Annotated in this window: 193 protein-coding genes and 2 tRNA genes (1 of these 195 cut by a window edge); 82 read left to right on the forward strand and 113 right to left on the reverse strand. The window is 37.7% G+C overall.

Going from position 1 to position 218928, the window contains the following annotated elements; translation table 11 throughout:
* The 11 genes from C3K47_RS11030 to C3K47_RS11080 all read left to right on the forward strand — a co-directional run.
* Positions 1 to 1702 carry the 3' portion of a SusC/RagA family TonB-linked outer membrane protein gene (locus C3K47_RS11030; RefSeq protein WP_165784678.1) on the forward strand. The gene continues 1538 nt to the left of window position 1, outside the view, so 1702 of the gene's 3240 nt are visible here — the last part of the coding sequence; the start codon falls outside the window, past its left edge; it ends in the stop codon at positions 1700 to 1702.
* A gap of 12 nt (positions 1703 to 1714) precedes the next feature.
* Positions 1715 to 3172 (forward strand): RagB/SusD family nutrient uptake outer membrane protein, encoded by a 1458-nt coding sequence (locus C3K47_RS11035; RefSeq protein WP_103789200.1) that lies wholly within the window; start codon positions 1715 to 1717, stop codon positions 3170 to 3172.
* A 12-nt stretch (positions 3173 to 3184) separates the two neighbouring features.
* Positions 3185 to 3940, forward strand: coding sequence for a DUF4843 domain-containing protein (locus tag C3K47_RS11040; protein WP_103789201.1), 756 nt, complete (start codon positions 3185 to 3187; stop codon positions 3938 to 3940).
* A gap of 29 nt (positions 3941 to 3969) precedes the next feature.
* A complete protein-coding gene (locus tag C3K47_RS11045; protein WP_103789202.1) occupies positions 3970 to 5493 on the forward strand; it encodes a PKD-like family lipoprotein in 1524 nt (507 codons plus the stop codon).
* A gap of 64 nt (positions 5494 to 5557) precedes the next feature.
* Complete coding sequence (locus tag C3K47_RS11050) at positions 5558 to 6919, forward strand: TlpA family protein disulfide reductase (RefSeq protein WP_103789203.1); 1362 nt, start codon at positions 5558 to 5560, stop codon at positions 6917 to 6919.
* On the forward strand, positions 6919 to 8265 hold the full coding sequence (locus C3K47_RS11055; protein WP_103789204.1) for a redoxin family protein: 1347 nt from the start codon (positions 6919 to 6921) through the stop codon (positions 8263 to 8265). The genes C3K47_RS11050 and C3K47_RS11055 overlap by 1 nt, the downstream gene beginning before the upstream one ends.
* A 134-nt stretch (positions 8266 to 8399) precedes the next feature.
* On the forward strand, positions 8400 to 9779 hold the full coding sequence (locus tag C3K47_RS11060) for a TlpA family protein disulfide reductase (RefSeq protein ID WP_103789205.1): 1380 nt from the start codon (positions 8400 to 8402) through the stop codon (positions 9777 to 9779).
* A 34-nt stretch (positions 9780 to 9813) separates the two neighbouring features.
* Positions 9814 to 11517, forward strand: coding sequence for a S1 family peptidase (locus C3K47_RS11065; RefSeq protein WP_103789206.1), 1704 nt, complete (start codon positions 9814 to 9816; stop codon positions 11515 to 11517).
* A 28-nt stretch (positions 11518 to 11545) separates the two neighbouring features.
* Positions 11546 to 12934 carry a thioredoxin family protein gene (locus tag C3K47_RS11070; protein ID WP_103789207.1) on the forward strand — a complete coding sequence of 463 codons (1389 nt, stop codon included), beginning with the start codon at positions 11546 to 11548 and terminating at the stop codon, positions 12932 to 12934.
* A 31-nt stretch (positions 12935 to 12965) separates the two neighbouring features.
* Positions 12966 to 14339 (forward strand): thioredoxin family protein, encoded by a 1374-nt coding sequence (locus tag C3K47_RS11075; protein WP_165784679.1) that lies wholly within the window; start codon positions 12966 to 12968, stop codon positions 14337 to 14339.
* Between the two features lie 81 nt (positions 14340 to 14420).
* The gene (locus tag C3K47_RS11080; RefSeq protein ID WP_165784680.1) at positions 14421 to 15665 is read left to right on the forward strand and encodes a retropepsin-like aspartic protease; all 1245 of its coding nucleotides are present in this window, start codon (positions 14421 to 14423) and stop codon (positions 15663 to 15665) included.
* A 279-nt stretch (positions 15666 to 15944) separates the two neighbouring features.
* Here the strand turns inward: C3K47_RS11080 and C3K47_RS11085 are convergent, their stop codons facing one another.
* Together C3K47_RS11085 and C3K47_RS11090 are read right to left on the reverse strand one after the other, a co-directional pair.
* Positions 15945 to 16346: a hypothetical protein gene (locus C3K47_RS11085; protein ID WP_103789210.1), complete on the reverse strand. Its 402-nt coding sequence runs from the start codon at positions 16344 to 16346 to the stop codon at positions 15945 to 15947.
* Positions 16347 to 16410: 64 nt separating this feature from the next.
* Complete coding sequence (locus C3K47_RS11090) at positions 16411 to 17370, reverse strand: CorA family divalent cation transporter (RefSeq protein WP_103789211.1); 960 nt, start codon at positions 17368 to 17370, stop codon at positions 16411 to 16413.
* Between the two features lie 211 nt (positions 17371 to 17581).
* Here C3K47_RS11090 and C3K47_RS19415 point away from each other — a divergent pair, with 211 nt between their 5' ends.
* From C3K47_RS19415 to C3K47_RS11100, 3 genes are all read left to right on the forward strand, one after another.
* A complete protein-coding gene (locus C3K47_RS19415) occupies positions 17582 to 17791 on the forward strand; it encodes a hypothetical protein (protein WP_133159368.1) in 210 nt (69 codons plus the stop codon).
* 386 nt (positions 17792 to 18177) lie between these two features.
* A complete protein-coding gene (locus C3K47_RS11095; RefSeq protein ID WP_103789212.1) occupies positions 18178 to 19845 on the forward strand; it encodes a formate--tetrahydrofolate ligase in 1668 nt (555 codons plus the stop codon).
* 302 nt (positions 19846 to 20147) lie between these two features.
* Positions 20148 to 22577 (forward strand): hypothetical protein, encoded by a 2430-nt coding sequence (locus C3K47_RS11100; protein WP_103789213.1) that lies wholly within the window; start codon positions 20148 to 20150, stop codon positions 22575 to 22577.
* A 183-nt stretch (positions 22578 to 22760) separates the two neighbouring features.
* Here the strand turns inward: C3K47_RS11100 and C3K47_RS11105 are convergent, their stop codons facing one another.
* The 15 genes from C3K47_RS11105 to C3K47_RS11175 all read right to left on the reverse strand — a co-directional run bounded on the left by C3K47_RS11105 (position 22761) and on the right by C3K47_RS11175 (position 37926).
* Positions 22761 to 24359, reverse strand: coding sequence for a TlpA family protein disulfide reductase (locus C3K47_RS11105; RefSeq protein WP_103789214.1), 1599 nt, complete (start codon positions 24357 to 24359; stop codon positions 22761 to 22763).
* A 355-nt stretch (positions 24360 to 24714) separates the two neighbouring features.
* Entirely contained in the window at positions 24715 to 26115 is a 1401-nt protein-coding gene (pntB, locus tag C3K47_RS11110; RefSeq protein WP_207765282.1) for a Re/Si-specific NAD(P)(+) transhydrogenase subunit beta, read from the reverse strand.
* Between the two features lie 3 nt (positions 26116 to 26118).
* Positions 26119 to 27660: a Re/Si-specific NAD(P)(+) transhydrogenase subunit alpha gene (locus C3K47_RS11115; RefSeq protein WP_103789215.1), complete on the reverse strand. Its 1542-nt coding sequence runs from the start codon at positions 27658 to 27660 to the stop codon at positions 26119 to 26121.
* Between the two features lie 292 nt (positions 27661 to 27952).
* Positions 27953 to 28444, reverse strand: a complete 492-nt coding sequence (locus C3K47_RS11120; protein ID WP_103789216.1) for a hypothetical protein — start codon at positions 28442 to 28444, stop codon at positions 27953 to 27955.
* Between the two features lie 195 nt (positions 28445 to 28639).
* Complete coding sequence (locus tag C3K47_RS11125; RefSeq protein ID WP_103789217.1) at positions 28640 to 30121, reverse strand: rhomboid family intramembrane serine protease; 1482 nt, start codon at positions 30119 to 30121, stop codon at positions 28640 to 28642.
* A 175-nt stretch (positions 30122 to 30296) separates the two neighbouring features.
* On the reverse strand, positions 30297 to 30707 hold the full coding sequence (locus C3K47_RS11130) for a hypothetical protein (protein WP_103789218.1): 411 nt from the start codon (positions 30705 to 30707) through the stop codon (positions 30297 to 30299).
* A 196-nt stretch (positions 30708 to 30903) separates the two neighbouring features.
* The gene (locus C3K47_RS11135; protein WP_207765283.1) at positions 30904 to 31254 is read right to left on the reverse strand and encodes a type II toxin-antitoxin system PemK/MazF family toxin; all 351 of its coding nucleotides are present in this window, start codon (positions 31252 to 31254) and stop codon (positions 30904 to 30906) included.
* Positions 31235 to 31471, reverse strand: a complete 237-nt coding sequence (locus C3K47_RS11140) for a hypothetical protein (RefSeq protein WP_103789219.1) — start codon at positions 31469 to 31471, stop codon at positions 31235 to 31237. The genes C3K47_RS11135 and C3K47_RS11140 overlap by 20 nt, the downstream gene beginning before the upstream one ends.
* Positions 31472 to 31774: 303 nt before the next feature.
* Positions 31775 to 31859 (reverse strand) — tRNA-Ser (locus C3K47_RS11145).
* A gap of 59 nt (positions 31860 to 31918) precedes the next feature.
* The gene (locus C3K47_RS11150; RefSeq protein ID WP_103789220.1) at positions 31919 to 32920 is read right to left on the reverse strand and encodes a YihY/virulence factor BrkB family protein; all 1002 of its coding nucleotides are present in this window, start codon (positions 32918 to 32920) and stop codon (positions 31919 to 31921) included.
* A 36-nt stretch (positions 32921 to 32956) separates the two neighbouring features.
* The gene (locus C3K47_RS11155; RefSeq protein WP_103789221.1) at positions 32957 to 33364 is read right to left on the reverse strand and encodes an acyl-CoA thioesterase; all 408 of its coding nucleotides are present in this window, start codon (positions 33362 to 33364) and stop codon (positions 32957 to 32959) included.
* A gap of 83 nt (positions 33365 to 33447) precedes the next feature.
* Positions 33448 to 35709 carry a S9 family peptidase gene (locus C3K47_RS11160; protein ID WP_103789222.1) on the reverse strand — a complete coding sequence of 754 codons (2262 nt, stop codon included), beginning with the start codon at positions 35707 to 35709 and terminating at the stop codon, positions 33448 to 33450.
* Between the two features lie 81 nt (positions 35710 to 35790).
* Positions 35791 to 36819 (reverse strand): endolytic transglycosylase MltG, encoded by a 1029-nt coding sequence (mltG, locus tag C3K47_RS11165; protein ID WP_243392537.1) that lies wholly within the window; start codon positions 36817 to 36819, stop codon positions 35791 to 35793.
* Positions 36820 to 36847: 28 nt separating this feature from the next.
* Positions 36848 to 37147: a rhodanese-like domain-containing protein gene (locus C3K47_RS11170; RefSeq protein WP_103789223.1), complete on the reverse strand. Its 300-nt coding sequence runs from the start codon at positions 37145 to 37147 to the stop codon at positions 36848 to 36850.
* Positions 37148 to 37155: 8 nt separating this feature from the next.
* On the reverse strand, positions 37156 to 37926 hold the full coding sequence (locus tag C3K47_RS11175) for a PASTA domain-containing protein (protein WP_103789224.1): 771 nt from the start codon (positions 37924 to 37926) through the stop codon (positions 37156 to 37158).
* 284 nt (positions 37927 to 38210) lie between these two features.
* Between C3K47_RS11175 and C3K47_RS11180 the strand changes: the two genes are divergently transcribed.
* The gene (locus C3K47_RS11180; RefSeq protein WP_103789225.1) at positions 38211 to 39194 is read left to right on the forward strand and encodes a D-alanine--D-alanine ligase; all 984 of its coding nucleotides are present in this window, start codon (positions 38211 to 38213) and stop codon (positions 39192 to 39194) included.
* A gap of 65 nt (positions 39195 to 39259) precedes the next feature.
* On the opposite strand, the gene C3K47_RS11185 is transcribed toward C3K47_RS11180, so the two are convergent.
* Genes C3K47_RS11185 through C3K47_RS11195 form a run of 3 tightly spaced genes read right to left on the reverse strand, consistent with a single transcriptional unit; the run spans position 39260 to position 42421 of the window.
* Positions 39260 to 40003, reverse strand: coding sequence for a LytR/AlgR family response regulator transcription factor (locus C3K47_RS11185; RefSeq protein WP_207765284.1), 744 nt, complete (start codon positions 40001 to 40003; stop codon positions 39260 to 39262).
* Positions 40004 to 40015: 12 nt separating this feature from the next.
* Positions 40016 to 41230, reverse strand: coding sequence for a sensor histidine kinase (locus C3K47_RS11190; RefSeq protein WP_103789226.1), 1215 nt, complete (start codon positions 41228 to 41230; stop codon positions 40016 to 40018).
* Positions 41231 to 41260: 30 nt separating this feature from the next.
* Entirely contained in the window at positions 41261 to 42421 is a 1161-nt protein-coding gene (locus tag C3K47_RS11195) for a sensor histidine kinase (RefSeq protein ID WP_103789227.1), read from the reverse strand.
* Between the two features lie 250 nt (positions 42422 to 42671).
* On the opposite strand from C3K47_RS11195, the gene C3K47_RS11200 reads away from it, so the two are divergent.
* Positions 42672 to 43187, forward strand: a complete 516-nt coding sequence (locus C3K47_RS11200; protein WP_133159370.1) for a hypothetical protein — start codon at positions 42672 to 42674, stop codon at positions 43185 to 43187.
* 76 nt (positions 43188 to 43263) lie between these two features.
* Here the strand turns inward: C3K47_RS11200 and C3K47_RS11205 are convergent, their stop codons facing one another.
* Together C3K47_RS11205 and C3K47_RS11210 are read right to left on the reverse strand one after the other, a co-directional pair.
* Positions 43264 to 43683: an acyl-CoA thioesterase gene (locus C3K47_RS11205; protein ID WP_103789229.1), complete on the reverse strand. Its 420-nt coding sequence runs from the start codon at positions 43681 to 43683 to the stop codon at positions 43264 to 43266.
* A 278-nt stretch (positions 43684 to 43961) separates the two neighbouring features.
* Positions 43962 to 44906, reverse strand: a complete 945-nt coding sequence (locus tag C3K47_RS11210) for an FkbM family methyltransferase (RefSeq protein WP_103789230.1) — start codon at positions 44904 to 44906, stop codon at positions 43962 to 43964.
* Between the two features lie 596 nt (positions 44907 to 45502).
* Between C3K47_RS11210 and C3K47_RS11215 the strand changes: the two genes are divergently transcribed.
* The 5 genes from C3K47_RS11215 (at position 45503) to C3K47_RS11240 (ending at position 50566) form a co-directional block, all read left to right on the forward strand.
* Positions 45503 to 47167 (forward strand): putative transporter, encoded by a 1665-nt coding sequence (locus tag C3K47_RS11215; RefSeq protein WP_103789231.1) that lies wholly within the window; start codon positions 45503 to 45505, stop codon positions 47165 to 47167.
* Positions 47168 to 47391: 224 nt separating this feature from the next.
* Positions 47392 to 48711, forward strand: coding sequence for an alginate export family protein (locus C3K47_RS11220; protein WP_165784681.1), 1320 nt, complete (start codon positions 47392 to 47394; stop codon positions 48709 to 48711).
* 442 nt (positions 48712 to 49153) lie between these two features.
* A complete protein-coding gene (locus C3K47_RS11230; RefSeq protein WP_103789234.1) occupies positions 49154 to 49906 on the forward strand; it encodes a sulfite exporter TauE/SafE family protein in 753 nt (250 codons plus the stop codon).
* A complete protein-coding gene (gene moaD / locus C3K47_RS11235) occupies positions 49893 to 50156 on the forward strand; it encodes a molybdopterin converting factor subunit 1 (protein WP_243392538.1) in 264 nt (87 codons plus the stop codon). The genes C3K47_RS11230 and moaD overlap by 14 nt, the downstream gene beginning before the upstream one ends.
* 2 nt (positions 50157 to 50158) lie before the next feature.
* Positions 50159 to 50566: a molybdenum cofactor biosynthesis protein MoaE gene (locus C3K47_RS11240; RefSeq protein WP_103789235.1), complete on the forward strand. Its 408-nt coding sequence runs from the start codon at positions 50159 to 50161 to the stop codon at positions 50564 to 50566.
* Here C3K47_RS11240 and C3K47_RS11245 read toward each other — a convergent pair.
* A complete protein-coding gene (locus C3K47_RS11245; protein ID WP_103789236.1) occupies positions 50563 to 51162 on the reverse strand; it encodes an NTP transferase domain-containing protein in 600 nt (199 codons plus the stop codon). The two genes, C3K47_RS11240 and C3K47_RS11245, sit on opposite strands and share 4 nt — an antisense overlap.
* Entirely contained in the window at positions 51143 to 51628 is a 486-nt protein-coding gene (gene moaC / locus C3K47_RS11250) for a cyclic pyranopterin monophosphate synthase MoaC (RefSeq protein WP_103789237.1), read from the reverse strand. Before moaC ends, C3K47_RS11245 begins: the two co-directional genes overlap by 20 nt.
* A 49-nt stretch (positions 51629 to 51677) precedes the next feature.
* On the opposite strand from moaC, the gene C3K47_RS11255 reads away from it, so the two are divergent.
* From C3K47_RS11255 to C3K47_RS11280, 5 genes are all read left to right on the forward strand, one after another.
* Positions 51678 to 52865: a molybdopterin molybdotransferase MoeA gene (locus tag C3K47_RS11255; RefSeq protein WP_103789238.1), complete on the forward strand. Its 1188-nt coding sequence runs from the start codon at positions 51678 to 51680 to the stop codon at positions 52863 to 52865.
* Between the two features lie 475 nt (positions 52866 to 53340).
* On the forward strand, positions 53341 to 55182 hold the full coding sequence (locus C3K47_RS11265) for a phosphoenolpyruvate carboxykinase (GTP) (protein WP_103789240.1): 1842 nt from the start codon (positions 53341 to 53343) through the stop codon (positions 55180 to 55182).
* A 242-nt stretch (positions 55183 to 55424) separates the two neighbouring features.
* The gene (locus tag C3K47_RS11270; protein ID WP_103789241.1) at positions 55425 to 56219 is read left to right on the forward strand and encodes a HipA family kinase; all 795 of its coding nucleotides are present in this window, start codon (positions 55425 to 55427) and stop codon (positions 56217 to 56219) included.
* The gene (locus tag C3K47_RS11275; RefSeq protein ID WP_103789383.1) at positions 56197 to 56589 is read left to right on the forward strand and encodes a DUF3037 domain-containing protein; all 393 of its coding nucleotides are present in this window, start codon (positions 56197 to 56199) and stop codon (positions 56587 to 56589) included. Before C3K47_RS11270 ends, C3K47_RS11275 begins: the two co-directional genes overlap by 23 nt.
* A 344-nt stretch (positions 56590 to 56933) precedes the next feature.
* On the forward strand, positions 56934 to 57230 hold the full coding sequence (locus C3K47_RS11280; RefSeq protein WP_103789242.1) for a Dabb family protein: 297 nt from the start codon (positions 56934 to 56936) through the stop codon (positions 57228 to 57230).
* Between the two features lie 41 nt (positions 57231 to 57271).
* On the opposite strand, the gene C3K47_RS11285 is transcribed toward C3K47_RS11280, so the two are convergent.
* Together C3K47_RS11285 and C3K47_RS11290 are read right to left on the reverse strand one after the other, a co-directional pair.
* Positions 57272 to 57646 (reverse strand): hypothetical protein, encoded by a 375-nt coding sequence (locus C3K47_RS11285; RefSeq protein WP_103789243.1) that lies wholly within the window; start codon positions 57644 to 57646, stop codon positions 57272 to 57274.
* Between the two features lie 16 nt (positions 57647 to 57662).
* Positions 57663 to 59591 (reverse strand): AAA domain-containing protein, encoded by a 1929-nt coding sequence (locus C3K47_RS11290; RefSeq protein ID WP_103789244.1) that lies wholly within the window; start codon positions 59589 to 59591, stop codon positions 57663 to 57665.
* A gap of 244 nt (positions 59592 to 59835) precedes the next feature.
* Between C3K47_RS11290 and C3K47_RS11295 the strand changes: the two genes are divergently transcribed.
* The gene (locus C3K47_RS11295) at positions 59836 to 60126 is read left to right on the forward strand and encodes a helix-hairpin-helix domain-containing protein (protein ID WP_103789245.1); all 291 of its coding nucleotides are present in this window, start codon (positions 59836 to 59838) and stop codon (positions 60124 to 60126) included.
* A gap of 204 nt (positions 60127 to 60330) precedes the next feature.
* On the opposite strand, the gene bioB is transcribed toward C3K47_RS11295, so the two are convergent.
* Together bioB and C3K47_RS11305 are read right to left on the reverse strand one after the other, a co-directional pair.
* On the reverse strand, positions 60331 to 61320 hold the full coding sequence (gene bioB, locus C3K47_RS11300; RefSeq protein ID WP_103789246.1) for a biotin synthase BioB: 990 nt from the start codon (positions 61318 to 61320) through the stop codon (positions 60331 to 60333).
* Between the two features lie 102 nt (positions 61321 to 61422).
* Positions 61423 to 62061, reverse strand: coding sequence for a WbqC family protein (locus C3K47_RS11305; RefSeq protein ID WP_103789384.1), 639 nt, complete (start codon positions 62059 to 62061; stop codon positions 61423 to 61425).
* Between the two features lie 117 nt (positions 62062 to 62178).
* Here C3K47_RS11305 and C3K47_RS11310 point away from each other — a divergent pair, with 117 nt between their 5' ends.
* From C3K47_RS11310 to C3K47_RS11320, 3 genes are all read left to right on the forward strand, one after another.
* Complete coding sequence (locus C3K47_RS11310) at positions 62179 to 63093, forward strand: lysophospholipid acyltransferase family protein (RefSeq protein WP_165784682.1); 915 nt, start codon at positions 62179 to 62181, stop codon at positions 63091 to 63093.
* Positions 63094 to 63212: 119 nt separating this feature from the next.
* Positions 63213 to 64070, forward strand: a complete 858-nt coding sequence (locus C3K47_RS11315) for a lysophospholipid acyltransferase family protein (protein WP_165784683.1) — start codon at positions 63213 to 63215, stop codon at positions 64068 to 64070.
* A 92-nt stretch (positions 64071 to 64162) separates the two neighbouring features.
* Positions 64163 to 65173 carry a glycosyltransferase family 2 protein gene (locus C3K47_RS11320; protein ID WP_103789249.1) on the forward strand — a complete coding sequence of 337 codons (1011 nt, stop codon included), beginning with the start codon at positions 64163 to 64165 and terminating at the stop codon, positions 65171 to 65173.
* On the opposite strand, the gene C3K47_RS11325 is transcribed toward C3K47_RS11320, so the two are convergent.
* Entirely contained in the window at positions 65174 to 65569 is a 396-nt protein-coding gene (locus C3K47_RS11325) for a CBS domain-containing protein (protein ID WP_243392539.1), read from the reverse strand.
* Between the two features lie 259 nt (positions 65570 to 65828).
* On the opposite strand from C3K47_RS11325, the gene C3K47_RS11330 reads away from it, so the two are divergent.
* Together C3K47_RS11330 and C3K47_RS11335 are read left to right on the forward strand one after the other, a co-directional pair.
* Positions 65829 to 66383: a peroxiredoxin gene (locus C3K47_RS11330; RefSeq protein ID WP_103789250.1), complete on the forward strand. Its 555-nt coding sequence runs from the start codon at positions 65829 to 65831 to the stop codon at positions 66381 to 66383.
* 105 nt (positions 66384 to 66488) lie between these two features.
* On the forward strand, positions 66489 to 67073 hold the full coding sequence (locus C3K47_RS11335) for a carboxymuconolactone decarboxylase family protein (RefSeq protein ID WP_103789251.1): 585 nt from the start codon (positions 66489 to 66491) through the stop codon (positions 67071 to 67073).
* Between the two features lie 64 nt (positions 67074 to 67137).
* On the opposite strand, the gene C3K47_RS11340 is transcribed toward C3K47_RS11335, so the two are convergent.
* The 3 genes from C3K47_RS11340 to aroQ form a co-directional block, all read right to left on the reverse strand.
* Positions 67138 to 68340 carry a DUF2235 domain-containing protein gene (locus C3K47_RS11340; protein ID WP_103789252.1) on the reverse strand — a complete coding sequence of 401 codons (1203 nt, stop codon included), beginning with the start codon at positions 68338 to 68340 and terminating at the stop codon, positions 67138 to 67140.
* Between the two features lie 101 nt (positions 68341 to 68441).
* Complete coding sequence (locus C3K47_RS11345; protein WP_103789253.1) at positions 68442 to 69644, reverse strand: DUF2235 domain-containing protein; 1203 nt, start codon at positions 69642 to 69644, stop codon at positions 68442 to 68444.
* Between the two features lie 104 nt (positions 69645 to 69748).
* Positions 69749 to 70165 (reverse strand): type II 3-dehydroquinate dehydratase, encoded by a 417-nt coding sequence (gene aroQ / locus C3K47_RS11350; protein ID WP_103789254.1) that lies wholly within the window; start codon positions 70163 to 70165, stop codon positions 69749 to 69751.
* Positions 70166 to 70275: 110 nt separating this feature from the next.
* On the opposite strand from aroQ, the gene xerD reads away from it, so the two are divergent.
* Positions 70276 to 71175, forward strand: a complete 900-nt coding sequence (gene xerD / locus C3K47_RS11355) for a site-specific tyrosine recombinase XerD (RefSeq protein ID WP_103789255.1) — start codon at positions 70276 to 70278, stop codon at positions 71173 to 71175.
* Positions 71176 to 71240: 65 nt separating this feature from the next.
* Here the strand turns inward: xerD and C3K47_RS11360 are convergent, their stop codons facing one another.
* From C3K47_RS11360 to prmC, 3 genes are all read right to left on the reverse strand, one after another.
* Positions 71241 to 71936 (reverse strand): TlpA family protein disulfide reductase, encoded by a 696-nt coding sequence (locus C3K47_RS11360; RefSeq protein WP_103789256.1) that lies wholly within the window; start codon positions 71934 to 71936, stop codon positions 71241 to 71243.
* A gap of 12 nt (positions 71937 to 71948) precedes the next feature.
* Positions 71949 to 72539: an acyl-CoA thioesterase gene (locus tag C3K47_RS11365; RefSeq protein WP_103789257.1), complete on the reverse strand. Its 591-nt coding sequence runs from the start codon at positions 72537 to 72539 to the stop codon at positions 71949 to 71951.
* A gap of 85 nt (positions 72540 to 72624) precedes the next feature.
* On the reverse strand, positions 72625 to 73488 hold the full coding sequence (gene prmC / locus C3K47_RS11370; protein WP_103789258.1) for a peptide chain release factor N(5)-glutamine methyltransferase: 864 nt from the start codon (positions 73486 to 73488) through the stop codon (positions 72625 to 72627).
* A gap of 74 nt (positions 73489 to 73562) precedes the next feature.
* Between prmC and ribD the strand changes: the two genes are divergently transcribed.
* The 4 genes from ribD to C3K47_RS11390 all read left to right on the forward strand — a co-directional run bounded on the left by ribD (position 73563) and on the right by C3K47_RS11390 (position 77314).
* Positions 73563 to 74621, forward strand: coding sequence for a bifunctional diaminohydroxyphosphoribosylaminopyrimidine deaminase/5-amino-6-(5-phosphoribosylamino)uracil reductase RibD (gene ribD / locus C3K47_RS11375; protein WP_103789259.1), 1059 nt, complete (start codon positions 73563 to 73565; stop codon positions 74619 to 74621).
* Between the two features lie 129 nt (positions 74622 to 74750).
* On the forward strand, positions 74751 to 75365 hold the full coding sequence (locus C3K47_RS11380) for a YigZ family protein (RefSeq protein WP_103789260.1): 615 nt from the start codon (positions 74751 to 74753) through the stop codon (positions 75363 to 75365).
* A gap of 45 nt (positions 75366 to 75410) precedes the next feature.
* Positions 75411 to 76274, forward strand: coding sequence for a nucleoside phosphorylase (locus tag C3K47_RS11385; RefSeq protein WP_103789261.1), 864 nt, complete (start codon positions 75411 to 75413; stop codon positions 76272 to 76274).
* A 38-nt stretch (positions 76275 to 76312) separates the two neighbouring features.
* A complete protein-coding gene (locus C3K47_RS11390; protein WP_103789262.1) occupies positions 76313 to 77314 on the forward strand; it encodes a zinc-binding dehydrogenase in 1002 nt (333 codons plus the stop codon).
* Positions 77315 to 77454: 140 nt separating this feature from the next.
* On the opposite strand, the gene C3K47_RS11395 is transcribed toward C3K47_RS11390, so the two are convergent.
* Both C3K47_RS11395 and C3K47_RS11400 read right to left on the reverse strand, forming a co-directional pair.
* Positions 77455 to 78249 (reverse strand): hypothetical protein, encoded by a 795-nt coding sequence (locus C3K47_RS11395; protein ID WP_133159371.1) that lies wholly within the window; start codon positions 78247 to 78249, stop codon positions 77455 to 77457.
* A 57-nt stretch (positions 78250 to 78306) separates the two neighbouring features.
* Positions 78307 to 78942 (reverse strand): 2'-5' RNA ligase family protein, encoded by a 636-nt coding sequence (locus tag C3K47_RS11400; protein WP_165784684.1) that lies wholly within the window; start codon positions 78940 to 78942, stop codon positions 78307 to 78309.
* A gap of 579 nt (positions 78943 to 79521) precedes the next feature.
* Here C3K47_RS11400 and C3K47_RS11405 point away from each other — a divergent pair.
* The 4 genes from C3K47_RS11405 to C3K47_RS11420 all read left to right on the forward strand — a co-directional run bounded on the left by C3K47_RS11405 (position 79522) and on the right by C3K47_RS11420 (position 88346).
* Entirely contained in the window at positions 79522 to 82770 is a 3249-nt protein-coding gene (locus tag C3K47_RS11405; RefSeq protein ID WP_103789265.1) for a toxin-antitoxin system YwqK family antitoxin, read from the forward strand.
* On the forward strand, positions 82767 to 84686 hold the full coding sequence (locus tag C3K47_RS11410; protein ID WP_103789266.1) for a DUF3857 domain-containing transglutaminase family protein: 1920 nt from the start codon (positions 82767 to 82769) through the stop codon (positions 84684 to 84686). The genes C3K47_RS11405 and C3K47_RS11410 overlap by 4 nt, the downstream gene beginning before the upstream one ends.
* A 5-nt stretch (positions 84687 to 84691) precedes the next feature.
* Positions 84692 to 86650 carry a transglutaminase domain-containing protein gene (locus C3K47_RS11415; protein ID WP_103789267.1) on the forward strand — a complete coding sequence of 653 codons (1959 nt, stop codon included), beginning with the start codon at positions 84692 to 84694 and terminating at the stop codon, positions 86648 to 86650.
* A 73-nt stretch (positions 86651 to 86723) separates the two neighbouring features.
* A complete protein-coding gene (locus C3K47_RS11420; protein ID WP_165784685.1) occupies positions 86724 to 88346 on the forward strand; it encodes a L,D-transpeptidase family protein in 1623 nt (540 codons plus the stop codon).
* A 12-nt stretch (positions 88347 to 88358) separates the two neighbouring features.
* Here C3K47_RS11420 and C3K47_RS11425 read toward each other — a convergent pair whose 3' ends face one another.
* From C3K47_RS11425 to C3K47_RS11435, 3 genes are all read right to left on the reverse strand, one after another.
* A complete protein-coding gene (locus tag C3K47_RS11425; RefSeq protein ID WP_103789268.1) occupies positions 88359 to 88739 on the reverse strand; it encodes a DUF1398 family protein in 381 nt (126 codons plus the stop codon).
* A gap of 71 nt (positions 88740 to 88810) precedes the next feature.
* Positions 88811 to 89968, reverse strand: coding sequence for a BamA/TamA family outer membrane protein (locus C3K47_RS11430; protein ID WP_103789269.1), 1158 nt, complete (start codon positions 89966 to 89968; stop codon positions 88811 to 88813).
* A gap of 144 nt (positions 89969 to 90112) precedes the next feature.
* A complete protein-coding gene (locus C3K47_RS11435; protein ID WP_103789270.1) occupies positions 90113 to 90505 on the reverse strand; it encodes a hypothetical protein in 393 nt (130 codons plus the stop codon).
* Positions 90506 to 90688: 183 nt separating this feature from the next.
* On the opposite strand from C3K47_RS11435, the gene C3K47_RS11440 reads away from it, so the two are divergent.
* Positions 90689 to 90994, forward strand: a complete 306-nt coding sequence (locus C3K47_RS11440) for a hypothetical protein (RefSeq protein ID WP_103789271.1) — start codon at positions 90689 to 90691, stop codon at positions 90992 to 90994.
* Between the two features lie 31 nt (positions 90995 to 91025).
* Here C3K47_RS11440 and C3K47_RS11445 read toward each other — a convergent pair whose 3' ends face one another.
* The 3 genes from C3K47_RS11445 to C3K47_RS11455 form a co-directional block, all read right to left on the reverse strand.
* Positions 91026 to 91943: a Ppx/GppA phosphatase family protein gene (locus tag C3K47_RS11445; RefSeq protein WP_103789272.1), complete on the reverse strand. Its 918-nt coding sequence runs from the start codon at positions 91941 to 91943 to the stop codon at positions 91026 to 91028.
* Positions 91944 to 91955: 12 nt separating this feature from the next.
* On the reverse strand, positions 91956 to 94043 hold the full coding sequence (gene ppk1, locus C3K47_RS11450) for a polyphosphate kinase 1 (protein ID WP_103789273.1): 2088 nt from the start codon (positions 94041 to 94043) through the stop codon (positions 91956 to 91958).
* Between the two features lie 156 nt (positions 94044 to 94199).
* Positions 94200 to 94709: a hypothetical protein gene (locus C3K47_RS11455; RefSeq protein WP_103789274.1), complete on the reverse strand. Its 510-nt coding sequence runs from the start codon at positions 94707 to 94709 to the stop codon at positions 94200 to 94202.
* Between the two features lie 103 nt (positions 94710 to 94812).
* Here C3K47_RS11455 and C3K47_RS11460 point away from each other — a divergent pair, with 103 nt between their 5' ends.
* Positions 94813 to 95304, forward strand: coding sequence for a YajQ family cyclic di-GMP-binding protein (locus tag C3K47_RS11460; RefSeq protein WP_103789275.1), 492 nt, complete (start codon positions 94813 to 94815; stop codon positions 95302 to 95304).
* Positions 95305 to 95505: 201 nt separating this feature from the next.
* On the opposite strand, the gene C3K47_RS11465 is transcribed toward C3K47_RS11460, so the two are convergent.
* From C3K47_RS11465 to thrS, 9 genes are all read right to left on the reverse strand, one after another.
* Complete coding sequence (locus tag C3K47_RS11465; RefSeq protein ID WP_103789276.1) at positions 95506 to 95958, reverse strand: Hsp20/alpha crystallin family protein; 453 nt, start codon at positions 95956 to 95958, stop codon at positions 95506 to 95508.
* A 145-nt stretch (positions 95959 to 96103) separates the two neighbouring features.
* Positions 96104 to 96790, reverse strand: coding sequence for a class I SAM-dependent methyltransferase (locus C3K47_RS11470; RefSeq protein ID WP_103789277.1), 687 nt, complete (start codon positions 96788 to 96790; stop codon positions 96104 to 96106).
* A 297-nt stretch (positions 96791 to 97087) separates the two neighbouring features.
* A complete protein-coding gene (locus C3K47_RS11475; protein ID WP_103789278.1) occupies positions 97088 to 97621 on the reverse strand; it encodes a YceI family protein in 534 nt (177 codons plus the stop codon).
* A gap of 173 nt (positions 97622 to 97794) precedes the next feature.
* Positions 97795 to 98526 (reverse strand): DUF6048 family protein, encoded by a 732-nt coding sequence (locus C3K47_RS11480; protein WP_103789279.1) that lies wholly within the window; start codon positions 98524 to 98526, stop codon positions 97795 to 97797.
* The gene (locus C3K47_RS11485; RefSeq protein WP_103789280.1) at positions 98489 to 99007 is read right to left on the reverse strand and encodes a DUF6452 family protein; all 519 of its coding nucleotides are present in this window, start codon (positions 99005 to 99007) and stop codon (positions 98489 to 98491) included. The genes C3K47_RS11480 and C3K47_RS11485 overlap by 38 nt, the downstream gene beginning before the upstream one ends.
* A 111-nt stretch (positions 99008 to 99118) precedes the next feature.
* Positions 99119 to 99463, reverse strand: a complete 345-nt coding sequence (rplT, locus tag C3K47_RS11490) for a 50S ribosomal protein L20 (RefSeq protein ID WP_103789281.1) — start codon at positions 99461 to 99463, stop codon at positions 99119 to 99121.
* A gap of 121 nt (positions 99464 to 99584) precedes the next feature.
* Positions 99585 to 99785, reverse strand: a complete 201-nt coding sequence (rpmI, locus tag C3K47_RS11495) for a 50S ribosomal protein L35 (RefSeq protein ID WP_103789282.1) — start codon at positions 99783 to 99785, stop codon at positions 99585 to 99587.
* Positions 99786 to 99812: 27 nt separating this feature from the next.
* Positions 99813 to 100340: a translation initiation factor IF-3 gene (gene infC, locus C3K47_RS11500; RefSeq protein WP_103789283.1), complete on the reverse strand. Its 528-nt coding sequence runs from the start codon at positions 100338 to 100340 to the stop codon at positions 99813 to 99815.
* Positions 100341 to 100398: 58 nt separating this feature from the next.
* Entirely contained in the window at positions 100399 to 102324 is a 1926-nt protein-coding gene (gene thrS, locus C3K47_RS11505) for a threonine--tRNA ligase (RefSeq protein ID WP_103789284.1), read from the reverse strand.
* 207 nt (positions 102325 to 102531) lie between these two features.
* Here thrS and C3K47_RS11510 point away from each other — a divergent pair, with 207 nt between their 5' ends.
* Positions 102532 to 104493, forward strand: a complete 1962-nt coding sequence (locus tag C3K47_RS11510) for a PAS domain-containing hybrid sensor histidine kinase/response regulator (protein WP_103789285.1) — start codon at positions 102532 to 102534, stop codon at positions 104491 to 104493.
* An 80-nt stretch (positions 104494 to 104573) separates the two neighbouring features.
* On the opposite strand, the gene C3K47_RS11515 is transcribed toward C3K47_RS11510, so the two are convergent.
* The 5 genes from C3K47_RS11515 to C3K47_RS11535 all read right to left on the reverse strand — a co-directional run bounded on the left by C3K47_RS11515 (position 104574) and on the right by C3K47_RS11535 (position 109153).
* On the reverse strand, positions 104574 to 105197 hold the full coding sequence (locus C3K47_RS11515; protein WP_103789286.1) for a phosphatase PAP2 family protein: 624 nt from the start codon (positions 105195 to 105197) through the stop codon (positions 104574 to 104576).
* Positions 105198 to 105270: 73 nt separating this feature from the next.
* Complete coding sequence (locus C3K47_RS11520) at positions 105271 to 105675, reverse strand: DoxX family protein (RefSeq protein ID WP_103789287.1); 405 nt, start codon at positions 105673 to 105675, stop codon at positions 105271 to 105273.
* A 37-nt stretch (positions 105676 to 105712) separates the two neighbouring features.
* On the reverse strand, positions 105713 to 106432 hold the full coding sequence (locus C3K47_RS11525; RefSeq protein WP_103789288.1) for a (Fe-S)-binding protein: 720 nt from the start codon (positions 106430 to 106432) through the stop codon (positions 105713 to 105715).
* A gap of 41 nt (positions 106433 to 106473) precedes the next feature.
* Entirely contained in the window at positions 106474 to 107784 is a 1311-nt protein-coding gene (locus C3K47_RS11530; RefSeq protein WP_103789289.1) for an MFS transporter, read from the reverse strand.
* Between the two features lie 58 nt (positions 107785 to 107842).
* Positions 107843 to 109153, reverse strand: coding sequence for an MFS transporter (locus C3K47_RS11535; protein ID WP_103789290.1), 1311 nt, complete (start codon positions 109151 to 109153; stop codon positions 107843 to 107845).
* Between the two features lie 239 nt (positions 109154 to 109392).
* On the opposite strand from C3K47_RS11535, the gene C3K47_RS11540 reads away from it, so the two are divergent.
* Positions 109393 to 109830 (forward strand): GNAT family N-acetyltransferase, encoded by a 438-nt coding sequence (locus C3K47_RS11540; protein WP_103789291.1) that lies wholly within the window; start codon positions 109393 to 109395, stop codon positions 109828 to 109830.
* Between the two features lie 131 nt (positions 109831 to 109961).
* On the opposite strand, the gene C3K47_RS11545 is transcribed toward C3K47_RS11540, so the two are convergent.
* From C3K47_RS11545 to C3K47_RS11560, 4 genes are read right to left on the reverse strand one after another with little or no spacing between them, the layout of a single operon-like run.
* Positions 109962 to 113366, reverse strand: coding sequence for an efflux RND transporter permease subunit (locus tag C3K47_RS11545; RefSeq protein WP_103789292.1), 3405 nt, complete (start codon positions 113364 to 113366; stop codon positions 109962 to 109964).
* A 42-nt stretch (positions 113367 to 113408) separates the two neighbouring features.
* On the reverse strand, positions 113409 to 114530 hold the full coding sequence (locus C3K47_RS11550) for an efflux RND transporter periplasmic adaptor subunit (protein ID WP_103789293.1): 1122 nt from the start codon (positions 114528 to 114530) through the stop codon (positions 113409 to 113411).
* A gap of 22 nt (positions 114531 to 114552) precedes the next feature.
* Complete coding sequence (locus C3K47_RS11555; RefSeq protein WP_103789294.1) at positions 114553 to 115959, reverse strand: TolC family protein; 1407 nt, start codon at positions 115957 to 115959, stop codon at positions 114553 to 114555.
* A gap of 7 nt (positions 115960 to 115966) precedes the next feature.
* Positions 115967 to 116593 carry a TetR/AcrR family transcriptional regulator gene (locus tag C3K47_RS11560; RefSeq protein ID WP_103789295.1) on the reverse strand — a complete coding sequence of 209 codons (627 nt, stop codon included), beginning with the start codon at positions 116591 to 116593 and terminating at the stop codon, positions 115967 to 115969.
* A 208-nt stretch (positions 116594 to 116801) separates the two neighbouring features.
* Here C3K47_RS11560 and purB point away from each other — a divergent pair, with 208 nt between their 5' ends.
* Positions 116802 to 118145: an adenylosuccinate lyase gene (gene purB, locus C3K47_RS11565; RefSeq protein WP_103789296.1), complete on the forward strand. Its 1344-nt coding sequence runs from the start codon at positions 116802 to 116804 to the stop codon at positions 118143 to 118145.
* A 126-nt stretch (positions 118146 to 118271) separates the two neighbouring features.
* On the opposite strand, the gene C3K47_RS11570 is transcribed toward purB, so the two are convergent.
* The 3 genes from C3K47_RS11570 to rpe all read right to left on the reverse strand — a co-directional run bounded on the left by C3K47_RS11570 (position 118272) and on the right by rpe (position 121383).
* A complete protein-coding gene (locus tag C3K47_RS11570; RefSeq protein ID WP_103789297.1) occupies positions 118272 to 119222 on the reverse strand; it encodes a D-2-hydroxyacid dehydrogenase in 951 nt (316 codons plus the stop codon).
* Positions 119223 to 119228: 6 nt separating this feature from the next.
* Positions 119229 to 120323 carry a 3-phosphoserine/phosphohydroxythreonine transaminase gene (serC, locus tag C3K47_RS11575; RefSeq protein ID WP_103789298.1) on the reverse strand — a complete coding sequence of 365 codons (1095 nt, stop codon included), beginning with the start codon at positions 120321 to 120323 and terminating at the stop codon, positions 119229 to 119231.
* Between the two features lie 388 nt (positions 120324 to 120711).
* On the reverse strand, positions 120712 to 121383 hold the full coding sequence (gene rpe / locus C3K47_RS11580; RefSeq protein ID WP_103789299.1) for a ribulose-phosphate 3-epimerase: 672 nt from the start codon (positions 121381 to 121383) through the stop codon (positions 120712 to 120714).
* 166 nt (positions 121384 to 121549) lie between these two features.
* Here rpe and C3K47_RS11585 point away from each other — a divergent pair, with 166 nt between their 5' ends.
* Complete coding sequence (locus C3K47_RS11585) at positions 121550 to 122104, forward strand: YceI family protein (RefSeq protein WP_103789300.1); 555 nt, start codon at positions 121550 to 121552, stop codon at positions 122102 to 122104.
* A 321-nt stretch (positions 122105 to 122425) separates the two neighbouring features.
* Here C3K47_RS11585 and pnp read toward each other — a convergent pair whose 3' ends face one another.
* The 5 genes from pnp to proS form a co-directional block, all read right to left on the reverse strand.
* Positions 122426 to 124612 carry a polyribonucleotide nucleotidyltransferase gene (gene pnp, locus C3K47_RS11595; RefSeq protein WP_103789302.1) on the reverse strand — a complete coding sequence of 729 codons (2187 nt, stop codon included), beginning with the start codon at positions 124610 to 124612 and terminating at the stop codon, positions 122426 to 122428.
* Between the two features lie 215 nt (positions 124613 to 124827).
* Positions 124828 to 125097 carry a 30S ribosomal protein S15 gene (rpsO, locus tag C3K47_RS11600; RefSeq protein WP_014680096.1) on the reverse strand — a complete coding sequence of 90 codons (270 nt, stop codon included), beginning with the start codon at positions 125095 to 125097 and terminating at the stop codon, positions 124828 to 124830.
* 99 nt (positions 125098 to 125196) lie between these two features.
* Entirely contained in the window at positions 125197 to 125667 is a 471-nt protein-coding gene (locus C3K47_RS11605; RefSeq protein ID WP_103789303.1) for a hypothetical protein, read from the reverse strand.
* A gap of 336 nt (positions 125668 to 126003) precedes the next feature.
* Complete coding sequence (locus C3K47_RS11610) at positions 126004 to 128109, reverse strand: carboxy terminal-processing peptidase (protein WP_103789304.1); 2106 nt, start codon at positions 128107 to 128109, stop codon at positions 126004 to 126006.
* Positions 128110 to 128304: 195 nt separating this feature from the next.
* A complete protein-coding gene (proS, locus tag C3K47_RS11615) occupies positions 128305 to 129780 on the reverse strand; it encodes a proline--tRNA ligase (RefSeq protein ID WP_103789305.1) in 1476 nt (491 codons plus the stop codon).
* Positions 129781 to 129986: 206 nt separating this feature from the next.
* On the opposite strand from proS, the gene C3K47_RS11620 reads away from it, so the two are divergent.
* From C3K47_RS11620 to C3K47_RS11635, 4 genes are all read left to right on the forward strand, one after another.
* A complete protein-coding gene (locus C3K47_RS11620; protein ID WP_103789306.1) occupies positions 129987 to 130841 on the forward strand; it encodes a hypothetical protein in 855 nt (284 codons plus the stop codon).
* Between the two features lie 123 nt (positions 130842 to 130964).
* Positions 130965 to 132464, forward strand: coding sequence for an OmpP1/FadL family transporter (locus C3K47_RS11625; protein WP_103789307.1), 1500 nt, complete (start codon positions 130965 to 130967; stop codon positions 132462 to 132464).
* A 111-nt stretch (positions 132465 to 132575) separates the two neighbouring features.
* Positions 132576 to 134489 carry a menaquinone biosynthesis decarboxylase gene (locus C3K47_RS11630; protein ID WP_103789308.1) on the forward strand — a complete coding sequence of 638 codons (1914 nt, stop codon included), beginning with the start codon at positions 132576 to 132578 and terminating at the stop codon, positions 134487 to 134489.
* A gap of 59 nt (positions 134490 to 134548) precedes the next feature.
* Complete coding sequence (locus tag C3K47_RS11635) at positions 134549 to 135073, forward strand: SRPBCC family protein (RefSeq protein ID WP_165784686.1); 525 nt, start codon at positions 134549 to 134551, stop codon at positions 135071 to 135073.
* Positions 135074 to 135133: 60 nt separating this feature from the next.
* Here C3K47_RS11635 and C3K47_RS11640 read toward each other — a convergent pair whose 3' ends face one another.
* Together C3K47_RS11640 and C3K47_RS11645 are read right to left on the reverse strand one after the other, a co-directional pair.
* Complete coding sequence (locus tag C3K47_RS11640; RefSeq protein ID WP_103789310.1) at positions 135134 to 136237, reverse strand: fatty acid desaturase family protein; 1104 nt, start codon at positions 136235 to 136237, stop codon at positions 135134 to 135136.
* 79 nt (positions 136238 to 136316) lie between these two features.
* Entirely contained in the window at positions 136317 to 137657 is a 1341-nt protein-coding gene (locus C3K47_RS11645; protein WP_103789387.1) for an NfeD family protein, read from the reverse strand.
* Between the two features lie 47 nt (positions 137658 to 137704).
* Here C3K47_RS11645 and C3K47_RS11650 point away from each other — a divergent pair, with 47 nt between their 5' ends.
* The 3 genes from C3K47_RS11650 to C3K47_RS11660 are packed head-to-tail and all read left to right on the forward strand — an operon-like array spanning position 137705 to position 140055.
* The gene (locus tag C3K47_RS11650; protein WP_103789311.1) at positions 137705 to 138478 is read left to right on the forward strand and encodes a DUF4905 domain-containing protein; all 774 of its coding nucleotides are present in this window, start codon (positions 137705 to 137707) and stop codon (positions 138476 to 138478) included.
* Between the two features lie 25 nt (positions 138479 to 138503).
* Positions 138504 to 139415 (forward strand): LysM peptidoglycan-binding domain-containing protein, encoded by a 912-nt coding sequence (locus C3K47_RS11655; RefSeq protein ID WP_103789312.1) that lies wholly within the window; start codon positions 138504 to 138506, stop codon positions 139413 to 139415.
* A gap of 7 nt (positions 139416 to 139422) precedes the next feature.
* Entirely contained in the window at positions 139423 to 140055 is a 633-nt protein-coding gene (locus tag C3K47_RS11660; protein WP_103789313.1) for a uridine kinase family protein, read from the forward strand.
* A gap of 77 nt (positions 140056 to 140132) precedes the next feature.
* Here C3K47_RS11660 and C3K47_RS11665 read toward each other — a convergent pair whose 3' ends face one another.
* From C3K47_RS11665 to C3K47_RS11680, 3 genes are all read right to left on the reverse strand, one after another.
* Positions 140133 to 140789, reverse strand: coding sequence for a CoA transferase subunit B (locus tag C3K47_RS11665; RefSeq protein WP_103789314.1), 657 nt, complete (start codon positions 140787 to 140789; stop codon positions 140133 to 140135).
* A gap of 33 nt (positions 140790 to 140822) precedes the next feature.
* Positions 140823 to 141521 carry a CoA transferase subunit A gene (locus C3K47_RS11670; protein ID WP_103789315.1) on the reverse strand — a complete coding sequence of 233 codons (699 nt, stop codon included), beginning with the start codon at positions 141519 to 141521 and terminating at the stop codon, positions 140823 to 140825.
* Positions 141522 to 142611: 1090 nt separating this feature from the next.
* Entirely contained in the window at positions 142612 to 143406 is a 795-nt protein-coding gene (locus C3K47_RS11680; RefSeq protein ID WP_103789317.1) for a cyclase family protein, read from the reverse strand.
* A 280-nt stretch (positions 143407 to 143686) separates the two neighbouring features.
* On the opposite strand from C3K47_RS11680, the gene C3K47_RS11685 reads away from it, so the two are divergent.
* Positions 143687 to 144151, forward strand: coding sequence for a hypothetical protein (locus C3K47_RS11685; RefSeq protein ID WP_103789318.1), 465 nt, complete (start codon positions 143687 to 143689; stop codon positions 144149 to 144151).
* Between the two features lie 245 nt (positions 144152 to 144396).
* Here the strand turns inward: C3K47_RS11685 and C3K47_RS11690 are convergent, their stop codons facing one another.
* Positions 144397 to 146763 carry an endonuclease MutS2 gene (locus C3K47_RS11690; RefSeq protein ID WP_103789319.1) on the reverse strand — a complete coding sequence of 789 codons (2367 nt, stop codon included), beginning with the start codon at positions 146761 to 146763 and terminating at the stop codon, positions 144397 to 144399.
* A 6-nt stretch (positions 146764 to 146769) separates the two neighbouring features.
* A complete protein-coding gene (locus C3K47_RS11695) occupies positions 146770 to 147231 on the reverse strand; it encodes a DUF4296 domain-containing protein (RefSeq protein WP_165784687.1) in 462 nt (153 codons plus the stop codon).
* A gap of 182 nt (positions 147232 to 147413) precedes the next feature.
* Between C3K47_RS11695 and C3K47_RS11700 the strand changes: the two genes are divergently transcribed.
* The 3 genes from C3K47_RS11700 (at position 147414) to C3K47_RS11710 (ending at position 150055) form a co-directional block, all read left to right on the forward strand.
* Positions 147414 to 148091: a YggS family pyridoxal phosphate-dependent enzyme gene (locus C3K47_RS11700; protein ID WP_103789321.1), complete on the forward strand. Its 678-nt coding sequence runs from the start codon at positions 147414 to 147416 to the stop codon at positions 148089 to 148091.
* Positions 148092 to 148219: 128 nt separating this feature from the next.
* Positions 148220 to 148672, forward strand: a complete 453-nt coding sequence (locus tag C3K47_RS11705; RefSeq protein ID WP_103789322.1) for a GNAT family N-acetyltransferase — start codon at positions 148220 to 148222, stop codon at positions 148670 to 148672.
* A gap of 114 nt (positions 148673 to 148786) precedes the next feature.
* On the forward strand, positions 148787 to 150055 hold the full coding sequence (locus C3K47_RS11710; RefSeq protein WP_103789323.1) for an aspartate kinase: 1269 nt from the start codon (positions 148787 to 148789) through the stop codon (positions 150053 to 150055).
* 50 nt (positions 150056 to 150105) lie between these two features.
* Here C3K47_RS11710 and C3K47_RS11715 read toward each other — a convergent pair whose 3' ends face one another.
* The 4 genes from C3K47_RS11715 to C3K47_RS11730 all read right to left on the reverse strand — a co-directional run bounded on the left by C3K47_RS11715 (position 150106) and on the right by C3K47_RS11730 (position 153046).
* Positions 150106 to 150969, reverse strand: coding sequence for a pirin family protein (locus C3K47_RS11715; protein ID WP_103789324.1), 864 nt, complete (start codon positions 150967 to 150969; stop codon positions 150106 to 150108).
* Positions 150970 to 151034: 65 nt separating this feature from the next.
* Complete coding sequence (locus C3K47_RS11720; protein ID WP_103789325.1) at positions 151035 to 151907, reverse strand: pirin family protein; 873 nt, start codon at positions 151905 to 151907, stop codon at positions 151035 to 151037.
* 74 nt (positions 151908 to 151981) lie between these two features.
* On the reverse strand, positions 151982 to 152521 hold the full coding sequence (locus C3K47_RS11725; RefSeq protein ID WP_103789326.1) for a YceI family protein: 540 nt from the start codon (positions 152519 to 152521) through the stop codon (positions 151982 to 151984).
* A gap of 72 nt (positions 152522 to 152593) precedes the next feature.
* Positions 152594 to 153046 carry a MarR family winged helix-turn-helix transcriptional regulator gene (locus C3K47_RS11730; RefSeq protein ID WP_103789327.1) on the reverse strand — a complete coding sequence of 151 codons (453 nt, stop codon included), beginning with the start codon at positions 153044 to 153046 and terminating at the stop codon, positions 152594 to 152596.
* A gap of 152 nt (positions 153047 to 153198) precedes the next feature.
* Here C3K47_RS11730 and C3K47_RS11735 point away from each other — a divergent pair, with 152 nt between their 5' ends.
* Positions 153199 to 156534 carry a glycosyltransferase gene (locus C3K47_RS11735; protein WP_103789328.1) on the forward strand — a complete coding sequence of 1112 codons (3336 nt, stop codon included), beginning with the start codon at positions 153199 to 153201 and terminating at the stop codon, positions 156532 to 156534.
* Positions 156535 to 156623: 89 nt separating this feature from the next.
* Here C3K47_RS11735 and C3K47_RS11740 read toward each other — a convergent pair whose 3' ends face one another.
* Positions 156624 to 157052, reverse strand: coding sequence for a hypothetical protein (locus tag C3K47_RS11740; protein WP_103789329.1), 429 nt, complete (start codon positions 157050 to 157052; stop codon positions 156624 to 156626).
* Positions 157053 to 157391: 339 nt separating this feature from the next.
* Here C3K47_RS11740 and C3K47_RS11745 point away from each other — a divergent pair, with 339 nt between their 5' ends.
* The 11 genes from C3K47_RS11745 to C3K47_RS11795 all read left to right on the forward strand — a co-directional run bounded on the left by C3K47_RS11745 (position 157392) and on the right by C3K47_RS11795 (position 166689).
* Positions 157392 to 157778 (forward strand): DUF4359 domain-containing protein, encoded by a 387-nt coding sequence (locus C3K47_RS11745; protein WP_103789330.1) that lies wholly within the window; start codon positions 157392 to 157394, stop codon positions 157776 to 157778.
* Between the two features lie 18 nt (positions 157779 to 157796).
* Complete coding sequence (locus C3K47_RS11750; protein ID WP_103789331.1) at positions 157797 to 158387, forward strand: hypothetical protein; 591 nt, start codon at positions 157797 to 157799, stop codon at positions 158385 to 158387.
* Positions 158388 to 158529: 142 nt separating this feature from the next.
* On the forward strand, positions 158530 to 159984 hold the full coding sequence (locus C3K47_RS11755) for an NERD domain-containing protein (protein WP_165784688.1): 1455 nt from the start codon (positions 158530 to 158532) through the stop codon (positions 159982 to 159984).
* A 175-nt stretch (positions 159985 to 160159) separates the two neighbouring features.
* Positions 160160 to 161119 (forward strand): aldo/keto reductase, encoded by a 960-nt coding sequence (locus tag C3K47_RS11760; protein WP_103789333.1) that lies wholly within the window; start codon positions 160160 to 160162, stop codon positions 161117 to 161119.
* 133 nt (positions 161120 to 161252) lie between these two features.
* Positions 161253 to 161337: transfer RNA gene (locus C3K47_RS11765), tRNA-Ser, on the forward strand.
* A gap of 249 nt (positions 161338 to 161586) precedes the next feature.
* Positions 161587 to 162831 (forward strand): site-specific integrase, encoded by a 1245-nt coding sequence (locus C3K47_RS11770; RefSeq protein WP_103789388.1) that lies wholly within the window; start codon positions 161587 to 161589, stop codon positions 162829 to 162831.
* Positions 162832 to 162971: 140 nt separating this feature from the next.
* Complete coding sequence (locus C3K47_RS11775; RefSeq protein ID WP_133159373.1) at positions 162972 to 164162, forward strand: hypothetical protein; 1191 nt, start codon at positions 162972 to 162974, stop codon at positions 164160 to 164162.
* Between the two features lie 116 nt (positions 164163 to 164278).
* Positions 164279 to 164554, forward strand: coding sequence for a helix-turn-helix domain-containing protein (locus C3K47_RS11780; protein ID WP_103789335.1), 276 nt, complete (start codon positions 164279 to 164281; stop codon positions 164552 to 164554).
* Positions 164555 to 164563: 9 nt separating this feature from the next.
* Positions 164564 to 165436, forward strand: a complete 873-nt coding sequence (locus C3K47_RS11785; RefSeq protein ID WP_103789336.1) for a transcriptional regulator — start codon at positions 164564 to 164566, stop codon at positions 165434 to 165436.
* Positions 165420 to 166046, forward strand: coding sequence for a P-loop NTPase family protein (locus C3K47_RS11790; protein ID WP_243392540.1), 627 nt, complete (start codon positions 165420 to 165422; stop codon positions 166044 to 166046). Before C3K47_RS11785 ends, C3K47_RS11790 begins: the two co-directional genes overlap by 17 nt.
* A 226-nt stretch (positions 166047 to 166272) precedes the next feature.
* Entirely contained in the window at positions 166273 to 166689 is a 417-nt protein-coding gene (locus tag C3K47_RS11795) for a hypothetical protein (protein ID WP_103789338.1), read from the forward strand.
* A 360-nt stretch (positions 166690 to 167049) separates the two neighbouring features.
* On the opposite strand, the gene C3K47_RS11800 is transcribed toward C3K47_RS11795, so the two are convergent.
* The 7 genes from C3K47_RS11800 to C3K47_RS11825 all read right to left on the reverse strand — a co-directional run bounded on the left by C3K47_RS11800 (position 167050) and on the right by C3K47_RS11825 (position 178295).
* Positions 167050 to 169074: a heavy metal translocating P-type ATPase gene (locus C3K47_RS11800; RefSeq protein WP_103789389.1), complete on the reverse strand. Its 2025-nt coding sequence runs from the start codon at positions 169072 to 169074 to the stop codon at positions 167050 to 167052.
* A 103-nt stretch (positions 169075 to 169177) separates the two neighbouring features.
* Positions 169178 to 170494: an efflux RND transporter periplasmic adaptor subunit gene (locus tag C3K47_RS11805; protein ID WP_103789339.1), complete on the reverse strand. Its 1317-nt coding sequence runs from the start codon at positions 170492 to 170494 to the stop codon at positions 169178 to 169180.
* Positions 170495 to 170505: 11 nt separating this feature from the next.
* Positions 170506 to 174834, reverse strand: a complete 4329-nt coding sequence (locus C3K47_RS11810) for a CusA/CzcA family heavy metal efflux RND transporter (protein WP_103789340.1) — start codon at positions 174832 to 174834, stop codon at positions 170506 to 170508.
* Positions 174835 to 175030: 196 nt separating this feature from the next.
* Positions 175031 to 175342: a DUF6660 family protein gene (locus C3K47_RS19875; protein WP_394341683.1), complete on the reverse strand. Its 312-nt coding sequence runs from the start codon at positions 175340 to 175342 to the stop codon at positions 175031 to 175033.
* A gap of 61 nt (positions 175343 to 175403) precedes the next feature.
* Positions 175404 to 176636 carry a hypothetical protein gene (locus C3K47_RS11815; protein WP_103789341.1) on the reverse strand — a complete coding sequence of 411 codons (1233 nt, stop codon included), beginning with the start codon at positions 176634 to 176636 and terminating at the stop codon, positions 175404 to 175406.
* 1 nt (position 176637) lies between these two features.
* The gene (locus C3K47_RS11820) at positions 176638 to 177084 is read right to left on the reverse strand and encodes a QcrA and Rieske domain-containing protein (RefSeq protein WP_103789342.1); all 447 of its coding nucleotides are present in this window, start codon (positions 177082 to 177084) and stop codon (positions 176638 to 176640) included.
* A gap of 11 nt (positions 177085 to 177095) precedes the next feature.
* Positions 177096 to 178295: a di-heme oxidoredictase family protein gene (locus C3K47_RS11825; protein WP_103789343.1), complete on the reverse strand. Its 1200-nt coding sequence runs from the start codon at positions 178293 to 178295 to the stop codon at positions 177096 to 177098.
* A 115-nt stretch (positions 178296 to 178410) separates the two neighbouring features.
* Between C3K47_RS11825 and C3K47_RS11830 the strand changes: the two genes are divergently transcribed.
* A complete protein-coding gene (locus C3K47_RS11830) occupies positions 178411 to 179067 on the forward strand; it encodes a metal-dependent transcriptional regulator (RefSeq protein WP_103789344.1) in 657 nt (218 codons plus the stop codon).
* 123 nt (positions 179068 to 179190) lie between these two features.
* Here C3K47_RS11830 and C3K47_RS11835 read toward each other — a convergent pair whose 3' ends face one another.
* From C3K47_RS11835 to C3K47_RS11895, 13 genes are all read right to left on the reverse strand, one after another.
* Positions 179191 to 179799, reverse strand: coding sequence for a heavy-metal-associated domain-containing protein (locus C3K47_RS11835; protein ID WP_103789345.1), 609 nt, complete (start codon positions 179797 to 179799; stop codon positions 179191 to 179193).
* Between the two features lie 34 nt (positions 179800 to 179833).
* Entirely contained in the window at positions 179834 to 182056 is a 2223-nt protein-coding gene (locus C3K47_RS11840) for a TonB-dependent receptor (protein WP_103789346.1), read from the reverse strand.
* 77 nt (positions 182057 to 182133) lie between these two features.
* Positions 182134 to 182613, reverse strand: a complete 480-nt coding sequence (locus tag C3K47_RS11845; protein WP_103789347.1) for an HYC_CC_PP family protein — start codon at positions 182611 to 182613, stop codon at positions 182134 to 182136.
* 170 nt (positions 182614 to 182783) lie between these two features.
* Entirely contained in the window at positions 182784 to 184886 is a 2103-nt protein-coding gene (locus C3K47_RS11850; protein ID WP_103789348.1) for a heavy metal translocating P-type ATPase, read from the reverse strand.
* A gap of 25 nt (positions 184887 to 184911) precedes the next feature.
* A complete protein-coding gene (locus tag C3K47_RS11855; RefSeq protein WP_103789349.1) occupies positions 184912 to 185376 on the reverse strand; it encodes a heme-binding domain-containing protein in 465 nt (154 codons plus the stop codon).
* A 12-nt stretch (positions 185377 to 185388) separates the two neighbouring features.
* Positions 185389 to 186003 (reverse strand): DUF3347 domain-containing protein, encoded by a 615-nt coding sequence (locus C3K47_RS11860; RefSeq protein ID WP_103789390.1) that lies wholly within the window; start codon positions 186001 to 186003, stop codon positions 185389 to 185391.
* An 85-nt stretch (positions 186004 to 186088) separates the two neighbouring features.
* On the reverse strand, positions 186089 to 186619 hold the full coding sequence (locus C3K47_RS11865) for a DUF3347 domain-containing protein (protein WP_103789350.1): 531 nt from the start codon (positions 186617 to 186619) through the stop codon (positions 186089 to 186091).
* A gap of 49 nt (positions 186620 to 186668) precedes the next feature.
* Positions 186669 to 187769 carry an efflux RND transporter periplasmic adaptor subunit gene (locus C3K47_RS11870; protein WP_243392541.1) on the reverse strand — a complete coding sequence of 367 codons (1101 nt, stop codon included), beginning with the start codon at positions 187767 to 187769 and terminating at the stop codon, positions 186669 to 186671.
* Positions 187770 to 187903: 134 nt separating this feature from the next.
* Positions 187904 to 189250 carry an HlyD family efflux transporter periplasmic adaptor subunit gene (locus C3K47_RS11875; RefSeq protein WP_103789352.1) on the reverse strand — a complete coding sequence of 449 codons (1347 nt, stop codon included), beginning with the start codon at positions 189248 to 189250 and terminating at the stop codon, positions 187904 to 187906.
* Positions 189228 to 190517 (reverse strand): TolC family protein, encoded by a 1290-nt coding sequence (locus C3K47_RS11880; protein WP_243392542.1) that lies wholly within the window; start codon positions 190515 to 190517, stop codon positions 189228 to 189230. The genes C3K47_RS11875 and C3K47_RS11880 overlap by 23 nt, the downstream gene beginning before the upstream one ends.
* On the reverse strand, positions 190468 to 192339 hold the full coding sequence (locus C3K47_RS11885) for an efflux RND transporter permease subunit (RefSeq protein WP_394341684.1): 1872 nt from the start codon (positions 192337 to 192339) through the stop codon (positions 190468 to 190470). The genes C3K47_RS11880 and C3K47_RS11885 overlap by 50 nt, the downstream gene beginning before the upstream one ends.
* A 70-nt stretch (positions 192340 to 192409) precedes the next feature.
* Positions 192410 to 193726, reverse strand: a complete 1317-nt coding sequence (locus tag C3K47_RS11890; RefSeq protein ID WP_103789354.1) for an efflux RND transporter permease subunit — start codon at positions 193724 to 193726, stop codon at positions 192410 to 192412.
* A 91-nt stretch (positions 193727 to 193817) separates the two neighbouring features.
* The gene (locus tag C3K47_RS11895; RefSeq protein ID WP_103789355.1) at positions 193818 to 194255 is read right to left on the reverse strand and encodes an HYC_CC_PP family protein; all 438 of its coding nucleotides are present in this window, start codon (positions 194253 to 194255) and stop codon (positions 193818 to 193820) included.
* 148 nt (positions 194256 to 194403) lie between these two features.
* Here C3K47_RS11895 and C3K47_RS11900 point away from each other — a divergent pair, with 148 nt between their 5' ends.
* The 6 genes from C3K47_RS11900 to ku all read left to right on the forward strand — a co-directional run bounded on the left by C3K47_RS11900 (position 194404) and on the right by ku (position 202270).
* Positions 194404 to 198165, forward strand: a complete 3762-nt coding sequence (locus tag C3K47_RS11900) for a class I SAM-dependent DNA methyltransferase (protein WP_103789356.1) — start codon at positions 194404 to 194406, stop codon at positions 198163 to 198165.
* On the forward strand, positions 198165 to 199724 hold the full coding sequence (locus tag C3K47_RS11905; RefSeq protein WP_103789357.1) for a P-loop NTPase fold protein: 1560 nt from the start codon (positions 198165 to 198167) through the stop codon (positions 199722 to 199724). Before C3K47_RS11900 ends, C3K47_RS11905 begins: the two co-directional genes overlap by 1 nt.
* A 40-nt stretch (positions 199725 to 199764) precedes the next feature.
* Positions 199765 to 199995 (forward strand): DUF1653 domain-containing protein, encoded by a 231-nt coding sequence (locus C3K47_RS11910; RefSeq protein WP_103789358.1) that lies wholly within the window; start codon positions 199765 to 199767, stop codon positions 199993 to 199995.
* On the forward strand, positions 199995 to 200693 hold the full coding sequence (locus C3K47_RS11915) for a DUF4062 domain-containing protein (RefSeq protein WP_103789359.1): 699 nt from the start codon (positions 199995 to 199997) through the stop codon (positions 200691 to 200693). The genes C3K47_RS11910 and C3K47_RS11915 overlap by 1 nt, the downstream gene beginning before the upstream one ends.
* Complete coding sequence (locus tag C3K47_RS11920; protein ID WP_103789360.1) at positions 200681 to 201325, forward strand: uracil phosphoribosyltransferase; 645 nt, start codon at positions 200681 to 200683, stop codon at positions 201323 to 201325. The genes C3K47_RS11915 and C3K47_RS11920 overlap by 13 nt, the downstream gene beginning before the upstream one ends.
* 156 nt (positions 201326 to 201481) lie before the next feature.
* A complete protein-coding gene (ku, locus tag C3K47_RS11925) occupies positions 201482 to 202270 on the forward strand; it encodes a non-homologous end joining protein Ku (protein ID WP_103789361.1) in 789 nt (262 codons plus the stop codon).
* A 56-nt stretch (positions 202271 to 202326) separates the two neighbouring features.
* Here the strand turns inward: ku and C3K47_RS11930 are convergent, their stop codons facing one another.
* The 8 genes from C3K47_RS11930 to C3K47_RS11955 all read right to left on the reverse strand — a co-directional run bounded on the left by C3K47_RS11930 (position 202327) and on the right by C3K47_RS11955 (position 206256).
* The gene (locus C3K47_RS11930) at positions 202327 to 203364 is read right to left on the reverse strand and encodes a hypothetical protein (protein WP_133159375.1); all 1038 of its coding nucleotides are present in this window, start codon (positions 203362 to 203364) and stop codon (positions 202327 to 202329) included.
* 40 nt (positions 203365 to 203404) lie between these two features.
* Positions 203405 to 203572, reverse strand: coding sequence for a hypothetical protein (locus C3K47_RS19540; protein ID WP_165784689.1), 168 nt, complete (start codon positions 203570 to 203572; stop codon positions 203405 to 203407).
* Positions 203573 to 203584: 12 nt separating this feature from the next.
* Positions 203585 to 203911 carry a hypothetical protein gene (locus tag C3K47_RS11935; RefSeq protein ID WP_133159376.1) on the reverse strand — a complete coding sequence of 109 codons (327 nt, stop codon included), beginning with the start codon at positions 203909 to 203911 and terminating at the stop codon, positions 203585 to 203587.
* Entirely contained in the window at positions 203862 to 204122 is a 261-nt protein-coding gene (locus C3K47_RS19545; protein ID WP_103789364.1) for a hypothetical protein, read from the reverse strand. The genes C3K47_RS11935 and C3K47_RS19545 overlap by 50 nt, the downstream gene beginning before the upstream one ends.
* Before the next feature lie 195 nt (positions 204123 to 204317).
* Positions 204318 to 205355, reverse strand: coding sequence for a competence protein CoiA family protein (locus C3K47_RS11945; protein ID WP_103789365.1), 1038 nt, complete (start codon positions 205353 to 205355; stop codon positions 204318 to 204320).
* An 83-nt stretch (positions 205356 to 205438) separates the two neighbouring features.
* A complete protein-coding gene (locus C3K47_RS11950; protein ID WP_103789366.1) occupies positions 205439 to 205717 on the reverse strand; it encodes a hypothetical protein in 279 nt (92 codons plus the stop codon).
* 25 nt (positions 205718 to 205742) lie between these two features.
* Entirely contained in the window at positions 205743 to 205916 is a 174-nt protein-coding gene (locus C3K47_RS19880; protein WP_114324635.1) for a PLDc N-terminal domain-containing protein, read from the reverse strand.
* A gap of 4 nt (positions 205917 to 205920) precedes the next feature.
* A complete protein-coding gene (locus tag C3K47_RS11955) occupies positions 205921 to 206256 on the reverse strand; it encodes a hypothetical protein (RefSeq protein WP_103789367.1) in 336 nt (111 codons plus the stop codon).
* A 507-nt stretch (positions 206257 to 206763) separates the two neighbouring features.
* Here C3K47_RS11955 and nhaA point away from each other — a divergent pair.
* From nhaA to C3K47_RS11970, 3 genes are all read left to right on the forward strand, one after another.
* Positions 206764 to 207960, forward strand: coding sequence for a Na+/H+ antiporter NhaA (gene nhaA / locus C3K47_RS11960; protein ID WP_103789368.1), 1197 nt, complete (start codon positions 206764 to 206766; stop codon positions 207958 to 207960).
* 1069 nt (positions 207961 to 209029) lie between these two features.
* Positions 209030 to 209593, forward strand: coding sequence for a TIR domain-containing protein (locus C3K47_RS11965; RefSeq protein ID WP_103789369.1), 564 nt, complete (start codon positions 209030 to 209032; stop codon positions 209591 to 209593).
* Positions 209594 to 209597: 4 nt separating this feature from the next.
* The gene (locus tag C3K47_RS11970; RefSeq protein ID WP_103789370.1) at positions 209598 to 210434 is read left to right on the forward strand and encodes a macro domain-containing protein; all 837 of its coding nucleotides are present in this window, start codon (positions 209598 to 209600) and stop codon (positions 210432 to 210434) included.
* Between the two features lie 474 nt (positions 210435 to 210908).
* Here C3K47_RS11970 and C3K47_RS11975 read toward each other — a convergent pair whose 3' ends face one another.
* From C3K47_RS11975 to C3K47_RS11990, 4 genes are read right to left on the reverse strand one after another with little or no spacing between them, the layout of a single operon-like run.
* Entirely contained in the window at positions 210909 to 211130 is a 222-nt protein-coding gene (locus C3K47_RS11975) for a hypothetical protein (protein WP_207765285.1), read from the reverse strand.
* The gene (locus C3K47_RS11980) at positions 211120 to 211368 is read right to left on the reverse strand and encodes a hypothetical protein (protein ID WP_103789371.1); all 249 of its coding nucleotides are present in this window, start codon (positions 211366 to 211368) and stop codon (positions 211120 to 211122) included. Before C3K47_RS11980 ends, C3K47_RS11975 begins: the two co-directional genes overlap by 11 nt.
* A 3-nt stretch (positions 211369 to 211371) precedes the next feature.
* The gene (locus C3K47_RS11985; RefSeq protein ID WP_243392543.1) at positions 211372 to 211803 is read right to left on the reverse strand and encodes a DUF5675 family protein; all 432 of its coding nucleotides are present in this window, start codon (positions 211801 to 211803) and stop codon (positions 211372 to 211374) included.
* A gap of 30 nt (positions 211804 to 211833) precedes the next feature.
* Positions 211834 to 212589 (reverse strand): hypothetical protein, encoded by a 756-nt coding sequence (locus C3K47_RS11990; protein ID WP_103789373.1) that lies wholly within the window; start codon positions 212587 to 212589, stop codon positions 211834 to 211836.
* Positions 212590 to 212799: 210 nt separating this feature from the next.
* Between C3K47_RS11990 and C3K47_RS11995 the strand changes: the two genes are divergently transcribed.
* Together C3K47_RS11995 and C3K47_RS12005 are read left to right on the forward strand one after the other, a co-directional pair.
* Positions 212800 to 213003 (forward strand): hypothetical protein, encoded by a 204-nt coding sequence (locus C3K47_RS11995; RefSeq protein WP_103789374.1) that lies wholly within the window; start codon positions 212800 to 212802, stop codon positions 213001 to 213003.
* Between the two features lie 447 nt (positions 213004 to 213450).
* On the forward strand, positions 213451 to 218928 hold a 5478-nt coding region (locus C3K47_RS12005), incomplete at its 3' end, for a carbohydrate binding domain-containing protein (RefSeq protein ID WP_133159377.1).

Here is a 218928-nt window from a genome sequence, read left to right on the forward strand (position 1 = left end):
AGGCACAGGTTTAGATCTTACAAACAGTACGAATGTTAAGATTGAATTATTGCCGGAATTACGCTTAGACGGAGGTTTTCAAATTGCTAAAAGCGAGGGTTCTACTACTGTATTTACCTCTCCTGACAATACAATATATGAAAATACTGATTTTACTCTCAAAGGAAAGTATACAGATGGTAAATCAGAAGGCCTTTCATATACAGGGAATGCATTATTAAGTTTTGGAAAAGTTTTAGGTAAGCATTCTATTACTGCCAATGCCCGTTCTGAATTTTCTCACCGTTTTAACAGCTCTTTGGGTAACACTTATGTTGGTTTCCCAGTTGGATCTAACGGAAACCCTCGATTTGCTTTTAGCTATGATGGTGTAGCTTCAGGTATAGGTAAACCATCAGCCTCACAAACGGTATATCGAACAGCTAACGCATTGGTATCTGCTAACTATTCTTATGATAGACGATATCTTTTTGATGCATCCTATCGTTTAGATGGTTCAACCTCCTATGGTACCAACAATAGGATGGCGCCTTATTATTCAACTGGTATTGGATGGAATCTTTCCGGTGAAAAGTTCATGCAAGGTATTTCCTGGATAGATAATTTAAAATTCAGTTCAAATATTGGAGTTACGGGTAATCAAAACTTTGGAAGTGTAGCTTCATCCTCTGTTTATACATATACCTCAAGCTATAACAAATTTGGACAGGCATTATTTTTAACTTCGGTTGCAAACCCTGACATTAAAGCACAAAAGACCCTTCAGCTGAGTAACAGTATTAATTTCAGTTTGTTCAATAAAAAGTTGAGTGGCTATTTTCAGTTTTATAATAAGTTCACAAACAATATTGTTGTTAGTATTGACAATGCTTCTTCAACAGGTTTTACTAGTCACCAGGAAAATTTAGGAAATCTTACAACGAAAGGTTTTGAGATGAGGCTTGCCTATAATGTTATCCAGAACATTAAGAGCGGAATTAATTGGACGATCAGTGCAACTGCAAGCCATACCACAAGCGCATACGGTGGGTTTGGAAACTCATTGTCTAGATTAAATGCTACTCAAGAGGCAAATAAAACTTATATGCGCTTCCAGGATGGAAACAGTCCATCGGCTATCTGGGCTGCAAGGTCTTTGGGTATTGATCCTGCAACAGGCCGTGAAATGTTCCTAATGCCAAACGGGGATTATACTTTCGAATATAATTATGCAGCTACCCAGGTTATTGGCAATACAGATCCACTTATTCAAGGTATCATTACTAACTCTATCAGAATCAAAGGCTTCAATGTTAACATGTCTATGAGATATAGTCAAGGGGCAGATATCATCAATACAGCCTTATTTAATAAAGTTGAAAACATTTCGTATGCTCAACTTTCTTTAAACCAGGATAAAAGAGCCCTTTATGAACGTTGGCAAAAACCGGGTGATATAGCACAGTTTAAAGGAATTTCATTAACAGATGCAACTCAAATGTCGTCGCGATTTGTACAGCGGGAAAATGTTTTTTCGTTCGAATCGATCAGTGTGGGTTATACCTTCGAAAAGGCAAAGTGGGTTAAGAGCATGGGTATGAATGGTTTGAATTTTTCTGCTTATACCAATGATATCTTGAGAATTTCTACCGTTAAACGTGAAAGAGGTATAGATTATCCGTTTGCCCGTTCAGTTTCATTCAGTTTAAGGGCCTCATTCTAAAATCTAGGAATAATGAAAAGAAATTATATAAACTTAATACTATCGGTTGCAACATTATTGGGCTTGGCTTCTTGTACAGATTTTTTGGATGTGAAGCCTGAAGACAAGATGTTGGAAGAAACTGTTTTTGCTAATAAACAAGGGGTAAACCTGGCTTTAAATGGCTTGTATGTCAAAATGGCCGGCGCTAACTTATATGGGGAGAACCTGACATTAAGTACTGTGGAGGTGTTGGGGCAGCGATATAACCTCAGCAGCCTAAATGGAACTTTTTATTCAGCCTCACAATATAATTGGGCTGAAAGTCCAGTGTCGGGTAGAATGAGTAATGTGTGGGGCGACGCCTACTCTACTATTATGAACATCAATCGCTTTTTACAAAACCTGGAGGCTAATCCCGGCATTATAGATGCGAAAACGGATTCGATTTATAGAGGAGAGGCTATAGCCATGCGTGCTATGCTGCATTTTGACGTGCTGCGCTTATTTGGCCCGAGGTATAGTACCGCTGATTCGACACAAATTTCTATCCCCTATTATGATAAACTAGAAAATGTCGCGAGACCTTTACTGCCAGCTAATGAGGTAATGAAAAATATTGTAGCAGATCTGAATCATGCTGAAAAATTATTAGTGAATGACCCGGTAATAACCCTAGGTGTAAGGTCGACTACTACTAGTACTGATGCTATGATGAATAGAAATTACCGCTTCAATTATTTTGCGGTTAAAGCCTTACAAGCCAGGGTGAATTTATACAGAGGAGATAAAGCCATTGCTTTGGCAGCGGCTAAGGCTGTTATTGATAACGCTTCAAAATTTCCCTGGACAACACTGGCAAACAGCAATGAAAAAGTAAATCCCGACCGAATTTTCAGTACAGAGATGATTTTGGGTGCATATACTACTGCACTCTATACCGAACATAACATCTTGTTTCTAGAATCATTGGAGGATAACGTAATCCTTTCGCCGACTGATAAACTTTTGAAAAGTGTGTTTGAGGTAGATCCTACTACAGGTGCAGGGGTAGGGGGAAATGATTATAGATTTAAGTTGAATTGGGATGTGCCTTCTGCTACCTCTACTAAAACCTATCGTACATTTAATAAATATGCTGATATAACGAGAAAGACCTTTGGTTTTAGAAACACTATTCCATTGTTAAAGATCTCTGAAATGTACTATATCGCAGCTGAGTGTGAACCGGATCAAAATCAGGCGCTGAATTACTTAATGACAGTACGAACCAATAGAGGATTAGATCCCCTTACCTCAGTTCCTAATTTACAGAATGAAATATTTAAAGAATATCAAAAGGAATTTTTTGGAGAGGGTCAGTTGTTCTTCTATTATAAAAGAACAAATGCTGCTACTATCCCATCTGGTGTTGATGGTGCTCCGGCAATTAAAATGGATGCAAGCAAATATGTAGTTCCACTTCCACAATCTGAATCTCAATTTCATTAATCGTATTAAATCATGAAGAAATTATTATATCAACTTAGTGCTTTATTGTTCGTTGGCTCATTGATCTCTTGTGAAAAGGGTTTAATGACCTATGAAGGAGAGAATAATATTTATTTTGCTGAAGCAGGTGGTGCAATAGACACCAGGCTTGCGAAGGATTCCACTGCAGTATCTTTTGCCCCGGTAATAAATACCGATTCTGTTGTAAAGGTGGTAGTATCAACGGTAGGTGCTCCGGTTAGTTACGATCGGGAGTATAAACTGGAAATCGACCCAAGTTCAACGGCTCTTTTAGGAACCCATTTTGAATTTCCAGCAGATAAAAAATTTGTCATAAAGAAGAATGTCATTAACGACACGATTCCCGTAAGATTGATTCGCACTCCTGATATGTTAAATAAGGAGTTAAACATCATCTTTAATTTAGTGCCTAACGAGAACTTTAATACCTTATTTAAACAGCGCTTGAATTCATCAAAAAAGGTAGTAAGCTGTATTACTAAAAAGTTCATGGTTACCGATGCTCTGCTGAAGCCAAAGGCTTGGAATGTCAATTTCTTAGGTAATTTCACCAGAACGAAATTGTTTTTGGTCTGTCAAATTTGCGGTACAACTCCACTATACATGGATACAATGTCACCAGGAGAAGGCTTGTTTTATGGCAGATTTACACAACGCTACCTGAATGAGCAAAAAGCCAAGGTGCCGAGTAATATTATTTTAGATGAAGATGGTACGGCAATGAAAATGGGAAACAACGCTCAGTAATGGGAGTTTAGTTTTAAATAAAAGAAAACATGAAAAAAATATATTCTTATTTATTAGCCGCTTCAATAGTTATTGCAAGCTCTTGCAAAAAGGATCTTGGTAACTATGAATATCATGATATTAATAAGGTTACAGTTTCGAACATTAGCGAAACGGGTACAATTACTGCCGTTTTTGGAAAGCCATTGACCATTAAACCGGAGGTGTCTTATACAATGGATACCAAGGGTGATCCTTCGCGATATAGTTATGAATGGACCTATTTTGATAGAACCGATGCAGGAAAAATTAAGGTATTAGCTACTACCAAAGATCTGGAGTTTGAAGGATTTCCATTAAAGGTGACTCAAGATCCTTATCAGTTTTATTATCGAATTACAGATAAAGAAACAGGAGTTCGGTTTGATCACCCTTTTAAATTAAATGTTAGAAATGAAATTAATGAAGGTTGGTTATTAATGACTGATGTTAATGGGAATGCGCAGTTAGATTTGATTTCTCTTAATCTGGATAATACTACGTTTACTCCCATTAATGACTTATTGGCTAAAACAGGTTCCGATTTAAAATTAAAAGGTAAACCCTTAATGGTATATTCCTATGATACGGGTACTCCTTTTGTGGCCCCTGGCATTAACCTGCCTTATGGTATTTATGTTGGAACCGATCATGAAACGAATCGAATTCAACCGGACAATTTCAGCTACTCAAGCAATTACAATATTGAAAATGAGGTGTTTGGTTATGCTTCTCCTGAAAATTTTCATTATGATGTATTAAGAAAAAGCGGGCTAAATGGGCGTGCATACATGATTGCCAACGGGGATCTTTTTCTTTATGACAAAACGTATGGGGTTAGATTCAGTACACCTCTTAATTATTTAAATGGAAAGTTATTTAAAATAGCTCCATTTATACCCATAAATGAAAATGACGGCAATGGAACTTGTGTTGTATTTGATGTGGAAAATAAACGTTTTGTAAAGCATTCAATCTCTACAAATGCTACTGTTTCAACATTTACGGATCCGGTTGTAGCTTCTAGAAAATTCAGTTATAGTATTGGAATGGATCTTATCTACATGGACTATTATCTAAGTGCAAAGGAAGTAGTGGCTATTTTGAAAAATGCGTCTAATCAGTACTGGCTGGCTGCATTTCTTCCCGCTGGAACTCAAAATTATTACGATCAGATGACCGCTACAGATTTTGATAAGGCAGAACAAATTGCCATCAGCCCTGATTTGGGATACATATTTTATAACGTTGATGGAAAGGTGTATGAATATGATAGGGCGACAAAAAACACTAAACTGATGTTAGATAAGGGTGCGGAAAAAATATCTGTTTTGAAGTTTCAGACATTTCATAAAACTACAAAATATAAAGACTATAATAAGTTAATCGTATGTAGTTATGATCCGGCATTACCGGCCGACAAAAATGCTAAAATGGAAATGTTCACCGTTCCTACTGTTCATGGGGATTTAGTGTTGGATAAAACCTTTACCGGTTTTGGTAAGGTTGTAAGCTTGCACTACAGGGAGCGCTAAAAAATCTAATGCCGGAAGTTTCTCGACTTCCGGCTTCTTTATACCAATTGATAAAAAAACATTAATGAAGAAGTTTTTGGTTTATGCCGCATTATTTTGCGGATTGGGTAGCTCTATCCCTGTTTTAGCAGATCCAGGCGCTAAAACAATAATTAAGGGAGATGCTTTACAGGGGAGCGGGGTTAACGTATGGATTAAGAGTTCCTTCCCTACACTTCTGGCAAAGGCTACCGTTTCAAATGGTCATTTTGCATTGGAGGTTGATTTAGCAAAGCCTGTTTTTTGTAACATGATGATCTCTGATCCGCGTTTCAAAGGAGGAATTGAAGTATTCTTAAATCCGGGCGATGAGCTTAGCCTTGCTGTAAAAGAGAATAAACTTGTTTTTAGTGGCAAGGGAGGTCAGTTAAACCAGTTTTTTGTTGACCTGACACACAAATACAACTATCAAAATTCACAATATACGTTAAAACAGGTTTATACTAACCGGGTAAATGAGATCAATGCTTCAACTAACCCAGAGGTGGTAAGTAACCGGGAAATTTTATTAGGTTATACACAAGGTGAATATTTGGATAAGGTATTCGGTCCTTATATGGAATCTAAAGTGGTAGGTGAAACAGGGCTGATCAATAAAGTTAAATTCGATGATTTGGACCTTCAATTAGAACCGGGAATCGTTAACTATTACAGCTGGTCTAAAACCATTTCCGAGCTCATGTTTGCCAAAATGGAAGCCGGTAAATTAAATGTTAAAAGATTAAATACCTGGGTTGCCGACTTCGCCAAAGAAGTTAAAAACCAAAAATTAAGAGAAGATTATATCGTTGATCTATTAGATTATGCTGCATTGGAAAGCGATGTTTTCACTATCAATGAAGTAGCTAAAGAAGCGATGCCTTTAGTAAAAGACCCCACATCTATTTCTAAGATAAATGCCGCCCTTGCAAAAGCTGAAAAAGGAAAAAAGAATTTTATCAACGCATTGCCCGGTACTGATATGAGCGAATTTACCTTCGCGCGTCCTGATGGGAGTACCGTTGCTATTAGTGATTATAAGGGTAAATATATTTTCATGGATCTTTGGTCTACCTTCTGTCACCCATGTGTGGCTGAAATTCCTTTCGTTAAAAAACTGGAGCACGAAATGCAAGGTGAAGCCATTGTATTCGTTTCTCTATCCGGCGATAATGATGCTGAATTGTGGAAGCAGTTTTTGACGAAACGTGATCTCAAGGGTGAGCAATTACTCATGAAGGAGGGAATGAGAAAAAATCCGTTTTTCAATAAAGTAGGCTTAACGGGTATTCCTCGTTTTTTGATCATCGATAAAGAAGGAAAAATGGTAAATGCTAAATGCTGCCAGCGCCCTTCAAATCCCCTGCTAAAGATCTATTTAAAAGAATTATTAAGTAAGAAATCATAATGAAAAAAGTTTTAATACTTGCCGCGCTATTGCTGTCAAAAGTTTCATTTGCTCAGATGAGTGAAATTCGCGGGGTGGCAAAAAATACAAATGATAATGCAATCAACCTCTATAGCATTGAAGATGGTGACTTGAAATTGGTAGCTAGTACAAAGTTATCTAAAGATGGGGCTTTTGGTTTTTTGTTTGATCCAGAGGCTGAAGGTTTCTTTGTTGTAGGTATTAATAAAGCAATGGAAGGCCAGTTTCCGATGTACTTTAAAAAGGGTGATAAAACCGAAATTGCTATTGATGGCAAATGGATGAAGTTTATCGGTAAACAGACTCCTGAAAATACCGTTCTTTCATCCTGGACCGATCTGACGCAGAATATAAGGGTAAAATCACTTTATTCTTTTGCATCGAGTACTTACGTAGACTTTTTCCCTGAATTTACGAAAGTTGCAGCTCAGGCGGATTCGTTCAGAAAAACGATTAAAACCAAGAATGCCAATTTTAATCGTTTAATGACTGCCATGACTACTTTCGATTTGGATTATTATGCACTTAACTTTAAACAAACGCCTCGTAAAGTCCATCCCAAAGAGGAAGATCTGATTCCTTATTACAAAACCATTAAAAAGGAAAACTACCCTAATGATGATATTTTGTCGATCATGTATGGTGAAAAGTTCATTAACCAATATTTGAATTATTCTGCTAAAGGGGATATGGATGCTAAAATGAATTTACTTGCTACTGACCATCAAAAAGGCATTTATATTTTTAATAGAAACCTGGCATTTACAAAGAATTGGAATTACCGTAACTACGAGAATTTTGTAAAGAAATACGACCGCTATCTTCAAACATCTCCAGGTCTTCAGCAACAAGTAAAGGATTTGGGGCTGAAACTATATTTGAAGTCATCGGGTGGCCCGGGTAAAAATTTCAGCTTCCCTGATAAAGATGGCAAAATGGTTTCATTCAATGATTTTAAAGGCAAAGTGGTGTTGGTGGATGTTTGGGCAACCTGGTGTGCACCTTGTAAGCAAGAGCTTCCTTATTTGAAACAACTGGAAGAGGAGCTGCACGATAAAGATATTGCCTTTGTAAGTGTGACCATGGATAAGGAACAAGATAAGGACAAATGGTTGGCCATGATCAATGATATGAAAATGGGAGGCATTCAATTATTCGGTGGCCCTCAAAATGAATTACTGGATTTCTATCAAATCAAAACCATTCCGCGTTTTATGGTATTTGACCGTGAGGGAAAAATTGTGAATACAAATTCTGCGCGACCATCACAACCGGAATTAAAGGAACTATTGCTTAAAGAACTTTCAAAAGAACGATCATTATAGTGGACTAAGAGTTCATTCATAATGTCTGTTTGATCAGAATATTTTATTCATTATTTCAACTGCGGTCTTTGGGCCGCTGTTGTTTTTGCCAATCAATATAAACCGAACCTGACCGCAGGTTAATAAAATAAAATATGAAAAAATTAGTGATGCTAGCCTTGGCTATGTTGCTGGGCAGCACCTTGTTTGCCCAAATGAATGAGATCCGGGGGACAGTAGGGTCAGATGCTTATCATGATCAGGACATTACCTTGTTCGCTATTGAGGATGGAGAGCCGGTTGAAGTGGCCAAAACCAAACTGGCAGCAGATGGTTCATTTGGCTTTTTGTTTACTCCCGCATATGAGGGTTTTTATGTAATTGGATGGCCGGACTTTTCAAGAGGTAAATTTGCGATCTATTTTAAAAAAGGAGATAAAGCAGAGGTCTCGATTTATAATAAATCCATGAAATTTGTAGGCAAGCAAACTCCAGAAAACACCATTCTGTCATCATGGATTCAACAGACGGAAAGCCTGAAGAATAAATCCCTTCACTTTGCCAACAATAGCACTTATCGTGATTTCTTTCCGGAGTTTACTAACGTTGCGGCCAAAGCCGAAGAGTTCAGAAAAACCATCAATACCAAAAATGCCGGCTTCAATGAGTTAATGAAAAAGGTGACGGGTTATGATCTGGACCTTTACGCATTGAACTTTATGCGATCACCGCGTTTTGAATATCCTAAGAAAGAAGAGCTTATCCCTTATTACAATACCATTGTTTCTAAGGATAAATTTAACAATGACGAGGTATTGCGAATGCTTTATGGTAAGCGTTTCATGGACTTGTATGCTGATTATGCGGTGCAAGGCAGGTCAACCTTAGACAATAGATTGACCTTCTTTAATTCAGACAAGGTAAAAGGTGCATATGTTCTGAGCACTGGCTTAGCGATGAAGCAAGTGAAAAACTATGCTCAGTTTCAAGCGATAGTGGAGACATACGGTAAGTACTTTCAATCTGAATATCAAAAAAAGGCAGTTGAAAAACTGAATACGAAATACTATACCGCTGAAACCGGAGCCAAGCCGGCGGCCAATTTCACTTATGCTGATCAGAACGATAAAATGGTTTCATTGAGCGATTTTAAAGGAAAAGTGGTATTAGTAGATGTGTGGGCCACTTGGTGCGGTCCCTGCAAACAGGAGATCCCTCCATTAAAAGAGCTGGAAAAAGAATTCCATGGAAAAGATATTGTCTTTATTTCAGTATCGCTTGACGAAGAAAAAGACAAACAGAAATGGAAGAATATGGTGAAGGACATGAACTTGGAAGGCGTTCAACTTTTTGCAAGTGGATGGAGCAAAATCACCCAGGATTATGACATTAAGGCAATTCCAAGATTCATGGTATTCGACAAAAAAGGAAACGTGGTAACAGTTGATGCTCCTCGTCCTTCGAATCCTAAACTGAAAGAGTTATTGCTTTCTGAATTAAGCAAGAACCCGGAAGCCGTTTTAGGAACCAAATAGATTTATCAGTAACCTTTTGCAATTGACGAACCACATGAAAAAGCTATTTGCATTTTTAATTTGCCTGCAAATTTTGAAGCCAGCATTTGCTCAAAATAACAGTTTGAATGTTGAGCAATTGCAGGCCGAAGTTAAGCAAGGCATTAAACAGGCCTATAATGCATCAGTGCGCATCATCGCGTATAATTCCGAATTACAAACCGGAGTTGGCGGCAATTTCAGTGGTGTGGTGGTGGATAAAAAGGGACATATTCTTACTGCAGGACATGCTGTAACACCAAATGCCATTTACCTGGTAAATTTCCCTGATGGTCGGCAAGTTAAAGCCAAAGGTTTAGGTGTGATCGTTAGTGCTGATGCCGGCATGCTGGTAATTACCGATAAAGGCAAATGGCCGACTGCGAAAATGGGCTGGTCTTCACTACTTGAAAACAATGTACCCTGCCTCAGTATAGCTTGTCCCGGTAATTTGGGACTCAATAATCCTACGGTGCGATTTGGATATATTTCTAACAAGCTGCATGAAAATGGGTATATACAAAACACTTGTTTAATGGAGCCAGGAGATTCCGGCGGGCCACTTTTTGATCTACAAGGAAGGGTGATTGGCATACATAGCCGCATCAGAGATGGCCAAGAGGAGAATTTCGAAACCCCTATAGATGTTTTCAGAAAATACTGGACAGCATTGCAGTCTCCGCAAAATCATACCGCCTTTATTCCTGAAGATAAGTTTTCACCGGATAAGAAAGCGGAGATGCTAAAACCTGTTCCTGAAATAGCAGCATTAAGTTCAAGCTTTAAGGCACAGGCTGCAGAATTTCAGCAAACAGTATTTGCGGTAAAAGATTCGGTTCAAAAGGTGTCGATATTGAGTACCCTGGTCAATTTGAAGGGCTTATTTCCCGAATCAGACTTAAAGGGCAAAAGTTTCTTCATTACCAAAAGTTCTGAATTAAGCGAGCATCCGATTATTGAAGTGGTTTCAGGGAAGTTTGTTAGTGCCAAAGTGCTTAATCGTGATGAAAAGAACGACTTGGCCCTTTTGGAAGTTTCCATGGAAATAAATGGCGGCGTTACTCTTCAGTCAATCAATACCGATTCGGTTTCTTTTGAAGAAGTTGGCAACTTTTTAATTTCACCTAGACCGAAAAATGAAGGTATAATGAGTGTTCTGGGCAACTGTTTTTTAGCAATACCCAAGTCGCCCGCCGCTTTTTTAGGTATTGGAGTCAATTTCAATACGGATACGCGCAAGATTTCAGTTACCGCGCTTTATCCTGAAAGGACAAACGCTAAGACTGAAAATGCGAAGGGAGGTGAAAATGATATAGCGATCGGCGATGTGTTAACCAGGATAAATAACGAGTCGATCCTAACTGTGGATGGCTTGTCGAAGGAATTATCTAAGTATGATATTGATCAATCGGTCAGCCTTCAATACACTAAAAAGTCAGGCAGCACTTATACCAGGGATGTTGTTCTTAAACATTATTACGTAGCGCCTAACGTTTCTTTTGATCACTTTAGAGAAGGAAAAAGCCAAAGACGCGATAATTTTAAAGAGGCTTTGGTTCATGATGGAAAATTAAATCCTGCCGATTGTGGAGGGCCTTTATATGGTGCCAATGGAGTTTTCTACGGAATAAACATTGCCAGGTTTTGCCGTACTACAACCTTAGCTATACCGGCTAAAGTAATTGTACAATTTGTTAAAGAGTCTAAAATAATTTTATAGGAAGCCAACCAATTTTAAATTAAGAAAAATGAAAAAACATATTTTAAGTTTTCTGCTAGTAATTAGTGCGATGGGCGCTTGGGCTCAAGGCATTGAGTTTGAACATACATCATGGAAGGAAATTGTTCAAAAGGCAAAAGAACAAAATAAGCCCATTTTTGTGGATGTTTATACCAGTTGGTGCGGTCCCTGTAAAGCAATGGCTTCAACAGTGTTTACTAAACCCGAAATTGGAGAGAAATTCAACAAAGGATTTATAAACGTAAAAATTGATGCCGAAAAGGGTGAAGGGATTGATATTGCCAAGAAATATAAGGTTGGCTCTTATCCTACCTATTTATTCATTAACCCTAAAGATGAGTCCCTTATTGGGCAATCGGGTAGTTCTATGCCAGTTTCAATTTTTGCAGAGTTAGGCGACAAAATGCTAAATAAGTTTGCAGGCAAAGTCGAAATCAGCACAAAGGAATTAACGGCCAAATTTGATTCGGGCAATTATGATGAAGCTTTCCTACAGACCTATATAAAACGTTTAAAGGTTGAGAAGTCTGTAAGTAAGCTTTTAGAGTTGTACCTGGATAAATACATGTCAGCGCATCCAAGCAATGAGCAATTGTGTTTTTTAGCGGAAAACTTTAGCGGAAATGATAATATGTTTAATTATCTGGTTAATGCCAAGGTATATGATTATCTGATTAAAAACTATAAAACGATTGATGCTTTGCTGTGCAAAAAGGATGGCTTTGCAGCCGCAAATCTCGACCGTGAATTAATGAAGGAGACCAGTAATCTAATCGAGGTGGCAACAGGACCTAAGCTCCCGAAAGCTGAAAAGGAAGCGCTGTTTAACAAGTGTTTAGGTAACATAGCTATTGTTGTTTCAAAGGATTGGAAAAGAGATAAAAATATTTTGGATGCTAAACTAAAATTCTCTTATGCAAATAGGGATAGTATTCAACTTTTACAGGCAAAAAGGGAATATATAACCAGGTTCATTTTACCGTCTGATCAGACTACGTACATAGGTCGTAGTTTTATTATCATTGATAAAAATGCTCCTGAACCTGTTGGTCCAATCGATTCGACTTTTGTAGCAAATACCTGTTTATCTCATGCTTCCGGCCTTTTAAAGCTGTCTACTCAAAAGCAGGATAAAGAATTAGCAATAAAGGTGTATAAAAAAGCTCAAACCCTAAGCCCGGCTACTTTCTATTATACTAGCGCTATGAATATGGCATTGTATAACCTTGGAGATAAAAAGGCAGCGATAAAACAGCAAACTGCCGTTATCAAAGAGATGAAGAAGAATAATGACGAATACCTGGCCGATGCCGAAACTTTACTTCAGAAAATGAAGAATGATGAAGCCAAGGTTACATTCGTGTCTTATAAAATGAAAAAGAGAGTTGGCCATTAATTATATGCAAATCACTTTTGAAATTAAAAAAATGAAAAAACAGATTTTAAGCTTTCTACTATTAATTAGTGCGATGGGCGCTTGGGCTCAAGGCATTGAGTTTGAACATACATCATGGAAGGAAATTGTTCAAAAGGCAAAAGAACAAAATAAGCCCATTTTTGTGGATGTTTATACCAGTTGGTGCGGTCCATGTAAAGCTATGGCTTCAACAGTGTTTACTAAACCTGAAATTGGAGAGAAATTCAACAAAGGATTTGTAAACGTAAAAATTGATGCCGAAAAGGGTGAAGGGATTGCTATTACCAAGAAATATATGGTTGGTTCTTACCCTACTTATTTATTCATTAATCCGGCGGATGAATCCCTTGTTGGGGAATCGAAAAGTTCCATGCCAGCTTCAATGTTTGCAGATTTAGGCGACAAAATGCTAAATAAATTTTCCGGCAAAACCGAACTCAGCCTAAAGGAAATGACGGCCAGATTTGACTCGGGAAATTATGATGAGGCCTTCCTACAGACCTATATTAAACGTTTAGTGGCTGAAAGGAATAATAATATGGTAAGCCGGCCTTTAGAGCAGTACCTCAATAAATATATCTCACAACAGCCTACCAATGATCAATTGTGTTTTTTAGCTGAAAACTTTAAGGGAGGTGCTAAAGTATATGATTACCTGGTTAAAAACTATAAAACAATTGATGGGCTGCTGTGCAAAAAGGATGGTCTTGCTGCTGCAGATTTCGACCGTGAATTAATGAAGGAGTTCGATAAGTCATTCGATTATATAGGCGGTGGCAAATTGTCGAAAGCTGAAAAGGAAGATCTGTTAAACAAGAGAATTGCTGAACTGGGCGCTATTGTGTTGAACGAATCGAAAAGAGATAAAAAGATTTTGGAAATCAAAATGAAAGTCTATTCTGCAACAAACGATAGTAGTCAACTTTTACAGGCAAGTCGTGAATTTATTACCAGGTTCGTTTTGCCCGCAGATCAGACTTCATCCATAAATAAGAGTCTTATTATCATCGATAAAAATGCCCCTGAACACGTTCCTTCACTCGATTCTGTCCATGCCGCAAATGCATGTGCAAGTTATGCTGCTGTACTTTTAAAGCAGTCTACTCAAAAGCAGGATAAAGACTTGGCGATGAAGTTGTATAAAAAGGCTCAAACACTCAGTCCGGCTACTTTCTATTATACTAACGCCATGAATACGGCATTGTATAACCTTGGCGATAAAAAGGCAGCCATAAAACAGCAAACTACCGTTCTCAAAGAGATGAAGAAAAACAATGACGAATACCTGGCCGATGCCGAAACTTTACTTCAGAAAATGAAGAATGATGAAGCCAAGGTTACTTTCGTGGCTCTTAAAACGAAAAAGAGAGCTGCAGCTCATTAAGAAGATTTTTCAATACTATTTTAGCTTTAATTACCCAGACTACAGGTCTGGGTTTTTACTTTTTATTTTTTCAACATGCTAGTGAACAGAATAATTAAACGAGTTTTAGCACTTATTTTATTTGTTGCTTTTGCCTTTAATGGTATTGCCGGGGAAAATCCTAAATCAATAATTAAGGGAATAAAGCAAGCATTTAAAGAAAAGAATACCGATTTGTTCAAAACAAGACTGTCAAAATCCTTCGCTATCGGGATTTTTTCATCACCACAATTTACTGACAACATGCTAGCCGGCATATTCAACAACCATTTGGTTGATCAGTTGGAGTTGGTTAAGGTGAAACGGGATAAAAATGGAAGTAAGCTGATCGTTAAATGTAGCTATCCTAATGAGCAGCTTTTTGAATCTACTATTTACCTGGATGCGGAGGGCAAAATCGAAAGAGTTGGCTTCTTTGATAAATTATATGGCGTTGATCTGAGCCAGGAATCAAAATTGGTTGCCGAACTTCCTTTTGTTTTAGACAGGAATCGGATCGTCATAAAGGTAAAAGTAAATAATAGCGATCGCGAATTGCGCATTATGTTTGACACCGGAGCCGACGGGATGGGGATGAAAAAGGCAGTTGCCGATGAAATAGGGTTGAAGGTCGCTCGACAGCAGCAAACCAATGTTGTTGGGGGCGGGTATGAGATCAACATATCATCCGGAAATGAGCTGAAATTTGGTTCAACCTCAATTCCCAACCAAAACATAGGTCTATTCCCTTCTTTTATGGACGATCTGGATGGCTTATTGGGAGGTAATTTACTTCGAAAATTTATCACCGAAATTGATTTTGACCGCTCAGTGATCAAATTGTCAAGTTTTGGATCCTACCAATATCCCGAAAATGGAGCCATCATCCCATTAGATTATTCTCTTGGTATTCCTTCTATAACAGCTGATTTAGAACTCAATAACGGAAAGAAGTTTGAAAGCAAACTGCATTTTGATACCGGTGCCGGTTATCCGGTGATTTTATACGGACCTTCTGTAAAGCAGCTGGAATTGTTGAAAGACTTTAAAGTGCTTTATAAAGGAATAAACAACAGTATGGGACACAGAACTCCGTCTGTCCAAGGTGTATTTAACCATCTTAAGCTAGGTGATAAACAAATTAACAATTTCCAGGGTACCATTCAGGAATTCAGGGATGGAGATGAAAAATGGTCGAGAGAAGGGGATGGGAGTTTAGGAATTGAGATCATCAAGCAATTTAACTGCATTATTAATGTGGCTGCAGGTCAATATTATCTAACTCCAAATAAGAATTTCAAAAATTAAGAGTTTTATTGGTTGATGTTATTGTCAGCAACTCATTTAAAGAATGCTTTATTGAGTGGTTTAAATACGGATAGAATTAAAATCTTTCTTCATCAACTACAATTTTAGAACTTGTGCTAAAAGGCTCCTTATTAGGAGCCTTTTTTATACTAAATCCAGATAGTTATCACGACATCTAATAACCGTTCAAGAAGAATTATGCTGAAAATCGTGTGCTTTTTTCTTGATTTTTAACCCAGCTCATGTTGTGCGTTGTAATTAATAGTCGCCCTGCGTTACTTATCCATTAAAGCCATGAACCGTCCATCCTTTTTGGGTTTTGTTAAACCAGATCGTAATCTCAACTAATTTATTTTTGAAACTTAAGTTGTAGCTACGTCTTAAAACATCTAAGTCCAGTTTTTCACCAACATATTTATAGGAAATCACCCTTCCATTTTCCTTAGTGATATTTTGTAAATAGGCAACAAATGATTGTTTGCTTCTTTGTTTTTCAGTTCCGTGCTCAATCCAATAATTCATAAGATAATTTGTGGCGTTTTGCACGTCATTCGCTTTTAAATGGGTAAGAAATGTTTGACAAAATGAGTCAATTTCTTTTTTCGATTGGAGCTGTTTCGTTTGTCCAAAAACTGTAATTGAAAAAACTGTAAATAAGAGTCCTAGTAAAACTTTTTTCATGATATTGATTGTTTCGGTAAATTATTATAGTGCATAACGTTTTGGCAATTGTTAGCCGCTGCTATTAGAACCATTTTTTTCGTTTGAACCAGATTAAAGGGACGGAAAAACTCAAAACCATTAAGATGATCACATAGAAGTAACCCCATTTCCACTCTAATTCAGGAATGAATTTAAAGTTCATTCCATAAATTCCTGCCACTAACATGGGCAGTGAAATACATACGGTTATGATAGTAAGTGTCTTGAATATCTTGTTTTGTTCCAGGTCAATTTTACTTGATATGTTTTCTTTTATGTCATCCAATCTTTCAAAATTGTTTTGGATGTATTCATTTATTACCGACAAATCATTAAGCTCAAAATATAACCCTTCCTTAATTTCGTTACTTAATTTATTGCTCTTTCTGAATAAATGCAGAATCCTTCTAAACTCGTTTATAGATTCTTTAATTATTAAGTTGTTGAAACTATAGGTTGTTATCTTGTCTAATTCTTGTTCAGAAAAATTTTTCTTCTGTAGAATATCCGAATAATTTGTTTTTATTTTTTTTGACACGATTTCAGTCAAATCTGCAAAGTAGTCTGATATAAAGCCTATCAATAATAATAGGTAGGAATCACCTGGAATTTTAAATCCGCTAAATTTTTCAAAATAAGATTTTCTTTGTTTCTCGGGTATAAATTCATCGAAGTCAACAGCTATAAATGTGAATAATGTTTTGTCTTTAAGTATTAAACAAATCATCTCTTCATTGATGTGGTTTTCTAAATTAAAATATGGAATAGAAAAATTAACTGCGATTTGTTTTTCATTTTCTAAATAATGAGAACTAATTTCAATGTCATTTCCCCTATTGAGTATAGTGGCATCTATTTCAAAAAGTTTCTCTATTAATCTAATATCTTCTTCAGAGTAGTTTATGAATTGAATATTCACAATTTCAGCAATGTTGTAAGTAATCTCAGTGAGACTATTTATTCTTACAACTGTTTTGTCTTTGTATATTAGTTCAATATTCATTCCTTGTCGCTTGTATTATTGTAACTCAATGCGCTTTTATGGTTGTTGGTAACATTTATCACGGCTGCGGTTTTCTAAACGCGTCTTTGTCCCACGTGGCAGAACGAAATTAGGAAAACTAAACTTCAAACCTACCCATCACCCGCAGCTGACATAAACTTTTTGTTGGATTAGTAACTATCTTAGAATAATCTAACTAATCAATATTATTATGAGATACAAAATATCAATCTCCGTTCCAGCGATACTAACTATCACATTATTTGTCTTCGGTTTGATTTCTGTATTTTATTATTATTTGAATGTTATTAATGGCAAGTTTAAAATCAGCGTAGCTGTTCCAACAATTGGAGCGTACCTGGTCGGTTTGTTTATTTTAGCAGCTTTCGCATTCATCTTTTTCAAGCGAAGGAACAGATAAATTCCTTAACAAACGAATCCCCTGACTAATTACACTTAATGACTGGCCAGTACTTAAAGTCCAAGTTGTCCCGAGGCCGTTCCCTTGTCTACATGGGAAAACCTTTGTTAGTAGAGTAATTCTCCATGAATAAACCGAAGGCATAACCTAACTAAATAGCTAGTAACGAGCAATTTATTGATTTAAATCAGTTCATAACAGCCTCTACTCCAATAGCTTTGTCTTGTAAAGTTCTCAAACCCAATGCTGTTTTCGCACACCTCATACGTGTGCTTAGGAATATCAGGTGAAAGGTGACATTTGTCAACTTTTTTTCGGGATTGATTAACTAAAGTTGCTATTACCAATTTTTAACCAATTTATTTTTTGATAAACCTTATTTTTTGATGAAAGCCGATATCCAAATTTCTCGTGAAGCTGACTTAAAACATATTAATGTCATTGCTGAACAAGTTGACATTGATTCTGATAATCTAATCCAATTTGGAAAATACAAAGCCAAAATCTCATTGGATGAGTTAAACGAAGGTCAAGCTAAAAATGCTAATCTAATCTTAGTTACTGCAATTACACCAAATAAAGCCGGCGTGGGTAAAACCGTTACTTCCGTTGGGCTTTCACTAGGTTTGAATAAAATAGGTAAGAAATCAATTGTTGCTCTACGCGAACCATCGCTAGGACCTTGTTTTGGAATGAAAGGTGGTGCTGCTGGCGGCGGTTTTGCGCAGGTATTGCCAATGGAGGATATCAACCTTCATTTTACCGGAGATTTTCACGCTATTACTTCTGCAAATAATATGATTGCGGCCTTATTGGATAACTACCAATATCAAAACCGCAATACAGATAAAGCATTGTCGCAAATTGTATGGAGACGCGTTTTAGATGTGAATGACCGTTCGCTCCGTCAAATTGTTACAGGTCTTGGTGGTTCTACCAATGGCCTTCCACAGGAAGCGGGCTTTGACATTACGCCTGCATCAGAAATTATGGCCTTATTATGCTTATCCACAAGTGTTGAAGATCTGGAAGAACGCATTAACAATATATTATTAGGTTATCGAATGGATAAATCGCCTTTTTATGTGCATGATCTGGGTATTGGAGGAGCGATTGCCGTATTATTGAAAGATGCCATTCTGCCTAATTTGGTACAAACAACTGAGAATACTGCTGCTATTATTCACGGTGGGCCATTTGCGAATATCGCCCACGGCTGTAACTCCGTTATTGCAACTAAAATGGCACTATCTCATGCCGATTATGTAGTGACTGAAGCTGGTTTTGGAGCTGATCTCGGCGCTGAGAAATTCCTCGATATCAAATGCCGATTAGCCGGTTTACAACCCAAAGCAACGGTAATTGTTGTGACTACACTGTCATTGAAATTGCATGGTGGCGTTGCTGAAAAGGATATCAAATTACCAAATATGGAAGCTTTGAAGGCAGGCTTACCAAATCTTCAGCGCCATATAGAGAATATGAAAAATTTTGGCCAAAGTGTTATAGTTGGCTTGAATCGTCATACATCTGATGTAGATGAAGAAATTGAATTTATTGAGGATTGGTGTGAAAAGCAAAATGTAGCCTTTGCGGTAAATAACTGTTTTGCATATGGTGGTGATGGTGCGTTGGAACTAGCTGCGGCAGTGGTGAATACCGTTGAAGATACACCTTCAAAGCCTATTAATTTCACCTATGATCTTGAAGATGATACCAGGCTGAAAGTTGAAAAGATTGTAAAAAACATTTATCGGGCAAACTACGTAGAGTTTAGCACTAAGGCACAAAGTAAATTATTGGCTATCCGCAAAAACGGTTGGAATACATTGCCGGTATGTATTGCTAAAACGCAGTACTCCTTTGCTGATGATCCTAAAATGGGTGCTGCACCTAGTGGATTTACCATTACCATTCAGGATTTAGTGGTTAACTCAGGAGCAGGCTTTATTGTGGCTATCGCAGGTGATATTATGCGGATGCCCGGTTTACCAAAAGATCCTGCAGCAATGCAAATAAAAATTGAAAATGGATTCATTGAAGGATTGAGTTAAGCAGCTGAATCAAAGAAATTAATTCAAAAAAAGGTGTTTATGAAAACACCCTATAAATGAAGATCTCAACCTAATGGCGGTTGTTCAGAAATGGACGGCCGCTTTTTTTATGCAATTACAGTAGTCGAGTTCTCAATACTGTGTTTAAAAGAACCATTTGAGAAGATGTTAGTTGAGATAATCCCCATGGAATGCTGCTTGATAGTAAAGACAAAAAGGGTTCAAACTACAACTTTAAACAGGATGGAAAATAAATCAAAGTCTTCGACCGAATGAAAGCAAAAAGTCTATAAGCAGCAAAAATGATTTTTATTACTTTGCATGAAATTTATTTAACTTCTGTGAAAATTAAATACCTGATTATAACTATTGTCCTTTTTGCCTCTGTTACCGCTTTAGCAGATGATCCAATTGTTGACCTCTTTAAGTTGAAAGTAGTTAAACCATATACTCAGTATTTTGAGCAAACACGCGAACGGGTATATGTACATACAAATCGCTCGGAATATTTTGCCGGAGACAATATCTGGTTTAAAGCTTATGTATATGATGCATTATATGCCCATCCAGTGAATGAAACCAGTAAATTGTATGTCGAGCTATTTAATCCTCTGGGAAAACTTATTGAACGAAAAATCTTGTTTGTTCGAAACGGAGTAAGCAACAATTCCTTTCATATTGAAGAAGACTTAGAAGCCGGAGAATACACACTGAGAGCGTATACTAACTGGATGAGAAATTTTAAAGATCAATCGTTCTATAGGCAAACGATTAAAGTCCTCAATTCCGATCTGCAAAAAAAACCTATATTAAAAAATCAAAAAGAACTTCCAGACGTACAGGTTTTTCCTGAGGGAGGTTCGTTTGTAGAGGGGGTTAAAACCCGCTTCGGAATTAAAGTTACTCTTCCTGATGGACACGGAACCCAGGCAACCGGCTTTATAGTTAACTCAAAAAATGATACGCTTCAAACTTTTTTAACTAATGTTTTTGGTTTAGGAGATTTTACCATTACCTCCGAAGGAAATGATTCTTGCCGTATTATAACACAATTTGGGAAAGGGGAACAAAAAGAAATTGGTATGCCAATGCCTCAGAAAAAAGGAATTGGACTTGCAGTGAATAATCTGAATGAGAGTAAGTTAATAGTTGAATTAAGTTGCAATGAAGCCACCCTGTCTGAAGTAAAGGATAAGCCTCTCTGTTTACTGGTTCATAATAATGGGAATGTGTACCAATGTATCTATTTTAATTTCAATTCAACACTGAATTCCTGTTTCTTAAATCCTAAGTTAATGGGGCCTGGCATTAATTACATTACTGTGTTTAATGCCGATGCCCAGCCTATTGCCGAACGTTTGGTATTTAATAAGGCTATTAACATAAAAGGGAGTATAGATTTTAAGTATCAGCTTGCAAATGACTCTTTACTTTTTGAAGTAAGCACTGCTGATAGTTCCCAAAAACCTGCAATCGCAAATTTGAGTTTTTCTGTTTTGCCTGCTAAAACTACCGGAAATAAATTCAAGACTTCTTTATATGCTGATGTCTTATTGCTCTATTCGCTGAAAGGCACCGTTGAGTCACCGGAATATTATTTAGAAAGTAATGATTATGAGCGTAGGTATCAGCTTGATAATTTGTTATTAACCCAAGGATGGAGACGCTACAATTGGCAGGAAATTACAGCGGGTAGCACCCCAAAACTGAGATATGCTTTTGAGAGTGGTTTCGAAATAAATGTTAAGGCAATTAATGCATTTAAAAATAAAGCAGAAGCTAAATCAACCTTTACACTTTTTTCACCCGAAAACAACCTCATACTTGCTGTTGAAGCTGATTCAAGCGGTAAGGCTTCTTTTAAAAAACTGTATTTAAAAGATAGCAGTAACGTCACCATAAACGCTTCAAACCTGGAAGGAAAGGTTAAAAACAGGGTGATAGAAACACAGATTGTTACCCAGCATTTAGATAGTACTATTATCGTTAATTCTTCAAGGTCGTTTCAAACAGATAGTGTAATCCTTCAGAATCCATTTGGGGGTAAAACCATCAAGTTAAAAGAAGTTGTAGTCAAAGCACAAAAAAAGAAAGACCCATTTGAAGGAAATATATTCAGTACTATGGATGATCGAACAATAACGATCACCAAAGAGAATTATTTTCTCTATAATTCATTGGAAAATTTATTACTTATAGAGTTCAATGCATTTACCGCTCGCGATGGTGATGGAAATTTAACAATTAATCTTGGAGCAAGCACTTCTGGTAGTCCGGCACTTATTGTGGATGGTTTTACCGAGAATCTAACATCTTACTTTGATCGTGCCCGGATAGAAGATATTGAAGCAATTGCGATAAATAGGTTTAATCCCAAGCTTGGCATGAATGGCTCAAATGGTTCAATAAATATTATTACTCGAAAAGAACCTGTTGACTGGTGGGATAGTAATAATTATTCTCATTTAAGCACTTTACTAGTTAAAGGTTATGCCGCTCCTGTTCAATTTTTTCAGCCTAAATATGTCTTAAAACCCGAAACGACAGATTATCAAAAGTATGCTAGTGTCTATTGGAATCCCAATGTGCAAACTGATTCCAAAGGGAAGGCAACGTTTAAGTTTATGGTTCCTAAAGAAATAAAAGAATTGATCATTAGGTCAGAAGGAATTTCTCAAAATGGAACTGTTTATTTTGTGGATCGAAAAATAAATTTAGATACAGATTTGTAAAAATTAATAATTAGAGAAAAGGGCTGTTCGTAGGAACAGCCCTTTTTATTTAAATATCAGTTGAAGAATAAACCTATGTTATTCGAAGTGTTCAACGTATCAATGTCCTTCAACATCCTGACCCAACACAGCAAGGATTGCGATGACCACACCGATGATGCCATAAAGTACACCTTTTACTTGTTATAAATTTTCATTTAAGAGTGCAATAATATCATCCTTTAGTGCTGCTTCGCTGGGTCCTTTGGCATCTTCATCGCGCACTCGTCCTTGTTTATCCAATAAAACATAATGTGGTATGCCGGAAATTTGAAATCTGGCAGCTAAAGCATTGTAATCATTATTGTTTAGCAGGAAATGTTCTCCTTCAATTTTGAGTTCGGCGATGTTAGTTTTCCAGACATTTTCCTCCGATTGAACACCAAGATAAAGGAACACTACACCTTTTCCTTTAAGCTCATCGTGCAGTTTCTTTGAATTGGGCATTTCAGCTTTACAAGGGCCACACCAGGTAGCCCAAAAATCGACATAAATGACTTTGCCTTTATATTTCTCTATAATCTTTTGAAAGGTGCTGTCTGCAGAATTTGCTGATTTATTATTATTGTTAGCTTGTGCGGGAAGTTTTAATCTATTGATCCTATCTAACTCATGCTGGTATTCAGCCATGATTTTTTGTTTGATGTTTTCATCCGATACCAGTTTTTGAAATACGGCTATTTGAGTAGATATTGCGCTGTGTTTACTTTTTATGTTTTTGTAAACATAGTTTGCTAACAAAATATTGCGTAGGTAGCCCTCGCTTTTGGAAGCTATATAATCAAAATCGTTTAAGGTTTTAAGCAGGTCGGTATTTCTTTCCAAAACTTTTTTTAGAATTAGGGTGTCGCCATCAAAAACGGCTGAACTGTCGGTGTGTTTGAAATCATGCAGTACATTTTTTTCTTCATCAGTAATGTCCTTATCGTAAGAAAGTGCTGCTTCAACTAGGTCAAGGGTGAACGTATGATAAGTTCTTCTGGATATTATGTAATTAATATATTCATGGGTGTAGCGGCCATACATGTGACATATGGTAGCATCTGGATTATTTAAGGTAAAACGGCCAAAAAAGTCAAAATAATCAGCCTTTAAGCTAAACGCAGGTTGTTGTATCCAATCATAACGCATCAAATCATCAGCACACCTGTATTCTATAAAATATTTTGCCCATCTGTTAAATAAATCAGTGGTTTTGTTTTTTTTAATAAAGCTGTTGTAAAAGTTCATTTCATCTTTTAATAAGCTGTAGCGGAATTTTTTAAAAGCAACGGCTGAGCTGTCACTTTGATAGCTTCTTAAAATATCATTTGTGGACTTATTGTTAACTTTTGAGTCAAGGTACTGATTCAAAAAAATATTTAGAACGCTATTCGTTTTGGCCTCAAAACCTGAAAATACTAAAGAGTGACTTATATCGTCAGCATCCATTGAAATTACCAGTTTTTGTCCAGAGGATACTATTAACCCAATTGGCCGATTCATGAAAACAAAGACAATGTCTTGCAGTACGTCAATTGGTAACTTAATGGTAAAGGATCCATCGGGTTGAATGAGGGCGTTGTACACCAACTGTTCATCAAAAACAATATCACGCTTAATGAACATAATACTGTTATTCTCTTTTAAATACTTTTCAACGTTTTTTATTTTTCCCGAAACGGTAACACTGTCTTGCGCAAATGCGGCAATGGGTAATAATAACTCTAGGCACAGGGCAATTAAAAGGAATTGTTTTTTCATTTTGAATTGTAACTAACGTGGCAATACTTATGTCGCAAATATATCCCTTTCCATCTTACTCAAAAGTTAAATTTCATAAACAAATAGTTCTTTCTATTGCTTGTTTAATTCTATGCAATTAATTATAGTTACATTACTTTTAAGAAAAGAACCTCTATTCTCGCAAATCAAATGGTTCGTAAGTAATTAAAATCGTTCTCTTGATCTGACTAATACAAAAAACAAAAAGTGTTCAAAATATAATTCTGAACACTTTTTGTCTTTTAAATCAGTCCCTCTTTAAAACTATATACATCATCAGAGAGACTGTTTTATAATAAAATTTGAAAGCAAGGACAAAACCTTGAATTTCAACTTAATCCTTTAACGAAGCAAGGATCTTCTCCATGCTTTCTGTGGCATCGCCGTACAACATATCGGTATTGGATTTATAGAAGAGCGGGTTCTCAACGCCAGCGTATCCAACCGACATTGAGCGTTTCATTACAATAACTTCATCTGCTTTCCAGGCTTCAATAACTGGCATGCCATAGATCGGACTGGCAGGATCGTCTTGCGCGCCTGGATTCACTACGTCGTTTGCACCGATCACCATCACCAAATCGGTATCCGGAAGATCTTCATTGATCTCATCCATCTCCAGAACAATATCATATGGTACATTAGCCTCGGCCAAAAGCACATTCATGTGGCCAGGCAAACGTCCGGCAACCGGATGAATGGCGAACCTCACTTTTTTGCCTGACTTACGTAAGCGCTCAACAAGGTCATGAATAGGATACTGTGCCTTGGCCACCGCCATACCATAACCCGGAACGATCACTACTGATTTTGCCTCTCTCAAAAGATTGGCAACTTCTTCGTGAGTCATAGCAGTTACTTCTCCTTCCATGGCTTGTGCAGAACCTGTGGCTGCAACCTCCCCAAATCCACCGAAGATCACTGAAAGGAAGGAGCGATTCATAGCTTCACACATGATGATGGAAAGAATAGCTCCTGAACTTCCTACCAGCGCACCGGTAACAATCAGCAGATCGTTTCCCAACATAAACCCCGCTGCCGAAGCCGCCCATCCAGAGTAGGAATTAAGCATAGACACCACAACAGGCATATCCGCGCCGCCAATGGCCATTACCAGCATCACACCAATAAAAGCCGAAATAGCTGTCATGATGTAGAGATACATCATGCCGTCAGTTCCTTCAGCCTTTACAAATAAAACCCCAAGAACAACGCAAATAAGTAGCAACACAATGTTCACTGCATGTCGGCCCGTATATAAAAGTGGTTTACTACGGATCTTTCCTTCCAGCTTACCCCAGGCAACAATGGAACCGGTGAATGTAATTGCACCAATAAAAATTCCAACGAATACTTCAACTAAGTGAATAATATGTTCGGTAGGAGGAAGCGTATGCGAAGCAGGATCCATATAAGAACCAAAGCCCACCAGGACGGCAGCAAGTCCCACAAAGGAGTGAAGGATAGCTACTAACTGGGGCATCGAGGTCATTTCTACTTTTGCAGCCAGAAATACGCCAATCACCGAAGCAATAGCGATAGCGGCAATGATATAAGTATGACCTTCAACACCCTGACCCAGTACCGTGGCAAGGATAGCGATGGCCATACCGATGATGCCGTAAAGTACACCTCGTTTTGCAGATTCCTGTGAGGAAAGTCCGCCCAGACTGAGGATAAATAAAATACTGGTGAACAGATAAGCTGCTGTTTGTATTTCTTTTGCGATCATCATCTTTTATTTTTTGAACATTTTCAACATACGGTGAGTAACGAGGAATCCGCCTACAATATTAATGCTGGCCACAAGAATTGCGACAAATGCCAGAATGGTAAGCGGACTAGAAAGATCATTAGTTGTTTGCAGAAGCCCACCGACAATGATAATACCGCTTATGGCGTTGGTTACAGCCATAAGTGGAGTGTGCAAGGAGTGAGATACATTCCAGATCACTTGCCAGCCAACGAATACGGCGAGCACAAACACGGTGAAATGCTGCATGAATTCAGCAGGAGCAAACTGGCCAATGAGTAGTAAAAACAACCCAATCACCGTCAAACGAATGAACATTGAGGTTGCTTGTTTTTTGGCAAGCTGTTGTTCATTTACTTTCTTTTCTTCTGCTTTCTCAGCGGCAGATTCAGTTTTCGGTTTAGCAGGACTAACTGGCAGCGGCTGTGGTGGCCAGTTGATCGAGCCATTATAAGTTACCATCGCACGCGATACTACCGCATCTTCCATATCAATCTTAAAATGCTCTGCCTTGCCCATATCATCAAGCAAATGGCAAAGGTTATTGCCATAAAGCTGTGATGCCTGGTTAGGGAGCTGATTGAGCTTACCAAGAATAGTTACTCCGTTTGTAGTAGTATAAACTTCACCGGGTTTGGTAAGTACACAATTACCGCCTGTAGAGGCAGCAAGGTCAACGATCACCGACCCGGGTTTCATAGCTGCAACGTGATAATCGAGGATCAGTTTTGGAGCTTCCTTTCCCGGAATCTGTGCGGTTGTAATGATGATATCCGCATCTTTGGCTTGTTCAAGAAAAAGCTGCATTTCTGCATCAATGAATTCCTTGCTCATTTCTTTGGAATAACCCGAAGCTGTAGCGCCATCTTCATTGATGTTAACAGTTAGGAAAGAGGCACCCATTGATTCGATCTGCTCGGCCACTTCTTTTCGGGTATCAAAAGCCCTTACAATAGCACCGAGTGAATTGGCAGCGCCGATAGCGGCAAGACCGGCCACTCCAGCGCCGATCACCAGTACTTTGGCGGGTTCAACTTTTCCCGCTGCTGTGATCTGTCCGTTTAAAAAACGTCCGAAGTGATAGGAACCCTCAATGACAGCGCGATAACCTGCAATGTTAGCCATGGAAGAGAGCACATCCATTTTCTGCGCCCTTGAGATACGCGGGATGGCATCCATAGCCACCGCATTTACTTTTTTCAAGGCCAGTTTTTTAAGGAGCTCTGGATGCTGTGCTGGCCATAAATAGCTGAGAAGAACGAGGCCTCCCCACATCATGTCCACTTCATCAACGCTTGGCTCTTTAACTTTTAATACAATGTCTGATTGGCCGTAGATCTCCGTGGCCGTTTGAACTATTTGGGCGCCGGCTTCTTCAAATTCTTTGTCGGTAAAATTTGCCTTAGCTCCGGCATTTTGTTGTATGCATACATGGAAGCCTTGTTTTATCAGGCGCTTCACTGTTTTAGGAGTTGCCGCTACCCTGAGTTCGGTAGGGGATACTTCCGTTGGAATTCCAACTATCATAATAATTTGATTGGTATATCAAATAACCGAAAATGATTGAGTAATTAAAAATGACATTACTCATGTTCCGGTTTTTATCCTGGGTACCTGCCACATGATTTTAAATGGAAAAATTAAAAAGGAAGTGGCTGAACGTGATTAATTTAGGGGGTGTTTTCATTGCAACTGCTTTCAGCAATTTTTGTCTCAAGCAGCGGGTTGATCTATAACAAAAGGAGATCACTGTTAAGCAAGATCTCCTTTTGCTATAAGTGGTTTATCAATAAACTTTCGGTATGGGGCTGGAGGAGTTTTATTGCTTTTTAGAAGCTCGCACCAATTCTCCATACGTTGGAATTTGCTGCATAATAGAAGCCCTTAGCTGAGTAAGCAAATAGGTTTCGGCCTGATAAAACTCAAAGGCAACAACGGCATTGGTGGCAGCCTTAATTTTCTTGTAATAAGTCTCGAGACTTTTCTCCTGTTCTACACGATTGGCAAAATATTTTAATGATAAAGAATCAGCAATGGCTGGTGTCATGTTGGAGTAAGCTTGGGCAGTCCGTTCGTATAACTGGATCCGCGATTTTATAGTGCTTTTATTTGATTGTTGGTACTCATCATAAATTTTCCAGAAAGCAATAGAATCTTTCCCTGAAACCGGCACCAATTTACTTACCGCTTCTCTCTTCTGAACTCCTAATAAGTTAACCATTGCTTCGGCCTCTGCATCAGAGGTTTGTGCCTGTACGGAGATTGAGCAGAGCGTACCAAATACAGCAATTAAAGTAATTTTTAATTTCATATTATTAATTATTAGATACTAATCAATATACTGAAAATAAATAGGTTATGCTTTAAGCCAATAAATAATTATTGATAACTATTTGATGTAATTTTTAGATCGATATCGGGTTAATCTGATAAACCTTTTCAAAGAGAATTTATTACCCTTTAGTCAAAAGTATGAGGTTCTCAGTTATTCCTTTTATCAGTATTTTTAATTACTCTTTGGTTCAACGCCAAGTTCTTTAATTTTTGCTTCAATTCGTTTGTTGTAATCTTCTATCTGTGTTCTGTATTGATCTGTATCTTCTGAAATTGCTTTGTAAAGTAATTCATAGCTTTTTATCCGGAGCTCACAATATTCTTTTAAAAGGGTATTCCTGGTTTTGATTTCAAGAGGCAATTCTAAGTCTTTGAAACTGTCAATAAGTTTTATGTTTTCGTTCCAATAGTAAATCCCTCTGTCTTTAATTTCGTAAAGTAATTTGTCGTTAGGGGTGTCTTGTGGCAAGTTATAAACTTCTAATGCCATGGCTTCCATTGACACAAACGACTTAATTTTAGTATCGTATATTCCAAAGTCATTTGGGATTTTTTTGTACACTCCAAACGATGAAACAAGAATTACAATTGACAATAAACCAATTGTTCCGAATTTCAATTTGACCTCCTCTGGTTTTTTAAGGCTAGGGATCAAAGCATAACCAATAACCAATCCGCCAACTAAGCCTCCAATGTGGGCAGCATTATCAATACCGGCTCTGAGGCCGTTTATTAAATTATAGGCAACGAAAACTCCAATACTTGTCAATAAAGCCTTTCTTGCTGTCTTTTCAATTAGATTAGTTGTTAGCATAGCGAGAAAGACACCATACATACCAAATACTGCACCTGATGCACCTGCGCTAATTGTTAGATCGTGCCACCATAAACTTGCAATACTTGCAGTAATTCCTGTAAGCAAGTAGGCAGAAATAAATCTTGTTTTACCCAAAAGAGGTTCTAATAAAACACCAATATTAAGCAGAGCATACATATTCATTAAAAGGTGGAAAACTCCTATATGTAAAAAGCAATTGGTTATTAATCGCCACCATTGGCCTTGTAAAGTCATTGGACGGAAGTTTGCACCCCAATTCAGTAAACTTTCATTGTCCGGCAACATAATATTCACCCCACAAACAGCCATTAAAATAAAGATCAGAATATTTAAGTCGATAAGAATTGGCGTAATGAAAAAACCTTTAACCGGCTTGAAGATAGAAAAGAAGCTTGTGATTTGTTCGGTGGTTGTTGCGGGTGGCAACGTTAAAATATCGTCTTTAGCTGAAACAAGTTGATCTTTTAGTTCCTGATATTTTTCCTCAAGTTGTTCTATTGTTAAGGTCGATTTTAGTTCTTCGAAATTGGCAATGACATTGGTAACATTTTTCTTGTTTCTGCCCAAATCCATCATCTCATTTCCTATCGATGCGCTTTGAATGTTAGCAATTCCGTTTTCTATTTTGATTTTAATTTCTGCATTCCAAGAAAAGGTACCGTTATCTGTATAAGCAATAAGGCCGTTGTCACTAAGGTAACTAACATTCCAATTTAATTGCTTTATCGTTTCAGTTGCAAGCACAAGAAACTGTTGTTGTGTCAAATCGTTAAGCGAAAAATCTTCACTGTGCTTAGGGCTAAATCCTACGGCCATATTTTTATTATTGTTTTTGTTGTGTTGTTTACAATTTCAGACTAACGGTTTTCATCTTCAGAACTTCAGTTTTTGTTCCTTAGCAAAACCAAAGCGTAAGTATATAATTCCTTTAAATCAGGAGGGTTGCCTACTAACATTTCAGTAAACTCTATTACGTGTAGATTCATTTTTGCTAATCCTGATTCTCTAAATACTTAAAGCTGATTCTATACTTCCTCTTTTCTTTATTCATTATTGCATAGGTTATAGCGTAATAATCTAATTCCGTACAGGTTACATCAGAATTAACCCAATAAAACAGATCTAATGAATCTTCCTTGATTTTAATGCTCCCTTTATACGAAGCACACCCAGCTCCTGGAAATTCTATATATACCAATAGAGTGTCTCCCTTTTGAGAAATAACAGGGCTGACTTTAAAGTTATTATTAAGGTAGCCTTCTGATTCTTTCTCTGTTTGTTCTCTGAGAAATTTGTAATCATATGAGATCAGCTCTTTATTAAAAACCAATGGAGCCTGCCCGAATACGTTCGCGCTCATAATTAAAAATAAAGCAGTTAAAGCTGTTTTTTGAAAAGTCATTTTGAAATGATACTAATGCAATTTTAGTTGGTTAATTGATTTTATTCTGGTTTATCCAAGTAAAAATGCTTAACTATTAATTTTCTAAAATAAATATTCCGTTTATTTCTCCAAATTTAAAACGTAACTGAATCAGACCTGAAACAGGAGGGAGGGAATGGATATTTTCCGGCTTTTAATACTATAGGTTTTAGCTTTATAAAAGATCTAAAATAGCCTTAAGGCTATTAACTAGTTGATACCTTTGATTATCATTTATCGCGCCTAACTTCTTAATAAATCGCTTATTATCGATTGCCCTAATTTGGTCAACCATTATATCACTTTCGGTATCTAAATTACCTTTTGGCAAATGTACGCGCAGCACATCAGCACCTTTTTGTACATTGGTAGTTATAGGACAAATAATCGTACTAGGATGCTCAAATTCATTTAATAAATCAGTTTGAACTATAACCACCGGTCTTGTTTTGCCAGCTTCCGTTCCTTGTTTAGGGTTTAAATCAGCAAGCCAAATTTCAAATCTTTTAATGGTCAAATTCATCATTTAATGCTTCAAATTCAGATAATACCTTTATTGATTCGCTACGTACTAAGGCAGATTCTTTTTTAAATTTTTCCTTTAATAAATTACGCTTCTGTACTTGGTTATACGCATCTAAAGCTTCATTTATATATCTATTTCTAGGAATATGTAAAGCTTCCGTTATTTTTTCCACATCAGAAAAAATACCCGTTTCCAGTTTTAAAGATAAAGTTTTCATAATCGTTCAGATCGTTTGCCTTTCGCAAAAGTATACACAAAAAGTATATACTGCAAGTATTTAATTTGGTGCTTAATTCAGCTATTGGCTGGAATGCTTCTATTGGTTATTTATACTAATCTTAACGTTTACTAAATGGGCACTACTTTGGTTTTGTGTGTAGTATGTGAATAATCGTTTAACATGGTGTAACGGTCTTTTATCTTATTGCACTTTTAACCGTTCAAGTTGTGGATAGAGGACGAATCATAGAAATGCTATAAAACAAAAAAGCACCCTTTTGAGGTGCTTTTGTTTTTTCCGCGGAAAGTGAGGGATTCGAACCCCCGGACCTGTTACAGTCAACGGTTTTCAAGACCGCCGCATTCGACCACTCTGCCAACTTTCCGGAGGCAAAAGTACAAATTCGGAGGTTACTGCCAAATAAAATTTTCAAAAAAACGCTAATCAGCTGGTTTTAAGCCTGTTTTTTTCTCCTGATGGATTTTTGCGGCGCTTCCAGTCGGGTATTTCGCTCTCTTCAGCAATAATTAAGCTCCGTTTTGATAGCTCAATACTTGCGTTTAATTCATAACCGATGAGAATGATCATCGAATTAATATACAACCAGATCATGATAACAATTAAGGTACCTATAGAGCCGTAGAGCTTATTATAATTACCAAATCGGTTAATATAAAAAGCGAAACATATAGAAACAATTATGGCCAGGAACATGGCCAAAACCGAACCCGGCGTTATAAAGCGCTTAGATCGTGTTGTAGACGGTCCATAGTAATATAATATGGAGGTGGCAAACAAAAACAGGAGAGAAATAACCAGCCAGCGAAACGACTGTAATAAGAAAACTAAAAACCAGCCTTTAATTAATCCTTCTGATTCGAGAAAATTAATGATGAACTCACCGGCAATTAAAAAGGTGATACCTACCACCAACGAAATTGCAATGTAAAGGGTAAGCAACAGGGCAATGGTTCTTTTGCGGATAAATGTTCGTCGCTCAGCCACTAACGAAGCCTTATTGAACGCTCTCATCAGAGAGTTAACACCATTTGTTGAAAAGAACAAAGCCGTTATAAAACCGAATGAAAGCAAGCTGACGTTCTGGTTTTTAATAATGTCGAATAAGGTGTCTTCAGCTGCTTTGTAGGCATTATAGGGGAGGATCTGCATCAGCAGTGACATCAAATGATCCTGAAATCCCTCAATAGGTATATAGGGGATAAGCGTAAACAAAAAAATGATAGCCGGAAATATAGCCAATAAGAAGCTGTATGCCAGCGATGACGATTTGGTAACCAGTGACTCCTTACCCAGTTCGTGGAAAAAGAAAACAGCCACCGTATAAATTGGCAATTGTTGAAATCCGGGTAAAGCAGTGCGCTTGGTCCACAAAATGAACCCACGGTATAACCTGAACTTATTTAATAAATGTTCTACTTTTCCCATTTAAATTCTTCCGAAGTATAAAACTACCATTTAAAACTATTCAAAGTAGGTTTTTAGTTTGTCCATAAACTCTTGTGGTGCATGGCAGGGTTTATTGGTTTTCATATCCACAAACACCAGTTTAGTATGTGCAATGGTAATAAGCTCTCCTGCTTCATTAAATAACTCGTAATCGAAATGAATGCGAATAGCCGGTTTATGTTTTACCGAAGTTTTTATAGTGATCTCATCATCATACCGGGCCGGTTTAATGTATTTAACGTTGAGTTCTAAAACAGGCATCATAATACCCGATTCTTCAAAACTTTTATAGCTAAGCCCCATACTTCGAAGCATCTCTACACGGGCAACTTCCAGAAATTCGGCATAATTTCCGTAATACATATAACCCATTTGATCTGTTTCGCCGTATCGAACGCGTAGTTTGGTTTCGTGTGTAAACATGTTTTTAATTGTAATGCAGTGTTATGAATAAAACCCAAGAGTCTGGATTTCATTCATAACGATTTTATTTAGTGGTTTGATTTTTATTTAGCTCCCGGAGGGCAATGTTCTAACAAGTAATTGGTTAGTAGATTGAACAAATGCTCATCGGTTCCTTTGCCTTCATTAATTGAATGAGAGCGGTTAGGATATACCATCATCGTAAATGGCTTTCCGGCTTCAATTAAGGCATTTACCAGCATTTCGTGGTTTTGGTAATGAACATTATCGTCACCACTTCCATGAACAAGCAATAAATTGCCTTTTAATCCCTTTACAAAATTGATAGAAGAACCTTGTTTATACGCTTCTGTTGATTGTGGAATTAAGCCCATGTAACGTTCTTCATAAATATTGTCGTAGGTCAACAGGTTAGAAACTCCCGCTACGGCCATTCCGGTTTTAAAGATATCAGGATATTTAAACATCAGGTTTTGGGTGGATGAACCGCCGCCACTCCAACCCCAAACAGCAATTCGCTCACTGTCAACCCAAGGCCATTTTAAAATCTCTTTGGCAGCCATAGCCTGATCCTTAATATTCAGGTTGCCAATGTTTTGAAAAATAGCTTTCCTCCAGGCGCGTCCCTTGGCCACGGGCGTTCCACGGTTATCCAAAGAAATAATTACATAACCTTTACTTGCCCAAGCCTGGTGCCAGCTATTTGGCGAGAAACTATCTTTTACCGTAGCTGCTGCCGGTTCGCCATACAAATCAAATAAAACAGGGTATTTCTTGCTTTCGTCGAAATTAGCCGGTTTTATCACCCAACCGTCAATGGTAACACCATCGCTAGTGCTAACCTGGAAAAAGCTTTTAGGGTTGGGCAAATATTGCTTTAGCTGTTCCGCGGTCAGGTTATAGCTATGACCTTCTCTTAATCGTTTTTTAGTAGTTAAACTAATGAACTCTTCTGTTGGAGCAGTTTGATAATTTGAAAAGCCATGAACCGCATATTGGGCATCAGGCGAAATGTTATACTTGTGTGTGCCTTTTTGTGCTTCAGAAGAAACAGAAATTAGTGTACCTGTTCCATCCAGTTTAGTAGCGTATAAATATTGCTGCGTTGCATTTTGAGTCGATCCATAGAAGTATAACAGGCCTTTCTTCTGATCAATACCTACCACATCCATTACATCGTAATTTCCTTTAGAAATAAGGCGTTCGTTTGATCCATCACGGTTAAGGCGATAAACATGGCGCCATCCGTCTTTTTCGGTCGTCCATAAAAACTCTTTACCACTATTGATAAAATCCCAACCTACACGATCATATTGCCAGAAATAATTCAGATCGATCCAGGCAACATCACTTTCTTCATAAATATTTTTAGCCAAGCCTGTTTGGGAATTAACCAGGTATAGTCGACAGGTATCCTGTTTTCGGTTTAATTGCTGGACCATTAGCTCATTGCTGTTTCCGGCCCAATCCATGCGTGGAAGGTAGTTTTTTACCGGATCGCCCGGGATATCCAACCATTTGATTTGAGCCGATTGAACGTTGACCACTCCAATTTTCGCCCTTGATGGATCATAGCCCACTTTAGGATATTCAACCGGAACATTAAAGGAGTAAATAGAATCCGTAGTATTCAGCATCAGGTAATTGCCAATTTTAGAGGCATCAATTTGCCAAAATGCGATCGATTGCCCATCAGGGCTCCATCTAAAGCCATCGCGACAAAATAACTCCTCTTCATAGACCCAATCAAAAGTGCCGTTTATAATCCGGTTAGTGCCATCAGTTGTTAGTTGTTTGATGGTTCCACTTTTTAAGTCTTCTACGTAAATATTATGTTTACTTACATAAGCGGCTTTAGATCCATCGGCCGAAAGTTTGGCAAATTGAAGCGATGATTCGGGAAGGGAGTTACCCAACTTTTTCAACGATTTACTATTCAGATCAAAGAGCCAAAAATCGCCACGAGTATTTTCGCGCCAAACCCTTTTGGAATTGGAGAAGAGGACTATTTTTTGAGTCCCAGGGTACCAGGTATAGGCTTCAACCGGAAGTGTAGCATTATTAACAATTAAGCTTGATGAAGCCACCAGCACTTTTCGCGAAAAATTGTTGGCGGGATCATATTCTGCTATTTCATAACCACCCGAAACTTCTTCCATATTGGTAAACAGATGACCCGTTTTATTCCATTGGATATCTCCAAAGCTCATGTTTTGATCTTGAGCTGGCAAAGTAAGATCAAATTTTAGTGCAAGCTGTTTGGGAAGCGGCTGACCGTTGGCGATAAGAGAAGAGCTTCCCAATAAAAACAGGGCAAGAAAAATCTTATTGATGCTACATTTCATAAGGTTAATTTTTCAATGGATAAACAAAAAATGCAGCGTAATTTACAACGCTGCATACAAGTTTTTATATCAAAAGGTAATTTACTTAATTCCTCTTGCATCTAACGCCTGTTGGAACTTTTTAGCATTTATCCGATGCTGTTCCATCGTTTCGGCAAAGGCATGGCGCCCCGAAAAATCATCTTTAGCACAAAAATAAATGTAGTTGTGTTTCTGATAATTCAAAACCGCATCAATAGCTGTTACCGAAGGCATTGAAATAGGGCCCGGAGGCAAGCCTGTATGCATATAAGTATTGTAAGGCGATGGATTGCTCATCATCCTTCCGCGAACGCGGTTAATGGTAAAATCGCCTTCAGCAAATATTACGGTTGGGTCAGCTTCCAGTTTCATGCCTTTTTTCAAGCGGTTTAGATAAACACCGGCAACCACTGGCATTTCATCGCTTTTCTTGGTTTCCCAATAAACAATTGATGCTAAAACGCTTACTTTTTCAGGACTTAGACCTAACTCTTCCGCTTTTTTCTTGCGTTCCGCAGTCCAAAATTTTTGGTATTCATCGTACATCCGGCTAAAGAATTTTTGCTGATTGGTATTCCAGAACAATTCGTAGGTATTGGGAATGAATACGGTGAAAACGGTTTCAGGAGTAAATCCAAACTTACCCACAAACTGCTCATCGTTAAGCATCGTTAAAAACTTAACAGAGTCTATTTCCAACTTTCGGGCAACATAACCGGCAAATTGCGATTTGATGCGAATATTATTAAACGTTAAACGAACAGGCTCCTGGTTGCCAGCTTTCAGCATATTAACAAGCACGCGGTTGCTTATGCCTTTTGAAATACGGTATCGACCCGCCCTTATGTTGCTGTCGTTGTATTTCATAAAATTGGCACTCCATTTAAAGCTTTCAATATTCTTCAGCAGTTTATTCTTTTCCAGGCTGTCGATCACATTTTTAAATGTTCCGCCAGTAGGAATATAGAGGTAAGCCTTCTGCTCAAAATCGCCAGTATTAGGCTTTAATAGTTTAAGGTAGAAATAGCCACCTACTGATAAGATGCCAATTAAAACAATGGCAACAATTGTTAAAATAATCTTTTTCAATTTGCTGTGGATTGGTTTAGCTGATTGATTAACTATTTAGTTTTCTGATGGATAAAATTCCACCTTTAAGGTTTCGTACGTTGGTAAAACCTGATTGCTCGAGCACCTGAACAGCTGTTTTGCTGCGTATGCCATGGGCGCAAATGAGAATTAACTCATCTTCTTCATCAAATTCCAAATCGTCAATACCGGTAGTAAGTTTACCCAAGGGGATATTCACTCCACCAATATTAAACGTATGATATTCGAGTTGATCCCTCACATCAATTATGTGCAAAGCTTCCCCTTTATCAAGCCGCTCTTTTAATTCGTTTGCACTGATATCCATTTCAATTATTATTCCTGGTGTAAAAAGATATTGATCATTGATCCCTGCTGAATTGTGGTGGTATCTCCAACTACATAAACGGGGTCTTGTCTGTACACTTTAGCTTGCGTTGAATCGGTTATTTCACCTTCGTAAGTAACTTTGCCCAATAACAACGAGTTTCCTCTGATAGTGAAAATAGCCTCTTGTAGGGTTAAACCAGTTAAATCAGGGATATTGATTGACGCCGCTCCAAAACCGTTTCCTAAAACAAGGCCCACAGTGGCTCCTTTAGGCAAACCTGTACCGGCATTAATGGTCATGCCGCGATAAGTTATACCTAAAACCACATCTTTGGCTATATCTGATTTATAGATCATTTCACCCATTTTCAGGCCATAACCTTCTAACACAGCACGAGCTTCAGTTAAGGTTTTACCTTCTAAATCGGGTAGTTTTATTTCAGGGGGAGTAAAGGACTGGATCAATAAATATACCGTACGGCCTTCTTTAACTTCTGTTTTAGGGTCAGGATCTTGCTGAACGATAGTGCCAGGAGTTTTTCCCTCAATAAATACGGTATCAACCTTAAATTCAATATTTCCGGCGGTCATCATATCTTCAGCTTGTTTAACCGTTAATCCGGATAGGTCTGGAAGCGTTAAACTTTCACCATGTTTGGTAAACACTCGTAACGAAAATATAGTGATGAATACTAGCAGAAATAGTAATAATGCTGCAAATAATAGGTTTTTACGAAATTCTGGAGTAAGTAAAAAGGCAAATAGTTTCTTCAACATGTAGTACTGGTCTAAAGTCTTCAAACTTAAACAAAGTTTTATAAAAACCTAAACGAACAAAACTAACAAAATGTGTACAAGCACAGGGTTAAAAGGTTCTTTTTAAAATGGGAACGATAGGGTAGATAGGGTTAATTTCAAGATAAAGATGATAAGAAGGCTGCGGATAAAGGGTTATTTTACTGCCCATAAAATTAACAGCAGTTTTTGCTGATAAAGCTGGTTAAATGGGTAATTGGTTTATATTTGCTCAAGCCAAAAACAATCATAGAATTTAATCATCCATGAAAAAAACGATTGCTTTACTTGCCGGAGGTTATTCGGGAGAACACGTGGTTTCCTTAAAATCGGCAGCGCAAATTGAAAAAAGCATACCAGCAGACAAATACAATGTCTATAAAATTATTATAACACGCATGGGCTGGACCTATACCGATGCTTCGGGACAGTCGATTGAGGTGGATAAAAACGATTTTTCATTAACAGTTAACGATCAGAAAATAACTTTTGATTGTGCATTTATTGCGATCCATGGAACACCAGGAGAAGATGGAATGTTGCAGGGCTATTTTGAAATGCTACAGATACCCTACACTACCTGCGATAGTTTTACCTCGGCCTTAACCTTCAATAAAAGTTATACCAATTGCGTTGTAGGTTCAGCGGGGGTTAATGTGGCCAAATCATTACAGTTGTTCAGCGAACAAAAACATGATGTGGCCGATATTCTCTCGAAGCTTAAACTTCCTGTATTTGTTAAACCAAACAATGGCGGATCGAGTTTAGGAACATCAAAAGTGAAAATTGAAGCCGAACTGGAAGAAGCTATTGAACGTGCCTTTAAAGAAGATAACCAGGTGTTGGTTGAAGAGTTTATTAAAGGTCGTGAGTTTACCTGCGGAGTGGTTAAACGAAACAATGAGATCACGGTATTGCCGGTTACTGAAATTAAAAGTTCTAAGGAGTTTTTTGATTTTGAAGCCAAGTATACTCCGGGAATGACCGAAGAGATTACACCGGCTGATATTGACCCGGAGACCTTAAAGGTTGTTCAGCAAAACCTTAAACGTTCGTATGCCCGTTTAAACTGCAGGGGCGTGGTTCGAATCGATTTCTTCTTGCAGGAAGATACTAACGAGTTTTATTTCCTTGAGGTAAATACCGTTCCTGGACAAACGGAAACCAGCTTAATTCCACAACAAGTGGCAGCTATGGGTTGGGACATCAGCGAATTTTACGCTTCGTTAATTGAAGAAGCAATCAAGTAATTTTAAAATTTTGATTGTAGATTTTAGAACCGTCATTTCTAAAATCTACAATCTAAAATCTAAAATCATTTCACCTGCTTCGCTTTTAAAAGCTTGTTGATTTCATGCTGATACATCCGACCAATCGGTAATTCTTTCTTTTCAATTTCAATATCATCAGCAGTAAACGAATCAATTTTGTCAATTGCAACTAAATACGAGCGATGAATTCTGATGAACTGATCTTCGGGGAGCATCGATTCGAGTGCAGAGATGGAAAGTTTAGTGATAATTTGTTTTGAACGTGTGATTACCCTGATGTAGTCCTTCAAACTTTCAACAAAAAGAATATCTTTCAGCAACACCTTAATCATCTTACGATCGGCCCGGAAATAAATAAATGCTTCGTTTTTATTGTTTGAACCATTATTGTTGATTTCGGAGTTACCACCATTTGATGGCAATTGGGTTTGCATCACCTTATTCACCGCTTTAATAAAGCGATCAAATGAAATAGGTTTCAGTAAATAATCTACAGCATCTAACTCAAACCCTTCAACGGCATATTTTCTGAAAGCAGTGGTGAAAATAATTTTTGGCGGATTTTTTAATGTTCGCACAAAATCGGTCCCTAAGAGCTGCGGCATTTTTATATCCAAAAATAGAAGATCCACTTTTTCACCCTGTAAATAGCGAAGTGCCTCCACACAATTTATACAACTGCCTGTAAGTTGAAGGTTGGGAACAGCCTCAATGTATTTTTGTAAAACATCAAGTGCAGGAGGCTCGTCATCCACTATTAAACAGTTTATTTTAATTTCTGATAACATGTCTGGTCAACATTAGGTAAACGCCTGATGTGTAGCAATTAATTCATCCTCTTCAGTATAGTTGATAGTTTCTAAATCAATTTTAAGAGAGGATACGTAGACGTTACCTTCAGATACTGAATTGAATTTGTGTTTTTCTGGGTATACCGTCTCCAGGCGTCTTCTCAAGTCAATTAAGCTTGCAGTTTCCTCCATTGCGGGCGATTTTACGGAATGACTTCCTGTAAGCTTAAAATGAAGCTCAGATTCAGAAATGTTGAGGTTTATATTTATCCATGGCTGCTCAATAGAAGGATCATCACAGTTGTTTATGCAATTCTCCATCAGCGGCAACAATAGCAAGGGGGCTATTGATTTATTTTCCGCATTGCCGGTTACTTGTAAAAAGATATCTATACGACCATCATACCTCAATTTTTCAAGGCCAACGTAATCTTTTAATAGATGTAATTCTTTTTCTAATGGAACTTGAGATTGATCGCAATCATAAAGCATATAACTCAGCACTTCAGAAAGTTTTAATACCATATTTGCAGCTTTATTGGTTGCAGTTAGCGAATAGGTATAAATTGTGCTTAGTGTATTGAATAGAAACCGGGGATGCAACTGCGTTTTTAATAAAGCTAATTCTGTTTTAACTTTTTCTCTTTCAATAAGCTCATTTTCTTGTTGTTTTTGCAACCATCTTTTAAAAAGTGTAATTACACTGGCACCACCTATGACTTTTAATAATGAAAATAAGCCAAACTGAAGACTGTACATTAATTGACTGCCTTCTTTTTCTAAGCCAGGAGGGGTAAAAAGACCGTATCGCCATACAGATAGTAATGTATAACCTTTAGCGGGTACATCCTTATCCAAATTGAATATAGAATATTGCTGTCCAACCGGAATTAGCCAGAGTATGTAATTAACAAAGGCAAAAAAACAAGTAAACAAAAGGATTCCTATTACAGAACGTATACGTCTTTTTTTAAGAATATATTCAGGTAATAAAAAGTAGATAAATAAATAGCAACCAGGAATATGTATTGTTAAAATGTTTAACAAAATATTACAATAAAAAAACTGAATAGGGTGATTTACCAATGTGTTACTGCTCATTTCTTGCATGAGTGAAGATCCCATTGTGAGAGAAAAAAACGCAGTCCATATCAACCAGAAAAACAGATGACGTAGTAAACGAATTGATGATTTCTCTGAAAATATGAATTCATGAAGTGTCATAAAAGACCAATTTTGTTGTTTATAGATTCATTATGCTGTTTGAATCAATGGAAAATAAGATTCCATTAATGCATCAGTTTCAGGGCTAAATTCTTTCTCTAAAGCTACTTCTAAATAAATACTGAAAATTTCCGGATCGGAGTTAATGCGTAAAGTGTGCTCATTAGGATAAAGCAACTGCAAGCGTTTTTGAACATTTACTAAACCAATTCCGCTGTTTTTAGTAATGAGTTGGTCTGAATCTAAAGGCTTACTATTGATCAGCTGCATTGTTAAATGCTGGTCAGAAATCAATAATTCAAGCTTTATCCAAGGATTTTCTAACAGGTTACTTGCCCCATGCTTGAAACTATTTTCGATAAAAGGTAATAATAGCAGTGGTGGAATTGATCTATGTTCCAGATTGCCAACAATTGAAATATCAAGGTTTAATCTTTTTCCATACCGAATTTTTTCTAATTCTAAATAACTCTCAATCATCTCTATTTCATGGGCTAACAGAACTTTAGGATGGTTGCATTCGGTAATAATGTAATGCATAAGGTTTGACAATTTCAATGTCAAATCGGGAGCAATGGGGTTGGATGTGAGAATAAAAGAATAAATATTGTTTAATGTATTGAATAAGAAATGAGGGTGGATTTGTGCTTTGAGTAATTGTAATTCAGCGTTTAATTTTTCTCGTAGCAATAACTCATTCTCTTTCTGCTTTATAGCTAAATGCTTGCCCAATTTAATCGTAGCAGCTATTACAAAAAGGGCGAATACGTTATAAGTCAGATCTCGTAAAATTTCAACCCTGATTACCCGCCATGAATTGAAATCTTGAAAATAATTGACCAACCCAAAGTACATCCTGGTTACTGGGGCTAAACTTCCTAGTAGGAGATTGGCTATCATGGCTATAAAAAAGCCACTAATGGCAAAGGTGATTTTTCTTCTTAAACTACCATTGGCAATTAAGAAATTATAAAAGATATAAAAAACAACAGCATGACGTAGCGTAATTAAGAAAGCAGTGATCAACAATTGCTTATACTGTTCATCAGTGTATATCTGTTTGAATTGGCTGTACCAAGGTGTGAAAATATAAACAATGAGAATATAGAAGTACCACACTCCCCAAAATGCAGTATGACGAAGTAGTTGATTTGAAAACCTTTCGGAAAATATGAAATCATAGGCTTTCATTTTTCTATGATTTTAGAGCTATAAATTTAAAGATTGGTTTTATAAAAACAGCTCTTTCAGTAAGTTATTCGACCAATGACGGTTTTTGGATGACGAATTATCTTTTTTATCGACCAACGGTAATAATTGTTCAAAATAAGGATAGTATATGCCGGAGGCTTGTATTAGGCTAGTTAATAAATGACGCGATTTAGTGAACAATATCTTTATAATGATTAAAAAGTATTGTATAACTCTAAAACGTATTGCTATGAAAAAATTAGTGATTTCATTAACCGGAGGGCTCTTTTTCTATCTCAGTTTGATAAACAGCTCTAATGCCCAGGTTATTTTACCAGAAGTAACTGTTACAGGCTCAAACAGCTATATTACTTTAAATGAAAAATTGTATAAGACGTTTAATCACATATTTAAAGAAGCTTCGGATATTAAATGGTATGGGGTTGATAAGAATTTCGTTGCCAAGTTTATGATGAACGAGCAAAAAAATCAGGTAGCTTTCACTAAAAACGGTACGATGATATACCATCTGACTTATGGATTTGAAAAAAATTTGCCCAAGGATGTCAGAGCACAGGTAAAAAGAAGATATTTCGATTATACTATTATGTCTGTTGTAAATTTAAAACAGGACAATAGGAATATCTGGTTGATAAATTTGCACGATGCAGTAAATATAATCGGTCTAAGAGTTGAAGATGGTAGTATGGATGAAATGGAAAAGTACTTTAAACAAACTAATGAAGCTGTTGCAGCCTATAAATGAAAGAATTTTAGATTTACGATTGTAGGTTTGGGAGAATTGTACTCTTAAATTCTACAATCGTAATTCAATAATTCCCCTAAATAGCGTACTTCTCAATGATCCAATCAGGAATAACTTCTGACCTTCCGCTTTTTGTGTTTACCATAGTATAGTCGAACCATCCGCTTGAGCACAATTTGCCGGTTTTATTACGATGAATTTCAAACCCAACTTTCAAATCCTTTTTTGCAATACTGATGATCCAGGTTTTAACGGTAAAAACATCCCCAAGTAATAAAGGACGTTTGTACTCAACATAAGCAGTATTTATTACCCAACCGTAGTTCAAAGCCAGAAACTCTTCCATGGGCATTTTATAAAATCGTTCCATCTGATCATAACGGGCAGCCAATACATAATCGAAATATTTGCTGTTATGAACGTGATTGTTCATATCGATATCATCAGGACGGACCTTCAGTTCACTTTCAAAGGCTGAATATTGTTTTTCACTCATGGTTCAATTTTTCTGAATTGCAAAATTAAGGGAAAAGCAGGAGAGAATTTTTGACTTTGGAATTTTATTAATGAGAATGTTTTTTTAGAACAATTACTAGTTACAATAAAGGTTAATATTATTTGGTTGAGAGCTTAAATAAGTAGTTATCCCAAAAAGAAGTCCGATCTTAAAAGGTCGGACTTTTGTAGTTATTATTGGGTATAAGCCTGTTTCGCTTTGGTAGCTCATCGTATTGAGCTGATGGATTAGGATTTAGACGACATCAGTCAATGCGATTAAATTGGTTGTAACATGGCTTCCATGGTGTTACTATGCTTTTTATTAGTTGGTTTTACGGAGTAATGATCTATTGATTTGGGTATGAATAAGTAATTGCATGATTCTAATGAGAGTGATAATTCTTCAACCTGTTGTATTGTCCGTTTATTAGCGATATTGTATACTGAATAATCTAGATCGGATAAAATTTCAAATATTTTTTGTGCAGAAAGTATCCGGAAATTTTTAACATCCTCAGCTTTGGAAGCTAAGGGAAGTATTTCGCATATAATATAGGGCTGATAGATACGGATGCTATCAACTAATCCGGCCAACACTTTGTATTCACCACCTTCAACATCTATTTTTATTAAACTTATTTCTTTGAGGTTTTCTTTAGCTATTAAATGATCGCCTGTTGTTGTTGGTACAACCACTTTCGAAGAATATTTGGTGTATTTCCTAAAAGAAGGTGTGGTGGTTGCAAGCAAATCATCCTGATATCTCATGAGTAACTCTGTTTCTCCTACTACGTCTGATAGTGCATAATTTATAATTTTTACACGTTTAAAATTATTCACCTTACATAGTGATTCTAAATAGTCAACACAAGATTTGTTTGGCTCAATTGCATAATACTTAACTTCAGGGTAGTAAGGTAAAGTTTTTAGTAATGTTTGGCCCACATTGGCTCCAATATCAATAAAAACACTATTGGGAGAAGATAATACCTTGGGGATAATTTCGTCAAACCATTTTTCATAATCATCGATGAAATTCATAGTCCCAATGCCATTTTTTAATAACACTGTAAAGCTGACGCCATTTTTTGTGATAGTTTTGGAATAATTTATTTTCTTAAACAGGCCATATAAAAATTTAAATGGTAAGAAACTTTCTGTTAGGAGGTTCCTCCCTAAAAAATGTGAAAATCTAAATTTGTGAAAAAAACTATATATCATATGAAATTTTTAGTTGAAAGTCATCCTTAAATTTTAATCTCGTTAGCGACTTTCAACATTGCCTTTGTTTTTCTTTTATATCAGTAATTAATCTTTTTTGCAAGGCTGCGAATGTACGTAAATTTGGATTGTTCTGTTATTTATTTGGCGACTACTCCTATCCATGAAAGGTTTGCAGTGCTAATGCTTTTGAGAACTCTAGTTTAAAGTGGTTTTTTTAGCAGAGATTTCCATTAAAGCTCTTGGATAGACTCTAGTTTTACTTACAATCCGTTTTTAAAATTTTCATGCCCTCAAATAATGATAATTATCATAAATACATGTATTTGATGGTTTTATTTTTACACTATTAAACTTAACCATTATAAACATGCTTATTCCCACAACAATAACCTGAAAAAAATGGCGGTTTTGAGCTCCATAAAAAACGAAAACAAGAACGATTAATTTCTAAGGATTAAACTAATATTTCGCTAACTTAATTTCTCACCCAATGCTTAGATCTCCATCCTCCAGACACGAGCACGAACAGTTATAATAAACAAAATCAAATTTTCATTGCATTACATCTTAAAACAGCCTAAAAATTCAATACTATGGAATGGTTTGAAACATTATTATTTAAAGATTCAGTTGCCCACAATGCCTTAGTTTTCAGTTTAACAATAGCTGTAGGAGTATTGTTGGGTCGCATAAAAATATTTGGAATTTCACTTGGGGTGACCTGGGTATTGTTTTCTGGTATATTTTTCTCGCATTGCGGTTTACTGGTTAATAAAGAGGTTGAACATTTTGTGAAAGAATTTGGCCTCATTTTATTTGTTTATACAGTTGGTCTTCAAGTGGGCCCGGGTTTTTTCTCTTCATTAAAAAAAGAGGGCCTAACGTTTAATTTACTTGCACTTAGCATAGTATTACTCGGAGGCCTGGTTACACTTGGTTTACACTTTCTAACAGGTCAACCATTACACGTGTTAACCGGTATCATGTCTGGGGCAGTAACCAATACACCCGGTTTAGGTGCCGCACAACAGGCCATAAGGGATGTACACGAAGCTGCAGCGCCAGAAATGATCAATAAACTTAACCTTGGCTATGCAGTGGCTTATCCGTTTGGGGTAATTGGATTAATTTTAGTCTTGATATTTATTCAAAAGGTCACAAGAGTCAACTTAAAAAAGGAATACGAAGATTATAACCAAAAAGTGGCCGACCATGCCGAGGCGTTAACCACTTTACATGTTAAACTAGAGAACCCTAATTTCTTTAATAAACCGCTTAGCACCTTGTTTAAACTTTTAAACCTGCAATTTGTAGTTTCAAGGCTCAAACAAGGGGACGAGGTCATTACGCCAAACATTACCACCATATTGCACGAAGGGGATGTGTTAATGATCGTTGCTTCAAAAGTTGATTTACCCCGCCTATCGCTTATTGGTACCCAGGTGAATGAAGATCTTAAACAGGTTAAAAGCAATATGGTTGCCGAGCGTATTGTTGTTACCCAAAAGGAAGCCACTCATAAACCTATTAAAGAACTGGTTTTAAAAGAAAAAGGCTATTACAATATTACCCGTATCAACAGGGCCGGAATAGAATTTATTGCAACCGGCAGCTCAACCCTGCAAATGGGTGATGTTTTAACGGTAGTAGGAGATGCCGCCTCCATTAGTAAGTTCGGTAAGCTGCTTGGTAATTCTTTAAAACGACTCGATCATCCAATGCTTGCACCGATATTCTTTGGTATTTTATTGGGTATAATAGTTGGAAGCATCCCATTTGCCATTTCGGGTATGCCTGCTCCTATAAAAATAGGTCTTGCCGGCGGACCACTTATCATTGCGCTGATACTTAGCCGATTTGGTGCACGTTTTCACATTGCCACCTACGTTACTCATAGTGCCAATCTGATGTTACGCGAAATTGGAATTGTGCTCTTTCTTGCCAGTGTAGGATTATCTTCGGGTGAACATTTTGTTGAAATACTTTCGGAAGGGGATGGTTTAGCTTGGATGGGCTATGGCGTCATTATTACCGCTGTTCCTTTGCTTATTGTGGGTTTAATTTCAAGATTTATATTCAAGAAAAGCTTTTTTGAAATTTCGGGATTGCTGTCAGGTGCATCAACTGATCCTCCTGCATTAGCGTTTGCATCTCATACCGCACGATGCGATGCTCCGGCTGTAACATATGCTACTGTTTACCCGCTTACAATGATTCTCCGCATTTTAGTTGCACAGCTTTTAATTGTATTATTCTAAAGAAAACCCAAACTACTATAACATAGAGTGGCCCGACCAGTTGTATTACAATTGGCCGGGCTGTTTTATAATGTCTTCAATAATTTAACTTGTATCACCTTTTTTACGCCTATAACCATTTCAATTCCAATCAAATAATTCAATTATGATTTTTGTCATAGGTCGAAAATATATGTAGCGCTATTTTTAGCCTATCTAATTATTGATTACTAAACTCATTAATATTGAAGAAGGTTTTTACACTTATCTTTCTTATTGGCGGAGCATTAACGGTACAAGCTCAAAATATTCAACTTTCGGCAGAATATCGCCCACGTTTTGAATACAGAGACGGTGCATGGAAAATGCGTCCGGCAAATGATGTTGCAGATAACCCGGCAGCTTTAATTTCGCAACGGGCTCGTTTAAATTTCAACTTTACTGATAAAAGTTCGAAACTGAAACTAGGAGCTTCTCTGCAGGATGTGCGAACCTGGGGAAGTGCAGCCCAATTAAATGTGAATAATCCGAATAGCTTTGATATTCATCAGTTTTGGGGGGAGATCCTATTTACAGAACGTTTCTCTTTAAAAGTAGGCCGACAAGAATTAGCGTATGACAATCAGCGGATCATTGGAGCCGTAGATTGGACACAGCAAGGACGAGCTTTTGATGCAGCTGTTTTAAAATATGAAGACAATACGAAGAACTTTAAAGTGCATGCGGGGCTTGGTTTAAATACAAAAGCCGACACATCCGCTATAAAACAATCGTATACAGGTATCAATAATTATAAAACGATGCAATATCTGTGGGCGGGTAAAAAATTCTCTGATAAACTAAACGCCAGCTTTCTCTTTTTAAACAATGGGATGGAATATACCCGTTCCGGAGGTTCTGAATTAGTAGCCGATGACCGTAGGGTGGCTTACAGTCAAACTACAGGTTCGAGGATTGAGTTTCGGCCAGCCAAATTTGGCGTTAATTTAGAAGGATACTATCAAAGCGGTAAAAACAGTAAAAACATTAGTCTTTCGGCATGGCAGTTAAATCCCGAAGCGTTTATAAAACTTAACAATGATTGGTCGATGGTAGGCGGAGCAGAATGGCTATCCGGTACCGACCAGGATAATACCGATGGAAAGGATCATTCATTTAGCCCATTGTACGGAACTAATCATAAGTTCAACGGGTACATGGATTATTTTTATGTGGGTAATCGCTTATTAACAGGTAAAACAGCTGTTGGTTTGGCTGATTACTATTTGGGAGCAAGATATGCTAAAAATAAATTCAATACGGAGTTAACCTTCCATCAGTTTAATGCGATGGCCACTGTTTTAGATCCCTCATTACAAAAAATGGAAAGTAATTTAGGTATTGAGGGAGATTTAGCTTTAGGTTATAAATTAACTGAGGCTATAGCATTCCAAGGTGGATTATCGTTCTATTCGGGAACTTCAACCTTGCAACAATTACAGGCAGGAAGCGATCATACTAAACTCAACTCCTGGGGATGGTTGCAAATTAATATCAAACCAACATTGTTTAACTACAGCAAATAAAAACAGCCAGATATATAACAGAAAAGAGGTTCCTAAGGGAACCTTTTTTATTTATTTCTTATCGGAATAATTAGCATCCAATCAGCGACATACTTTCATATTTTGATAATTCCTTTTTTTGAACAGCTTCGAAACCGTTGTCAGGTTTGTTTAAAACGCCATGTTGTATGGTATTGATAAGATGTTTTTCACTGTATTTAAGCCATAAATACCTCCCATTCAAAAAAATAGGCTCAACAAATCCGATATTAATTAAAAAAAACACCAATGAAATATCAAAATGAAATTACGCCCGTAAAGGATATGAAAAAATCATGATAAAACCTGGTAGTTTTAACAGACTTTCATGTTTTACCAAAGGAAGTCTGTTTTTTTTAAGAAATATCGATTTATAATTATAAATTTCAATTCACAAACTGCATCAGAATACTAGATTTGTGATATGAATTATCAATTATGCTTACTTTTTTTCATTGTTGCCTTGGTTTATTCAACAGCAGGCTTTGGCGGCGGTTCCAGTTATATTGCCATCCTAACATTGTTCGGCATTAATATGTACCTGATGAAATCAACAGCCTTGCTATGCAATATTGTTGTAGTAACCGGAGGGGTCATTACCTTTTATAAACAAGGATTTTTACCCTTAAAAAAGGCATTCTGGCTGGCAATAGTAAGTGTTCCGCTGGCCTTTTTAGGTAGCTGTATTCCTTTAAAAGAACACGTTTTCTTCTTGATTTTAGGAACGGCCCTGATAATTTCAGCCACTTTAATGTTCTATCGTTTATTTCCTATAGCTCAAAGGAATGAAGCGCCAAGTGACGACCATTCTATCGCAAAATTTAGTATTGCAGGTGGTTTTATAGGAGGTTTAAGCGGGATGACCGGAATAGGAGGAGGGATCTTCCTCTCTCCATTATTAAAACTTGCCAATTTCGACACGGCAAAAAACATAGCCGGATTGAGCAGCTTCTTTATCCTGGTAAATTCAGCAGCAGGATTATTGGGCCAGTTTTCAAAGAATCAGTTAAATTTTAATGCTTCTTTTACCGTACCATTGCTTTTTAGCGTTATTGCAGGTGGACAAATTGGAACACAGCTAAGCGCAAAAAAATTCAGCGAAAAATGGGTAAGTGTGGTAACGGCTTTATTGGTTGCTTATGCAGGAATTAGGTTGCTGATGAATGCAAAAGCGTAAACTTGAAATTATGGATCAGCATATTTTACTATTCGGTGCCACCAAAGACATTATTGGCTCATCAATCTATTCTATAAATGATTCTTTTAAAACTGTCGGAGAATTAAGAGAGCATTTGTACAAGCAATTCCCATCATTGGAAAAACTCAATTCACTAATGATCGCAGTAAACATGAATTATGCAGAAGATCTGCTTGAACTTAAAGCAGGAGATGAAATTGCATTGATCCCACCAGTTAGCGGAGGTTAAGTATGATCAAAATTGAAGAAAACATCAACGTTGAACAAGTAATCCAATCAGTGAGTAAATCTCAGTATGGAGGCACAACCGTTTTTATTGGAACTGTACGGGTTCATACCAAAGGCCAAAGAGTATTAAAACTTCATTTTGAATGTTATGAGCCAATGGCTTTACGGGAAATGGAGAAAATTGAAAGACAGGCTAAAGAAAAATTCGACATTCAGGAAATGAGCATTCACCATGTTGTAGGTGAAAAATTACCGGGCGAAAAAGTAGTGGTTATCGCGGTTGCCGCTTTTCACCGTAAGGCTGCATTTGAAGCTTGCGAATATGCAATTGATACCCTGAAAGAAACCGTTCCGATCTGGAAAAAAGAGTTCTTTGAAAACGGAAGCGTTTGGGTGGCAGCCCATCCCTAATTCAACATTTTGATCACTTGCTGCATTTCTTCAGGTGTATTGGCGTTTAATTGTTCATCCGGCATTTGATTAACCAATAATTCAATTTCGGTCGACAGAAGCGTTTTCCGCGGACAGTTCAATCCATCAGCCACGTTTTCAGTAAGCAGGTTTAATCCCGAAGGCTCCCAAATGGCAATTAAGGGTTCAGGTAAATTGTTTACCGGGCTGATGAAGGAAGTAGCACTTTTTTGTTGATCTCTCTTTTCAATCAAATAACGTAGCGATTGATCGGTTAAAAGTGGCAGATCACAAGCAATTACCATCCAAGCCGCATCAGGCAACAGTTGATGAGCACTGATAAGGCCAATACTGGGTCCGCTGCCTTCAATAGCATCTTCGATCAATTTATAATCACCTAAAAAAACCTGTTTTTGATCAGTCCGGCATGAAATGTAAACATCATTAACCAAAGGTTTTACCAAATCATATAAATACAGCCATTGAGGGATATTTTGATGGTAAGAAATCACGAACTTATCCATTTGCATTCTACGGCTATACCCCCCACAAAGGATAAGCGCGTTTAAAGGAGTTTTATTTTCGTTCAAAATCATTTTTTCCACCGGTTTTACCCATAAGTTTTGTTTCTTTTATGATCATATCATGCGAAAATGCCTTGCACATATCATAAATGGTTAATGCCGCCACGCTCGCGCCTGTTAATGCTTCCATTTCAACACCCGTTTTTCCGGTTGTTTTCACAGTGCAGTTAACAATTGCTTCATTTTCTTCGACATGGATAGTTATTTTACAGTTTTCGAGCAACAAGGTGTGACAAAGCGGAATTAAATCGGGAGTTTTTTTGGCAGCCATTATCCCAGCAATGATCGCTGATTGAAAAACCGCTCCTTTTTTTGAAATAATATCTCCGTTTGTAAAATGAATCAGCACTTCTTCGGGTAAAAAAACTTTTGATTGGGCTGTTGCAATACGAGTGGTTATGTTTTTGGATTCAATATCGACAATGGTTGCCTGGTTATTTTCATCCAAATGGGTGAATGTTTTTGTTTGCGTTGTCATCGATGTAAATTTACAACTCTCATTTTTAATAAATAGAAATTCATAATATATGTTATCCGTATCCGAAGCCTTTAATATTGTTTTAGAAACCGTAGTTGATTTTGGAACTGAACACGTTGAAATTACGCAGGCAAATGGCCGGATTTTAAGAGAGAGCATAATTGCTGATCGTCCTTTTCCTCCGTTTGACAGGGTTACTATGGACGGAATCGCCATCAGTTTCAGCGATTATGAAAGAGGTAAAAAAGTATTTAACATTGAAGCTTTACAGGCTGCAGGCATGCCTGCTAAAACACTCCGTAATGGATGTATTGAGGTGATGACTGGAGCCATATTGCCCGAAAACACCGATACCATTATTCCTTATGAAGATATTTCGCGGCAAGAAAATTCCTTTGTTATCGACAAACCCATTAAAAAAGGGCAAAATATCCATTTAAAAGGTAGTGATGTGGTGATTGACGCCATTATGCTACTTCCGGGTATTAAAATCACAGCAGCTGAGATAGCTGTTTTGGCAACAGTAGGGAAGACCAAGGCACTTGTAAGTCGCTTGCCCAAAGTTGCTTTGGTTGCCACCGGTGATGAACTTGTTCAAATAGACCAAACACCATTGCCACACCAGCTGCGTATGTCAAATGTTTTTGCAATGCATTCCTTGCTTTTAAATCTGGGAGTAAATGCCAGTATCCATCATTTAATAGATGAAAAGGAAGTATTACAAAAATCGTTTACCGAATTGTTCGCCTCAAATGATATGATCATTTGCTCGGGCGGGGTTTCGGCGGGCAAGTTTGATTACATACCGGAAGTATTAAAGGGATTAGGAGTAGAAACTCGGTTTCATAAAGTAAAACAACGCCCCGGTAAACCGTTGCTATTTGGCGTTTCAGCTCAAAAGGTTCCTTTTTTCGGATTGCCGGGAAATCCGGTATCTGGCTTTATGTGCATGTGTCGTTATGTATTACCGTGGATCAAGAAATCCATGAAAATGAATTTAGAAAAGCCTACTCATGCAATTTTAAACATCGATTTTAAGTTTGATAAGCCACTGACTTTTTTTCTACCTGTTAAAACAGAAACTTCAAATGATGGTTATTTACTGGCTGATCCGGCAGCCACCAATGGTTCGGGTGATTTTGCCACTTTAACCAGTGCCAATGCATTTATGGAATTACCCGAGGATAAGGACGAATTCAAGGCAGGAGAGGTCTATTCTGTTTGGTTTTATAAATAAATTTTGGAAGGAAATAAACGGGTTTATCAAGAGAAATAATAGATGCGGTAAAGGCATAGGCGAAATTTGTTTAGTTTTTTAAGCCACACTGGTAACACTTTTTTTCATCCAAAAATCCTGTTTAAATGGCCTAAATTCATTTTTACCAAAAATTGACATTAGAAATACCAACGTATATATTTTATACCTACATTTGCGCTCAGTCGATACATACCTATTTAGATCCTTCCAGTTAGTTTCATTCGTTAGAAAATTATCATTTTCACAACATAGATCCTTTGCTATGAATTTGTTTGAAACGAAAATATCCAAAGATATAATCATCCCCGTTACTATAATTTATTGTTTAATAATTATCACCTATATCCGTTCACCGATGTAATTCTTCAGACCTCAATTTTTCACACTTAAAACGATTCTTAAAATTTCCATTGCACAATCATTAAATAATTTCACAAGTAATTATTATAGAAAAATGAACTTCAAATTATCTAATATCAATCATGAGGAATTAAAAAAATGGGTAGATGAGATCATCACGCTTGTTGAACCAGAAAGTGTTTACTTATGTAACGGTTCTGCTGAAGAGTATGATTTAATGTGCAAGACACTCGTTAAGAAAGGGTCATTTATAAAACTTGACGAGAAAAAATGGCCAAATAGCTATGCTTGTTTTTCTGATCCAAGTGATGTGGCACGTGTGGAAGACAAAACATTTATTTGCTGCCGGACAAAAGAAAATGCAGGTCCTACCAACAATTGGATGGACCCAAGAGAAATGAAGGAAACCCTAAACGGTTTGTTAAAGGGATGCATGAAGGGACGTACGATGTATGTAATTCCATTCTGCATGGGCCCATTGGGCTCTCCTATATCAAAAATTGGAATTGAAATAACTGACTCTGAATATGTTGTTGCCAATATGCATATTATGACCCGGGTAGGGGAACAAGTATTGCAGCAATTAGGCACTGATGGTGAATTTGTAAAATGTTTGCATACGGTTGGAGCTCCTTTAGAAAAAGGTCAGGAAGATGTTAAATGGCCATGTAATCCTACAACCAAATACATAGTACATTATCCTGAAGAAAGATCTATCGTTTCTTACGGTTCGGGATATGGAGGTAATGCATTATTAGGAAAAAAATGCCTGGCGCTTCGCATTGCTTCAGTAATGGGTAAAGAAGAAGGCTGGTTGGCTGAACATATGTTGATCTTAGGTTTAGAAGATCCTAAAGGTAGGAAAACCTATGTTGCGGCTGCTTTCCCAAGTGCATGTGGAAAAACCAATTTCGCTATGCTTATTCCACCGGTTGAGTTTGAAGGTTGGAAAGTAACCACCGTGGGCGATGATATTGCCTGGATAAAACCTGCTCCTGATGGCAAACTATATGCTATAAATCCAGAATATGGATATTTTGGAGTTGCTCCGGGAACGAACAATAAAACCAACCCGAACGCGATGAAAGCACTAGGCAAAAATGCTATTTTCACTAACGTTGGGGTTACACCGGATGGTGATATTTGGTGGGAAGGTTTAACAGAAACTGCGCCTGATGGGGTTATTAACTGGCAGGGACAAAAGCATGATCCTTCTAGTGGCAAACCGGTGGCGCATCCAAATGCCCGTTTCACGGCTCCTGCATCACAATGCCCTTCAATTGATCCAGATTGGGAAAAACCGGAAGGCGTTCCTATTGCAGCCTTTATTTTTGGAGGTCGCAGGGCTTCAACTGTTCCTTTAGTTTACCAAGCCTTTAACTGGAATTTTGGAGTTTATCTTGCTTCAACTATTGGTTCTGAAATGACTGCCGCTGCTTTCGGTGAAATTGGAAAGGTTCGTCGCGATCCTTTTGCTATGCTTCCTTTCTGCGGATATCATATGGGCGATTATTTTAATCATTGGTTACAACTTGGCCGTAGTTTACCTAATGCTCCTCGCGTTTTCTGCGTAAACTGGTTTAGAAAAGATAAAAATGGCAAATTTTTATGGCCGGGATTTGGCGAAAATATGCGTGCTCTTAAATGGATAGTTGACCGTGTAAACGGTGACGCAAGTGCTGTTGAAAGTCCTATTGGATGGATGCCTCGCTATGAAGACATGGATTGGCAAGGTTTAGATTTCTGTCGGCATGATTTTGAAGTGATTATGGAAGTCGACAGGGAAGCCTGGAAAAACGAAATTGCACAACAAGAAGAGTTATTCCTGATGATGTACGACAAACTTCCTAAAGAGTTTATCTTCATGCGAGAACTGCTATTGTCGCAATTATGGCGTTCACCTGAACATTGGGGATTACAGCCAGAAGTGGTTTAAGTTTTATATTTTAAAATAGAATTGAGAGCCGGATGAAATCATTCGGCTCTTATTTTTTGCTTTTTTCAACCTGATTAAACTCAAAATGAAATAAATAGGTTGAAACATCAGAAAAACACCATCTGATGATCAGGATATATTATTTTTGGGACCGGAAGTTTGGTTGAAATACGTGGGGCAGATTGAAATTATACCCCATCTTCTAATCGTACTATCAAACGACTTTGAATTAAATTAAATAGATGAGTAATAATCAACCCCATTTACGAACCGTTAACGTTACCCGTTATATTGCGCCGCTGAGGGAGGGGGGCTCCCTGCCTGCAATTGCCGAGGCCGACGATGACTTTTTGTATGTATTGAAGTTTAAAGGAGCCGGACAAGGCCCCAAAGCGCTTATTGCCGAATTAATTGGTGGCGAAATTGCTCGTTTATTGGGCTTTAAAGTACCGGAGCTGGTTTTCGCCAATTTAGATGAAGCATTTGGTCGTACTGAACCCGATGAAGAAATTCAGGACCTGTTAAAAGCCAGTGAAGGTTTAAACCTGGCCTTGCATTATCTTTCGGGAGCCATTACATTCGACCCAACTGTAACAACCATCGATTCAAAACTGGCCTCTCAAATAGTATGGCTCGATTGCCTGCTCACCAATATGGATAGAACCGCCAGAAACACCAATATGCTCATGTGGCACAAGGAACTTTGGCTCATTGATCATGGGGCATCACTATACTTCCATCATTCGGGTTTAAACTGGAAAGAACAAGCATTGAAGCCATTTTCATTAGTAAAGGATCATGTTCTGTTAAACTATGCTTCAGAACTTGAGGAAGTTGATAAAGCCTTTAAATTGATATTAACTGATGAAAAGATCCATTCCATTATATCTCTGCTTCCTGATGAATGGTTAACCGAACGTTCATTTGAAACCGCAGAAGAACAACGTGAGATGTATTTCCAGTTTTTATCATTGAGAGTAGCTAATTCCGAAATTTTTATAAATGAAATCAACCATGCAAGAGAAACAGTTATATGAGTATGCCGTGATTCGCGTGGTTCCCAGGGTAGAGCGTGATGAATTTTTAAACGTTGGCCTTATTTTATATTGCGCGAAGCAAAAGTTTTTAAAGGCCAAATTCGAGTTAGATCACAAGCGCTTAGAATCGGCATTTGGTAAACTCGATTTTGATGAGCTTGAAAACAACTTATGCTCGTTTCAGCGCATTAGTGAAGGAGGAAAAAGCGGTGGACCGATTGCCCTGTTGGATATGCCTTCGCGTTTTCGCTGGTTAACTGCTAAAAGAAGTACGGTGGTTCAAACGTCGCGGGTTTGTACAGGCCTAACCTTAAACGTTGACAATACCTTTGAGAAACTTTATAGCGAACAAATATCAATAGAAAAATAAATAATTGCCCCTATTAATCTTTTCAAGAAGGAGGTTGAAACTTTACTTTTTATTAAAACAAAACTATATTCACTTATTAAAACCGAACAAGCTCTTATACGTTAATTAATTAATAATTAGAACTGTTATGCATCATTCATCTCATGATCATAAACCGAAAAACAGTGGTAATTTTTTGGTAGGTAAAGAATTCAGCGGATCCTTTTTCACCATTTTTATTATTTCATTAATAGTAATTTTTGGACTGGCTTATTTTTTAGGTTGGATATAGTTACTGTTTTTTATTTTACTACCAATATTGTGTTTAGCCTGGTTATCTTTGCGCATCATTAATTAAAGATTACATGTTAACACATCACGTACTTTTTTGGCTTAAAGCTGATACTACTGACGAGCAAAAAGCCGCTTTCCGTAAAGGATTAGAATCACTTGAAAAAGTAGAAACTATTAAATCGATTTACATAGGTACACCAGCTCCTATAGAGCGTGCGGTTGTTGATACTTCATATACTTTTTCATTAGTAATTGTGTTTGAAGATTTGGCCGGACATGATGTTTACCAGGTTCACCCTATACACAAAGCATTCCTTGAAGAATTCAGAGTGTTTTTTGAGAGAGTGGTGATCTACGACGCAGAATAAAAGATTCATAAAAAAAAGAGCTCCGAATTGGAGCTCTTTTTTTAGTCTCGAACAGCTTTCAAATAAGAAAAGACAAGAAGTTCTGGCTTTAACGTTTTATAATCTACTTTCGACTCATCACTATCTAAAGTAAATTCCACTTTTTGCTTTTGTGTACCCCCAGCTGGTATATCTTCAAAAAATACAATTCCATTAACACTCTTCTCACCGTTATATTCAGACTGGATAGTTAAAACAGCTAAATCATGTCCCGAATTATTGGTAACGGTTACATATCCTTCTGCATAAACGTAAGTAACTCCCTTGACAGTTTCTTTAAAAGTGTCATTATTAGGAGGCGGCATATACTTTTGAGCATAAGCCGAACCGGAAATAAACAACAGGATGAAAACGATTTGGAGTAAGTGTTTTTTCATAAAATTCGTTTTTGGGTTATTGCAAATATGATAATTCCCATGCACTTTGGTAAGCATTATTTGTTTGCACATGCTCTAAAAATGCGGCATAAAACGGATGAGAAGAAAGAGTGGCGCTGTCGCCAATGATCAGTAATTTCTTTTTAGCTCTTGTCATGGCCACATTCATTCTGCGTGTATCACCCAAAAAACCGATCTCATTCTTATCATTACTTCTTACTAAACTGATAGCAATCAGATCGCACTCTTGTCCCTGGAAACCATCAACCGTATTGAAACGAATTTTTTCTCTAATTGAACACAGCTGATCAAAATTCTCGACCTGCTCTGACAAGTAAGCAACCTGCGCTTTGTAAGGTGAAATAATACCGATACGCTTTATCCGTTCAAACTTTTCTGCATCATTCAAGCTAAACTGCTGCACAAAATCATTTAAATAGCTCAACAGCAATATTCCTTCCTCAGGATTAAAAGCACTTCTTGAATTCTCGATTTTCTCATCAAACCCGCATCCGGCAGTGTCTATAAACAACAAGGTGTTTTCATCATTTGCAAATAACCTGTGATCGACAACCGAATCAGCAGCCACTAGTTTACCATGATAAAATTGCTGGTTCGAAAACTCCATTATTGCTTTGTGCATTCGGTATTGAACATTTAATAAAGAATCAACCTGTTGGCGTTTAATTGTCTTTTCAAATAGGGTAGTATTCAATCCCTGCTTACCGGCTTCAAATGATTTTACCGTTGGAGGCAATTGAAAGTGGTCACCGGCCATAATTACCCTTCCGGCTTTCATGATCGGGATCCAACAAGCAGGTTCAAGTGCTTGTGCAGCTTCATCAATAAAAACTGTTTTAAAGGTCCGATCTTTTAACGTTTGATTATTAGCACCAACCAAGGTACAGGCAATTACCTGCGCTTCCGAAAGTATATCACTTATAATGTAATCTTCCAGTTTTATGGCTTCCTGCTTTAGCGAACGGGCTTCATTAAATAATAGCTGGCGCTGGCGGCTTTCTTCTTTACCAAAGTTACGCTTGTATTTAAAGGCAAGGCTCCTGAATTCTTCAGCCTTTTTACGGATGTTCTTTATATCATTGAAATACTCGTGTTGCGTAATTTTATTGTCGATAACCAAATCGGCAAGGTGATCACCAACACGGGCCGGATGCCCAATACGAACCACATTCAGTCCTTCAGCATCTAAACGTTCACATAAAAGATCCACGGCTGTATTGCTGGGAGCGGTAACCAAAACCTGTTTTTCCAGTAATGTTACCTGCTTAATTGCTTCAACAAAGGTGGTGGTTTTACCTGTACCCGGCGGACCGTGAACAATGGCAACATCGTTAGCACTTAAAATTTGCTGAATAGCCAGCTGCTGTGATTCATTTAGCGCATTCTGAAGAGGAGAGGAGCTGATAGTAGAAAAACCGGCAGGAGAGTGGCCCAGAAGAATCTCCCTTAATTCAGATAGGCGGTTATTTTGAGCATCGGCTACCAGGCGTAAGGTTTCATCCATTTCCTTATAGGATGTTTCATCAAACAATAAATCGACACCAATTTTACCTTGGTTGATCCATTCTGGTAATTCGTCTGCATTTAAATAAATGCGTAATTTATCCTTAACAGCAGTTCCAATAACGCCTTCAGTACGTTGCTTTGAAGCCTGATTATTTACATTTGAAAATAAAGAGGCTCTTTTACCGGTTTGCAGTTGATGATCGGTTCCTTTAGCTGTGGTTCGTTCAATTTCCACAAAAACCTGCTCACCACGACCATAACCTGTTTGCGTAATAATTACCGGATACCAGCTATTGCCATTTTTTACCCGCTCACCAATTTCTGATTCAATCACAAATTTCCGGTATAGCTGTAAATCTTCTTCTTTTTCAATTTTAAGCACTTTACGCAAATGCTTTAACTCCTCAATGGCCGTCATTAGCTGGTTTTAATTTAACGGAGGCAAAGATCATGATTTTTCGTTAACCAAGGGTAGAGCTAGTGCGGTTAATTCAGATCAATACTATTAGAATTATGGTTTCTAAGGAATTTTGAAACAATTGAATATTTAGGTTGAAAAGTTATTTTTGAGGAACAGAAGTCTATAATCAACTAAAATTAATGAATAACCGTTCATCTATATTAAAACAGATAGTGACCCAAAACCATTTAATTGAGTTTTAATGACAAAAGAGCAAGCAATAAAAGAACTAACAATTATTTCAGGGGTTGGTAAGTCATTGGCTAATGACCTTTGGAATATTGGTATTAAATCAATTGCCGACTTGAAAGGACAAAATCCTGATAAACTGTACGAACTTTCAAACGCTTATGCAGGAACGGTTCAAGACAGATGTGTTTTATATGTTTTCAAATGTGCAGTTTACTTTGCAAACACACCGATGGATGAACACGAAACAGAAAAACTAAAATGGTGGAATTGGAAAGACAAGAAAACCGGAACACATAAGTAGGGGAACCTAAAACTATCAATGGCTTCAAACAAAATCAACCATATAATAGAGTAAATAATCGAATTGTCAGGTTTTGTTATATTCTATTTAACATAATGTTAATTATAGGAAAAATATAATTTTTTCGCTTTAGAGGATTATATACATCTTATAAAACAACAAAACCCCAATTTCTTGGGGTTTTGTTGTTTTATAAGATTTTATCTAGTTTTCAACCACTTGGGCTTTCTTGCGTTCTTTAAAAGATTCTCGTGGTGTTAATCCCAACGTTTCGAACATTTGCATGTCTTCATTAAATGTTGGGTTTGGTGTAGTCAATAATTTTTCACCGGCAAAAATTGAGTTGGCTCCAGCCATAAAACATAAAGCCTGATCAGATAAACTCATTTCGGTACGACCGGCGGATAAACGAACTACAGACTTAGGCATAATAATACGTGCGGTTGCAATCATTCTAACCATATCCTGAATTGGAACTCGTGGACGATCTTCCATTGGCGTTCCTTTTACCGGTACCAACGCATTGATTGGAACTGATTCAGGATGTTTTTTCATTGTCGACAAAGTGTGCAACATTGAAATGCGGTCATCAGTAGTTTCACCTAAACCAACAATACCACCTGAACAAACAGAAATTTTAGCTTTACGAACGTTTTCAATCGTATTTAAACGATCATCGAAGCTACGGGTGGTAATAATACGTTTATAATCGTCTTCTGAGGTATCTAAATTGTGATTGTACGCATATAAACCTGCATCGGCCAAACGCTGAGCCTGGTGTTCGTTTAACATACCTAAGGTACAGCAAACTTCCATATCCATCTCATTTACAGCCTTCACCATATCCAATACACGGTCGAAATCACGGTTATCACGTACTTCGCGCCATGCAGCACCCATACATAAACGTGATGCGCCGCCTTCCTTAGCCTTTTTAGCCGCGTTTACTACCTGATCAACCTGCATTAATGCTTGTACTTCAACATCAGTATGGTAACGTGCCGCTTGCGGACAGTATGAACAATCTTCGGGACAACCTCCTGTTTTAATCGAAAGCAAACTGCTGATCTGAACTTCTGCGTAATCTTCGTTCTCACGGTGAATGGTTGCCGCGCGATAGATCAGGTCCATCAGTGGAGCATTATATATTTCTGCAATTTCTTCTTTCGTCCAGTTGTGTCTAACTTCTGTCATAATTGAAACTCTTTAGATAAATTTGGTTTATGAAACAGCCCTTTTAAGCTTATCAGAACTGTTTTTGGTTTATAAAGTTCAGGGTTCAAGTATAATAAAAATCTACCGCTGGTTAAACTTCGATTTACGGATAATCTCTAAGGCTCGGTTGCCATGGTTAAACAAAAGATCCACTATACTCAGATCCTCTATAAATCCATGTTGAGTTGAAAAAACCTGGTAATATTCTTCCGTAGTATATAAGGCTTCGGCTTTAGGATCTAAGGATGAACGCAAATCAGTAACCTCCCCTTGCGGGTCTTTAATAAACTCAGTGGTAAAACTGTGTTTTTTCTCCAATTTTAAGCTTTTGAACAAAAATTCGCTTAACCCTTCGTTAAAATCTAGCAGATAATCATAGCGTTTTTCATAAAACGGACGCAGATCATCCTCATAAAATTCGAAATAAGCCGAACTACGATAACCACTTTCCAATGATTTCCAGTGGATTTTTTGCCAATTGGCATCGTAGCTAATCTTTACATCTTTAACGATCGTGTGATTTTTTGAACCCTTAACTACAGGAATAGACATGGATAATAATCCATTGGGCGAATACAGGTGTGTACGGTTTCTGTAGGTTTGCTTCGGGAAATGTTCGAACTTTTCAACTTTAATTTCTTGTCCCTGATGATGTATAAATGCTGCAAACCAGCTTATTGGCGCTAAATAACATGTAGGGAGAATTAATCCTTTTTCCATTGGCTCAAAAATAGAAAAAATAGATTTAGCAAGCATTTAATAATGGATTTGATCTTTTAATTAATAAATAGCGAATACTATTTGGATTAGTATATATTTGACGAAATGAAATCGCATATGTTGAAAAGATTTGTGTTTACGTTAGCGTTGCCGGTTATATACTTGTTTGCTTTCCTCCCCTTTCCAGTATTGTATTTACTTTCTAACTTTCTGAAAGTTATTGTTTTTGATCTTATAGGTTATCGAAAACAAGTGATTTTTACCAACCTGCGTAATAGTTTTCCAACCAAATCAGAAGATGAAATTTTACTGATTGCTAAGCAGTTTTACAGAAATTTTTGCGACTTATTGGTAGAGGCCATCAAACTAAGTGTGATTTCAGAAAAGGAACTGGTTAAGCGTATCAAGATTATTGGATATGATAAAGTAGAGGCATTTCATCAACAAGGGCGCAGTAGCATTATATCTGTAAGTCATTGTGGAAATTGGGAGTACGGGCCGCTTATTCAAGGGCATGTTTCATCAGTACCCTCAATGATTGTTTATAAAACAATTAAAAATCAACCTGTTGATGCATTTGTAAAAGGCATTCGCTCAAGATTTGGGTCCATTTTGGTACCTAAAGAAAATACTTTACGAAAAATTGCCGAGTTAAAAGGGAAACCTTGGCTTTTGGTATTAGCAGGTGATCAAAAACCCGGAGGTAAAAGTTCACCTTTTTGGACTTACTTTCTTAATCAGGAAACGAATGTATTTTTAGGGGTTGAAAAAATTGCAAAGTCTACCAATAGTGTTGTTTTTTATTGTGATATCCGCCGGTTAAATCGAGGTTATTATGAAGCCGAATATTCTTTACTTACCGATTCACCAAAAGAAATGGAAGAATTGGCTATAACTAAAATGCATTTAAAGGCATTGGAAGAGGCTATAAAGAAAAACCCATCAAATTGGTTATGGTCACACCGCCGCTGGAAATCAAAACGACCTCAAAATATAACTTTAGACACGATGATACCTGAATTTGCATCTTAAGAATGCTTCAATATTAATATTGTTACCGTTTGAATTAAATTTAAACGGTTTAAATAATTTGATATTAAGTTTGAAATAATCGTTTTGCCTTATATTTGCTGCAACAAAAGTTAACAGCATTGAACAAAGTCGCTTATTACATTTCTCTTCCTGTTTTATATTTAATCGCACTTCTCCCCTTTCCGGTATTATATCTTTTATCCGATTTCCTGAAAGTTATTTTGTTCGATTTAATTGGGTATCGAAAAAAAGTAATTTTAACTAACCTTAGAAACAGTTTTCCTCATAAAAGCGTTGATGAGATCAACCAAATCGCAACGAAGTTTGCAAAAAACTTAAGCGATATGATGCTTGAAGGTGTGAAAATGCTCACACTTACTAAAAAGCAATTACACGAACGTTTCGTTATAACAAACCCCGAATTACTTTTAAACTACCAGAATCAGGGCAGAAGCGTAATTGGCGTTGTTGGCCATATGATAAACTGGGAATGGGCCGGTTTTATACAAAGCAGCTCCTCTCCTTTTCCTACCATAATCGTTTATAAACCATTGCAAAACGATCATTTTGATCAATTGGTCTATAAAATGCGTGCGCGTTTCGGCGCCGTTCTGGTAGCCATGAAATCTACTTTCAGAAAACTAACGGAATACAAGAATAAACCCTACATATTGGTTTTGGCGGGAGATCAGTACCCTGGAAAGGGTGATACTAAATATAAAACCACCTTTCTTAATCAACCGACCTATGTTTTTTTAGGCACAGAACGCATTGCTCAAATGACCAATAGTGTGGTAATTTTTTGTGATATCAGAAAAGTAGCTCGTGGCCGTTACGAGGTTACCTTTATTCCCTTGACCGAAAATCCTAAAGAAACTGCCGAAAATGAAATTTCGGAAATGCATATTAAATACCTTGAAAAGGTGATCGGTGAACAGCCTGAGATCTGGCTTTGGTCACACCGAAGATGGAAATAAGCTTTTAATATGAAAATTAGTTGATTTGAAAATAAATCAAATTGCTGATTAAATAATCCTTCATCAATCGTAATAACACATAGATTATCTTAATGCAACCTAAAGTAGCGGTAGTCATTTTAAACTGGAACGGTCAGCGTTTTCTCGAGCAATTTCTTCCTTCGGTAATTCAATCTACTTATCAAAATTTGGAAATTGTTGTAGGCGATAACGCCTCTTCAGATGATTCAGTTGAGTTCGTTAAAGCATATTACTCGCAGGTTACCATTATTGAAAACGATAAGAATTACGGTTATGCCGGTGGCTATAATAAAATACTGTCAAGGGTTGAAGCTGATTATTTCGTATTACTAAATTCTGATGTAGAAGTTGTTCCTTCGTGGATTGAGCCAGTGATCAGCTTAATGGAAGGTGATAATTTGATTGCCGCAGCACAGCCAAAATTAAAGGATTTTAAACGCAAAGATCATTTTGAGTATGCAGGTGCTGCCGGTGGATACCTTGATAAATACGGATATCCTTTTTGTAAAGGACGTATTTTTGATTCCCTGGAAAAAGATAATGGCCAATACGAAACCGCTGATGAGATCTTCTGGGCTTCCGGAGCGGCTTTATTTATCAAAAGAAACTGTTTTGATTTAGTTGGAGGTTTAGATGCTGATCTGTTTGCGCACATGGAAGAAATTGACCTCTGTTGGCGCTTGAAGAACCTGGGTTACAAGGTAGTTTATTGCCCTCAAAGTGTGGTTTACCATGTTGGCGGAGGAACCCTGCAAAGTGAAAGTCCGTTTAAAACCTACCTAAATTTCAGAAACAATCTGGCCATTCTTTGCAAAAACCTGCCTTCGGATAAGGTTTTTTGGATCCTGTTTATTCGATTCTGGCTCGACTTTTTGGCCTTGTTAAAATTTATTGCCGGTGGAAAGTTTAAAAGTGCCTTTTCAATCAATAAAGCTCATACACAATTTTTATTGCATTTGTCAACCTGGACAAAGAAACGCAACTCTGTTAAATCGCAAAAGCCCAATACAAATGGCTTATGGGAAGGCAGCATTGTTTGGGCTTATTTTGCACGAAAGAAAAAAATATTTACTGAGCTTTAATCAGTGTTTACCGAATTGCTTGTATAAATACTTAATCACATCAGTAGTGGTTACTATTCCACTTAATCCATTTTCATCCACTACGGGAAGTGCGTGAAATTCTTCGTGAATAAAAATTTCTGCTATTTCTTTAATTGATGCTGTTGATAATACTGTACGAGGTTTGGAAGTCATTACCTGCGGAATGCTGAGCATATCCAAAACTGCCTGATCCGAATCCTCCTGGTTATCGAACAAGGTACCAAACGTTAAACGGTTGATATCTGTTCTACTAATGATCCCACTTATCTCTTTTCCATTTTTAACAGGTATATGCCTGATATTATGTTTACGGAGGAGTTCAATTACCCGGCTTAATCCATCTCTTTCATCTACAGTTATAACGGTTTTCGTCATAATATGACTGATTGATTCACTTTGATTCATAAAGGCCTCCTTTTTGATACTGCAAAATTGAAGCAAATTGCTAAGCTGATAAATGATTTTAATCATTTTAATTCTTCAATATTTTTCATTATCTATTGATAATAAATTAATTGCAATAGAATATAGAAAAAATCTATTTTATTATAAAAACTATTGATTTGATTGATATTTGAACAAACCACACCTTTGTGCCATCAAAAAGGAAAACATTTTAAAAAATTAAGAAAAAATGCAAAACAGAATTTTATCAGTAGGTTCACAATTCCCAGAGTTTAAAAAACAAGCAGTAGTATCAATTGAAAAAGGCAGCGAATTTTATGACATCACTTCACAAGATCATATCAATGCCAATCAATGGATGGTAATGTTTTGGTGGCCAAAAGATTTTACGTTCGTATGTCCTACTGAAATTGCTGAATTCAACAATAAGTACCAGGATTTTAAAGATCGTGATGCACAATTGATCGGTGCTTCTACCGATAGTGAGTTTGTTCATCTTGCCTGGAGAAAAAACCATGATGATTTACGCAATTTGAAGTTCCCAATGCTCGCTGATACTTCAAAATCATTGGCTGAAGAATTAGGAATTTTAGAGGCTGAAGAAAAAGTGGCCTACCGTGTTACCTACATCGTTGATCCACATGGAACTATTCGTTGGGTTAGCTTAAACGATTTAAGTGTTGGTCGTAATGTTTCAGAAGTTCTTCGTGTGTTAGACGCTTTACAAACCGATGAACTTTGCCCTTGTAACTGGACTAAAGGCGAAGAAACCATTAAAGCATAGTTAGTTAGTTAGATAATTATATTTTGTTGCACATAGCACGTTGATTTATATCAACGTGCTTATTTCCAACCAATTACCACTCATTATTAATTTTCCTCATTTTATATGATCGCTATACAAAACGAAACACTTGCTTCATTATTTGAGCAATTTAACATTGATCAGGATAATGTATCTGTTGAGTTATTGAAACTTGCTGATACTGACAGCCGTTATCTTAAAGATCTTAAGATCAATGTTCAGAATGCACTTAATTACGCTAATTTAAATAAGAAAGAAAGTGCATTAATTGCTCTTTCAGTTGCCTACAATGAAAAAAACACCGTATTAATTCCGGTATTTGAACAAATGGCCACTGAAAACGGAGCAACTGCCGAAGAAATTGGCGAAACAGTAGCGGTAGTTTCAATGATGAATGTTAACAATGTATTTTATCGTTTCCGTCATTATACTAACAAAGATTATTACAATCAAACCCCAGCCGGTATTAAAATGAGTGTGATGATGAACCCGGTTTTAGGTAAAGAGTTTTTTGAATTGATGAGCCTGGCAGTATCTGCGGTTAATGGTTGCGAAATGTGTGTTAATGCTCACGAAGATTCAGTTCTTAAACATGGCAGCACCCAAGCCCGTGTTTATGATGCCATCCGCTTAACGGCTGTTATTAAAGGATTTGCAGCTATTATTTAGCATTTTAATTGACAATTATACAAAAGTAAAGCGCATTGATTTGAACCAATGCGCTTGTTTTATTTTAAGCCATTCTTGTTTGCATTAACCCGGTATCCAATTCTTCGATGTTTGTGATCTTTTGGTCGCTTTGTTTGGTGAAATGAGCAAGGTCTTCGGGTTTTAAATAAGCCATCCATTCAGAATTCCATTCAGTTAAAAGCGGGCAGAATAATGTTTTACGGATAACATTAGTAGTTACATTTTTGGGCTTATAGGTATAATCATATTTGTGCGCATATTCAAAGCACGAATAATGGATATATTCATTGGTTACCGCTCCTCGTGCCCTGTTTCTATTAATATCCCTAATTTTTTTACGCATCATATGATAAATCCCGGTTATGGAATTCCTGACTTTATAATCGCCTTTGAATAACTGGTTCTCTATGTATTGTTCATTAAAGGAGAGTGTGGCTCCTTTGGCTTTTTCGATCATCCATTTCAAGGTTATATCGCTTAAACCCGATTCTTTATAGCCTCCCCCCACATTGCTATGCACCCCCGGAAACCACACTTGCTCCAATTTTTGGGGATGACTTGGGTCGTTTGCCACGGTTTTACTTTGTTCCCATAAAGTTGGAGCAAAGGCCTTACGCCTTTCGTCGATAGCCAGCGCATGATAGGCAAATAGCACTTTACTACTTAATGTAACGTCATGAAACTCGAGTTTTCTGTTAAACCATTTGAATAGATAGAGTGGAACACCTAAGGCCCCTACTGTATCCCAAATACCGATAAATTTGATGAAAGGCTCTTCTATGCAGAAATTATTCTTAAAGAAAACAGCATCCTCGCTGTCAGGGTCTTTCTTTTTACTCTTTGACCGATAAAGCTTATATGCCTCATCCACTTTATTAAAGTATTCGGGCTTTAGTACACCACTATTTCTTACTAAACCGGCAAGACTCCGAGCCGTATAGGCTCCCCTGCTAAAGCCGAAAAGGTAGATCTCATCGCCTTTTTCATAATTGCCTATCAGAAATTTATAAGCTTCTTTAATATTGTTGTCGATGCCTTCTCCCGTGGCCCCTCCCATTATCTTGTTAACAAGCCAACCGGAGGTACCCACACCTGAGATATAATACTTTAATTGGGCGATACCACTGTCATCATGTTGGGCAACTGACTCGTAGATCTTTTGAACATTGGTTCGTACCGCCTCCCCTTTGTCTACTGTTCCGGGTTCATTCCAGGTCCCATCACAGCAAATAATAATCCGTTTCATAGTAAACTATTATTTCAACTACTTAAATATCAGTATTTTAAATAATAAAAAACAAGGTATGAATACGTAAAGTCATGTTTTTAGCAAAAATTGACTATGTATTACGGTGTATGAGGCAATTTATTTAAAATAGAGTTATTTATGTTCCTTGGCTTATATTTGAGATTTAAACGTGGATAATGAAAAATAAATGAATGAATAATTTCATTCTTCGATGTCTTTCTCCAAGCTAGATCATCTATTCTTCTACTTTTTATTGAATTCAACAGCTTTAAATAAGCTTTTTCTTCATTATGTAATTCGAAATGATCTGCACAATTGGCAACTTTATTTATCCAACGTAAATATACCGGACTAAACTCTAATCCCGTTTTCTTAGCTTTATCAATCATCCACAATAATGCAATAAAACTTAGACCTTTGGTTTTATATCCTCCTCCGATATCGCTATGAACCCCTGGAAACCAAACCTGCTCAAGAGTTTGTTTCTTCTCTCCATTTTTTATATTTTTTTTGCTTGTTTCCCAAAGGGTTGGTTTGAAGTTCGTACGTCGCTCATCAACAGCTAAAGCGTGATAAGCATTTTCAATGTAACTGCTTAATTGTACATCGTGAAATCTATATTTTTTATTTTTTGAAAATAATGCGAATTGAGTGGGAATTCCTAAAGCGCCTACTGTATCCCAAACCCCAATAAACTTTATGGGAATATTAAACTCCTTAGTAAGTTTATCAAAACAAATGCTATTCCTTCTCTTAAAAAGAGCCATAAATCCAGAATCTGGATGAAAAAGAATTTCCTTTTTATTTTCGGCTTTAAGTTTTTGAGAATACTTTAGAATTAAGGCTTTCAGTTCCTCGCTCTTAATTTTATTGATATTAAATTGGTTATTTGACCTTGCCCGATACAACAAATAAGCATCTGAAAAAAGATTGAATTTTTGTGGTTTTAATATGCCACAGTTTCTTACCATGCCTGCCAGACTTCTAACTGTATACGCCCCACGACTAAAACCAAATAAATAAAGCTCATCACCCGGAGAATAGTTACCAATCAAAAATTTATAGGCATCCATAATATTCTCATCAATTCCTTTACCTGTTATGCCGCCTATCCAACGATCAAACCATCCTGATGTTCCTACACCTTTAACATAATAGGCAAGTTGTGGAATTCTTGTTTCTTTCCCATCGACACATATTGTCGCCTCTGGTAAGATACCCTCAAATATTCTTTGAACGTTAGTTGGGTAATCGCCTGGTTTATTCCAGGTACCATCACAGCAAATGATAATGCGTTTCATAGCGAATTGTGTTTTAACTACTTAAATATCAATATTTTAAATAATAAAAAACAACGTATGAATACGTAAAATCACGAATTAAGCAAACAAAAGGTTGTTTATTTCTATTTTAGAAAGCTTTCGAGCGCTAAGCGATACCCGTCCATGCCCAAACCAACAATAATGCCTTTGCAGTTTTTCGACAGGTAAGAATGATGACGGAAGCTTTCGCGGGCATGTACATTTGAAATATGCACTTCAATTACAGGAGTTTTAATCCCTGCAATTGCATCGGCAATAGCAATAGAAGTATGTGTATAAGCACCCGCATTTAAGATGACCCCATCATAATAAAAACCGATCTCATGAAGCTTATTGATCAATTCTCCTTCAATATTACTCTGATAGTATTCTAAATCGATGATTGAGTATTTTGATTTCAATTCTTCAAAATACTGTTCAAAGGTTTGGCTACCATAAATTTCGGGTTCCCTTTTTCCGAGCAAGTTTAAGTTTGGGCCGTTGATAATGAGAATTTTCATGAATAGTGTTAAGAATGATTGTTGAATTAAGGGCAATAATAGTTTTTGACGTTCAATATTACAAAACTACAATTATATATTTGCTCAGGATAGTTTCTGAAACCTGTTAAATGCTCTGGAATTCGCACATAAAATCATATAGATCGTACCTGATGCTGGAAAAATCGCTTTCTCCTAATTCAGTTGAAGCATATGTGAATGATGTAAGTAAACTGGTGCAGTTTATTGTGTTTAAGAATTTGTCGCTTGGCGCTGCCGATATAAAAATACAGCACCTGAAAGATTTTATTGCCTGGATAAACGAATTGGGTATGGAAGCTTCCACACAGGCAAGGGTTTTATCGGGTTTGCGATCGTTTTTCCAGTTTCTGATCTTAGAGGATGTTATCAAAGATGATCCTACTTCCCTAATCGAAAACCCAAAAATTGCCAGAAAATTACCGGATACCTTAAGTGTTCACGAGATCAATAAACTTATCGGCGCCATTGATCTTTCTACTTCTGAAGGTGTAAGAAATAAAGCAATGCTCGAAATGATGTATGGCAGCGGACTTCGTGTTTCTGAATTGATCAATCTGCAGTTATCATCCTTATACCTTAATACCGAATTTTTAAAGGTGATAGGGAAAGGCAATAAGGAACGGTTGGTACCCATGAGCTCTTCTTCAATTAAACATTTAACCATTTATCGGGAAACCATTAGAATTCAACAAACGATAAAACCAGGTAATGAAGATATCATCTTTTTAAACCGAAGGGGAAGTAAACTGAGCCGTGTTATGGTTTTTATAATTATAAAAGAACTGGCTGAAAAAGCCGGAATTCATAAATCAATTAGTCCACACACCTTGCGCCATTCATTTGCAACCCATTTGGTTGAAGGCGGTGCCGATCTTAGAGCCGTACAAGAAATGCTAGGCCATGAATCGATAACCACCACCGAGATTTACACTCATTTAGACAGGGAGTTTCTGCGACAAACGATCATTGACTTTCATCCCAGAGCGTAGTTCAGTACTCAAAATTCCTTTTCATACTTCTTACCTCTTAAATCCTACTTCCAAAATCTAAAATCTTACTTCTTAACTCCCATTAGTTCCCTCTCTATCCAATACTCCAAAATTGATTTAATGGGCGGAAAATAACCACCGACAATAAACTCTGTTTTCCCTTCAGGAGTAATAATTAAATTGGTAGGAAAAGTACCGATTTCCAGATCTTCCAATTGCTGTTCCATACCGGCAACCTGTTGATAGTTGAATGTTTTCTTGGTTAAAAACTGTTGAACCGTTTCTTTTTTATCTGTTGAAAAAGCCAGAAAAACCACATTTTCATTCGATCTATACTTTTCAAACAGTTCGTTTAAATCAGGCATTTCTTTTAAGCACGGAGCGCAGGTTGTAAACCAGAAATTAACAACCACCACCTTACCTTTCAACTGTTCAAAACTCAACGATTTACCCTCAATTGTGGTGAATTTTATGTTAGGAACGGGCTCCCCTTTTTTAAAAAAGCGATTTGGTGATATAAGCGAGTTCAAAGAGGCTTCTTTCTCAGCAGATGTCGTTTTTAACAGGCGTATTTCCGAAAACTCTCCACTATCGTTTTTCACATTCACCATTTTATAATCACCGGTTAACAACAAATAGCTCATCTCTTCATACGAAATAGCTTTGTTATCTTCACTTAAAATCATAATCCCAGCTTTTTTAGGCTGTTGACCACAACTTAATAAGGGAAGTAACCAAAGAAACACCAATAGCTTTTTCATCACTCAAAACAGTTAAACGTTTTTGCTGGTTATTATGCTTAACCTGCAACGTTCGTTATCCAACAATCCTATTTGTTCATCCAGGTTTTCCGAACCTTTTACGTTATCAAATTCATCAGCATAACGCTTTTTGATCTCTTTACGCTTGATAGCCTCAATAAACCTGCGCAGCTGGTTACGATCTTCTAAAATCAATCCTGGCACCTGTTTAGGTTTTGCCGTTTGCTCATCTTTAGCCACCATGGTAAAATACGAGGTATTGGTATGTCTAATTTGACGGGTTTTGACATTCTCACTTTCCACCCGAATCCCCACTACCAAAGAAGTATTACCAACATGGTTTACTGAAGCATGCATTGAAACCAAATCGCCCACTTCTACTGGCGCCAAAAAATTAACCTCATCAACCGATACCGTAACACAATAAGTACCGGCATGGCGGGAAGCGCATGCATAGGCCACCTTGTCCATTAATGAAAGTAAAATGCCTCCATGTATCTTACCTCCAAAATTGGCATATGAAGGTATCATCAATTCGGTAATGGTAGTTTGCGAATACTTTACCGGAAAATAGGTCTCATGGTTTTCAGTGGTTGTGCTCATTATTTATAGTTATGTGTTTTGTTTGTTAAGTATTATAATCTCCTTCTTCACTAAACACCAAGAGCTAATGACTAATAGCCAACTGCTATCTTTTTAAAACGCCTTTTGCCATCCGATCTTTATCGTACAGATCTTTCTTAACCTCAACATGAGTAAATCCAGCCTCCTCCATAGCCTTGCGTGTTTCATCACCATAAGCTTCATTAATTTCGAAATACAAGATCCCGTCGTTTTTTAATGTTTTGGAAGCAAATTCGGCAATTGCCCGGTAAAATACTAAAGGGTTATCATCATCTACAAATAGCGCTAAGTGAGGCTCATAATCCAGCACATTCTTATGCATTTTTTCCTTTTCAAGATGACGAACATATGGCGGATTACTTACAATGATATCATACTTCGGATCAGGGTCATTCGCAGCCTTCAAAATATCCTGATGATAGAAGTGGATCTCTGTTTTATTCAGAACCGCATTTTGAGCGGCAGTTTCGAGTGCATGATGCGAAATGTCTAAACCTGATACATGTGCATTAGGCAAATTCTTTTTTAAAGCTATAGGAATACAACCGCTGCCTGTGCAGATATCAAGAATCTGTATGTCATGTTTGGGATTTCTTTTCTGATCGGCCAATATCCAATGCACCAATTCTTCTGTTTCAGGGCGAGGAATTAACACATGCTCATTTACCTTAATGGTACAGCTATAAAATTCTGTTTCACCCAAAACATACTGAATCGGACGACCTGTTAACAGCTCCTCCTGCACCATTTCTATAGAAGTAATTTGCTTAATGGATAATTCCCGCAAACCATTCATTGAAAGCTGGGTTTTACTAAAATTAAGGATGTGCATTAACACTAGTTGCGCAATACTACGAGCTTCTAAAGGGTCATAAAGAATTGAAAGCTTGCTAGTAAGATGATTTTCCAGCTCTTTTACATGTGGCATAAACACAAAGTTAACATTCCATAAATGATATTTAAGTTGTAAAACCTACTCGTGTTCCTATTTTTGTAATCCGCATGAATGAACATCAACTTTATATAAAGCGCTGTATTGAGCTGGCTTTAAATGGCTTAGGCAATGTAAGCCCCAACCCGATGGTGGGAGCCGTAATAGTTTTCGACGGAAAAATTATTGGTGAAGGATATCATAAAAAATATGGAGAAGCACATGCCGAAGTTAATGCTGTTAATTCGGTTTTAAACAACTATTCCAATGCCGAAGAACTGTTAAAGCAATCGACCATTTATGTAAGCCTTGAGCCCTGTTCGCATCATGGCAAAACTCCCCCTTGCGCCGATCTGATAATAAAACATAAAATCCCTAAGGTGGTCGTTGGCTGTGTTGATCCTTTTGAACGCGTGAGTGGTAAAGGTATTGAACGTTTAAAGGCTGCCGGAATTGAAGTTATAAGTGGCGTTTTGGAAAAGGAATGTCTTGATCTCAACAAACGCTTCATTACCCAACATACCCAAAAAAGACCCTACATCATTTTAAAGTGGGCACAAACAGCCGATGGCAACTTTGCTCCGGCAAACGGTTCTCAGCATTGGATAACTGGACCAAGGGCAAAACAATTGGTGCACAAGTGGCGAACAGAAGAAGATGCAATTTTAATTGGTTCAAGAACAGCTTTAATTGATAACCCTCAATTAACTGCAAGAGAATGGGATGGTAAAAACCCGGTACGGGTTGTAGTTGACCAAAAACTTAAACTACCAAGCACTTTAAACATTTTTGACCAATCGGCTAAAACCATTGTGTATAATGAGTTGAAAACGGATGTTAATGACAATATTTACTACAACTCGTTGGAATTCAACGGGTATCTACCCCAATTCATGATGTACCAGTTGTACTTACAAGACATTCAATCAGTTATAATTGAAGGTGGTGCCAACTTGCTTAATCAATTCATCAGTTTTGGCTTATGGGACGAAGCCCGAATCTTCACTTCAAAAAACTCAGCTTCCAACGAAACTGACTGGATCAAAGCTCCTGTTATAAATGGTAAAATTATTTCGATGGAGAAGCTTGATAATGATGAATTAACAATTATTGAGAATCAAAAGTCATAAGTCCGAAACAAGTTTTCTGATCGTAATCATTGAGCTAATTTTTATTGTGTAACTCGGTGCCAATCTGTGGTTAAAACGGTTACAATTTAACAACACAACAATTTACCATTATACCAATCAATCGCTTTCATGCTATTTGAAGATACATATCAAACTATAAACCACCCAGCCGAAGGAATATTCAGGGACAAGGGAAGCAAATTCATTGCTTATGCTTTTCCTGTAAAAACTGAAGACGAGGTCAAGGAACATTTATTGAAACTCAAAAAAGAGCATCCTACCGCCCGTCATCATTGTTATGCATGGCGTTTTGGAATGGACAGGAATGTTTTCAGGGTAAACGACGATGGGGAACCTTCAGGAACTGCCGGAAGACCTATTTTAAATGTTTTGCTTTCTAAAGATGTTACCAATATTGTGGTATTTGTAGTACGTTATTTTGGTGGCACGTTGTTAGGAGTTCCGGGTTTGATCAATGCCTATAAATCAGCCACTCTCGATGCGCTTGAAAACGCTCAAATCATCCAGAAAACTATCAACGATATTTATCGGATTGATTTTGAATATCTTCAAATGAATGATGTGATGAAAGCATTAAAGGACGATGCCGTAGCAATGTTAAACCAACAGTTTGATAATGCATGTTCGATTGAATTTGAACTGAAAAAATCAGAAATAAACAGGATCATCGGAAAACTGGAAGACATCGACAGTGTTAAAATTCAATACTTAAGAACTGTCTGATAAACGAAGGCTTAATTGTAAATTTACTTTCCAATCAATTTTTAAATGATCATTTCAGAAACCGATTTAATTTTAAACCCCGACGGTTCGGTATACCATTTAAATCTTTTACCCGCTGAAATTGCCGAAACTATTATTACCGTGGGTGATCCGGATCGGGTGGCTGAAGTATCAAAACATTTCGACCGGATTGAAGTTAAAAAGCAAAAAAGAGAGTTCATAACACATACCGGTTATGTTGGAAGTAAACGTATTTCGGTAATTTCAACAGGCATCGGTACTGATAATATCGATATTGTTTTCAATGAGTTAGATGCATTAGTTAATGTAAACATTGAAACCAGAACCGAAAAAGATCATAAAACTTCATTGGAGATCATTCGTATCGGCACCTCCGGTAGTTTACAAAGCCACATTGCAATAGACAGTCTATTGTTCAGCTCTTTCGGAATTGGATTTGACACGTTGATGAACTTTTATGAGTTCGAGAATTCGAACAATGAACTGATGATTTTGGATGCACTAAAAGAGCAATTACCAGCATTCAATCCTTATGTATTTGCTGCAGACAGCTCATTAAAAAAGAAGCTCGCCTTTGACATGCTTGAAGGAATGACTGTAACCTGCAGTGGTTTTTACGGACCACAGGGTCGAAGTGTTCGCGTAAAAAATCAGCATCCCAACTTTATTCATCAGCTTAAAAATTTTAATTATAATGGTTTTCTTATTACCAACCTTGAAATGGAAACGGCAGGAATTTTGGGCATGGCACATGTTTTGGGTCATAAAGCATGCTCTATAAATGCAATACTAGCGAGTCGTTTAGAGCAAAAGTTTAGCACCAACCCCAATGCTATTATTGAAAAAGCGATTAAACTGGTACTTGAACGCCTGCAAACTTCAAACTAAAGATTGAATACAGAAGAAAAAAATTGAATCTATTTAACATGAAAGCATTAGTATTAAACGGATTAAAAGAACCCCTAACAATCAGCGAAGTTGATAAGCCTGTTTTAAAGGAAGACGAAGTTTTAGTAAAAATTAAAGCCGCTGCCTTTAACCATCGTGATAAATGGATACAGGAAGGTTTATATGCCGGAATTAAATACCCTATCATTTTAGGGTCTGATGGTGCTGGTATTGTGGCCGAAACAGGCTCCAGCGTTGACAAAAAATGGTTGAATCAGGAGGTTATTATCAATCCATCGTTCAACTGGGGAAATAATGATAAGGCTCAATCAAAAGATTTTAGGATCCTGGGACTTCCCGACAATGGCACACTGGGTGAATATGCATTATGCAAAGCCGAATATTTATATAAAAAACCTGAGCATCTAAGCTTCGAAGAATCGGCAGCTATTCCATTAGCCGGATTAACGGCTTATAGGGCCTTATTTACGCGCGCGGCAACTCAACCAAGGGAGAAAGTACTTATTAATGGAATTGGCGGTGGAGTGGCTTTATTTGCCCTTCAGTATGCGGTTGCCGAAGGTTGTGAGGTATATGTAACCTCGAGCTCTGATGAAAAGATTGAAAAAGCTAAGTTTCTGGGCGCCTATGGCGGTGTGAATTATAAAACCACCAGTTGGGTTGATGACCTAAAAGCCATGGCCGGAGGATTTGATGTTATAGTTGATAGCGCCGCCGGTGAAGGGTTTAAAAACCTCGTAGAATTAGCCAATCCGGGAGGCCGAATTGTATTTTATGGAGCCACAACCGGAACAATAAAGGAACTGGATCCACGCCGTATCTTTTGGAAACAATTGAACATTTTGGGTTCGACAATGGGTACCCAAAAAGATTTTGAGCAAATGCTAAGTTTTATCGACCAGCATAAACTACTTCCTGTAATAGATAAAGTCTTTGCGTTTAACGAAGCTAATGAAGCATTGGACCGAATGCGTAAATCAGAACAGTTTGGAAAAATTGTTATTAAGGTGGATTTGTAAAATAGACCGTGGTTTATAGTCCATGGTCTATAGACTGTGGACTATTAAATAAATTTAAATAATAAGTTTATATAATACTCATAAATATCTAATTTTAAATAATTTACGATAAAAACAATATTTTATTTGGCTGCTGTATTTTAGAATCTGTAACCAAATTTCAGCACCGGACCAAATGTATTTACATCATACATAAACCGATCAGCGCCACTACCCTTATCATAATCGATACTGATGAACCTGTAACCAAAAGTGGTACTGGTGTGCTTACCCATTAGGTAGGTTGCGTAGCCTTGTAATTGCCAAACTAAATTCGAGCCTTCACCTGACCCTCCAATACTAGCACGAAACTGTGTAAACCATTTTGATGAAAGTGGAAATGTAGCCCTCGCGATAAGCAGAGGATCGACCCAGGTTTCAGTATGTTCTTTCGTACCCGATTGATTATTTAGGGGCGGATTTAAATTGAGTGTAATTTCGGCATTAATGCTGTTGTATTGAATCCCAACACCGGCATCAAACCATGGTGCAAACTTCCTTAAAACAGCCACCTCCCCACCCAGCTGTTTAAAGATCACTTCTCCCGAATTAATCCGATCAGTTGCAGTAAGATGTTTGCCGAGTTTCATGAACAATACGTCCGAACTTATGGTCCACTTGTTATTTGTTGCCTCGAGATACAGCATAGCTCCCCACCGTAAATGGCTGAAAATATCACCGGGGTTTTCATCAACAGTAATATCGGGAAATGTGCCAATTGCGGCTGAGCCCTGCATGTTGGGAAAAAGAAGAAAAGGCTCGATTAAAAAGCTCCATTTTTTTGATGAAACAGTAGAGTCTTGTGCCCACCCTTTATTTGCAGTAAATAAAACTGAGCAGCATGCTATCAGCATTAACAGCCTGATAGGTATGCATTTTTTAAAAGTAGCTTCCATTTTTTGGTAATTGTGATCATTAGGTATAGAGTTTTTGTTTTTATAACAGCGTTGTTTTTAAAACTTTTGCGACCATAACTCCTTACGAGCAGTACCATGGTCACCAAGTTGATAGATAGCAATCGCTGAGGGTTTAAAATAGAACAATGAAAAAGGCTCTTGATCAAGTTTATGAAGAAAAGCCGTATCAGCAAGACCAATTGTTAAATGAGGTGAATAGTTACTGTTTGAATGCATTGGCACAAATTCATCAACGTACTTAATTATTTTCTGGCCTATTGCTATTCCATTATCGTTAGGAACAAAAGCCGAAGCATTACCGCCATTTACTGAAAATGGATGAACAGCATTTACAATTTTCTGCTCCAACAGATCCAACTCAAGCGAATTTTCAACTTCTAAAACGGCAACCCCCTCTGTCTCCCATTTACTTGATTTAAAACCTTTAACTTTTAAATTGAGGCTGTTTGTATCCTTTATCATCTTTGAAACAGCCTGAATCACCTTTTCTAAGTCACTGACATAGATATATCGCTGAACAAGGGTAATATGAGGCACATGAGTTTCATCCAATGGAAAGCCTTGTACATATTCCTGTAAAAATCTGGCATTGGTTTGATAAGCAAGTTCAGCCAGCTTTTCATCTGGTTTTAATAAAACATTTATGGCAATAACAGCTGAGTCAGAATTCATTTTATGTTTTGTAGCTATAGCAGATGGTTGCATAAACTGCCAAAATGATATTACAATAAAAACAAACTGATAATACATAGTAAATTACCGCTTTAGCTTAAGGTCATTTTTATTAAAGTATGTTCAGAATTTATAGTTAATAATGTGAATATCTGCTCGGGTAATTTCAAAAAAAGTAAAGGCACCTTTAATTTACTGATATTTTATAAGAAGGCAGTACCTTAAAAACAAATACCTGTGGTTTTATAACAACAGGTATTAATTTATAATCTAAAAAACTTTATTGCGGATGAAAAGCCTTACTATTCAGTAAATCCTGATCCTAATTAACAGTTTAATTTTTAACAACAGACGAATCAAAGTTGATAACATTGTGATAACAGGGATTGCGGGTCTATTTAAATTTAGCGGTTTTACAACAGTTGGTTGATATACACACTTTCGATTTCATTTAACTATTTGCTATTCAACAATCTAAATTATCCAGCTTGAAAATTATTAAAAAAAGTATGGAAATAACGTTCATTATTCATCTGAAATATGCTTTCTTTATTATTTTAGCAATATTTAAGATAATCTATGAATAAACTACTTACCTTTTTTTGTTGTTTGCTATTTTTTGTTAAAACATCTTACTCTCAAAATTCCCGCCCGCAAGTATTTCCGGCAAATTCAAGGGATGTAATTGAAGAGGGCATTAAACTGTATGATGAAGGCAAATTTGACGACGCCTTATCCAAGCTCAAACAGGTTTCAAAAAGCGACACCAATTATGTGTGGTCGTTATTCGAAACAGCATTGACCTTTAATGCCAAAGAGCAGTATGATCAGGTAATTAAGCTTTGTATTGAAGGTATTGATCATCATACCAATAATGATCTGAGTTTTTATTGCCTGTTGGGTAGTGCTTACGATAACAGTAATCAAACAGACAAGTCGTTAGCCACTTTTGATGAAGCCATAACAAAATTCCCGCAATCCTATCGCCCATACTTCGAAAAGGCCGGCACTTATTTCAACAAGAAAAATTACGTTGAAGCGGAAAAGCTATACGAAAAATCTATTTCGTTAAACTTTATGCATTTCGGTAGCCATTATAATTTGGCCCGCATTTATGCTGCAAATGGCTATATCACCCAAGCTGCTTTATGCTATCAAACTGCCATTTTAATGGATTCACAAAGCAAACGCTCGTATAATGCTTTGCTTGAGCTCGAAAAAGTGCTGACTGTTTTCAACATTTCCATGGTTGACTCCATAAAAGAATTGAAGATTGACCGAACGCCTTTTGAAGAAATTGAAATGCTATTACAGTCAAATGCTGCCCTCCAAAAATCATATGAACTTAAATCAGACTTGGATTACAAGTGCTTACGCCAATCGCAGGTTATTCTCGAAAAGCTTGGAGATGTAGAAGGTAAAGGGTTTGTATTTGATTATTATGTTCCACTTTATAAAGAACTTTGGAAAAACAATTTCTTCCAGCAATTCACCTATTATCAAACCGCTTCCATGAACAAAAAAGCATATGCATACGTGAATAAGCCTGAAGGTAAAGTAAAAGACTTTTTTGATTGGGTAGTAAAACGATCTAGGGAACTTCGGGATTTACATTTTAACAAAGATGGAAAGAACTTTTCTACTGAATACTTTAACAACGGTGCTTTAAGTGCTGTTGCCGAGGTGAAAAATGATAAGTTATCAGGGCCTTACCTCTCCTATTATTCCTCAGGTTACCCTGCAGGAAAAGGCAATTTTAACAATGGAGAAAAAGTAGGTGAATGGACCTATTATGATGAAAACGGCAAGCTTTCAAAAACAGAAAACCATACTGATTCTAAGAACTTTACGTTCAAAAGTTTTTATGATAACGGCTTTATTGCTCAGGAAGGTGCTTTTGAAAATGATAATTACACAGGTTTAATCAAAAATTATTCAAAAAGCGGAGCTCTTTCTCGTGAGCTTACTGCCGTTAATAATCAAATTGAAGGTAAAATGACCAACTTCTATGATTTTGGCAATAAGAGAAGCGAAGTAAGTTATACTAACGGACAACGGGAAGGTATTTACACCAATTATCACCTCAATGGAGCTATTTTTAATACCGGTACATATAAAAATGATAAAGAAACAGGGCCTTATAAAGAGTACTACATTTCAGGTAAAATTAAGGTTGAAGGGAATATGGAAAGCGATGAATATGCCGGCGACTGGAAATGGTACAATGAAAATGGTACTCTATCTAAAACAGGTTCCTATAAAAACGGTAAAGAAACCGGTGTATGGATATACTATGATGAGGATGGCAAGAAAAACTATGAAAACAATTTTATTGCCGGCCAATTAGACGGAATATCCAATGAGATCAAAAATGATAAGATCTACAATCAATTCATTTATAAAAACAGTAAGCTGAAATCATATACTTCTTTTCTTAACAACTATACCGTTAACTGTTCAGGAAAAACGAATGTCACCATCTATGATGAAAACGGTAAAAAAAATCGTGAGGGAGTTATGAATGATGGAGAAATGGAAGGCTTATGGCGTTATTATAACATACAAGGAAGTTTAGCAATTGAAATAAACTATTCCAAAGGTCAGAAAGAAGGCAGTTACAAATATTATCATCCTAACGGAAAGGTTAAGCTTGAAGGTACATATGCAAAGGATAGCGACAATGGCCTTTGCTCCTATTACTTTATCACCGGCATTTTGCAGGCAACCGGAATGTACGTAAATGGCAACCGCGAAGGCGAGTGGTTTACCTATCAAGGAAATGGAAAACTAAAAACCAAGGAATATTATAATGAGGGTAAAACCACAGGCATTTCCGAAAATTACCGGAGCGATGGAACCCTGGAGATTTCCACAGAAACGAGCAATGATTATGTAACCAGTTATTCATTGTTTGACAATACCGAAAAAAAATACGAAACGGTTAAACTAAAAACAGGTAATGGCAAGTTCCAACCACACCATTTTAACGGCAAGATTTATTGCGACGCTGAATTTGCGAAAGGCAATAGGGTTGGGAAATCATCTTATTACTACACCAATGGCCAGGTTTCGCGAATTGAAAATTACAATTACCATATAATTCATGGACCTATGTTGGCTTATTCTCCTGATGGAAAACTAATTTTCAGCGGGAATTATAAATTTGGTAAACAGGATAGTCTTTTCACTTATTTCAATCATTTTACCGGTTTAAAAGAATCTACCTTTTTGTATAAGAACAATACTGAAAATGGTTTGTCTACCTGGTACAATCATAATGGCAGCATTTCTTCAACCTGTGATTATAAAGACGGAGAAAGAGATGGATATGCGATCTATTTTGATGAGAATGGTAAAAATGTGAGAATTCGATTCAAGTACTATCAAGGTACAGTAGTTTCTTATAGCTATTTGAATAGTAAAGGAGAATTCGTTCCTGAAATTCCAATTAATAAAGACAAAATAGAGGTTAAGGCCTACTATAGCTCAGGAGTTCTTTCCTATCAGGCTGTTTACGAAAATGGATTACGCCAGGATAAGCTGATCTTTTATAATTGGGACGGAAAAATTGGGGAAGAAGAATTTTATATTGACGGAGAGCGAAACGGTTTAAATAAAGTTTACTATCCAAATGGCGTACTTCAGCAATCAACAGATTACAGATGGGATGAGCGAAATGGCTTATCAAAATATTATAATGAAAAAGGCGAATTGATAGGTGAAGAGGTTTATGAAATGGGCCTTTTAAACGGTGATAGAAAAAAGCTTGCAGAAGACGGCAAAACTATGAAAACAACAAAATTTGCTTACGGAGAGCCTGTATTATGAGAAAACTGATCGTTTTAATTCTGCTACTAGAGGCAGGTTTTGTGAATGGGCAGTCGTTGTATGATTATGAAGCACTGAAAAAAACATACCCTTCAGAGGATGTGGTGGTGCTTAATAAAAAGGAAGAGGTTAAACTGGAAGTGATCAAAGGGAAAATAGAGATTGAATCTACTCATTACTTCGAAGTAATGTTTATGAATGACGGGGCACCTCGTTTTGCAAAAAACGCTGTTGGTTATTCTGAGTATTTTCAAGACATTTTCAACCTTGAAGTTTATAGCCTTCTACCCGACGGCGCCGGTAACTATAAAAAAATTGAGGTTAAGAACATTAAAACAACCGATAACCGAAGTAATTCGGTGTTTTTCGATGACCAGAAACAGAAAGAGTTTGTTTTTGAAGGTGTAAAAAAAGGTGCTATTGGGGTTTATACCTACAAGGAAAAAATAAAGGACCCTCACCTGTTTGGCAGTTTTTTGTTCAAGCAATATATTCCCATTTTAAACGCGGAGTATTCGGTTTCTGTTCCTGCTGAGGTGACACTTACTTATAAAACATTTGGCGATCAGTCGCTGGTAAGTTTTTCGGAGAAAAAAAGCCGAAGCAGAACACAGTATAGCTGGAAAGGAAAAAATTTACCCAAGGTGCCTTATGAAGCAGATGCCCCCAGTTTACAGTATTACGCCCCGCAAGTATTAACGCTTATTAATTCATATCAGGGTAAAGATGGAAAAGTAGAAGTGTTAAAAGATGTTCATCAATTGTACAATTGGTATGTGGGTTTAATAAAAGATGTGAACCAGAAACCGGGCGATGAACTTAAAACCTTGGTCGATTCTTTGGTCAAAGGCAAATCGGAACTGGATAAGATCAAAAGCATTTATTATTGGGTTCAGGACAATATTAAATACATAGCATTTGAAGACGGTTTGGGAGGCTTTGTTCCACGCGAAGCCACCTCGGTAGTGAATAAGCGTTTTGGCGATTGTAAAGATATGGCCGGAACTATTACCACCATGTTAAATGTTGCCGGAATAAAGGCCCACCCTACCTGGATCGGCACCCGTGATATTCCATTTAGATATGAAGAAAACCCTTCGCCACGAACCGACAATCACATGATCTCATCGATTAACTATAAGGGCAAATGGTACTTTCTAGATGGCACAAACACCTGGCTCGACTTTGGGATTTCAGCCGAAGCCATTCAGGGTAAAGAAGCGCTGATTATGATCGATCAGGATAATTATGAAATTGTTCAGGTTCCGGTTGAAGATAAAAAGGTGAATTATGAAAAAGACAGCATCAACCTTAAACTTACTCCTACAGGTGTTAGCGGAAAAGGGAAAATTGAATTTGGAGGCTTAAAGAAAACTGACATTCTCAATCATTATTTCCGCTCAACAGATAAAGAAAGGTTGGATTATTTACAGACCCTTTGTTCAAAAGGAAGTAATAAATGTAAGGTTGCTAATATTAACACTGGTAATTTCAATAAACGAGATATTCCGGCTGTGGTTAATTATGATTTTACCATTGATGACTATGTTAGAACTATAGACAATGAGATCATGATCAACCCTTGTTTAAATAAACGATTGTCAAAAGGTATGATCGATATGGAAAACAAAAAACTGGATTACGAAGAAGACTACCATTTTATATCCCAGCAGGTTTTATCAATTGAAATCCCAAAAGATTATATGATCAGCTATCTGCCAGGTAATGCTTCATTAAAAAAAGAACTGTTTGGCTATAACATTTCGTATGCTGTTTCTGGCGAAAGCGTGAAGGTTGTAATCGATATCAATGTTGATTACCTTTTATTAAAGCCTGAAAAATTTGGAGAATGGAACGAAATGATCTCGACTTTAAATGAATCTTATAACGAATTGATCACCTTTAAGAAAATATAGTACTTATGAAAAAGATCACTTGGATCCTATTTTCGACCCTTTTATTAACGGCTAATTGTTTTGCCCAAAAAATGGCCTACATAAACGAAATCGGTCCGATTTCGAACAAACTAAATACCTTAACACCACAGGAAATGAAAGAACCTGCGGTGGTATTGTCAGAAAAGGTATTGGTTGAATTCGCTTTTGAGGCTAAAGAACTTTACAAATACCAGTTTTGTAAGCGCAGGGTTCACCTGAATGAAAATACGGCAATTGAGCAGTTTAACCGTATTTACCTGCCGATTGAAAACAATAATGAGATTGTAGCATTAAAAGCGGTGGCCATTGGCAAAAATGGACAGCAAAAAGAAGTTGGAAAAGATCACGTAAAACAAATTGAAGAAGAAGGTCGCCAATACAGCATTTTAGCCATTGAAGGACTTGAAGAAGGCGGTGAACTTGAGTATTATTATTGCCTTAAACAAAACCTTCGTTTATTCGGATCCGAAAGAATTCAAAAAAGCACCTTTATCCGTAACTATCAATTAAGCATTATCAGCCCTGACCATTTAATTTGGGAAGGCAAAATTTATAATGCCAGCAAGCCTTTTATCGCCACCATTGATTCTGTGGAGAAAAAGCGAACGATAACCGTTGAACTTAATAATATTGAACAGGCTTACGATGAAAAATATTCGGCCTCTGATGCTAACCTGATCAGGGCTGAATACAAAATTGCTTACAACAAAGCTAAAAGCGACGACCGTATGTTTACCTGGGCTCAGGCTGGAAAACGATTTTATGAGATCTACCACGAAGGTCAGCAAGAATCGGAGTCAGTTATCAGCCGTTTGGCAAACGAATTAGGCTTAAAAGGAAAATCCGAAGAAGATGCTGCCAGAACAATTGAAAATTACATTAAAACCAATATCGTAATTCGTCAAAACTCCGAACCAGCCTCTATTAAAGATGTTTTAACCCGTAAATACGGCACTAAGGAAAATGTTTACCAGTTGTATATCTTTTTGTTCGACTATTTAAATATTCCTAATCAAATGGTTTTATGTTCAAATCGCTTTGAGAAAAAGTTTGATAAGGATTTTGATACCTGGAACTTTTTGGACGATGTGCTATTTTACCTACCGGTTTCTAAAAGGTACATTAGTCCCGACGATATAACTTCCCGCTTTGGAGCCGCTCCTGATGTATTTGCGGGTTCAGATGCTTTGTTTATCAAAACAACCACTTTAGGAGGTCAAAAAACCGGCATAGCACTTACCAAGAAAATTGAAGAATTAACCAATACCAATAATAATGATGACATGTGGTTCAATGTTGATTTTTCGGAGAATATGTCACAAATTAAAGCCACTTACAAACGAATGCTGGACGGCTATGCTGCTACTGAGATTCGACCATTTTACTTCCTTGCAAATGAAGAAGATCGCAAAATGGCACTGAATAACATTATAAAAGCCTACACGGTTAATGATGCTGAGATCAAAAATCCGGTGGTTGAAAACTTTAATTTAAATACAGAAGAAATTAATAAGCCATTTACCATAACTGCTGATATAAACAGCAAAAGTGTGATTGAAAAAGCCGGCAATAAGATCATTTTAAAGGTGGGTGAATTGATCGGTCCTCAGGTCCAAATGTATAATGAAAAACCGCGTCAAAACCCGATAGAAATTCAGTTCCCCCACGCTTATCACCGCATAATTACGGTTAATATCCCTAAAGGTTATACGGTAAAAGGTTTGGATGCATTAAAGTTCAACCTGGTTTATAAAAACGAAGAGCTGTCAACAATGGGTTTTGTATCGGCCTACACACTTGAAAACAATGTATTGAAGATCGATATCAACGAGTATTATAACAATATAACGTATCCTAAATCTGCCTACGCAGATTTTGTAAAGATCATTAATGCATCAGCAGATTTTAACAAAATTTCGATTGTTCTCGAAAAAGGCATTTAAACTTATTGCCCAAACAACTATATTAACGAAGCAGAACTTTATGTTCTGCTTTTGTTTTTATTGCTCAGTTCATATGAAAAAGCTTAACTATCTAATCGTTGTCTTGCTGATTGCTGCTATTTTTTCCGCATGTATAAATACAAACGGGTCGAAGCATGATAATACTCCTAAAGACAGCTTAATGGATGTTATTAAATGGAATAAAAGCATTATTGGTAATTACAGTCCGCAAACCTCGCTTCGTTTTGACAGCACTGAAATTGACGGGTTTATAAAAACATATCCAAACCTGGCGGTTTATGCAGACGACATTCATAAATTTTATAGTAATAGAAAGTTTGCTTATGCATGGTTTGATAAAAAGGGTTTGATTGAACAGGCAGGGAACTTAAATAGCCGCATACAGCACCTTGGCGATGAAGGCTTATCTGCAAAGGTACCTTACAGTGAAAAACTCGATACCCTGATGCAGGCCTTAAACGGGAATAAAAAAGATATTACCACAGAGTTGATGCTTACTGCCAACTACTTTGCGTTTTCTAAAATTGCCTGGCAGGGAAATTTAAATGATAAAGATATCCAATCGATGGACTGGTTCTTACCCCGCAAAAAGTTAGATTACCAAAAATACCTGGAAGAAATAGTAACTGAACCCAAATCTAAATTACTTAGTAAAGATCCTGCCTTCAGACAATATGAGTTATTGAAAGGTAATTTAAAAAGGTATAATGATTTAGCGGTTAATGAAAAATGGGAACCGATAAAACTGGAAAAGAAATCGTTAAAGGTGGATGATTCGACATTATCAGTTAAACAGATAAGACATCGTTTAATGCTGCTTGGGGATCTTAAAACTGATAATGAAAGTGAAAAGTATGATGAAGAACTATTAACAGCTGTAAAACAGTTTCAATTACGACACGGCCTTACAGCTGACGGAACAATTGGCCCCGGATTTATGTCGAACTTAAATATCAGCCCAAAACAACGCTTTCAACAGATACTTGTAAATATTGAGCGTAGCCGCTGGGTACCTGAAAAGATAAGCGGAACACACCTTATTGTCAACATACCATCCTTTTCACTCTATGCCTTTCGTTCCGATACGCTTGATTGGAGCTGCAATGTGGTAGTTGGCAAAGCTCTTAATCAAACGGTTGTTTTTAACGGTGAACTTAAATACATCGTATTCAGCCCGTACTGGAATGTACCTCCAAGCATTGTTCGCAAAGAGATCTTACCATATATGAGATCGAACGCCAATTATTTGGCAAAGCACAATATGGAAATTACCGGCTACCAGGGAAAATTACCGGTGATACGTCAATTACCGGGAACCTCCAATTCATTAGGACTTGTAAAATTCCTCTTCCCTAACTCATTTAACATCTATTTACATGATACGCCCTCGAAATCTTTATTTACGGAAGATCAGCGAGCATTTAGTCATGGCTGCGTAAGAGTTGGGGAACCTAAAAAGCTTGCAGCTTATTTGTTGCGCAATGACAGCACCTGGACCGATGCCAAAATAACTGCGGCAATGAACGCAGGAAAAGAACGAACCATTACATTAAAGCAAACAGTGCCGGTTTATATCGGTTATTTTACCGCATATGTAGATCATAATGGTTTATTAAACTTTAGAAAAGATATTTACAACCGAGATAAACGTTTAGAGGAGATGTTGTATAAATAGTGAGGAATGGGGTTAAAAAGGAATTAGCTCTTCATAAGCACCACCAAAACCAATATAAGTTACTCGTTTGTTGTTACCATTTAAGGTGGCTTCGTAAAAACGTACACCGGCATCAGCAATACCTTGCATAAATTCGGGATAAGTAATTTTTCCTTGCTGGCTTTCCCGAATGGTCTTTACGGTTAGTTCTTTGTTAAAAGCTTCAGCAACACTAACTGGCTTAGTTTTGCCTTCATGCAAAAAGGTTATTCCATCTTCAAAACGATAAAGTATGGCTTTCGTTGATACTTCAACCGTGTAAGAAAGCACGCCTGCTTCAATTAATTTTTTAGCCAGATCTGGATAGTTTGCTGCCGATTTATAGGCAGCTTCAATTTTTTCGTGAGCATACATCTTAATCCAAAAATAACTGTAGAAAATCGTAATTCGAAAAGAGGTATCAATAAAACTTATTAAGAAGTAAATCAAAAAGCCTCTGTAAAGTTAAAATAGAAGCCACTTGAACCTTTTCCAATACCATAATCGAGTCGTAAATTCATGCGGGGCTGTACCTCAAAACGAAAACCAACTCCGAAATTGGGAAGCCAATGGGTAAATTCAGAAGGATCGGCACCGATCGAACCGGCTGCAAGCCAGCCTACAGCTCCATACTTAGAAGGTTTATTTTCTTTATTGTAAAAGGTGTGCCGGTATTCAGCAATCCCTAACAACATCGTCTTATCGCGATACTGTCCCCACAGATAACCACGAAGATCAAAGGGAGTACCCAATTGCGACATTTCACCATAAGGAACACTCCCTACAGCAAATCGGCCTTTCACCTGCAAGGCCAGTGTATGAGCCATTTTTACGATCGGATAATATTTTCTCAGATCAAAAGAATACAGCTGGTACGAATTATCTCCTCCTAAATAACCACCATAAAACGCTGCCTGGGCTTCAAAAAAAATGCCTTTCCAGGCGTTTACAGCAATATCTCTGGTATCATGCTGAAAAATAAAACCCATACCTGTATTAAATGGCCTATCATTATACTGTTGGTAAACCGGATCAGCCGCAACGCCTTTGCTTGGTTCCTCCCCTTTTGTATAATTAATATCCATTGTTGGGCCTACGAAAAATGATTTTTTAAACTGCCACAAAAACCGCGGATTAAGCTGAAACCATTTACGGGTGTATTTAGTGGTAGAGTCAGTTTTGGGTGTATGTTTACCATTATCATAGCCAATGCCAAAATAATTGTCCTCCATGTCTTTAAACCATAAATCGGTGTATAGTCGATATTTATCGTGCTTAAAGAAAAGAGCAGTGCGTGTAGAGAGAAAAAATGATCCGGTTGAACCAACTCCTATGTTAAAAGGAGCCGAAGAACGCTGCAAGGTGGTATCTTGTTTATCAAACCGCCATGAAGTAAGAATTCCACCGGCAATGGTAAAGCCAAGTTCAGGTGTATAGGCCGGCCCTGCCAAAGGAGTGATCATAAACTTACCTTCACGCTCCTTTTGTTTCTTTTTTTGTTGTCGCTGTTCTTTTTTGGATAAAGGCTTTTCCTGTGCAAAAGAAATGGTGGCCGAAGAGGATAGTAATAATGATATAATGAGGAGAAGTGAAAACTTAGACATAGGGAATTCTGAGCGTTTAAATAATATCTATTTAATTTAACTCAAAATATATGATTTACCAATAGGTAATAAGAGAAGGTGATGAATGCTAAATTAAAAAATTGTTTTATTGTTAAACAATAAAACAATTTTTCAATTAGTTGATTATTCCCCCGGACAAACTTTTAAACTTTCTTTTAGTTCAGCGCCGCCATTGCCTGTAAATACATACGAAGCCCTTAACTGGCCTTTAATCGCTGTTCCTTTAGCATTAAGATTTATCATTGTTCCTTTATGAACATTAACCGACTGACTAAAGCTTGTATTTGGATTATTTACGGTTACAGCTCCATCAGCGCCAGTGTAGGAAATCGAAGAAATACTGGAATTATCACCGCTAGCAGTTACCGTATAAGTAACAGTTCCTTCGCTGTTGGTAATATATGATTCGGCACTAATATCACAGGTTTGAGTATCAGCTTCCTCATTTTTACTACAAGAGTTGATAGTTACACTTAAAATAAGTGCAGTTAAGGTAATGTAAAGGGATTTTTTCATTATCAATGGGTTTTATTTAATATGCAACCCTGCAAAAATGCAAATAATATGCCTTAGAGAGAACGAAGCATAACAAGATTATTCCAAATTAAAACTAAACTCCTTTATTTCACCGAAATAGCTCAATCTTCTGATTTAAAATTTCATTAAATTTAGTCATCAACCAATTAATTTATACATAACATGATTGTAGTAAGAAATATTTTTCAGCTTAAGTTTGGCAAAGCCAAAGAAGCGAAAGAGCTATGGAAAGAAGGAAGAATGATCAATTCTTCGGCTCAGAAACAACCTTATCGTCTTTTATTTGATGCCGTTGGCGATTCGTATACTATGGTTTTTGAAATTACCTATGATAGCCTTTCGCAGTTTGAAAGCTCAATGCAAAACGACATGGGAACCCTCGAATGGAAGAACTGGTATGCTAAATTTGTTCCTTTATGCCGAAGTGGAAAACGTGAGATTTTCACCATTCATGAAGAGAATAAGTAATCAAGGCTCCGGTAAAATCCGGAGCCTTGATCTATAATGAAGTTTCTTTATGCTCCGTAATAGAAAGTGCTTTTGGAAAGTTTTTTTCTATTAACAGATGAATAATTCCGTCTACTAAACCCACTTTTGGAACATACATTTGCTTAATTCCGGCCCAGCGCATAAGAGTTAAATATATCTCTGAAGCAGGAATAATTACGTCGGCGCGATCTTCTTTTAATCCCAGAACATTTATACGATCCTTAAGTGAAAATGAATTCAGATAATCGTACATCGCCTTTAATTTGGTAAAAGTTAAAGGTGTTCCCATTTTTTCTCCTGATATCTTAAATATCTTGTTGATGTTTCCACCTGTACCAATACCGAAAATGGTTTTATAGTTTTTAGTATTCTCCTTTATCCAGTTTTTCAGATCTCTCCAGGTTTCGTCTGAATCCTGATTATCGAGCATGCGGATAGTTCCAATATTAAACGAGTTCGAATCAATTAATATCCCGTTTGAAAACACCGAGACTTCAGTACTGCCTCCACCTACATCAATATATAAATAGGTCCTTCTCGAATCGAGATATTTTTCAATATGGCTCGAATAGATGATAGTGGCCTCCCGTTTTCCGTCAACAATTTGTAGATGAATATTGGCCTCATTTGCCATTTTTTCTACAATATAGTCCCCGTTCCGCGCCTCCCGCATGGCTGAAGTTGCACAGGCCATGTAATCCTGTACTTTGTAAACATCCATCAGGTTCCTAAAAGCCGACATTGACTTTAACAAATCATTTACTTTACGTTCAGAAATCTGCTTATCTAAAAAAGCATCGTCTCCTAAACGCAAAGGCACACGAATAAGCGTGTTCTTTTTAAAACTAATTTCGTCATTGATCTCTACAATGTCGGCAATTAGTAGCCTAACGGCATTTGATCCAATGTCAATGGCAGCGTATTTCAAGATATTTATAGTTTAGAGGTTAATTTGTTTGGTCTTTTTTAGTCTGCTTTTTAAAAAGTTGTAGGTGTTAATCTGAGCTCTCACGTTCAACTCGTTCTCGTCCTGCTTCTCTTTATAAGTATTGCGTTGTTCCTTATCAATTATCCGAGCCTTGGTATTATCGCTAAGTTGAATGTTGATGATTGATTTGATGATGGCCTTGCTCTCTTTATCTATAATCGGAAAAGCCACTTCCACCCTATTATCTAAATTGCGGTTCATCAAATCAGCCGACGAAAGGTAAATCTGTTCCTTACCATTATTTGCAAAGATAAATACTCTGGCATGTTCAAGAAATCGGTCAACAATGCTAATTATCTCAATGTTTTCACTTAAACCCTTTACTCCCGGTATCAGGCAGCAAATACCTCTTACAATAAGCTTGATGTTTACCCCTGCCTTACTTGCTTCATATAATTTGTAAACCATCCGCTCATCGTTCAAACTGTTCATCTTCAGAATCATGTAGCTTTTCAATCCTTTTTTGGCGTTGACAATTTCCCGGTCGATCATACGGGTAATCTTTTTGCGCATCTCTAGCGGCGCAACCAGCAAGCATTTGTATGTTGATATCAGTAATCCTTTTTCGAGATCATTAAACAGGTTATCCATGTCTTTGGTAATGGTCGGATCGGCAGTAAAATAACTGTGATCAGCATAGATGTTTGCCGTTTTCTCGTTGAAGTTTCCGGTGGCAAGATTACCATAGTGCACCAGTTTGTTATTTTCTTTGCGGGTAATCAAGCATATTTTAGAGTGAACTTTTAGCTGCGAAATCCCAAACAACACCTTTATACCCTCTTCTTCCAATTTTTGTGTCCAGTATATATTGTTTTCTTCATCAAAACGGGCCTTTAATTCAAGTAAAACTAAAACCTGTTTACCATTTTTGGCGGCGTTTATCAGTGCATTAATGATCCTTGAATTCTGAGCTAACCTGTATAAAGTTATTTTAATTGAAACCACCTTAGGGTCAATTGCCGCCTCCCTTAAAAAATGAATAACGTAATCGAAACTTTGGTATGGAAGGCTTACCAAAAGATTTCTCTTCGATATTTCATTTAATATGCTTTCGCCCATTTTAACTTCACGAATAGGCAAAGGCGCCAAACGAGGGTACTCCAACTCTTTGCGCCCTACATTTGGTAATGACATGAAATCTTTGAAGTTATGGTAATGCCCTCCTGGAATCAAATTCGTGGGTTTTAGTCCAATTCGGCGAACCATGTAAGCCAATAATTCATCAGGCATATCTGCATCATAAATAAAACGGACTGGATTTCCTTTTTTACGAAGCTTTATATTTTTAGAAATATTGTCAACAATACTTAAAGTCATGTCGTTCTCCAAGTCCATTTCCGCATCACGCGTAAGCTTAATGCAATAGGCCCGAAAATCATCGTATTTAAAGATGGAAAACAACTCATCCAAACAATATCGAATGACATCATCTAACAAGATTACATACTTTAAATTATTGGTTTCGGGCAGAATTAAAAAGCGGGAATGAGTATCAGTTGGAATTTCAATTAAAGCACGTTTAGGTTTGCTGTTTCCACTTGATTTAGATAATTGAACCAGTAAATAAATAGACTCATCCTTTAATTCAGGGAACTCAGCCAAACCATCCAGCATAATTGGAACCAGTGTGGAGAGAAGCTTTTCACGGAAATAGGTTCGCACAAATTGGCCTCTTGAAACATTCAACTGTAAATCGTTAATAATGAATATTTTTTCTTCGGCAAGTTGAGGCAAAATGATATTATTATAAATATCCTCAAATCGCACCTGCTGCTTTTTCACTATTTCCTGAATTTCGGCTAAAATACGTGAAGGATTAAAACCCATATTAAAGCGAGTTGCATTTTTAATTTTGGTTAAACGGGTAACCGTTGCTACTCTTACTCTAAAAAACTCGTCCAAATTAGAAGAAAAAATAGCCAAAAATTTAATGCGTTCAATAAGAGGAACAGTCGGGTCGCAGGCTTCTTGTAATACGCGGTCGTTAAAAGCCAACCAACTTATCTCCCTATTTATCAATGGCAGTTTCTTTCTTGTCATATGCTAATTCTACGCACAAAAGGCAGTTCTCATGGAGATAAACGATAGTTCTTATTAAAAATAAAAATAGTCCCATTGAAATAAACAGGACTATTTTTTGAATTAAATTATTGTTAAATAATTATTAACGACGTCAATAAGCTTATTTACATAACATTACGAGTGTCCCAGCTCCTCATCACTGTCAGTATTAACCGATTTTGGTTTTCTTACCGTTTTAGTACCTTTTTTTTCTGATGCTTTTGAATTGCTTTTAGCTGTTCGTGAAACTGTTCCCGTAACTTTAAGCTGTTTAACAGGTGGAATTGTTGCACTGGTGATCAAGGGTTTTTCAGGCGGCTTTTTAGAGCCATCACCTTCAACCTTAGCCACCACTTTTTTAACACGTTCAACCACCTTGGTAGCTCTGGTTTTTGAAACCTTTGGAGTAAGTGCTGCTTTTGGAGCGGGTTTAGCAGAAACCTTCTTCTTCAATTCCTTATCTACCTCTTTGCTTGCTTTCAAAATCCGTCGCGCCAGCTTTTTACTGGCATCCTGAATAGTTTTAATCACATTTTTCGAATCGCCGTGCTCAATGTCTTTTAAGGCTTCTTTAATTTTTAACGCTATATTTGTTTCAAGTATTTTTTTTGAAGTTTTTTTAGCGTCTTTATTCGATGGAGTCATAGTTTATAAATGTGAAGCTAAATGGTACTTCTTAAAGTTATTTACAATTACTTAGTATTCAAATAATTTTATATTAAATAATTTTTATTAAAAGCTTAAGCCTATGCCTTCTTTTGATATAGTAAGTAAAGTTGATGGACAAACTTTAGATAATGCCATTAATAATGCAAAAAAAGAAATTATCAACCGTTACGATTTTCACGATTCCAAAACAGAGATAGACCTGGATAAGAAAACCAATACCATTAAAATTCTTACTGAAAACGATATGCGAATGAAAGCCATTCAGGATGTAATAATTGGCCGAATGGTAAAACAACATCTTGACTCCAGTTGCCTTGATTTTGGTGATGATCATTACGCCTCTGGAAATATGCTGAGAAAAGACATAAAAGTAAAGGAAGGTATTGATAAAGAACTCGCGAAGAAAATCATTAAATCCATTAAAGACAGTGGCCTTAAGGTTCAGGCATCCATTATGGATGAGCAGGTACGTGTTCAGGGTAAAAAAATCGATGATTTACAGGCTGTTATTTCATTAGTGCGTGGAGCTAATTTCGATCAGCCACTACAGTATATAAACATGAGGGCATAATGCCTTCATGTTTTTCACTCCTAAAGTATAATTTATATCCTCCTCTTTTCGTTTCCCTCTCCTTTCAACAGGATAAAATTAATTTTCTGGCTTAGCACTAGAGGAGATGGAAAGATTTTATCTACAGATGTATAATGAAAGAGGCGACCCTGGGCCGCCTCTTACCAAACTAACTAACACTGCTCTACAACTACCAGCTAGTTATGAAACTTTAATTTGTTTCGCTTTTAGCTGAGCCTCAGCTTTTTTGGGAATACTTAAACTCAAGACTCCATCATTATATTCAGCCCCAATATTTTCACGATCAACGGTTTCAGGTAAGTTAAATGAACGTTTAAACGAAGAAAAACTGAACTCTCTACGGTGGTAGTTTTTACCTTCCTCTTTTTTTTGTTCACTTTCCTTTTGAACCGAAACGGTTAACGTATCTTTATCCAGATCAATTGTAAAATCTTCTTTTTTTAAACCGGGAGCTGCTAATTCAATTGTAAACCCGGTTTCATTCTCCATTACATTTACAGCAGGCGATTTTAAACCGAATTCACCTAAACTCCCCCCTTTAAATAAATCATCAAAGAATCCATTAAAAACTGGCACAAATGGATTTACTCTTTCATAACCTACCGCTGGGTAATTTCTTTTAATAAGTGTCATTTTATATCCTCCTAATTTTTGTTTTAAATTTTGTATTAAGGATATATCAAGAGCTATACCAGCACAACTTTAAAGAAACAAAAAAGACAAATTGACACATAAGTCTGAAAAATACATGTCAATTTGTCCTTAAATAAGTAAATGGTTATATCTTCTCTGCTATCCCATAAGCTATATATCGCCAACTGGGAGGGCATATTTTGTTCAATAGGGCTTCATCAAGCTTATGGAGCATTTTCTTCTGATCATCACTGCGACCTAATAAACTGGTTACTCCAGTGGTTTGCAAATCAATATTGGAGTAATCTTTAAGAAAGTGAGGAATTTCACTTAGAGCAACATACCTCCAGGCATTTCTCCATTTATTATTGTTTTTTCTCAAGGTTTGATGAAAAACTGAAGCTTTTAGATTTTCGGCAAATAAAAGCTTTCCGCCTGGTTTTAAGGCTTTATTTATTTCATCAAACACCTTGAATTGTATTTTCAGATTATCATTCAATCCAACACCTCCAATAATTGATTTAAAAGCAATTATATCGAAATGGTTTTCATAGGGGATCTTGGCTGCATCAATATCTTGATATTCTATCAATGAATGAAGTCCGTATTTAGCATGAAGCTTCTCTGCCTTATACCTTACATCCTTTAAATCTGAACAAATAGTTTTTTTTCCTTTTAATGCCAGCCAAAGAGACAACCCTCCTTCCCTGCCTCCTAACTCTAAACAGTTTTCTACCTTCTCCCAATTAATATTTTCATCCCAATAAGGTAAAATTTTTGACCAGGAATGAACATCCCACTGAATAATGTCTTGAATAAGTTCTTTTTTCATTTTTTGCTTTTTTTAATTACAGCCAATTATACTCCCTGAAAAAAAATGTTTTAAAAGGTAAACAATTGAGCGAATGATAGTTGTTTAGAGTAAATAAAGGACTCTATACTAAATCTAATAATTTTTTTCAAGTAAGCTCCAAATAAATTTTCACGAACAAAAAAAATTGTTCGGAATAAAAAGGCACTAAAAAAGACACTTAATGGTAAGTTTTATTAAGGTTTAAGCACAGGTAAAGGATTGAAAGGGTTCTTCAGTAGGTTTTGTATGAATGTCTTAAGAAGAATTTGATGAGCCTTATTTTTCTTCGATCAGTTCAATTTCACCGATCAATTTAACTTCATCGCTTACAACTACCCCGCCGGCTTCTGTTACACCATTCCATAATAAACCGAAAGATTTACGACTGATCACAGCAGTAGCTAAAAATCCCGCACGGGTATTTCCATCCTGGTCGGTAACTACTCCTCCAAATTCAACAGAAAATATTACCTCTTGGGTTATATCTCTAATGGTAAGTTCTCCTGTTAAACTGCCGTGGTTTTTACTTTTTTCATAGCTTATAGTAACAAATTTTATATCAGGAAATTGATCCGCATTGAAAAAATCGGGGGATTTAAGGTGGGTGTCCCGTTCGGAATTATGGGTATCAATTGAATTAACTTCGGCCCTAAAATCAATGTTTAAGGCTTTGTTAAAACTTTCGTTTTCGGTTTCAACATTCAACGAAAACCTGGTAAACCTGCCGGTAACTGTAGAAATCATCAGGTGTTTCACCCTAAACATAATCTGACTATGATCAGGGTCTATCTTCCATTTAAGTGTTGACATAACATAAAGGGTTAAAAACTTAATGGATGGCTCCTTTTGATGGAGAATTAGATTGATGGAAATGAAAGTAGCGAAAAATAACTCAATTCAATCATCACTGAAATCAATGAATTGTGCTTTTCTAATTTACACAAAAGAGCATAAAAAATAAAAGCTGTTTGTTCAACAGCTTCTTATTTTACATTTTCAACAGTTCCTGTTTTACTTTTAGCTTTGCCCATTGGAAGCATGTAACTTAATGTATAATTAAAATTAAACATGAAGTTCTTTTTAAAACCTAAACCCGGTATATAAAGATTTTCATACCCATCAGTGGTGGCTTTATTAACAATGGGAAACCCACCTCTGATCGACCAGCCGGTGAAAAAATTCTTCAGCAATTCAACCTTAATACCTAACAACAACTCGAGACTGTAAACAGTTGAGTTATCAGTAAAAGAACCGCTCACATCTCCCGGCCAATCCTTTTGGTTAATGGTATAATTATAAACATCAGTATTTAATACGCTGATCACAGCCCTGGCACCTGCGTAAACCGAGTTGTTACTTGCTTTTTGAAACTTGATCAGGTTTCGGTTAGCGCCAAGCTTTAAATATCCCCCTTTAGTATTATAAGAAATATAACTGTTTTCCTGCGAGGCATCGGCGTAGCCTGCTTCCACTGCTGCATACCAATTGTTATTGAATCGAAAGTCGGCCACTACTTCAAAAACCTTTTCATCCTTATTAAAGGCATACCTGATCGGATAACTGATATCTATTCCCAAGGTAAGAGCCTTAGGCAATAAGTAACTTACTGTATCTTTTTTAATCCTCACTGAACTTGTATCCTGAGCCCAACCCCTGGTTGAATGCATCAGGCAAAAACTACTTAAAATAAATCCTAAGAGCAGTTTGGCCTTCATTCGTAATGTCTTTTTGCAATGTTTCAAGAGAATCAAATCGGTTTTCTGTTGCTTCAAACGTAGTATTTAAAAAATCGAACTTAAAGCCACACTCATGTGATACAAATTGTGACTTCCGTTCGTAAGTAAATTTCAATTCATCTTTGGTCATCTCCCTAACTCCTGACTTCGGATTTAATTTATAAATCGTAAAAACATAGGTACAGTTGTCTGTCATGATGTTAGGAGGCAATAAAACCCTTTGAAGATTACGTTCCGGTTTAACCACAATTGAATCGGTACCAACTCCTTGAACCGTTAACGTATCGGGTAAAGTGTATTTAAATACATCATGCTTGCCCGTTTTTTTATTGATCGTATCTTTATAGAACTCTACCGCTACAGAAGGACTTGGCGTTGAATCGGAGCAAATTTTATCACTTGAACACGATAATATACCAACAGCTGCTAATGTGAAGATGAGCTTTATCAAAAACTTCATTCAAATTGAGTTTATAGGCCAAACATAGGAAAATTAAGATAGATAGCTAAGCTTATAGCGAAAAAAAGCCTTCCGGTTATCGGAAGGCTTTATATTAATTTTAAACTTGAATTACTTCACAGCGTCAACAACTGCTTTAAAAGCTTCAGGATTATTCATTGCTAAGTCAGCTAAAACTTTACGGTTTAGACCAACATTTTTAGAGTGAACTTTACCCATGAAGGCAGAATATGACAAGCCATGCTGACGAACACCAGCGTTGATACGCTGAATCCATAATGCACGGAATTCGCGTTTTTTAACTTTTCTGTCACGGTATGCATATTGCAAACCTTTTTCTACGGTGTTTTTAGCAACCGTAAATACTTTACTTCTTGAACCCCAGTAGCCCTTGGCTAATTTCAGGATCTTTTTTCTGCGACGGCGAGCCGCAACAACGTTAACCGATCTAGGCATTTTTTTACGTTTTTAGTAGTCAGCGTCCTTTTCAGGAACTTATGTCCCGATACTATCGGGTCGGGCTGAATCCTTGGTTAATAATTAATTAAATAATTCTCTTGGAGATTAAGTTTTGAACTTATTTACCAATACAAAGCATACGTTTAACGTTACCCATATCAGCATTAGCAACTAAAGCTGTATTAGTAAGGTTACGTTTTTGCTTAGTGGTTTTTTTAGTCAAAATGTGGCTTTTGAAAGCACATTTTCTCTTAATCTTACCGGTTCCAGTTAAGCTAAAACGTTTTTTAGCGCTGGAGTTGGTTTTCAACTTAGGCATTACTCGTCTTTATTTATTAGTTTAAAATTATTTCTTATTCTTTGGAGCAACGATCAAGAACATACGTTTACCCTCAAGCTTAGGTAATTGTTCTACTTTTCCTACTTCTTCCAAAGCTTGCGCAAATTTTAACAAAAGAATTTCACCTTGTTCTTTATACACAATAGCGCGGCCTTTGAAGTGAACGTATGAACGTACCTTTTCTCCGGCTTCCAAAAACTTGATGGCATGCTTAAGCTTAAACTCAAAATCGTGATCATCAGTATTAGGTCCGAAACGAATCTCTTTGATAATCGTTTTTTGAGCGTTGGCTTTAATTTCCTTTTGCTTTTTCTTTTGCTCGTAGATGAATTTATTATAATCAACTACTCTACAAACAGGTGGCTCAGCATTAGGCGAAATTTCAACCAAATCCAAACCTAATTCCTCAGCAACTTCCAAAGCTTTCGCCAATGGAAACACACCCTGTTCAACATTCTCGCCCACTAAGCGAACGGTGTCAACACCGCGTATAAATTCGTTGATTCTGTGTTCTGCCTGTCTTTTGGTCGGCATAGGCCGCGGTCCACGTGGACCTCTGCCAAAACTTTGCTGTGCTATAGTAACCTCCTGATTAAATTGCTGTTTCTTTTTTTATGATCTCAATAAACTGGTCAATGGATAAAGAACCTAAATCACCTGCTCCGTGTTTACGAACGGAAACGGTGTTTTCTTCTTGTTCTTTTTCACCAACGATCAGCATAAAAGGAATCTTTTTAATTTCGGCATCACGAATCTTTTTGCCGATCTTTTCATCCCTATTATCTATCAAGCCGCGAATATCGGAAATATTTAACTCTTCTGAAAGTTTTTTTGCATAATCAGCATATTTTTCACTGATAGGCAAGATGATGTATTGCTCGGGCGTTAACCATAATGGGAAGTTTCCTGCACAATGTTCAATCAATACCGCAACAAAACGTTCCATCGATCCAAAAGGTGCTCGGTGAATCATAACCGGGCGGTGTTTTTGGTTATCACTTCCGGTATATTCAAGCTGAAAACGCTCAGGCAAGTTATAATCTACCTGAATGGTACCCAACTGCCATTTACGTCCCAAGGCATCTTTCACCATAAAATCAAGCTTAGGCCCATAAAAAGCTGCCTCACCTAATTCAACAACGGTTTTCAAGCCTTTTTCTGCTGCAGCTTCAATAATGGCAGCTTCGGCTTTCTGCCAATTTTCGTCAGAGCCAATATATTTATCCTTATTCTCCGGATCTCTTAAAGAAACCTGTGCAGTGTATTCTTCAAAACCTAAAGCATTGAATACATGCAGTACCAGGTCTATAACTTTTTCAAACTCTTCCTTAACCTGATCCGGACGGCAGAATAAATGCGCATCATCCTGAGTAAATCCACGAACACGGGTTAAACCATGTAACTCTCCACTTTGTTCATAACGATAAACAGTACCAAATTCAGCATAACGAACTGGCAGATCTTTATATGAACGAGGCTTTGATCTATAAATCTCGCAATGGTGCGGACAGTTCATTGGCTTTAACAAGAACTCTTCATCTTCATTTGGAGTACGAATAGGCTGGAATGAATCCTTACCATATTTTTCATAGTGTCCTGAAGTGATATACAGCTCTTTTTGAGCAATATGAGGAGTGATTACCTGCTCATAACCTGCTTTAACTTGTGCTTTTGATAAAAATTGCACCAAACGCTCACGTAATGCAGCTCCTTTAGGTAACCATAACGGCAAGCCAGCTCCCACTTTTTCAGAAAAAGTAAACAACTCAAGCTCTTTGCCTAATTTACGATGGTCGCGTTTTTTTGCTTCTTCAAGCAATGTTAAGTAATCAGAAAGCTCACTTGCTTTGGGAAAGGTAACTGCGTAAATACGTGTTAACTGTTTGTTTTTCTCATCCCCTCGCCAATAAGCACCGGCAACACTCATCAATTTAGCCGCCTTAACAAAACCGGTATTCGGAATGTGCGGACCTCGGCATAAGTCGGTAAAATTACCTTGCTCATAAAAGGTAATGCTGCCATCCTCCAAACCATCGATCAATTCTAATTTGTATTGATCTCCCTTTTCCGTAAAATAGTTTATTGCATCAGCTTTTGAAACATCTGACCGTTTAAACTCTTCTTTGGTTTTAGCCAATTCGATCATCTTTTTTTCAACTTTTTCAAAGTCATCAGATGAGAATTGATGGTCACCAAAATCGATATCGTAGTAAAAACCAGTTTCAATGGCAGGGCCAATACCTAATTTAATACCCGGATACAAAGCTTCCAAAGCCTCGGCCATTAAGTGTGCTGATGAATGCCAAAAGGTTGATTTACCTCCCTGATCATTCCATGTTAATAATTTAATGGCTGAATCGTTATTAATTGGGCGTGTAGCATCCCATATTTCACCATTAATTTCGGCGGCCAAAACGTTACGGGCTAATCCTTCACTAATGGATTGTGCTACCTGTAAGCCTGTTGTGCCTTTTTCATACTCGCGGACTGAACCGTCGGGAAGTGTAATTTTAATCATAGATCTTTCTTATTTACCTACAAACGTAATTTTTGAAGAATCGCAAATTTAGTTTTTCAAAAGTGTATACCGAAACGATTTGGCAACATAATCACTAAAACAATTTTACTTTTTTGGCAAAGGATTTGTAAATGAGCAAGGAATTACGCTCTTAACTGAACATTAATGTATTTAGCATTAGTGCATAATCTACTGTACGCCTAAGTTATGAGCCAATTAACTTTTCCTCTTTTTGAGAACGATATTTCATCTCAATCAAAACCAAAGTTATTAAGCAACTCACAAAAAGAAGTGCTGGATCAGATTCCATTTGCAATATTCGATTTAGATCAGGAAGGGATGTGTCATTATGCAAATAGTGAGTGTGAGCGCCTTATAGGCTTCCCGCGTTATCTTTTATTGCAGGAAAAATGGAAAGATTTTATCCACCCGGAAGATAATGAAACAGTACTTGCCGCTCTTGCTGAAAATGTCAAAAGAAAAAGCGATTACACGATTACTTACCGAATCCTGCATCCTTCAGGAGTCTTAAAACACATCCATGTAGTAATGCGCCTTGTTCCTGAATCTGTACCAGGAATAGTCCACTTTTTAGGAACAGCTATAGATATTACTGAACAAAAACTGAGCGAAGAGAAAATTAAGCGTAATGATGCTCAGCTACAAGCACTAATCAGATCATTAAACGACATTGTTTTTGAGATCAATGAAAACCTGGAGTATGAAAATGTCTGGGTAAATGACGAATCTATCTTATTTACTTCTAAAGACCAGATCTTACATAAAAAAATAAGCGCAGCCATCCCAAGTGAATTTGGTAAAAGAATGGAATCATTAGCGCAGCATGTATTAGATACCGGAGAGACTATCAATTGTGAATATCCTGGTGTGCTAAATAATACAAATGTTTGGTATAACGCTAAAATATCGCTGATCCATGATGATGTCCATTCGTCGAAACGTTTATTGATAACCATTCAGGATATAACGCTGCAAAAGAACTTCGAAAAAGAACTTATACGAGCCAAAGAAGCCGCGGAGCAAGCTGCTAAAGCCAAAGAAGAGTTTTTATCGGTTATGAGTCACGAAATTCGTACCCCTATTAACTCGGTTATTGGCATTGCCCATTTGTTACTGGATGAACAGTGTGATCCTGAACAACAAGAAACATTGACGATTTTAAAATCATCGGCCGAACATTTATTGGGCTTGGTAAATGAAATTCTTGATTTTAATAAGATTGAAACCGGAAAAATAGAGTTGGAAAAAGTAAGCTTCAATATAGCCGAATTCATCAGAAATACCTGCAAACCCTTTATTTTAAAAGCCAGAGAAAAGAATATTCAGTTTGAACTGGATCTTGATGAAAAGATTCCGGGAATTTTGGTTGGTGATCCTATCCGCCTTAATCAAATTCTGACCAATCTTTTAGGAAATGCCTTGAAGTTTACCCTCGAAGGTTTAGTGCATTTAAAGGTTCAGGTGATCTTTGAAACGGAAAATGATGTTGAACTGCGATTTGTGGTAAGTGATACGGGCATTGGTATTGCCGAAGATGATCTTGAACGGGTATTCGAAAGTTTTACACAAGCCGAATCATCGACAACACGTAAATATGGAGGTTCAGGACTGGGACTTGCCATTACCAAACGCCTTTTATTGCTTCATAACAGTCAAATAAAAGTGAATAGTACCCCTGGAAAAGGTTCAATATTTACTTTTGACGTACGTTTTCCTAAGTTATATTACGCCCTTTCAGAAGCGGAAGAAAGTAATAGAAAATCGGCTAAAACATATAGTTTACCCGGAATGAAGGTGCTATTAGTGGAGGACAACCGCATGAATGCCCTTGTAGGAAAACGTTTTTTGACCAAATGGAACATTGATGTTGAAGTTGCGGAAAATGGTCTTATTGCTGTTAATAAAAGTAAGCTGAAAGATTATGATATGATCATCATGGACCTTCAGATGCCTGAAATGGATGGTTACCAGGCCAGTATTGAAATCAGGAAGTTTAATAAGGTTATCCCGATCATTGCTTTTACGGCTGATGTAATGCCACACATAACCGAACGCATTGAAAAATGTGGTATGAATGATTATTTGGCTAAACCGTTTATGCCGGATATCCTTTATAATAAAATCTCTAAATATTATGTGAATTGTTAAAGGAATGATTAGAGCTATTTCTTCTGTTTATTTTCCAACCATTACCGACTAACAATTTTAATAAAAGTCAAAAATAAAGCTTACCGTTCCCACTTTACCCAAGCTTTGTGTTTACGACTGTGCATACTGTTGATCCATTTTTGGCCCCTGTAAGTAAGGTAAGCACAACCGCTTCCTAATAGAGCCCCTGCCACTACATCTGAAGGGTAATGAACACCTAAATAGCATCTGGAAACGCCTACTGCCGTGGCCCAGGTATAAGCTGGTGCAACCACATACCATTTTTTAAATTGAAGGCTTAAGGATGTGGCTGTTGAAAAAGCCTTGGATGTATGCCCTGATGGAAATGAGTATCCAATTGGATAATCTACAGGATGAATGGTGCTATAAGTTACAAAGGGCCGGTCGCGATGAACAGTTGCTTTAAGTGTGTGAGTAAGAATTGTTGTGGCAACTAATGATACTCCAATTTGCAACGATGCATCTTTTATCGATTTGTCTTTGGTTATAACCCCATCAATAAATAAACCTACCGGAATGGCAATGCAAATGGGCCCTGCAGTTTTAGAAATAAATGCGAAACCGTTTTCAAGACCAGGATTACGATGTTCCTGTAACTCAATCAGCGTTTCCACATCCAGATTTTGAGAATAGGAATTGAATCCGCTTAAAAGAAGAAACAGTGCCAATAAATACCTAAACATCAACTTGTTATATTTATAAAATTAAACAAAATTGCGTCCAAGAATATTATTTTGGCACTATTTAGTATGCAACTTATTTCAAATTGGCATCAAGGGAATATTTGCCAGGGCCGGTAAGAAACAAAGTAAAAAAGGCTGTCAAATACAATAGATCTAATTCTTTGCCTGCAAGCGGATCATTTTTATGAATCATAAAAAAAGCTACCGACATAACTACAATCAGGCAGAATAATGCTAATCGACTTGCCAAACCGATGACCAATAACAATGAACAGAAAACTTCAGCAAAAATATCAGCAATCAACGAGTATTTAGAGCCTATTCTTAGTACATCAGGGAAGGTTGACGCTTTTTGAGAGAAATGCATCAATTTAGGTAGTCCGTGTATTAAAAACATGGCGATCCCAAATCCGGCACGTAAAATAAAAAGCCCGAAATCGAGCGCAAATGGTTTTACTGAAAATAAAAATTTCTTCATTGGCTTGTTTAATTGTTAACGATTTAATGTGAATAGCTTACCATCCGCTCGATAAAACATCAGCAATGTGCATAGTTTTTATCGGCAAATTATTTTTATCAATATAGCCCTGCAAATGCATCAGGCACGATGTATCGGTAGAAATAATATAATTGGCTCCTGTTGCCAGGGCATTGTTTATCTTTTGTTCGGCCATGGCAGTTGAAATAGATTCAAATTTCACTGAAAAGGTACCTCCAAATCCGCAACAAACTTCCACATCGTTCATTTCAACTAATTCAAGCCCTTCAACATTTTCCAGTAAAACTCTTGGTTCTCTTTTGATCTTGCACTCACGCAAAGCACCACATGAATCGTGATAAACAGCTTTCCCTTCAAGTTTAGCTCCCACACTTTCCTTTTTCAAGACGTTGACAATAAAATCGGAAAGCTCATAAATTGAATTTTGAACTGCCCTACATTTATTATGCGCAATCGCATTGTTAAACAAATCGTTATAATAATTTTTAACCATTCCTACACATGAGCCTGAAGGCCCAACAATGTAGTCCTGTGCTGTAAAATCATCAAGAAATTTCATTCCTACCGTTTTTGCCTCATCCCAAAAACCAGAATTAAAAGCAGGCTGTCCACAACAGGTTTGATTTTCATTATAAGTAACCTTGCATCCAAGTTTTTCTAAAACTTTAATGGTATTAAATGCCGTTTCAGGGTGAATTTGATCAATAAAGCAAGGGATAAATAATTCAACTTTCATTTACTGAGTAATAAGATTAGATAGCGTTACGGATAAAAAAATTAAGCTTTTATTGTTTTAGTAATAGCTTGCAACGAAGGAACTTTTACCAAACGTATTAATAAGAACAAACCTAAGATAAATACCATGGTAAAAAATAATACCGAGCCGCGCATGCTGCCTGTAAGAACTTCAATATAACCGTATAAAAACGTTCCGATAACCAGTGATATTTTCTCGGTTACGTCATAAAAGCTGAAGTAAGAGGTCGTATCAACGGTTTCAGGCAACAGTTTGGAGTAAGTGGATCTTGACAAGGCCTGAATTCCACCCATTACCATTCCCACGAAAAAGGCCAGTAAAATGAACTGGCCGGCAGTTTGGATAAAATAAGCTGCAGATCCGATACCTATCCAAACCAATACGGCGATGATCAATGTTTGAATATTACCAATTAACGCTGAAAGTTTAGCAAACAGATATGCGCCTACAATGGCTACCAATTGAATAATAAAAATGGTCATGATCAACTGGGTATCCTGCATTTTCAATTCCTTGGTTCCAAACAGTGTGGCAACATACATAATGGTTTGAACGCACATATTGTAAAAGAAGAAGGCCAGCAAAAAGCGCTGTAAGCGAGGCAATCCCTTTAATTCGTTCCAAACTTTTTGCAGTTCCTTGTATCCGTTAAATAAAATACGGGCATTCAGCTTATTTTCTTTTGATGCTTTAGGCAGTCGCGCAAAGGTAATTTGAGCAAATCCGGCCCACCATAACCCTACAGCAAGAAAAGAAATTCGTGCAGGTAAATCGGTATTAGGCAAATGAAACACTTGCGGAAACTGGATCATCAGCAGATTTATTAATAAAAGTATTACGCTGCCAATATAACCATAGGCATATCCCTTAGCTGAAACCGAATCTTGCTCATTTGGTTGGGCAATCTCGGGTAAATAAGCATTGTAAAACACCAGGCTACCCGTGTAACCAATACAGGCCAATGCACTGCATATTATTCCCAGTTCTACGGTATTCTTATTAAAAAAGAATAAACCTATACAAGCCAGTGAGCCCATATAACAGAAAAACTTCATAAAAGCCATCTTTTTACCGCTATAATCGGCTATACCTGATAAAAGCGGACTGATTATGGCCACTACCAAAAAAGCAAATGAAATAGCATATGAATAAAGGGCTGTATTTACGAACTCTATTCCAAAGAATTTAACCTTATCGCTACCATTAGAAGAGGTAACAGCTGTATAGTAAACGGGGAAAACTGCAGAGGTAATGGTTAGTGAGTAAACCGAATTTGCCCAGTCGTACATAGCCCAGGCATTAATAGTTTTTTTGTTTGATTTAGTAAGCATAACGTTTGACTAAAGTAACAATATTTGGATTTATATCACCCAATGTTAGTTTTTTTAGCTACAGATTAATCTTTTCTGTTTGATTTTCAATAGAAGAAAATTTTAAAATACTGAGCAATAAAATCAAACCAATTAATAAGAAGGAGGCAAAAACCAATACCGAGGCCCTCATGCTATGGGTAAGCACTTCTAAATAGCCAAATAAAAACATTCCAAGGGCGATGCAAAAGCGTTCAATGAGGTCATAAAAAGTAAGAAAATCGTTACTTGCTGAATCCTGAGGAAGCAACTTTGTGAACGTAGTTCTCGAAAGGGCAAACACCCCTCCCAAGCCAAGCCCTAATCCAAAAGCAAGTACCATAAACTGAACCGGAGTATTTACAAAATAAGCGGAGGAATCAACCATGATCCAAATCAGAATGGCTAATGTCAGTGTTTGAAGGTCGCCTATTTTAGTTGCCAGCCGATTAGCCAGAAATGCACCCAACACGGCCACTACCTGAATAATAAAAATGGTTGGAATAAGCTCCTCATCCTTCATATGTACCTCTTTTATCACAAATAAGGTTGCAGCATACATTACGGTTTGTATACTCATTATGTAAAGAGCAAAGGCACAAATAAACCGCTTGGCATTAGGGTAACTACTAAGGTTTTTATAAGTTTTAATTTGATGATGATAACTTTCAATTATCGCTTTTACATTAATTTGTTCCTTTGCTTTTGATTTTGGAAGGAAATAAAAGGTCCATTGAGCAAAAGCTATCCACCATAAACCCACCAGTAAAAATGTTATACGCACAGCAATAGTATCCACTGATATGTAGAACCAATGAGGATTCAAAATCATTAGTATGGCGATAATCAATAGTAATGTGCTACCAATATAACCAAGTGTAAATCCTTTAATTGCGGCTGATTCCTGTTCATCGGGGTGTGCAATTTCCGGTAAAAATGCAAAATAGAAAATAAGGCTTCCGGCATAACCCAAACAAGCCACACTGCTGCAAATAATTGCCAATTCAATATTTGATCCGGTAAAGAAATATAAACCGGCACAGGCCGATGCTCCCAGGTAGCAAAACAGCTTAAAGAAAAATACCCGTTTAACAGCACAGTGGGTAAGTTTATTTAAAACCGGACTAAAAACTGCCAAAAGAAAAAAAGCTACTGCAATTGAATAGGCATATAGGGAAGTATTAACATATTCGGAACCAAAGAACACCACTTTGTCATCCTGTCCATGCGTAGTTAACTGTAGATAGTAAATAGGAAAAATTGCCGAAATAATGAGCAAGGTATACACCGAACTTGCCCAATCATACATGGCCCAGGCAAAAATTGTTTTATTGTTTGATTTTAATGACATAGCTATCGCCGAATGTAATAATGTTTCAACATATATTTACCATCCGGTAATTAATTCTGAAAACTTAACTTTGGCTTCGTTTGTTAATAAAAAGTACTTTTAATAAAACATGAATACTACATTAACAACGTAGATAATTAATTCTAAATCAATTTAAAAATTTAAAATAAGTTTTAACTTTGCGCCGCCTAAAACTAAGCGCTCTCAGTTAAATTGTTAGATCCGAACAGAACGGCATCATGCATGTAAAATTTATTTCGGTGGAAGATACTTTTAATCTTCGCCAGCAGATTTTGAAACCCGGTTGTGCTATTACCTCTTGTTATTTTCCAAAGGATAATGAGCCGGAAACATTTCATTTAGCAGTGATTGATAACGAGGAGATCGTTAGTGTAGGTTCATTTAACCGCTCGAGTCTTCCTTTTTTCGCTAATACCTCGCAGTATCATTTAAAAGGTATGGCCACGTCCTTGTCATACAGAGGAAAAAATGCCGGCAGCACTTTGGTGAAATTCGCTATGGATTATCTAAAACAAAAAGAGGTGAATTTACTATGGTGCAATGCTCGGGTAACAGCGGTTGGTTTTTACCAAAAGCTTGGTTTTACCAGCATTGGCGACACATTCGAAGTAGAGGGTATTGGTCTTCATCAAACTATGTATATCAATTTGAATTAATTTTACTTTTTTCTATAAGCACAAAAAGCAAATACTCCATCGGTATTTGCTTTTTTTATGTTTTCTGCTTATCATAAAAAAGCCTTCCTGTTTGCACAGGAAGGCTTAAACACAAAAAATCAAAGATTTTATTAGTCAGCCATTGCTACTTCAACAGCTTTTGTTTTAGTTTTTTTGGTGATTTTGGCTTTAGCACTGTAAACCAGGTAATACATTACCGGAACCAGGATCAACGTTAAGAACGTTGCAAAGGCTAATCCGAAAATCATTGTCCATGACAACGGTCCCCAGAATGCAACGCTATCACCTCCGAAGAAAATATGAGGATTCAGTTCGGTGAATAAAGTCACAAAGTCAATATTCAAACCTACCGCTAATGGAATCAGACCTAGCATGGTAGCCGAGGCGGTAAGAATTACCGGAGTCATACGGGTTCTTCCAGCTTCAATAATTGCCTCTTTAAGTTCCATACCTTGCTCTAGCAACAGGTCTGTAAACTCAACCAGCAAAATACCGTTACGAACCACAATACCCGCCAGCGCCACAATACCAATACCTGTCATAACAATAGAGATATCCATTTTAAAGATCGAAAAGCCTAATAATACCCCTGTTATACTGAAGATGATCTCCGAAAGGATAATGATCGGTTTACCTACCGAGTTGAACTGAGTTACCAAAATAAGGAAGATCAACCCTAAAGAAACCATCATTGCCGTAGCTAAGAATGCACCGGTTTCGGCCTGATCTTCTTGCTCACCAGTCATTTTAATAGTTATCCCTTCAGGTGCATTAAAATCGGCAATGGCACTTTGGATCTCTCCTACTACTTCATTTCCGTTATAGCCACCAAGAACGTTTGAAGAAAGCGTAATTAAACGTTTCTGATCTTTACGCTTAATACCAGCGTACGATGTTGAATAATGAATATCAGCTACTGATGATAAAGGAATTTGACGAATAGCACCTCCCATATTCATATCACGGTAAGTGATCTTCATGTTCATCAGTGAGTTGATGTTATTACGCTGATCTTCTTTTACACGAACATAAATAGGGTAATCATCCTTATCATCTCTGAATTTTGAAATCTCATAACCAAAAATGGCCGTGCGCAACTCCATACCGATTTGTCCGGTAGTTATACCTTCTCTTCCTGCACGTTCACGATTAATGTCCACAACAATTTCAGGCTTATTACTTTCAAAATCGGACTTTAACTCTTCCACTCCACCAATTTGTTTTTGGTCGAGGTATTTTTTCAAATTATTAGCCCCTAGTGTTAACTGGTCAAAATCATCACCAGAAATTTCGATATTAATTGGTTTACCTGTAGGCGGACCGTTTTGTTCCTGATCAACCGAAATCTCAGCACCTGGAATACCTTTTACGGCATTACGGATCTTATTTAAGTAATCACTCGTTGATTCACCATTACGTTTGGCAAATTCAACAAAGGCTACTCCTACTTTACCTAAATGCGGTTGGGCGTTATTTCCAGACATCTGGTCTTCGCTGGCACCTACGGCCACATTCGAGATCACTGATTCAACAATTGGATCCATCTTGCCACCTTTATCCAACACTTTGAAAATCCGTTTCTCAACTACCTGGGTAATTGAATCGGTATATTTTTGATCGGTGCCAATTGGTAAACGTATATACGTATAGATAAAGTTAGGTTCGCTCTGCGGAAAGAAAACCACTTTAGGCTGTCTGATTCCAAAGAAAACAAAGGAGAATACCAAAAGGCCTAAAGTGCTTAAGAGTAATAAAGCAGGTCTTCTCTTTCCTAAAGCCCATGTTACCAATTCTTTATACCTATCCTGAACTGCGGGCCAATGTTTTTCCTGAAAATTGCGAATAACTCCGGTAAGTACGAATCGGTTTAATGAATACAAACCGAACATGGTAAGTATAAAGTTACCCATGCCGATAGTTCCACTTAGGTAAAATAACACTGCCAAACCAACCATTACCAAGGCTGTAACTTTATACCCTTTAGTAATTTGTTTTGATTTGACATGGTCATCATCATGATGTGGCTTCATGAAATCAACAGCGAAAACCGGGTTAATAATATAGGCAACCACCAACGAAGCCAGCAAGGTTACAATAAGTGTAATTGGCAGATAGAACATGAATTTACCAATTACGCCTTGCCAAAAAGCCAATGGAATAAATGGTGCCAGTGTGGTTAATGTACCTGACAATACGGGAAGGAAAACCTCACCGGTAGCCGTTTTTGCGGCCTGCTTTATCGGTATACGACCATTATCAAAAATACGGTGAGTATTTTCAATTACTACGATCGCGTCATCCACCACAATTCCCAATGCTAACAAGAACGAGAACAATACGATCATGTTTAGGGTGAAACCAAGCCAAGGCATCACCAAAAAGGCAATGAACATTGACAAAGGAACAGACATCGCAACGAAAATAGCATTCGTTGTTCCCATGAAGAACATCAGAATAATGGTTACCAAAATGAAACCGATAATAATGGTGTTGATCAGGTCATGCAAGGTCACACGGGTTTGATCAGACTGATCACCGGTAATAACCACTTTTAAACCATCAGGAAACTTGGTTTTCTGCATCTCCTTTACAATATCATTGATTTTGTCAGAAGCATTGATCAGGTTTTCGCCGCTGCGCTTAATTACGTTCAGGGTAATTACATTTTGTCCATCCAAACGAGCGTAGCTTTCTTTTTCTTTAAAACTGTCCTTAACTTCGGAAATGTCTTTCAGAAACACTGTAGCACCTGAAGCCCCACGAATAATTATGTCTCCAATGGTTGCGGCATCTTTAAACTGACCATTAACACTTAAGGTTCGTTTAATACCATCCATTGCCATTAAACCACCTGTAATGTTAGCATTCTCTCTTCCAACTGCCATTTCAATATCGTTGAATGAAATGTTTGCAGCCATCATTTTATACATGTCGACATTGATTTGGAATTCTCTGTCAAGAGCTCCAACCAAATCAACACGAGTGATCTCTTTTAAACTTTCAATCCGATCTTGTAAGTCTTCTGCATATCTTTTCAACGTTACCAGATCATAATCACCTGATAAGTTTACATTCATAATTGGAACCTCCGAAACATCGATACGGATCACCTGAGGCTGAAACGTTAAGTCTGATGGAAGGTCATCTTTGGCCTTATCCACTGCATCTTTTACCTTTTGTTGGGCCACATCCACATCCACATCGGTATTAAACTCAACAATTACATTCGAAAAATCCTGAACCGAATTACTGGTTACTTTTTTTACACCGGAGATCGATTTTACCTGCTTCTCAATTTGCTTGGTTACCAAGTTCTCCATATTGGTAGGAGAAACGCCCTGGTAAATAGTAGCAATGTACATTTGCGGAAATACAACTTCCGGAAACTGCTCTTTTGGCAATTTTATATATGATAAAATACCGGCCAGCGTAATGATAACGGTAAGTACATAAATACTTGTTTTGTTATCAATTGCCCAACTGGAAGGCTTAAATTCTTTTGAAACGTCTTTCATCTTTTTAGCTATTATAATGTTAGCTGATAGGTTAATTGCAGATTAAAACTTAATGGCTTCACCATTATTTAAGCCCTGGTAACCTACAACAATCAATTTATCCCCTGCTACTAAACCACTGGTGATCTCAGCCTGGCTATTGTAAGTACGGCCCACTTTAACCGCTTTTTTAGCTGCTACATCTTTGCCGGCCTGTTTCTCTGCCACCAATACAAATGTTTCATCATTCACATTTTGAACCGCATTAATAGGCACCGCAATAGCGCTTGCTGATGAATAGTCTACAATTTTCAATACGGCAACCATGTTAGCACGATAAGACGCTTCTGAAGGCAATTTCGCCTCAACCGTAAATGAACGAGTTAGTGGATCGATAGAACGGCTTACAAAGGTCACTTTAGCATCAACCTCTTTATTTAAGTCAGGAAGCAAAACTTTAACCTGATCGCCTGCTTTAATACTTGCAGCATAACTTTCTGCTACAGTGGCGCGAGCTTTAAGATTAGAAGCATTTACCACTCTAAAAGCCGGTACTCCAGGAGAAGCAGCATCACCTAATTTAGCAAAAACCGCATCAATGGTTCCGTTAATTGGCGATTTGATCTTTGACAAATCAATCTGATCTTTCATAGTGGCAAGCTGACGCTCTAATCCTTCTTTATTTGCCTGAGCTTGCAAATATTGAATCTCCGTACCAATTTTTTGATCCCAAAGTGCTTTTTGACGGCTATAAACTGTATTAGCTAACTCAAGATTAGTTTTAATAACCTCAACCTGGCTTAACAATACTGCATTATTTAATTGAGCTAAAACCTGTCCTTTTTTTACCGCTTGTCCTTCAGTAACATAAAGATTGGTAATAGTGCCAGGCATTTGAGCCGAAACATTTACATTTTCAATGGCTTCAATTTTACCCTGAATATCGATATAGTGCTTAAAGTTTGATTGTGCTACATTAGCAACTTCCACATAACGGATCTTTTTGGTTGTTGAAGTATCATTATTAGCCAACTCTTCTTCAATTTCCTTAATCTGTGCCGAAATTTTAGCTTGCTCCTTTTTCAGGGTTTCAAGTTTTTCCTTTTTATTATCTGAGTTAGTGCTTCCGCAAGCGGCCATTAACCCTGCAAGAGCAATAACCGATAGTGATTTATACTTATTCATTTGAGTAGCTTTAGTCGTTAGTTTAGTTATTATAATTTCCCATTGCTTTTTGAAGATCGATCCATGCCAGGATCGCATCATAAACAGCTGTATAATAGTTATTTTGTGAAGTTCGTAAATCAGATTCGGCGGTGGTTACCTCTAAACTCGAACCAACCCCCTGGCTGTATTTAATTTTGCTTACGCGTACAACTTCTGATGCCAGATCCATGTTTTTACGCTGGTTCTCCACCTGATCTTTATTATTTTGAAACGTAATTGCATTTGCTTTAAGATCAAGTTCCAATGAATTTTTTAACGATGTCATATCATTCACTGTTTTATTCAGGTTGAACTTAGCTTGATTTATACGTTGCTTCCGTTGTCCACTGCTCCAAATTGGAATGGTAAAGTTTACTCCAACGATATTAGTTGGGAAAAACTTTTTAAATGTTTCGTAAAAAGCATCGTTTTGTCCGGTTTGACCAAAGCTGGCATAAGCGCCTACAGATGGAACATACGCTAATTTATAACGTTTTAAATCATACTCCAGCAATTGTTTCTGAGTTTGTAACATGGAGTATTCAATTCTGTTTTCAACTTTAACACTCTCAAGAGCAGGAAGTGTAGCGTCAAGCTTCATATCATCAAGCTTCTCGTTTACAACCAATTGCTCTCCAATTGGCATCCCCATCTGGAATTTAAGCAAATTGGTATTAAGCTCCGCCATGCGGTCGAGATTGCGTTTCTGCGTTTCAGCATTATTCAATAACACCTGTAAACGGTCCACGTCAATTTTCTCTACCATTCCTGATTTATTCAGGGCTTCGGTTTGCTTTAATGTTTCCTTTAAACGATCAATAGTTGATTCGAGTGTATTTTGAAACGCATTGTATACAATAACATTGTAGTAGGCTTTTGAAACAGCAATACGTGTATCAATCTCTGTGCGTTTTACATTTTTAGATGACAATTCTTTATACACCCCGGCCGCTTTCAATCCCATTAAATAAGTTCCATCAAAAAGTAGTTGAGTTATTTGAATGGTTCCGGTAAAAATATTTTTAGGTTGAAAACTTATATCAACTGTTGCCGGAACATCTCCAGGAATTGTAATATCTGCATTAGTTAAACTATTTTTTACATGCTGGTTTTCCAAAATTCTATACATTTCATAGGTTGGATTACCAAAAGGGACAACTGGAGAATTAATAAAATGTTGGAAGCTAACTGTTCCATCAACTTGAGGCAAACCAATAGCTATGGTTTCTTTTACTTTAGATTTGGCAATCTCTTCATCCAGTTTGGCATTCTGTAAATTGCTTTGATGAGTGTATGCATAGTTCAGACAATCTTCCAGTTTAAAAACATGGGTTTGTGGTTGTTCCTGAGCCAGAACAGCACCGCTTGTCATGACACCTGCAATAATCAATGTTAGTAGAGGTTTCATATATAGTTTATTCGTCTTCCGTTACTTGTAAATATTTGTTAATTAGTTTATGGCCCTTCAATGTGGCTACGCCATGCATAAAATGCTCGCTTAATTGATATTGTACATCGCTGATATTAAAACGACTTGAAGGATAATACATCGGATTGAAAACACTTGAGACTTGGATAACCCGGGTATGAGCCAAAATTTCAAGGTTTATTTCTTTACGGTAAATGCCCTGGTCAATTCCCTTTTTCAGATTTTTTAAGATACAGTTGTACATGTATTCGTTCTTAAATTCTTCAAACAAGATCCAGGCATTGGGATGATATTTCTGCATATCATAAAACATGCTTGGATTCACCGGCCTTAACATCTTCTCTATTTGATCGAGCATCAAAAATATCTCATGAATTGGATCTTTACTTTTCAATTCACTTTCAGCCATTTCCTGCTGATGCACATTAAGAACGGAACTCATTAATTGAGTTACCAAATCATCCTTATCATTATAATAGAGGTAGATGGTTTTTTTCGACATGGCCAATTCCCTGGCTATATCGTCCATAGTAATACTTTTTACTCCATAAGTGCTGAACAACTTAAAGGAAGCATCGAGTATACGCTGACGTTGGAGTTCTTCTTTTTCCATTTCATATCAAAACTATGGAAACATTTTTAACTTCAAAAGTTTCCAGTGTTTCCGTCACACCATTTTTACATGATGGCAACAATAAATGGTTCAACATCACAATTACCTTGGCAGTAACAAACATTGCATAATAAATGAAAATGAAGGTTATGCTAATAAATTGGTGTTTTTTTGGCATCTTTGCGCTTTCAAAAAAATCGTTCCTTTTATGTTGGTAAATACACTTACGGCTATCTCTCCTGTTGACGGCCGCTATAGAAATGCTACTCATGAACTTGCCGCTTATTTTTCTGAGGCTGCGTTAATTGAATACCGTGTTCGTGTAGAAATCGAATATTTTATTGCCCTTTGTGATCTTCCTCTTCCGCAACTAGCTGATTTCGATAAGTCGAAATATGAGCAGCTTCGTGATATTTATAAGGATTTTAGTGAGAGCGATGCCGAGCAAATAAAAGAAATAGAAAAAACGACCAACCACGATGTTAAAGCCGTTGAGTATTTCATTAAGGAGCAATTTGACAATCTTGACCTTGAAAAATATAAAGAGTTTATTCACTTCGGATTAACATCTCAGGATATTAATAATACGGCAACTCCCTTAATGCTTAAACATGCTATAGAGAGTGTTTATCTTCCACAACTGAATAATCTTGTTAACCGTTTAAAGGAATTGCGCACTGAATGGGCCGAAATCTCAATGATGGCCCGTACTCATGGACAACCTGCCTCTCCTACTAAATTGGGTAAAGAGATTGGTGTGTTTATCGAACGTATTGAGTCACAGCTTAATTTGTTTAACCAAATTCCGTATTCGGCTAAGTTTGGTGGCGCTACAGGTAACTTTAACGCTCATAAAGCAGCTTATCCTGCAACTGATTGGATTGCATTTGGAAATAAATTTGTGAACGAGCAATTGGGTTTATACCGTTCGCAGCTTACCACGCAAATTGAACATTACGATAACTTTGCCGCTCATTGCGACAATCTTAAGCGTATCAACAATATCTTAATTGATTTAGATCGAGATTTCTGGACCTATATTTCGATGAATTATTTCCGCCAGAAAATTAAAGCCGGAGAAATCGGGTCATCAGCCATGCCACACAAGGTTAATCCCATCGATTTTGAAAACTCAGAAGGAAACCTTGGAATTGCAAACGCTTTATTGGAGCACTTTGCTGCGAAGCTTCCTATTTCACGCTTACAACGTGATTTAACTGACTCGACCGTATTAAGAAACATTGGTGTTCCATTAGCGCATACAGTTATCGCCTTTAAAGCTACTTTAAAAGGGTTGAATAAGTTATTATTAGATAAAGCTACCATTGATGCCGATTTGAACAACAACTGGGCGGTGGTTGCTGAAGCTATTCAAACAGTACTTCGTCGTGAGGGTTATCCCAAACCATATGAAGCATTAAAGGAATTGACTCGTACCAACGAACAGATCAATGAAAAAAGCATTAAAACCTTTATTGACGGTTTAAAGGTAAGTGAGGCTGTTAAAGAAGAGCTACGCTTGTTTAGCCCTCATTCATATACCGGTTATTAATCCTATTTAATATTAGATAAAGAAAAAGGTTGTTCTATGAACAACCTTTTTTATTTTCTGAAAATAACTTTAACAAAAAAGGCTGTCCAAGATGGACAGCCCTCAATATATAAACTAGAATCTTTACTATTTTTTGAAGAAATCAATGATCAAATTGGCAAGTTCGGTACCAATTCGCTCCTGAGCTTCTACTGTTGATGCTCCAATATGTGGAGTTAATGAAATTCTCGGATGAGTTAATAAAGCCGATAATGGTTGAGGTTCGTTTTCAAAAACATCAAGTCCTGAAAAAGCAACTTTGCCACTTTCTAAAGCCGCCAACAGAGCAGTTTCATCAATTACACCACCTCGTGAAGCATTTACAACAAACACTCCATCTTTCATTTGAGCAAACTCTTCAGCACCCAACTCTGGTTTTTCAACAGCTGGTGTGTGTACCGAAATGAAATCACTATTCTTCAATAGTTCTTCTTTGGTAGCTACTTTTACATGCAGTTTTACTTTTGAAGCTCCCATGAAGGTAAGTTCTACTTCAGGATTAAAGGCATATAAGTCGTAGGCTAAAACTTCCATTCCGAGACCTAAGGCAATTTTGGCCACTTCGCGACCAATGCGGCCGAAACCTAAAATACCAATGGTTTTGCCACGAAGTTCAATACCTTTTGTATAGGCTTTCTTCAAATCATTGAATTTACTATCACCTTCAACCGGCATTTTACGGTTGGCATCCTGCAAAAAGCGAACACCGGTAAACAAGTGTGCAAAAACCAGTTCAGCTACTGAAAGAGATGATGAAGCAGGAGTGTTAATTACAGCCAAACCTTTTCCCCTGGCGTAATCAACATCAATATTATCCATCCCAACCCCACCGCGACCAATTAACTTAATGTTAGGAGAAGCATCAATTAAATCTTTACGAACTTTTGTTGCCGATCGAACGGTAATCGCATCGTATTCATTTAAACGAGAGACTAACTGATCCTGTGGTATATTTTGTGTATCAACTGTATGTCCGGCACGCTCCAGCATGGTTTTACCAATCGGGTCGATACCATCGTTTGCTAATATTTTTGCCATATATAATTAGGTCAATGAATTTAAAGGTTGATTAATTTTTTTTAACTGCTCGAATTGTTGCATTACGCTTACTAAATGATCGATGCTGCTTTGAGGCAACGCATTGTAAATGGATGCGCGGAAACCGCCAACACTTCTGTGGCCTTTTAATCCAACGATATCTGCTTTTTTAGCAAAATCAAGGAATTCTTTTTCCTCCTCAGCATTATCCATTACAAAACAAACGTTCATGCGCGAACGATCTTCTACCGCACAGGTTCCTTTGAATAAAGGATTTCTGTCAATTTCGGCATATAAAGTGGCTGCTTTTTGATTATTGATCTTTTCCATAGCAGCAACACCACCCTGTTCTTTCACCCAACGCAAGGTTAACATTGCCACGTAGATAGCGAAAACAGGAGGCGTATTATACATCGAACCATTATCAGCATGCAACTGATAGTTAAACATTGATGGAATCTTACGATCAATTTTACCTAAAAGATCTTTTCTTACAACTGCCAATGCTACCCCTGCTGCTCCCATATTTTTTTGCGCCCCTGCATAAATCAACCCAAATTTATTGGCATCGAACACACGGCTAAAAATATCAGATGACATGTCACTCACCAACGGAATTGGAGATTCAGGGAATTCATGTAATTGAGTACCATAAATGGTATTGTTTGAGGTTACATGAAAATACTTCGCATCTGTTGGAATGGTATAACCTTTAGGAATATATGAGTAGTTAGCCTCTTTTGAAGATGCTACAACATTTACATTGCCGAAAAATTTAGCTTCTTTAAGTGCTTTGCTTGCCCAGGTTCCTGAATCGAGGTAAGCTGCGGTTTCACCTTCGCCTAGTAAATTATAAGGCACCATGGCAAATTGTGTACTCGCACCCCCGTGTAAGAATGTGATAGCGTAATCGTCATTCAAATTCAATAACTCTTTTACCAAACTGCAAGCTTCGGAAACAACGGATTCAAAGTCGGCGGTACGATGGGAGATCTCTAAAATAGATAATCCACTGTTATTAAAATTCAATACTGCTTCAGCAGCTTGTTTAAGTACCTGCTGCGGTAAAATACCAGGACCGGCTCCGAAATTGTGTTTCATGATTTTTACTTAAGATTATTAATTTAACAGTTTAACATTGCTATTTCTAACAATTACCAGTTATTATTGACAAATTTATCAATTTTAAACTAATATTTTAAAAAAAGTTCAATTACAAGAATAAATAGGTACTTATGATGAAAAAATAAAAAAGATATTCCGTCATATTAATTAACGGAATATCTCAATCAAATATCAAATAGATTTAGGAACAAAGCTATTCCTTACTAATGAATAAATAAATCAAACAAGGTAGATATATCCGAAACTCAAAATCTATATAATCAATAGATTTAAAACCAAATCTTGTTTATACAATTGATTATCTTCTTATTACGATAAATCCTTAACTGTTATAAAAACAAGATTCAAAATTATGCCAAACCGATTAGGCTTGTAGAGCTTCGATGTTTATTTTCTTTAATTCGGCAATTTCTGCAATAGGGTCTTCAGCCGAAAAAACTGCATTACCGGCAACCAAAGCATTTGCTCCTGCTTTTAATAGCGCTGCCGTGTTATTTTTATTTACACCACCATCAACTTCAATAATTACGCTGGCATTTTTACGTTCACACAACTGACGAAGTGTTCTGATTTTTTCGTAAGTATTTTCAATGAATTTTTGTCCGCCAAATCCAGGGTTCACCGACATGATCAGCACCAAGTCAAGGTCATTAATAATGTCTTCCAAAACATTCACAGGAGTATGTGGATTTAAGGCTACTCCAGCTTTCATACCCAATTCTTTGATCTTACTTACCGTACGATGCAAATGGGTACACGCTTCGTAATGAACAGTTAATATTTGGGCACCTGCTTTCTTGAAATCTTCTAAATAACGATCAGGATCAACGATCATCAAATGAACATCCAACGGTTTTTTAGCATGATGATTTACGGCTGTAACTACCGGAAAGCCAAATGAAATATTCGGAACAAACACACCGTCCATAACATCCACATGAAACCAGTCGGCACTGCTTTCATTGATCATTTCGATATCATCTTGCAAGTTGGCAAAGTCGGCCGATAAAATTGAAGGGGCAATAATATGTTTCATTATTTTTTTGTTTTACCACGAAAACGGTACTTTTTTGGCTGTACTTTTCATGAATGCGCAAAAATACTTATTGTAAAGTTGATTAAAGAGATAAAAGGATAATTTCTGTTTGCTTTACCTGTATTGCCGAATAAAACAATTGTAAACTTAATTTGTAATTGTCTTTATGAAGATCTACTTATTATTAATTGCGACCTTGTCCATGACATTTCATGCTTATGGTCAAACTCTATTCACCTCAAAAAATTTAAATATTTCATTTATTTCTGATACACCTTTAGAAAGTATCAGGGCTCAAACGACCTCAGCAATTGCGGTTTTAAACCTGGAGAAAAAGGAAATTGCTTTTGAAGTTCCTGTAAGCAGTTTTGAATTTGATTTGCCGCTAATGCATGATCATTTTAATGACCTCTACCTCGAAAGCGACCGTTTTCCTAAAGCGACCTTTCACGGACAATTTAATAGTGAAATTGACTTCATGAAAAACGGAGTTTATCCAATTACCGCTGAAGGAAAGCTTTATATAAAGGGAATTTCTAAATCGCGTACCATTCAGGGTTTTATTACTATTAACAATGGAATGATCAGTTTTTCATCAACTTTTTCAGTTAATTGTAAAGATCATAATATTAAGATCTCCAAAATGGTATCCGACAAAATTGCCAATACAATTGATGTAAGTGTTAAAGGTGAATTTTCGGCTTATTTGGCCACGAAATAGTTTAACAGGTTATTACCACATTAGTAACTTGCACCTTTTCTTTTATGCTCTTAAACTAAAACGCTTCTTTTGATATGATGAAAGCACATGCATAATTCTACAAGCCTTCTTCCAATCAAACATGACCCACAAAGTAATTTTAATCAACCCCGCCTTTGATTTAAGCCATCCGATAACAATTTGATTTACACTTTCGAGTTCAGCGATTATTTCATCTATTGTAGAAGTGTGCATAGTCCTATTGTTTCAATTTGAAGTAAGAAAAAGGCATAAAAAAACGCCCCGACAATGCCGGGGCGTTTCGTATTTGCATGTATCAGCTTATTGAGGCTGATTACTGTTGGTGTTTTCTTTCTTTTCGCCAGCCGGACGCTCAGGACGAGGAATTAAAACCTTGCGAGATAATTTAAGTTTGCCAGTTTTCTTATCGATATCAAGCAATTTAACTTTAATTTTCTCACCAATTTCTAATACACCATCCATTGTTTCAAAGCGTTTCCAGTCGATCTCTGAAATGTGTAATAAACCATCTTTACCCGGTAAAATTTCAACAAAAGCACCGAAAGGCTGAATGTTTTTAACGACACCTTCATACACCTCACCAATTTCAGGAACTGTAGTGATGCCCTTGATCTTAGCAACCGCTCTGTCAACACTTTCTTTTTCAGTACCAAAGATTTGAACTTTACCAAATTCACCAACTTCTTCGATATTGATCGTCGCGCCAGTTTCGCGTTGCATTTCCTGAATTACTTTACCACCTGGGCCAATAACAGCACCAATAAACTCACGAGGAATCAATATTTCGATAATACGTGGAGCATGAGGTTTGTAATCTTCGCGTGGAGCAGATAGGGTTTTATTCATTTCGCCCAAGATATGTAAACGGCCCTCACGAGCTTGGTTTAATGCCTGAGTTAATGTTTCGTATGATAAACCATCAATTTTAATGTCCATTTGGCAAGCGGTAATACCATTAGCAGTACCGGTTACTTTAAAGTCCATATCACCTAAATGATCCTCATCACCTAAGATATCTGATAAAATAGCAAATTTACCAGTTTCACTGTCTGAGATTAAACCCATTGCGATACCAGAAACTGAGCCTTTAAGCTTAATACCTGCATCTAATAATGCTAAAGTACCAGCACAAACCGTTGCCATTGATGAAGAACCGTTAGATTCTAAAATATCCGAAACGATACGGATGGTATAAGGATTTTCGCCTTCAACAGGTAATACTTGTTTCAATGCGCGCATGGCAAGGTTACCATGACCTACTTCACGACGACCCGGACCGCGGTTAGGACGAACTTCACCAGTTGAGAAACCAGGGAAATTATAGTGTAATAAGAATTTGTTGTAACCGAAGAAAATTGCGCCATCGATCATTTGCTCATCATCTTTAGCACCTAATGTTACAGTTGTTAAAGATTGAGTTTCACCACGTGTGAACACAGCTGAACCATGTGCAGCAGGTAAATAATCAACTTCTGACCAAATAGGACGAACTTGAGTTACGCTACGACCATCTAAACGAACGCCTTCGTTTAAGATCATATTACGCATTGCTTCTTTTTCGATATCGTGATAGTAACGTTTAATAAGCATTACCGTTACATCATCTAAACCTTCTTCACCTTTTGCCGCTGTTTCCTTTTCAATAAAGGCATCACGTACTGCTTTAAAAGCAACAGCGCGTTCATCTTTATTAGTACCACCTTTAGCTACTTCGTAAATTTGAGCATAAAGTTCTTCTCTGATGCGGTTTTTAAGATCAGCATCATTGTCTTCGTGGTTATATTCACGTTTAGGCTTGTTGCCTGTCAATTCACGTAAGTCTAATTGAGCCTGAACTTGAATTTTGATCGCATTGTGACCAACTTGGATCGCCTCAATCATATCTTGTTCAGAACACTCTTTCATCTCCCCTTCCATCATTACGATGTCTTTTGCAGAACCGGCAAGCATGATATCCATATCTGCTAATTCCAATTCTTTAATAGTAGGGTTTACTACAAATTTACCATCGATACGAGCGACACGTACTTCAGAGATAGGGCCATTAAATGGAATATCACTGATAGTAATGGCAGCTGAAGCAGCTAAGGCAGCTAATGCGTCTGGCATAATATCTTTATCAGCAGAAATTAAGCTGATCATTACCTGAGTATCAGCATGATAATCATCAGGGAACAAAGGACGTAATGCACGGTCAACTAAACGGCTAATCAACACTTCATAGTCTGAAAGACGTGCTTCACGACGTAAAAAACCACCGGGAATACGACCGGCAGATGCATATTTTTCTTGATAATCAACAGACAACGGTAAAAAATCGGTACCTGGTTTAGCTTCTTGAGCCGAAACAACAGTAGCCAATAACATGGTATCACCCATTTTCACAACTACGCTGCCATCAGCCTGCTTAGCCAGTTTACCTGTTTCGATTGATACTAGTCTTCCATCACCAATATCAAACGTTTTTGTAATTCCAATTTGCGACATATTTATTTTTCTACAACTTATTTGCGATTAAAAATAAGTAAAACTTCATTACTTATCCGGTTAATCGCGATTTATATTTATGGACTTTTAATTTATAGTTTAGTTGAAAACCAAGTCTTTTTCAGAAAGAAATATTTATATTAAATTGTAAGGCAGAGATAAACGAAAAAGAGCCGTCAAATATAAAAGACGGCTCTTTTTAATAAAATCTTAAACTATCTTCTTAAATCTAGTTCTTTGATAATTGCACGGTAACGAGCAATGTCTTTCTTCATTAGATAATCTAATTGTGAACGACGTTTACCAACTAGTTTTTGAACGGCTAACTGCGTACCAAAGTCTTTTTTATTTTTCTTTAAGTGTTCAGTCAAATGTTTAATGCGGTGTGTGAACAATGCGATTTGACCTTCGGCAGAACCAGTGTTAGTTTCACTCTGGCCGTGTTTTTTAAAGATTTCCTTCTTTACTTCTGAACTTAAATACATTCTTGAATAGTACTAAAGTGTTAAACAATTAATTAATTGAGGCGCAAAGATAAAATTAAAATAACCGAAAACAAAAAGCGCCCATTAATTAATATACACTTATTTTACTAAAGGGATGGAGCCTGCTAAATCATACTTAACAATCGCATCCAGTTTATTTTCGGTTTGAAAGTATTTGGCCACCACTTTACCAGGTAAAACCTTGGCAAATTTTTTAATGTATTGATTTTGAAGGGAAAGCTGTTGTTTTTGTACTGATTGAAATTGCTTTATTAATTGCAAGGCCTGATCATCGGTCAAATTTTCGTAAGAATTTGCATAATCTTCAATCAACTTAATGCTTTGATCATTTAATGTAGCCTTTGCATTTTGAAATTCCCGATACAAAGGCCAAAATTTAGCTGACTGTTCATCTGTTAAATTCATTGCTTGTGTAACAACGTCTTGTTTCATTGTTTGAAGAGCACTTCGGGTTAGTTCAAGCTGTGATTTTGCATCCTGGGCATAGCTTCGTTGCACTAAACCGGCACATAGTAAAAGTGCAAAAATAGAGAGCGTGATTTTTTTCATACGAAATACTGAGTTAAATTATTGACACTATCAATTTACTTAAAATTAGGGATAGTATTCCGCCTTTCTTTCGATTTATTTTATTGTTGTAAATGTGTTGTAGAACAACCATTGGTGTTGTTTTTGGCTTATTAGTAATATAATAAATGATTTGAAAAAGGTAGCAATTGAGGTGGTGGTATCCTTAAAGAAGTTTTAATATAAATGGTTAGCTAAGAAACCTGGAGGAGACAAACTTACTATTGGGCAGGTATGAAGATAAGCAGGCAGAAGATCAACAGATTATTCTGTAAAAATAAAGTCCGATCGTAAGGATCGGACTTTATTTTTTACATCTTATTTATGCGTTTGGGCATTTTCATTGATCATATCGTAAATCACATTGAGTGTTTCAGCAATATAATGATCACTTTTATACGCTTTCAGTATGTCTTTATTGGTATCCAACCAATAAGTATTACCCTCCATGGCAGCAATATCGTTTTTCATGTTTACCATGTCTAACTTCGGATCCAGCCCCTTCAATTTATTCTGCTTATCAGATTGCATTGAATTCGCTTTTTTCGCGGCCATAAAAGCTTTCATATTTAATGGCACCGTTTTATCCAGGCTTTTTTTCTTATACAGCTCAATATTCTCGTCAATTAATTTAAAAGCCTGGTTTGCAGCTACCCTTTTTTGGCTCTTTTCTTTCAGCAATTCAACATTCACAGGGTTGCTCCATGTAGTATAGTTTGAAGGAGTGATTTCATCCCAATTCATTACAAATGGCTCATTCTTCTCTGCGGTATTAAAATACTGATCTTTTAAAACGATATCTGGAGTAACACCTTTCAACTGAGTAGAACTTCCGTTAACACGATAAAACTTTTGAATGGTTAATTTTGTAGCACCCAAATCGGTATCATCCTGGTTCGAATTTGGAAGAAGTGCTCCTTTTAAGTCAAATACACGTTGAACAGTTCCTTTACCAAATGTATTCGGACTACCTACAATAACTGCCCGTTTATAATCTTGCATACATGCAGATAAAATTTCAGACGCAGAAGCACTCATTTCATTTACCATTATAGCCAGTGGACCGTCATATGCTACTTCCGGATTTTTATCTTCCACAATTTGAGCCTTTCCATCACGTGTACGCACCTGCACCACCGGACCTTCCGGTATAAATAATCCGGCAATATTAACCACATCGGCCATAGATCCCCCCCCATTGCCACGAAGGTCAATGATGATACCTTCTACATTTTCATTTTTTAATTTCTGAACCTCCTTGGCCATATCATAAGAACTACTTCCCGGCCCAAGAGGATTTTTTGGATTCAGATAAAATTCGGGCAATACAATCATTCCGATCTTGTGTTTACCGTTGAAAACGAAAGAACGTGCAAAAACATTATCCTGCTTCAATTCGTCACGTATCACACTGATCGATTTAATTGTATTGTCAGATCGTTTCACCATTAGGGTTACCGAAGTTCCTTTAGCTCCCCTTGTAAGCTTAACTAATTCTTCAATAGAATAACCCGAAACATCCACCAGCTCCTTACCGGTTTCACCAACCTTCATGATCAAATCACTAGCTCTTAGCTCTCCCTGTTTCCAGGCAGGACCGCCAATTCTCACATCTTCAATCTTCACATAATCGTCTTGTTCCCTTAAAACAAGGCCAATTCCGAAATAAGTGCCCGACACACGCTCCGTCCAACTACGTTGGCTCACTGGCGACATATATGCCGAATGGGGATCCATGATAGTAGCAATGTTGTTGGCGTATATCTCGAAACGTGTTTGTTTATTTAAAACATTTGCAAGACTAGTAAATAGTTTATCGTAGCGTTTTTTCACTTTGGCCCTTGCTTCTGATTCCATTTCCACCGTGGATTTAGCAGCTTCGCTAGTTTGTTTCTGCAAATCCATCATATCGGTTAATTTCATCAGGGTGCTATACTTGGCCGATTTAGCCCAATATTTTTCAAGCTCAGTAATATCTTTTGCATAAGAAACTTTGCTATAGTCGAGCTGAAGAACTTCCTTTTCAGTAAAACTGAACGGTTTTTCAAATGTTTTTGAATAGAACTTCGACACCTGGCCAATTCTGATATCCATCAGGGAGTCAGCAGCTTTCAAAAAGCTTAATTGCTGTTCATTATTAATTTCATCATCCAGTTGAAGTTCATATTTCTTCAAATAATCAATATCCTGCTGTAAGAAATATTTCTTTTCAACATCCAGTTTACCAATATAGCTCCAGAATAATTTTTTTGAGAAATCATCATTTATTTTCTGCGGATCATAATGCATGAACCTTATCATTCTGTTCAGCAATGAAATAATCTGCTTATCATTTTGGGGAAATTCATTAGTGGGCGTATCAAAAGCCATCAAACTCCCGGCAAGGCCAATACCAAGCAACGCAAGGCTACATTTAAACTTCATAATTCGGTTTAGGATTATTGGTTACAACGTAAAAGGCAGGAACCTCTTACGGAACAGGCGTAAAGGTATATAATTTAGGTTTAAATAATCAAGAACAACATTTGAGAAACATAAACTTAAATAGTGATTATAAGACTATAAGCAAAAAGAGGCTTCCAGTAATTGGGAGCCTCTTTTTAATTCATTTAAAAATGCTTAATAAGCAATTGCAAACAACACTCTTTGAGTTGAAGGTTTGCCTGTTAAAATACATTTACCTTCTTCTAAAGGATTATCTAAAGGAATACAACGGATCGTTGCTTTGGTTTCGTCCTTAATTTGTTGCTCTGTTTCCGGTGTTCCATCCCAATGGGCCGAAACAAAACCTGCTTTATTGGCAAGCACTTGTTTGAACTCTTCGTAGGTATCCACTTTGGTAATGCTATCCGTTCTGAAGGCTTTCGCTTTCTGATATATATTATCCTGAATTTCTTCCAATAAGTGTTCAACCTTGTTAGCAAGATCATTCATTTGGAGCACCATTTTCTCTTTAGTATCACGACGAGCTACTTCTACCGTTTGGTTTTCGAGATCGCGGGCACCAATGGCAATACGAACCGGAACTCCTTTCAATTCCCACTCCGCAAACTTAAAGCCAGGACGTTGCGTATCACGGTTATCATATTTAACAGAAATTCCTTTATCCTCCAGATCTTTCTTAAGCTTCTTCACCACTTCAGTTATCTTATCAGCTTCTTCGTCGCTTTTATAAATAGGAACTACCACGACTTGAATCGGAGCTAATTTTGGAGGCAATACCAACCCATCATCATCTGAGTGAGCCATAACCAATGCTCCCATCAAACGGGTAGAAACGCCCCATGATGTGGCCCAAACATAATCTAACTTTCCATCTTTTCCGGTAAACTTAACATCGAAAGCTTTTGCAAAATTTTGACCTAAAAAGTGAGACGTTCCCGCTTGTAAAGCCTTTCCATCCTGCATTAATGCTTCAATACAATAAGTATCCAAAGCTCCGGCAAAACGTTCATTCGGAGTCTTTCTTCCTTTTACCACCGGCAATGCCATCCAATTTTCAACAAAATCAGCATATACATCCAGCATTTGTTCAGTTTCAGCAATAGCTTCCTCAGCAGTAGCGTGAGCAGTATGTCCCTCCTGCCATAAAAATTCGGCAGTACGTAAAAACAACCGGGTACGCATTTCCCAACGTACCACATTGGCCCACTGGTTAACCAAAATCGGTAAATCGCGGTATGATTGAATCCAACCCTTGTAAGTATTCCAAATAATGGTTTCCGAAGTTGGACGAACAATTAATTCTTCTTCCAGTTTAGCTTCCGGATCAACAATCACTCCACCGGTTTCCGGATCTGTTTTCAAGCGATAATGCGTTACTACCGCACATTCTTTGGCAAAACCCTCCACATGAGCAGCTTCCTTAGATAAAAATGATTTGGGGATAAATAATGGAAAATAAGCGTTGCTGTGCCCGGTGTCTTTAAACTTCTTATCCAAAACAGCTTGCATTTTTTCCCAAATTGAGTAGCCGTAGGGCTTAATAACCATACAACCACGAACAGATGAATGTTCGGCCAAATCAGCTTTAGAAACTAATTCATTATACCACTGCGAATAATCATTTTCTCTACTTGTGAGATCTTTTGCCATATGTTGTTTAAACCTTTATTAAAAATTATTGTCTAATTTTTTGTAAATACTATGTTAATTTTTAGCTTTTGAGCAACCAAAAATAGAAATTTGTCATCTAAGTATTGAATGATTATTTTTAGAAACTTATAATTCAAGCCATGAAAAGGTTCCTTATACTCGCGATGCTATCAACAATTTTGATGAGTTCGTGCTCATCAAGTAAAATGGCTCAAAATACCCCTTCTAAAGAATCGGTAGATAATGATCTATATTTCACTAATGTAAAGCTGTCAGAAAAACCAGTTTATTCCAGTTCTTCTCAAAACACGACACCCACAGAAGATCAAGGTACTTTAACCCGTTATTACGATCAAAATGACCCTGATTACTATTACGCTAATCGTTTAAGCAAGTTCTATTACCCTAATTCTTATAATGCTTATTTCGATGATTATTACAACCCTTATTACTATCACCCAGGCACATCATGGTCATTTGGAGTAAATTCATATTGGGGTTCTCCATATTACGGTGCTTCTTATGGTTACAGTCCATATTATATGCCTTCAACCTACTTTTCGATGTCATTTGGCTTCGGATCTCCGTATTACGGTTATGGCTATAACCCATATTATTACAATAATTATTTAGGTTACTATTATAATCAACCGTATTACTCGGGAGCTTACTACCCTGGTTATTATGTTTATAATGTAGCACCAACAAACACTTATAGCAATTATGGTCCACGTTCATCAACCAACGGAACAAACTTAAACCGTCCGCGCACTTATCGTGGTAATGGCGATGCTTATGTTCCTTCAAATCCAAGGGTGAACGAAGTAGGTTCAACTAATACTCGTCCTGCATGGAGACCGGATAACGCTACAGGCACCAGTCAAACTCCCCAATCGGAAGCAAGACCACGCGAACGCTCTTATGATGGAGGCTCTTCTACACGCGAAAGTCGTCCAACCTATGTTGCCCCACGATCAACTGAAGGCAGCAGAAGCACGGGTGGAGAAAGAAGCAGTGGCGGAAGTAATAGCGGCAGTGCCAGACCACGTGGAAGAAATTAATTAAAACACTTATATACTGCACATTCAGGATACGCTCAAGTAATTTGATTGTGCAGTATTTTTTTGCCCGATCTATTTACGCCATAACAGTTCATTAAAGACGATCTAACTTCAAGGAATAAAATGAAATCTAAGAAAATACTCTATCTGCTTCCTTTTTTAGCCTTTCCAGTAGCAGTTAAAGCACAGTACGCAGAAGACGGTTTAAAATTTACTCAGCAAACATTAAGCGGAACGGCAAGATATCAATCAATTGGCGGAGCACACACTTCATTAGGCGGAGATTTAGGTTCTTTAAGTGGAAACCCTGCCGGTGTGGGAATGTTTCGTAAATGCGACATCTCCCTGAGTCTGCAGTATAATGGCAATCAGGCAAACGCCAGTTACCTTGCATCTCCTAAGCAATCATCCAACTCCAGCAATTTCAAATTAAGTAATTTAAGTTTAGCACTGCCGGTATATGTCAACCGCGAAAAAGTGAATGAGATAAGCAATGAATGGGTTGGTGTAACATTAGGAATTGGATATAACCGAACCAATGACTTTTATTCAGACTATAATTTCGGGGGTAAAAATGCGGGTAATTCCATTACTCAGTCGTATTCCCAACAAGCAAGCGCCTTGGGTGTGCCCAACGAAGACTTGCCCCTTAATCTTGGATTTGCTTATGATAATTACCTGATAGATGAAGATGGGGTTGATCCTAATACCGGTAAAATTCTATACGTTCCAATTTCAACGGGAAATGTAGATCAACTGATCCAGAATAACTATAAAGGAGGTCAGTCGGAGACCAATATTGTTATTAGTGCCAATTATGGAAACAAACTTTACATTGGAGGCTCCCTAACTTTTTCAAATCAGAACTACGAAGTTGAAAGTTTCTTTAGAGAGAGTGGCATCAACAGTATTTTCCAAGACCCATCTACCAGTGTGGTAATGATGAATCAAATTCAAACCCAAAAAGTAAACGGTAGCGCATTTTCAGGAAAAATTGGAGTTATCTACCGCCCTGTTGACCAGTTTAGAATTGGTGGTTCCATTAATTTTCCAACTTCATGGAACATGAAAGAAGATAACGGTTATGATCTTAACTCTACAACAAAAAATGGCACTTTCTATGAGCCTGAATCTCCAGACTTATTTAATTTCGATTATAAATTAACCACACCTTTCAAGTATAACGTGGGTGCTTCTTATTTCATTGGCAAGCAGGCCTTTGTAACCGCTGATTTCGAGTTTGTAGATTATTCATCCATTAAATTCGAATCATCAGATTTCGATACCGATCAAAACTTTAAAAACGATATTAAACAATTTTATCGCTCCGCAGTAAATATGCATTTGGGTGGTGAGGTTAAATTTAATCAGTTAAGTGTGAGAGCAGGATTTGCTCAATATGGGAATCCATTCACTGATAATTCAACTAATGATGGCAAACGCAACTATTATACAGGAGGCTTAGGCTACCGTATCAATAATTTTTATATTGATGCGGCTTATGTCAATTCATCATATAAAACTACCTACCGTCCTTATCTTTTAAATGACTTTAGCGAACCGGTGGTCAATATCAAACAAAGCACTAATTCGGTTGTTCTTACGGTTGGAACCCGATTCTAATAATTAGTTTTTGAACGAAATGACAAAGGTTACGTTTTTTTGACGTAACCTTTGTTATTTTTGACCTTTCTTTGGCGTTTTCATCTTATCGTTTTACAATTATTCTGAGAAATGGCTTATAAAAATCTTCAGCACTTCATAGATACACTGGAAAAAAATAATGAACTGGTTAGAATTAAAGAGTATGTGAATCCGGAATTGGAGATCACTGAAATTACTGACCGCATTTCAAAAGTGTATGGCCCTGCCCTATTATTCGAAAACACGGGTTATGATTTTCCATTGTTGATTAATTCGATGGGTAATTATGAGCGTATGTGCATGGCGCTGGGAGTTAAACACATGGATGAGATCACCACAGAGATTGAAACCTTGTTTAAAACGCTAACAGGACCGAAGGAAGGCTTGTTAGATAAATTAAAAATGCTGCCTAAGCTGAGTCAGATTGCTTCCTGGATGCCGAAAGTTATTTCAGGCAAAGGTGAATGCCAGGAAGTGGTAATGACCAATCCTGATATTACCAAATTCCCGGTGTTAAAGTGTTGGCCTGAAGACGGTGGACCCTTTATTACTTTACCGGTCATTCATACCAAAGACCCATTAACAGGCATCAGAAACGTTGGGATGTACCGCATGCAGATATTTGGACCTCAATTGACGGCCCTGCATTGGCATAAGCACAAGGTATCTGCCCGCCATTTTAACGAATACAAAAAACTGGGTCAGAAAATGCCTGTAGCCGTTGCTTTAGGTGGAGATCCTGTGTACACCTATGCAGCCACAGCACCACTTCCTGATGGCATTGATGAATACATGTTAGCCGGTTTCTTGCGTAAAAAGAAAGTTGAACTGGTTCAATGTTTAACACAAGATTGTCAGGTACCTGCTGATGCCGATATCATTATCGAAGGTTATGTGGATCCGGAAGAAGATTTCATCTGGGAAGGTCCTTTTGGTGATCATACAGGTTACTATTCATTAGCTGATTGGTATCCGAAATTCCATATCACCGCTATCACTCACCGCAAAAACGCTGTTTATCCTGCTACAATTGTAGGCATTCCTCCGCAGGAAGATGCATGGATCGGCAAAGCTACAGAACGTATTTTCCTGGGCCCTATTAAAATGACAATGGTACCTGAGATTGTCGACATGGTGTTGCCAATGGAAGGTGTTTTCCATAACCTGGTTATTGTTAAAATTAAAAAAGATTACCCAGGTCAGGCTTTGAAAGTGATGAATTCGATGTGGGGTGCCGGCCAAATGATGTTTACCAAAATGATCATTGTGGTTGATGGAGAAGTAGATATTCAGGACAATGTGGCTGTAGCCAAATACATTTCCGAAAATGTGGACCCTCAGAACGATATTATCTTTACTCAAGGCCCAATGGATGTACTCGATCATTCTTGTTCAAAAATGGCATTTGGTGGTAAAATGGGTATTGATGCCACTAAAAAACTTGAAGAAGAGGTTCGAAGCACCACATTACTTGAAAAAAGCAAAACCCTTGATCTGAATATTTCTATTTCGGAACTTCAATCTAAATTCCCTGAAATTAACGCTATCAATGATGCTTTGTTAAAAATTGGGGTTTCATTGATATTTATCTCCGTTGAAAAAAACAGAAAAGGTCATATTGAAGAACTGAATAAACAACTGTTTGAGTCGGGCTTGCTTAAGAATATTAAAGTTGTTATTTATTTAGAACACACTATTGATATTTCAGATATTGCTGATGCCGTTTGGCGTTTTTCAAACAATGTTGATCCTCGCCGCGACAGTTTTGTAGTCAAAGCTGAAAGTGCAAACGATTTATCACACATTGGTTTGGATGGAACTCGTAAAACCAAAGAACTTGACGGTTTTGAACGCGACTGGCCAAATATTTTGGCTTCCACCACCGAAACAATTCAACATATCGACCGGATTTGGGATAAGTTAGGTCTTGGAAAATTCATCCCTTCTCCTTCATTGAAATACCAAAAACAATTATACAAAGGTGGAGCAGTTGCTGAAGAATAATGCATAATAATAACTATAAGATTTCTTTTAATACCTTTATAGAATCCATTTATATTATTATGAAAGTTTTAAAAAATCTACTGATTGGCCTGGTATCAATCGTTCTTTTACTTTATGTTATTTCATTTTTTTTACCGTCGGAATACACAGTTACCAGAACTGCTGTAATTAAGGCCCCTGTTGACAGAGTTTTCAATGAGTTTAACGACTTTCAACATTGGCTAAAATGGAACGCATTTGACGATGATTTTCCAGACATTAAATACACAACCACTGAACCAAGTACTGGAATGGGTGCTAAACAAAGTTGGGTTAGTGAACAGATGAATGGTTCTATGACTATTATTGAAAGCGCACCTAACCAGCACATTAAATTGTTGCTGATGTTTGAAGGTTTTGATGATCCTTTAATTGCAACCATTCAATTTGAAGCAGTACCAGAAGGGACCAAAGTTACCTGGACAGATCAAGGGAAATTAGGAAAAAACCCTGTTTACAAATACATGGGTCTGATGATGGACAAAATGATGGGTAAAAACATGGAACAATCATTTGAAAATATTAACAAGCAATACCAACAATAAAAAGAAGAAGGCTTGAATGACCATTCAAGCCTTCTTCTTTTTTATCTATTTCATTTATTGTTATGCTTCATTTAAAATAGTACCTGCATCTACCCCACTGTTCTTTTTCAGTAATTTCCAATGCGATAACATAGCATCACCCAAACTCATACTACGATAATTAACTCCAAAATCATGGGCTGTTTGTTTTACTATTTTCGTAATTGCCGGATAATGGATATGTGATACAGTTGGGAAAAGATGATGAGCAACATGCAGATTAAATCCACCCATCATGCCTGTAACCAATTTACTGTTTGGAGCAAAATCAGAAGTAACTATTAATTGGTGCTCCGACCAGGTATGATCCATTTTACCTTCTTCATTTGCCTGCGGGAAAACTGCATTTTCACCCACATGAGATGAAATGAGCGCCAGCAAAGCTAAAAAGCTTGAGGTGACGTGCATGGCAATAAAGGCCCCGAAGACCGCCCAAAAACTTACGGGAAGAAGCATTGCCGGCAAAACCAGCATATAGAAAAAATAAAACAGTTTAGCACCCAACAATATCAGCACCTGCACAACAGGATGTTTCACCCCTTTTTTGGGTCCCATTTCATCATCAAAAATATCTTTAAAATCTCTTACAAGAGTCCAGTTTAGCGTGTAAGAAAAGTAAAGGAGTGGCATGTATAGATGTTGAAAGCGGTGGAATTTTAAATAGGGGCTGTTATCTGCAATTCGTACAATTTTCGACTGCTTGATATCCACATCGTACCCAAACATATTCGGGTAAATATGATGTGACTCCAAATGCCGCATTCTCCATATATAATTGTTTGTTCCGAATATTTCGAGAAAATGAACCAGAACCAGGTTTGCTCTTTTATTCTTGAATATTGCTTCGTGAGCGGCATCATGCACCACATTTAAAAAGATCATCACTACTAATGATCCTAAACACACATAGGAAAGGTAAATGGCCCAAAGGCTTTTTACGTTAAATAAAAGATTAAAATAGGTTCCAAAGAACAAAATTATAAATACGATGATTTTAACAAAATAAGCTGTATTGGCATAACGGCTTAAGTTATTTTCCTCAAAATAATTATTGACACGCTGCTTAAGAGTTGGGTAGAAATCGTTTTGTCCTTCTTTTTTAAACTTAACTGATGTTGTATGCATGTTAATTGAAGGTTGTTTAGAGAGAATAAAACACTAATTGTTTAGATAAAATAAATATCAGGATGGTATTCGGCGCGGATTAAGTGCTCTTTCTAACAAAAATAGAAATTGTTTCGTGTTTTATTACGACAACTTTTGTGCCTTTTATAATAAAATCACCTTCGGAAAGTGCATCATAGCGCTCATTATCTATCAAAATTTTTCCGGCTGGTCGCAAATCGGTAAGTGCTATACCAATTGATCCGGTTAAATTTAATTTTGGAATCGAACTAACATAACCATCCGAAGCCTTTTGTTCATCTTTTAAAACAGCATGTTGAAACAATTGGCTGTTAAAAAGATTTTTACCAAAAATTAAGGCCAGAATAATCGAGCCGATCATTGAAACGATAACAATAACAAATGAATTCATCAATTTCCCTCCGGATAAACTAAAGTCGAACATATTATTTGCCACTAAACTGAAAGCTAAACCACAAATTATTAATATAATTCCCGATATCCCTGCAATTCCAAACCCGGGAATTATGAAAATTTCGGCAAGTAAAAGGAGAATTCCTATAACAAATAACAATATTTCCCAATTTGCCGCTAAACCCTGCAAATAAAGCGGAGCAAAAAACAATAATGCAGCAATAACAGCAACTAATAATGCAAAACCGATCCCTGGTGCTTGTAATTCAAAATAAATTCCGCCTATTATCAATAAAATTAGCACCCCACTTACAGCAGGTTTTGTTAAAAAATCAATAACATGATCGATCCAGGTGAGTTGCTGTACTTGCAGGTCATAGTTGGCAATATTCTCCTGTTTAAGAATATCGTAAATACTTTCGGCTTTACCGTCACAATACTTATTAGCAATCGCTTCGGAAGTGGTGAACGTTAAAACAGTGCCTTTTGCTTTTACTCCTTCAATTACTGTATTTGAGTCAACAAATGCCTCTGCGATCCTCGGGTCTCTCCCATTCGCTTCGGCCGTTGCCCTCATCAATGATCGCATATACGATTGGTACTTTTCAGGCATAATGGCTCCCGATTGATTTACAACACTGGCAGCGCCGATACTGGCAGCATTACGCATATAAATTTTATCACAAGCTATGGCTATCAAAGCGCCTGCAGATGCAGCATTATTATTTATGAAAACGATGGTTTTTATTGGCGACTCAAGGATTTTAGTTCTGATCGAATCGGCCATATCTAACATGCCGCCATAGGTGTTCATATCTATCACGATCAGATTTGCTTTTATTTTTTCAGCCTCATCATAAGCCTGTTTGGTTTTGCGCCAGGCAGCGGGTGCTATTTCTTCTCCAATTCTAAACTGATAGACTTTAAGCTTATCGGTAGTTTGGGCAACAATTGAGTTACTCAGCAGTAAAAAAAGAATGAATAAAAAGTAAATGCGTGCTATCATAGTTTTTGAAACAGTTCTCTTAACTTCGCTTTCATTTAAAAACGGAAATGACATTACCTAAAGATAATTTAAATCCTCATTTTTCTAAAGTATTTGAAGGTTTGGTGTGGAAAATGGATATTGATGAAAAGAACGACCTGGTAGCCCTTGAAATAAGAAATCCGGAAAACAAAACCACTTCTTTTTCATCTATCGATTTAAAAAACGGAGCCGTTCTTTTCGATAAACTTAAGCTTGAAGAACCTTGGTTTTGTGGTATTGAAACCATTTCAGATAAGGTTATTTTATTGCACCTGTATGCGGTTGATACTTCACCCGAACATCGGGGCATTCTTGCATTTGATGCTTATTCAGGAAAATTACTGTGGGAAAATTACAACCTCACCTTTTCGTCAGTGGGCCCTAATAGTTTCCTTGCATTTAATCCTAAAATTGAACCCCGAAAGTTTATACAGATCAACAAACAAAATGGGGAGGAATTAAAGGTTGAAATCGAAACAGTGGAAAGGAATTTCATAACTGCGATAAAACATCCACATGAAATTGACTGGGAACTTCTTCCTCCTGAATTAAAAAACAGTAATATTTCTGAAACAATAGAATACCTGCATCATGCTGACAGAAAAATTTACTCGTTATATATAAAAGATGATCAGGTAGTTACAAACATACTTTACGTTTTCAACATTGAAGGTGAAATGGTTTGGGAGGATAAAATCAGATTAAATGCACAAAAACCAAGTTTTGACACATTTTTTGTCTACAAAAACTACTTATTGTACATAAAAAATCGAACGGAATTTGTGTGTTATTTCTTATAATTGCGACACTTTACAATTAATATTTATGAAGAGACTTGCAACACTATTGTTATCGCTTTTAGGTGTAGTTACTATTGCAAAAGCGTCAACTGTTGACTCACTGGGAATTGGTGAATATAAAGGAAAACCGGTAATTCTTCATCTCATAGAAGCCAAAGAAAATTATTATTCTATAAGTCGTAAATATCATGTTAGTCCTTCGGACCTGATGACTTTTAATGACAATGCACCTATCAGAATTGGAGACACCTTAAAAATCAATAAAAAGAACCTAAGTCTTAAAAAAGTAGCTTCAAACACCACTACTGCTGCCACAGGAAAAGCCATTGAGCATACTGTTGTAAGCGGTGAAACAATGTTCTCCATTTCAAGAAAATACGGTGTTTCAGTTGAAGACATTTTAACCTGGAATGGACTTACTGATAATAGTGCTAAAATTGGTCAGAAATTAAAGATCATTCCTGGAACTAAAGCAGTTGCTCCGGCTACCGCTCCAGCAGCAAGCGTTCCTGTAGTAAAACCTGCTGAACAAACGGTAAAGGTTGAAAAACAAGAAGAGGTAAAAGTTAGCCCTAAAACTGTCCCTGTTGTAACCGAAGTTACTAAAGAAGATAGCGCCGAAACTGCAGATGCATCAGCGACCACGCCTGTTAAGGTTTCAGGTCGTGAAGTTCATGAAAGTGGTATGGCCACCTGGATCAGTGACAATGACCTAAACCAGGCCAAAAGTGTTGCTTTGCACCGCACCGCTCCAATTGGAACCATCGTTAAGATAACCAACCCAATGTCGAATAAAAGTGTCTACGTTAAAATTGTAGGCAACTTCCCTGAAAGCGCAGATACCAAGAATGTGTTGATCGTAATTTCTAAGTCAGCAGCTAATTTATTAGGTGTTCGCGATCAGAAGTTCCGTATCGACCTATCTTACGCTTTGTAGTCATAAAATGACCAGTAAACCATTTGTAATTGGTATTGCCGGCGGAAGCGGTTCCGGAAAAACCTTCTTTTTACGGTCTTTACTGGAATACTTTGAACCTGAAGAAATTTGTATTGTTTCTCAGGATGATTACTACATTCCGGTAGGTGATCTAAGTCCTGAGGAAAATAAACTTTATAATTTTGACCTTCCCCGAACAATTGATAACGATAAGTTTCAGGAAGATATACAACGATTGATCAAAGGTGAATCGGTATTTAAAAAGGAGTATACCTTCAATAATCCGAATGTGGTTCCTAAAATGCTGGAGTGTAAACCGGCTCCTATCCTGGTAATTGAAGGCTTATTTATTTTTCATTTTGAAGGCATTAATACCCTTTTAGACATGCGCATTTTTATTGATGCTCATGAAGAACTGGCGCTTAAGCGCCGCTTAAAAAGAGATTGGGAAGAAAGAGGTTATTCACACGATGAGGTTATGTACAAGTGGGAAAATCATGTTGTTCCGGCATATAATGAGTTTTTATTGCCTCATAAACTAAACGCCGACCTTGTGATTGAAAATAACGAAGTGCAGGATCTGGATTTCATGGGCTTTAAGCATGCCGTTGAAGAAAAGCGAATTAAAAAGAATATGTAAATCATCAGAGTGCATAAAAACAAAAACTCCCGATAGCATTACTGTCGGGAGTTTTTGTTTTTATTTCGAACTTAAAATTATATAGCCATTTCCGGGATTTCCCCTTCAATGATCAACTTTCCGGCGGTTGAGTTTTTAATGTGTTCAACGCTTACGCCCGGAGCACGTTCTAACAATTTAAAGCCTCCTTCAGGAAGTACATCAAACACGCCAAGCTCCGTTACGATCTTTTTAACGCAATTGGTGCCTGTTAAAGGTAATGTGCATGCTGGCAACAATTTCGATTCACCTGCTTTATTTACATGCTGCATGGCAACAATGATATTTTTTGCGGATGCTACCAAATCCATCGCACCACCCATACCCTTCACCATTTTTCCAGGAATTTTCCAATTAGCAATATCCCCGTTTTCCGAAACCTCCATTGCTCCCAGAATGGTCAAATCTACCTTACCAGCCCTGATCATTCCGAAACTTAAAGCTGAATCGAAAATGGAGCTACCTGGCAACGTGGTAATGGTTTGTTTACCTGCATTAATTAAATCAGGATCTTCTTCACCTTCGAAAGGAAAAGGCCCCATACCCAACAATCCGTTCTCTGACTGCAAGGTTACTGAAACTCCATGGGGAATATAATTGGCTACTAAGGTTGGAATACCAATTCCAAGGTTCACATAATAACCATCTTTTAATTCTTTTGCTATACGTTTAGCTATACCGTTTTTATCTAACATGTCAATTAAAGTAAAAAGTCCGAAGTAAAAAGTTTATCCTTTGGCTCTTACCGTCCTTTGTTCGATGCGTTTTTCATAGTCTTTGCCTTGGAAAATACGATGAACATAAATTCCGGGAGTGTGGATCTGATCAGGATCAAGTTCACCTGGCTCCACTAATTCCTCTACTTCGGCAATGGTAATTTTTCCTCCCATGGCCATCAGGGGATTAAAGTTTCTTGAAGTAGAACGATAGATAAGATTTCCATGCTTATCCCCTTTCCATGCTTTTATAATAGCAAAATCAGCATCAAATGCGTACTCCATCAAATAATCCTTGCCGTTAAAATTGCGTACTTCTTTACCTATGGCCACTTCGGTTCCAACACCAGCAGGAGTAAAAATAGCAGGCATACCATAACCGGCTGCCATACAACGTGTAGCCAGTGTGCCTTGCGGAATTAGCTCAACTTCCAACTCACCACTTAGTAACTGACGCTCAAACTCAGCGTTTTCGCCTACATATGAAGAGATCATTTTCTTTATCTGCTTTTGTTGAAGCAGCAAACCTAATCCGAAATCATCAACCCCCGCATTATTAGAGATACAGGTCAGGTTCTTCACATTTTTTTTAACTAAAGCTGCAATTGAATTCTCGGGAATACCGCATAAACCGAAACCGCCTACCATTAATGTAGAGCCATCGGCAATGTCTTTTACCGCTTCAACAGCATTAGCAACTACTTTGTTCATAAGAAATATTTGAATAATTTATTGATACTTAAGATTTAGCATTTGAATCTCATGGATTCAATTTGCAATAAATTGGTGTTCTAAAATAGTACTAATACATCAATAAATGCATTAAACTTTATTTAAAGTTTAGAATGCTGGTAATTTATATTCCCTTAAGTTTATTTAAAATTTGTCTAAATAATATTTGTATTCAATCTAAATAATGCTTTATATTTGCTCAGCTTTTAAGAACAGATGCAAGAGATAAAGTTTTTAGATTCAGAAGTTTGTACCATCTCGGTTATTCCAACCGATCCCGAATTAAAAAAGGGTTTAAATATTTATGTAGGTGGATGTTGTGCTTTTAAAAAATGCTGCAAAAAATATAAACGTGGCAAAGCCTGCAGAAGCTGTCCTAAACGATAGATTCATTTTAATATACTCCAAGAGCCCAAAAGAAATTTTCTTTTGGGTTCTTCCTTTAAATGAAGTTCTTTATGATTCAAAACCGATCAGCACTAAAAACTGAGGAGGATAATTCATCTTGTTCGGTTCTGTTGGTCGGCCTCATAGCCGGCCGAGGCCTAGACCCTTTCTACTTAATGAGAAAGTGTCCAAAGAATCAAGGCTACGCAACTTTAGCTAAAAGATTCTAAAAAGACTATCTACAATTCGAGCCGTTTCGCTTTGCTTCACTTCTCCGAATTGCTTTACTTCATCTCCTATTCAACTTTACTACTCGTCCTTTTAAAATCTTTTTATACGCTAAAGTTACTGAGGCCAATCCTTGCAACCTGCTAGTGTAAGCAGATGTATAGGCGAACATTGCCTAAGAATCGGTCAACCATCCGTTGATAATAAATAATTGCATCATTAATGCAAAATCATTCAATATTCCCGTAAGGAACCTTGGCCAATTCAGGCCAGTGCGGTATGCTTGAAGGCGAATTGGACGTCCCGGTTGAACCGGGATCGGGAATATTCGGTCCGCCTGACCGCGGAAGGCAAAACCTCCATATGATACTGAACTTAATTTCCTGATCCCAAAACCTCTACTCCTTTTGCATTTGAATGCAACCGCTTTGCTAAACACTTTCAATAACAAAGACTATTGATCCAGTAAAGCAATAATCCGCAATGGAGCTCCACTTCCACCACCTATTTTCATTGGCAAGGCAACAATATTAAAATCTTTATCAGGCAGCAAGTCAAGGTTAGCTACATTTTCAAATATGGGTACCTCCTCTTTAGTTAAAATAATATGTGTTTCATAAGTTGAGGATTGTCCGAAATCAATACTTGGTGTATCAATTCCAACAGCCTTTATTTTGCGTTCTTTAATTAACCAGTCCGCAGTTAAAGGCGACAAGCCTGGAAAATGCAGCATCTTAACTCCGTCACTTCCTTTTTTATCGGTGCCCATGTATTTGGTACGATCCGGCCAAAATTTACCGTATCCTGTTCTCAACAATACAATTGTTCCCGGTTTTAATTGGCCATTTTTTGATTCCCAGCGTAAAATATCTTCCTTGCTTATCAAATAATCAGCATTAGCGGAACAAGCCTGAACAATATCCACCACCACAGCTTCACCTATTAATTTGTCGAGCGGAATTTGGTCAACGGTTGCCCTGTTTTTATAAAAATGAGCAGGCGCATCAAAATGAGTACCTCCATGTTCGGCGGCACAAAAGGTGTTTGCCTCATAATGATACCCTTTTTCTGTTTCCCCTTTAAAACCTACGGTAAGTTGAAAGCCGTTTTCGGTAGGCCAGTAAATTGTTTCCTTGTCGAAAGAGTAAGTAAGATCGATAATTTTCTTGCCTGATACTTGGGCGAAAACTGACTCAGGTTGAGCGAATAGCAATATAAAAGCTATAAAGGCCCATGCATAATTTTTCATTTTTATTGAATTAGCATTCAATAAATTACAAAAAAAGAGGCTTTCCGAAAAGAATAGCCTCTAGTATCATCGTTATGCTGAAAAAATACTATCGAGTTAAAAACTCAATACAGTGTTTCGCGCGCGAGCTGGGTTTCTCTGGTGCAAAGACTTACGCAACCCTGCCTAACTCTTAACCGAACAGTTGGGGTTTTATTGATTGTAATCAAAAATTGAAAAAACCAACAACCATACCTTTGTTTTTAATTAACCAATTTTTCAACCTTAATATATAAAGATCATGGATTTTTTAAAGCGATTAGTAAATATTAACGACGAAATTGACAACTATGTCCATTATATAATTAAGTTACTAAGCGAATCTGAGGCTATTAAAAAAATGAATATTCAACCAAATTATGACAATTGGATATCATTCATTATTGCAGAAATAGATTTTCGGAATCACAGGAAAGGTTTAACTCCAAAATACAAAGCATCATATACTGATCTTATTTATGATGTTAGAAATCGCGTTAGCTATAAAGACATCCTTGAGCAGATGAATGGTTATAATGCGCCAAACTTAAACTCGGCATCATTTTCATTAACCAGAGTATATATGAAACATGTTTGGGGAATAACGGACCGAAGGTTATCAGACCCAATTCAACTGACATTTTTTTCAAAAGTTTGTTCAGGCTTAAGAGAGTTTATCATGGATAGATATGAAAAAGTAATGATCTATCGTAAATCAAAGGCTTAACTTTTCCTTTTGCGCATTAGCAATGCGTGTGAAATACTTTTATACGTTAAAACAATAAAGCTCGAGTATTTGTAGACTGCTCGAGCTTTATGATTTGGGTTGCTATTTTGTATTACAAACACTAACAAGTGTTTCGCACGCGTTGCAAACGCGCGCGAGCTTGGTTAATCTAAAAACGCTATTTCTAACAAGCCTTTTTGATTGCCTAAAAAAGCAGACTCTATATAAAGTATTTAAATACCAAATTACTTAAGTTTCACAATCGAAATCCCATCCCCGCCTCTATCCGGGTGTTCATCTTCAACTGAATCAACGCCGGTGTATTTTTTCAGGTAATCCCGGATGAGTTTTCTTAAAATACCGTCACCTCGGCCGTGGATAATTCGCAAGGAGTTCATACCCATCATCAATGCACGATCGAGGTACTTTTCAATCTCGTAAAGCGTTTCCTCACCTCGCATACCCCTTACATCAATTTCAGGGTTAAACGAAGTACGCTGCTGGATCTGATACTCGGCATAGCCGCTGGTTTTACTTTGCTTTTGCTGATCCTTATTCTGAATCTTTTCCAGCCTGTTCAATTTTACCACCGATAACAGATCACCAATGGCAATTACCGCGTTCGATTTATTCAACTCAATCACTTTACCTGTTGCATCGGTATCCATTAGTTTCACCCAATCGCCAATGGCCAATGGTTGCGCCTCTTTTTTATGCGCTGCTTTTTCAGGTTTGGTTTGAAGTTTTTGCTGTTCGGTAGTTAGCTTTTCACGGGCTTGCTTAGTTTTTTCCTTATCAGCCTTCGCATGTTTTATTTCGGCAATAGTATTTTCAACCAGTTTATTAGCGCCGCGAATAATGTCCTGAGCCTGTTGCTTGGCATCATTTACCAGCTTTTTGCGGTTCTCGTCATAATACTCTTTCAGCTTCTTATTTTCTTCAAGAAGCTCATTCAAACGTTTCTGGCGTTTTTCAATCTCTACCTTGGTATCGTAAACCTGCTTTTTCTCACGCTCAAGGTCCACCAATAAAGTATCTACTTTTTTCTGCTGATCGCCAATTTTGATCTTGGCCAGTTTTAAAACCTGCTCCGGCAAACCTATTTTCTGAGCTATTTCAAATGCATACGAACTACCCGGTTTTCCCAATTGCAGCACGTACATCGGCTGCATATGCTCATTATCAAACAACATGGAAGCATTTTCAAGCCCATCGGTATTATTGGCAAATAGTTTCAGGTTTGAATAGTGAGTAGTAATAACGCCTTTTACTTTCTTTTGGTTCAGCACTTGTAAAACCGCTTCGGCAATGGGTCCGCCAAATTGAGGGTCGGTACCGGTACCAAACTCATCGATCATTACCAGGGTATGAAAATTGGCCATCTCTACAAAATATTTCATTTTAGTAAGATGGGCACTGTAGGTACTTAAATCGCTTTCAATCGACTGATCATCGCCAATATCTACCAAAACCCTTCTAAAAACGCCCATTTCGGAGAAATTATCGGCTGGAATTAACATGCCGGCCTGCAACATTAATTGAAGCAAACCTACCGTTTTCATACAAACCGATTTCCCTCCGGCATTAGGTCCTGATACCAAAACAACGCGGCCACGGTCATCAATTTTAATATTTAAGGGAACAACCGTTTGTCCGCTTTGCTTAAAGTTTAAATACAAAAGCGGGTGTCGTGCATTGCTCAATTTCAGTGATGGCTCATTCTTAAGAATCGGCATACTGGCATCTAGCTTAATGGCCAGTGATGCTTTTGCCCTAATGAAATCGATCTTTGTTAAAAGGCTGTGATAGGAGTTTAATAACGGAGAATACGGACGCACCTCGTTGGTTAACGAAGTAAGGATCTTTACAATTTCACGGCGTTTTTCAAACTCAAGGTCCCGAACCTTATTATTCAGTTCAAAAACTTCTGCCGGTTCTAAGTAAATAGTTTGCCCGGTAGCCGATTCATCATGAATAAAGCCTTTCATTTTACGCTTATGCTCCGCCAAAACAGGAATTACCAAGCGACCATCCCGGATCGTTAAACTTCCATCGGCGCTCCAACCTTCTTTTATCGCATTCCGGAAAATTACATCCAATCTCCTTCTCGACTCACTCTCGGCTGATGAAATTTCACGTATCACTTTTTGAAGTTCCGGAGTGGCATTGGGCCTTAATTTCCCTTTCGGATCAATAACAGCATCAATACTTTTCAGAATTTTTTGCTCAACCACCAAACCTTCAAACAAGGTTTGCAGATTCGGATACAGCTCTTCGCGGTCTTTGAAGTATTTTATAGTTTGAAATACCGTGGTAAGCACCAGGGTAAGCGAATAAAAATCTTCTTCCGACAAAAAGGTTCCTTCCACCCTGATCTTATTGACCAGGTATTGAATATCCAAGTAGTTGGAGGCAGGAAAAGGCGTATCGTTAACTAATACTTCTTTGAATTCGGCGGTTTGCGAAAGCAACTTTTTAAGCAACTCATAATTGGTAATGAATTGCATTTTATCAACAAGGTTTTTGCCCATCGAACTCAAGCATTCGTGGCGCAATAACTCTTTAATTTCACTAAAACCTAATTTATCTCCTACGTTTTCGGGGTATAGCACGTTATATTATATTTTTTTTACCTGGGGCTTTTTCACGCTAAAAAAAGACTTTTTACGAATAGAATCCCTGGTTCTTAATACTGAATCTCTTTTATGTTTTTCTTTTTGCAAATTCTTCTTGATCAAAGTCGAATCAATTTTTGGCCTCGCTTCGGCCGAAAGTTTACTTTGTCGTTTCGATAAACTATCGATCATTTGCTCATACATCTTATCCATCACATCGGGATGTTTCAGATAATACTCCATACTGCTTCTAAACTGAGCCGTATCGACCTTATACTTTTTTAAAACAAACAAATAAGAAGCCTTGGTAACTCTTTTGGCTGAATCGTCTTTTACGATCCGGTATGATCTCGACTCGATCAAATGCATGTCGGTTAACAAATACCTCATTTTATCCTGTGGGATAAGGTTGGCAGGTTTATCATTGGTACTACAACCGGCAAATACCAATAAGATCAAACTCAAATACCAATGTTTATCAATCCTTAATCTGCTACATTTTTTCAAATAATCTCTCACTCTATCAATCCTTATAAATGTTGTTGAACATGCTCTTTTCATATTGTAAATTTGCAAACCATCGAAAAGGCGGTTTGGTTTCTGTCTAATAAGCTTTTCGTTTTAATAATCCGTAAAATTATACATTAATGAGCATCTCTGCTAACATCAACGACTTTAAAAAGCAATTAGGCGCTGTAAAGGTTAAATTAATCGCTGTTTCAAAAACGCAACCTATCGAAAAGATACAGGAAGCGTATGATGCAGGGCACAAAATATTTGGAGAAAACCAGGTTCAGGAAATGGTGGAAAAGCATGAAGCTTTGCCAAAAGATATCGAATGGCACCTGATCGGCCACCTTCAAACTAATAAAGTAAAGTACATTGCACCCTTTGTAAGCGTTATTCATTCTGTGGATAGCCTGAAATTACTTCAGGAGATCAATAAGCAAGCATTGAAGAATAACCGCATAATTGACTGTCTGTTTCAAGTATACATTGCCGATGAGGACACCAAATTTGGTTTGGGTTATGATGAACTGATCGAACTTTTACGATCGGAAGAGTTTGCCGAACTTAAGAATGTTAGAATTACCGGTGTAATGGGAATTGCGACCAATACCAACAACCAGAAACAAATTAAAGAGGAATTTTATGAGCTGGCCACGCTTTTTAATGGCTTAAAAACGGCCTTTTTCAGAAAGCAGCCTGAGTTCAAAGAAATTTCGATGGGCATGTCGAGCGATTACCTGGTTGCCATTGAACAAGGCAGCACTATGATCAGGGTTGGAAGTGCCATTTTTGGTGTAAGAAGTAGAAAACCGTAGGTTGCATTCAGTCGGCAGTATTCAGTCTGCTGTAGGCAGTCGACAGTACTCAATAAATAGTAGGAGAAAACGGCAATTAGGTCTAATTGCTTATAAAGCTAATCGCTAATAACTAATTGCTAACAGCTATGTCAATACACATTAGAGACGCCAGAAAAGAAGACTGTCCGCGTCTTTTAGAACTGATAAAAGAACTGGCCGAATATGAAAAGGCACCTGATGAAGTAACCGTAACACTTGAACATTTTGAAGAAACCGGATTTGGTGTAAATCCTGTTTGGAAAGCTTTTGTGGCCGAGAAAGATGGTTATGTGGTAGGTTTTGCCTTGTATTATGTGAGATATTCGACCTGGAAAGGCTCGAGGATGTACCTGGAAGATATTTTAGTTACCGAAGAAATGCGTGGTGCAGGTATTGGCAAGCTGCTGTTCGACCGATTGATCGTTGAAGCCCGCGAAAAGAATTTTAACGGCATGGTTTGGCAGGTTTTAGAATGGAACGAACCGGCTATCAATTTTTATAAAAAATACCAAGCTGCTTTTGATGCCGAATGGATAAATTGCAGCATTGAAATAAAATGAGTGAAGGAATGAATGATAAAATGATTGAATAAATCCTAGACTTCTATCATTCTCCCATTCTATCATTCCATTATTTTTGATCCAAAGTACACATAAAAACAAAAACCAAGATTAATGCAAATATTCAAGTTTGGCGGAGCTTCAGTAAAGAATGCCAGTGGTGTTAAAAATCTCTCAAAAATTATAAAAGAATACGGTCCGAAGGAATTGTTGATTGTGGTTTCGGCTATGGGTAAAACCACCAATGCCCTGGAAGACCTGACCAAATCATTCTTCAACGGAAATGAAGATATGCATGAAATTTTTGACAAGATCAAAAATTATCATTTTGACATTATTGATGAACTTTTTGAAAACAATGAAAGACAAACCGTTCATGATGAAGTTGCCAATGCTTTTGTTGAGATCGATTGGATATTAGAAGATGAACCTCATGAGGATTATGATTTTGTGTATGACCAGATCGTTTCTATAGGTGAACTGGTTTCGACCAAAATAGTTGCGCATTATTTGAATACCCAACAACCCACCAAATGGATCGATGCACGTAGTTTTATCCAAACCGATAACACCTATCGTGAAGGTAAAGTAGATTGGGACTTATCCTCTAATTTGATTAAAAATGAGCTTTCAGGTGTTTTAAAAGGCTCTATAATAGTAACACAGGGTTTTATTGGAAGTACTTCGGAAAACTTTACCACCACCTTAGGTAGAGAGGGCTCAGATTATAGTGCAGCCATTTTTGCCTATAGCCTGGATGCTGAGCGCATGACGATCTGGAAAGATGTTCCGGGGGTTTTAAATGCAGACCCTAAATGGTTTGATGAAACGCAAAAGTTAGATCAGCTTTCGTATTTAGATGCCATTGAATTGGCTTATTATGGCGCTACCGTCATTCACCCTAAAACCATTAAGCCGCTGCAAAACAAGCAGATTCCGCTGTATGTTCAGTCGTTTATTAAACCGGAGGAAAGTGGAACGGTAATCAGCAATGAATCGGCTAAAAACATCATTCCTTCCTTTATTTTTAAGGTAAAACAGGTGTTGATTTCGATCTCTCCTACCGATTTTTCGTTTATTGTAGAAGAGAATTTGAGTGATATATTCGAACTGTTTCATGACCATGGCGTTAAAATTAACACCATGCATAATTCGGCCATCAGCTTTTCGGTAAGCGTCGATTTTGATGAGCGCAAAACACCAGCTTTAATTGATAGCTTAAAGAAAACCTTTAAGGTTCGTTACAACGATAACCTTGAACTGATCACCATCAGGCATTACAATCAGGCAACGATTGACCGTGTTTTGGTTGATAAGGACATTTTGCTGGAAGTACGCAGCAGGCATACCATACAAATGGTAGTTAAAGATCTTAGTAAATAAAACAAGAAGGCCGTCTCCAAAAGACGGCCTTCTTGTTTAACTCCATTTATTTAGTAATCCAGCGTTCCAAAAACACCTTTTTTATAATCTTCAATTGCCTGTAATGTTTCTTCGGGCGTATTCATTACAAAATTATCTTTAGCGGCAACTGGTTCATCAATTGGTTCGGCCGATAAGAATAGCAATTGTGCATCTTCATTAGCCGTAAGCTTTATTTCATCTCCATCCTTTTCAAAAACAATGAGATTATGCTCTGTAACCACTTGTAGATCGTTAATGGTAACTGAACCATGCGCCACATAGATCAGGGTCCAATAACCGGCTTTAACCGGAAAATCAACGGTTTTACCTTTAGCTACTTCCCCAATAATTGAAATAACGGCCGTAAAGGAACGCTTCATACCTCCTACTTTGCCCTCAAACTCTCCTGATGCCAAACGAAGCGACACTCCCTCCTGCTGTAATACCTCAGGCAATTCGCTTTTACGGGCAAACTGGTAAAACGGGGCATCCCATTTATGCGCTTTTGGAACATTCACCCAAATCTGGATCAGCTCATAAACACCACCTTGTTGAATGTATTCCTTCGTCGGTCCTTCACTATGCAGAAGCCCTTTTCCGGCAAACATCCATTGCACATCTCCCCCTTCAACCACCATGTCATGACCTGCATTATCTTTATGGTAGCCTTGCCCCTGCAGCATAAATGTAACCGGAGCAAAACCACGGTGCGGATGCGGATGGATCCTGAACTCTTGCGAACCCGGCAAAATAGTTTGTGGCCTTAAATGATGGACCACAATAAAAGGATTAGCAAAACGAAAATCTTTATGAGGCAAAGGCTGCAATACTACTTCGGTATCCGTAATGTTCTTTTCGCGACCCAAAAGCAGGTGGGAAATGTTCTTTTTCATGGTTTAGCTGGATTTTATAAACAACAAAGTTCGGTTAAAGATCAACCGAACTTTGCTGTAACAATTTATTGAATTGATCCGAATTTACCTGCATTGAAATCATCAATTGCCTGAACAATCTCTTCCTTGGTATTCATCACAAATGGCCCATAGCTTACAATCGGTTCGTTGATCGGTTCACCGCTCAATACCATTGCGTAGCTGTCTTCATCGGCTTTCAGCTTAATGGTTTCACCTTCATGCTTAAACAAAACGAAATCTTTATGACCTGCCTTTTGTTCATCATTTATAGTGAAACTGCCTTTGGTTACCAAAATCATGGTGTTGTTGGAAGCCGGAATATCAAAACTGACCTCCGCTCCCGCAACCATTCTTAGATCATACATTTCAATTGGAGTAAAGGTACTTGCAGCACCTTGAATACCTTTAAAATTACCGGCAATGATGCGGTTTACGCTTCCCTTATCATCAATTTTATAAACACTGATATTTTCATTGGTAATTGCCTGATACTTAGGTGGACTCATTTTATCTTTGGCCGGCAAGTTCACCCATATTTGGATAAAATGCTGAATGCCTCCTTTTTCGGCAAATGCTTGCGACTGAAACTCATCATGCATTAAACCCGAAGCGGCGGTCATCCATTGCACATCATCGGCACTGATTACGCCACCGCCACCTGAAGAATCACGATGTTCAATCTGCCCTTCGTAAGCAATACTTACTGTTTCAAATCCCCGGTGAGGGTGCTCTCCAACACCTCTTCGGTAATCTGAAGGCGGAAAATTATACGGCATATTATAATCCAGCATAATAAACGGGTTGGTTTGCTGGGCAATATTAGCCGGACCTGGTATATAGTTGGATACACGGAAACCATCTCCCACCATATGAGGAGATGCTCCGCTAAGTACTTGTTTTATTTGTTTTGTTGCCATTTTATTAACCTTTTAATGATTATTTAAACCATGTTTATTCTCGATGCACCTAACGGTTAATGATAAAACGTAGTTTAAGCTTCAACAACTTCAGCCAATTGAATTTCGGCAGAAAGCCTCACATCATCGCTTACCAAAACGCCTCCTGTTTCAAGGGCTGCATTCCAATTTAAGCCGAAATCTTTTCTGTTTATTTTACCCTGGATACTGAAACCAGCTTTTTTATTACCCCAGGGATCTTTACCTGAACCACCAAACTCCACTTTAAGTTTAACAGATTTGGTTACGTCTTTTATTGTCAGGTTACCTGTAAGTTCATATTCTTCGTCATCAACTTTGTTAAACTCAGTTGAAACAAATTTTAACTGCGGATAGTTTGCCGCATCAAAGAAATCAGGTGATTTTAAATGATCATCGCGTTGGGTATTACCCGTAGAGATCGAAGAAATATCTGCAGTGAATGCAATGCTGGCCTGATCAAAATCTTCCCCCGTTGATTCAACGTCCACATCAAACTTACCAAAATTACCGGTTACATTGCTAACCATCATGTGTTTTACTTTAAATTGAATTTCGCTATGCGAAGGGTCAATCGCCCATTTTGAGTTTGCCATATTATTAGAATTTAGATTTTACTTATTTTAAAAAATTATTTGTTTAAACATCTATTTAGGTAAAAAAAGGACCTATCCTCTTAGCTTATCCAACAGATCACTGAGTTGCTCAGCATCGTGTTTACTAAATCTGTTTTTAATCGAATCAAGAAAAATAGTTAATGGAACATCGATCGCTGTTAGAAGTTCTAATCCTTTATCAGTAATTGTTATATCCATTTTTCTTCTATTGTGCTCGCAAAGTTTCCGGTCGATCAGTTCTTTAACAACCATTTTATCGAGTAAACGTGTAATATCATTACCCTTATCGAGCATTACTTTTTTTATTTCGCCTGGCGATACCGGGTTTGGGTGCTTTCCTCTGATAATTCTTAGTATATTAAAGTGCTGAGGCAAAATATCATACTGCTTAAAATGCTCGTTTTGCAGATCACGCAACCAGTTATTGGTAAATATTAAATTGATGATCGCCTTCTGATAGCTATCTTCAAATTTCTCCTGTAATATTTCCTGTTCAATTTTCACACTACAAATATAGTAAAAACAATATTTGTTGCAACAAATATTTTCGTAACAATTCAAATACTTATTTCTTCCCTGCTTACAATAAACCTAACCTCTTCATTATTTCTTCATTACGCTTGTTTTAATTTGAGTCGTTACCAATTCTAAATCGTATGTCTGAATCTAAACACCAGGTATTTCAGACCTCAAACACCAAACGTTGGAAACGTTTCTTGTGGGTTGTAAGACTTTGCATTTTTTTCTTCCTTGTTTTAGGAACTACCTTCGGAATAGCGTTATGGAGAAGTTCAGGAACGGCATTGCCAAAGCTTAGCAATAAAAACCTCGCCTATAAAAAGATCCTCAATCCCGACGATCCGATTATGTTCCGGAATGAACAAAACCAATCGTACAATAAATTAAAAGCCAAGTTGCTTCATGCCAAACCGCGTGAGATAAAGATGCGCAGCCACCATAAATCCAACCCAAATGAACCGATGGCTATTCGGGCGGGCTATTATGTAAACTGGGATGCACAATCGTTCAGCACTTTAAAAACTCATATTGATCAAATGAACATGATCATGCCCGAATGGTTCTTTGTAACCGACACTTCGGATGTGGTTCAAACTGATATTGATGAAGCGGCGCTAGAGCTAATGAAAAAACATAAGGTGTCAATACTTCCCATGATCTCCAATTTCAGCAATGAAAAATGGAATGCAGCCAATGTGCACCGCATCATCTCCTCCCCTGAGAAACGAAAATTATTTATTGCCAGTGTTGTAAAAAAGTTAGATCAATACAAGTTTCAAGGTGTAAATATTGATTTTGAAGATCTCAACGAAACCACCGATGAGTACCTGATCGCTTTTCAAAAAGAACTTTATACCGAGCTTCATGCCAAAGGTTTTTTGGTAACACAGGATATTGCTCCCGGAAACGCGGATTATAATCTGAAAGCCGTAAATAATTACAATGACTACGTGTGCTTAATGGCTTATGACCAGCATTATTCTACCAGTAAGCCGGGCCCAATTGCTCAGTTGCATTGGATCGAATCGGCCATAGGAACAACGGAAGAGGTAATTCCGGAGGATAAGATCATTTTATGCTTGGCCGCATATGGTTATGATTGGGCAAAAGACAGTGAAGGCGAAGACATTACTTACCAGGAAGCCCTGACAACAGCTGCAGAATCAGAAGGTAAGATCAGGTATAACAATGATGATTATAACCTCTCTTACACCTATTCGGATGATGCCGATATAGAACACCAGGTATTTTTTACCGATGCTGCCACCGACTTTAACACGATGGTAACCGCCAACGAGGCAGGGTTAGCCGGCGTTTCACTATGGCGACTGGGTTCGGAAGACCCAAGGGTTTGGTCCTTCTATAAAAAAGATTTTAATGACCCTAAAGCTCAGCTTTTCAATCAAAATCAAATGCAAAACCTCAGTGGCGGTACTGCAGTGGATTATATTGGCGAAGGTGAAGTATTGGATATTTTAAGCAGTCCACAGAATGGATATATTAAAGTAGCCTACGATCAGAAGAATAATTTAATAACCGAGCAGCAGTACCAAAAACTGCCTACCTCCTACGTGGTTAAAAAGTTCGGAATGGCCAATAAGCAGGTTTTGTTAACTTTTGATGATGGTCCTGATGGACAATACACACCCGCCATTTTAGATATTTTAAAGAAAGAAAATGTGCCAGCGGCTTTTTTTATGATCGGTGAAAATGCCGAGAACAACATTCCATTGGTAAAACAGATCTATAAAGAGGGCTATGAAATTGGCAATCACACCTTTACCCACCCTAACCTGGCATTGATGACGCCCGAACGTCAGCGGCTTGAATTGAATGCCACACGCCGGCTAATTGAATGCATCACCGGTCATTCAACGGTTTTGTTCAGACCTCCTTTTAACGCCGACGCCGAGCCCCAAAGCTTTGCGGAAATTGAACCTGTAGCCATGAGTAAACAAGACCATTACGTAACCATTGGTGAATCTATTGACCCACGCGACTGGGAAAAAGATGTTTCGGCGGATACTATCTTTCAACGCGTAGTTGACCAACAACAGTTAGGTAGTATTATTCTACTTCATGATGCGGGAGGAAATAGAACCGCTACCATTGAAGCTTTACCGCGCATCATCCATTATTTTAAAAACAAAGGTTATAAGTTTATTACCGTTGCCGATTTACTGGGCAAAAAACACGAAGATCTGATGCCGGCTTTGAGTAACTCTAAAGACCTGATGCTTTCTAAAATTAATTTCTTGCTGGCGGTGCTCATGTTTTATTTCCAACATGTGCTCGAAGCTGTTTTCATCCTAGGTATTATCCTTTCCGTTGCGCGGATGATCATTATTGGGATAATGGCTTACCTGCAAAAAAGGAAACAGTTTACTGATAGTACATTGAAACCCGGGGTGAGCATTATTGTTCCGGCCTATAATGAAGAAATAAACGCAATAAAAACAGTTATCAACCTGCTAAAAAGCGACTATCCTGAGTTTGAGGTGATTTTTGTTGATGACGGCTCAAAAGACAATACCTATTCAATAGTCGACAGTCATTTTTATAATCACCAACACGTCACGGTTTTAACAAAACCAAATGGAGGCAAAGCTTCGGCCTTAAATTTTGGAATTGCCCATGCTAAATATGATTATGTGGTTTGTATTGATGCCGACACGCTGTTAAAAACCGATGCCATTACCCAGTTAATGAAAAAGTTTAACAGCAATGAGGTGGTTGGCGTGGCCGGCAATGTGAAGGTGGGCAATGAACTGAACCTGCTTACCAAATGGCAGTCGATTGAGTACATAACGGCTCAAAATTTCGATCGCCGGGCTTTTGACCTGCTGAATTGTATCACCGTTATACCCGGTGCCAATGGCGCTTTCAAAAAATCAGCATTAATAAAAGCGGGATTGTTTACCTCCGATACCTTGGCCGAAGACTGTGATCTAACGATACGTTTATTAAAAAATGGCGGGAAAGTAGCTTATGCGCCTGAAGCTATTGCTGTTACTGAAGCGCCTGAAACGGTAAAAATGTTTCTGAAACAACGTTTCCGCTGGACCTTTGGTATTATGCAATCGTTTTGGAAACACCGCAATGTTTGTTTCAATGTAAATTATAAATCGCTGGGTATGGTGGCTATGCCCAATCTGTTGATTTTTCAATTGCTGATGCCGTTAATATCACCACTTGCCGATCTGTTGATGATATACGCATTAATTGCCGGAGGCGTTACCTATGTATTGGGCTACTACTTAATTTTTATTTTGATAGATGCCTTAGGCGCTGCAATTGCCTTTTCATTTGAAAAAGAACCTGTTTATAAACTTTGGCTACTGATTCCGCAACGGTTCTTTTATCGTCAGCTAATGTATTTTGTGCTGCTAAAAGCATTACTCAATGCACTAAAAGGCGAGCTCATGACCTGGGGAGTTTTAAAACGAAGCGGCAGTGTAGAGCTTAGTGCTTAGTAGAGTTAAAACTGTAACGATTCTACTAAAACAGCAAAACCACCGCTGAATACAGCAGTGGTTTTGTGATAACTTTAATTCTTATTGATCTATTGTTTTTTGTAAACAGCAGTACCGATTCTAAATTCAGTTTTGGCATCATTCATAGCTAGACCAACAACCTTGGTTTGACCCCAGGTACCATTGGTATAATAAGTATTATTGTAAGCATCCCAATAGCCACCGCTCTGATGTTCTATCACAGTTAGAGGGGTACCTCCTACTGCAGCTGAAGGAAAAGCTGTTCCTGCATTTGTTAGTACTCCAGTTCCTGAAGTGGAAGAAGTCACTCCTGAAATTCTAATAACAAGACCGGTTTTCGTTTCTTTCCATGTTCCATTAATATCTGTTGCGTAAAAGCCACCGCTTTCAGATGCATCTTCGGCATATTCTGATGCCGGCTCACAGCTTACTAAAGCAAATACGCTTAAAACTAATAGAAAGAGTTTGGTTAATTTGTTTGTAAAGGTTTGGTACATAAGGTTAATTTAAGATTGATTTTGAATGAAATTTCTGCCGCAAAGATGTAGAAAGCCATCCCCCGTATGCAATACTCAGTTCTTAGTATTTTTCATAGGGGATTCTTTGATATACACCCAAAAAAGGTATTAAGCAATTACAATTCTTATAAGAGCCCTAACTATTCCTTTAGAGCAGATTCTGAAAAATTTCTTCTAATCACTTCCGATAATTCGACCAGGATATTTATTGATTAAAATCAATCCTATCACTTTTCGAACATGATAGTTTTGGCGGGTTGCTAAAAACGATTTTGTCCCGGAATAACCAAATGATGGTGCTCTTTAATTAGTAAGAAGATGAAGAAAAATCACGTAGTACTCTTAATATTCAGTTTGATTATTCTTGTAGCTGTATTGACGAATCCAAATCAGGACAGGCATAAAGAGGTTCTCAAGAATAAATTAAATGCTTACCTGCAAAAATCCATGAAGAAAAGTCATACGAAATCAAAAAATAAATGGGAACAAGCAGGGCAAGCACTTGGGATAATGCTGGGTGGGGCCTTAATTGATCAAATAACTGACAACTTGGTGAGTACCGATAATTATGTATTGTTTTCAACCACAAAGATCACATGGGAAGGCCAAGCAAAAGTTATTGGTATTGGAGCTTTTGGAAATGTGTTTATAAGCGAAAAAGTTGACAAACTATTAAATGAACAATTGAAAAATAATATCCATTGATTAAAAACCTATTATAATATGAAGAAGCTAATCGTATCAATAATTTTTGTATTAACTGCTATCATTTCATTTGCGCAAGTGAATACTAAGCCATCGGGCCATCTTATGTTCAAAGGAGTTCCTATTGATGGAACACTTACCGAGTATGTTGCTAAAATGAAACAAAATGGTTTTATTCATTTTGGGACAGATGATGGGACAGCTCTATTAAAAGGTGATTTTGCTGCATTTAAAGGCTGTATTGTAGGAGTATCGACGTTGAAGCAAAAGGATTTGGTTAGTAAAATTGCCGTAGTGTTTCCTGAATGTGATACTTGGTCATCTCTTTCATCCAATTACTTTTCATTGAAAGAAATGTTAACTGAGAAATATGGTCAACCTTCAGATTGTGTAGAGAAGTTTCAATCTTATTCAGAACCTGACGACAACTACAAAATGTATGAAGTGCAATTTGACAGATGTAAATATTACACCTCCTTCGAAACAGAAAAAGGTAGTATTCAATTATCCATCGAACATAAAGGGGCATCCAAGTGTTTTGTGATGTTAGTATATCATGATAAAATCAATGGTTCAATTATAAAAGCTAATGCTATAGATGACCTGTAATTTTGAATAATAAAAGCAGGTACGGAAACCTTGTATGCTACTTTGGCTATAAGGACAAGACATCCAGCAGGTAAGAAATTGGGAGAGGAATATGTGCAAAGTTTATAGACCCGTTGGTTCACTAACAACAATAAAATCTCATTTGCGTAATCACAATGTAAATGAGTTCAGCTCATTAAATGAATTAATAACTTTTCAAAAAAACTATTCAGGTAATCAACAGGAAATTATTTCAAATCATTCAATCTTAATCGAGCAAGAAAAGAGTACACTTAACAAAGAAATAGTACAGTTAGAAGATTTCATTAAGACAAGAAAAAATGAAATTGAACAAGAACTGTTTTTTGAACTTGAAAAATTAAAGCAACAGTTAGGAAGCTTACTATCGTCACACTTTAATATTTTCAACACATTTACTAACTACTTAAAGAAAATAGGCATCAAGAAAAGGATTCGAGAGATCGAACTTAATTTGAATCTAGAAATTGCTTATTCAATTCAAGAATCTACTAATACGCTTACTAAAAAGATCAATCGATATCAATATATCACCTCTCATTTTATGGATGCAGTTAAGCAGAGTAGCTCACTGCAACTTAAGGAACTCGAAAGAAAAAAAAGCTTAATTGATGAATTAAATACTACTATATATGGCGCTTTAGGCGAGCAGAAGGTTTCCAATGAATTAGAAAATTTACCTGATGAATATATTTTAATAAATGATTTTACTTGTTCATTTTATCCGCCAATTTATAACCGGAAAGAGAACGACTATATAAAATCTGTTCAAATTGATCACATTTTAATCTCTCCTGCTGGTATTTTTCTTATCGAAACAAAAAACTGGAGTGAGCATTCATTAAATAATATAAATTTACGTTCACCCGTTGAGCAAATAAAAAGAACCAACTTTGCCTTATTTAAAATTTTAACTGGAAGAATCACTAATTCACTTGACCATCATCATTGGGGAGAAAGAAAAGTTCCAATAAGAAATCTTATTGTGCTAATTAATCAGAAACCAAGGGAAGAGTTTCAACATGTGAAAATATTGATCTTAAAAGAACTTCGGAATTATGTGGAGTATTTTAAACCCAGTTTTTCAAGTAAAGAGACACAAATTATAGCCAACTTTTTACTTAGTCTTAACAGGGACAATTTCACTAAAACACCTGTACCCATTTCGAAAAGTGAAAGATCGATTAGGCCTTCTTTGGATTCTGGTTCAATGACTTATTCAAACGTTGACACAATTAACAAGTGGAAAACAATCAAACTCATTTTTGGGGTTGCCTTAATTGCCATTACTATTACGTTCATTGATTTTTTAAGGCAATCCTTTGACTCATCCAAGACGGCCAATTTCCAATATAGCGCACAGACAGCGAGAATAAATTCAAAAAAAGGACTTCATCTACGAGACCAGCCAAGCTCGAGAGGTAAAATATTACTAACTATTCCCTTTAACGAAAAAGTAGAGATCATAGACAAAAGCGGTAATGGTGAAACAATTTATGGTCAAACAGCATACTGGTACAAAGTTGACTATAACGGTACAACTGGTTGGTTATGGAATGAATATCTTCAAATGCAATAACAATGAATTGAAGTTCTGTTTTTGTGTGGCCCTTAAATTAGGAGAAGCAGTTTTTGAAAGCCAGATGAGTTCCACCGTAGCTAGAACTTTCCACTTAGTTTCTTGTTAATAGCTATTGAAAATTATCTGTAATCCTTTCACTAACTTATTGCATATCTATTAAATCATTACCTATATGGAAACAAGAAAATTAGGAAGATCTGATCTGGAGTTTTTGCCATTGGCTTTTGGTGGCAATGTATTTGGCTGGACCATTGACCAAGCAACCTCATTTGAACTGCTGGATGCCTTTGTGGAGAATGGCTTTACCTTTATTGATACCGCCGATGTGTATTCAAACTGGAAACCGGGAAATTCAGGTGGTGAATCAGAAATTATCATTGGCAATTGGCATAAACAACGAGGAAAGCGCGATAAAGTAATTATCGCCACTAAGGTTGGTTCTTCAATGGTAAGAGGCGGAGCTAAAGATCTTTCTAAAAACTATATTCTAAAAGCTGTTGAAGATTCATTAAAACGACTTCAAACCGACTATATCGATCTTTACCAATCGCATTACGACGACCTTACCACGCCAGTTGAAGAACCTCTGGAAGCTTATGCGCAGTTGATTAAAGAAGGTAAAGTACGATTCATTGGTGCATCTAATTTTAGCGCTGAAAGACTATGGGAAGCTTTAACCGCCAGCCAAAGAGATGGTTTGCCACGTTACGAAAGCCTGCAGCCGCTTTACAATTTATATGATCGGGCAGATTTTGAAACCGATCTACAGGCATTAGCTGTAAAAGAAGAAGTAGGCGTTATACCCTACTATTCATTGGCCAGTGGTTTTTTAAGCGGTAAATATCGATCAGAAGCTGATCTGGGTCAAAGTGCACGCGGTGCAGGAATTCAGAAATACCTGGATGAAAAGGGCTTTACACTATTAAAAGCTCTCGACGAAGTTGCTGAAGAATATAAAACTACCCCAACGCAAGTATCAATAGCCTGGCTTTTGGCCCAAAAAGGGATCACCGCTCCTATTGCCAGCGCCACAAAAATCAATCAGCTAAATGAACTTATGGAGGCCGTTAAGATTAAACTCGATGAAAAATCAATTGCACGCTTAACCGGAGCCATCAAAAAAGAGGCTTAAAACCGGTTTAAAGTGGCTGTTTTAAATTTATTTTAAAATTTATTTAACTGAGGGTGAACAAAATAGGCCTTTATGGGTCTATGAACACTAAAAAAGATTTGCCAGTATGACCTGAATTTGTACTTTTGCCTTCGGAAAGTTGGCAGAGTGGTCGAATGCGGCGGTCTTGAAAACCGTTGACTGTTACAGGTCCGGGGGTTCGAATCCCTCACTTTCCGCACCACGTAGTTTAAAACTATTCAAAAGCCTTCAAATCGTATGATTTGAAGGCTTTTTGTTTTGCTCCCCTAGTCAATTCATTCATCAAATCGCAATGCGTAGGTGGTAAATTCGGTGACCCGAATTTTCCGGACCAATTTGGGTCACCGAATTATAGAAATACTTAATTCTAAGTAGTTCATCTATTGAACATCTTGTTCTGAGCAGTTATGCAAATTAGATTCAATAACCCTAAAAAAGCATTAACTATGCGATATAGACTATCAATCCTCTTTTTCGTAAAGAGGTCAAAAACAACAAAGGAAGGTCTTATTCCAATTTATTTAAGAGTAACAATCGAGGGACAACGAATTGAGATAAGTACCAAACGATATGTTCATGAAAGCAAGTGGAGTGTGGATTCTGGCAGAATGAAAGGTCATTCCGAAGAAGCCCGATCAATTAATAGCTACCTCGACCTTTTGCGAGGGAAAGTTTACGATTATCAACAAGAATTGATTCGGGAAGGCAAGCCGATAACAGTGGATTTGATGAGAAATAAACTCCTGGGAACAGATGGAAAGCAACGGTCATTGATCAAAATCTTTCAGGACCATAATAACCGAATGGAAGACCTGGTGGGTGATGAATTTGCACCAGGAACCTTGGAAAGATACAAGACTGCATTGAAGCATACTGTTGATTTCCTCGATTGGAAATTTAATGTGTCGGATATGGATATCCGAAATGTCGATCATGCCTTTATCACCGAATATGAATTTTATCTAAGATCCGTTTGTAAGTGCAGCAATAATACTGCAGTTAAATACATCAAGAATTTTGGCAAGATCATCCGAATTTGCATAGCCAATGGCTGGTTGGATAGAAATCCTTTTGTCAACTATAAAGCGAAGGTGAAAGAGGTCGAACGGGTATATCTAAGTGAAGAAGAATTGCAGGGACTCATGAAAAAGGATTTCCGAAATGAAAGGCTTGATCTGGTGAGGGATATTTTTTTATTCAGTTGTTTTACCGGCCTGGCGTATGTGGATGTAAAAAAACTTACTTTGCATAATATATCCACGGGTATTGATGGCGAAAAATGGATATTTACTCATCGTACCAAAACCGAAACACCTTCCAATATTCCGCTCCTACCCTCCTCACTTGCAATTATTGATAAATACAAGAATAACCCTCAGGCCATCAACAAAGGCTGCTTGTTCCCGATTTTAAGCAATCAGAAAATGAATGCCTATTTAAAGGAAATAGCGGCTCTCAGTGGTATTGAAAAAGAACTTACTTTCCACATTGCCCGCCATACTTTTGCCACAACAGTGACTCTAAATAACAATGTCCCCATCGAGAGTGTTTCTAAAATGCTGGGTCACAAAAACTTGCGCACCACCCAACATTACGCGAAAATTTTGGATAAAAAAGTAAGTGAGGATATGAAAGCGTTAAAGGAGAAGTTTTCGTTAAAAGCAAACTCACGCAAATCCAAGCTTGGTTAGTTGTTAATATTAAAAAGCAAATTATTTAACTAAAAAAAATATTTAGGTATATATACGCAGGTTTTAAAATTAATTTAATATATTTTTGGTAGCCCCCACAGCAGAACATCTAACTTTTTGCTAATACTATGAAATACGAGTTGTCATTTTTTGATGATTTAATTCTGCATGCGCTACATCCGGATAACATTGCTTTACGCATTGGAGATTTTGATGAAATAGTTCAAAACGCAAAAGAGCAGGCTAAGCAAATACGTACCAATTTGATGGCCCTGATTTTTAACTTTCAAAAATCAGAAGAAATTGAACTGTTTATTCAAAACCACCAAAACCAACTGATTAATTTAACCGATACGCTATTAAAATACCTCGGACCAGAGGGAGGAAAGGAAATTTTTAAAGATGTAACTGGTAAAACCCCTTCCAACCTTTACAAAAAGTTGTACATAACCCTCGAGGATCTCATCACCTTTCTGGAAGAATATTTTCGGAAATATTTCAATATTAACTCCAAAATCACATTATCCTACCGGTTAATTACGCTCAGAGATTTTCAGGAAACACTGCCAATTTTAGAATCGGCCCTCCACACACAAAAAGTCCCTGCAGAGTTTATTGAAGTCTTATTGCAACCTATACAAGTTTTCATAAAAGCATGTCTAAAAAAAGAAATCACCTATCAACGTGTCTTGTATTTAAAGTCATTTTTAGCCGATTTAATGGAACAATCCCTGAAACAAAATGAAAATACATTACTGACGATCGTTGTTCGCTGTGGCTACCTAAATTTGAATTCCATAGAGTTTTACAACTGGTGTATTGGATACTTAAAGGAAAGATTAGAAATGGAAGACAATGCCACCGACAAACTGAAAACACTCTCCTATTTTTTAAAACACATTAATCAATCCATTCAGAAACCAAATTTTGCATATAAACCCCATAAGCCCTCCGTAAAAGAACTGGTCAGTAGCTGGATCAAGGAAGAAACCAAACACCTGGAGCGGACCCTTCAATTAAGCCTGGAGTTTGCTAATGGGGAGGAAAAAAATGTACTTTCCCAAAAGAAAGCAGATAAAATCAAATTGAATTTAACCGTACCTCAAATCGCTTACTTTGCACGCTTGATGATTGATGCAAACGTCTATTTAAATACAAATCAAACAGAAGTCCTGAAGATCCTATCAAGAACCTACTCTACATCCAAAGCCGAACAAATTTCCCCGATTAGTCTTCGTTCCAAATTTTATTCAGAGGATGAAAGTACGCGTGAATCGGTAAAAGAACTGCTGATTAAATTGTTAAACGAGGTTAACAAAAGAAAAAATTAAAAGTCCTATTTCATTGATAATCAGCAGGGGTTACAGGGGGTAACGCTACCCCTGTAACTGTTTTTTTAATGATAATTTTTTTCTATTTGAAGCCATAACAAAACACAACAAATTCTATGGCTGTAGAAATTCTTACAAAAGAAGATTTGAACCATTTCAAATCAGAGCTCCTAACTGAAATCAAATCGCTTCTCAAGCAAAATCAGCTAAGCAAAAAATGGCTCAAGTCTCCCGAAGTCCGTAAACTCCTTAACATCTCACCAGGCACCCTCCAAAACTTTCGGATCAATGGCACCCTTCCCTACACTAAGGTCAACGGAATTATATTTTACAATTACGAAGACATTGTGAAAATCTTGGAACAGAAAAAAATTCACAGATCCAACTCCTGATGATACCCTATGAACTACATCAAGCACCTTACCGGTTTTTTCAATAAAGTGATGGCGGATGACCAATTGAATCCAACCCATATCAGTCTCTACATTTCCCTGTTTCAATTTTGGAATGTAAGCCGGTTTCAAAACCCTATCAGCATTTCAAGAGATGAAGTCATGCGTGTAAGTAAAATCAGCGCCAAAGCCACTTATCACAAATGCATGAAAGATTTACATAACTATGGATACATTAAATATGATCCATCTTATAATCCCTTCCGTGGCAGTTTGGTTCATCTGATCAATTTTGCCGATGACCTTAAACCTGTTCAAAAAAGAGTTAGGAACAAAGCTAAGACCCAATCAGATTTTGAACAAGCATTGAACAAGCAGCAGACAAGTAGTGGGACGGCTAGTGGTACAGGTAGTGAGACAGGCACTGAACAAGCACTAGTACCTTATATAAACAATATAAACAATATAAAAACAGATATAAACAAATTAAACATTGCTAAACACCGGCAAGCAAATCCAAAAAATAAAAGTCAAAAGTTTTCTTCTTCAAAAGAGGATTTAGGAGAGGGCATAAGAAAGTCCTCTCCTTCAGGAGAGGATTTAGGAGAGGTAATTCCGCCCAGTCAATTTTCAGTTCTTCAATTTTTTCAAAAAAACAATTGGCCCGAAATCGAAGCGCAAAAATTTTTCAATCATTTCGAAGCCAATGGCTGGAAGGTGGGCGGGAAATCAGCTATGAAAAATTGGATGGCCGCTGCTAGAAATTGGATGATCAATTCTGAAGAATTTCAAAAAAACGAAAATCAGTCTGGAGATTCAGGATCCCCAAAGAAAGGAAATTTACATGCCAGCACTTCAAAAAACTATGCCGAACCATTATAATTTTGACCAGGTAATTCAGTTCCTTGCCACCAAAGGAAAACAAATTTATGGTCCCCATTTTCGGATACATGTCGAAGACTACGAAATCCTTTTTCAATTGGCTGTCTATTTTTTAAAGGATAAGGACCAACTAAAAAGATTGAGTTTAAGCCCGCATAAAGGTATTCTGTTAACCGGACCAATAGGAAGCGGCAAAACATCCCTCATGAACCTATGCCGCTTTCTGCAGCCCGAACATCAACGGTTTCTAGTTAAACCCTGTCGTGACATCAGTTTTGAATTCCAGGAACATGGTTATGCTGCAATTCACAGATATGGCAAAGATTCTTTTCAATTGATCAAAGGATCCGTTATTACTAAAACCTATTGTTTTGACGACCTGGGTACGGAAAACACGTTAAAACACTACGGGAATGAGTGCAATGTCATGGCAGAGATCCTGCTTACTCGATATGATCTCTTTGTCACCCAAAAGCTAAAAACCCACATCACAACTAATCTCAATAGCCAGGAGTTGGAAAATCTTTATGGGAATAGGGTAAGAAGTAGGTTACGTGAAATGTTTAATCTCATTGCTTTTGATAAAGACACCATGGATAAGAGAAAGTAAAATAATTTATCTGAAGAATTTACCCCGTAAGAGCCATTTGTTTGCGAAAGAATAACTTTTTTATGGGATGGGAAGTCCGAAACAGGCTGACGCCAATAATACTACAAAGTAATCCTGCAATTTGGATGATAGAGTAATAAATTCCTGTCTGTTTTTTATTTTAGATCTCTTGGAATTTAAATTGTGTTATCTTTTTGTTATTTATGCGCCTTATTTGTAATGATCCATGAAAGACAATTCAACAATCTACCACTTTAAATATGAGGGTGATTTTCACAGCGTTGACGCATTAACTATTTTGCATACCCAGCTTAATTTTATCTCGATATTAACTGAAATAAAAGATCAAATTTATCCGGAGGTAAAACTAAATATTAAACTTCAGGGTCTTGAAAAAGGGTCTTTAGATGTACAGCATGTAGTTGAAATTGCCACTGTTTCGGGCATGTTTGTAATGGAAAATTATTCTTACATAAGTAAGATTTTTGAAGTATTTGGCGATTTAGTAAAGTTAAAAAGCTTTTTAAAAGGAGAAAAAGCTACCGAGACAAAGGAAGTTGGTAATGATAAAATTGAAATTCATATTAAGGGAGATAATATTACCATCCATCCTGATGCATTTAAGATGGAGATCGACTTGTAGCAGATTTGAAAATCTATTTAAAATGGGATGAACGATTTAATACTTATGTAGAGGCTAACAAATATGAAGTATCAAATATTTCTAATATAATCCCACGAACAGATCAAACAAAATTCGACTTTACAAATAACTAATTTATTATTAAACATACTTTTTTTATAAAAAGACAAAAACCGCTTAAGTAGCGGCTTTTGTCTTTTATCCCCACATCAAGCCGCAATTATGAAAGGCTGATGGTTTTTTATCAGCAAGGAGAGCAACAACCCGATTGGAAAAAGCATATAGCTAGAATAATCTTCCGGGGTCATACCCACCCTCCTAGTCCTTCACTGGATCTCAAATTCATACCCTAAATTTTCTTTAAAACTTCATCTTCTGCACCCTCACCGCATTTAATATTGCCAATAAAGCCACCCCCACATCCGCAAAAACAGCCTCCCACATGGTAGCCAAACCACCTGCACCAAGTGTTAGCACAATTAGCTTGACTCCAAAAGCCAGCCCTATATTTTGCCAAACAACGCGTTTAGTAGCTTTACCAATTTTAATAGCGGTCGAAATTTTTGAAGGTTGATCGGTTTGAATAACCACATCGGCCGTTTCAATAGCCGCATCACTTCCCAAACCGCCCATAGCAATACCCACATCACTTAGAGCAAGCACCGGAGCATCATTAATGCCATCTCCAACAAAGGCCACTACTTTTGATTTATCGCTTTTAATTTCTTCTACTTTCTGTACTTTATTTTCTGGAAGTAAATCACCAAAGGCTGCATCGATACCTAAAAGCTTAGCGACTTTTTGAGTGATAGAAGATTTATCGCCGGACAGCATCACGGTTTCTTTAATACCGTTTTGGTGCATGTCGGTTATCGCTTGCTTTGCATCCTCTTTTATTTCATCGGCAATGGTTACATAACCGGCAAATTTTCCATTGATAGCTACCAGTACAATTGTTTCAACAACAGCATGCAGAGAGTCATCAAAACTTACATTGAATTTATCCATCAATTTGCTGTTCCCGGCCAGCATTTCATAACCGTTCACCTTCCCCTTTAATCCATGCCCTGAAATTTCTTCCACGCCATTTACTGCTATTTCCTTTACACCATCGCCGGCATACTCTACTATCGCTTTTGCAATTGGATGGGTGGATTTATTTTCTAATGCTGCTAATAATTCAATAAACTCCTTTTCACCTAATCCATTAGCTTTTACATCCTGAACTTTGAAAATACCTTGGGTAAGTGTACCTGTTTTATCCATAACAACCGTATTTACTACAGACATAAGATCTAGGTAATTAGAACCTTTGAACAAAATGCCGTTACGTGATGCTGCACCGATACCTCCGAAATAACCTAATGGAATAGAAACTACTAATGCACATGGGCAGGATATTACCAGAAAAATCAATGCTCTGTATAGCCACTCTGAAAACACATAGTGTTGAACAAAAAAGTAAGGTAAAAATGTTAGGGCTATCGCCAGGTAAACTACAATCGGGGTATAAACTTTTGCAAACTTACGGATGAATAATTCCGTTTTGGCCTTCCTGGATGTGGCATTTTGAACAAGATCGAGTATTCTGGCTAGGCTGCTATCAGCGAATTTTTTGTTCACCTTAATTTCAATCACCTTATCCAAATTTAGCATGCCGGCCAACACTTGTTCATCTTTACGAATAGTTTTGGGCTTACTTTCACCTGTCAAGGCGGCTGTATTAAAGCTGCTGCTTTCAGAAAGCATAGTGCCATCCAATGGAACTTTTTCACCTGCTTTTACTTGGATGGTTTCGGCAATTGCCACCGCTTCAGGATTTACTGTGGTGTAGTTGCCCTCTCTCATTACGCTGGCAACATCAGGTCGCACATCTAACAAAGCTTTGATATTGCCTTTTGCTCTCTTAACTGCTGCACTTTGAAACAATTCACCAACCGCATAAAATAGCATTACAGCTACACCTTCTGGATATTGGCCAATAGCAAATGCACCGATGGTGGCAATACTCATTAATAAAAACTCGGTGAAAAATTCGCCTTTAATAATGCTTTGCCAGGCTTCTTTTATAACAAGTAAACCTACAAAAGCGTAAGCAATAAGGTACCAACCCAAACGCACGTATCCCTTAAAGAAATCAGGCTGAATATAATTATCTAAAGCAATACCAATGATTAGCATGGTAAAACTGATGATAGCAGGCAGATATTGCTTCCAGGCCACATCTTCAACATGCTCGTGATCATGGCCGTCGTTATCTTTATGTTCTTCCTTTAAAAGATTTATGGCATTTGCATTTGCATAAACCTTCTCTTCCTCCGTGCAGCAGGTCATTCTTCCCTGTGCATCATAAGTATGCACATGATAAGGGTCGATATTTTTCATTGATGTCGGGTTAGATTCCTTTAACTTTTGATTTATTTCCATTGGTAACAAAGGAGGAACCTTCGCTCCTCCCGTGTTGCAAATTTCATTTCGTTCACTTTAATTAATGTGAATGCCCTTCACCTGCATTTGTCATCTTTCCTAAAACAAAGAAGGCCCCTTTGATAACAATATTAGCATCTGCGGGTGTTTCCTTCAACATGGTAATTTCTGTGTATCCTCCATAAGTAACGCCTTTCTTTACCGGGATACGTTCGAATGTATTTCCAGGCTCGTCAACATGCGCTTTTTCGCCAGACTCCTTATGGTCGTTGGCTTCACCTGCTTCATGCTGATGAACATCTTCATGCGGTTCCGAATGTTTTGCATTCTTTTCTTCCTCATGATGCTCTTCATCTGCAGTTTGAATAAAAACATAGTCTTGGCCCTGGTAGTTGACAATTGCCTCTGTAGGAATTGCAGGCACTTTAACATTATCTAAACTGATCATGGCAGAAATGTTCATGCCGTCAATCAATCCCGTCTTGTCGCCTTTTACCAATGCGTGTACAGGAATCGTTTTACTCCCATTTTCGAATGAGGACCCAATTGAGAAAATTGCTGCACTATAACTTTTAGAGGGATTGTTGGTTAACACAAAATTGATAATCTGCTTATTATTTACCTTCTGGATGTCTTGCTCAAAGATGGATAGGTCTAAATGAAGCTGACTGTTATCAACAATATCGGCAATGCTGGTACTTTCACTCACATAGGAACCTATATTTACTTGAATATTGCTTATAGAACCGGCAATGGGACTTTTTATAGCAATTGCTGAACTTAGATTACTATTATTAAGACTGGAGGCGCTTATTCCTAAGAGGGACAATTGTTGTTGCAAAGAAGCTTTGCGTGTCCTTAATGTCTTTAACTCGGCATCAGCTTGTTGGAAATTCTTTAAAGCGCCCGCATTTCCGCTTGTAAGCTCTTTTTGGCGATTATATTCTAACTCGGCAAGGGTAATTTTGGCTGAAACCGATAAATACTCTTCCTGCATTTGTACAAATTGAGTATTTACAATTGTGGCAATGGTTTGCCCTTTTTTAACAAAGCTGCCAGGCTGAACCAAAATGGATTTTACTACGCCTCCAAATAAGGCAGTGGCCGTTGCCTTGTTTTGATTAGGTACCTTTAATACGCCATTGGCCTTTAAAGTAGAGGTAAGGTTTTTTTGTTCAATTTTACCTAATTGAACTCCTATCGACTTCATCTGTTCATTGGTCAATGACACGGTGCTAGCGCTTGCATGTTCATCTTCATGTTCATGCCCTTCTTCCACATGTTCCGCATGTTCACTTTTTGATGCACTTGAATTACCACAAGCGGTAATGAATAATGCTGCTGAAAATATATAAATGACAATAAATACCTTTTTCATTCTTAAAATTCTTAGTTGTTGATGATATAATTGAATTGAATGGCTGATTGATTATATTGATTAAGATTTTCCAGATAATTTTTCTGGATATCAATTGCCTGGGTTAAATATTGTGATAGCTCCGTAAAACTTATTTCTCCTAAACGATACGAAGTCGTAGCCGCCTTGATTATCTCCTGAGCCTGTTTAAGTCCTGTGGTTTCATAAAACGACAACATAGAATTGTTTCTTTCGAGTTGCTTAACCGCTTGATTAAAACCCGTGATTAACAACTGCCGATCAGCAATTAATTGTTTTTCTTGAGCATAACTTTCAATTTGGGCCGCCTTGATCTTGTTTTTAAAACTTCCAAATGCTAACGGAATTCCAATGGATACTGAATAACCTGAATAAGGATTATTATCATATCCATATAAGCGCTGCGAGTAAAACCGACCGGAAAGATCAGGCAAAAGTGTTCTTTTCTGAACTTTTACTTCAGCGGTAGCAATATTTACATTTTGTTGCTGCAATTGTATTATTGGATGCTTATCGCTTTGGAATTGATCTGAATAATCAACAATCACCTTGTTTAAGGGCTTTAATTCCGGCAATAAATCATCAGCAGTATTTAAAAATCTTTTGAAATCTTGTTGCTGCAACTGAATGTCTTTCTCAATCTGCTGAATTTGTACTTTCAGCTCCTTCAGTTTTGCATCAACAGCTATTTGATCTAGCCCGGCACTTTCACCGGTTTTTACTTTCAAGGCAACTGCATTATAGAGCTCGGTATAAATACTATCCAATCGATTATATAAAAAACGCTTATCCTGCAGATACCATATGGAATAATAAGTGGATCGAATGTTTCGCTTTAATTCCGTAATTGTTTTATTCTTATTAAACTCTGAAAACTTTAACCGCTCATTGAATACGTCTTTTCGGGCCGTGTAAACTCCTGGCCAACTCAACTCTTGCGACAATCCGATTTTCAACAAACCATCTTTATCGCTTGGGTTCATATCCTCGTTTTCTACAAAAAAACCGGTTTTTGCAAGGTCAAAAGAGGTTTTTACCTGAGCCTTTGATTTTTGAATTTGAAGCTCATTGACCTGTACCTGTAAATTATTTTTTAAGGCAGTATCTATTGCATTGAGCAAAGAGATTCTTTTAGTTGTTGGATTATCCTGAGCTGAAGCAGAAAAATTTACAGTAATCAGTAAAGCAATCATTACCGAAGCTATAGGCTTTAACACCTTCGATTTTTTTCCTGCAAAAAGGATATATAGTAAAGGCAACACAACTAAGGTGAGGAAGGTGGCCGTAATAAGTCCGCCAATTACTACTGTTGCCAATGGTTTTTGAACTTCGGCTCCGGCTCCGGTTGAAATAGCCATGGGCAAAAAGCCGAGTGAAGCCACGGTTGCTGTCATGAGTACTGGTCTCAAACGGATTTTTGTGCCTTCCAACACCCTGGCCACTACATCAGACATCCCTTCTTTTTCCAATTGGTTGAAAGTTCCAATCAAGACAATGCCATTCAATACAGCCACTCCAAACAAGGCAATAAATCCAACCCCCGCTGAAATACTAAAGGGCATTCCTCGCATTAATAAGGCAAATACTCCTCCGATAGCAGCCATAGGGATAGCTGTAAAGATTAAAGCAGCTTGTTTTAAGGAGTTGAATGTAAAATACAACAATGAAAAAATTAATAATAAAGCAATTGGCACTGCTAAACTTAAGCGTTTAGAAGCCTTTTCAAGGTTTTCAAAGGTTCCCCCGAAAGTGTAATAATAACCGGTTGGAAGTTTAACTTGCTCATCCAGCTTTTCTCTTATTTCCTTTACAACAGATTGTACATCCCGTCCTTTTACATTAAAGCCAATAACAATTCTTCGTTTAGCATCTTCTCTGCTAATTTGTGCAGGACCTTCTTTAAAGGAAATGGTTGCAATTTGCTTAAGAGGTATTTGAGAGCCGTTACTGGTGGGAATAAATAGATTATTCACATCCTCGATAGATGTTCGGTAAGCGCTATCCAACCTTACGACAAGGTCAAATTTTCGTTCATTTTCAAATACAACACCTGCTGCTTCTCCTGCAAAACCTGCACTGACTACAGAATTTACATCCTCTATGTTCAGTCCGTAATTAGCCATCCTACTACGATCATATTGAATCGTTATTTGAGGCAAACCGGTTGTTCTTTCAATTTGGGGTGAAGTCGTTCCTGATACGGATTGAATTACTTTAGCAATCTCTGGAGCCAGCTTAGCTAGGTCATCAATATTTCCTCCAAAAATTTTAATCGCAACGTCTTGGCGTATTCCTGTCATTAACTCATTAAACCGCATTTGTATCGGCTGATTTGCTTCAAAGAAAACCCCGGGTATTGCCTCCAACTTCTCCTCCATCATTCTGGCCAATTCGTTGTAATCATCTGTGGTCGTCCATTCATCTTTGTCTTTCAGAATGATCATTATATCAGATGCTTCAGGAGGCATGGGGTCTGTCGGCACTTCTGCACTTCCTGTTTTCCCTATAACCTGCTTCACTTCTGGAAATTGTTTCAGAATTCTGCTTACCTGCATGGATGTTTCAACACTTTGAGACAATGAGCTGCCTTGGGGTAAAATGCAGTGAAACGCATAGTCACCCTCTTGCAACTGTGGAATGAACTCTCCACCAAGTCGGGTGAATAAAAAGATGCTGAGGACTAAAAGTGCTACAGCAGCTGTTACAACATAATATTTAACCCTGATTGCCCATTGAATTACCGGCTCGTACTTTCTTTGAAAATACTCCATAATTCTATCGGAAATATTTTTCTTTTCTGATAACTGCTTAGGTAAGAAACGGGCACACATCATTGGTATATAAGTCAGCGATAAAATAAGAGCACCTAAAATGGCAAATCCTACCGTCTGCGCCATTGGCCTGAACATTTTACCTTCTATCCCAACAAGTGTTAATATGGGGATGTATACAATAAGAATGATGATTTCTCCGAAGGCTGCACTTTTCCTGATCTTTGACGCAGAACTATAAACTTCAGCATCCATTTCATGTTGAGTAAGTCTATTGCTCAGTTTTCTTAATCCTAAATGATGCATGGTGGCTTCGACAATAATCACTGCGCCATCTACAATCAACCCAAAATCAATAGCTCCCAGTGACATTAAGTTAGCTGAAACCCCAAATACATTCATCATTCCTAAGGCGAATAACATTGATAATGGAATGGCCGATGCTACTATTAATCCTGCTCGCAGGTTTCCAAGAAAAACAACCAATACGAGAATGACAATCAGTGCTCCTTCGATCAGGTTTTTTTCTACTGTACTTATAGCGCGATCGACGAGGTCTGTACGGTCAAGAAAGGCTTCCACTTCTATATCTGCCGGAAGGGATCTTTTAACCGTTTCCATCTTTTCTTTGACGAGACTCACCACTTCGGCACTATTACTCCCTTTAAGCATCATTACAATTCCGCCCACTACTTCATTTTCGCCATTTCGTGTCATGGCCCCATATCGTATCGCACTTCCAAACTGGACTTTAGCAACATCTTTTATTAGGATGGGAACACCGTCTTCATTTTTTACGATGATGTTCCGAATATCATCAAGCGAGGATACAAGTCCGATTCCTCTTATAAAATAGGCATTTGGCTTTTTGTCGATGTAAGCGCCTCCGGTGTTTTGATTATTTTTTTCAAGTGCTGTGAATATGTCCGAAACAGTAATATTAATGGCTTTTAATCGATCGGGATTAACAGCTACCTCATATTGTTTCAAGACTCCTCCAAAGCTGTTTACTTCCGCTACTCCCGGTGTTCCATACAATTGTCGGGCTACGATCCAATCTTGCATGGTTCGTAAATCCATCGCATTGTATTTATGTTCACTACCTTTTTTAGGATAAATTACATATTGATATACTTCTCCTAAACCGGTACTTACCGGAGCTAATTCTGGCGTGCCAACTCCGTGAGGTATTTGACTTTCAGCCTGTTTTAGTTTTTCATTAATAAGTTGGCGAGCAAAATAGATATTAACATCATCATGAAACACCACCGTGATCACTGATAATCCAAATCGTGAAATGGACCTAATTTCTTCAAGGTCAGGTAAATTTGCTAAACTTTGCTCAATAGGATAGGTTACAAACTGCTCAACCTCCTGCGAAGCCAGAGTTGGCGTATTTGTGATAATCTGAACCTGGTTATTGGTAATATCAGGCACGGCATCAATAGGTAGTTTGGTTGCACTCCAAATCCCCCATATTATTAACGCCAAAGTGAAAAGGGCAATAATGAGCTTATTCTTTATTGAAAAATGAATGACTTTATCTAACATTTTATTTTGGTTAGGGTAATAACGGCCTTTAAACCATCGACAGTAATGCTCAATGGTAAGGAAGGACGCGATTAAATTATTCGGATCTTTTTATTCCGCGCTTTTTGCCGGCATTGGGGGATAATCTTTTATGAATAAAAAAGATATACCAATGCTAATGGCACAGTTTAATTTTAATTAAAAAGAAAAAATAGATTTAAGACCTTGGAGGCTGCCAAATGTGCGAGGAGATTTTGGGAATAGAAAATGGTATATGAACTGTAATATGTTCAATAAAATGTGTCAGTTCAAATGATACTAAAAGCGGTTCTGTGGTGTTTATAGCAATGCTGCAACAGGAACATAAGCAAAAGGGCGAGCAATTTTCTTGTTCATGGTTATGAGAATCATGGTTACCAGCATTACCTTCCTGCTCTTGTGTAATTTTTTTACACTCAATATTATCTCCGCATGGCACGCAAATTAATACGAGCATGTACAGACTTAATATGTAGCACAACCATTTCACCAGTGCAAATATATAATTATTAGCTATACCTGATAATAAAGAGACGTATGTAACAAAGACTTTAAAAATAAGAAGAAATGCCGAACTGAAAACCGCCTGTTTTAGCAGGTGGGTTGCCTAAAATATCCTGTTGCCAATTGTACAAATAGTTGAAGCGAATAACGGATTGAGCGGATGGCCGCCAGCTGATGGCTCCGGAAATTCCCCAGTAATCGTCCGCTATGTTCTGATTGTTTTCGTTAAAACGGCCCACGTTCCAGTCTACGTACTCCAATCTTGCTGCAACGTTAATGACTGATTTTTCAAAGTCCAAAATAGGCCTCCTTAAAACTGGCTGCACGATGTCCAGAAAACCGCCTTTTTGTTTTCTGCCAAATTGCTGTGTATAGCTACCTGGCACATCCACCCAAACCCAGGAGAATTCTCCATTCAGGTGAGTATTTAGCTTCGGCAGAACTGAATTAAAATCAAGCGCAAATACGTCAACATGTCTGCGCTTATCCAGGGTTAAGCCATCTTCTTCAAATTTATTGTACACACCACCCATATAAGAAATGCCTAACTCGCCTACTTTTTTATGCCTGATTGCGGCTTTACCCGTCATCAACGGAACTCCGTTAAAGCTCTCCTCAAAACGTTCCTGGTTGAGTTTGCTGGCCGGAAGGAAAGTTTTGTTTTTCGTATTCTCGATGATCTGGTTATCAAAACCATTCGTCAAATAACCTTCATAAGCTAAAACCCAATCTCCGGTAAATTTCTTGCCGTAAACTCCAAAACCCACATTGCTCCAGGTTGCCGGAAGCATTTGAGTAGCCGAAACAGGCCTATCCACAAATTCCCATTTTGGCCCATCATGGTTTTGGTTAAAAGAACCAATGGGATTCATAATAATGCCTCCTCTAAAATTAACCAATGGATTCAATTCAAAGTCGATCGCGGCAAATTCTATATTGATCTCCTTTGCTCCGTCCTCAAATTCAATTTCCGTTAGAAATTTCACCCTTTTCATTACCGTAGAGGCAGCGAAAAGCGTAAAACGCCTCATTTGAAAACTGCTACCTTCCGTTATACCATCTGTAGTTAAATGCTGATAGTTAGCCTCAACATACCCCCCAAATGCTATCGGCAATTTGCCAAAACTTAAAAATGGGCGATTATACACCGCATCCATATTCATAGTCAGTTTTGAAGTATCCTGTGCCTGACGTTTAAGCAAGGATGAATCGATCTGAGCAAATCCGGATGTGGTTAATAAGAATGTGAAACTGATAAATGTGAATAAACGTAAGTTCATATTACTTCTTTCTTAGATCAATAAAAAGTTGATCATTCATAATTGATACGGGGAATTTCCTTAAATTTTCTTCTGCGGGCCCTTGAGTTACTGTTCCTTTCTTGTCAAACTCGCTGCCGTGCCCTGGGCAATGCAATGAATCTCCTGCCACTTGCACCTCAGCCCCTGCATGGGTACATTGTAGCCAAAGTGCGCTGTATTCCTGCTCATTCAATCGATACACACAAATAGGAAATTGTAAAGCATCATTTTTTACCAATAGGTAAGAGCGATATACATTTGCTCCTTTTTTTACATCCAAAAATTCGGACATTGGCACCGATAAACCGTTTGCACTCATTAAGCCGCTTGTATAATGAACGGTGTTGCAGGAAGCCAATGCACTTGCAAGTGAAGGACCAGCCAAACAGGCTATGCAAGTTTTTAAAATAAATTCACTTCTTTTCATGGCCTATGGAATTACAAACTTTCCAAGAATTTGATCAGCTTTTGTTTTTCTGATTCGGTTAGTTGGTTAAACCTGTCGTTACTATTTTGAGCTTCACCGCCGTGCAATAAAATAGCTTGTTCAATGCTTCTGGCCCTGCCGTCGTGCAATAAGAAACATTGTCCGCCTTGTGAATTTTTCGACAAACCCAAGCCCCAAAGAGGAGGAGTTCTCCATTCAGCCGTTTTGGCCGAACCTTCGGTGTATCCATCGTCCAACCCCGGTCCCATATCATGCAATAAAAGGTCTGTGTATGGATGGAAAATTTGGTTTGCCAATGCTGCAATAGGCGATGTGCCCGTTTTAAGCTCTTGTTTATGGCAGGTTTCGCAACCAATGTTTATAAAGAGTTGTTTTCCGCTAATAATATCAGGGTCATTTTGATTGCGTTGAATTGGAGCTTTCAAGGTTTTCAGGTAAAAAACTACATCCAGTACCGTTTGATTACTTATTTCCGGATCAACTACCTGACCTGAATATGTATCCTTAGACTCATAGAAGGAGGTAATTCCCATATCCTGGTTGTAAGCATTGGCTGTTTGTTGCATTAGATCATAAGCAGCGGCTTTTTTGCCAAACCTTGCTATGTATTTACCATTATTATTAATGGAATTCGGTCTTAATGTAGCATAAGCAGGAACTTTGATCCAGTTTGGAATACCGCTGATGCCATCGCCGTTCGCATCTTGTGGATCCGCCATGGCCATAATATCAGCATCGGTTACTGCATCCAGAAAACCTAAACCAGTATTGGCTGGTGGAGTAAATGAAGAAAAGGTAGCTCCGGCTGGAATTTGCTCAGGTTGAAAACCCGGAACAGCACGGTTTTGTAATTGCGGCCCTCCTTGATGAAGGTATTGATTGCCGGTTTCATTGATCTGACCGAAGCGGGTAAGAGTAGTAAAAGGATGGCCTTTCCCATCGCCGGCATGACAACTTCCACATGAAGTGGCCACGAACATTGGGCCCAATCCTGTTGCTGTGGTAAACACATCGTCATTAAAGGCAACATCACCTTTTAAGAATTGAGCATTTTCGGCATATGTAAGGCCTTCAAGGGGCCCATCTAATATCTCATCATCTTTAGGAAGAGAGGGAGAAGTTTTTTCGCAACCAATAAGCAAACTGCTCATGCCAATTATAACATAGAGCACAATTAATTTTTTGTCCATTTTGGTGTATTATAAAGCAAAAATATGTATTTTTAGACGTATCTAAAATTTATTTTAAGGCGAACTAATGCAATAACTACAAATAGTTAAAAAATAAACTTAGCCTTACTAAAAAATGGTGTCTACTACGGAAGAAAATTATCTTAAGACCATACAATTATTATCCAATAAGGCAGAGGTCAATAGCTTCTTAAGCATTGCTAAAGAGTTGAAAGTATTTCCCTCTTCAGTTACTAGCATGACTAAAAAGCTGGAAAGCAAAGGATGGGTTATCTACGAATCGGGGCGATCAGTAAAACTTACAAATCAAGGTGAAATCGAAGCACTAAAAATCATTCGAAAACATCGACTTATTGAACTCTTTTTAATGGAAGTATTAAAAATGGGTTGGGCAGAAGTACATGAAATTGCAGAACAGATGGAGCATATCAAATCAGAACTATTTTTTAATCAATTAGATAAACTATTAGGACACCCAAGATTTGATCCCCACGGAGAAGCAATACCCGATGTTAATGGTAAAATAAAGCTTAGAAATACAATCCCATTAAGCGCCTTAAAAGTTGGAAATAAAGCAACTTTTGTTGCTGTCACCGACGAATCAAGCGATTTTTTGAGGTTTCTTGATAAAATTAACTTATCCATTAACAGCAATATCGAAGTTCTTCAAATTGAAAGCTATGACGGATCAGTAACTTTTAAATCAGATAAAATTAAAGGACTGACAATAAGTTCTAAAGTTGCCGAAAGGTTGTTGACAATAAGTAAATAATCACCCATAGGTAATCAGTAAAATGAAAACTTGTCACTAAATAAAAAACAAAAACGGTGAAGCATGCCTCACCGTTTATATGATTTTTAGGACAAAGTACCCTAATTGGTATAGCGATTTAGATTAATTGTTTTTAACAACCTCTGCACGGTATTTACTTGATTCGCCTTCGGCACTAAACTCTTCAATGATCTTTATCATTTGATCCACTGAAAACTTTGATTGATCAAATACAACCTTTGCAATACCAGTATCAAAATTTACTTCGCTTTGCTTAACGCCTTTTTGCTTATAAAGGGCTTTCTCAATTCCTTTAGCACAGCCACTGGCGCAGGTCATACCAGATACTTTAAAGAACACGGTTTGAATCCCGCTTTTTGAAGTCTCCTGAATAGCTGTTTCACGCTGATACTGACAACAACGATGCAACTTATCATATGCTTTCTGAGGAGCTTTTTCACCTTCGGTATCATGTCCAACCGTTGCCACGGCTTTTTGAACAGATAAAAGATTAGCTGGGGCAGCATAGCTAACTTTTAACTGCTTTGTTTCTTCGTTCCATTCGGCTGAATTTACACCCTGAACTTTCATTGCAGCACCCTCAATTCGTGTTTTGCACATACCACAATTGCCCGACACTTTAAAAGTTTCTGTTTTAAGTTCTTGAGCCATTGAGAAATGGGCAATAAAGCACATAAGTGCTGCTGTTAAAATGAATTTTAATTTTTTCATGTTATATTATTCTTTATGATTTAGTGAATTTTATTTATCTGTCAATTTTATACCTGAAACCGGTATAAATTCTTCGTCCTTCAATTGGCCCCCAGATGTAAGAGGCATCGAAAAAACCCGTGTTAGGATCACCGGAACCTACGATGTAATTTTGCTGGCGAAAATCGAACAAATTCTCTGCTCCCATGTATAATTCAAAATTTCGCCAGTGACGAGTAAGCTGCAGGTTGATAGTTGAATAAGATTTCGAGAATTCCTTATAATCACTTATCTCATGCTGATAAGCCTCATTTAAATACGGCAATCTTTTACTTCCAAACCATTGCCAGGTAAAGTTGGCGTTCCATCTACGGTCAAAAGTTTCATAGAATAAGGAAGCTACCGCACGATGCTTAGATACATAAGGTTCAGTAAATCGTTGGCCATTGGTTTCACGGTACACATCGAGGTATTTGTATGAGAGCTTTAGCTCCACTGGTTTCAGGAGATAGTAAGAAGCTTCTACCTGAACATTATTAGCATATGATTCGCCTGTTAAGTTGTGAAAATATACTTTTGAAGGATCGGTATCGTAATCAGGAATGATCTTATTTGAAAATTGTGTTCTGTAAAGATCAATTCCGATGCTACCGCTTCTGTAATCAAGTTCAAACTTTCTATTGGCATTAAAACCGTAGTTCAGGGCTTTTTCCAACTTTAATGGTTCTTCTATTACAATTTCCCGATTGCTAACCTTGATATTGACATTTTCAGCAAGAATATTGACTGATTTAAAACCGGTTCCCATAGTAAAACGCAAATCGGTATTTTTATCAACCGACCATTTTACGTTTCCTCTTGGCGTAAGATTAAACTCTCCATTTGCCCAATCAGCACGCAAACCCGTAACTATTGACAAAGGGCGGTCTCCCGTACTGGTAAAGGTATTTTCTACAAAAACACCTGGCATATTGAGGTCGTTATTCAATTGCAAGTTTCCGAATTGTTCGTTGATCTTATCTAAACGATAACTTCCCCCCAAATTGATTGAATTCAGCTTGCCGATGGCTTGGTTGTAAATCAACCGAAGGTTGAGGCTTTGCTGTCGACCATTATTTGACCTTAAACCATAAAAGCCATCCATATCATGCAATACATACGTGTACTGCAAGCCCAAACTTTTGGAATTGCCTGTAGGCACTACAAAACCGGTACGCCCGTATAGCTCCAAACGGTTGGTGATTAATTGCTGCCCGTAGGCTGAAAGATCGCCTTGTTTTTGGCCAAAACTAAAGCTCTGCTGTCCGCCCATTCGCTCTTCATTTAAGTACTTCACAGAATTTTGAGAGAACCATCCATTACCTGATTCATATTTCCATTTACTCAGTACGTTAATATTTTGCAGCATCGGCATATCTAGAAAAGAATCACCATTCTGATCCATTTTCTGTTTAAAACGATCGATATGGAAAGAGAATAAGGTACTAAGGTCTTTGTTCAGCTTAAACGTTTTGTCCACATTCAACTCGGCACGTGCATATGCATCGAGATATCCGTTCACGAAAAGGTTATCAGTCCGCATCGGGTCTTTCAGCTCTACGTTAATCATTCCGCTGATGGATTCAGGTCCAACAATCACTGATCCAGGTCCTTTTACAATGTGTATCTGATCAATTTGCGTTCCCGGTATTCCGTACAAGCCGTAAGTAGAGCCCAATCCGGTAATAACAGGTGCATTTTCGGTTAGTAATTGAGTGTATGATCCGGCGAGTCCCAATACCTGTAATTCTTTACTTCCGGTAACACCATCTCGATAGGTAACATCTACGGTAGTATTGGTCTGAAAACTTTCTCCCAGATTGCAACAGGCCGCTTTTTTCAGTTCTTTAGAAGTAAAAATCTCCGTTTTGCGGGGCTGAACAGAAATCATTGTTGATTCGCGCTGATGCGTAACCACCACTTCATCCAACTGGCGCCCACCAGTGACTAAAACTATTTTAATTTCTTTGCTATCGTCAACCAAAACGGTATCTGTTTGCAAACCTACAAATGAGATCACCAATCGACGATCGGTAATACCATCTGCTTTAATTGTAAACTCTCCGGTAGTACTTGTACTTACCCCTAAGGCAGTATTTATCCACGACACACTTGCCCCTGCAAGCGGAATTTCTTTTTTTTCCGGATTGAGTTCAAACACCCTGCCTTTGAGAATTTGCTGGGCATTTACATCAAAACCGACTATAAATAATATTACAATTAGTATTAGACGTTTCATTAAAAATCAAATTTGTATGACAATAAAATTCAGGGCAAAAACAGATTGTTTCTGCCAAATTGGTCAACAGAAAATGATCAAATAAGGAAGGTTTGGGTGAGAAGTAGGATGGAGCAATTTCGGGGAGGAGGTTCCTTGAAGTTGCTGGAAGTAGTAGAATGAAGGCTTGCTAAATCATTCTGAAAGGTAAAATGGTAAGCAAACAGGAATAGTTCAACAGATAATAGTTTTGCCTGTTCGGCCCTTGCCAATGAAAGAAAATCATCTTTAGTTTGGATGGTTTTCACCTCATTATGGCAAAAACTTTCATCATCAGCCTTTGGCTCATCGATTACACCGCAGCTTTCTGCCGCTACTAAAAAGCTGGAATCTTTAGTATGGCAACAAAAGCCAACATCAGCCTTTTGCTCATCGTTTACATCACAGCAACAGCTTTCTACCGCTGCCAAAACGCTGACATCTTTTAATTTACCACCGCAATAATGCGCATACACACTCACTCCTACCACGTTTAGCAGTAAGAATATGCACATTGTTATAGCGATGATTTTTTTCATTGGTTGCAAACATAAAATCTTCTTTATTTATTTTCAACATGAGTATGTAACAAAAGAGATGGATCTTTGAGCGTAGTGAGTTGCTTTATCCGACGCCAGTTTCCCAATTCCCACCACAGAGCAAACACGCTAGCGAAGAAAAATAATTAACAGGCGTGGCAAGAGGCCTTCTATAGTGTAGCCTGGGCAGGAACTTTTAGCATCTTAGCATTAATCGCAACTATGATTGTGCTCAGGCTCATTAACACAGCACCCATTGCCGGACTAAGTATAAATTTTGGATATAAAACACCCGCCGCTAATGGTATGGCAATAATGTTATAACCTACTGCCCAAACTAGGTTCTGTATCATTTTACGGTAGGTTGCTTTTCCGAAAGTTATCAATTGAACCACATCCTTTGGATCACTGTTTACCAGAATAATATCAGCAGTTTCAGCCGCCACATCGGTACCAGAACCAACCGCGATGCCCACATCTGCCTGGGCTAGAGCAGGGGCATCATTTACTCCATCTCCTGTCATTGCTACCCGTTCCCCTTTATCTTGAAACTCTTTCAACTTGAGCAGTTTTTCATGGGGTAATACATTGGCAAAATAACCATCCATCCCTAATTTTTGAGCAACAGCCGCTGCTACCTTCTCGTTGTCACCGGTGAGTAAATATGCTTTTATATTCATTCTCTTTAAATCAGCGATAGATTCTGCGGCTGTTTCCCTAATACTATCGGCTAAAGCAATCAATCCAACTGGTTCATTATTTATCAATACAAACGTAACAGTACTAATCGCCTGATCAATGTCCGCTGGAATTTCCGGAATGGATTTGCCTTCCTGTTTAAAATAATTGGGGCCGGCAACAACAACTATTTTTTCATTCACTATTCCCTTAACCCCTATACCTTGTATGGACTCAAAGTTTCCAGATTTCCAAAGAGTTAGTTGTTTTGCTTTCAGCTTCCGTACTATGCCAAGAGCAATGTGGTGTTCAGAGTTTTGTTGCACAGCAGCAGCGTATTGTAATATTTCATCTGCAGAATACTGAGTTGTTAATGGTTTAACTTCTTGTACCTCATGTGATCCTTTAGTCAACGTCCCTGTTTTGTCAAAAATAATGGTGGTCAGTTTCCTTGCATTTTCAAAAGCTGTCCGATTTCTAATCAAAAGACCATGAGTTGCAGATAATGTAGTAGAGATAGCCACTACAAGCGGGATAGCCACACCTAAAGCATGAGGGCACGAAGTAACCATAACGGTTACCATGCGCTCTAAAGCAAAAGAGAGTTCTTTGCCAGAACTTAACCAAATAATTAAAGTCACAACTCCTATGCTGATGGATACAATGGTTAACCATTTAGCAACTATAGTAGCCAAATTTTGAGTTATAGATTTTGTTCCCTGGGCTTTTTGAACCATTTCAATTACCTTATTCAAGTAGCTGTCGGTTCCGGCTCCTGTAACATTTACTTTCAAGACTCCATCTCCATTGATTGCCCCTCCAATAACCTTTCCCCCTTTTTCTCTTTTTACTGGTACACTTTCACCAGTTAACATGCTTTCGTTTACATAAGAATTGCCTTCAATGATCAGCCCGTCGGCAGGGATTTTTTCTCCCGGTTTTATAACTACTATATCATTATTCTTCAGTTCTTTTAATGAAATATCCTGTACTTCGCCATTTCTTTCCAGATGCACTAAGGCTGGAAGTAACTCTACCAATGATTCCAACGCATTTGAAGCGGCCATTTGCGATTTCATTTCAAGCCAATGACCTAATAGCATAATGTCAATCAGCGTAGCCAGTTCCCAGAAAAAATCCATGCCCTTCAACCCAAATACAACCGCTACACTATAAATGAAAGCTGTTGTAATTGCAACCGCAACAAGAGTCATCATTCCGGGATTGCCTGCGCGTAATTCCCTTACAATTCCTACCAAAAACGGCCACCCCCCGTAGAAATAGATGGTGGAACTAAGCATTAACAATACGAAATTATCCCCACTGAAAACCAATTCTATCCCCAACCAATGCTGAATCATCCGAGACAATAGCAATACAGGTATCGTTAATGCCAGGCAAATCCAAAAACGTTTTAAAAAATCTTCGACATGATGGCCTTTGTGTAGATTATGATCATCATGTTTGTCATACTGCTTATGATGAGCATGCTTATCATGCTGTTTTTCAGCAGCTACTTTCTCAGCCGATTTTCCCGACACATCCATACCTGGATGATGCTGGTGGTGTTGGTGATTTTCAGTAGAATGTTCCATCACAACTATAAATATTTGCTATACTTTAATTCTCTTGGGAAAGACTATCTTTCAAGTTTTCAACCCAATTCAGGAGGAGTATCTTATCTTCTTTAGAAAGTTTTGCATTTTTATGGATTAGGGCATAGGCGGGCAGAGGCATAGTTTTATCCTTCACACTGTTCGCTATAGCCTTTAACTTACTTTGTTGTTTACGTTTGGAATAATTTCCAAACTCATTGAAGTTCAGGTCAGCTTTTCCTTTTTTTATATGTGATGCCAGCCACCAACCAACAGGCTGAATAGTGGCGTACCATTGATAATTGGTATTGTTGCTATGGCAATCGTAGCAAGCATTTTTTAAAACAACCTGTACATTTTCAGGCAGGTTATACATTTTTGTTATATCTGTTGGCAATACCTGCCCGCTTTTATTGCGGGCAGGTTGTATAAACTGAATTCCAATAAATACAAAGAGTAGTGCTAATACTATTTTCCTTCCGAGACTCATGCTACTTGAAGGTTATTTAATTTCCTCTTTAACCGATCCGCATGTTAGCATTTGGCTGCCATAATAGGGGTTTTTTATTTCTTTTGTTTCGCTTAGCCATATAGCGCCCTTTTTGTCGTTGTACATAGGACAATAGTCCTTATACAATGGCTGTCCTCCTCCAAATGATTTAACCAGTTCATATACATCTTTACTCAACATATCAAAATGTTCACGTTGATGCTTAAGGTTACCGGTATTCTCTCCAATATGTTCTGCATGTTCTCTTGCATCATCTTCTATATCATTATACATTTCGGCTTGTGAGGCGGTTAATGAAACTTTATCAAAATCGGTAAATGCGTTTACCATTTCCTTCCCAGCCGCAGCGGCATCTTTATCATTATCTTTCGTTAGGGCGTTTTTCATACTCAAATAGCCGTCAACAATTTTTTTTACTGAAGCTGCAACTTTTGCATTTACACCGGGTGGCGTTGCTAACGCCTTTTCTTCTGTGTCGTTAACTGGAGGCTGTGTTTGAGTAGTATCATTACTCATATCGTGACTTTCGTTTGATTTTTTGTTGCCACTGTTGCAGGCAGTAAAGAATGCTACGCTTAGTGCAGCTATTAAAAATTTATTTTTCATGTTTTGAGTTTTTATGATTGAATTTTTGTAATAGATTATGTATGTATCACTTGCTTTCCACATGTGAGCATTTATCCAACCGGTTCTATTTTTTTGCCAACGTTTCTTTAACAGAACCGCATTTCATCATTTTATCACCGAAGTAAGGATTTTTGATCTCTTTTTCGTTCGATAACCAATATCCGCCGTCGTTATTGTTGGCCATCGGGCAATATTCAAGATACACCTCCCCAGTTTTTACACCCGACGCTTTGATCAAACGTTCTATATTTTTGGTCAGGTCGTTTAGAACAGCCCTTTGCCCCTCAATTGTGGTTGCGTGTGCCAGTTTTTCAGCTACTACTGTGGCATCTTTATCGTTTAGCTTGGCGATAGCTGTTTTTAAGGCCCCGGAGGCTTTTTGGGCTTCTTTAACATTGGAGGCCACCAATGCATTTTTTAGATGAATATAATGCTGGTATACCATGTTCAACTTTTCATTGTTAAATGTTGGATTGCTTCCTCCTTTTTCTTCTGCTATAGTATGTTCGGTATGTTCCTTCGCGTTGCTTTTTCCGTTGCATGCGACAAACGCTCCTGCTACAAGAGTGATTGCCAAAATTGTGCGTAATTGCATAGTTTGTTTTTAATTATTCTGGTTTGTAAATTTTTTAAATATTAATTAATTACATAGCTCCATGTTCATGCCCGGCCATGGGGTCCGTTCCTTTTTTAAGTTTCATCTCACTGTAAAGCAAATATGCTCCGCTGGTCACAACCTCATCTCCGTCCTTTAATCCTTGTACAATTAGCACCTGATCAAAATTTTCTATACCGGTTTTTACCATGCGCGGTTCAAACGTATTATCGCCGGTTTTTATCCACACATGTTCGCCTTTCCCATCGCGCAACACCGCATCTACAGGAAGGGTGATGGCATTTGATGTATTGCCGTATGGTAGTAACATATTGGCCTGCATACCCGGTTGAAATTGGAGTTTAGAATTTGCCAGCTTGGCCCTTATTGTAATGATCTGCGAGTTGGCGTCGAATTGGGGTGAAATGAAATCAAGTACTGATTTAACCGGTTCTGATTCAAAGCCTGCAACTTGTACTGTTACGATAGATTTTTCCTTCAAATTTTCCAACTCATTTGCATACACTTGAGCTTCTACCCACAGCTGCTCTAAATTTTCCAGTTTCATCAATACACTTCCTTCACCGACATATTGCCCCTCGATGGCGCTTAACTCCGCAACTATGCCACTGGCCGGAGCAAGGAAATTGATATAGGGATCAGTTTTTCCGAATTTACGAAGCTTATCGATCTGTCCGGAAGTTTGGCCGTATAGTTCCAACTTCTCTTTAGCAGCATCGGCCATTTCACTGTATCGTTTTTCATTCGGAAAGGCCGCCAATTGTTTCAAGGCAAGCAGGTACTCCTGTTCCATGGTCAATAATTGCTCGCTGTAAATTTTGTAGAGTGGTTGACCTTTTCGTACCATAACACCAGTTTCCTTCACATAAAGCTGTTCAAGCCGGCCGCTCACTCTGCTAGAAATAACTTCGGTAAATTCAGGATTGGTTACAAGTTTCCCATTCAGCACTTTACTGTTCGCAATGCTTCCTTTTCCAACTTTCATTGTATGTATGTTGGCCAGCCTTTGTTGACTTTCATTAAGCATGATCGATCTGCTGCTGCTCTCTCCTTGGTTCGTCATGGGCACCAGGTCCATCCCGCAGATGGGGCATGTGCCAGGTTTATCCTGTACGATCTGCGGATGCATCGGGCAGGTATATTTTGTGCCCGCCTTGGCTTCCGTTTTATGCCCTTCATGATCATGCCTTTTGTCCTTATCGCTGCAGGAACCCAAGATAAAAAGAGACAGCAGCATGAGAGCGTTTAAATATCGTTTCGATGTCATTGCGTGCTTTTTTGATTGTTCAACTTTTCTTTGAATTTCACCAGGCTTTCACTGTCGACAAGGAACCAGGCGTTTTCAGCGATCTTGTCGTTTACATCAAGTCCTGATAAAATTTCAATAGAGCCATTTGTATTTATTCCGGAAGTCACCAGGCGCGGTTCAAATGCGCCCGAGTGCTTTACAAATACCACGCGTTGATTGCCTAATTGTAACACAGCTTGCTTTGGCAGCCACATCCCTTCTTTACTTTCCGAAGTAATATTACCCCTGATTAATTGGCCCACTCTCCAATTTTTTATATTATTAGTTAAGTAGCTCCGCACCAACAGAAAGTTTTGGCCTTCTTTATAAAAAGGCTGTACAAGGCTTAGAGTGGCCGAAATCGTTTCTGTGCTATCATCAGCATTGATTAAATTCACCTGCTGCCCTTTTTTAAGTGTTTGAGTTTGACTGGAAGGTACATAGAATTCAACCCATAATTTAGTCGGGTTGAAGATCTTAAACACAGTTTCGCCGGCTCCAACGTACTGCCCTTCCCTGATGGTTAGGGTTTGCCCTGCAGATGTTGGCGTTTGAGAGGTTGAAGCCGTAGTCGCTGATGCAGCTCCCGTTGCTCCTCCCATGTTCGACATACCTCCTCCTGAAGAACTTTCCGAAGAGGAAGTAGTTGGCGTTGGGCTGGAACTGCTTAAATTATTTTCCGTAATGTATCCGCTGTAAGGGCTATATATCGGGAACGCATGCTGCATTTTACCCGTCCCGGCAATCTGGTTAACCTGCTGATTCGTAGCTCCAAGCAACAACAGCTTATCTTTTGCACGCCTTATTAAATCTTGGTCATTAGTTTTTATTAGATAGATCAGTTCTCGTTGAGCATTCACCAAGTCAGGACTGTAAATATCCATTACACGTTGACCTTTTTTTACAGGTTGATAATTGTAGCGAACATACAAACGTTCAATTCGCCCCGGGATGCGTGAAGCAAGTACTTTCCAATTGCGAGTATCATATGTAAGGCTTCCATTTAAGGTCAATTTTATTTTCTTCGATCCCTTTTCAGGATAAATAGTTTTGATGTTGCTTACTATGATCTCGTTGGTAGGCTTCACTAATGCGTTCAGATTTAAAGTAGAATCCAATGCCTCTCCGCCTGCCATCTTTTTCACCAGATCCATTCCACAGATCGGACAGGTTCCCTGTTTATTTTGAACAATTTGAGGATGCATTGGGCAAGTGTATTCCTCAGCTTCATCCTTATTGGTTTTTTTTTCGCAATATGAAAGTAGCAGTAATGGCAAGGCCAATAGCGTCAGCAGCAGTTTATTTTTCAAGCTGTTTCTCATAATCCACAATCATTTGGTAATACTGTTGTTTTTGTTCCAGGTACTTCATCTGGGCCATGTTCAACGCCTCCCAGCCATCAATCACCAAAGGGAGATCGAGCTTGTTTTCCTGGTAAGAGATCATCAGCGTTTCAAAACTCTTCTTCAACGCAGGTAGAATGGTCATTTCATAATTCATTAGGTGATGCTCCATGGTATGGATTCCCTGTTTCATACTGAAGCTCATCCCCGACATTTGATTTAGCATCGCCTGACGCTCTTTCTTCATAGCCTCAATTTCATAATCCATTTGTTTTACGCCCGATTTGTACATTTTTGATGCCCAGGGCACAATGGGGATGGAGACCATACCCATCAACGTATACTGCTGTGGCATGTGCGGATTGTAACCCGACATGTGATCAAACTTGATCTTAAAATCGGGTTTAGCTTCCGACCGCATGGCGGCCTGATTAAGTTTCATGGATTGAATGGTTTCGTTCATTCTTTGTATGTCGCTGCGCACAGAACTTAAATAGGCTGTATCAGGCAGAACTTCCTCATCATATTTTACTTTGAAGGTGGTATCGATAGTGAAATCAAAATCGTAGGGGACATTCATCAGCCCTCTCATCCAGTATTTGTTCTCCAGGATTTTAGAAGTTGTTTCAATGAGCATATCATCCACCTCACCGATTCGGCCTTCTGTTTTATAAATGGAGCTCAGCAGGCCCTGATTGTAGGTGTAGCGAATCTCGCCCAGCTTTTTCATGGTTTGCAGAATCTCCTTGTTTTGCTGAAGAACGACAATCTTTTTGTCGAGTACCAGCCATTCATAGTATAATTTCTTAGCCTGGCTGCGCAATTCATTGTAGGAAACATTTTTGTTTTGAGTCTCAATACCAGCCTTCGATTTCAAATAATTAGCCTTCGCATTCAACTTTGCGGGATTTGGAATATCCTGCTCCAGCGAGATCATGAACTGCCCCTGATCATTGGGCTCTTCTGCCATTTGTCCGGGGTAGGGAGTCATAAATGTTCCGGCACCGGCCATTGGGGCCATCCAAGCTTTGGCTCCCTTGGCCGACTCTTCTACTGCTTTAATCCTGTCGTCGTATTGCAAAAGCTGTGGGTTATTTTGCTTTATCCGCATTAAAATGCTATCAAGCGTCATAACTCTTTGCTGTGCGAATACCCAGAAAGGCAAAAGAGTAAGGATGGTTATATTTAGTATTTTTTTAATGCTGCACATCGTGAACCTCCATTTTTCCATGTTTTCGCAGTTCATACTCTTTAGTCATTAAAAAGATAAGTGGCGTAACCAATAAAATATGGGTTGATGAAGTCAACACACCTCCGATCATCGGCAATACAATCGGTTTCATTACATCACTGCCCACACCCATCGACCATAAAACCGGCACCAAACCGAACAAGGCTACTGAAACGGTCATTAGTTTAGGACGGAGACGTTTGGCAGCACCTGCGATCACAAATTCTTTTAATTCTTCGTTAGAAATTGTTTCTCGTGAATTGCCTTTTAATGTTACTAGTTGGCGCATGGCATCGTTCAAGTAGATCACCATTACCACACCGGTTTCAACAGCAATACCAAACAGCGCGATAAATCCAACGGCCACAGCCACCGACAGGTTTACTCCGTAGAAATAAACCATATACGCCCCACCAATCAAGGCAAAAGGTATTGTAATAAGACTGAGGAAGGCTTCTCGGAGGGATTTGAAAGCAAAATACAACGACAGGAAAATGATCACTAACACGATTGGAAGAATGAGCATTAGTGTACGTTCCCCGCTGATCAGGTTTTCGTATTGACCGCTCCACTCAACGAAATAGCCGTTGGGCAAATTCAGCTCGTTGTTCAATTTTTTTATCGCCTCATTAACGGTAGTACCCAGATCTCTTTCCCTAACATTGAACATGACAGCTCCACGCAGAATGGCATTTTCTGAAGTGATCATAGGTGGGCCATCAACAAATTTGATATTAGCTACCGATGAAAGCGGAACGATTCCTGCATCCGAAGCGTTGAGCGGAATACGCTTAATTTTCTCTACGCTGTTGCGGTAATCCTGCGCCAGGCGTACATGTATATTAAATCGCTGACGACCTTCAATGGTATTAGTGAAAGGGGTTCCGCCCAAGGCTGATTCAACCGTCATATTCACTTCATCAATAGATAAACCATAACGCGTCAGTTTCTCGCGGTCAATATCGATTTCCAAATATTTGCCGCCGGTAACAGGCTCAACATACAGGTCTTTTACTCCAGGGATGTCCTGCAACAGCGTCTTAACCCTTTCAGAAACTAGGGCAATACTATCCAGTCGCTGGCCGTACACTTTTACACCCACATCGGTGCGTATACCTGTTGCCAACATATTGATGCGATTGATGATGGGTTGAGTCCAGCCGTTTACCACTCCGGGTATTTGAAGCTTAGTATCCAACTCATCAACGAGATCTTTCTTAGTAATGCCCTCCCGCCATTCCGATTTGGGTTTCAGCATAATGATCGTTTCAATCATGCTGATGGGGGAGTTATCGGTAGCCGTACTGGCCCTGCCCGCTTTGCCCAGCACTTTCTCCACCTCAGGAACAGATTTGATGATCTTATCCTGTACCTGCAGTATGCGTTTGGCTTCTGCATTGGAAACATCAGGCAACGTTACCGGCATGAACAGAATGGATTGTTCATCCAACGGAGGCATAAACTCGCGCCCCATGCTTAATACCAATGGAATACTGATAAGTAGCGCAATAATGTTTAAGCCGATGGTGGTTTTGCGATGCTTTATGCACCAACGAATTACCGGTTCATAAATTCTTTCTAGAAACCGATTGATAGGGTTTTCCTCATCCGTTTTAAATCTTCCTTTCATGAAAAAGGAAATCATTACCGGCGCTAAAGTGATCACTAAAAGCGCATCAATGATCATGATGAACGTTTTGGTGTAAGCAAGCGGGTGAAACAGTTTTCCCTCTTGCCCGCTTAGCAGGAATACAGGTAAGAATGAGGTGATAATGATAATTGTTGAATAAAACACACCTCTTGAAACCTGCTTGCACGATTTTTCAATGATCTCCATGCGCTCTTCGCGGGATAACTCAACGTAATCTCGTTCTTTGGAAGAACCGATGCCCAGCCATTTTTTTAGTTTATTCCACATAGCGAGTTTCCTTATTCTTGATTAACTGTTTTTCTTTATTTAATTCAGCTTGCCTAGTAGCCAAATGTTTGTATGAGTTCTCGGCCATAATAATTCCATTATCCACAATTACCCCAATAGCCAAAGCGATACCCGTTAGAGACATAATGTTTGAACTAATGTCAAAAGCATTCAGCAAAATGAAACTTGCAGCAAGAGTGATCGGTATTTGAATGATAATGCTCAAGGCGCTTCGCCAATGGAAAAGAAAAACGATCACGATCAGCGAAACCACGATCATTTCTTCGATCAGCGTTCTCTTTATTGAATTAATTGATTCTTCAATCAGTCCGCTACGGTCATACATAATATTGAATTTCATCCCTTTGGGAAGGCCCTTTGCCACTTCTGTCATTTTGGCTTTCACATTTGTAATCACTGCATCGGCATTTTCACCATAGCGCATCACCACGATTCCGCCGACGGCTTCCCCTTCTCCATTCACATCAAATATTCCCAAACGATTTCCACCCGAGAGCTGCACAGTACCCACGTCGCTGAGTTTTACAGGGATAGTTTGACTGGTTTTTACAGGAAGATTTTCTAACTCGCCGATGGATTTAATGTACCCTGTAGTTTTAATGATGTAACCGATGTCGCTTAACTCAAACTTGCGTCCGCCTGCTTCATTATTGTTGGTTCTGATAGTATTGATAACCTGGGCAACGCTTAATCCGTAGTAGTTTAGCTTGTTCGGATCAAGGGTTACTTCATATTCTTTTTGAAATCCACCAAATGAAGCGATCTCACTAACACCCGATACATTTTGAAGAGCAAATTTTACATACCAGTCCTGGACCGCACGTTGTTCGCCCAAGTCCATTCCGGGGGCATCCAGAGTATACCAAAGGATGTGTCCCACGCCGGTACCATCAGGTCCCAGTTGTGGACTTACTCCTGCCGGTAATAGGTTAATTGCCGAACTTAATCTTTCCAATACGCGTGAGCGGGCCCAGTAGATGTCCACATTATCTTCAAAAATGATGTAGATAAAGCTCATGCCAAACATGGAGTTGGCCCGAACGTATTTTTCCATGGGGATGCCCTGCAGGTTGGTTACCAGTGGATAAGTTATCTGGTCTTCCATAATTTGCGGACTCCGGCCCATCCATTCGGTAAAAACGATTACCTGATTTTCGGAAAGATCGGGGATGGCATCTACTTTACTGGTTCGGACGGAGTGTATTCCCCAGCCAAAGAGCACGATAGCCACCAAGAGTACCATAAACCTGTTCCTTAATGAAAAGGAAATAAGTTTTTCAATCATAAATAGTAAGACTAGTTAACTAGTTATAGAAAATAGAATAGGATATAGGGTAAGAATGAAACACTTACCACTTAAGAAAAGGCAGAATAAATCAAATACGGAAAACCTGCAGGTAGGCTGCAGTATCAGAGTAGAGTGAACAATATTTATCACCCGTGACTAAGGGTGCGTGGTTAATAGAAATTTCAGGGAGATAATATTTTACAAATGAGAAAACATAAACAAAGGTATTCAGCAACTTGAAGTCGACAGAAGGAATATGAACTTTTGGCTCTAATTTAAACTCCTGTGCTTTTACCTGGAAGGTTTTGTCCTCGCAGCAAAATTTCTTGAAAACAATTGCTGATGGGTTACTCTTTTCTGCAGTGACGGACTTGATATCCATCATGCCGCAGTCATGCGCTTTTGTAAACACAGAAAAATTATCGACTTTTTGTCCGCAAAAATGAACAGACAATGAGAATCCCGTTGCTGATATTAAAATCAGAACGGAAAATAACGCTGCCCATATTTGCTTGTATTTACGCATCAATAGCTAAAGTAAATAAATATTTTTATTAGTTGAAATTTATTGAGCCCGTTTTTAGTGATGTGCTTAAGCAAGAAGTAGGATTTTTTGAGAGGCTAATTTTCCTTGCTTTTCACTATTTTGCAAACTTATCATTAGTGGCTATTGCATGAATTTGATTTCTGATAACATCATTTTAAATCCGAGAAAAGCATTAAACAAAGCGTTTTTAAAAGTTAAGCCTAACCGTTCTGAAATAGAAAAATTCAAGGCCAATCTGATCCATTTGCTTGATCAGATCAACGAGAAAGAAACGGAAGAGTTCCATAAAAACCTTATTGCCGACTTTTTAAAGAACACCTATTATAACCCGGATCATTTTGTAAATACCAAGGGACGGAATGATCTGGTCATTCATAATGGCAAAGATGCCAAATCAACGGTGGGCGTTTTAATTGAGGCTAAAAGCCCCACTAACAGGGCCGAAATGCTGAAAGAAAATAACATCAATACCAAAGCCTTTCAGGAATTGGTGTTGTATTATTTGCGGGAAAGAATCACACATAAGAACCTTGAAATAAAACACCTGGTAGTTACTAATATTTATGAGTGGTTTATATTTGACGTAGCCTCATTTGAAAAGCATTTTGCGCAAAATAAGCCATTGGTTAAACAGTTTACCGACTTTGAAGAAGGTCGTTTATCTGGCAGTAAAACAGATTTCTTTTATAAAGAAATTGCCGGTCCTCTTATTGAAACAGTAGCCGCGGAAATTCAGTTTACCCATTTCGACTTAAAGGAGTACAATAAGCCGTTACGTAATAAAGATAAACAGGACGACACCAAGCTGATTGCCCTGTTTAAACTATTATCCCCAGAGCATTTACTAAAACTACCATTCACCAATGATAGCAACAGTTTAGATAAACGTTTCTATTCCGAATTGCTCCATATTATTGGTTTAACTGAAACCAAAGAAGGTAGTAAAAAACTCATTGAGCGTAAAAAAGTTGGAGAGCGTAACAGCGGCTCCCTCTTGGAAAACTCCATTAAACAGCTCGATTCACTTGATAAGATTTCACGTTTAGAAAAACCTTCTCAATATGGTGATAACCATCAGGAACGCCTATTCAACGTGGGTTTAGAGTTGGTGATAACCTGGGTAAACCGTATTCTTTTCTTAAAGTTGTTAGAGGCCCAACTGATCAGCTATCATAAAGGAGATAAATCGTATGCCTTTTTAAGTCGTACTAGAATTCGCGACTTTGACGATTTAAACAGCTTATTTTTTCAGGTGTTAGCCCGTAAAGTTGAAGATCGTGACGAAGAAGTCATAAAACGATTTGGGAAGGTGCCTTATTTAAACAGCTCATTGTTTGAACCAACAGAGTTAGAACATCTCACCCTTTTTGTCAGCAATCTGGACGATAGAGGCATGTTGCCGACACTTTCAAACACGGTACTAAAAGATTTAACAGGCACAAAGAAAACCGGTGAAATCAGCACTCTTGAATATTTATTCGATTTTTTAGATGCCTATGATTTTGCGGGTGAAGGTTCAGAAGAAATACAGGAAGATAATAAGACCCTCATCAATGCCTCCGTTTTAGGTTTGATCTTCGAAAAAATAAATGGTTATAAGGACGGTTCCTTCTTTACGCCTGGCTTTATTACCATGTACATGTGCCGCGAAACCATTCGCAGGGCTGTGGTGCAAAAGTTTAACGAGGCTAAAGGTTGGAAGTGTGAAACCATTGAAGACCTATACGATAAAATTGAAGACCGTTCCGAAGCCAATACCATTATAAACAGTCTGAAGATTTGTGACCCTGCAGTAGGCTCCGGTCACTTCCTGGTATCAGCCTTAAATGAAATCATTGCCATTAAAAACGATTTGAAGGTTTTACAAGATCGTCAGGGAAAACGATTAAAAGAGTACCATGTAGAAGTGGTAAATGACGAGTTAGTGGTAACCGATGAAGATGGCAATTTATTTGAATATAACCCTGCCAATAAAGAAAGCCAGCGCATTCAGGAAACCCTGTTCCACGAAAAGCAAACCATTATTGAAAATTGCCTCTTTGGCGTCGATATTAATCCCAATTCGGTAAAAATATGCCGCTTAAGGCTATGGATAGAACTGTTAAAAAATGCCTATTACAAAAATGAGTTGGTACTTGAAACCCTGCCCAATATCGACATCAACATCAAATGCGGTAATTCACTCATCAGTCGTTTTGCCCTAGATGCCGACTTAAAACAGGCATTAAAGAAAAGTAAGTGGAACGTGGAAATGTACCGTACTGCCGTAAAAACCTATCGCAATGCCGAAAGCAAAGAGCAAAAACGTGAAATGGAACGCCTCATTGAAACCATAAAAGGCGATTTCAGAAGCGAGATCAATAAGAACGATCCTAAAATCCTAAAACTCTACAAGCTTAAAGGCGAATTAGTAACTCTTACCACCCAAACAGGCCTGTTTGAACTGGGTAAAAAAGAAAAGGCCGTCTGGAACAAAAAAGTAAGCGCCTTAACCGCCGAAACCGACAAGCTGGAAGCCGCAGTAGAAGAAATTAAAAATAATAAGATTTACGAAAACGCTTTTGAATGGCGCTTTGAGTTCCCGGAAGTTTTAAATGACGAAGGCGATTTTGTAGGTTTTGATGTGGTGATTGGGAATCCTCCTTATATCAGGCAAGAAGAAATTAAAGATCAAAAGGGCTTTTTACAAGGTAATTATAAGACGTACAGTGGTACGGCCGATTTATATGTGTTCTTTGTAGAAAAAGGATTTGATGTATTAAAGGCAACTGGGCAGTTTACTTACATTATGCCTAATAAATGGATGCAAACGGGATACGGTAAACCTCTTCGTAATTTCTTGTTAAATCACAGTCTAACACAGATTACAGATTTTGGCGATTTACAAGTTTTTGATGAGGCTACAACTTACCCATGTATTATACATTTAAGAAAAGCGCCTTCAATTAATTCTTTTGTTGTTGCAAATGTTGAAACACTAAAACATCAACTTCAATTTGCTGATTATGTAAATGACATTTCATTTGAGTCACCTCAAAATAAACTAACAGAAGATACTTGGGTATTAAGCGGCAGTGAGCATCTGCAATTATTGGAAAAACTACAATCTAAGTTTTCTTTTCTTGAAAGTTATGTTGGAGGGAATTCTTATCGAGGTGTACTCACAGGCCTGACTGAAGCATTTGTAATTGACGAGGAAACAAGAGAGAGAATTATAAAAGAAGATCCATTCTCGGCAGAAATTATTAAACCAGTACTTAGGGGCAGAGATATTAAACCTTGGTTTGCAACATCAGATGGAGTTTGGTTAATCTCTACATTCCCAAATCTGAATTTAGATATTGAAAATTATCCCGGTATAAAAAACCACCTGATGAGTTTTGGGAAAGAACGATTAGAACAAAGTGGCAATAATGGTTCAAGAAAAAAAACCTCAAATAAATGGTTTGAGACACAAGATAGTATTGCGTACTGGTCAGAGTTTCTGAAACCTAAAATCATGTATCAAAAGTTTCAAGTAAAGCCTTGTTTCATTTATGATGAACAAGGTTTATACTGCAATGATTCCATGTGGATTATGCCTACGGACGACAAGGTTTTACTGGGTATTCTAAATTCAAAAATTGGTTGGTATTTAACAACGAAATACTGCACCGCTATACAAAATGGTTGTCAGTTAATTTGGAAATACTTCAGCCAAATTCCTATTGCAAAAGGCTCAGAAGATCAACGAGAAATTTTAATCGAGAAGGTAACCCAAATTCTTTCCATCAAAAAAACTGACCCAATAGCAGATACAAGTGATTTGGAAAAAGAAATCGACCAATTGGTTTATGAGCTATATGAGTTAACGGAGGAGGAGATTAAGCTAGTGGAGGGAGGGGAATAATGAGCAACCTTATACCAAGTCACGAAATATTAGTAAAAGAAAACCCCATTAAGATTACTCAAACAAGTATTATCCAAGAATTTAACGCACATATTGATTATAAAGAAAATAAGCGAATATTGTTTTCAGCTCCATTTGGAGCCGGTAAATCTACTTTTTTAAACGATTTCTTTAATGAAAGGGAAGATATATATATTGTTATCAAACTTTATCCTGTTCATTATACAGTAGCCAATAATGATGATGTATTTGAATTAATCAAATTTGACATTTTATGTGAATTACTTCATAAATACAGAAATGAAATTGATTTGCAAAAAGAAGAATTCTCTACTTTACTTACCAGTCAGGTTTTTGGTCAACATCGTATTGACTTTATTCCTTTAGTAGAATCTATTATTGAGGCATCGGGCAAAGTTGGCAAACCTGCTAAAGATATTTTAATAGCACTAAAAGATTTTTTTAAGGATTTTAAAGCTTTTAAAAAAGAAATCGAAACAGATGAAGAAAAATTAATTGAAATTTATTTAGAGAAGTTTAATAATAAGCCTGGGGTTAACGAAATGGATGATATTACAAATTTGATATCATCACTTTTGGACCGTACCAAAACCGATTCAGAAATTAAAGAAACTGTATTAATTATTGATGACTTAGACAGATTAGATCCTGAGCATGTTTTTCGTCTATTCAATATTTTTAGTGCTCACTATGATAGCGTAACTGAGCAAAATAAATTTGGGTTTGATAAAATTATTTTCGTTTGCGATATAAACAATATTCGGAAAATGTTTGCTCATCGTTATGGAGCTGGAGTTGATTTCAGTGGCTATATTGATAAATTTTATTCTCTATCACCATTCCATTTCGATAATAGTCGTTATTTAAAAGAAACACTTTTCAAAATACTTAAAAGCAAAATCATAAACATACCCGCCGATTTAATAAAAAAATATAATTTCTTGGATCCGGACTCGAATATTTACAGAGTCGCAGAATGGATATTATATATGCTTATTGAATCTAAGGAGTTGAATCTTAGATCTTTGATAAACTTAAAATCAATAGAAATACCACGTTTTAAATTTAAAACTACTACCACCAATAGGGAGCAGTCTGCAACTAAATTTGAATTTATTTTTCTTATTAAGTTTTTGCATAGTCTGTTTCCTGATTACGATTCAGTGGAGATTAAATTAAAGAAACTCACGCAAGCATATAGTGATTCATATAACCCTATAGGCACAGATATTTATTTAAATTCCATTGATTCTATCGATAGACCTCTTATATCTTATTGCTTACCCTTTTTGATTTCTCCTATTGAGATTTTTAATGGACAAAACAGATCTACAACAAATAGTTATTTAATTAAATGTCCTGTTTCAGAAAAAATCCTTCATTATAATTACTATGAGGAAAGAGATTTTAGTGAATACCCTTATCTATTTAGAATTACAGAAAAAATAGAGATAGAAAGTGAAAAAGTAAAAATAAATGCTTTTGAACTTTTTTTGTATACATTTTTGAAATGTAAACGTGACGGAATAATAAAGTAAAATTATTACGGACATCAATAAAGATCACAAATACTTAAATATGATTAAAGTTGGAAAGTACAAACATTATAAAGGAGGTTTTTATAATGTGATTAGTTTTGCTAAACATAGTGAGACTTTAGAGGAATTAGTTGTTTATCAAAGACTGTATGGAGATTACAGTATTTGGGTTCGGCCTATTCAAATGTTTAATGAAAAAGTAGAATTTGAAGGAAAAACAGTCTTAAGATTTGAATTTATCGGTGAATTACAAAATTTCTTGAGGTTTTAATGGAGAAAATTAATGTTATGATAAGCTCAGTTGGCCGTGGATTGGCGGCTGAGAGGGACGCAATTAAAGAACTATTTAGTAAAAATGATTTAATTGAATTGCAAGGTGTAGATCCTGTCAATGATTTATCCTTTTCATCAAGTTCAAGTTTAAAGACCATTGAAATTGCGAAAAACTGTGATTTATATATTCTAATCTTATCTAAAGATTTTGGGTCAAAACTACCGGATGGCAAATCAGCCACAGAAGTTGAATTCGATGCGGCATTTAGAGACGACCCTACTAAAATTTTAGTTTTTTTAAAAAATGAAGCTGTTAATGAAGAAGAAAAAGATTTAGATCAAGAAGCCTTTATTAAAAAAGTTTGTGATTATTATAAAGGCTATTGGAGGGTTACATTTAATTATTCTCACGAGCTACAAAATTATGTAAAGAAATCGTTTACATCTTGGATTAAGAATAGAGCAGCTTTAGGAAACAATCTGACCTATTTAGACCATTTTGTGAGATTAGCTAAACAAGAAAAACCTGAGCCTAATGCTGAGGTTTATTATAGCGTTGCAAAGGATTTGGTTGAGTTAACTTATATTTTTTTCGGTAAAACGTATACTATACATTTTAGTGCAAAAGAAATATTTAATAATTTCTGGGGGTGTATGAGTGAACTTCAAATAAAAAGTAGGGAATGGACTCAATAAAAATTAGTACTAATAATTATGGTAGTGCTTTATTAACAACTATTAGAAATTGTAATACCCCAAAGGATGAATTAAGACAAAGTCTGATAAAAATTGGAAATTTAATTGGATCTGAGATTGTTAGCGAGGAATTTACATATATGGATAAAATTAACACCCCGCTTCAAAAGGATTTTTTGGGATTTTCATTCAAAAAAAGCAACGTCGTTATTGTAAGTACTAAAGATGATTATAATTTTTTTCTTAAAGGAATAGCGCAATGTATTAAAAATCCAATTACTGGCTATATGGATTTTAGCGGTGAAAGAGGGAAAGCCACTTACACTAGTCCAGTGCGATCATTAGTATTACCTGAAACACCAAGGGGCCAAGCTATTGACGCCGTTATTATTGCTAAATCTGTCTTAGCAACAGGATGCACAGCCGTAACTTTGGCTAAATCAGCATATCAAAAGTTAATGCCCAACAAATTAATAATCACAACGTGTTTTTATTCTTTATCAGGTATTGAAGAACTTAAAAATGAAATACCGAACTGCAAATTGTATCTAATAGGAAACCCTGATGAACTGGACCAAGATGGAATGTTAGTACCTGGAGTTGGTAACCTAGACCAAAGACTGCAAGACTGATTCTTATATTGCAAATAAAACAGAGGTCTCACGACCGGGATTATGAATATCTCATGCAATAAGTGCGTAACCTACAATGAGTATACTAATCTTGGTCAAGGCGAATAATTAAAACCTCCCTTACAACTTGTTGTTATACCAAAAAGATTTAGAGAGATGCCGTCAATTTGGAGTGGAACAATAAGTTTTGGATTAGTATCAATACCAATTAGCCTGGTACCAGCAACGCAATCCAGTTCCTTGGAATTGAACATGCTGGATAAAAGAGACCATGAACGTATTAGATACAAAAAAGTAAATGGCGAAACCGGCAAAGAAGTGCCCGAAGAAAATATTGTAAAAGGCTATGAGTACGATGGCAAAAGAGTGGTTTTGGAAGATGCCGATTTTGTAGCAGCAGCTCCTGAGAAAAGCCAAATGATACAGTTGGAAAACTTCATTGATATGTCAGAAGTTGATCCCATCTATTTTGAAACCGCCTATTATGCCACAACCGATAAGAAAGGAGCTAAGGCCTACCGTTTACTCACTCAGGCATTAGAAAAAACAGGAAAAGCAGGTTTAGGTCGTTTTGTCTTGCGTACCGCAGAAAACTTATGTCTAGTAGTTCCGGTTAATGGAATCCTTGTAATTCAGAAGTTGCATTTTCCTGAGGAAATCAGGCCGGTTGATAAATTAGTCCAGGAACCTGTTAAAATTGAGAAGGAAGAATTAAATACCGCTGTTTCCTATATCAGTCAAACCTCCAAAAAGTTTGATATTTCCGATTATCATAACATGTACTCGCGTGCATTACTTAAACTCATCGAAGATAAAGCCAAAGGCAAAGTAAAAGACAAAAAGAAAGTGGTTGAAACCACAACCACAAAACGTTCTGATAATTTGTTGGATCTGTTGAAGCAAAGCCTTAACAGCACCCAACAACCAAGAAAAGCTGCAAGATAATCTGTATACTATTTTAGTTTTTTTTCACAGTTAACGTTACCTGCTGCGCATTTTTATCAACCGCCAATTTGCTGAATAAGAAAATTTAGATTTTTGTAAACCCAATTTATGGCATCTATCGCTTCATGGGTTAAAACTAGGTTTTCCAAAGTTCTTTTAGTGTTTGAAAGCCATTTGAAAATTTTAGATTTGTCTGGCATTTCCTCCAATACTTCTTCTTTTACTTTGTCAAAATTGGTGATTAGATTTTGCCTCTGTTCATCACTTATATTTGGCTCTTGTCTAATGAGCTTAATTAATTCTTCTATTTTTTCGAAAGTTTCTTGTTTGCCATTTAAAGAGTCGGAAATTCTAATTTCTTTTCCAATAATAATTTGTCCTGAGTTATTGGATATGTTTCCAACTTCAATTTTGTCTCCCATAACTATTTCATTTTTTATGTTTGCAATTCTTTGCATTTGTGTTTCATTCAGTCCATAATGAAACTTTTCAGAAGGAATAGAAAAACTAATATTATTTCCTTTTTTTTCAATTAAGCCCTTTACTGCTTCTTCTAAACTATCCACTTTAATGGTTTTAGTTTCAAAGCTGTTAAATTCATTTTCATTTGTGTCTTTGAAAAAATCAAAAAGGGTTTTAAAAATTTCATCCAACTCATTGAAAATCAGTTGTAGGCAAAGGAAATTACTATTTGTTTCAGTTCGAAAGGTCAAATATTTTACCTTATAATTTATTACCTGTAAAACATCTTCGGATGTGAAATTCCTTTTAAAATCAGAGATTGCGGAAATGTTATTATTCCAAATGCTCGAATAGTTATTCTCGCCAGTCCAAATGCCTAACTCTATAAGTTTCTCTGAAACTGGAGCATAAATATTCGATAGAATCGGTGAAAATTTCGCACTTATTTGGTCCTGAATATAGTCATATTCCTGTTTTTCAATGTAATTCCTTTCAGGTTTTAATTTGCTTCTTTGTTCATCAAGAATTTGTAGCTCATTGCACAATGGAATATACTTTTCAATATAACTCTTTTTATTCTTGTCCAAATAATCTATAAACTCAAATAAGGCTAGTATTTTTTGCGGTATCATACTTTTGGTTTCATAGTTTGCATAGTAGGCAACACTTTTTTTACATCATCAACAACGCCAACTCCGGATACGGGGGCATCCGTGGGGGGTCAAAACCGAAGGCTTTAAACATAGGTTGATAAGCATTTTCATCCTCCTCCAACATATTCCGTTTAAACCGCTTCTTCATTTCATCGGCTTTGGCTTCGTTCTTATAGTTGTAACACATTGGGAACTCCTTTTAAAAATCATCATAAATATAGTCAACCCCATCCATATCATTTCTGTTTTCCAACTGCTCTGAAATATATTCAATAGGGGCTTTAAGTTCCACCCTGGTTGTGAGCATGATTTTAAAAACAGCATTGTTCAGGTAAACCACATAAGGCCGGTAAATTTCAATCCGGACATTTGGCTTATAAAAAATATCAGCCATTATGTACTTACCGCTAAGGTATAGCTCCGCATAACCCACATCACTGCCGCCATCGTAAACCATACACAGTTTACGAACTTCTTTACCACGTTCCTTTATACCTACTTTTATTCCGCGGACGACTTTTTCCATACCTCTTAATTTTATGCAGTTCTATTGAAATCAAAGCCATAAGGTTTTCGGGAATTGCCCCCGTTTCACAACGCCAGGAATTTGCATCAGCATCATATTGCAACCAATAGTCAATCCCTTTCGATTGCATAACAAAACCACTTCTCATGGCTTCCACAACCGTTCTCTTGTAAACTTTACCATTATACTCAAAAGAAATTTCATGATACATATACTAATTTAATTAGCAAAGTTGAGCAGCATTTTTTAGCAAAGCAAATCTTTTTGATGTCTCTTTAGTAGGGCCGAAGTCCTCCTGATCGAAGTCGAAGGGAGTCGAAATAAAAACGCTTGGCTTAAAAAAGCCAAGCGTTAAAAGTCGTTTAATCTTGAACGAAGTCGACCTCAAAATGATCATCCCATTACTTTAACGATATCGTTGATACATAATCTCATCTGGTTCAAATTTCACACAATCCTTACTTAAAAAAACTGAACCTCCAGTTTCTTGAGAAACATTACAAAAAACCATTCTATTAGATTCTCTAGAATGGTACCTACATAAAAAACAATTTTTAAAATCAATTCCTAAATCAAAAGCCTTAACAACTTGCTTTGCAAATAAATCATAAGGATCCCTACAACTTGGACTTAAATCCAAAATTTTATAATATAAAGCGGTATTATACTTAATCAGTGACTCAATTCTTTGCAATGATAATTCCTTAATATAAGGCGTTGAATACTTCCTAGATATAAAAAATACCGGCAATTGAATAGAACAATTACAAGAACCTGGCGATTCACCTTCAATAATATCTTTAAAATTATATCGCTTAATCTTATCCTTTTGATGAATCCATTCTGGAGAATAAAAATTAAAATCAAAGGGATATGAAACATAACAATCCTTAATTAAACTCAAATCCGCTTCAGTTTTAATGACATATTCAATAATCCTATTACCAAATTCAATCTTCTGTTCTGAAGATTGATGAGTGACGGCAATTTCAATATAAACCTTATTGCCTTTATCATCTAACAACATTAAATCAGGAACAAGCGAACCATCACGAGATTCTACAACTATATTCTTAAAATATTGCGTCAAATCAATTGTATCAACTCCATGCTTATCGCAATCTGAAGAACGATAAAATTCATACCTGTTACAATGAATAAGTCTATACCGTTCTAAATAAAACGGTAATCCTTCCTGCAGACACTTAAGATAAGTTTCTCTAAAAACTAACTTCCCAAGCTTATGTAAATAAGTCTCACCAGAACAATGAACATCACTTTTATGAGCAAAATGATGAGCATTAACACTACCTAACTTCGGTATAAGCTCATTACCACAATCAATACAATAAAATTCTTGAAATCGGTTCTCCTGATTAACCGATTCAATATCAATTCTAACACCATCAGCTCTTATAGCATGACAATAAGTAACATTACCCATATAAAAACACCAATTTCAATTAAGGTTATTTTTAAGTGATTAAGAAACTTGAGCGTAGTCGAAAGGTGAGCACAGTGGAAGGATTAACAAAACCGATCGCATAAAACCTCCAACATTTCTGTAAGCATCAGCTTATACAATACATCATTGCCCTGGAATGATTCAACATCAGGCGAGAAATATTGAGGCAACAAAGTAGGAACCTCATTTTCAATATTATTTTCCCAGTTAATTAAAAATTTCTTCCCGTTAAGTAAAATTTCAAACTGAACAACTTCACATCCATCAATTGGTGTGACAAATGCCTGGTAATTATTCCCAGCATGGGCAAGTGTTATTTCAAAAGGCGCTAATACGTTCATTTATTTATAAATTTTATGGTCAACTTTAATTCTTTTTAATTGGAGCCAGTAACAAGTAAAAAATCCAGGCAAACCAAGATATAAAAATCACAGCCAATACCCAGGCTAATTTTTCGCGCCCTGTGGTTTTACTGGAACAGACAATGATAATTATGGGTAACAACCATAAAATCCCTGCTATAGCTAAAATTAGGCTCATTTTCTTATCGTTTTAGAATTAGATTACTGAAGCCGTAAGTCACCTGCTGCGAGGCCGAAAGATTAATTATTCGATCACATAAAACCTCCAACAGTTCACCCACTATGGCCTTATAGAGGTGTGTGTTACCATTAAAGGAATATGCATCCGGAGAAAAATATCGAGGAAAAAGATTAGGGATTTCTTGCTCCATATTATTGTTCCAAAATATTCGAAACTTTCGGTCATCTAGTGTAATCTCAAACTCAATGGCCTCATCACCAACATTGGCCGTTACAAAGGCCTTACAACTTAAGCCTTCATGGGCAATTGATATTTCAAAAGGTGCTAATACGCTCATATATTTTGATTGTCTTCTCTTAATGTAAAAAATAGCGGCAAAAAAAAACGGCATAGCGGGGAGCTATAGCCGATTTTTAACAATTAAACCAAACCGCCCCCAATATTCAATTATGATTCCAACTGAAACTGAATTAAAAAGTTAAAAACCCCTCTTGTTTGAACACCTTAACAACCAGTCCCATATGTTCAAAAGCACTATTTTTTAAATTGACTTTCCTTTTAGCTTATAAATTTATATGTTGGTTATTTCGGACACTGTTTGTTTCTTTTTGTGGAATTCTCCTTTAGGTCTGTAGCTGGGGCTGTTTTGATTGAGTCAAATGCACCTTCCAGATGCCGCTTTAACCCTGTCAAAAAAGAGATTCTAATTAAAACTTTTTTATTTTCGAGATCGAAATGAAAAAACAGTCCCATGAAATCAGTTTTACTTTTTAGATGCTCCGTATAGATTTATACTGAAGATGTTATTTCATTAAACTTCAAATTTCTTTTTTAAAAATACCCTGTGAATAAAAGAATCATAAAAATCAACCTCATTCCTTTTAAAGAATTTGTACAATCCGAAGCTATTGGCGGTGTCTTGCTAATTATATGCGTAATTATTTCCTTAGTTATTGCCAATTCCTCTTTAGCACAGACGTTCCAACAGTTCTTGAATAAGGAGTTAGGCGTTTCTACGCTTTTTCTTCAGCTAAAGTATCCAATTATACAGTGGATTAATGATGGTCTAATGGCCATTTTCTTTTTACTGGTTGGGTTAGAAATTAAAAGAGAACTTATTGAAGGCGAGTTATCTACACCAAAAAAGGCGACTTTACCTATTGCGGCCGCTTTTGGCGGTGCAATTATTCCTGCTATTATATTTCTTTTATTCAATAGGGGTACAAATGCCGAGAATGGCTGGGGCATTCCAATGGCCACTGATATTGCTTTTGCATTGGGTGTACTTTCACTTTTAAATAACAAGGTGCCAGCTTCATTAAAAATCTTTTTAGCTGCCTTGGCTATCGTTGATGATCTTATTGCCATTTTAGTAATTGCCATATTTTATTCCACACAATTGCATTTGGGTTATTTAGCAATGGCCATTGGAATATTTGCCTTCATGTTACTTTTTAATCGCTTTGGTGTTAAAAACTTAGGATTTTATCTTATACTCGGGATGTTTATGTGGTACCTGATTCATCATTCAGGTATTCATGCTACCATTGCCGGAGTACTCACCGCAATGACTATTCCTACTACAGAGGGAGAAGTGGAATCACCGCTGGAGAAGCTGGAACACTTTTTAATAAAACCGGTGAATTTTATCATTATGCCCATCTTTGCGCTTGCTAATACCAATATCCCATTTCAAGGAGATTTGATTGACGGCATTACTAGCAATTTCGGTTTAGGTATTCTAGTTGGTCTGTTTTTGGGTAAACCAATCGGAATTATGTGTATGTCTCGGATTCTGGTAAAATTAAAATTGGGAAAACTTCCCAATAAAGCAAACTGGTCACATATTTTAGGATTGGGTTTTCTTGGTGGAATTGGATTTACAATGTCTATTTTCATTGCCCTCTTATCATTTAAAGATCCAGAACTACAAACGAAAGCAAAGTTTGCTATCTTAATTACCTCAACACTTTCGGGTATCGTTGGCTTTATAGTGTTAACCTTAATAAATAAGAGAAAACCCAATGAATTACTAACTTAAATTGAATCCTGTTCTTATAAAGCATAACTGAGCGTTCAGTTACCTTTTACAATACTAGTACCCATTTATTCAGGGCCAAGAAAATCTAAGGATGCGATAAAAAACTAAAAAGCTTCGCTCAATTAAGAACGAGGCCTCATCTACCTATGAAAAACATACCTTGGATAGGAACTGCACATATCTATTTCTTTCAAGTAATAGCGATGATTTGAAAATTTCACAAGGTATGAACGTTAAAATTACCACCGCACGGGCAGGTAAATCGGCATTCCTTAGTCGTCGCCGGCAATGGGTACGCCAGCCTATAAAGTAACAATGGACATTGACACTTTATACCCTTCGGGTGCCTTGCGGCAGGCTGTCATACCCATTGCTTTCGGCTCCTCCCTCGTCATAGCAGCTTCCTCCGTGCCGGCAGCCGCCTAGTCTGCCCGAGCACTCCCCCCGTGTCATCCCGTGCTCTTCCCCATGTCAGCCTGAGCGCAGTCGAAGGCTCACTAGGCCGCTACCATCCCGGACGCTGCTCGTGTTTAGGCTCGCCTGCGGGTCGGTCAGGCTGCGGGTTGTCATACTTTTTGTTACCCTACGCAGCCGTCTTTCTGAGCGTAGTCGAAGAATACTCCTGAGCCTAGCCGCTAAGTACCTTCTGAGCGCAGTCGAAGCAGCCAAAGGACCAAAAAGTCCGCCAACCCTTGTGTAGTGCAGGCCGTCGGCTTTTGACCAATCACAAACCCAAGCTTCCAAAAGCCACGTCCTTTCTACATAGGTCGCAAACCGCCCCTCGTACCTCGGGCTGCTGTTTGCTCCCACCATTCCCTCCACTCGCAAGGCGGCTCGCCGCACATGCCCGACGCACGCTCAGGGCTGTTTTACCTGCTTGGCCTCCCGCGTCGGATGGTTTTCTGCGTCTTTTCAAATCTCTTCTAGTACTTGGATTAGGAAAATAAGTGACTATTTTTGCGCCATAACAACGTTTTATACTGAATAGACGCAACTTTATTGCGTCTATTTAATTGTTATAGCCAATGGCTTAAAATACACTTACCCTTAAAGAATTAAAAAACGATATATGAGCAAGATTTACAACTACTGCGCATTCTATGTAAGCGAGCCATTTAGTGATTCATCACTTGGAGCCCATGCTACCAAAGATTTCTGTTATTACAGTATGCTGAAAGCTTGGAAAGGTGCCGATACTTCCTTTCCATTTAATAATGCCCATGACACAACATATAACGTTCGTGATAATAGTGATTGGGAATCAACTCTGAAACCAAGACTGCGAGAAAGATTAAGAAATTCCAAAAACATTGTTATGTTCTTAGGTTCTGATACGTTGAATTCAAGAGCATTGAGAGAAGAGATAGATTATGGAATCAATACCTTGGGGTTACCAATCATTGTAATATATCCAAATTTAAAAAACAACAGTGATTTGCTAAATGGGGATAAAACAGCATTGAATAATACTGTAAAAGCTTTATGGAACAAACTCCCAATATTCCGAGATTCGAAATCAAAAGTTCCTGTTTTACACGTTCCTTTGAACAAAGAAACGATTAGGAATGCATTAAACAACTCAGATTTCAGACTAGGCTCAGGTAAAAGCCCTAACGATTATTGGTACAAGTAAGCATATGAAAGTAAAGTTTCTAGATAAAGATGTCAGAAATATTTTTTGGAAATATTTTTCAATCATATCAGGTATCATATCGTTTATATTGCTTTTTAATTTTATTCCAGATGAATATAAGCAATGCTTAATCTACTTTGGGTACTTATCTTTTGCCGCTTTAATAGTTATTTATGTAATAATATGGTTAAACGCTAACAACCTAAAGCAAATCAATATCAATATCGATGGAAGCACTGTTAATATTAAGCGCGGTGACCTTTTTACAGAGGAAGGGCTAAAGGCGATATCATTTAATGAATATTTCGACACAATTGTTGACGATAAAATTATTTCTAGCAGGTCACTTAATGGGATTTTTATTAATCGTTATTTTAAGGATAAAGTCACTGAGCTGGACAATTTTATTAATGCTAATTCCGAAAATGAAGATTTGATTCAGGTCGTAAGAAAGCAGGGTGGAAAAACAAAAAAATTCAAGTTGAGTACTATAATAGTATATAATGACTTTCTGTTAACCGCCTTCTCTAGATTTGACGAGCATGATAGAGCAATTTTAACCATGCCAGAGTATATCGAATTTCTTATCAATTTTTGGGATAGAGTAAATCGCATTTATGCTCAAAAGAATGTTTCAGTGCCAATATTTGGGTCAGGAATTACTAGAATTAAAGAGCATAAAAATATTGGAGATGAAGATTTATTGAAAATTATGCTTTGGACATTTAGATTAAGTGAGATGAAATTTAAGTATCCAGCCAAGTTGACAATAGTGATACACGAGGAGAAAATTGGGCAAATTAATTTATTTAACATTAAATCAATTGAACAAGGTTTTTAAGTGAACGCAACGGACACCACTGGCTATAACATCGTATTGGCAATAGTGGGGGCTTCTTCCTTATAACCTCCCAAAGCTTCCGTCATAACCCACAAAGCCTGGAGGTAACCTACCGCATATCGTTACTCTTTTTTACGGTCGTCGGCACGGTTCATCCAACCTTAAACCTCGCTTCCACCAAAGATAAACCCTTTTACAGCTATCAAGCCCTACGGGTTTGCAAGCGTTCAGCGGCATAAACCCACAAGGCCTTCCGCACCGTCCATTTATACGCTTCCCCGCTTGCAAAATAGCCGTAAAAGAATTTTGGTTGCCTAAGCGAACTTTAAGGAGTTCTTTCGAGTTGACGTTAATGTCGATTGGCTGCTAGATATAGGAATTTGGTCGTCCATCGAGAATTTATTTTATGGTAGGGTATCACAACAAAAAGCCCGGGTCTTCCCGGGACTTGCAAAAATATAAGAAAGAAGCAGGTTAATCCTTGACCGTAGTCTGGCTGACAGCCGAGGCCACCACTCCGACCGTTGCCAGATAACCTGCAATGGTGGTAACAATAGCTGGAAGTGCGACCGGTGCGGCCAGTAAGGCGCCGCCCACAGCTCCAATTACCAATCCAATATTGCGAACCTTTCGGAAAAATTTAGGAGTTGGCGATTTAACCCGTTGCGCCAGGGTTATTTTTTGATCAGTGTTCATGTTGTTTAAAGTGTTGATGTTCCAAGATTTCAATTCGTTTTTCCAGGTAGTTCACCTTTTGATTTAAAAGGTCATGCCCGTTTTTAAACTCCGATTTGATCAAAGAGGTAGTGGTTTTCACTTCCACCAGATCGCGTTCTACTTTTCGAAAATCGGTGTGCAGCTGCCGAATGAAGAATGCCACCACCGATAGCAGCACGCTAATTAAGGACCCAAAGAATATTCCAAGTTCTGACATGATTTAGAAGAGGTGTTGATTAGTAACAGTTAATTGAACTGGTCCCAAAGCCATGAGTTTAGCCAGTACCGGATAGATGCGCTCGTACGCCAGGCGCGATTGATAGACTTCAAACTCTCCATTAACCATATTAAACCAGGACCCGACCAAAGGACAACCTGCAGTGTCGTTAATGGTATTTCCAATGTGCAGGTAAATCGCTTTAAAATTGGGTATCCCTGAAAGCTCTATCATTCCCTTATGCATCTTAGGGTAACGCTTCAAGTAATCCTTATTCATTTCACCCCAGGTATTCAGCAGGAGTTTATAGGATCCTTCAGGAATGCAGGTATGACCAGCCACTTTTGTTTGGCGAATCGCATCCTCCAAAAGGTAACAGCCAAAAATGCCGTTGATATACAAATGGCTCAGGGTGGATGATTTTCCCTGAGCCATTCGAAAGATTTTAACCGCGCCTGCCATTTGCTAGACTCCATCAATGGTCACCAAAGCCAAGGCATTGTAAGCACCGTTTTTCAGGCTGTACAAGTTGCCGTTCACCTGCTGGTAAAACTCGATGCCCAACGCCAAAAAGAGCGGTTTGGTGCTGGCCGCCGGCAAGGCTGCAGTTAGATCCAATTCGGCCGTTGGCGTCGCATCCAAAGCAAGATCCGCACTCTGATTCGTCAGCACAGTGTAAACCTCATTTTCAAAATCGATCTCCACTCCCGCACTCACCAGTTTAAAGTGCGTTGCACCTCCGGGTGTTGCGATCATGTTAATGGGAACAAACGAAGGAATATTCACATTTGCTTCCCCGGTCACGCGGTCGATAGTTGGAGTATAAGGTGCAAAAAGTGTGGTTCTCAATTTCCCGTTGATGTTAAATTCAAAACCTTGCAAGAGTACCAATTCGCCATCCAGTACATTTCGCAACCCGCGTTCACTCACCGCATCCGCCTTAACTACTTTCATCATTTCGCCTGTTAATCTGCTGACCATTCGGCCATCAGCTGCATTCTGCAGTAACGGTCTTAAAGCCGTTCTTAAAACTTTACCCGCCTTCCCCGCCCTGCCAAATTCGGCCCCATTTTCCCTGGTCCGTTGAAAGACCGGATCGTTATAAATTCGATCCTTATCGATCCCACCCTTTTCACGTGCTAAATGCCCATCTCTTGATTTGTAGAAAGTAATATCCCCGATAGTTCCTTTCAGTTTAATGATACCTTTTTGTCTTGCCATTGCTATAAAAATTTAAGTTGAGACCTAATTTCTCAAGCAAATCAAGACTTTCCTATTGCCCACTTCCGGAATAGGTCACTTCTGCCCTATTTTTCCGATTTTGCCAATAATGATCAAAAAGATTAAATTATGTTTGTAAATGGTAGTTATTTCCGTTGGAAATGAAGCCTGGAATGAGTATGGCAACCCCATAGTTAAAGCACGAAGTCTATGAACATTGTACAAAACCGAGTCGTAATTTATCCCAAGGATGTGCAACAGATTACCGGGAAAAGTGAGCGTTATGGTAGATCGTTGTTAAGAGGAATCAAAAAGAAACTTGCTAAAGAAAAACATCAGTTTGTAAGCATTGAAGAATTCTGCCAGCACACAGGTTTAAAAATTGAACAAGTCATCAGCTTTCTTACAGCCTGATTTTTAGAAAAGGAATCCTATTGATCTTCATTAGTAATGCTTGTATGCATAAAGAAAAATCATTAAATTTCCCCATACGATTTGATACGAATTGAATAGAAATAAGAGGTGGTAAATTCGGTGACCCGAATTTTGAAACCTTTGAAACCAACTGAAAATAAGCGATTTAAAAGAGGGTTACAAATCCCTCACTTTCCGCAGAAAAAACAAAAGCACCTCAAAAGGGTGCTTTTTTGTTTTATAGCATTTTGGGAAGCTGATTAATTTCTATTCTCTTTAAGCACATCTTCAGTGCATCCTCAGCCATGTTATTTTTTTCGCCATAAACCCAAAAACCAAATTGACAAAAATCAAGAAATGCCTTGGCTAAAGGCGTTTTGACATTCGCGTGAAGTAGACCTTCCTTTTTTTCGGTTGCTTTGCACCTGCAAATCAACAAGTTGCTTCATGGATAAGGTTACTACGAAGATCAAAAAACGATTTTCGAAGTTTAATTTCTTTGTAAACCAATTCAGTGCTGTTTACTTTTTTATACTTGGTTTGGTGGTTGTTAATCAGCCATCATATGCCCAGGTTTGTAGCGGTGCGCTTGGTAATCCGGTAGTAACAATCGATTTTGGATATAGCCAATCAGGGGGTAATTATGGTCAATCATTGCCAATAATGTATCCTCAAACCACAACCACTTATACATATTGGTATCCAACAACTATTCCTGCCCCTTCAAATTATCCTAATGATCTGCATGATGGTAAGTATGGTATTTTACCCCGTCTGAATCCAACAATATCACATGCCGATGGAGCGTGGCATACTTATCAGAATGATCATACCTTTGAACTGAATGGGAAACCTAACGGAAACATGTATGTTGTAAATGCCGATTTACAAAAAGGCATTTTTTACCAACAAGAAATAGATCAGCTTTGTCCGGGATCAACCTATGAATTCTCGGCATGGTTTAGTAATATTCTGAAATCCAGCTCTTGCGGGGGCAATGGTATTAGACCCAATATTAAATTTCAGATTGAAGACACTAAAGGAACTATTTTAGGATCTTATACATCAGGCAATATCCCTTCAACCTCAAACAATCCAACCTGGACTCAACGCGGTTTTTTATTTACCATACCTCCAAATTCAAGTACCATTGTACTTAAAATGATATCCAACACCAATGGTGGTTGTGGTAATGACCTTGCTATTGATGATATTACGTTCAGGGCATGTGGTCCGACCATTACAATGGAACCATCAAACGATAAAACCATTTGTGAAGGCGATCAATTTGAGTTTTGGGCATCTCTAGGTACAGGTTATGCCGATCCCTATTATGTTTGGGAAAAAAGCACGGATGGTGGTATAACATGGGAAGATTTTAGTCAACCACGCACCGACAATCGTCTTACTTTCACCAATGCTCTTGTAAGTAATAGTGGATATTACCGTGTTAGAGTAGGCGGTGGATTGACAGCAGTAAATAATCCAAAATGCTATGTGGTGTCAACTCCAGTTAAGCTATCGGTTAAACCAGGCCCTACTATTGATGTAAATGGAGCAGGCACTTTATGTATAGGAGAAGAGGTAACCTTAACAGCTTATCCAAGTGGATCGATTGATTATGAATGGTTCAAAGTGGGCGTCAAAGCTCCAGTCAAAGCCAAATCATCATCCAACACTTACACATTTACGGCTACAGACATAGGACAAAGTGGTGATTATTATGTAGTAGCCTATAATCAAAAACAGCAATCTGAAAACCCTGACTCATTTGTTGAGTGCTCTGTCCAATCGCAACCAATAAAGGTTAGCATCAATCCCATACCCAAGCTTCTTGTTACGGACCAGATAGCATGCGGATCCGCCGATTTAACTAGTCCCGCCGTAACCAACGGAAGTGATGCAGGGACACTCAGCTATTTTAGCGATGCGGCAGTAAAGACTCCATTAGCCAATCCTTCTTCGATAACCACCAGTGGCACTTATTATATAAAGCTTACCAGTGCCCAAAGCTGTTCGGTGATCAAGCCCGTAACGGTAACCATCAATACCTTGCCAAAATTGGTGATTACCAATCCGCCAGCTACATGTGATCAACCTATCAATTTAACCAATCCAGCAATTACAGCTGGCAGTGATGCAGGGACACTCAGCTATTTTAGCGATGCGGCAGTAAAGACTCCATTAGCGAATCCTTCTTCGATAACGACAAGTGGCACTTATTATATCCAGCTTACTAATGCACAAGGTTGTTCAGTGATCAACCCCGTAACGGTAACGATTAATCCTTTACCGAAATTGGTGATTACCAACCCTACTGCCACATGTGACCAACCTGTTGATCTGACTAATCCAGCTATTACAGCTGGAAGTGACCTAGGCAGTTTAAGCTATTTCAGCGATGCGGCAGGAACTACAACATTAGCGAATCCTTCTGCAATAACTGTTAGTGGTACTTATTATATCCAGCTTACCAGCGCGCAAGGTTGCTCGGTGATTAAGCCTGTAACGGTAACGATTAATCCTTTACCGAAATTGGTGATTACCAACCCTACTGCCACATGTGACCAACCTGTTGATCTGACTAATCCAGCTATTACAGCTGGAAGTGACCTAGGCAGTTTAAGCTATTTCAGCGATGCGGCAGGAACTACAACATTAGCGAATCCTTCTGCAATAACTGTTAGTGGTACTTATTATATCCAGCTTACCAGCGCGCAAGGTTGCTCGGTGATTAAGCCTGTAACGGTAACGATTAATCCTTTACCGAAATTGGTGATTACCAACCCTACTGCCACATGTGACCAACCTGTTGATCTGACTAATCCAGCCATTACAGCTGGAAGTGACTTAGGTAGTTTGAGCTATTTTAGCGATGCGGTGGCTACGATGCCACTAACCAATCCTTCAGCTATAACAGCCAGTGGAACTTATTATATCCAGCTTACCAGCGCACAAGGTTGTTCGGTGATCAAGCCCGTAACGGTAACCATCAATGCCTTGCCGAAATTGGTGATTACCAATCCTCCTGCTACCTGCACTCAACCTGTTGATCTTACCAGCACAGCCATTACAGCAGGAAGTGAATTAGGTAATTTGAGCTATTTTAGCGATGCAGTAGCAAAGAATCCATTAGCCAATCCTTCTTCGATTAGCACCAATGGCACCTATTATATTCAGCTTACAAGCGCCCAGGGTTGTTCAGTGATCAAGCCCGTAACCGTAACCATCAATGCCTTGCCGAAATTGGTGATTACCAATCCGCAACCTACCTGTGATCAACCGGTAGATCTGACCAGTACGGCCATTACAGCCGGAAGCGATGTAGGGGCATTCAGCTATTTTAGCGATGCCGCAGCAACAACATCCTTAGCGAATCCTTCTTCGGTAACCGCCAGTGGCACCTATTATATTAAGCAAACTAACGCCCAAGGTTGTTCGGTAATTAAGCCCGTTTCGGTAACGATTAACCCATTGCCTAACTTGGTGATTACGGATCCTTCAGCCACCTGTAATCAACCCGTTGATCTGACTAATGCGACCATTACTGCCGGAAGCGATGCAGGCAGTTTAAGCTATTTCAGCGATGCGGCAGGGACAATCTCACTAGCCGACCCAAAGGCCATTATGGTTAGTGGCACCTATTATATTAAGCTAACTAACGCACAGGGTTGTTCGGTGATCAAGCCTGTAACGGTGACAATTAATGCCTTGCCGAAATTGGTGATTACTAACCCGTCTGCTACATGTGATCAACCTATCAATTTAACCAATCCAGCTATTACAGCTGGAAGTGACTTAGGTAGTTTAAGCTATTTCAGCGATGCGGTGGCTACGATGCCACTAACCAATCCTTCAGCCATAACAGTCAGTGGAACTTATTATATTAAGCTAACCAGTGTCCAGGGCTGTTCGGTGATTAAACCCGTAACGGTGACGATCAATGCCTTGCCGAAATTGGTGATTACCAATCCTCCTGCTACCTGCACTCAACCTGTTGATCTTACCAGCATAGCCATTACAGCAGGAAGTGAATTAGGTAATTTGAGCTATTTTAGCGATGCAGTAGCAAAGAATCCATTAGCCAATCCTTCTTCGATTAGCGCCAATGGCACCTATTATATTCAGCTTACAAGCGCCCAGGGTTGTTCAGTGATCAAGCCCGTAACCGTAACCATCAATGCCTTACCAAAATTGTTGATTACCAACCCCACTGCCACATGTGACCAACCCGTTGATCTGACTAATCCAGCCATTACAGCAGGAAGTGAATTAGCTAGTTTGAGCTATTTTAGCGATGCCACTGCAAGTACATTCTTAGCAAATCCTTCTTCTGTAACTACCAGCGGCACTTATTATATTCAGCTTACCAATACCCAAGGTTGTTCGGTGATTCAACCGGTAACAGTGACGATTCATCCTTTGCCAAACTTAGTGATTACCAACCCTACTGCCACATGTGACCAACCTGTTGATCTGACTTATCCAGCTATTACAGCAGGAAGTGACCTAGGTAGTTTGAGTTATTTTAGCGATGCGGTGGCTACGATGCCACTAACCAATTCTTCAGCCATAACAGCCAGTGGAACTTATTATATCCAGCTTGCCAATGCCCAAGGTTGTTCGGTAATTAAACCGGTTTCGGTAACAATTAATCCTTTGCCGAACTTGGTGATTACGGATCCGTTAGCAACCTGTGATCAACCTGTTGATCTGACCAGCGCTACCATTACAGCAGGAAGTGACCTAGGCAGTTTAAGCTATTTCAGCGATGCGGCAGGAACTACAACATTAGCGAATCCTTCTGCAATAACTGTTAGTGGTACTTATTATATCCAGCTTACCAGCGCGCAAGATTGCTCGGTGATCAAATCGGTAACGGTAACGATTAATCCTTTACCGAAATTGGTGATTACCAACCCTCCAGCTACATGTGATCAACCTATCAATTTAACCAATCCAGCCATTACAGCCGGAAGCGATACAGGTACGCTCAGCTATTTTAGCGATGCCGCAGCAACAACATCCTTAGCGAATCCTTCTTCGGTAACCGCCAGTGGCACCTATTATATTAAGCAAACTAACGCCCAAGGTTGTTCGGTAATTAAGCCCGTTTCGGTAACGATTAACCCATTGCCTAACTTGGTGATTACGGATCCTTCAGCCACCTGTAATCAACCCGTTGATCTGACTAATGCGACCATTACAGCCGGCAGCGATGCGGGTACGCTCAGCTACTTTAGTGATGCAGCAGCAACAACATCCTTAGCGAATCCTTCTTCGGTAACCGCCAGTGGCACCTATTATATTAAGCAAACTAACGCCCAGGGTTGTTCGGTAATTAAACCGGTAACGGTAACGATTAACCCATTACCAAAATTGGTGATTACCGACCCGCAAGCTACATGCGATCAACCAGTCGATCTGACCAGCGCTACCATTACAGCAGGAAGTGACCTAGGCAGTTTAAGCTATTTTAGCGATGCAGCAGGAACTATACCATTAGCGAATCCTTCTGCAATAACTGTTAGTGGTACTTATTATATCCAGCTTACCAGCGCACAAGGGTGTTCGGTGATCAAGCCTGTAACAGTGACGATAAATGCCTTGCCGAAATTGGTAATTACGGATCCTTTACCTACATGTGCTCAACCCGTTGATCTAACTAATGCGACCATTACAGCCGGAAGCGATGCAGGTACGCTCAGCTATTTTATTGATGCGGCAGCTAGTACCTCATTAGCGAATCCTTCTTCGGTAACCGCTAGTGGAACCTATTATATTCAACTTACCAGCGCACAGGGGTGTTCGATGATCCAACCCGTAACGGTAACGATTCATCCTTTACCAAAATTGGTGATTACCAACCCGCCAGCCACCTGTGCTCAACCCGTTGATCTGACTAATTCAGCTATTACAGCTGAT

The sequence above is a fragment of the Solitalea longa genome, from assembly GCF_002920915.1.
Taxonomy (GTDB): Bacteria; Bacteroidota; Bacteroidia; order Sphingobacteriales; family Sphingobacteriaceae; genus Solitalea; species Solitalea longa.

Coding starts and splice junctions, on each gene's coding strand:
- C3K47_RS11035 (WP_103789200.1), top strand. CDS start 1,715: ATGAAAAGAAATTATATAAACTTAATACTATCGGTTGCAACATTATTG.
- C3K47_RS11040 (WP_103789201.1), top strand. CDS start 3,185: ATGAAGAAATTATTATATCAACTTAGTGCTTTATTGTTCGTTGGCTCA.
- C3K47_RS11045 (WP_103789202.1), top strand. CDS start 3,970: ATGAAAAAAATATATTCTTATTTATTAGCCGCTTCAATAGTTATTGCA.
- C3K47_RS11050 (WP_103789203.1), top strand. CDS start 5,558: ATGAAGAAGTTTTTGGTTTATGCCGCATTATTTTGCGGATTGGGTAGC.
- C3K47_RS11055 (WP_103789204.1), top strand. CDS start 6,919: ATGAAAAAAGTTTTAATACTTGCCGCGCTATTGCTGTCAAAAGTTTCA.
- C3K47_RS11060 (WP_103789205.1), top strand. CDS start 8,400: ATGAAAAAATTAGTGATGCTAGCCTTGGCTATGTTGCTGGGCAGCACC.
- C3K47_RS11065 (WP_103789206.1), top strand. CDS start 9,814: ATGAAAAAGCTATTTGCATTTTTAATTTGCCTGCAAATTTTGAAGCCA.
- C3K47_RS11070 (WP_103789207.1), top strand. CDS start 11,546: ATGAAAAAACATATTTTAAGTTTTCTGCTAGTAATTAGTGCGATGGGC.
- C3K47_RS11075 (WP_165784679.1), top strand. CDS start 12,966: ATGAAAAAACAGATTTTAAGCTTTCTACTATTAATTAGTGCGATGGGC.
- C3K47_RS11085 (WP_103789210.1), bottom strand. CDS start 16,346: ATGAAAAAAGTTTTACTAGGACTCTTATTTACAGTTTTTTCAATTACA.
- C3K47_RS11090 (WP_103789211.1), bottom strand. CDS start 17,370: ATGAATATTGAACTAATATACAAAGACAAAACAGTTGTAAGAATAAAT.
- C3K47_RS19415 (WP_133159368.1), top strand. CDS start 17,582: ATGAGATACAAAATATCAATCTCCGTTCCAGCGATACTAACTATCACA.
- C3K47_RS11095 (WP_103789212.1), top strand. CDS start 18,178: ATGAAAGCCGATATCCAAATTTCTCGTGAAGCTGACTTAAAACATATT.
- C3K47_RS11100 (WP_103789213.1), top strand. CDS start 20,148: ATGATTTTTATTACTTTGCATGAAATTTATTTAACTTCTGTGAAAATT.
- C3K47_RS11105 (WP_103789214.1), bottom strand. CDS start 24,359: ATGAAAAAACAATTCCTTTTAATTGCCCTGTGCCTAGAGTTATTATTA.
- pntB (WP_207765282.1), bottom strand. CDS start 26,115: ATGATGATCGCAAAAGAAATACAAACAGCAGCTTATCTGTTCACCAGT.
- C3K47_RS11115 (WP_103789215.1), bottom strand. CDS start 27,660: ATGATAGTTGGAATTCCAACGGAAGTATCCCCTACCGAACTCAGGGTA.
- C3K47_RS11120 (WP_103789216.1), bottom strand. CDS start 28,444: ATGAAATTAAAAATTACTTTAATTGCTGTATTTGGTACGCTCTGCTCA.
- C3K47_RS11125 (WP_103789217.1), bottom strand. CDS start 30,121: ATGGCCGTAGGATTTAGCCCTAAGCACAGTGAAGATTTTTCGCTTAAC.
- C3K47_RS11130 (WP_103789218.1), bottom strand. CDS start 30,707: ATGACTTTTCAAAAAACAGCTTTAACTGCTTTATTTTTAATTATGAGC.
- C3K47_RS11135 (WP_207765283.1), bottom strand. CDS start 31,254: ATGATGAATTTGACCATTAAAAGATTTGAAATTTGGCTTGCTGATTTA.
- C3K47_RS11140 (WP_103789219.1), bottom strand. CDS start 31,471: ATGAAAACTTTATCTTTAAAACTGGAAACGGGTATTTTTTCTGATGTG.
- C3K47_RS11150 (WP_103789220.1), bottom strand. CDS start 32,920: ATGGGAAAAGTAGAACATTTATTAAATAAGTTCAGGTTATACCGTGGG.
- C3K47_RS11155 (WP_103789221.1), bottom strand. CDS start 33,364: ATGTTTACACACGAAACCAAACTACGCGTTCGATACGGCGAAACAGAT.
- C3K47_RS11160 (WP_103789222.1), bottom strand. CDS start 35,709: ATGAAATGTAGCATCAATAAGATTTTTCTTGCCCTGTTTTTATTGGGA.
- C3K47_RS11170 (WP_103789223.1), bottom strand. CDS start 37,147: ATGGATATCAGTGCAAACGAATTAAAAGAGCGGCTTGATAAAGGGGAA.
- C3K47_RS11175 (WP_103789224.1), bottom strand. CDS start 37,926: ATGTTGAAGAAACTATTTGCCTTTTTACTTACTCCAGAATTTCGTAAA.
- C3K47_RS11180 (WP_103789225.1), top strand. CDS start 38,211: ATGAAAAAAACGATTGCTTTACTTGCCGGAGGTTATTCGGGAGAACAC.
- C3K47_RS11185 (WP_207765284.1), bottom strand. CDS start 40,003: ATGTTATCAGAAATTAAAATAAACTGTTTAATAGTGGATGACGAGCCT.
- C3K47_RS11190 (WP_103789226.1), bottom strand. CDS start 41,230: ATGACACTTCATGAATTCATATTTTCAGAGAAATCATCAATTCGTTTA.
- C3K47_RS11195 (WP_103789227.1), bottom strand. CDS start 42,421: ATGAAAGCCTATGATTTCATATTTTCCGAAAGGTTTTCAAATCAACTA.
- C3K47_RS11200 (WP_133159370.1), top strand. CDS start 42,672: ATGAAAAAATTAGTGATTTCATTAACCGGAGGGCTCTTTTTCTATCTC.
- C3K47_RS11205 (WP_103789229.1), bottom strand. CDS start 43,683: ATGAGTGAAAAACAATATTCAGCCTTTGAAAGTGAACTGAAGGTCCGT.
- C3K47_RS11210 (WP_103789230.1), bottom strand. CDS start 44,906: ATGATATATAGTTTTTTTCACAAATTTAGATTTTCACATTTTTTAGGG.
- C3K47_RS11215 (WP_103789231.1), top strand. CDS start 45,503: ATGGAATGGTTTGAAACATTATTATTTAAAGATTCAGTTGCCCACAAT.
- C3K47_RS11230 (WP_103789234.1), top strand. CDS start 49,154: ATGAATTATCAATTATGCTTACTTTTTTTCATTGTTGCCTTGGTTTAT.
- moaD (WP_243392538.1), top strand. CDS start 49,893: ATGCAAAAGCGTAAACTTGAAATTATGGATCAGCATATTTTACTATTC.
- C3K47_RS11240 (WP_103789235.1), top strand. CDS start 50,159: ATGATCAAAATTGAAGAAAACATCAACGTTGAACAAGTAATCCAATCA.
- C3K47_RS11245 (WP_103789236.1), bottom strand. CDS start 51,162: ATGATTTTGAACGAAAATAAAACTCCTTTAAACGCGCTTATCCTTTGT.
- moaC (WP_103789237.1), bottom strand. CDS start 51,628: ATGACAACGCAAACAAAAACATTCACCCATTTGGATGAAAATAACCAG.
- C3K47_RS11255 (WP_103789238.1), top strand. CDS start 51,678: ATGTTATCCGTATCCGAAGCCTTTAATATTGTTTTAGAAACCGTAGTT.
- C3K47_RS11265 (WP_103789240.1), top strand. CDS start 53,341: ATGAACTTCAAATTATCTAATATCAATCATGAGGAATTAAAAAAATGG.
- C3K47_RS11270 (WP_103789241.1), top strand. CDS start 55,425: ATGAGTAATAATCAACCCCATTTACGAACCGTTAACGTTACCCGTTAT.
- C3K47_RS11275 (WP_103789383.1), top strand. CDS start 56,197: ATGCAAGAGAAACAGTTATATGAGTATGCCGTGATTCGCGTGGTTCCC.
- C3K47_RS11280 (WP_103789242.1), top strand. CDS start 56,934: ATGTTAACACATCACGTACTTTTTTGGCTTAAAGCTGATACTACTGAC.
- C3K47_RS11285 (WP_103789243.1), bottom strand. CDS start 57,646: ATGAAAAAACACTTACTCCAAATCGTTTTCATCCTGTTGTTTATTTCC.
- C3K47_RS11290 (WP_103789244.1), bottom strand. CDS start 59,591: ATGACGGCCATTGAGGAGTTAAAGCATTTGCGTAAAGTGCTTAAAATT.
- C3K47_RS11295 (WP_103789245.1), top strand. CDS start 59,836: ATGACAAAAGAGCAAGCAATAAAAGAACTAACAATTATTTCAGGGGTT.
- bioB (WP_103789246.1), bottom strand. CDS start 61,320: ATGACAGAAGTTAGACACAACTGGACGAAAGAAGAAATTGCAGAAATA.
- C3K47_RS11305 (WP_103789384.1), bottom strand. CDS start 62,061: ATGGAAAAAGGATTAATTCTCCCTACATGTTATTTAGCGCCAATAAGC.
- C3K47_RS11310 (WP_165784682.1), top strand. CDS start 62,179: ATGTTGAAAAGATTTGTGTTTACGTTAGCGTTGCCGGTTATATACTTG.
- C3K47_RS11320 (WP_103789249.1), top strand. CDS start 64,163: ATGCAACCTAAAGTAGCGGTAGTCATTTTAAACTGGAACGGTCAGCGT.
- C3K47_RS11325 (WP_243392539.1), bottom strand. CDS start 65,569: ATGACGAAAACCGTTATAACTGTAGATGAAAGAGATGGATTAAGCCGG.
- C3K47_RS11330 (WP_103789250.1), top strand. CDS start 65,829: ATGCAAAACAGAATTTTATCAGTAGGTTCACAATTCCCAGAGTTTAAA.
- C3K47_RS11335 (WP_103789251.1), top strand. CDS start 66,489: ATGATCGCTATACAAAACGAAACACTTGCTTCATTATTTGAGCAATTT.
- C3K47_RS11340 (WP_103789252.1), bottom strand. CDS start 68,340: ATGAAACGGATTATTATTTGCTGTGATGGGACCTGGAATGAACCCGGA.
- C3K47_RS11345 (WP_103789253.1), bottom strand. CDS start 69,644: ATGAAACGCATTATCATTTGCTGTGATGGTACCTGGAATAAACCAGGC.
- aroQ (WP_103789254.1), bottom strand. CDS start 70,165: ATGAAAATTCTCATTATCAACGGCCCAAACTTAAACTTGCTCGGAAAA.
- xerD (WP_103789255.1), top strand. CDS start 70,276: ATGCTCTGGAATTCGCACATAAAATCATATAGATCGTACCTGATGCTG.
- C3K47_RS11360 (WP_103789256.1), bottom strand. CDS start 71,936: ATGAAAAAGCTATTGGTGTTTCTTTGGTTACTTCCCTTATTAAGTTGT.
- C3K47_RS11365 (WP_103789257.1), bottom strand. CDS start 72,539: ATGAGCACAACCACTGAAAACCATGAGACCTATTTTCCGGTAAAGTAT.
- prmC (WP_103789258.1), bottom strand. CDS start 73,488: ATGCCACATGTAAAAGAGCTGGAAAATCATCTTACTAGCAAGCTTTCA.
- ribD (WP_103789259.1), top strand. CDS start 73,563: ATGAATGAACATCAACTTTATATAAAGCGCTGTATTGAGCTGGCTTTA.
- C3K47_RS11380 (WP_103789260.1), top strand. CDS start 74,751: ATGCTATTTGAAGATACATATCAAACTATAAACCACCCAGCCGAAGGA.
- C3K47_RS11385 (WP_103789261.1), top strand. CDS start 75,411: ATGATCATTTCAGAAACCGATTTAATTTTAAACCCCGACGGTTCGGTA.
- C3K47_RS11390 (WP_103789262.1), top strand. CDS start 76,313: ATGAAAGCATTAGTATTAAACGGATTAAAAGAACCCCTAACAATCAGC.
- C3K47_RS11395 (WP_133159371.1), bottom strand. CDS start 78,249: ATGGAAGCTACTTTTAAAAAATGCATACCTATCAGGCTGTTAATGCTG.
- C3K47_RS11400 (WP_165784684.1), bottom strand. CDS start 78,942: ATGAATTCTGACTCAGCTGTTATTGCCATAAATGTTTTATTAAAACCA.
- C3K47_RS11405 (WP_103789265.1), top strand. CDS start 79,522: ATGAATAAACTACTTACCTTTTTTTGTTGTTTGCTATTTTTTGTTAAA.
- C3K47_RS11410 (WP_103789266.1), top strand. CDS start 82,767: ATGAGAAAACTGATCGTTTTAATTCTGCTACTAGAGGCAGGTTTTGTG.
- C3K47_RS11415 (WP_103789267.1), top strand. CDS start 84,692: ATGAAAAAGATCACTTGGATCCTATTTTCGACCCTTTTATTAACGGCT.
- C3K47_RS11420 (WP_165784685.1), top strand. CDS start 86,724: ATGAAAAAGCTTAACTATCTAATCGTTGTCTTGCTGATTGCTGCTATT.
- C3K47_RS11425 (WP_103789268.1), bottom strand. CDS start 88,739: ATGTATGCTCACGAAAAAATTGAAGCTGCCTATAAATCGGCAGCAAAC.
- C3K47_RS11430 (WP_103789269.1), bottom strand. CDS start 89,968: ATGTCTAAGTTTTCACTTCTCCTCATTATATCATTATTACTATCCTCT.
- C3K47_RS11435 (WP_103789270.1), bottom strand. CDS start 90,505: ATGAAAAAATCCCTTTACATTACCTTAACTGCACTTATTTTAAGTGTA.
- C3K47_RS11440 (WP_103789271.1), top strand. CDS start 90,689: ATGATTGTAGTAAGAAATATTTTTCAGCTTAAGTTTGGCAAAGCCAAA.
- ppk1 (WP_103789273.1), bottom strand. CDS start 94,043: ATGACAAGAAAGAAACTGCCATTGATAAATAGGGAGATAAGTTGGTTG.
- C3K47_RS11455 (WP_103789274.1), bottom strand. CDS start 94,709: ATGACTCCATCGAATAAAGACGCTAAAAAAACTTCAAAAAAAATACTT.
- C3K47_RS11460 (WP_103789275.1), top strand. CDS start 94,813: ATGCCTTCTTTTGATATAGTAAGTAAAGTTGATGGACAAACTTTAGAT.
- C3K47_RS11465 (WP_103789276.1), bottom strand. CDS start 95,958: ATGACACTTATTAAAAGAAATTACCCAGCGGTAGGTTATGAAAGAGTA.
- C3K47_RS11470 (WP_103789277.1), bottom strand. CDS start 96,790: ATGAAAAAAGAACTTATTCAAGACATTATTCAGTGGGATGTTCATTCC.
- C3K47_RS11475 (WP_103789278.1), bottom strand. CDS start 97,621: ATGTCAACACTTAAATGGAAGATAGACCCTGATCATAGTCAGATTATG.
- C3K47_RS11480 (WP_103789279.1), bottom strand. CDS start 98,526: ATGAAGGCCAAACTGCTCTTAGGATTTATTTTAAGTAGTTTTTGCCTG.
- C3K47_RS11485 (WP_103789280.1), bottom strand. CDS start 99,007: ATGAAGTTTTTGATAAAGCTCATCTTCACATTAGCAGCTGTTGGTATA.
- rplT (WP_103789281.1), bottom strand. CDS start 99,463: ATGCCTAGATCGGTTAACGTTGTTGCGGCTCGCCGTCGCAGAAAAAAG.
- rpmI (WP_103789282.1), bottom strand. CDS start 99,785: ATGCCTAAGTTGAAAACCAACTCCAGCGCTAAAAAACGTTTTAGCTTA.
- infC (WP_103789283.1), bottom strand. CDS start 100,340: ATGCCGACCAAAAGACAGGCAGAACACAGAATCAACGAATTTATACGC.
- thrS (WP_103789284.1), bottom strand. CDS start 102,324: ATGATTAAAATTACACTTCCCGACGGTTCAGTCCGCGAGTATGAAAAA.
- C3K47_RS11510 (WP_103789285.1), top strand. CDS start 102,532: ATGAGCCAATTAACTTTTCCTCTTTTTGAGAACGATATTTCATCTCAA.
- C3K47_RS11515 (WP_103789286.1), bottom strand. CDS start 105,197: ATGTTTAGGTATTTATTGGCACTGTTTCTTCTTTTAAGCGGATTCAAT.
- C3K47_RS11520 (WP_103789287.1), bottom strand. CDS start 105,675: ATGAAGAAATTTTTATTTTCAGTAAAACCATTTGCGCTCGATTTCGGG.
- C3K47_RS11525 (WP_103789288.1), bottom strand. CDS start 106,432: ATGAAAGTTGAATTATTTATCCCTTGCTTTATTGATCAAATTCACCCT.
- C3K47_RS11530 (WP_103789289.1), bottom strand. CDS start 107,784: ATGCTTACTAAATCAAACAAAAAAACTATTAATGCCTGGGCTATGTAC.
- C3K47_RS11535 (WP_103789290.1), bottom strand. CDS start 109,153: ATGTCATTAAAATCAAACAATAAAACAATTTTTGCCTGGGCCATGTAT.
- C3K47_RS11540 (WP_103789291.1), top strand. CDS start 109,393: ATGCATGTAAAATTTATTTCGGTGGAAGATACTTTTAATCTTCGCCAG.
- C3K47_RS11545 (WP_103789292.1), bottom strand. CDS start 113,366: ATGAAAGACGTTTCAAAAGAATTTAAGCCTTCCAGTTGGGCAATTGAT.
- C3K47_RS11550 (WP_103789293.1), bottom strand. CDS start 114,530: ATGAATAAGTATAAATCACTATCGGTTATTGCTCTTGCAGGGTTAATG.
- C3K47_RS11555 (WP_103789294.1), bottom strand. CDS start 115,959: ATGAAACCTCTACTAACATTGATTATTGCAGGTGTCATGACAAGCGGT.
- C3K47_RS11560 (WP_103789295.1), bottom strand. CDS start 116,593: ATGGAAAAAGAAGAACTCCAACGTCAGCGTATACTCGATGCTTCCTTT.
- purB (WP_103789296.1), top strand. CDS start 116,802: ATGTTGGTAAATACACTTACGGCTATCTCTCCTGTTGACGGCCGCTAT.
- C3K47_RS11570 (WP_103789297.1), bottom strand. CDS start 119,222: ATGGCAAAAATATTAGCAAACGATGGTATCGACCCGATTGGTAAAACC.
- serC (WP_103789298.1), bottom strand. CDS start 120,323: ATGAAACACAATTTCGGAGCCGGTCCTGGTATTTTACCGCAGCAGGTA.
- rpe (WP_103789299.1), bottom strand. CDS start 121,383: ATGAAACATATTATTGCCCCTTCAATTTTATCGGCCGACTTTGCCAAC.
- C3K47_RS11585 (WP_103789300.1), top strand. CDS start 121,550: ATGAAGATCTACTTATTATTAATTGCGACCTTGTCCATGACATTTCAT.
- pnp (WP_103789302.1), bottom strand. CDS start 124,612: ATGTCGCAAATTGGAATTACAAAAACGTTTGATATTGGTGATGGAAGA.
- rpsO (WP_014680096.1), bottom strand. CDS start 125,097: ATGTATTTAAGTTCAGAAGTAAAGAAGGAAATCTTTAAAAAACACGGC.
- C3K47_RS11605 (WP_103789303.1), bottom strand. CDS start 125,667: ATGAAAAAAATCACGCTCTCTATTTTTGCACTTTTACTATGTGCCGGT.
- C3K47_RS11610 (WP_103789304.1), bottom strand. CDS start 128,109: ATGAAGTTTAAATGTAGCCTTGCGTTGCTTGGTATTGGCCTTGCCGGG.
- proS (WP_103789305.1), bottom strand. CDS start 129,780: ATGGCAAAAGATCTCACAAGTAGAGAAAATGATTATTCGCAGTGGTAT.
- C3K47_RS11620 (WP_103789306.1), top strand. CDS start 129,987: ATGGCTCAAAATACCCCTTCTAAAGAATCGGTAGATAATGATCTATAT.
- C3K47_RS11625 (WP_103789307.1), top strand. CDS start 130,965: ATGAAATCTAAGAAAATACTCTATCTGCTTCCTTTTTTAGCCTTTCCA.
- C3K47_RS11630 (WP_103789308.1), top strand. CDS start 132,576: ATGGCTTATAAAAATCTTCAGCACTTCATAGATACACTGGAAAAAAAT.
- C3K47_RS11635 (WP_165784686.1), top strand. CDS start 134,549: ATGAAAGTTTTAAAAAATCTACTGATTGGCCTGGTATCAATCGTTCTT.
- C3K47_RS11640 (WP_103789310.1), bottom strand. CDS start 136,237: ATGCATACAACATCAGTTAAGTTTAAAAAAGAAGGACAAAACGATTTC.
- C3K47_RS11645 (WP_103789387.1), bottom strand. CDS start 137,657: ATGATAGCACGCATTTACTTTTTATTCATTCTTTTTTTACTGCTGAGT.
- C3K47_RS11650 (WP_103789311.1), top strand. CDS start 137,705: ATGACATTACCTAAAGATAATTTAAATCCTCATTTTTCTAAAGTATTT.
- C3K47_RS11655 (WP_103789312.1), top strand. CDS start 138,504: ATGAAGAGACTTGCAACACTATTGTTATCGCTTTTAGGTGTAGTTACT.
- C3K47_RS11660 (WP_103789313.1), top strand. CDS start 139,423: ATGACCAGTAAACCATTTGTAATTGGTATTGCCGGCGGAAGCGGTTCC.
- C3K47_RS11665 (WP_103789314.1), bottom strand. CDS start 140,789: ATGTTAGATAAAAACGGTATAGCTAAACGTATAGCAAAAGAATTAAAA.
- C3K47_RS11670 (WP_103789315.1), bottom strand. CDS start 141,521: ATGAACAAAGTAGTTGCTAATGCTGTTGAAGCGGTAAAAGACATTGCC.
- C3K47_RS11680 (WP_103789317.1), bottom strand. CDS start 143,406: ATGAAAAATTATGCATGGGCCTTTATAGCTTTTATATTGCTATTCGCT.
- C3K47_RS11685 (WP_103789318.1), top strand. CDS start 143,687: ATGGATTTTTTAAAGCGATTAGTAAATATTAACGACGAAATTGACAAC.
- C3K47_RS11700 (WP_103789321.1), top strand. CDS start 147,414: ATGAGCATCTCTGCTAACATCAACGACTTTAAAAAGCAATTAGGCGCT.
- C3K47_RS11705 (WP_103789322.1), top strand. CDS start 148,220: ATGTCAATACACATTAGAGACGCCAGAAAAGAAGACTGTCCGCGTCTT.
- C3K47_RS11710 (WP_103789323.1), top strand. CDS start 148,787: ATGCAAATATTCAAGTTTGGCGGAGCTTCAGTAAAGAATGCCAGTGGT.
- C3K47_RS11715 (WP_103789324.1), bottom strand. CDS start 150,969: ATGAAAAAGAACATTTCCCACCTGCTTTTGGGTCGCGAAAAGAACATT.
- C3K47_RS11720 (WP_103789325.1), bottom strand. CDS start 151,907: ATGGCAACAAAACAAATAAAACAAGTACTTAGCGGAGCATCTCCTCAT.
- C3K47_RS11725 (WP_103789326.1), bottom strand. CDS start 152,521: ATGGCAAACTCAAAATGGGCGATTGACCCTTCGCATAGCGAAATTCAA.
- C3K47_RS11735 (WP_103789328.1), top strand. CDS start 153,199: ATGTCTGAATCTAAACACCAGGTATTTCAGACCTCAAACACCAAACGT.
- C3K47_RS11740 (WP_103789329.1), bottom strand. CDS start 157,052: ATGTACCAAACCTTTACAAACAAATTAACCAAACTCTTTCTATTAGTT.
- C3K47_RS11745 (WP_103789330.1), top strand. CDS start 157,392: ATGAAGAAAAATCACGTAGTACTCTTAATATTCAGTTTGATTATTCTT.
- C3K47_RS11750 (WP_103789331.1), top strand. CDS start 157,797: ATGAAGAAGCTAATCGTATCAATAATTTTTGTATTAACTGCTATCATT.
- C3K47_RS11760 (WP_103789333.1), top strand. CDS start 160,160: ATGGAAACAAGAAAATTAGGAAGATCTGATCTGGAGTTTTTGCCATTG.
- C3K47_RS11770 (WP_103789388.1), top strand. CDS start 161,587: ATGCGATATAGACTATCAATCCTCTTTTTCGTAAAGAGGTCAAAAACA.
- C3K47_RS11780 (WP_103789335.1), top strand. CDS start 164,279: ATGGCTGTAGAAATTCTTACAAAAGAAGATTTGAACCATTTCAAATCA.
- C3K47_RS11785 (WP_103789336.1), top strand. CDS start 164,564: ATGAACTACATCAAGCACCTTACCGGTTTTTTCAATAAAGTGATGGCG.
- C3K47_RS11790 (WP_243392540.1), top strand. CDS start 165,420: ATGCCGAACCATTATAATTTTGACCAGGTAATTCAGTTCCTTGCCACC.
- C3K47_RS11795 (WP_103789338.1), top strand. CDS start 166,273: ATGAAAGACAATTCAACAATCTACCACTTTAAATATGAGGGTGATTTT.
- C3K47_RS11800 (WP_103789389.1), bottom strand. CDS start 169,074: ATGAAAAATATCGACCCTTATCATGTGCATACTTATGATGCACAGGGA.
- C3K47_RS11805 (WP_103789339.1), bottom strand. CDS start 170,494: ATGAAAAAGGTATTTATTGTCATTTATATATTTTCAGCAGCATTATTC.
- C3K47_RS11810 (WP_103789340.1), bottom strand. CDS start 174,834: ATGTTAGATAAAGTCATTCATTTTTCAATAAAGAATAAGCTCATTATT.
- C3K47_RS11815 (WP_103789341.1), bottom strand. CDS start 176,636: ATGAACTTACGTTTATTCACATTTATCAGTTTCACATTCTTATTAACC.
- C3K47_RS11820 (WP_103789342.1), bottom strand. CDS start 177,084: ATGAAAAGAAGTGAATTTATTTTAAAAACTTGCATAGCCTGTTTGGCT.
- C3K47_RS11825 (WP_103789343.1), bottom strand. CDS start 178,295: ATGGACAAAAAATTAATTGTGCTCTATGTTATAATTGGCATGAGCAGT.
- C3K47_RS11830 (WP_103789344.1), top strand. CDS start 178,411: ATGGTGTCTACTACGGAAGAAAATTATCTTAAGACCATACAATTATTA.
- C3K47_RS11835 (WP_103789345.1), bottom strand. CDS start 179,799: ATGAAAAAATTAAAATTCATTTTAACAGCAGCACTTATGTGCTTTATT.
- C3K47_RS11840 (WP_103789346.1), bottom strand. CDS start 182,056: ATGAAACGTCTAATACTAATTGTAATATTATTTATAGTCGGTTTTGAT.
- C3K47_RS11845 (WP_103789347.1), bottom strand. CDS start 182,613: ATGAAAAAAATCATCGCTATAACAATGTGCATATTCTTACTGCTAAAC.
- C3K47_RS11850 (WP_103789348.1), bottom strand. CDS start 184,886: ATGGAACATTCTACTGAAAATCACCAACACCACCAGCATCATCCAGGT.
- C3K47_RS11855 (WP_103789349.1), bottom strand. CDS start 185,376: ATGAGTCTCGGAAGGAAAATAGTATTAGCACTACTCTTTGTATTTATT.
- C3K47_RS11860 (WP_103789390.1), bottom strand. CDS start 186,003: ATGAAAAATAAATTTTTAATAGCTGCACTAAGCGTAGCATTCTTTACT.
- C3K47_RS11865 (WP_103789350.1), bottom strand. CDS start 186,619: ATGCAATTACGCACAATTTTGGCAATCACTCTTGTAGCAGGAGCGTTT.
- C3K47_RS11870 (WP_243392541.1), bottom strand. CDS start 187,769: ATGCATCCGCAGATCGTACAGGATAAACCTGGCACATGCCCCATCTGC.
- C3K47_RS11875 (WP_103789352.1), bottom strand. CDS start 189,250: ATGAGAAACAGCTTGAAAAATAAACTGCTGCTGACGCTATTGGCCTTG.
- C3K47_RS11880 (WP_243392542.1), bottom strand. CDS start 190,517: ATGAACTGCGAAAACATGGAAAAATGGAGGTTCACGATGTGCAGCATT.
- C3K47_RS11885 (WP_394341684.1), bottom strand. CDS start 192,339: ATGGAGATCATTGAAAAATCGTGCAAGCAGGTTTCAAGAGGTGTGTTT.
- C3K47_RS11890 (WP_103789354.1), bottom strand. CDS start 193,726: ATGATTGAAAAACTTATTTCCTTTTCATTAAGGAACAGGTTTATGGTA.
- C3K47_RS11895 (WP_103789355.1), bottom strand. CDS start 194,255: ATGCGTAAATACAAGCAAATATGGGCAGCGTTATTTTCCGTTCTGATT.
- C3K47_RS11900 (WP_103789356.1), top strand. CDS start 194,404: ATGAATTTGATTTCTGATAACATCATTTTAAATCCGAGAAAAGCATTA.
- C3K47_RS11905 (WP_103789357.1), top strand. CDS start 198,165: ATGAGCAACCTTATACCAAGTCACGAAATATTAGTAAAAGAAAACCCC.
- C3K47_RS11910 (WP_103789358.1), top strand. CDS start 199,765: ATGATTAAAGTTGGAAAGTACAAACATTATAAAGGAGGTTTTTATAAT.
- C3K47_RS11915 (WP_103789359.1), top strand. CDS start 199,995: ATGGAGAAAATTAATGTTATGATAAGCTCAGTTGGCCGTGGATTGGCG.
- C3K47_RS11920 (WP_103789360.1), top strand. CDS start 200,681: ATGGACTCAATAAAAATTAGTACTAATAATTATGGTAGTGCTTTATTA.
- ku (WP_103789361.1), top strand. CDS start 201,482: ATGCCGTCAATTTGGAGTGGAACAATAAGTTTTGGATTAGTATCAATA.
- C3K47_RS11930 (WP_133159375.1), bottom strand. CDS start 203,364: ATGATACCGCAAAAAATACTAGCCTTATTTGAGTTTATAGATTATTTG.
- C3K47_RS19540 (WP_165784689.1), bottom strand. CDS start 203,572: ATGTGTTACAACTATAAGAACGAAGCCAAAGCCGATGAAATGAAGAAG.
- C3K47_RS11935 (WP_133159376.1), bottom strand. CDS start 203,911: ATGGAAAAAGTCGTCCGCGGAATAAAAGTAGGTATAAAGGAACGTGGT.
- C3K47_RS19545 (WP_103789364.1), bottom strand. CDS start 204,122: ATGTATCATGAAATTTCTTTTGAGTATAATGGTAAAGTTTACAAGAGA.
- C3K47_RS11945 (WP_103789365.1), bottom strand. CDS start 205,355: ATGGGTAATGTTACTTATTGTCATGCTATAAGAGCTGATGGTGTTAGA.
- C3K47_RS11950 (WP_103789366.1), bottom strand. CDS start 205,717: ATGAACGTATTAGCGCCTTTTGAAATAACACTTGCCCATGCTGGGAAT.
- C3K47_RS19880 (WP_114324635.1), bottom strand. CDS start 205,916: ATGAGCCTAATTTTAGCTATAGCAGGGATTTTATGGTTGTTACCCATA.
- C3K47_RS11955 (WP_103789367.1), bottom strand. CDS start 206,256: ATGAGCGTATTAGCACCTTTTGAAATATCAATTGCCCATGAAGGCTTA.
- C3K47_RS11965 (WP_103789369.1), top strand. CDS start 209,030: ATGAGCAAGATTTACAACTACTGCGCATTCTATGTAAGCGAGCCATTT.
- C3K47_RS11970 (WP_103789370.1), top strand. CDS start 209,598: ATGAAAGTAAAGTTTCTAGATAAAGATGTCAGAAATATTTTTTGGAAA.
- C3K47_RS11975 (WP_207765285.1), bottom strand. CDS start 211,130: ATGAACACTGATCAAAAAATAACCCTGGCGCAACGGGTTAAATCGCCA.
- C3K47_RS11980 (WP_103789371.1), bottom strand. CDS start 211,368: ATGTCAGAACTTGGAATATTCTTTGGGTCCTTAATTAGCGTGCTGCTA.
- C3K47_RS11985 (WP_243392543.1), bottom strand. CDS start 211,803: ATGGCTCAGGGAAAATCATCCACCCTGAGCCATTTGTATATCAACGGC.
- C3K47_RS11990 (WP_103789373.1), bottom strand. CDS start 212,589: ATGGCAAGACAAAAAGGTATCATTAAACTGAAAGGAACTATCGGGGAT.
- C3K47_RS11995 (WP_103789374.1), top strand. CDS start 212,800: ATGAACATTGTACAAAACCGAGTCGTAATTTATCCCAAGGATGTGCAA.